Origin of the sequence: Roseateles sp. So40a (genome assembly GCF_048081605.1) — a bacterium.
Lineage (GTDB): Bacteria > Pseudomonadota > Gammaproteobacteria > Burkholderiales > Burkholderiaceae_C > Roseateles.
Genome location: NZ_CP182288.1, coordinates 733,091 through 957,447 on the forward strand (window position 1 = coordinate 733,091; position 224,357 = coordinate 957,447).

The 224,357-nt window shown below is 68.4% G+C and carries 199 protein-coding genes, 7 tRNA genes and 6 rRNA genes (1 of these 212 cut by a window edge); 116 read left to right on the top strand and 96 right to left on the bottom strand.

From position 1 onward, the window contains the following. Window positions 1-34: 34 nt before the first annotated feature. Complete coding sequence (locus ACNI65_RS03370) at window positions 35-544, top strand: cupin domain-containing protein (RefSeq protein WP_416761181.1); 510 nt, start codon at window positions 35-37, stop codon at window positions 542-544. 44 nt (window positions 545-588) lie between these two features. On the opposite strand, the gene ruvC is transcribed toward ACNI65_RS03370, so the two are convergent. The 10 genes from ruvC to ACNI65_RS03420 form a co-directional block, all read right to left on the bottom strand. After that, a complete protein-coding gene (gene ruvC / locus ACNI65_RS03375) occupies window positions 589-1,137 on the bottom strand; it encodes a crossover junction endodeoxyribonuclease RuvC (protein WP_416761182.1) in 549 nt (182 codons plus the stop codon). Between the two features lie 11 nt (window positions 1,138-1,148). Continuing rightward, window positions 1,149-2,135, bottom strand: a complete 987-nt coding sequence (locus tag ACNI65_RS03380) for a phosphatidate cytidylyltransferase (RefSeq protein WP_416761184.1) — start codon at window positions 2,133-2,135, stop codon at window positions 1,149-1,151. Further along, complete coding sequence (locus ACNI65_RS03385; RefSeq protein WP_416761186.1) at window positions 2,132-2,761, bottom strand: lysophospholipid acyltransferase family protein; 630 nt, start codon at window positions 2,759-2,761, stop codon at window positions 2,132-2,134. Before ACNI65_RS03385 ends, ACNI65_RS03380 begins: the two co-directional genes overlap by 4 nt. An 8-nt stretch (window positions 2,762-2,769) precedes the next feature. Further along, a complete protein-coding gene (locus ACNI65_RS03390; protein WP_416761187.1) occupies window positions 2,770-4,380 on the bottom strand; it encodes a GMC family oxidoreductase in 1,611 nt (536 codons plus the stop codon). Then, window positions 4,377-5,786 (bottom strand): coniferyl aldehyde dehydrogenase, encoded by a 1,410-nt coding sequence (locus tag ACNI65_RS03395; protein WP_416761188.1) that lies wholly within the window; start codon window positions 5,784-5,786, stop codon window positions 4,377-4,379. The genes ACNI65_RS03390 and ACNI65_RS03395 overlap by 4 nt, the downstream gene beginning before the upstream one ends. 208 nt (window positions 5,787-5,994) lie before the next feature. After that, window positions 5,995-6,525: a porin family protein gene (locus ACNI65_RS03400; protein ID WP_416761189.1), complete on the bottom strand. Its 531-nt coding sequence runs from the start codon at window positions 6,523-6,525 to the stop codon at window positions 5,995-5,997. Window positions 6,526-6,782: 257 nt separating this feature from the next. Next, window positions 6,783-8,363 carry a bifunctional phosphoribosylaminoimidazolecarboxamide formyltransferase/IMP cyclohydrolase gene (purH, locus tag ACNI65_RS03405; protein ID WP_416761190.1) on the bottom strand — a complete coding sequence of 527 codons (1,581 nt, stop codon included), beginning with the start codon at window positions 8,361-8,363 and terminating at the stop codon, window positions 6,783-6,785. 37 nt (window positions 8,364-8,400) lie between these two features. Beyond that, a complete protein-coding gene (locus ACNI65_RS03410; RefSeq protein WP_088406111.1) occupies window positions 8,401-8,634 on the bottom strand; it encodes a helix-turn-helix domain-containing protein in 234 nt (77 codons plus the stop codon). Continuing rightward, window positions 8,631-9,740 carry a tRNA dihydrouridine synthase DusB gene (gene dusB / locus ACNI65_RS03415; protein WP_416761191.1) on the bottom strand — a complete coding sequence of 370 codons (1,110 nt, stop codon included), beginning with the start codon at window positions 9,738-9,740 and terminating at the stop codon, window positions 8,631-8,633. The genes ACNI65_RS03410 and dusB overlap by 4 nt, the downstream gene beginning before the upstream one ends. Window positions 9,741-9,819: 79 nt before the next feature. Further along, a complete protein-coding gene (locus ACNI65_RS03420; RefSeq protein ID WP_416761192.1) occupies window positions 9,820-10,716 on the bottom strand; it encodes a substrate-binding periplasmic protein in 897 nt (298 codons plus the stop codon). A gap of 21 nt (window positions 10,717-10,737) precedes the next feature. Between ACNI65_RS03420 and ACNI65_RS03425 the strand changes: the two genes are divergently transcribed. Together ACNI65_RS03425 and ACNI65_RS03430 are read left to right on the top strand one after the other, a co-directional pair. Continuing rightward, complete coding sequence (locus ACNI65_RS03425; protein WP_416761193.1) at window positions 10,738-11,220, top strand: YqaA family protein; 483 nt, start codon at window positions 10,738-10,740, stop codon at window positions 11,218-11,220. A 106-nt stretch (window positions 11,221-11,326) separates the two neighbouring features. Continuing rightward, window positions 11,327-12,823 (top strand): carboxypeptidase M32, encoded by a 1,497-nt coding sequence (locus ACNI65_RS03430; protein ID WP_416761195.1) that lies wholly within the window; start codon window positions 11,327-11,329, stop codon window positions 12,821-12,823. Window positions 12,824-12,954: 131 nt separating this feature from the next. Here the strand turns inward: ACNI65_RS03430 and ACNI65_RS03435 are convergent, their stop codons facing one another. Then, complete coding sequence (locus tag ACNI65_RS03435) at window positions 12,955-13,575, bottom strand: PEP-CTERM sorting domain-containing protein (RefSeq protein WP_416761196.1); 621 nt, start codon at window positions 13,573-13,575, stop codon at window positions 12,955-12,957. A gap of 152 nt (window positions 13,576-13,727) precedes the next feature. Next, the gene (locus ACNI65_RS03440) at window positions 13,728-14,276 is read right to left on the bottom strand and encodes a phasin family protein (RefSeq protein ID WP_416761197.1); all 549 of its coding nucleotides are present in this window, start codon (window positions 14,274-14,276) and stop codon (window positions 13,728-13,730) included. Between the two features lie 181 nt (window positions 14,277-14,457). On the opposite strand from ACNI65_RS03440, the gene ACNI65_RS03445 reads away from it, so the two are divergent. Then, the gene (locus tag ACNI65_RS03445) at window positions 14,458-15,552 is read left to right on the top strand and encodes a hypothetical protein (protein ID WP_416761198.1); all 1,095 of its coding nucleotides are present in this window, start codon (window positions 14,458-14,460) and stop codon (window positions 15,550-15,552) included. Between the two features lie 32 nt (window positions 15,553-15,584). Here ACNI65_RS03445 and ACNI65_RS03450 read toward each other — a convergent pair whose 3' ends face one another. Further along, window positions 15,585-16,562: a hypothetical protein gene (locus tag ACNI65_RS03450; protein WP_416761200.1), complete on the bottom strand. Its 978-nt coding sequence runs from the start codon at window positions 16,560-16,562 to the stop codon at window positions 15,585-15,587. A 508-nt stretch (window positions 16,563-17,070) separates the two neighbouring features. Beyond that, window positions 17,071-18,108: a zinc-binding alcohol dehydrogenase family protein gene (locus ACNI65_RS03455; RefSeq protein WP_416761201.1), complete on the bottom strand. Its 1,038-nt coding sequence runs from the start codon at window positions 18,106-18,108 to the stop codon at window positions 17,071-17,073. Window positions 18,109-18,251: 143 nt separating this feature from the next. Here ACNI65_RS03455 and ACNI65_RS03460 point away from each other — a divergent pair, with 143 nt between their 5' ends. Continuing rightward, window positions 18,252-19,190 carry a LysR family transcriptional regulator gene (locus ACNI65_RS03460; protein ID WP_416761202.1) on the top strand — a complete coding sequence of 313 codons (939 nt, stop codon included), beginning with the start codon at window positions 18,252-18,254 and terminating at the stop codon, window positions 19,188-19,190. Between the two features lie 66 nt (window positions 19,191-19,256). Here the strand turns inward: ACNI65_RS03460 and ACNI65_RS03465 are convergent, their stop codons facing one another. The 3 genes from ACNI65_RS03465 to ACNI65_RS03475 form a co-directional block, all read right to left on the bottom strand. Continuing rightward, window positions 19,257-19,742, bottom strand: a complete 486-nt coding sequence (locus tag ACNI65_RS03465; RefSeq protein WP_416761203.1) for a copper chaperone PCu(A)C — start codon at window positions 19,740-19,742, stop codon at window positions 19,257-19,259. 73 nt (window positions 19,743-19,815) lie between these two features. Continuing rightward, complete coding sequence (blaOXA, locus tag ACNI65_RS03470) at window positions 19,816-20,670, bottom strand: class D beta-lactamase (protein WP_416761204.1); 855 nt, start codon at window positions 20,668-20,670, stop codon at window positions 19,816-19,818. A 71-nt stretch (window positions 20,671-20,741) separates the two neighbouring features. Then, the gene (locus ACNI65_RS03475; RefSeq protein WP_416761205.1) at window positions 20,742-22,235 is read right to left on the bottom strand and encodes a hypothetical protein; all 1,494 of its coding nucleotides are present in this window, start codon (window positions 22,233-22,235) and stop codon (window positions 20,742-20,744) included. A 156-nt stretch (window positions 22,236-22,391) separates the two neighbouring features. On the opposite strand from ACNI65_RS03475, the gene ACNI65_RS03480 reads away from it, so the two are divergent. Further along, the gene (locus tag ACNI65_RS03480) at window positions 22,392-23,435 is read left to right on the top strand and encodes a hypothetical protein (protein ID WP_416761206.1); all 1,044 of its coding nucleotides are present in this window, start codon (window positions 22,392-22,394) and stop codon (window positions 23,433-23,435) included. A 229-nt stretch (window positions 23,436-23,664) separates the two neighbouring features. Here ACNI65_RS03480 and ACNI65_RS03485 read toward each other — a convergent pair whose 3' ends face one another. Next, window positions 23,665-24,465 carry an esterase/lipase family protein gene (locus ACNI65_RS03485; protein WP_416761208.1) on the bottom strand — a complete coding sequence of 267 codons (801 nt, stop codon included), beginning with the start codon at window positions 24,463-24,465 and terminating at the stop codon, window positions 23,665-23,667. A gap of 105 nt (window positions 24,466-24,570) precedes the next feature. On the opposite strand from ACNI65_RS03485, the gene ACNI65_RS03490 reads away from it, so the two are divergent. Continuing rightward, window positions 24,571-24,783 carry a hypothetical protein gene (locus tag ACNI65_RS03490; protein WP_416761210.1) on the top strand — a complete coding sequence of 71 codons (213 nt, stop codon included), beginning with the start codon at window positions 24,571-24,573 and terminating at the stop codon, window positions 24,781-24,783. Between the two features lie 4 nt (window positions 24,784-24,787). On the opposite strand, the gene ACNI65_RS03495 is transcribed toward ACNI65_RS03490, so the two are convergent. Genes ACNI65_RS03495 through imuA form a run of 3 tightly spaced genes read right to left on the bottom strand, consistent with a single transcriptional unit; the run spans window position 24,788 to window position 30,135 of the window. Next, window positions 24,788-28,045, bottom strand: a complete 3,258-nt coding sequence (locus ACNI65_RS03495; RefSeq protein WP_416761211.1) for an error-prone DNA polymerase — start codon at window positions 28,043-28,045, stop codon at window positions 24,788-24,790. Then, complete coding sequence (locus tag ACNI65_RS03500; RefSeq protein ID WP_416761213.1) at window positions 28,029-29,414, bottom strand: Y-family DNA polymerase; 1,386 nt, start codon at window positions 29,412-29,414, stop codon at window positions 28,029-28,031. Before ACNI65_RS03500 ends, ACNI65_RS03495 begins: the two co-directional genes overlap by 17 nt. Further along, window positions 29,365-30,135, bottom strand: a complete 771-nt coding sequence (imuA, locus tag ACNI65_RS03505; protein ID WP_416761215.1) for a translesion DNA synthesis-associated protein ImuA — start codon at window positions 30,133-30,135, stop codon at window positions 29,365-29,367. Before imuA ends, ACNI65_RS03500 begins: the two co-directional genes overlap by 50 nt. A gap of 171 nt (window positions 30,136-30,306) precedes the next feature. On the opposite strand from imuA, the gene ACNI65_RS03510 reads away from it, so the two are divergent. Further along, window positions 30,307-30,681 carry a hypothetical protein gene (locus ACNI65_RS03510; protein ID WP_416761217.1) on the top strand — a complete coding sequence of 125 codons (375 nt, stop codon included), beginning with the start codon at window positions 30,307-30,309 and terminating at the stop codon, window positions 30,679-30,681. 12 nt (window positions 30,682-30,693) lie between these two features. Here the strand turns inward: ACNI65_RS03510 and ACNI65_RS03515 are convergent, their stop codons facing one another. Beyond that, window positions 30,694-32,025 carry a sensor histidine kinase gene (locus ACNI65_RS03515; RefSeq protein ID WP_416761219.1) on the bottom strand — a complete coding sequence of 444 codons (1,332 nt, stop codon included), beginning with the start codon at window positions 32,023-32,025 and terminating at the stop codon, window positions 30,694-30,696. After that, complete coding sequence (locus tag ACNI65_RS03520) at window positions 32,015-32,698, bottom strand: response regulator transcription factor (protein ID WP_416761220.1); 684 nt, start codon at window positions 32,696-32,698, stop codon at window positions 32,015-32,017. The genes ACNI65_RS03515 and ACNI65_RS03520 overlap by 11 nt, the downstream gene beginning before the upstream one ends. Before the next feature lie 317 nt (window positions 32,699-33,015). Here ACNI65_RS03520 and ACNI65_RS03525 point away from each other — a divergent pair, with 317 nt between their 5' ends. Next, the gene (locus ACNI65_RS03525) at window positions 33,016-33,606 is read left to right on the top strand and encodes a GNAT family N-acetyltransferase (protein ID WP_416761221.1); all 591 of its coding nucleotides are present in this window, start codon (window positions 33,016-33,018) and stop codon (window positions 33,604-33,606) included. Between the two features lie 56 nt (window positions 33,607-33,662). Here the strand turns inward: ACNI65_RS03525 and ACNI65_RS03530 are convergent, their stop codons facing one another. Further along, on the bottom strand, window positions 33,663-35,096 hold the full coding sequence (locus ACNI65_RS03530) for a hypothetical protein (protein WP_416761222.1): 1,434 nt from the start codon (window positions 35,094-35,096) through the stop codon (window positions 33,663-33,665). 413 nt (window positions 35,097-35,509) lie between these two features. Here ACNI65_RS03530 and ACNI65_RS03535 point away from each other — a divergent pair, with 413 nt between their 5' ends. From ACNI65_RS03535 to ACNI65_RS03545, 3 genes are all read left to right on the top strand, one after another. Then, window positions 35,510-35,887, top strand: a complete 378-nt coding sequence (locus ACNI65_RS03535) for a class IIb bacteriocin, lactobin A/cerein 7B family (protein ID WP_416761223.1) — start codon at window positions 35,510-35,512, stop codon at window positions 35,885-35,887. Between the two features lie 63 nt (window positions 35,888-35,950). Beyond that, a complete protein-coding gene (locus ACNI65_RS03540) occupies window positions 35,951-36,238 on the top strand; it encodes a hypothetical protein (RefSeq protein WP_416761224.1) in 288 nt (95 codons plus the stop codon). Beyond that, the gene (locus ACNI65_RS03545; RefSeq protein WP_416761226.1) at window positions 36,235-36,561 is read left to right on the top strand and encodes a hypothetical protein; all 327 of its coding nucleotides are present in this window, start codon (window positions 36,235-36,237) and stop codon (window positions 36,559-36,561) included. The genes ACNI65_RS03540 and ACNI65_RS03545 overlap by 4 nt, the downstream gene beginning before the upstream one ends. Here ACNI65_RS03545 and ACNI65_RS03550 read toward each other — a convergent pair. Next, window positions 36,515-37,216, bottom strand: a complete 702-nt coding sequence (locus tag ACNI65_RS03550; protein ID WP_416763558.1) for a Crp/Fnr family transcriptional regulator — start codon at window positions 37,214-37,216, stop codon at window positions 36,515-36,517. The genes ACNI65_RS03545 and ACNI65_RS03550 overlap by 47 nt on opposite strands. 213 nt (window positions 37,217-37,429) lie before the next feature. On the opposite strand from ACNI65_RS03550, the gene ACNI65_RS03555 reads away from it, so the two are divergent. The 10 genes from ACNI65_RS03555 to ACNI65_RS03600 all read left to right on the top strand — a co-directional run bounded on the left by ACNI65_RS03555 (window position 37,430) and on the right by ACNI65_RS03600 (window position 48,360). Next, window positions 37,430-38,311, top strand: a complete 882-nt coding sequence (locus tag ACNI65_RS03555; RefSeq protein WP_416761228.1) for a hypothetical protein — start codon at window positions 37,430-37,432, stop codon at window positions 38,309-38,311. A 151-nt stretch (window positions 38,312-38,462) separates the two neighbouring features. Beyond that, entirely contained in the window at window positions 38,463-40,409 is a 1,947-nt protein-coding gene (locus ACNI65_RS03560) for an AMP-dependent synthetase/ligase (RefSeq protein WP_416761230.1), read from the top strand. Continuing rightward, window positions 40,409-41,275 carry an ABC transporter ATP-binding protein gene (locus tag ACNI65_RS03565; RefSeq protein WP_416761231.1) on the top strand — a complete coding sequence of 289 codons (867 nt, stop codon included), beginning with the start codon at window positions 40,409-40,411 and terminating at the stop codon, window positions 41,273-41,275. Before ACNI65_RS03560 ends, ACNI65_RS03565 begins: the two co-directional genes overlap by 1 nt. Window positions 41,276-41,302: 27 nt before the next feature. Then, window positions 41,303-42,232, top strand: coding sequence for a branched-chain amino acid ABC transporter permease (locus tag ACNI65_RS03570; protein WP_416761232.1), 930 nt, complete (start codon window positions 41,303-41,305; stop codon window positions 42,230-42,232). 17 nt (window positions 42,233-42,249) lie between these two features. After that, complete coding sequence (locus ACNI65_RS03575; protein ID WP_416761233.1) at window positions 42,250-43,314, top strand: branched-chain amino acid ABC transporter permease; 1,065 nt, start codon at window positions 42,250-42,252, stop codon at window positions 43,312-43,314. Window positions 43,315-43,432: 118 nt separating this feature from the next. Next, a complete protein-coding gene (locus ACNI65_RS03580; RefSeq protein ID WP_416763559.1) occupies window positions 43,433-44,758 on the top strand; it encodes an ABC transporter substrate-binding protein in 1,326 nt (441 codons plus the stop codon). Window positions 44,759-44,788: 30 nt separating this feature from the next. After that, a complete protein-coding gene (locus ACNI65_RS03585) occupies window positions 44,789-45,595 on the top strand; it encodes an ABC transporter ATP-binding protein (protein ID WP_416761235.1) in 807 nt (268 codons plus the stop codon). Window positions 45,596-45,647: 52 nt separating this feature from the next. Further along, window positions 45,648-45,938 (top strand): hypothetical protein, encoded by a 291-nt coding sequence (locus tag ACNI65_RS03590; RefSeq protein ID WP_416761236.1) that lies wholly within the window; start codon window positions 45,648-45,650, stop codon window positions 45,936-45,938. Further along, window positions 45,938-47,236 (top strand): phenylacetate--CoA ligase family protein, encoded by a 1,299-nt coding sequence (locus ACNI65_RS03595; RefSeq protein WP_416761238.1) that lies wholly within the window; start codon window positions 45,938-45,940, stop codon window positions 47,234-47,236. Before ACNI65_RS03590 ends, ACNI65_RS03595 begins: the two co-directional genes overlap by 1 nt. A gap of 158 nt (window positions 47,237-47,394) precedes the next feature. Next, the gene (locus tag ACNI65_RS03600; RefSeq protein ID WP_416761239.1) at window positions 47,395-48,360 is read left to right on the top strand and encodes a tripartite tricarboxylate transporter substrate-binding protein; all 966 of its coding nucleotides are present in this window, start codon (window positions 47,395-47,397) and stop codon (window positions 48,358-48,360) included. 63 nt (window positions 48,361-48,423) lie between these two features. Here the strand turns inward: ACNI65_RS03600 and ACNI65_RS03605 are convergent, their stop codons facing one another. The 4 genes from ACNI65_RS03605 to ACNI65_RS03620 all read right to left on the bottom strand — a co-directional run bounded on the left by ACNI65_RS03605 (window position 48,424) and on the right by ACNI65_RS03620 (window position 51,065). Continuing rightward, on the bottom strand, window positions 48,424-49,185 hold the full coding sequence (locus ACNI65_RS03605) for a hypothetical protein (protein ID WP_416761241.1): 762 nt from the start codon (window positions 49,183-49,185) through the stop codon (window positions 48,424-48,426). 69 nt (window positions 49,186-49,254) lie between these two features. Beyond that, window positions 49,255-49,638 (bottom strand): VOC family protein, encoded by a 384-nt coding sequence (locus ACNI65_RS03610; RefSeq protein WP_416761242.1) that lies wholly within the window; start codon window positions 49,636-49,638, stop codon window positions 49,255-49,257. Between the two features lie 90 nt (window positions 49,639-49,728). Continuing rightward, window positions 49,729-50,166 (bottom strand): D-aminoacyl-tRNA deacylase, encoded by a 438-nt coding sequence (gene dtd / locus ACNI65_RS03615; RefSeq protein ID WP_416761243.1) that lies wholly within the window; start codon window positions 50,164-50,166, stop codon window positions 49,729-49,731. Then, window positions 50,163-51,065, bottom strand: a complete 903-nt coding sequence (locus ACNI65_RS03620) for a cation diffusion facilitator family transporter (RefSeq protein WP_416761244.1) — start codon at window positions 51,063-51,065, stop codon at window positions 50,163-50,165. The genes dtd and ACNI65_RS03620 overlap by 4 nt, the downstream gene beginning before the upstream one ends. A 96-nt stretch (window positions 51,066-51,161) precedes the next feature. Here ACNI65_RS03620 and argB point away from each other — a divergent pair, with 96 nt between their 5' ends. The 12 genes from argB (at window position 51,162) to tatC (ending at window position 58,698) form a co-directional block, all read left to right on the top strand. Next, complete coding sequence (gene argB, locus ACNI65_RS03625) at window positions 51,162-52,076, top strand: acetylglutamate kinase (protein WP_416761246.1); 915 nt, start codon at window positions 51,162-51,164, stop codon at window positions 52,074-52,076. Between the two features lie 237 nt (window positions 52,077-52,313). After that, window positions 52,314-53,003 (top strand): response regulator, encoded by a 690-nt coding sequence (locus ACNI65_RS03630; protein WP_067276757.1) that lies wholly within the window; start codon window positions 52,314-52,316, stop codon window positions 53,001-53,003. 92 nt (window positions 53,004-53,095) lie between these two features. After that, window positions 53,096-53,728 (top strand): nucleoid occlusion factor SlmA, encoded by a 633-nt coding sequence (gene slmA / locus ACNI65_RS03635; protein ID WP_416761248.1) that lies wholly within the window; start codon window positions 53,096-53,098, stop codon window positions 53,726-53,728. A 99-nt stretch (window positions 53,729-53,827) separates the two neighbouring features. Next, the gene (locus ACNI65_RS03640) at window positions 53,828-54,778 is read left to right on the top strand and encodes an ATP-binding protein (RefSeq protein WP_416761249.1); all 951 of its coding nucleotides are present in this window, start codon (window positions 53,828-53,830) and stop codon (window positions 54,776-54,778) included. Further along, window positions 54,771-55,253, top strand: a complete 483-nt coding sequence (locus ACNI65_RS03645; RefSeq protein WP_416761250.1) for an NUDIX domain-containing protein — start codon at window positions 54,771-54,773, stop codon at window positions 55,251-55,253. The genes ACNI65_RS03640 and ACNI65_RS03645 overlap by 8 nt, the downstream gene beginning before the upstream one ends. 31 nt (window positions 55,254-55,284) lie before the next feature. Continuing rightward, window positions 55,285-55,677 (top strand): phosphoribosyl-AMP cyclohydrolase, encoded by a 393-nt coding sequence (gene hisI / locus ACNI65_RS03650; RefSeq protein ID WP_416763560.1) that lies wholly within the window; start codon window positions 55,285-55,287, stop codon window positions 55,675-55,677. 62 nt (window positions 55,678-55,739) lie between these two features. Then, complete coding sequence (locus ACNI65_RS03655; protein ID WP_416763561.1) at window positions 55,740-56,120, top strand: phosphoribosyl-ATP diphosphatase; 381 nt, start codon at window positions 55,740-55,742, stop codon at window positions 56,118-56,120. Window positions 56,121-56,163: 43 nt separating this feature from the next. After that, entirely contained in the window at window positions 56,164-56,574 is a 411-nt protein-coding gene (locus ACNI65_RS03660) for a DUF4870 family protein (protein WP_416761252.1), read from the top strand. Between the two features lie 58 nt (window positions 56,575-56,632). Then, entirely contained in the window at window positions 56,633-56,980 is a 348-nt protein-coding gene (locus ACNI65_RS03665) for a histidine triad nucleotide-binding protein (protein WP_416761253.1), read from the top strand. A gap of 190 nt (window positions 56,981-57,170) precedes the next feature. Continuing rightward, window positions 57,171-57,398, top strand: coding sequence for a Sec-independent protein translocase subunit TatA (gene tatA / locus ACNI65_RS03670; protein WP_416761254.1), 228 nt, complete (start codon window positions 57,171-57,173; stop codon window positions 57,396-57,398). An 11-nt stretch (window positions 57,399-57,409) separates the two neighbouring features. Beyond that, window positions 57,410-57,898 (top strand): Sec-independent protein translocase protein TatB, encoded by a 489-nt coding sequence (gene tatB, locus ACNI65_RS03675; RefSeq protein WP_416761255.1) that lies wholly within the window; start codon window positions 57,410-57,412, stop codon window positions 57,896-57,898. After that, complete coding sequence (tatC, locus tag ACNI65_RS03680; protein ID WP_416761256.1) at window positions 57,895-58,698, top strand: twin-arginine translocase subunit TatC; 804 nt, start codon at window positions 57,895-57,897, stop codon at window positions 58,696-58,698. The genes tatB and tatC overlap by 4 nt, the downstream gene beginning before the upstream one ends. Before the next feature lie 94 nt (window positions 58,699-58,792). On the opposite strand, the gene ACNI65_RS03685 is transcribed toward tatC, so the two are convergent. Further along, the gene (locus tag ACNI65_RS03685; protein WP_416761257.1) at window positions 58,793-60,238 is read right to left on the bottom strand and encodes a S41 family peptidase; all 1,446 of its coding nucleotides are present in this window, start codon (window positions 60,236-60,238) and stop codon (window positions 58,793-58,795) included. A 334-nt stretch (window positions 60,239-60,572) separates the two neighbouring features. Between ACNI65_RS03685 and ACNI65_RS03690 the strand changes: the two genes are divergently transcribed. Further along, a complete protein-coding gene (locus tag ACNI65_RS03690) occupies window positions 60,573-60,923 on the top strand; it encodes a cupin domain-containing protein (protein ID WP_416761258.1) in 351 nt (116 codons plus the stop codon). Window positions 60,924-60,929: 6 nt separating this feature from the next. On the opposite strand, the gene ACNI65_RS03695 is transcribed toward ACNI65_RS03690, so the two are convergent. The 4 genes from ACNI65_RS03695 to ACNI65_RS03710 form a co-directional block, all read right to left on the bottom strand. After that, a tRNA-Arg gene (locus ACNI65_RS03695) sits at window positions 60,930-61,004 on the bottom strand. A 141-nt stretch (window positions 61,005-61,145) separates the two neighbouring features. Then, window positions 61,146-65,417 carry a translocation/assembly module TamB domain-containing protein gene (locus tag ACNI65_RS03700; RefSeq protein WP_416761259.1) on the bottom strand — a complete coding sequence of 1,424 codons (4,272 nt, stop codon included), beginning with the start codon at window positions 65,415-65,417 and terminating at the stop codon, window positions 61,146-61,148. A 15-nt stretch (window positions 65,418-65,432) separates the two neighbouring features. Beyond that, complete coding sequence (locus ACNI65_RS03705) at window positions 65,433-67,367, bottom strand: autotransporter assembly complex protein TamA (RefSeq protein WP_416761260.1); 1,935 nt, start codon at window positions 67,365-67,367, stop codon at window positions 65,433-65,435. Continuing rightward, complete coding sequence (locus ACNI65_RS03710; protein WP_416761261.1) at window positions 67,364-68,557, bottom strand: vWA domain-containing protein; 1,194 nt, start codon at window positions 68,555-68,557, stop codon at window positions 67,364-67,366. The genes ACNI65_RS03705 and ACNI65_RS03710 overlap by 4 nt, the downstream gene beginning before the upstream one ends. A gap of 132 nt (window positions 68,558-68,689) precedes the next feature. Between ACNI65_RS03710 and ACNI65_RS03715 the strand changes: the two genes are divergently transcribed. Then, complete coding sequence (locus tag ACNI65_RS03715) at window positions 68,690-69,982, top strand: EAL domain-containing protein (RefSeq protein WP_416761262.1); 1,293 nt, start codon at window positions 68,690-68,692, stop codon at window positions 69,980-69,982. 72 nt (window positions 69,983-70,054) lie between these two features. Beyond that, entirely contained in the window at window positions 70,055-71,029 is a 975-nt protein-coding gene (locus tag ACNI65_RS03720; protein ID WP_416761264.1) for an MHFG family PEP-CTERM protein, read from the top strand. Here the strand turns inward: ACNI65_RS03720 and ACNI65_RS03725 are convergent. From ACNI65_RS03725 to ACNI65_RS03740, 4 genes are read right to left on the bottom strand one after another with little or no spacing between them, the layout of a single operon-like run. After that, window positions 70,956-73,055 carry a S9 family peptidase gene (locus tag ACNI65_RS03725; RefSeq protein WP_416761265.1) on the bottom strand — a complete coding sequence of 700 codons (2,100 nt, stop codon included), beginning with the start codon at window positions 73,053-73,055 and terminating at the stop codon, window positions 70,956-70,958. The two genes, ACNI65_RS03720 and ACNI65_RS03725, sit on opposite strands and share 74 nt — an antisense overlap. Further along, the gene (locus tag ACNI65_RS03730; protein WP_416761266.1) at window positions 73,055-73,663 is read right to left on the bottom strand and encodes a GNAT family N-acetyltransferase; all 609 of its coding nucleotides are present in this window, start codon (window positions 73,661-73,663) and stop codon (window positions 73,055-73,057) included. The genes ACNI65_RS03725 and ACNI65_RS03730 overlap by 1 nt, the downstream gene beginning before the upstream one ends. Continuing rightward, the gene (locus tag ACNI65_RS03735; protein ID WP_416761267.1) at window positions 73,660-73,881 is read right to left on the bottom strand and encodes a hypothetical protein; all 222 of its coding nucleotides are present in this window, start codon (window positions 73,879-73,881) and stop codon (window positions 73,660-73,662) included. Before ACNI65_RS03735 ends, ACNI65_RS03730 begins: the two co-directional genes overlap by 4 nt. 21 nt (window positions 73,882-73,902) lie before the next feature. After that, window positions 73,903-74,745: an AAA family ATPase gene (locus ACNI65_RS03740; protein ID WP_416761268.1), complete on the bottom strand. Its 843-nt coding sequence runs from the start codon at window positions 74,743-74,745 to the stop codon at window positions 73,903-73,905. Between the two features lie 87 nt (window positions 74,746-74,832). Here ACNI65_RS03740 and ACNI65_RS03745 point away from each other — a divergent pair, with 87 nt between their 5' ends. The 6 genes from ACNI65_RS03745 to ACNI65_RS03770 all read left to right on the top strand — a co-directional run bounded on the left by ACNI65_RS03745 (window position 74,833) and on the right by ACNI65_RS03770 (window position 81,298). Next, on the top strand, window positions 74,833-75,567 hold the full coding sequence (locus tag ACNI65_RS03745; protein ID WP_416761269.1) for a c-type cytochrome: 735 nt from the start codon (window positions 74,833-74,835) through the stop codon (window positions 75,565-75,567). A 156-nt stretch (window positions 75,568-75,723) separates the two neighbouring features. Continuing rightward, window positions 75,724-76,989 (top strand): HD-GYP domain-containing protein, encoded by a 1,266-nt coding sequence (locus ACNI65_RS03750; protein ID WP_416761270.1) that lies wholly within the window; start codon window positions 75,724-75,726, stop codon window positions 76,987-76,989. 188 nt (window positions 76,990-77,177) lie between these two features. Then, on the top strand, window positions 77,178-78,140 hold the full coding sequence (locus ACNI65_RS03755; RefSeq protein ID WP_416761272.1) for an SDH family Clp fold serine proteinase: 963 nt from the start codon (window positions 77,178-77,180) through the stop codon (window positions 78,138-78,140). Window positions 78,141-78,276: 136 nt separating this feature from the next. Beyond that, window positions 78,277-79,875: an ABC transporter substrate-binding protein gene (locus tag ACNI65_RS03760; RefSeq protein WP_416761273.1), complete on the top strand. Its 1,599-nt coding sequence runs from the start codon at window positions 78,277-78,279 to the stop codon at window positions 79,873-79,875. Continuing rightward, the gene (locus tag ACNI65_RS03765) at window positions 79,872-80,735 is read left to right on the top strand and encodes an urease accessory protein UreD (RefSeq protein WP_416761275.1); all 864 of its coding nucleotides are present in this window, start codon (window positions 79,872-79,874) and stop codon (window positions 80,733-80,735) included. Before ACNI65_RS03760 ends, ACNI65_RS03765 begins: the two co-directional genes overlap by 4 nt. A 158-nt stretch (window positions 80,736-80,893) precedes the next feature. Continuing rightward, window positions 80,894-81,298, top strand: coding sequence for a GFA family protein (locus tag ACNI65_RS03770; RefSeq protein WP_416761277.1), 405 nt, complete (start codon window positions 80,894-80,896; stop codon window positions 81,296-81,298). Between the two features lie 269 nt (window positions 81,299-81,567). Here ACNI65_RS03770 and mdoH read toward each other — a convergent pair whose 3' ends face one another. The 5 genes from mdoH to ACNI65_RS03795 all read right to left on the bottom strand — a co-directional run bounded on the left by mdoH (window position 81,568) and on the right by ACNI65_RS03795 (window position 88,864). After that, window positions 81,568-83,748 carry a glucans biosynthesis glucosyltransferase MdoH gene (gene mdoH, locus ACNI65_RS03775; RefSeq protein ID WP_416761278.1) on the bottom strand — a complete coding sequence of 727 codons (2,181 nt, stop codon included), beginning with the start codon at window positions 83,746-83,748 and terminating at the stop codon, window positions 81,568-81,570. Between the two features lie 11 nt (window positions 83,749-83,759). Beyond that, window positions 83,760-85,268 (bottom strand): glucan biosynthesis protein, encoded by a 1,509-nt coding sequence (locus ACNI65_RS03780; protein WP_416761279.1) that lies wholly within the window; start codon window positions 85,266-85,268, stop codon window positions 83,760-83,762. Between the two features lie 244 nt (window positions 85,269-85,512). Beyond that, window positions 85,513-86,874, bottom strand: coding sequence for a sigma 54-interacting transcriptional regulator (locus ACNI65_RS03785; protein WP_416761281.1), 1,362 nt, complete (start codon window positions 86,872-86,874; stop codon window positions 85,513-85,515). After that, on the bottom strand, window positions 86,871-87,458 hold the full coding sequence (locus ACNI65_RS03790; RefSeq protein ID WP_416761283.1) for a hypothetical protein: 588 nt from the start codon (window positions 87,456-87,458) through the stop codon (window positions 86,871-86,873). Before ACNI65_RS03790 ends, ACNI65_RS03785 begins: the two co-directional genes overlap by 4 nt. After that, on the bottom strand, window positions 87,416-88,864 hold the full coding sequence (locus ACNI65_RS03795; protein WP_416761284.1) for a HAMP domain-containing sensor histidine kinase: 1,449 nt from the start codon (window positions 88,862-88,864) through the stop codon (window positions 87,416-87,418). The genes ACNI65_RS03790 and ACNI65_RS03795 overlap by 43 nt, the downstream gene beginning before the upstream one ends. Window positions 88,865-88,914: 50 nt before the next feature. Between ACNI65_RS03795 and ACNI65_RS03800 the strand changes: the two genes are divergently transcribed. From ACNI65_RS03800 to ACNI65_RS03815, 4 genes are all read left to right on the top strand, one after another. Continuing rightward, complete coding sequence (locus ACNI65_RS03800) at window positions 88,915-89,805, top strand: LysR substrate-binding domain-containing protein (RefSeq protein ID WP_416761285.1); 891 nt, start codon at window positions 88,915-88,917, stop codon at window positions 89,803-89,805. Window positions 89,806-89,940: 135 nt separating this feature from the next. Further along, the gene (locus ACNI65_RS03805) at window positions 89,941-91,137 is read left to right on the top strand and encodes a CaiB/BaiF CoA transferase family protein (protein ID WP_416761286.1); all 1,197 of its coding nucleotides are present in this window, start codon (window positions 89,941-89,943) and stop codon (window positions 91,135-91,137) included. Window positions 91,138-91,145: 8 nt separating this feature from the next. Further along, entirely contained in the window at window positions 91,146-92,147 is a 1,002-nt protein-coding gene (locus ACNI65_RS03810; protein WP_416761287.1) for a hydroxymethylglutaryl-CoA lyase, read from the top strand. Between the two features lie 55 nt (window positions 92,148-92,202). Beyond that, window positions 92,203-93,201 carry a Bug family tripartite tricarboxylate transporter substrate binding protein gene (locus tag ACNI65_RS03815; RefSeq protein ID WP_416761288.1) on the top strand — a complete coding sequence of 333 codons (999 nt, stop codon included), beginning with the start codon at window positions 92,203-92,205 and terminating at the stop codon, window positions 93,199-93,201. Between the two features lie 18 nt (window positions 93,202-93,219). On the opposite strand, the gene urtE is transcribed toward ACNI65_RS03815, so the two are convergent. The 5 genes from urtE to urtA all read right to left on the bottom strand — a co-directional run bounded on the left by urtE (window position 93,220) and on the right by urtA (window position 98,951). Next, window positions 93,220-93,924 (bottom strand): urea ABC transporter ATP-binding subunit UrtE, encoded by a 705-nt coding sequence (gene urtE / locus ACNI65_RS03820; RefSeq protein WP_416763562.1) that lies wholly within the window; start codon window positions 93,922-93,924, stop codon window positions 93,220-93,222. 61 nt (window positions 93,925-93,985) lie between these two features. After that, window positions 93,986-94,822 (bottom strand): urea ABC transporter ATP-binding protein UrtD, encoded by an 837-nt coding sequence (urtD, locus tag ACNI65_RS03825; protein WP_416761289.1) that lies wholly within the window; start codon window positions 94,820-94,822, stop codon window positions 93,986-93,988. After that, entirely contained in the window at window positions 94,819-96,057 is a 1,239-nt protein-coding gene (urtC, locus tag ACNI65_RS03830) for an urea ABC transporter permease subunit UrtC (RefSeq protein ID WP_416761290.1), read from the bottom strand. Before urtC ends, urtD begins: the two co-directional genes overlap by 4 nt. After that, window positions 96,058-97,656, bottom strand: a complete 1,599-nt coding sequence (gene urtB, locus ACNI65_RS03835; RefSeq protein WP_416761291.1) for an urea ABC transporter permease subunit UrtB — start codon at window positions 97,654-97,656, stop codon at window positions 96,058-96,060. It abuts the gene before it with no gap. Next, window positions 97,656-98,951 (bottom strand): urea ABC transporter substrate-binding protein, encoded by a 1,296-nt coding sequence (gene urtA, locus ACNI65_RS03840; protein ID WP_416761292.1) that lies wholly within the window; start codon window positions 98,949-98,951, stop codon window positions 97,656-97,658. Before urtA ends, urtB begins: the two co-directional genes overlap by 1 nt. A gap of 280 nt (window positions 98,952-99,231) precedes the next feature. Between urtA and ACNI65_RS03845 the strand changes: the two genes are divergently transcribed. From ACNI65_RS03845 to ACNI65_RS03855, 3 genes are all read left to right on the top strand, one after another. After that, on the top strand, window positions 99,232-100,242 hold the full coding sequence (locus ACNI65_RS03845; RefSeq protein WP_416761294.1) for a hypothetical protein: 1,011 nt from the start codon (window positions 99,232-99,234) through the stop codon (window positions 100,240-100,242). A 135-nt stretch (window positions 100,243-100,377) separates the two neighbouring features. Continuing rightward, window positions 100,378-100,722 carry a TA system antitoxin ParD family protein gene (locus ACNI65_RS03850; protein ID WP_416761295.1) on the top strand — a complete coding sequence of 115 codons (345 nt, stop codon included), beginning with the start codon at window positions 100,378-100,380 and terminating at the stop codon, window positions 100,720-100,722. 2 nt (window positions 100,723-100,724) lie between these two features. After that, on the top strand, window positions 100,725-101,507 hold the full coding sequence (locus tag ACNI65_RS03855; RefSeq protein WP_416761296.1) for a hypothetical protein: 783 nt from the start codon (window positions 100,725-100,727) through the stop codon (window positions 101,505-101,507). Between the two features lie 33 nt (window positions 101,508-101,540). Here ACNI65_RS03855 and ACNI65_RS03860 read toward each other — a convergent pair whose 3' ends face one another. Continuing rightward, a complete protein-coding gene (locus ACNI65_RS03860; protein WP_416761297.1) occupies window positions 101,541-102,590 on the bottom strand; it encodes a response regulator in 1,050 nt (349 codons plus the stop codon). Between the two features lie 23 nt (window positions 102,591-102,613). Beyond that, window positions 102,614-106,117: an ATP-binding protein gene (locus ACNI65_RS03865; RefSeq protein ID WP_416761298.1), complete on the bottom strand. Its 3,504-nt coding sequence runs from the start codon at window positions 106,115-106,117 to the stop codon at window positions 102,614-102,616. Between the two features lie 97 nt (window positions 106,118-106,214). Here ACNI65_RS03865 and ACNI65_RS03870 point away from each other — a divergent pair, with 97 nt between their 5' ends. The 7 genes from ACNI65_RS03870 to ureG are packed head-to-tail and all read left to right on the top strand — an operon-like array spanning window position 106,215 to window position 111,221. Beyond that, window positions 106,215-106,517 (top strand): urease subunit gamma, encoded by a 303-nt coding sequence (locus ACNI65_RS03870; RefSeq protein ID WP_416761299.1) that lies wholly within the window; start codon window positions 106,215-106,217, stop codon window positions 106,515-106,517. A 14-nt stretch (window positions 106,518-106,531) separates the two neighbouring features. Further along, window positions 106,532-107,194, top strand: a complete 663-nt coding sequence (locus ACNI65_RS03875; RefSeq protein ID WP_416761300.1) for a HupE/UreJ family protein — start codon at window positions 106,532-106,534, stop codon at window positions 107,192-107,194. A gap of 17 nt (window positions 107,195-107,211) precedes the next feature. Next, complete coding sequence (locus tag ACNI65_RS03880) at window positions 107,212-107,517, top strand: urease subunit beta (RefSeq protein WP_416763563.1); 306 nt, start codon at window positions 107,212-107,214, stop codon at window positions 107,515-107,517. Then, a complete protein-coding gene (gene ureC / locus ACNI65_RS03885; RefSeq protein ID WP_416761301.1) occupies window positions 107,517-109,235 on the top strand; it encodes an urease subunit alpha in 1,719 nt (572 codons plus the stop codon). Before ACNI65_RS03880 ends, ureC begins: the two co-directional genes overlap by 1 nt. Then, a complete protein-coding gene (ureE, locus tag ACNI65_RS03890) occupies window positions 109,236-109,877 on the top strand; it encodes an urease accessory protein UreE (RefSeq protein ID WP_416761302.1) in 642 nt (213 codons plus the stop codon). It begins immediately after the preceding gene. Beyond that, entirely contained in the window at window positions 109,843-110,562 is a 720-nt protein-coding gene (locus ACNI65_RS03895; protein ID WP_416761303.1) for an urease accessory protein UreF, read from the top strand. Before ureE ends, ACNI65_RS03895 begins: the two co-directional genes overlap by 35 nt. Then, window positions 110,559-111,221 carry an urease accessory protein UreG gene (ureG, locus tag ACNI65_RS03900; RefSeq protein WP_416761305.1) on the top strand — a complete coding sequence of 221 codons (663 nt, stop codon included), beginning with the start codon at window positions 110,559-110,561 and terminating at the stop codon, window positions 111,219-111,221. Before ACNI65_RS03895 ends, ureG begins: the two co-directional genes overlap by 4 nt. Window positions 111,222-111,322: 101 nt before the next feature. Here ureG and ACNI65_RS03905 read toward each other — a convergent pair whose 3' ends face one another. The 3 genes from ACNI65_RS03905 to ACNI65_RS03915 all read right to left on the bottom strand — a co-directional run bounded on the left by ACNI65_RS03905 (window position 111,323) and on the right by ACNI65_RS03915 (window position 114,431). Further along, complete coding sequence (locus ACNI65_RS03905; RefSeq protein ID WP_416761307.1) at window positions 111,323-112,885, bottom strand: tripartite tricarboxylate transporter permease; 1,563 nt, start codon at window positions 112,883-112,885, stop codon at window positions 111,323-111,325. Window positions 112,886-112,895: 10 nt separating this feature from the next. Then, window positions 112,896-113,291, bottom strand: a complete 396-nt coding sequence (locus tag ACNI65_RS03910; RefSeq protein ID WP_416761309.1) for a tripartite tricarboxylate transporter TctB family protein — start codon at window positions 113,289-113,291, stop codon at window positions 112,896-112,898. A gap of 243 nt (window positions 113,292-113,534) precedes the next feature. Beyond that, complete coding sequence (locus ACNI65_RS03915) at window positions 113,535-114,431, bottom strand: LysR family transcriptional regulator (protein ID WP_416761310.1); 897 nt, start codon at window positions 114,429-114,431, stop codon at window positions 113,535-113,537. Window positions 114,432-114,523: 92 nt separating this feature from the next. Here ACNI65_RS03915 and ACNI65_RS03920 point away from each other — a divergent pair, with 92 nt between their 5' ends. Further along, the gene (locus ACNI65_RS03920; RefSeq protein WP_416761311.1) at window positions 114,524-115,336 is read left to right on the top strand and encodes an NAD(P)H-dependent oxidoreductase; all 813 of its coding nucleotides are present in this window, start codon (window positions 114,524-114,526) and stop codon (window positions 115,334-115,336) included. A gap of 24 nt (window positions 115,337-115,360) precedes the next feature. On the opposite strand, the gene ACNI65_RS03925 is transcribed toward ACNI65_RS03920, so the two are convergent. The 3 genes from ACNI65_RS03925 to ACNI65_RS03935 form a co-directional block, all read right to left on the bottom strand. Further along, window positions 115,361-116,236 carry a cyanophycinase gene (locus ACNI65_RS03925; protein ID WP_416761312.1) on the bottom strand — a complete coding sequence of 292 codons (876 nt, stop codon included), beginning with the start codon at window positions 116,234-116,236 and terminating at the stop codon, window positions 115,361-115,363. A 4-nt stretch (window positions 116,237-116,240) separates the two neighbouring features. Continuing rightward, a tRNA-Ser gene (locus ACNI65_RS03930) sits at window positions 116,241-116,330 on the bottom strand. Window positions 116,331-116,374: 44 nt separating this feature from the next. Next, window positions 116,375-117,205, bottom strand: a complete 831-nt coding sequence (locus ACNI65_RS03935; RefSeq protein WP_416761313.1) for a symmetrical bis(5'-nucleosyl)-tetraphosphatase — start codon at window positions 117,203-117,205, stop codon at window positions 116,375-116,377. Window positions 117,206-117,304: 99 nt separating this feature from the next. Here ACNI65_RS03935 and ACNI65_RS03940 point away from each other — a divergent pair, with 99 nt between their 5' ends. From ACNI65_RS03940 to ACNI65_RS03955, 4 genes are all read left to right on the top strand, one after another. Further along, window positions 117,305-118,606, top strand: a complete 1,302-nt coding sequence (locus ACNI65_RS03940; protein WP_416761314.1) for a hemolysin family protein — start codon at window positions 117,305-117,307, stop codon at window positions 118,604-118,606. Next, on the top strand, window positions 118,603-119,349 hold the full coding sequence (locus ACNI65_RS03945; RefSeq protein WP_416761316.1) for a SapC family protein: 747 nt from the start codon (window positions 118,603-118,605) through the stop codon (window positions 119,347-119,349). The genes ACNI65_RS03940 and ACNI65_RS03945 overlap by 4 nt, the downstream gene beginning before the upstream one ends. 129 nt (window positions 119,350-119,478) lie before the next feature. Next, the gene (locus ACNI65_RS03950) at window positions 119,479-120,840 is read left to right on the top strand and encodes a lyase family protein (protein ID WP_416761317.1); all 1,362 of its coding nucleotides are present in this window, start codon (window positions 119,479-119,481) and stop codon (window positions 120,838-120,840) included. Window positions 120,841-121,272: 432 nt separating this feature from the next. Then, window positions 121,273-122,025, top strand: coding sequence for an N-acyl amino acid synthase FeeM domain-containing protein (locus tag ACNI65_RS03955; protein WP_416761318.1), 753 nt, complete (start codon window positions 121,273-121,275; stop codon window positions 122,023-122,025). An 84-nt stretch (window positions 122,026-122,109) separates the two neighbouring features. Here ACNI65_RS03955 and egtD read toward each other — a convergent pair whose 3' ends face one another. Both egtD and egtB read right to left on the bottom strand, forming a co-directional pair. Then, complete coding sequence (gene egtD, locus ACNI65_RS03960) at window positions 122,110-123,024, bottom strand: L-histidine N(alpha)-methyltransferase (RefSeq protein ID WP_416761319.1); 915 nt, start codon at window positions 123,022-123,024, stop codon at window positions 122,110-122,112. Beyond that, complete coding sequence (gene egtB / locus ACNI65_RS03965; RefSeq protein ID WP_416761321.1) at window positions 123,021-124,313, bottom strand: ergothioneine biosynthesis protein EgtB; 1,293 nt, start codon at window positions 124,311-124,313, stop codon at window positions 123,021-123,023. The genes egtD and egtB overlap by 4 nt, the downstream gene beginning before the upstream one ends. A 241-nt stretch (window positions 124,314-124,554) precedes the next feature. On the opposite strand from egtB, the gene ACNI65_RS03970 reads away from it, so the two are divergent. Then, window positions 124,555-125,403 carry a helix-turn-helix domain-containing protein gene (locus tag ACNI65_RS03970; protein ID WP_416761323.1) on the top strand — a complete coding sequence of 283 codons (849 nt, stop codon included), beginning with the start codon at window positions 124,555-124,557 and terminating at the stop codon, window positions 125,401-125,403. On the opposite strand, the gene ACNI65_RS03975 is transcribed toward ACNI65_RS03970, so the two are convergent. Both ACNI65_RS03975 and ACNI65_RS03980 read right to left on the bottom strand, forming a co-directional pair. Then, window positions 125,372-125,764, bottom strand: a complete 393-nt coding sequence (locus ACNI65_RS03975) for a VanZ family protein (RefSeq protein WP_416761325.1) — start codon at window positions 125,762-125,764, stop codon at window positions 125,372-125,374. The two genes, ACNI65_RS03970 and ACNI65_RS03975, sit on opposite strands and share 32 nt — an antisense overlap. Before the next feature lie 109 nt (window positions 125,765-125,873). Next, complete coding sequence (locus ACNI65_RS03980; RefSeq protein ID WP_416761326.1) at window positions 125,874-126,683, bottom strand: siderophore-interacting protein; 810 nt, start codon at window positions 126,681-126,683, stop codon at window positions 125,874-125,876. A gap of 58 nt (window positions 126,684-126,741) precedes the next feature. Here ACNI65_RS03980 and ACNI65_RS03985 point away from each other — a divergent pair, with 58 nt between their 5' ends. From ACNI65_RS03985 to ACNI65_RS03995, 3 genes are all read left to right on the top strand, one after another. Then, a complete protein-coding gene (locus ACNI65_RS03985; RefSeq protein ID WP_416761328.1) occupies window positions 126,742-127,197 on the top strand; it encodes a MarR family winged helix-turn-helix transcriptional regulator in 456 nt (151 codons plus the stop codon). A 94-nt stretch (window positions 127,198-127,291) separates the two neighbouring features. Then, window positions 127,292-127,367, top strand: a tRNA-Thr gene (locus ACNI65_RS03990). A gap of 98 nt (window positions 127,368-127,465) precedes the next feature. Then, window positions 127,466-128,842 (top strand): alanine racemase, encoded by a 1,377-nt coding sequence (locus ACNI65_RS03995; protein WP_416761330.1) that lies wholly within the window; start codon window positions 127,466-127,468, stop codon window positions 128,840-128,842. A 75-nt stretch (window positions 128,843-128,917) separates the two neighbouring features. Here the strand turns inward: ACNI65_RS03995 and ACNI65_RS04000 are convergent, their stop codons facing one another. From ACNI65_RS04000 to prfB, 3 genes are all read right to left on the bottom strand, one after another. Then, window positions 128,918-129,937: a class 1 fructose-bisphosphatase gene (locus ACNI65_RS04000; protein ID WP_416761331.1), complete on the bottom strand. Its 1,020-nt coding sequence runs from the start codon at window positions 129,935-129,937 to the stop codon at window positions 128,918-128,920. A gap of 73 nt (window positions 129,938-130,010) precedes the next feature. After that, complete coding sequence (gene pepN, locus ACNI65_RS04005) at window positions 130,011-132,737, bottom strand: aminopeptidase N (RefSeq protein ID WP_416761332.1); 2,727 nt, start codon at window positions 132,735-132,737, stop codon at window positions 130,011-130,013. Window positions 132,738-132,815: 78 nt separating this feature from the next. Then, window positions 132,816-133,920 (bottom strand): peptide chain release factor 2 gene (gene prfB / locus ACNI65_RS04010; RefSeq protein ID WP_416761333.1). Its coding sequence is split into 2 segments (ribosomal slippage): window positions 132,816-133,838 and window positions 133,840-133,920, totalling 1,104 coding nucleotides; the frame shifts between segments, so codons are not numbered across the junction. An 89-nt stretch (window positions 133,921-134,009) separates the two neighbouring features. Here prfB and ACNI65_RS04015 point away from each other — a divergent pair. Continuing rightward, entirely contained in the window at window positions 134,010-134,399 is a 390-nt protein-coding gene (locus ACNI65_RS04015) for a DUF4212 domain-containing protein (RefSeq protein ID WP_416761334.1), read from the top strand. A gap of 3 nt (window positions 134,400-134,402) precedes the next feature. Here the strand turns inward: ACNI65_RS04015 and ACNI65_RS04020 are convergent, their stop codons facing one another. Next, entirely contained in the window at window positions 134,403-135,305 is a 903-nt protein-coding gene (locus ACNI65_RS04020) for a plasmid replication/partition related protein (protein ID WP_416761335.1), read from the bottom strand. Window positions 135,306-135,462: 157 nt separating this feature from the next. Here ACNI65_RS04020 and ACNI65_RS04025 point away from each other — a divergent pair, with 157 nt between their 5' ends. Further along, window positions 135,463-135,954 carry an acyl-CoA thioesterase gene (locus tag ACNI65_RS04025; protein ID WP_416761336.1) on the top strand — a complete coding sequence of 164 codons (492 nt, stop codon included), beginning with the start codon at window positions 135,463-135,465 and terminating at the stop codon, window positions 135,952-135,954. A 59-nt stretch (window positions 135,955-136,013) separates the two neighbouring features. Here ACNI65_RS04025 and ACNI65_RS04030 read toward each other — a convergent pair whose 3' ends face one another. Further along, entirely contained in the window at window positions 136,014-136,940 is a 927-nt protein-coding gene (locus tag ACNI65_RS04030) for an alpha/beta fold hydrolase (RefSeq protein ID WP_416761337.1), read from the bottom strand. Between the two features lie 77 nt (window positions 136,941-137,017). Here ACNI65_RS04030 and ACNI65_RS04035 point away from each other — a divergent pair, with 77 nt between their 5' ends. Then, window positions 137,018-137,521, top strand: a complete 504-nt coding sequence (locus ACNI65_RS04035; RefSeq protein ID WP_416761339.1) for a GNAT family N-acetyltransferase — start codon at window positions 137,018-137,020, stop codon at window positions 137,519-137,521. Here ACNI65_RS04035 and arsC read toward each other — a convergent pair whose 3' ends face one another. Continuing rightward, entirely contained in the window at window positions 137,522-137,872 is a 351-nt protein-coding gene (gene arsC / locus ACNI65_RS04040; protein ID WP_416761340.1) for an arsenate reductase (glutaredoxin), read from the bottom strand. 110 nt (window positions 137,873-137,982) lie between these two features. Between arsC and ACNI65_RS04045 the strand changes: the two genes are divergently transcribed. Beyond that, on the top strand, window positions 137,983-139,677 hold the full coding sequence (locus ACNI65_RS04045; protein ID WP_416761342.1) for an acyl-CoA synthetase: 1,695 nt from the start codon (window positions 137,983-137,985) through the stop codon (window positions 139,675-139,677). 13 nt (window positions 139,678-139,690) lie between these two features. On the opposite strand, the gene ACNI65_RS04050 is transcribed toward ACNI65_RS04045, so the two are convergent. The 4 genes from ACNI65_RS04050 to ACNI65_RS04065 form a co-directional block, all read right to left on the bottom strand. Next, window positions 139,691-140,380 carry a hypothetical protein gene (locus tag ACNI65_RS04050; protein ID WP_416761343.1) on the bottom strand — a complete coding sequence of 230 codons (690 nt, stop codon included), beginning with the start codon at window positions 140,378-140,380 and terminating at the stop codon, window positions 139,691-139,693. 282 nt (window positions 140,381-140,662) lie between these two features. After that, on the bottom strand, window positions 140,663-141,277 hold the full coding sequence (locus tag ACNI65_RS04055; RefSeq protein ID WP_416761344.1) for a hypothetical protein: 615 nt from the start codon (window positions 141,275-141,277) through the stop codon (window positions 140,663-140,665). Further along, complete coding sequence (locus ACNI65_RS04060; RefSeq protein ID WP_416761346.1) at window positions 141,264-141,506, bottom strand: helix-turn-helix domain-containing protein; 243 nt, start codon at window positions 141,504-141,506, stop codon at window positions 141,264-141,266. The genes ACNI65_RS04055 and ACNI65_RS04060 overlap by 14 nt, the downstream gene beginning before the upstream one ends. Before the next feature lie 7 nt (window positions 141,507-141,513). Next, window positions 141,514-142,065, bottom strand: a complete 552-nt coding sequence (locus tag ACNI65_RS04065) for a DUF2975 domain-containing protein (RefSeq protein WP_416761348.1) — start codon at window positions 142,063-142,065, stop codon at window positions 141,514-141,516. 229 nt (window positions 142,066-142,294) lie between these two features. Here ACNI65_RS04065 and ACNI65_RS04070 point away from each other — a divergent pair, with 229 nt between their 5' ends. Next, window positions 142,295-143,353, top strand: a complete 1,059-nt coding sequence (locus ACNI65_RS04070; RefSeq protein ID WP_416761350.1) for an aldo/keto reductase — start codon at window positions 142,295-142,297, stop codon at window positions 143,351-143,353. A 175-nt stretch (window positions 143,354-143,528) separates the two neighbouring features. On the opposite strand, the gene ACNI65_RS04075 is transcribed toward ACNI65_RS04070, so the two are convergent. Next, window positions 143,529-144,659, bottom strand: coding sequence for a DNA alkylation repair protein (locus ACNI65_RS04075; protein WP_416761351.1), 1,131 nt, complete (start codon window positions 144,657-144,659; stop codon window positions 143,529-143,531). 134 nt (window positions 144,660-144,793) lie between these two features. On the opposite strand from ACNI65_RS04075, the gene ACNI65_RS04080 reads away from it, so the two are divergent. From ACNI65_RS04080 to ACNI65_RS04090, 3 genes are read left to right on the top strand one after another with little or no spacing between them, the layout of a single operon-like run. Further along, window positions 144,794-145,297, top strand: coding sequence for an aminoacyl-tRNA deacylase (locus ACNI65_RS04080; protein ID WP_416761352.1), 504 nt, complete (start codon window positions 144,794-144,796; stop codon window positions 145,295-145,297). A 6-nt stretch (window positions 145,298-145,303) separates the two neighbouring features. Continuing rightward, the gene (plsY, locus tag ACNI65_RS04085) at window positions 145,304-146,020 is read left to right on the top strand and encodes a glycerol-3-phosphate 1-O-acyltransferase PlsY (protein WP_416761353.1); all 717 of its coding nucleotides are present in this window, start codon (window positions 145,304-145,306) and stop codon (window positions 146,018-146,020) included. Then, a complete protein-coding gene (locus ACNI65_RS04090) occupies window positions 146,017-146,367 on the top strand; it encodes a RidA family protein (RefSeq protein WP_416761354.1) in 351 nt (116 codons plus the stop codon). The genes plsY and ACNI65_RS04090 overlap by 4 nt, the downstream gene beginning before the upstream one ends. Before the next feature lie 76 nt (window positions 146,368-146,443). Here the strand turns inward: ACNI65_RS04090 and ACNI65_RS04095 are convergent, their stop codons facing one another. The 4 genes from ACNI65_RS04095 to ACNI65_RS04110 all read right to left on the bottom strand — a co-directional run bounded on the left by ACNI65_RS04095 (window position 146,444) and on the right by ACNI65_RS04110 (window position 150,453). Continuing rightward, a complete protein-coding gene (locus ACNI65_RS04095) occupies window positions 146,444-147,091 on the bottom strand; it encodes an L-threonylcarbamoyladenylate synthase (protein ID WP_416761355.1) in 648 nt (215 codons plus the stop codon). Window positions 147,092-147,137: 46 nt separating this feature from the next. After that, window positions 147,138-148,004: a 3',5'-nucleoside bisphosphate phosphatase gene (locus ACNI65_RS04100; RefSeq protein WP_416763564.1), complete on the bottom strand. Its 867-nt coding sequence runs from the start codon at window positions 148,002-148,004 to the stop codon at window positions 147,138-147,140. Window positions 148,005-148,048: 44 nt separating this feature from the next. Beyond that, complete coding sequence (locus ACNI65_RS04105) at window positions 148,049-149,887, bottom strand: bifunctional diguanylate cyclase/phosphodiesterase (RefSeq protein WP_416761357.1); 1,839 nt, start codon at window positions 149,885-149,887, stop codon at window positions 148,049-148,051. A 104-nt stretch (window positions 149,888-149,991) separates the two neighbouring features. Further along, window positions 149,992-150,453 carry a host attachment protein gene (locus ACNI65_RS04110; RefSeq protein WP_416761358.1) on the bottom strand — a complete coding sequence of 154 codons (462 nt, stop codon included), beginning with the start codon at window positions 150,451-150,453 and terminating at the stop codon, window positions 149,992-149,994. 182 nt (window positions 150,454-150,635) lie between these two features. Here ACNI65_RS04110 and trxC point away from each other — a divergent pair, with 182 nt between their 5' ends. Then, the gene (gene trxC / locus ACNI65_RS04115; RefSeq protein ID WP_416761359.1) at window positions 150,636-151,091 is read left to right on the top strand and encodes a thioredoxin TrxC; all 456 of its coding nucleotides are present in this window, start codon (window positions 150,636-150,638) and stop codon (window positions 151,089-151,091) included. A gap of 19 nt (window positions 151,092-151,110) precedes the next feature. Here trxC and recJ read toward each other — a convergent pair whose 3' ends face one another. Continuing rightward, a complete protein-coding gene (gene recJ / locus ACNI65_RS04120; RefSeq protein ID WP_416761360.1) occupies window positions 151,111-152,859 on the bottom strand; it encodes a single-stranded-DNA-specific exonuclease RecJ in 1,749 nt (582 codons plus the stop codon). Then, window positions 152,856-153,788, bottom strand: coding sequence for a hypothetical protein (locus ACNI65_RS04125; RefSeq protein WP_416761362.1), 933 nt, complete (start codon window positions 153,786-153,788; stop codon window positions 152,856-152,858). The genes recJ and ACNI65_RS04125 overlap by 4 nt, the downstream gene beginning before the upstream one ends. Window positions 153,789-153,865: 77 nt before the next feature. Between ACNI65_RS04125 and ACNI65_RS04130 the strand changes: the two genes are divergently transcribed. Continuing rightward, window positions 153,866-154,726 (top strand): UDP-2,3-diacylglucosamine diphosphatase, encoded by an 861-nt coding sequence (locus ACNI65_RS04130; RefSeq protein ID WP_416761363.1) that lies wholly within the window; start codon window positions 153,866-153,868, stop codon window positions 154,724-154,726. A 122-nt stretch (window positions 154,727-154,848) separates the two neighbouring features. Next, on the top strand, window positions 154,849-156,909 hold the full coding sequence (gene ppk1 / locus ACNI65_RS04135; protein WP_416761364.1) for a polyphosphate kinase 1: 2,061 nt from the start codon (window positions 154,849-154,851) through the stop codon (window positions 156,907-156,909). A gap of 61 nt (window positions 156,910-156,970) precedes the next feature. Here the strand turns inward: ppk1 and ACNI65_RS04140 are convergent, their stop codons facing one another. After that, window positions 156,971-158,485: an exopolyphosphatase gene (locus ACNI65_RS04140; RefSeq protein WP_416761365.1), complete on the bottom strand. Its 1,515-nt coding sequence runs from the start codon at window positions 158,483-158,485 to the stop codon at window positions 156,971-156,973. A 98-nt stretch (window positions 158,486-158,583) separates the two neighbouring features. On the opposite strand from ACNI65_RS04140, the gene ACNI65_RS04145 reads away from it, so the two are divergent. Both ACNI65_RS04145 and ACNI65_RS04150 read left to right on the top strand, forming a co-directional pair. Then, window positions 158,584-159,492: a dienelactone hydrolase family protein gene (locus ACNI65_RS04145; protein ID WP_416761366.1), complete on the top strand. Its 909-nt coding sequence runs from the start codon at window positions 158,584-158,586 to the stop codon at window positions 159,490-159,492. Window positions 159,493-159,659: 167 nt separating this feature from the next. After that, complete coding sequence (locus ACNI65_RS04150; protein WP_416761368.1) at window positions 159,660-160,436, top strand: ZIP family metal transporter; 777 nt, start codon at window positions 159,660-159,662, stop codon at window positions 160,434-160,436. Window positions 160,437-160,477: 41 nt separating this feature from the next. Here the strand turns inward: ACNI65_RS04150 and ACNI65_RS04155 are convergent, their stop codons facing one another. The 4 genes from ACNI65_RS04155 to ACNI65_RS04170 form a co-directional block, all read right to left on the bottom strand. After that, window positions 160,478-160,936 carry a universal stress protein gene (locus ACNI65_RS04155; RefSeq protein ID WP_416761369.1) on the bottom strand — a complete coding sequence of 153 codons (459 nt, stop codon included), beginning with the start codon at window positions 160,934-160,936 and terminating at the stop codon, window positions 160,478-160,480. 155 nt (window positions 160,937-161,091) lie between these two features. Further along, on the bottom strand, window positions 161,092-162,012 hold the full coding sequence (locus ACNI65_RS04160; protein ID WP_416761370.1) for a sulfurtransferase: 921 nt from the start codon (window positions 162,010-162,012) through the stop codon (window positions 161,092-161,094). 6 nt (window positions 162,013-162,018) lie between these two features. Next, window positions 162,019-162,915: a DMT family transporter gene (locus ACNI65_RS04165; protein ID WP_416761371.1), complete on the bottom strand. Its 897-nt coding sequence runs from the start codon at window positions 162,913-162,915 to the stop codon at window positions 162,019-162,021. 123 nt (window positions 162,916-163,038) lie between these two features. After that, window positions 163,039-164,157, bottom strand: coding sequence for an aromatic ring-hydroxylating oxygenase subunit alpha (locus tag ACNI65_RS04170; protein ID WP_416761372.1), 1,119 nt, complete (start codon window positions 164,155-164,157; stop codon window positions 163,039-163,041). A gap of 234 nt (window positions 164,158-164,391) precedes the next feature. Here ACNI65_RS04170 and xseB point away from each other — a divergent pair, with 234 nt between their 5' ends. From xseB to dxs, 3 genes are read left to right on the top strand one after another with little or no spacing between them, the layout of a single operon-like run. Continuing rightward, window positions 164,392-164,652, top strand: coding sequence for an exodeoxyribonuclease VII small subunit (gene xseB, locus ACNI65_RS04175; protein WP_416761374.1), 261 nt, complete (start codon window positions 164,392-164,394; stop codon window positions 164,650-164,652). Window positions 164,653-164,679: 27 nt separating this feature from the next. Continuing rightward, entirely contained in the window at window positions 164,680-165,540 is an 861-nt protein-coding gene (locus tag ACNI65_RS04180) for a polyprenyl synthetase family protein (protein WP_416761376.1), read from the top strand. Between the two features lie 21 nt (window positions 165,541-165,561). Further along, window positions 165,562-167,508, top strand: coding sequence for a 1-deoxy-D-xylulose-5-phosphate synthase (dxs, locus tag ACNI65_RS04185; RefSeq protein ID WP_416761377.1), 1,947 nt, complete (start codon window positions 165,562-165,564; stop codon window positions 167,506-167,508). Between the two features lie 71 nt (window positions 167,509-167,579). Here the strand turns inward: dxs and ACNI65_RS04190 are convergent, their stop codons facing one another. Beyond that, window positions 167,580-168,530, bottom strand: a complete 951-nt coding sequence (locus ACNI65_RS04190) for a LysR family transcriptional regulator (protein ID WP_416761379.1) — start codon at window positions 168,528-168,530, stop codon at window positions 167,580-167,582. 122 nt (window positions 168,531-168,652) lie between these two features. Here ACNI65_RS04190 and lysA point away from each other — a divergent pair, with 122 nt between their 5' ends. From lysA to ahpF, 3 genes are all read left to right on the top strand, one after another. After that, a complete protein-coding gene (gene lysA, locus ACNI65_RS04195) occupies window positions 168,653-169,915 on the top strand; it encodes a diaminopimelate decarboxylase (RefSeq protein WP_416761380.1) in 1,263 nt (420 codons plus the stop codon). A gap of 178 nt (window positions 169,916-170,093) precedes the next feature. Further along, window positions 170,094-170,657 carry an alkyl hydroperoxide reductase subunit C gene (gene ahpC / locus ACNI65_RS04200; protein ID WP_416761382.1) on the top strand — a complete coding sequence of 188 codons (564 nt, stop codon included), beginning with the start codon at window positions 170,094-170,096 and terminating at the stop codon, window positions 170,655-170,657. 217 nt (window positions 170,658-170,874) lie between these two features. Beyond that, complete coding sequence (ahpF, locus tag ACNI65_RS04205; RefSeq protein ID WP_416761383.1) at window positions 170,875-172,428, top strand: alkyl hydroperoxide reductase subunit F; 1,554 nt, start codon at window positions 170,875-170,877, stop codon at window positions 172,426-172,428. Window positions 172,429-172,566: 138 nt separating this feature from the next. On the opposite strand, the gene rarD is transcribed toward ahpF, so the two are convergent. Continuing rightward, window positions 172,567-173,445 carry an EamA family transporter RarD gene (gene rarD, locus ACNI65_RS04210; RefSeq protein ID WP_416763565.1) on the bottom strand — a complete coding sequence of 293 codons (879 nt, stop codon included), beginning with the start codon at window positions 173,443-173,445 and terminating at the stop codon, window positions 172,567-172,569. A gap of 220 nt (window positions 173,446-173,665) precedes the next feature. Here rarD and ACNI65_RS04215 point away from each other — a divergent pair, with 220 nt between their 5' ends. After that, complete coding sequence (locus tag ACNI65_RS04215; protein ID WP_416761384.1) at window positions 173,666-173,935, top strand: MoaD/ThiS family protein; 270 nt, start codon at window positions 173,666-173,668, stop codon at window positions 173,933-173,935. Window positions 173,936-174,027: 92 nt separating this feature from the next. After that, window positions 174,028-175,119 (top strand): WD40/YVTN/BNR-like repeat-containing protein, encoded by a 1,092-nt coding sequence (locus ACNI65_RS04220; RefSeq protein WP_416761385.1) that lies wholly within the window; start codon window positions 174,028-174,030, stop codon window positions 175,117-175,119. Here ACNI65_RS04220 and ACNI65_RS04225 read toward each other — a convergent pair. Next, entirely contained in the window at window positions 175,098-175,847 is a 750-nt protein-coding gene (locus tag ACNI65_RS04225; protein WP_416761387.1) for a pseudouridine synthase, read from the bottom strand. The genes ACNI65_RS04220 and ACNI65_RS04225 overlap by 22 nt on opposite strands. Window positions 175,848-176,152: 305 nt before the next feature. Next, on the bottom strand, window positions 176,153-176,614 hold the full coding sequence (locus ACNI65_RS04230; protein ID WP_416761388.1) for a YchJ family protein: 462 nt from the start codon (window positions 176,612-176,614) through the stop codon (window positions 176,153-176,155). Window positions 176,615-176,674: 60 nt separating this feature from the next. On the opposite strand from ACNI65_RS04230, the gene ACNI65_RS04235 reads away from it, so the two are divergent. The 3 genes from ACNI65_RS04235 to ACNI65_RS04245 all read left to right on the top strand — a co-directional run bounded on the left by ACNI65_RS04235 (window position 176,675) and on the right by ACNI65_RS04245 (window position 180,814). Further along, the gene (locus tag ACNI65_RS04235) at window positions 176,675-179,107 is read left to right on the top strand and encodes a UvrD-helicase domain-containing protein (protein ID WP_416761390.1); all 2,433 of its coding nucleotides are present in this window, start codon (window positions 176,675-176,677) and stop codon (window positions 179,105-179,107) included. 211 nt (window positions 179,108-179,318) lie between these two features. After that, window positions 179,319-179,600 carry a helix-turn-helix transcriptional regulator gene (locus tag ACNI65_RS04240; RefSeq protein ID WP_416761391.1) on the top strand — a complete coding sequence of 94 codons (282 nt, stop codon included), beginning with the start codon at window positions 179,319-179,321 and terminating at the stop codon, window positions 179,598-179,600. Then, window positions 179,597-180,814, top strand: coding sequence for a HipA domain-containing protein (locus tag ACNI65_RS04245; protein ID WP_416761393.1), 1,218 nt, complete (start codon window positions 179,597-179,599; stop codon window positions 180,812-180,814). The genes ACNI65_RS04240 and ACNI65_RS04245 overlap by 4 nt, the downstream gene beginning before the upstream one ends. 21 nt (window positions 180,815-180,835) lie before the next feature. Here the strand turns inward: ACNI65_RS04245 and ACNI65_RS04250 are convergent, their stop codons facing one another. From ACNI65_RS04250 to ACNI65_RS04265, 4 genes are all read right to left on the bottom strand, one after another. Beyond that, entirely contained in the window at window positions 180,836-183,052 is a 2,217-nt protein-coding gene (locus tag ACNI65_RS04250; protein WP_416761394.1) for a PhoX family protein, read from the bottom strand. Between the two features lie 102 nt (window positions 183,053-183,154). Then, on the bottom strand, window positions 183,155-183,982 hold the full coding sequence (locus ACNI65_RS04255) for a BPSS1780 family membrane protein (RefSeq protein WP_416761395.1): 828 nt from the start codon (window positions 183,980-183,982) through the stop codon (window positions 183,155-183,157). Further along, window positions 183,979-184,962: a homoserine kinase gene (locus ACNI65_RS04260; RefSeq protein WP_416761396.1), complete on the bottom strand. Its 984-nt coding sequence runs from the start codon at window positions 184,960-184,962 to the stop codon at window positions 183,979-183,981. Before ACNI65_RS04260 ends, ACNI65_RS04255 begins: the two co-directional genes overlap by 4 nt. A 55-nt stretch (window positions 184,963-185,017) precedes the next feature. Continuing rightward, window positions 185,018-185,380, bottom strand: a complete 363-nt coding sequence (locus ACNI65_RS04265; RefSeq protein WP_416761397.1) for a hypothetical protein — start codon at window positions 185,378-185,380, stop codon at window positions 185,018-185,020. Window positions 185,381-185,493: 113 nt separating this feature from the next. Here ACNI65_RS04265 and polA point away from each other — a divergent pair, with 113 nt between their 5' ends. From polA to ACNI65_RS04335, 14 genes are all read left to right on the top strand, one after another. Further along, a complete protein-coding gene (gene polA / locus ACNI65_RS04270) occupies window positions 185,494-188,271 on the top strand; it encodes a DNA polymerase I (RefSeq protein WP_416761398.1) in 2,778 nt (925 codons plus the stop codon). Window positions 188,272-188,452: 181 nt separating this feature from the next. Next, entirely contained in the window at window positions 188,453-189,721 is a 1,269-nt protein-coding gene (locus tag ACNI65_RS04275; RefSeq protein WP_416761400.1) for a lipoprotein-releasing ABC transporter permease subunit, read from the top strand. Next, window positions 189,714-190,436 carry an ABC transporter ATP-binding protein gene (locus ACNI65_RS04280; protein WP_416761401.1) on the top strand — a complete coding sequence of 241 codons (723 nt, stop codon included), beginning with the start codon at window positions 189,714-189,716 and terminating at the stop codon, window positions 190,434-190,436. The genes ACNI65_RS04275 and ACNI65_RS04280 overlap by 8 nt, the downstream gene beginning before the upstream one ends. Window positions 190,437-190,545: 109 nt before the next feature. Then, entirely contained in the window at window positions 190,546-191,436 is an 891-nt protein-coding gene (gene purU, locus ACNI65_RS04285; protein ID WP_416761402.1) for a formyltetrahydrofolate deformylase, read from the top strand. Window positions 191,437-191,475: 39 nt separating this feature from the next. Continuing rightward, complete coding sequence (locus ACNI65_RS04290; RefSeq protein WP_416761403.1) at window positions 191,476-192,312, top strand: TatD family hydrolase; 837 nt, start codon at window positions 191,476-191,478, stop codon at window positions 192,310-192,312. Next, window positions 192,309-192,845 carry a DNA-deoxyinosine glycosylase gene (locus ACNI65_RS04295; protein ID WP_416761404.1) on the top strand — a complete coding sequence of 179 codons (537 nt, stop codon included), beginning with the start codon at window positions 192,309-192,311 and terminating at the stop codon, window positions 192,843-192,845. The genes ACNI65_RS04290 and ACNI65_RS04295 overlap by 4 nt, the downstream gene beginning before the upstream one ends. Before the next feature lie 28 nt (window positions 192,846-192,873). Then, window positions 192,874-193,731 (top strand): spermidine synthase, encoded by an 858-nt coding sequence (locus ACNI65_RS04300; protein ID WP_416761405.1) that lies wholly within the window; start codon window positions 192,874-192,876, stop codon window positions 193,729-193,731. Beyond that, window positions 193,728-195,509, top strand: a complete 1,782-nt coding sequence (locus ACNI65_RS04305) for a GspE/PulE family protein (RefSeq protein WP_416761406.1) — start codon at window positions 193,728-193,730, stop codon at window positions 195,507-195,509. Before ACNI65_RS04300 ends, ACNI65_RS04305 begins: the two co-directional genes overlap by 4 nt. Before the next feature lie 219 nt (window positions 195,510-195,728). Beyond that, window positions 195,729-196,196 (top strand): tripartite tricarboxylate transporter TctB family protein, encoded by a 468-nt coding sequence (locus tag ACNI65_RS04310; protein ID WP_416761407.1) that lies wholly within the window; start codon window positions 195,729-195,731, stop codon window positions 196,194-196,196. Window positions 196,197-196,206: 10 nt separating this feature from the next. Continuing rightward, on the top strand, window positions 196,207-197,715 hold the full coding sequence (locus ACNI65_RS04315; protein ID WP_416761408.1) for a tripartite tricarboxylate transporter permease: 1,509 nt from the start codon (window positions 196,207-196,209) through the stop codon (window positions 197,713-197,715). 288 nt (window positions 197,716-198,003) lie between these two features. Beyond that, a complete protein-coding gene (locus tag ACNI65_RS04320; RefSeq protein WP_416760518.1) occupies window positions 198,004-198,192 on the top strand; it encodes a hypothetical protein in 189 nt (62 codons plus the stop codon). A gap of 131 nt (window positions 198,193-198,323) precedes the next feature. Beyond that, window positions 198,324-199,852, top strand: a 16S ribosomal RNA gene (locus ACNI65_RS04325). A gap of 177 nt (window positions 199,853-200,029) precedes the next feature. After that, window positions 200,030-200,106, top strand: a tRNA-Ile gene (locus ACNI65_RS04330). 18 nt (window positions 200,107-200,124) lie between these two features. Continuing rightward, window positions 200,125-200,200 (top strand) — tRNA-Ala (locus ACNI65_RS04335). Window positions 200,201-200,206: 6 nt separating this feature from the next. Here the strand turns inward: ACNI65_RS04335 and ACNI65_RS04340 are convergent. Beyond that, window positions 200,207-200,395 (bottom strand): hypothetical protein, encoded by a 189-nt coding sequence (locus tag ACNI65_RS04340; RefSeq protein ID WP_416760519.1) that lies wholly within the window; start codon window positions 200,393-200,395, stop codon window positions 200,207-200,209. Window positions 200,396-200,505: 110 nt separating this feature from the next. On the opposite strand from ACNI65_RS04340, the gene ACNI65_RS04345 reads away from it, so the two are divergent. The 5 genes from ACNI65_RS04345 (at window position 200,506) to ACNI65_RS04365 (ending at window position 205,883) form a co-directional block, all read left to right on the top strand. Beyond that, window positions 200,506-203,386, top strand: a 23S ribosomal RNA gene (locus tag ACNI65_RS04345). Window positions 203,387-203,528: 142 nt separating this feature from the next. Further along, a 5S ribosomal RNA gene (gene rrf, locus ACNI65_RS04350) occupies window positions 203,529-203,641 on the top strand. Between the two features lie 365 nt (window positions 203,642-204,006). Next, window positions 204,007-205,535, top strand: a 16S ribosomal RNA gene (locus ACNI65_RS04355). 177 nt (window positions 205,536-205,712) lie between these two features. Beyond that, window positions 205,713-205,789 (top strand) — tRNA-Ile (locus ACNI65_RS04360). An 18-nt stretch (window positions 205,790-205,807) separates the two neighbouring features. After that, window positions 205,808-205,883 (top strand) — tRNA-Ala (locus tag ACNI65_RS04365). 6 nt (window positions 205,884-205,889) lie between these two features. Here ACNI65_RS04365 and ACNI65_RS04370 read toward each other — a convergent pair. Continuing rightward, on the bottom strand, window positions 205,890-206,078 hold the full coding sequence (locus ACNI65_RS04370) for a hypothetical protein (protein ID WP_416760519.1): 189 nt from the start codon (window positions 206,076-206,078) through the stop codon (window positions 205,890-205,892). A 110-nt stretch (window positions 206,079-206,188) separates the two neighbouring features. On the opposite strand from ACNI65_RS04370, the gene ACNI65_RS04375 reads away from it, so the two are divergent. The 6 genes from ACNI65_RS04375 to ACNI65_RS04400 all read left to right on the top strand — a co-directional run bounded on the left by ACNI65_RS04375 (window position 206,189) and on the right by ACNI65_RS04400 (window position 220,690). After that, a 23S ribosomal RNA gene (locus ACNI65_RS04375) occupies window positions 206,189-209,069 on the top strand. 142 nt (window positions 209,070-209,211) lie between these two features. After that, window positions 209,212-209,324 (top strand): 5S ribosomal RNA (gene rrf, locus ACNI65_RS04380). Together the 16S, 23S and 5S rRNA genes with 4 tRNA genes alongside form the textbook arrangement of a ribosomal RNA operon. 182 nt (window positions 209,325-209,506) lie before the next feature. Continuing rightward, window positions 209,507-215,290, top strand: coding sequence for an alpha-2-macroglobulin family protein (locus ACNI65_RS04385; protein ID WP_416761409.1), 5,784 nt, complete (start codon window positions 209,507-209,509; stop codon window positions 215,288-215,290). 80 nt (window positions 215,291-215,370) lie between these two features. Continuing rightward, entirely contained in the window at window positions 215,371-217,536 is a 2,166-nt protein-coding gene (pbpC, locus tag ACNI65_RS04390) for a penicillin-binding protein 1C (protein WP_416763566.1), read from the top strand. A gap of 49 nt (window positions 217,537-217,585) precedes the next feature. Beyond that, entirely contained in the window at window positions 217,586-217,891 is a 306-nt protein-coding gene (locus ACNI65_RS04395; RefSeq protein ID WP_416761410.1) for a hypothetical protein, read from the top strand. 213 nt (window positions 217,892-218,104) lie between these two features. Beyond that, the gene (locus ACNI65_RS04400) at window positions 218,105-220,690 is read left to right on the top strand and encodes a chemotaxis protein CheW (protein WP_416761411.1); all 2,586 of its coding nucleotides are present in this window, start codon (window positions 218,105-218,107) and stop codon (window positions 220,688-220,690) included. 15 nt (window positions 220,691-220,705) lie between these two features. Here the strand turns inward: ACNI65_RS04400 and ACNI65_RS04405 are convergent, their stop codons facing one another. After that, window positions 220,706-221,305 (bottom strand): GNAT family N-acetyltransferase, encoded by a 600-nt coding sequence (locus ACNI65_RS04405; protein ID WP_416761412.1) that lies wholly within the window; start codon window positions 221,303-221,305, stop codon window positions 220,706-220,708. A gap of 342 nt (window positions 221,306-221,647) precedes the next feature. On the opposite strand from ACNI65_RS04405, the gene ACNI65_RS04410 reads away from it, so the two are divergent. Continuing rightward, window positions 221,648-222,148, top strand: coding sequence for an SET domain-containing protein (locus tag ACNI65_RS04410; RefSeq protein ID WP_416761414.1), 501 nt, complete (start codon window positions 221,648-221,650; stop codon window positions 222,146-222,148). 59 nt (window positions 222,149-222,207) lie between these two features. Here ACNI65_RS04410 and ACNI65_RS04415 read toward each other — a convergent pair whose 3' ends face one another. From ACNI65_RS04415 to metG, 3 genes are all read right to left on the bottom strand, one after another. Continuing rightward, a complete protein-coding gene (locus ACNI65_RS04415) occupies window positions 222,208-223,050 on the bottom strand; it encodes a segregation and condensation protein A (RefSeq protein WP_416763567.1) in 843 nt (280 codons plus the stop codon). A 78-nt stretch (window positions 223,051-223,128) separates the two neighbouring features. Then, entirely contained in the window at window positions 223,129-223,332 is a 204-nt protein-coding gene (locus tag ACNI65_RS04420) for a DUF3460 family protein (protein WP_416761415.1), read from the bottom strand. A gap of 84 nt (window positions 223,333-223,416) precedes the next feature. Further along, window positions 223,417-224,357, bottom strand: partial view of a methionine--tRNA ligase gene (metG, locus tag ACNI65_RS04425; RefSeq protein WP_416761417.1) — the 3' portion only. The gene runs 1,105 nt beyond the window's last position; 941 of the gene's 2,046 nt are visible here — the last part of the coding sequence; its start codon lies beyond the right edge, outside the window — the gene reads right to left on this strand; its stop codon occupies window positions 223,417-223,419.

Consider the following 224,357-nt stretch of genomic DNA (forward strand, 5'->3'; position numbering starts at 1 on the left):
TACCGACACGAAGCCCTGCCAGGAGACCCCCAGCATGACCGAACGCGCCCAGGCGCTGGCCGCCCAGTTGATCCGCAACTTCCATGACGCCGAGCTGACCTCGTTCAAGCGTGAGCCGCTGTATGAGGCCCGTTCCGTGCGGCTCGCGCGAGGCACCGCCGCGCAGAAACTCGGCGCGTCCTACGACATCGTCGAGCCCGGCAAGACCACTTGCCCCTACCACCTGCATTACGCGCAGGAGGAGATGTTCATCGTCCTCGAGGGCCATGGCACCTTGCGGGTCGCGGGCGAGATGTTGCCGATCAAGGCCGGCGACGTGATCTTCATCCCGGCGGGACCGGAGTACCCGCACCACATCATCAACACCTCGGATGCGCCGATCAAATACCTGTCCATCAGCACGATGGAACAGCCGGAGATCTGCGTCTATCCCGACTCCAACAAGTTCATGGCCGAGCATGGCCCCGACAAGTCCACGCGCCCCTTCGAGGCCATCCGCAAGGTCGGCGAGGGCGATCTGGACTATTGGCAGGATGAACCCTGAAGGGACGCTGATCTGGCGCTGACCGGGGCCTGCTCAGACCCTGATCAATACGTCCGCGACCCCTTGAACTGCGCGTGCTGACGCCGCTGCAGCGTGGTCTGGCGGCTCATCGCGTCGAAGGACACGCGGGCATGCGCGTCCATGATCGCGATCCCCAGCGCGTCGGCCGCGTCCTTGCCGGGTTCGCCCGGCAGGTTCAGCAGCCGCGCCACCATCGCCTGCACCTGCGCCTTGGCCGCGCCGCCGTGCCCGGTGATGGCCTTCTTCATCTGCACCGCCGTGTACTCCGACACGTGCAGGTCGCAGGACACCAGCGCCGTCAGCGCCGCGCCCCGCGCCTGCCCGAGCAACAGCGTCGACTGCGGGTTCACGTTCACGAAGATGATCTCGACCGCCGCGCAGGTCGGCTGATAGCGCGACACCACCTCGCGGATCCCGGTGTAGAGGATCTTCAAGCGCCCCGGCAGGTCGCCCGTCGGCAGCGCGTTCGTCTTGATCGTGCCGCTGGCCACGTAGGCCAGCCGCGGTCCGTCGGCGTCGATCACGCCGAAACCGGTCGTCTGCAGGCCGGGGTCGATGCCGAGGATGCGCATGGCGGATCTCCTCAGGTCGCGGCGCGGAAATACCACCGCACCGAATGGAAGAACACCGGGGCCGCGAAACACATCACCGCGATGCGGTCCAGCAACCCCACCGCGCCGGTGATCGCGCTGCGATTGCCCCACGCGTTGATGCCGGCGTCGCGCTTGAGCGCCTGCATCACGAAGGCACCGAAGCTGCCGCAGCCCGCCGCGACGAACGCGGCGATCGCCGCCTGTCCGGCCTTGAACGGCGTGATCCAGTACAGCAGCGCGCCCGCGAAGGCCGCCGCGAACGCGCCGATCCACCACGCCTTCATCGTGAAGGACCGGCTGACCCGGCGCGCCACCGGCTTGGCGCGGAAACGGCTTGTGGCGATCGCCTGCGCGATCTGCCCGCAGGCCAGCACCGCCACCAGGAAGAACAGCAGGAAGGCGCCGCGCCCCTGGTACTTCGGAATGTCCAGCAGCAGCAGCGCCGGCGCGTGCGACAGCCCGTACACGCAGACCATGATGCCCCACTGGATCTTGGCGTTGCGCTCCAGGAAACGCCCCGGATCGTCGGCCAGCGCGCTGGCCACCGGGATCGCCAGGAAACCGTAGACCGGGATCAGCACCGAGAACAGGTCGAAGTGCCGCGTGCCCACCAGCACGTACTGCAGCGGCAGGATCACGAAGAACGAGATGATCAGCCCGCGATGGTCCGCGCGGCGCGTGTGCAGCAGCGTGATGAACTCGCGGAAAGCCAGGAACGAGAACACCGCGAACAGCAGCGTCGCGCCCACCGGCCCGGACACCCACGCCGCCCAGAACAGGCAGGCGCCCACCCACACCATGTTGAGCTCATGCCGGAACCGGGCCCAGCGCGCCTGCCAGGCTTCCTGCTCCTCCTCGGGCCGCTCTCGCAGCGACCACAGCACCGAGCCGATGCTCACCAGCAGCAGCGCGCCGAAGAGCACGACGAACAGGAACGCGACCTGCTCGCCGCTGTTCAGGGACTTGAGCCACCTCATTGGCCGCTCCCGCCCGGACGCAGCGCGACGACCGCCGCGCGGGCGCGCTCCAGGAACGCGCGCTTGTCCTCACCGGGCTCGATGCGGATCGGCGCGCCGAAGGTCACCGTGCACAGGATGGGCACCGGCACGACCTCGCCCTTGGGCATCACCCGCTGCACGTTGTCGATCCACGTGGGGATCAGCTGCACGTCGGGGAACTGCTCGGACAGGTGGTACAGGCCGGCCTTGAACGGCTGCGGCGTGCCCTTGTTGGAGCGCGTGCCCTCCGGGAAGATGACCAGCGAGTCGCCGTTCTGCAGCGTCTCCACCAGCGGCTCCAGCGGATCCTCGTCCGGCGTGGCGCGGGTGCGGCTCACGTAGACGGCGTTGAACACCGCCGTCGTGATCCAGGTCTTGAGCTTGGTGCTCGTCCAGTAATCGCGCGCGGCGATGGGGCGGGTACGGGCGCGCAACTCGCCGGGCAGCGACGCCCAGATCAGCACCCAATCGAAGTGGCTCTGATGGTTGGCGAAGTAGATGCGCTGTTCCGACGTGGGCGGGCAGCCTTTCCAATGTCCCTGGGCGCCCGTGATCAGGCGCGCCAGCGAGGACAGGAACAGGCCGGTGATTTCGGCAAGGACCATGGGCGCGATTATCCCCGGCGGATCAGCTCGGCCGCCTTCTCCGCGATCGCCACCACCGGCGCGTTCGTGTTGCCGCTCACGACGCTCGGCATGATCGACGCGTCCACCACCCGCAGCCCCTCGATGCCATGCACGCGCAACCGGTCGTCGACGACCGCCAGCACGTCGCTTCCCATGCGGCAACTGCCCACCGGGTGATAGACGGTGTCCACGCGCGAGCGCAGCAGCGATTCGATCCCCGCATCGTCGTCATCGGCCACGGCGGCGCTCCACAGCTCGCGCCGCCACATCGCGCGCATCGCCGGCGCGCGCATCAGGTCGCGCGTCAGCTTGTAGCCCTCGATGAGCTCGCGCACGTCCTCCGGATCCTGGAGGAAGGCGGGATCGATGCGCGGCGCGGCCAGCGGATCGGCGCTGGCCAGCGTCAACGCGCCGCGGCTGCGCGGACGCAGCAGGCAGACGTGGCAAGACATGCCGTGTCCCAGATGCAGCTTGCGGGCATGGTCCTCGACCAGCGCCACCACCAGGTGCAGCTGCACGTTGGGCGCCGGCAGCCCCGGCCGCGTCGACAGGAAACCGCCACATTCGGCGAAGTTGCTGGTGACGAGGCCGCGACGCTCGCGGCGATACCGGCGCGCCTGGTCGACGAAGCGCAGCGCGCCGCGCAAGGACAGGCCGGCGAGGTCCACGCGATCGGACGCGTAGCCGAAGACGAAGTCCGGATGGTCGTGCAGGTTGCGGCCCACGCCCGGCAGGTGATGCACCACCGGCAGCCCCAGCGCCTGCAGCGCGGCCCCGTCGCCGATGCCCGAGTTCATCAGCAACTGCGGCGACTGCAAGGCACCGGCGCAGACGAGCACCTCGCGCGCGGCGCGCAGCGTGCGCCGCGTGCCGCCTTGCAGCACCTCGACACCGACGGCTCGCCGTCCTTCCAGCACCAGCTTCAGCGCGCGGGCGCCGGTCTCCACGCGCAGGTTGGGCCGCTGGCCGAGGATCTGATGCAGGTAGCCCCGCGCGACGCTCCAGCGCTCGCCCTCGTGCTGCGTGACCTGATAGACGCCGATCCCATCCATGTCCTCGGCGTTGAAGTCCTCGCGCACCGCGTGGCCCCGCTGGCGCGCGGCCTCTCGCCACGCGCCGTGCAGCGGCGAGTCGGTGCGCAGATCGCTGACGCGCAGCGGGCCGTCCTGGCCGTGCCACGGCGCGCCGAAGCGCGCGTTGCGTTCCGACTTCAGGAAGAAGGGCAGCAGATCGTCGTAGGACCATCCCGCGTTGCCGGCGGCGGCCCAGGCGTCGTAGTCGCTGCGATGTCCGCGGGTGTAGACCATCGCGTTGATCGCCGAGGACCCGCCCAGCGCCTTGCCGCGCGGCTGATAACCGCGCCGGCCGTTGAGCCCCGCTTGCGGCTCGGTCTGGAAACCCCAGTTGTTGATCGGGGCGGCGACCTGCAGCACGCCGGCAAAGGGCGTGCGCGTGATGAAGCCGTCGCCGCGCCCGCCGGCCTCCAGCAGCAGCACACGGCAGTCCGGGTCCTCGCTGAGCCGGTGCGCGAGCACCGCGCCCGCGGACCCGCCGCCGACGATCACGAAGTCGGCGTCCATCGCATCCGCCGCGCTCATGCGATCTTCTTGAGCAGGCCCAGCAACCGGTCGAAGGTCTTGCCGTAGGGCGGGTAGAACAGCTTCGTGCCCGCGAAGCGCGCCTGCAGGAACACCGGCTTGAGCTTGCTGAAGGTGTTGAAGCCCCACACCCCGTGGTACGCGCCCATGCCACTGGCGCCGATGCCACCGAAGGGCTGCTCCTCCTGGCCGAGGTGCCAGACGCAGTCGTTGACCGTCACGCCGCCGGCGATCGTGCGCGCGAGCACGTCGTCGCGCGCGGCGCGGTCCTCGCCGAACCAGTACAGCGCCAGCGGGCGATCGCCGGCGTTGACCTGCGCGATGGCTTCGGACGGATGGTCGTAGGCCACGATGGGGAGCAGCGGTCCGAAGATCTCCTCGCGCATCACGGCCATCTCGGCGGTGGTGTCGAGCAGCAGCGTCGGCACGAGGCGCCGATCGCCGGGCAACTCGTCATGCGTGGGCCGCAGCGTCGCGCCGCGGGCTTGCGCATCGTCCAGCAGACCGCGCAGCCGCGCGTGGTGGCGCGGGCTGACGATGGCCGTGTAGTCGGGATTGCCGGCTATGCGCGGATAGAAGCGCCGCACGGCGTCGGTGATCGCGTCGGCCAGCGGCGCGACGAGCTCGCGCGGCGCCAGCACGTAGTCCGGCGCGACGCAGGTCTGTCCGGCGTTGAGCAGCTTGCCGAAGGCGATGCGCTCGGCCGTGCGCGCGAGATCGGCGCTGCGATCGACGATCGCGGGCGACTTGCCGCCCAGCTCCAGCGTCACCGGCGTCAGGTGTTGCGCGGCGGCCTGCGCCACGAGGCGGCCCACCGGCGTGGAGCCGGTGAAGAACAGGTGGTCGAAGGGGAGTTGCGTGAAAGCCTTGCCGACCTCCGCGTCACCGGTGACCACGGTCATCTCGTCGGGCGCGAAGTGCTGCGCCACGATCCGCGCCATCAGCTCGGAGGTCGCCGGGGTGAGCTCCGAGGGCTTGATCATCACGCGGTTGCCCGCGGCCAGCGCGGCCAGCGCCGGCGCCATCGCCAGGTAGTACGGATAGTTCCACGGCGCGACGATGCCCACCACGCCCAGCGGTTGCGGCATCAGCCGGTTGGACGCGGGCAGGAAGTGCAGCGCGGTCGGTGCGCGCTTGACGGCCATCCAGCGCTTGAGGTGCCGGATCGCGTGGCGGGCGCCGGACTGCACGGTGAAGAGATCGGCCAGCAGGCTCTCGTGCCGCGAGCGGTGGCCGAAGTCCCGCGCCATCGCGTCGGCGAGCGCGTCGGCGTTCTCCGCCGTCATGCGCTGCAGCCGCGCCAGGCGATCGCGACGCTGCGCCAGCGTGGGCAGCCGATCGCGGTCGAAGGCCGCGCGTTGCTGCTCCAGCAGCAGGTGCAGGCGCTCGTGCAGGGCTTGGTCCATGGGGTGTCTCCGCCGGATGTTCTTGTGGGTCCGAAGGCTATGCGCATTCGCGGCGCGGGCCAAGCGAAGCGACCCTGGACTAGAGAGGGCTGACTAGGACGGACCAAGGAAAAAGCCCGGACCAGGCCGGGCCAACGAAAAAGCCCGGCCGGGGCCGGGCTTTCGGAGCAGGACGCCGAGGCGCCCCGCATCGATCAGCAAGGATCGATCAGAAGCGGTAGCCGACGCTCAGCGTCACGCCGGTGGCCTTGGTCGAGTCCTTGTCGTAGTACGACATGTAGTCCAGCGCGCCGTACACCTGCTTGTTGAAGTTGTACTTGGCGCCCAGGCCCCACGAGAAGCTGCTGTCGCTGCTCGAGGCGGAGATGTTGCCGGCCGAGGCCTTGATCTTCGAGTCGGCGTAGCCCAGGCGGCCGAAGATCTCGACTTCCGGGGTCACGTTGTACTTCGGCACGACGTAGAAGCCGTACGTGCGGCTGACCTTGACCTTGACGCCTTGCACGGTGTCGTCAGACACGCCACCGGCGAACAGGCCTTCGATGGCGACGTTGGGGTGCAGGTCCCAACCGACGATGCCGCGGATCAGGCCGGGCTTGGCCGTCACGTTGACGGACTCGTCCTTGATCTTGGCGAAGGTGTAGCCGACTTCACCGTAGATGGCGTTCGTGGCTTGCGATTGGGCTTGCGCGGCGCCAGCGGCCAGCAGGGCGGCGGCGGCGATCAGGGTGATCTTCTTCATTGGAATACTTCTCTCGATGTAAACGCACCTCAGCGGTGCGGGGGCGAAAGGTACCAATGCCCCGACCGAGGGCCCCATGAAGAACGTCACGGTCTTGTAAATAAATGCGTAGTTCGTTGTCACATGACGACGACTTCACGCGATCTCAACGGCGACCCTTCCCCCATCGGTGGGGGAAGAAAAAGCCGTGGTCGACCCCAAGGCCGCCACGGCTTCAACGATCGATCAAGGACCGATCAACGGTCGAACCACGAGGGTCAATGACGGAAGTGGCGCACGCCCGTCATCACCATCGCGATGCCGCGTTCATTGGCCGCGGCGATGACCTCGTCGTCGCGCATCGAGCCGCCCGGCTGGATCACGCAGGACGCGCCCGCGTCGGCCAGCACGTCCAGGCCGTCGCGGAACGGGAAGAACGCGTCGCTCGCCACCGCGGAGCCGGTCAGCGTGAGACCGGCGTTCTCCGCCTTGATGGAGGCGATGCGGGCCGAGTCGATGCGGCTCATCTGGCCCGCGCCGACGCCCAGCGTCATGCCGCCGCCGCAGAACACGATGGCGTTGCTCTTGACGTACTGCGCGACGGTCCACGCGAACATCAGGTCGTCGAGCTGTTGCGCGGTGGGCTGCAGCGTGGTGACGACCTTCAGGTCGGCCTTCGTCAGGAAGTGGTTGTCGGCGGTCTGCACCAGCAGGCCCGAGCCCACGCGCTTGACGTCCTGCGCGTTGCGGCCCTGGTCCCACGGCCGCGCGCCGCCCGGCGGCAGCGCGATCTCGAGCAGGCGCACATTGACCTTGCCCTTGAAGATCTCGCGCGCCTCGGCGCTGAACGACGGCGCCATCAGCACCTCGACGAACTGCTTGGACACCAGCTCCGCCGCGGCGCGGTCGACCTCGCGATTGAACGCGATGATGCCGCCGAAGGCGCTGGTCGGGTCGGTCTTGAAGGCCTTGGCATAGGCCTCGGCCGGCGTCGCGGCGACGGCCACGCCGCACGGATTGGCGTGCTTGATGATCACGCAGGCCGGCGTGTCGAAGCTCTTCACGCATTCCCACGCGGCATCCGCGTCGGCGATGTTGTTGTAGCTGAGCTCCTTGCCCTGCAGCTGCTTGCCGGTGACCAGCGAGCCGGGCGCCGGATGCAGGTCGCGGTAGAGCGCGGCGGTCTGGTGCGAGTTCTCGCCGTAGCGCAGGTCCTGCACCTTCACGAAGCTGCTGTTCATCTGCGCGGGGTACTCGGCCAGCGTGCCGTCGTCCAGGCGCGCGCTCAGGTAGTTGCTGATCGCGGCGTCGTACTGCGCGATGCGATTGAACGCGGCCACCGACGCGGCGAAGCGCGTCTTGTCGCTGGTCTTGCCGTGGGCCTTGAGTTCCTCCAGCACCTGCGCGTACTGCGACGCGTCGGTCAGCACCGTCACGTCCTTCCAGTTCTTGGCCGCGCTGCGGACCATGGCCGGGCCGCCGATGTCGATGTTCTCGATCGCGTCCTCCAGCGTGCAGCCGGGCTTGGCGACGGTGGCCTCGAACGGATAGAGGTTCACGGCCAGGATGTCGATCGTGTCGATGCCGTGCTGCTGGATCGCGCTGACGTGCTCGGGCAGGTCGCGGCGCGCGAGCAGGCCGCCGTGGATCTTCGGATGCAGCGTCTTGACGCGGCCGTCCAGCATCTCGGGGAAGCCGGTGTGCTGCGCGACCTCGGTGACGGGCAGGCCCGCGTCGGCCAGCAGCTTGGCGGTGCCGCCGGTGGACAGCAGCTTCACGCCCTGCGCGTGCAGGGCCTGGGCGAATTCGACGATGCCGGTCTTGTCGGAGACCGAGATCAGGGCGGTGAGTTGTGCCATGGGGAGCTCTCTAAGGGGGATTCGTGTCGGCGCGCGCTCAGATCAGCTTGTGCTCGACCAGCTTGCGGCGCAGCGTGTTGCGGTTGATGCCCAGCCACTCGGCGGCCTTGCTCTGGTTGCCGTCGCTGTGCTGCATCACGACCTCCAGCAGCGGCTTCTCCACGAGCCGGATCAGCATCTCGTGCATCGAGTGCGGCACCTCGCCGCCGAGGTCGCGGAAATAGACCTCCAGGTTCTCGCGGATGCAGGAGTCGATCGGTTTTGGCGTCATGCCGTGAGCCTTCTTTCTTGGTCTTGGTGTTGTTCGTCGTTGGAGGCCTCGTTCGCCGCGTCCTCGAGCGTCGCGCTCGCGGCCAGGTAGGGCAGGCGCTCATGCTCGTCGGCGAGCGCGTCGAGCCAGCCGCCCAGCGCGTCGACCTGCGCCTCGCAGCTCTCCAGCGTGTTCATGCGGCGCCGGAAGTCCTCGCCGCCGGGCAGGGCGCGCACGGCCCAGCCGATGTGCTTGCGCGCGCTGCGCATGCCGGTCAGCTCGCCGTACAGCGCGTAGTGGTCATGCAGGTGCTCGACCAGCCAGCGCTTGGCATCGGCGATGCGCGGCGCGGGCAGTTCCTCGCCGGTGGCCAGGAAGTGCGCGATCTCCGCGAAGATCCACGGCCGCCCCTGCGCCGCGCGGCCGATCATGATCGCGTCGGCGCCGGTGAGCGCGAGCACCTCGCGTGCCTTCTGAGGCGTGTCGATGTCGCCGTTGGCGACCACGGGGATGCGCAGCGCGGCCTTGACCGCGGCGATCGTGTCGTACTCGGCGTGGCCGGTGTAGCCCTGCTCGCGGGTGCGTCCGTGCACGGTGACCATTGCGATGCCGGCGGACTCCGCCGCGCGCGCCAGCGCCACCGCGTTCTTCTCGGCCTGGCACCAGCCGGTGCGCATCTTCAGCGTGACGGGCACGCCGCGCGGCGCGCACGCGGCCACGACGGCCTCGACGATCTCCAGCGCCAGCGCCTCGTCCTGCATCAGCGCCGAACCGGCCCACTTGTTGCAGACCTTCTTGGCGGGGCAGCCCATGTTGATGTCGATGATCTGCGCGCCGCGGTCGATGTTGTAGGCGGCGGCTTCGGCCATCATCGCGGCGTCGGTGCCGGCGATCTGCACCGAGATCGGCGCCGACTCGCCCTCATGGTTCGCGCGGCGCGAGGTCTTCAGGCTGTTCCACAGGTCCTTGCGCGAGGTGACCATCTCGCTCACCGCGTAACCGGCGCCGAGCTTCTTGCACAGCACACGGAAGGGCCGGTCGGTCACACCCGCCATGGGGGCAACGAACAGGCGGTTCGGCAGGACGTGGGAACCCAGCATCAGCGTGCCGGGCGGCGGGGTGGTCATCGGGAGCGGGGCTGCACAAAAAAGAGGCAGAAGTATACCGCTGCACGGTCACCCCCTTGCGTCCCCCTCGTGTCCCCCGTCAGAGCGAGGGTTGCTTGCGCCAGAGTACGAATCCCTGTTCGACGAAGCGGTTCATCACCCGCTCCTGCGACAGCTTGTGGACCGCGCGCGCGATGCGTCCGCGCAGCTCGGGCGTGTTGCAGCGCGAGCGGTGCGAGAGCGTCAGGTAGAGGCCTTCGCGCGCGATCGCCGGCAGCAGCGGCTGGATCGCCGGACCGCCGTTGCGCGTGGCGTAGGCCTCGGCCGGCGTGTCCTCGTAGATCATGTAATCGGCCCGGCCGCGCTGCAGCATCACGATCGCCTGCTCGATGCTGGCGACCTGGCTGATCTTGAGCGACTGGCGTGCGTAGTTGTCGAACTCCACGCCGAAGCTGTTGTTGATCACCGTGACGCCCTGCCGCGGCGCGAGGTCGCTCCAGCGCTTGTAGGGCACCGGCGAGGCCGAGCGCGTCCAGATGACGCTGCGCGTCTCGCGGAACGCGGGATGGAAGTAGTCCATGTACTCGGTGCGCGGCAGCGTGAAGAACGCGCCGGCGATCAGGTCGACGCGCCCGGCGCGCATCTCCTCCTGTACCCGGCCCCAGGGGCCGACATACCGCGTCTCGACGGGGATGCCGATCTCCGCGGCCAGCCACTGCATCAGGTCGGCATTGGCGCCGATCAGCTTCTGCTCATCCGTGGGATCGCGCCAGAGGTAGGGCGGGTACTGCGGATTGCCCGAGGCCACCAGCGCGGGGCAGCCGGCGATGGGGTGCAGAGGCGTGGCGGGCGTGCTGTTCGGAGGCGTCGCGGGCGGCGACCCGGGCGCCGCGCTTGCCTGACCCGGGGTCGTGGCCGGGGCTTGCGCCTGGCCGATCGCGGCGCACGCCAGACCGGTCAGCACGAGGGTGAAGGCGGCGAGGCGGCGCAAGGACATGGTCTCCGGATAATTGCACGCATGGAAGCTTGGCTGCAACAGATGATTCACCTGATGCTGGAGACCCTGTCTCTCCCGCAGGTGGGCTTGGGCGCGGTGTTCGTCATCGCGCTGGTCTCGGCGACGCTGCTGCCGATGGGGTCGGAGCCGGTGGTGCTGCTGCTCGTGCACGCCAAGCCGGAGCTGTTCTGGCCCGCGATCCTCGTGGCCACCGCCGGCAACACGATCGGTGGGGCGATCACGTGGTGGATGGGTTACGGCGCGGAGCGCGCCTACGAGGCCGCGGTGCACCACACGCCGCGCGACCAGCGCGTGCTGGGCTGGTTGCGGCGCTTCGGCGCGAAGACCTGCCTGTTGAGCTGGCTGCCCATCGTCGGCGATCCGCTGTGCGCGCTGGCCGGCTGGCTGCGCCTGCCGTTCTGGCCCTGCGTGGCCTACATGGCCGTCGGCAAGTTCGCGCGCTATCTGCTGATGACCTCCATCGGGGTGGCAGTGCTGGATTGAGCCCCCCGCGAGGGGAAGGCCACGAGCCCCCCCGCGAGGCAGGGCTTCCGGACGATCCCGGTCGAGCTTGCACAATGCGGGGCTACCGACAGGAGACCCGCCCGCCATGAGCACTTCCCGCACCCCGGCGTACGACGCCTTGTGCCAGCGCCACCAGCGCATCCATCGCCTGAACCACCTGCAATCGATCGCCTCGTGGGACCAGTCCGCCTTCATGCCCGCGCGCGGCGCGCAGGCGCGCGCCGAGGCGCTCGCCGAGATGGGCGGTCTGCTGCATCAGCTGGCCACCGACAGCGCCTTGCGCCAGTTGCTGGACGACGCCGCGCAGGAGCCGCTGGACGACTTCCAGCGCGCCTCGCTGCGCGAGATGCGCCGCGTGTGGCGCTCGGCCAACGCGCTGCCGCAGCGGCTGGTCGAGGCGAAGTCGCTGGCCAACTCGCATTGCGAGCACGAGTGGCGCCGCCAGCGTCCGGCCAATGACTGGGCCGGCTACGTCGAGAACCTCCGCCCCGTCGTCCGCTACGCCCGCGAGGAGGCCCAGTACCTGGCCGACGACGCCGGGCTGAGCCGCTATGACGCCTTGCTCGACCAGTACGAGCCGGGCATGCGCTCGGCCGATGTGGACCGCGTCTTCGGCGAGCTGCGCCAATGGCTGCCGGGCCTGATCCGTCAGGTGATGGACCGCCAGTCCGGCGACCGCGTCATCCATCCGCAGGGCCCGTTCCCCGCGGCCGCGCAGCGCGCGCTGGGCCTGGATGCGATGAAGCTGCTGGGCTTCGACTTCGAGGCCGGCCGCCTGGACGAAAGCGCCCATCCGTTCTGCGGCGGCGTGCCCGAGGACGTGCGCATGACCACGCGTTATCGCGACGACAGCTTCCTGCAGAGCCTCACCGGCACGATCCACGAGACCGGCCACGGCCGCTACGAGCAGAACCTGCCGCGCGAGTGGCTGGGCCTGCCGGTGGCGGGCGCGCGCTCGATGGGCCTGCACGAGAGCCAGAGCCTGTCCTTCGAGATGCAGCTCGCGTCGCATCCGGGTTTCGCTGGCTTGCTGCAGCCGCTGGTGGAGCGCCACCTGGGCCGCCAGCCCGGTTTCGCCGCGGACAACCTGAACAAGCTGATGACGCGCGTCGCGCCGGGCTACATCCGGGTCGACGCGGACGAGGTCACCTATCCCGCGCACGTGATCCTGCGCTACGAGATCGAGCGTCCGCTGATCGAGGGCGAGATCGAGGTCGAGGACATCCCCGCGCTGTGGGACGCCAAGATGCAGGAGCTGCTGGGCCTGGACACGCGCGGCAACTACAAGGACGGCTGCATGCAGGACGTCCATTGGGGTTGCGGGCTGTACGGCTATTTCCCGTGCTATACGCTGGGCGCGATGTACGCGGCGCAGTGGTTCGCGACGATGCGACGCGAGCGTCCGACGCTGGACGAGGAGATCGTGCGCGGCGAGCTGTCGCCGGTCTTCGACTGGCTCAAGGACAAGGTGTGGTCGCAGGGCAGCCGCTGGGAAACGCCTGAGCTGGTGAGCCGCGCCAGCGGCGAGCCGCTGAACCCGGCGCACTTCCGCCGTCATCTGGAAGCGCGCTACCTGGGCTGACGACCGGGGCTGACCCGCCAACGCGCGCCAATGAGAAAGGGCACCCCGAGGGGTGCCCTTTGCTCTCAGCGACGCGGTCTCTACCCCACCTCGCTCCCAACGAGTCTTCGTGGACTCGCTGTTCTTCTTGATCAGGCCTTGCGGCGGCGCAGCGCGATGCCCATGGCGCCCAGGGCGGCCAGGATCAGCGCGATGCTCTGCGGTTCCGGCACGCCGTTGGCGTTGCCGCCGGCGTTCTGCGTGGTCACGCTGATGTTGTCCAGCGAGGTGCCGTAGCCGTCGCTGCGGCCGATGGCGCCGAAACGCAGCGTCATCGGGCTGCCGGTGCCGATGAAGGTCGTCGTGAACGTGGCCCACGAGGTCGTGGTGTTCTGGCCGACGGTGCCGCTCAGGTCGCCAATGCTCCAGTTCAGGCCGTTGCTGTTGGCGCCCTGGTTGTCGGGACGGTTGGCGTAGGAGAAGCTCAGCGTGTAGGTGTAGCCGGCGACGGTGGCCAGCGACTGGCTGATCCAGCTGTTGGTCGTGGTGTCGAGCTCGGCGAAATTGACGCCGCTGGCGGCGGTGCCGGCAACGTTGTTGCGGATCTCCAGGCCTTGCGGGCCGACGGTCCAGCCGGTGGCCGCGTCGACGATGGTCCAGGTGCCGCTGTTGACGGTGGTCGACTCGAAGCTGCCGTTGGTGACCAGGTTCACAGGCGTGGCCATCGCGAACAGCGGGGCGGCGAGGAGGGCAGTGGTGATCAGGCGCTTCATGACGACGGGACTCGGGAGTTCGACAAGGTCGGCGCAAGTTGTTGCGCTTGTGTCGAATTGTTCGAGACCGGCCGCGCGGTGCCATCCCCCTGTGCGCTGGGGATGGGCTGGCGATTCGTGAGCTTTCGCACGCCCCGCGCAGGGGCGCAGGGTCAGGTTGTGCGCTTGGCGCGCTTCGGTGCGGCCTTCGGCTTGGCGACGGCCTTCTTAGCGGCGGGCTGTCTCGCGATCGCTGCCTTCTTGGCAGCGGGCGTCTTTGCGGCAGGCTTCTTGGCTGACTTCTCGGCGGGCGCCGTCTTCTCGGCGGGCGCCGTCTTCGCGGCGCGCAGCATCGCGAGCTCGGCGCTGAGCGCCTCGACCTGCGCCTTCAGTCGCGCGAGCTCCGCCGCCGCCGGCATGCCCATGCGCGCGAGCGCGCGCGCCACGCGGTCCTCGAAGATCGATTCGAGCTTGTCCCAATGCTGACCCGCGCGCGCACCGGCGTCGTCGGCGATCTTGCCCAGCACGACCTCGCCCTGGTCCTGCGCCTTGGCGAAGGCCGCCAGGCCCGCGGACCAGATCTGCTGCGCCGAGGCCTTGACCTGTTCAGCGAACGGCGTGTCAGCGGCGCCGGCCGGGGCTGGCGCTGGTGCAGAGGCGGCGTTCTTGCGGCGGCCTTTGCCCGGGGAGGGCGCAGCCGTCTTCTGTTGCTTCTTGACCATGGTCGTTCCTTGTCGTCGCGTGGGCGGCGGACTGCGCGTCCGCTGCTTTCCGAGAACCGGACTATAGGCGGCGTGCCGGGCGTCACGCTGACAGCGTCCTGACCGGATCTCCCCCATCGGGGCGATCGAGGCCGGGCCCAGAATACCGGGCGAACGATCTGGCTCCTTCCTGTCCTTGTCGATGCCCACCTCCAAGCCAACGCCCCCCGATTTCGCCGACACCGTGCCCGAAGCGCCGCCATCGAGTGGCGCTGATCGCGGCGCTGATCGTGTCGCAGAGGGCGGCGCGGACCGCGGCATGACCTGGCGCGCCAGCGCGACGATCGGCTGCCCGCGTTGCCGCCGGCCGATGCGGCAGGTCGCGCTGCCGGGGCACCACGCACCGGCGACGGTCGACATCGACCATTGCGGTCCCTGCGGCCTGGTCTGGTTCGATGCGCGCGAGTCGGTGCACCTGGCGCCACGCGCGTGGATCGAGTTGCTGCGCGACCTGCATCACCTGCGGCACCAGCAGGGGAGCGACCTCGCGCATGTCGACGCGCGCGCCTGCCCGATCTGCCGGCAGGCGCTCAAGGAGGTCCGCAACCAGACGCGCTACGGCCGCTTCCCGGCGCTCGAATGCGGCCGCTGCGGCGGTCATCTGCACAGCCAGGCCGGCATGTTCGCCGAGCGCGGCCTGGTGCGGCCGCTGCTGCCCGCGGAACGCTACGCGCTGATGGCGGAGAAACGCACGCTGCTGTGCCTGAACTGCGGCGCGCCGGCCGACGGCAAGAGCGAGGACTGCGCCTGGTGTCGCAGCCCGCTGCTGATGATCGACATGCCGCGTCTGGCCAGTTCGCTGCGCAAGCGCTCGGCGTCGGAGCCGCTGATGATGCCCAATGGCGGCAAGCCGCTGGGGTGGTCGTGCCATGGCTGCGGCGCGCCGATGGATCCGACCCGCGAGACGCGCTGCGCGCAGTGTCATCACGCGGTGGTGGCGCCGTCACTGGAGGAGCTGGACGCGCTGCTCGACGCGGTCGATCACGACTGGCACGCCGACGCCGCCCAGCAGGAGCAGGAGCGCCGCGAGCGCCTGGCGACGTACGTGACGCCCCGCGATGCGGCCGGCGGCAAGCACGGGCTGTTCTGGAAAGGGCCGCTGGAGCGGCGCTACGACCGCGAGAACGAGCGGCGCGAGGGCGGGCGCCGGACGGACGACGTGACCTGGGACAGCGACGACCTGCCGCCGACCCTCATCGAGATCGCGTTGCGGCTGGCCGCGAAGCTGCTGCGCTGAGCGCGTGATCGGGTGATCGCGCGCTCGCGGGGTCACAGCTCCAGGATATTGATCGCCTTCGCGCACGCCGCGGGGGTGCCGCCGCCGCGCACGACGAAGGGCAGTTCGCCCCAGGGGCCCGAGTCGCGCGGGCAGCCGTTGCGCAGCGTGCCGCCGGGGCACGCGCAGCCCTTGGTCTTGACCAGCTTGTCCAGCGTCTGCGTCTGCTGCGCGTTGAGCTTGGGCAGGTGCGGCGCGAAGACCAGCTGCAGCGCGGTCGTCGGCGCGGGGGCATCCGCCGCGGGCACCGGGCCCAGCAGCGTCGCGGTCGCCTGGGTTTCCTTGAGCGCCGCCGCGGGTTTCATCGCCTTGGCGCGGCGCAGGTAGTTCAGCGCCACCTCCATCGCCGCGTAGCCCCGCGCGGACGAGGCGGTGAACGGCTTGCGGAAGGCCGCGCCATAGGTGTTGGCGACCTGGTCCCAGCGGCCGCGGTCCATCGTCAGCACCGGGCAGAGCACGGCATCGACGCGCTCGGACAGGGCGGCGTCGAAGTCCATCCAGCACGAGGTGCGGGCGCTGATGCGCAGGCCGGTCTGGCGGCGCAGGTCGGCGGCGATCTTCTCGCCGGCATTGAGCTCGATGCGGCCCATCTGCAGTTGCAGGTCCTGCGCCTTCACGCGCTCGGCGTTGCTGGAGATGAACGGGATGCCCGCGGCGCGCAGCGCGTCGGCGCCGGCGTTGATCTCGCACCAGTTGCCCAGCACGACGTCGACCTTGGCCTTGATGAACTCCTGCGAGATCGCATCGGCCTTGCGGGCGTCGCAGCCGCTGTCCTTGATCACGAGCTTGGGCGCGGCGTCGCCGGGCCAGGTCTTGAGCGCGAGCGTCATGCCCAGTTGCAGCTCCTTGGCCTGGTCGGCGCTGGGGTAGCTCTCCGGCAGGATCACGCCGATGGTGGCGGCGCGCGCCGTGGCGGCCAGGCACAGGAGCGCCACCGGCAGGACGGCGGTGAGGACCTTGCGGATGTTCATGACATTCCCTCGCTGGCCGTGGTCGGCCGTTGTTGACGCGTGATGCGTGACGGTGCGTGACGCGCGGGCCGCGTCGTGGCAGCCCGAGGTGCGAGGTATCGCCTGCGTGACAGGCGGCGCGAACTGAGGTTTTCCCGAGACCTCGTGGAAACGAGACCGCCCCGGCGGGGCGGGGCGGTAAGACGTCACATCTGTGACGAAAAGTGCGGCATGCGCGCAACGCTGAGCGCTGCGACGAGCCCTCACCCCCCGCCCTCTCCCGCTTCGCGGGCGAGGGGGCCCTGACCGCGGAGCCCGTGAAGCCCCTCCGTGCTTTCGCGGGCGAGGGGCTGTGACCGCGGAGCCCGTGAAGCCCCTCCGTGCTTTCGCGGGCGAGGGGCTGTGACCGCGGAGCCCGTGAAGCCCCTCCGTGCTTTCGCGGGCGAGGGGCCCTGACCGCGTAGCCAGTGAAGCCCCTCTCCCGCGAAGCGGGAGAGGGGTGGGGGTGAGGGCTCTTGTCAGGGCTCGCTCAAGCCCAGCCGCTGAGCACCAGCTTGCCGCGCTGGCGCTGGCTTTCCTGCAGCGCGTGGGCGCGCTTGAGCGTCTCGGCCGAGATCGGCCCGACGACGTCCGCGAGCGTCGTGCGGATCTGCCCGGCGTCGACCATCGCGGCGACGTCCGCGAGCAACCGCCCTTGCGCGGCGATGTCGTGCGTCGCATGCATGCTGCGCGTGAACATCAGTTCCCAATGCAGCGACAACGACTTGCCCTTGAGCGCCATCACGTCCAGGTCCTGCGGCCCGAAGTCGTCGATCATCGCCAGCTTGCCCTGCGGCTCCAGCGCCTCGATGAAATCCTTGAAGTGCTGCGGCGTGTGGGTCAGGCTGGTCACGTAGCGCAGCGGCGGCACGCCGGCTTGCTGCAGCGCGGCGATCTGCGGCGCGAGCGGTTCGCGGTGGTTGATCACGTGCTGCGCGCCCAGCGCATGCAGCCACTTGCCGCCTTCGCCGTCGGGCTCGGAACTCGTTCCGATCACGGTCAGGTGCTTCTGCCGGGCCGCCAACTGGACCAGGATGGATCCGACCCCGCCGGCCGCGCCGGTGACCAGCAGGCTGACCGGGCGTTCGGGCTGCTGCTGCACCTGCAGGCGGTCAAACAGCAGTTCCCAGGCGGTGATGGCGGTGAGCGGCAGCGCCGCGGCCTCGGCATCGCTCAGCGTCGCCGGGGCCTTGGCGACGATGCGGTGGTCGACCGCCTGGAACTGCGCGTTGCTGCCCGGGCGGGTGATGTCGCCCGCATACCAGACGCGATCACCGACCGCGAACCCGGCGACCTCGGGACCGATCGCGCGGACCGTGCCCACCGCGTCCCAGCCGAGGATCACCGGCGTGGCGCCGTCGGCGCTGGCGCGGCGCACGCGGATCTTGGTGTCGACCGGATTGACGGCGATGGCGCTGACCTCGACCAGCAGGTCCTTCGCGCCGGGCGCGGGCATGGGCAGCTCGAGATCGATCAGCGACTCGGACGCGGTGATGGGCAGGGACTGGAAGTAGCCGACGGCTTTCATGGCGGAACTCCTGGAATAGGACGAAGAGGAGGGGGGAAGGGTTGATGGGATGAATCTTGGGGCCTGCGGCAGAATCAATGAAGCGCGCTGAATCGCTTTCAGTTTCAACGCCAGTTTGAAGATGGACGTAGGAGGAGTGCCGCATGGAGATCGAGAACACCGCCGAGCTGCGCCTGCTCATCGAGTGCGCGCGGGGCGGCAGCCTGACCGCGGCGTCGCGTGAACTGGGCATCACGCCTGCGGCGGCCAGCGCGATGCTCAAGAAGCTCGAGGCGCGGCTGGGCGTGCGGCTCGCGGAGCGCAGCACCCGCGCGCTGCGCCTGACCGAGGCCGGCGAGCGCCTGCGCGACTACGCGCAGCGCGCGCTGGAGCTGCTGGACGAGGGGCTCGCGGTGATGAGCGAGCACGAAGGCGAGGCCAGTGGCGGCAAGTCGCGCGGCGCGGAGGTCCTGCGCGGACGCATCCGCGTGAGCGCCTCGAGCGACCTGACGCGGCGCATCGTGCTGCCGCTGCTGGATGGATTCCTCGATCGCCATCCCGGCGTCGAGCTGCAGCTCAATGTCGGCGACGCGCTCCAGGACGTGGTGCGCGACGAGGTCGACCTGGCCTTGCGCTACGGCGAGCTGGCCGATTCACGGCTGGTCGCGCGCAAGCTCTACGACGGCCGGCGGCTGCTGGTCGCTTCGCCCGAGTACCTGCGCCGCCACGGCCGGCCGGCGCATCCGGGCGAGCTGGCCCATCACGACTGCATCCGCTTCAAGATCGGCGACCGGCTGGAGCGGGTGTGGCGCTTCTGGCGACGCGACGCGCTGCAGTCGCCGCCGCTGGACGTGACCGTCGCGGGCCGCCGGACGGCCGACGACGGGGGCATCGCCCACCAGTGGGCCCTCGAAGGGCGGGGCCTGACCTACAAGAGCGAGCTGGACATCCGCGACAGCCTCGCCAGCGGGGCGCTGGTCGAGGTCATGCCCGAGTGGGTGGGGCGGCCGATGCCGCTGCACGCGCTGCTGCCCAGCCAGCGCTTCCTGCCGCGACGGCTCCAGGCGCTGGTGGACCACCTGGCCGAGGGCCTGCGGCGCTGAGTGGACGGGCCGGACGCCCGGCCGCGATCGGAGAGGGTCGACGACGTCGACGACGTCGACCGATGCTCAATGCTTGTGATCGCCGTGACCCGCGTGCGGGTCCTTGGCGTCCGCCACGGGGCCCGTCCTGGCGGGCGCCTGGACCGTGACCGTCGAGCGGGACTTGTCCGCGCCCTCGAACACCAGCGTCAGCGGCACCGCGTCGCCGGTCTTCAGCGGCGCCTTCAGGTCCATCAGCATCACGTGATAACCGCCGGGCTTCAGCTCCACCGGCTTGCCCGCGGACACCGGCAGCGCCGTCACCGGACGCATGCGCATCACGTCGCCGTCCATGGCCATCTCGTGCACCTCGGCCACGCCGGCCGCCGGCGTGCTGACCGACACCAGCTTCACGTCCGTCGGCGACTTGATCTGCATGAACGCGCCGGTCGACTTCTGCTGCGGCACCGTCGCGCGCACCCAGGCGTTGGCAACGACCACCTGGGCCTGCGCGGCGCCGGCCAGCGCGAGGACGATGGGGAGAACGAAACGGGCGGGGGAGGAGAACTTCATCAGGACATCCATTCGGGGTGAGGGATGGGGGTGGGGACCGAGTATCCGACATCACCCCCGCGGGTGCCCACCCTCAGGAACCGCGCGTGGCGATCGGCAGATCCAGACCGCGCAGCACGCGCTTGACGATCTCCTCGCGCCGGGGCGCGAACGCGGGGTCGGTCATGTCCATGTTCAGCGCGAAGTAGACCGGGCGCGCGTCGCCGTCGAGCTCGACCCAGCCCACGAACCAGCCGATGGGCCGCGGCTTGGCGTCATCGGCCCAGCCGGTCTTGGCGTACATCCGCCAGCCCGGGCCTTGGTCGCGCAGCATGACCTTGCGCGCGATGTCGTAGGTGCGGTCGGACAGCGGCAGCGCGCGGTCGTGCACGCGGCGCAGGAACTCGATCTGGCCGACGGCGGAAATGCGCAGGTCGCCGTCCAGCCAGAAGCGATCGACGATCGGTCCGGCCTTGGCATTGCCGTAGCGGAAGTCGCGCACGAACTGCTGCAGTGCCGGCTGGCCCACGCGCCGCGCCATGGACTGGTAGGCCCACACCGCCGAGACCTGGAAGGCCGAGGCCAGCGTCTGGTCGCGGTTCCAGGCCTCGATGGCGCGCTTCTGACCGTCCCACTTGAACGGCTGCGTCTCGTCGACCGCCGTGCCGGTCTCCAGCGCGATCAGCGTCATCGGGATCTTGAAGGTCGACGCGGGGATGAAAGGCTCGAAGGCCCGCGTGCTGTCCGAAGCCAGCCAGCGGTGCGCGCGCGCGTCCAGCACCACCAGCGCGCCCTGCGTGCCGAGCTGATCGAACTCGCGGGTCCATTCGGCGCGCGTCTCCCAGCGCTCGCGCTGGTCGGCGGGCGTGGGCTGCGCGAGCGAGGCGCGGCAGGCGGTGAGCACGAGGCAGGCGAGCAGCGCGCTCGCCATCAGGCGGGGAAGGGACATGGCGGTCTCCGGTGGATGAGGAATGCCGCCAGTGTGCGAAGTCCGCGTCGCCGGACGTCGTTGAAATGCCGTTACGCCCGTTGCGCGCGGGGCATCAACGCATCGGCCTCGTCGAGGTAACGCCGGCGCGCCTCCTCGTCACGGAGCTTGCGCGCCTGGAGCCGGGCCTGGCGCACCAGGTCGGTCGCGCTGAACGCGTCGCCTTCGTCGAGGGCATGCCGGGCCCAGAGCAGCAGGAACGCGCAGCGTTGGTCGGCCGGGATCTGGGACTGCCTGGCCCGGCACGAGGCCCAGCGCTGCGCGGCGAGTTCGCCGAAGGACGTGGCGGGCAGGGGCAGGCCTTGCGCCGTGGCCAGCCGCTGCAGCGCGGTGAAGTTCAGCCGTCCCAGCGCGGCGAGCCGCAGCAGGAAGATGGTGTTCAGCAGCGAGCTGCGACCGAGCTGCCAGCGCGCGCAGAGCGCGTCGCTCAGCAGCAGCCAGCGCAGGGCGTCCTCGATGCCGGGACCGTCGGGGCTGTCAGGGCCGTCGGGACTGTCGACGCTGGCGGCAGGCAGCAGCTCGGCCTCGACCAGCCGGCCGATCGCGTTGGACAGGTTGGCGGCGCAGACCTGGAGCGCGTCGGGCAGTCCGGCGAGCGAGGCGCTGCGCAGCGCGTCGCCGAGGCTGGCCAGCGATTGCGCCGCGAGCGCCGCGTCGCCGCGCGCGATGGCGAGCTCGCGCAGGACGATGCCGCGCAGGTTGCCGTGGTCGCAACGCAGCGTGGAGTCAGCGGCCAGCACGTCGGGATCGACCTCGTCGAGCTTGTCCAGCGCGGGCGCGGCCTGGCCGAGGCTGCCGAACCAGTGCCACGCCGCGAGGATCGCCACGCGAGCGCGCAACTGGCGGCGTTCCAGACGCGGCAGCCGGCTGTTGTTGAGCGTCTGGCCCAGCTCGCGCAGTTCGTCCTGCAGCGCGGCCCAGTCGCCGAGCCGGCGCGCGATGCGGGCGCGGCGCAGGCCGAGCGCCGCGGCGGCGGCGTCGTCGCCGGGAGGCACGTGCGGCGCGGCCTGCTGCAGCGCGAGGCGGGCGGGATAGAGCTCGCCGCGGTCGAGCAGGTAATCGGCGCGGGCGAGCGCCTCGGCATAGGCCAGCGGGAGCAGCGGCGCGGCGGCCGGCGCGCGCACCGGGCGCTGCTGGCCCAGCCAGCGCGCGAGCGCCTCGCCGGTGGCGGGTTCACCGTCGATCTCGAAGCGGCAGGCGGGCAGCAGCACGGCGTTCAGCCAGAACGGACCGCTGCTGCGGGCGCTGGCCTCGATCAGCGCGGCCAGTGGGCTGTCGTCCAGCAGCGCCAGCGCGCGCCAGACCTGCGTGCGGTGCAGCTCGGCCATGCCGGCGATGCGCTCGCGCAGCTCGGCGCGCGAGCAGGGGCTGTCGACGCGGGCCAGGCCCTGTTCATGCGCCTGCAGCAGCGCGGCGATCAGGCGCGGCAGCAAGCGGCTGCGCAGCTCGGGCAGCTCGTCGATGCGCAGACCTTGCGGCAGCAGCTGGATTTGATGCGTGAGCGGGGAGTGGTGAACGGCGGTCATCGGGGCTGCATTCTGCGCGGATGAACCCCTGCGTGTGACGCCATCGCCGTAACGGGCGTTACGCGACTTGGTTACGCGGCTGGCCGAGCGCGTGAAGACGCCGTTGCGGGCTCGCCCTTTGCCTGTAGCACTTCATCACAACTCGAGGGGATTGCCATGGTGACGAAGAATGAGGCCTGGTACGCGGGCGAGACCGCTGTGGGCGGGGTGCTGGCTCCGCGCGCGTCGACGTCCGCGGTGTCATGGGGCGCGGTGCTGGCCGGTGCCGCGGCGGCGGCGGCGCTGTCGCTGATCCTGTTGCTGCTCGGCGTGGGGTTGGGGTTGGCGGCCGCGTCGCCCTGGGCCAACGACGGCGCGAGTGCCGCGACGCTGGGCGTGGCGGGCATCGTATGGCTGGCGTTCACGCAGCTGGCGGCCTCCGGGCTCGGCGGGTACCTCGCCGGTCGGCTGCGCGTGCGATGGCGTGATACCGACGCGGACGAGGTCCATTTCCGCGACACCGCGCACGGTCTGCTGTCCTGGGCCGTGGCCACCCTGTTCACGGCAGCCGTGCTGACCGCGTCGGTCGGTGCGATCGCCGGGATCGGCGTGAAGGGCGCGGCGGTGGCGGCCGGCACGGCAGCGACCGGGGCGGCGGCGGTCACCGCGGCGGCGGGTGCCACCGACGAGTCGGGCGCGAAGGGCGGGGCCTCCGGTTCGATGGCCCGGACCTCGCTCGGCAGCGGCGACTTCGGCTACTACGTGGACACGCTGCTGCGGCCCGCGGCCCTGGCGCCGGCATCGACGACGACGCCGTCCACCGCGCCGGCCGGCGCCAATCCGGCGACGCTGCGTGCCTGGCCGGATGCCTCGATGGTTCACGCGGACGAGCAATCCTCGGCGGCGCTGAATCGCCTGCTGGTGCGCGCGGTCCGTGACGGCGGTACCTTGTCGCCGGAGGACACGCGAGCCGCCGCGCAGCTCGTCGCGCAACGCACCGGCCTGAGCCAGGCGGAAGCCGAGCGTCGCGTCACCGAGACGCTGCAGCGCGCCCGCGCCGAGGCGCAGGCACTGGAGACCAAGGCCCGCGAGGCCGCGGATGCCGCGCGCAAGACGGCGTTGACGACGGCGTTGTGGATGTTCGTCGCGCTGCTGATCGGCGCCTTCACCGCGAGCCTGCTGGCCACGGTCGGCGGCCGGCAACGCGACCTCATCGAATGAGCAACGAGTCAGACAACGAGTCACACAACGAGTCAGACAACGAACCAGACAAGGAGAACTCACATGCGATCGATCCTGCTCTACATGCTGGGCGTGCCCATTCCCATCATCATCCTGATCGCCTTGATCCGGTGATCCGCTGAGCCCAAGCCAACGGGGCCTCCTCATCGTCGAGGAGGCCTCGTTTGTCATGGGCGAAAGGGGGCGGCGTCAGGCGCCGCGGCGAGGCTCAGGTCAGCGCGGCGGCGGCCGGCATGCCCGCCGTGGCGCCATAGGGTCGCCACGCTTCAGGCGCGTGGGACAGGCGATCCGCGACGACCTTGAGCACGGCGGGATTCCAGACGAGGCCGCAATGGCTGCCGTCGACCTCGACGTTCTCGACCATCGCATGGTCCTCGGGCTGCACGCAGGCCTGCCAGGCGACCACGCCGTCGCTGCGGCTGTAGATCGAGGTCGTCGGCACCTGCGGCGCGGCGATCAGGCGCGATTTGAAATCGTCGTCGAGGACGGGCAGCGTGCCGTTGACCCAGCGATAGAGCAGGCTGACGTTGGTCTGCGTGGCCTCGCCCGTGATGGGCGTGCCGATGGTGATGACCTGGCGCACCGGCATGGCGATGCGCTTGGCGACCTCACGGGCATAGATCCCGCCGAGGCTCCAGCCGACCAGCGACACCGGCTGCGCGTGTTCAGCCACGAGCGCCTCGATGTCGAGCGCGAGCGCATCGAGCCAGGCGTCGATGTCGCCGACGGGTCCGGTGTTGATGCCGCGGCCCCAGTCGCGGGCCGCGTAGCCCAGGCCGTGGCAGAAGCCGACGAGCGGCGCGATGGATTGCGCGTCCGCGGCGAGCCCGGGAAACACGATGACGGGGTGGCCGTCGCCGCTGGCGTGTCCGCTGCGGTCCATGAGGCGGCAGCTGGCGTACTCCATCGCGGCGCGCAGCGGCTCGATGCCGAGCAGGGCCCAGGAGGGGGAGCAGATGACGGGGGCCGGCGTGGGCACCGCGTCGGGGAGGGCGGCGATCTTCTTCATCTTCTGCGGCCGCCGCGACGATGGACCACCGTCGAGATCGGCATGAGGACTGTTGGAACCGATGGTGGCGCAACACGCGCGGCCTGGGCACCCCCCGAATGGCGCATGCGCGCGTCGGACGATGCCTACATTCGTGGGGGGTGGAAGAACGTCTCCTGGTCGAACGGGACGTGCATCCTGCACTTGTGCCGCAAGAGCAGCCGCATCGAAAGCATCGTCGGGATCCTCGCGGATCGACCGCGCAAAAGGAAGAAGCCGTTGTCGCTCAAGCAGATGAAGAAGGCCATCGAGGACGGTTGGTCAGGGAAGCGGCGATGAAGGCTCAATGAAAATCCCGGCTCTCCGTCCGCAGCCGACCCAGCATCGGTGTCAGGTCTTCCAGGTGGCCGGCGATCAGGTTGCGGACGTCGCCGCTGCGCTGCCACTTGCCCTTCACCCCCATCAGCCGTGAATGCAGCATCACGTCTCGCTGACGCTGCCACAGCGCCCGGTGCACGATCACCTGGATGTCGCCGGTCTCGTCCTCCAGCGAGATGAAGATCGTGCCCTTGGCCGTCGCCGGCTGCTGCTTGACCGTGACGATCCCGCAGCCCCGCGCCGGCCGGCCGTCAGGCAGCGCGTTCAGTTCCTCGGCCGACATCCAGCGCTGATCGCGCAACGCGGGCCGCAGCAGCGCCAGCGGATGGCGCCTCAGCGTCAGCCCCAGCGACGCGTAATCGAACACGATCTCCTCGCCCTCCGGCGCCTGCGGCAGCGCCAGGAAGTCCTCCTGCACCGGCGCTGACGCCAGCAAGGGCGGCGGTGCGTGCTGCGCGGCCGCGTCCCACATCTGCTGGCGGCGGTGCCCGCTGATGCTCGTCAGCGCGTCGCCCGAGGCCAGCATCGTCATCTGCTGCTGGTTCAGCCCGGTGCGTCGCGCCAGGTCCTCCGCATCGTTGAACGGACCGTTCCGACGCTCCCGGCAGATCACGCCCGCCGACGCCTGCTGCAGGCCCTTGACCAGCCGCAACCCCAGTCGCACCTTCACCGGCGCCGCGTCAGCCGCCAGCGCTTCGTCCGCGTCGAGGAAGGGGTCGCCGTCGTCCTCCACGACGATGCCGTCCTTGTCCGGCGGCAAGGCGTCGATCGTGTCAGCCGCCGCGCCGCGCCGCGTCGGACGGATCACGCGGCCGTCCGCGCGCTCCAGCGTGCAATCCCAGTCGCTGTGCATCACGTCGGGCGGCAGCACCTCGACGCCCTTGCGTCTGGCCTCCTGCACCAGCTGGCTCGGCGAGTAGAAGCCGAGCGGCTGAGCGTTCAGCAGGCCAGCGAGGAACTCCGCCGGCCGGTGGCATTTCAGCCAGCTGCTCGTGTAGACCAGCAGCGCGAAGGACGCGGCATGCGACTCCGGGAAGCCGTATTCCGAGAAGCCCTTGATCTGCTCGAAGATCTGCTCGGCGAAGGCCGCTTCGTACCCGCGCGCGGTCATGCCGTCGACGATCTTGGCGTGGTACTTCTGCAGCCCCCCCTTGCGCTTCCACGCCGCCATCGAGCGCCGCAGGTCGTCGGCCTCGCCGCCGGTGAAACCCGCCGCGATCATCGCGATCTGCATCACCTGCTCCTGGAACACCGGCACGCCCAGCGTGCGCTCCAGCACCGGCTTGAGCCCCGGCGGATACACGACCTTCTCGAAGCCCTGGCGCCGCTGCAGGTAGGGATGCACCATGCCGCCCTGGATCGGACCGGGCCGCACGATGGCGACCTCGATCACCAGATCGTAGAACTTTTCCGGCTTCAATCGCGGCAGCATGCTGCGCTGCGCGCGGCTCTCGATCTGGAACACGCCGATCGTCTCGGCGCGCTGGATCATTTTGTACGTGGGGACATCCTCGTCCGGGATGTCCTTGAGCTCGAACGGATACCGCTCCCGCTTGCCGACGAAGTCCAGCGTCTTGCGGATCGCCGTCAGCATGCCCAGCCCCAGCACGTCGACCTTGAGCAGGCCGACCGCGTCGAGGTCGTCCTTGTCCCACTCGATGACGGTGCGGTCCGGCATCGACGCGTTCTCCACCGGCACCATGCGCGTCAGCGGCCCGTGCGTCAGCACGAAGCCGCCCGGATGCTGCGACAGGTGTCTCGGGAAGCCCAGCAGCTCCGACGTGATCTCGACCAACTGCCGCACAGCCAGGTCGTTCGCGTCGAGTCCGGACTCGCGCAGCCGCTCCGCATCGATGGTCTGGCCGTCCCACCACTGGTGGTTGCCGCACAGCGTGTCCAGCACTTCGGGATCGAACCCCAGCGCCTTGCCCACGTCGCGCAGCGCGCTCTTCACGCGATACGAGATCACCACCGCCGCCAGCGCCGCGCGCTCGCGCGTGTACTTGCGGTAGAGGTACTGGATGACCTCCTCGCGGCGCTCGTGCTCGAAGTCGATGTCGATGTCCGGCGGCTCGTTGCGTTCCTTGCTGATGAAGCGCTCGAACAGCACCTGCATCCGGTCCGGATCGACCTCGGTGACGCCGGTGCAGAAGCAGACGATGGAGTTCGCCGCGCTGCCGCGACCCTGGCACAGGATGCCCTGCGAGCGCGCGAAGTGGACGATGTCGGCCACGGTCAGGAAGTAATGCTCGTAGCGCAGTTCCTCGATGAGCGCGAGCTCGCGCTCGATCTGCTCGCTGGCCGCGGCCGGCACGCCCGCCGGCCAGCGCCGGCCCGCGCCTTCATAGGTGAGCCGTCGCAGGTGACTGGCTGGCGTCTGGCCGTCGGGCACGACCTCGGACGGGTAGTGGTAGCGCAGCTCATCGAGGCTGAAGTCGCAACGCTCGGCCACGCGCAGCGTCTCGGCGAGCAGGTCCGCCGGGAAGCTGAGCGCCAGACGCCCGCGGTGGCGCAGGTGGCGCTCCGCGTTGCGGTCCAGCGCCTGGCCGCACTCGGTCAGCGGCTGGCCCAGCCGGGTCGCGGTCAGCACGTCCTGCAGCGGCTTGCGGCTGCGCACATGCATGGTGACGTCGCCGACGGCCACCAGCGGGATCGCCGTCAGCGCGCCGGCCTCGCGCAGGCGCAGCAGGCGGACCTCGTCATCGACATGCTGGGGCTGGTCCATGCCCAGCCAGCAACGGCCGGTGAAGCGCGTCAGCAGCCAGCGCGACATGTCCAGCAGCTGCGCCGGCGTGGCGTGACGGTCGGGGCAGGCGACGACGACGCAATCGTCCAGCGCCTGCGGGCCGATGTCGGCCCGGGTGCAGCGGTAGGTGCCCTTCTCGGACGAGCGGCGCAGGCGCGAGATGAACTGGCACAGGTTGCCGTAGCCGTTCAGGTTGCAGGCCAGCACGACGAGGGTGAAGGCCGAATCGTCCCCGGCGTCCAGCGGATCGATGAGGAACTGGCTGCCCACCAGCAGCTTCATGCCGTGCTGCCTGGCCGCGACGTGCGCGCGCACCATGCCGGCCATCGAGCATTCGTCGGTGATGGCCAGCGCCGCGTAGCCGAGCGCCTTCGCGCGCTCGACCAGTTCCTCGGGCCAGCTGGCGCCCCTGAGGAAACTGAAGTTGCTCAGGCAGCGCAGCTCGGCGTAGTCGGGCAGCTCATGCATACAGACCATGCAGGAACCAGGCGCCCCCGCCGTCCTCGACCGGCTCGCGATAGACCGCCATCACGCCGGCGTTCTCGTTGACGGCGATCCAGTAGTCGCGCGTGACCTGGCGGTGATGCGCGGGCCGTGTCTCGTCGGCGGGCACGCGGTCCCACCAGCCGCCCTCGACGCGGTCGGGACCGACCAGCAGCGTCAGCGGGCCCTGGTAATGCGGCCGGTGCTCGCGCACCGCCAGCCGCAGCGGCGGGTCGAGCAGGAAGGCCGGCTCGGGCACCGGCGGCACGCGCACGGCCGCGCCCTTGCCGCGACGGCGCCCCGCGCCGGGCGACTTGCCGTCGCCGCAGGTCTTCCAGCGCGTCTGCCATTCCGGTCGATGGTCGTCGGCGAGCACCGGCTGCTGCACCCGCTCAGGCCCGAGCCGCGCGGCGATGCGCTCCAGCGTCAGGTAGAGCGTCTCGCCGGTGCGCACCGCGTCGGGCAGCAGCGAGCCGCTGTCCTCGACCAGCGCCTGCACGCCGACCGCCTCCAGCCGCAGCTCGCCCACCGGCGCCAGCAGCCGGGTCTTGGCCAGGTGCTCGGCCATCAGCCGGCAGAAGTGTTCGAGCTCGCGGATCGGCTCAGCGGTGCGCACCGTCAGGCTTCCGCCGTCGCCGGCGTCCTTGGCGCGCATCGAGTCATGCACCCAGTGCAGCGTCACGCCGGTGGCGCCGGCATGGCGCGCCGCCAGCCAGCCGCACAGCCGCATCAGCAGCGGCCGCGCGCCCATCAGCAGCGCGGGCGCGTGGTCCTCGCGGCTGGGCAGCTCGACGCGCGCGTGGAAGTCCTCCGGCAGGGCGACCCAGGCGTGGGCCTCGGGCCGCAGTCCGTAGGCCTGGTCCAGCATCGCCAGCAGCGCCGCGCCGAAGCGCCGGCCGATGCCGCCGCGCGGCAGCGCCCGCAACTGGCCCAGCGTGTTGATGCCGGCGCGGCTCAGCGCCTCGGCGTGTTCCGCGGCGGCGCTGAGCGCCTGCAGCGGCAGCGGATCCAGCACCGCCTGCAACAGCCGGCCGTTCAGGTCGAGCACGCCGCAGCGCGCCAGCACCAGCGCCGCGGTGGCCGACGGCGCCCAGCCGATGCCGATGGCGCCCAGGTCGGGCGCCTCGTCGGACAGGCGCGCCTTGAGCGCCGGCAAGCCGCGGAACAGCCGCAGGCTGGCCTCGACCTCCATCACGACGGCGTCCTCCATCAGCGCCACGCGCGGCGTGAACTGCAGGCACCACACGGCGAGCCCGGCCTGCGCCTCCGCGCATATCCCCCAGAGGTGCGGCGGCGGCGCGGTCGCCGGATCCTCAAACGGAGCGGGCGGACGAGGCGGCAGGATCAGCGCGACCCACAACATGGGAGAACTCCGGGAAGAAGGGGGCGGGCGCGGGTTCGGTCACCGGCGCCACCGGCCGCATCGTGCTGGGCTGCATCACGCGCGGCGTGAGCACGTGCTCCAGTCCGCCGGGGATGGAGGCCAGCTTCAGCGGGGTGTCGTGGGCGGGGCCCTTGCGCTTGAGAATCTGGACGTCCAGCGCCCAGTCGACGTCGATGGTCGCCAGCAGCCGCAGGGGCGCCGGCGACGGGTCATGGCGCGCCGAGAGCGGCCGGAACAGGAACACCGGTCCCTCGAACGACTGCGCCAGCACCTGCAGCCGCCGCAGCTGCTCGGGCGCGGCTTGCGGCATCCAGGCCAGCACCGCGCCGGCGGCGTTGGACTTGATCAGCTGCTCGGCGCACCAGAGCCGCTCGGACGGCGCACGGGCGTCGATCCAGACGAGGTGACGGTCATCCAGCCCCAGGTGCATCAGTCCGGGCAGGTGGGGGCGCTTGGGCGGCCCCACCATCGCCACGGCGGCGCCGTCCGCGACGACGCGCCGCAGCGCCGGTCCCGCCAGCCGCCATTCGGCCAGCGAGAACTGCGGCAGCAGCACCTCGGTCAGCTGGCGCCCGGGCCAGCCGCCGCCGGGCAGCTCGGCGTCGAGCGCGTCGAAGCCGCTGGGCCAGACGGTGTCGGTGCCGCGGCCCAGTTCGTCGCCGCGCCAGAGCGCGTCGGCCACGGCGGGCGGGAGCGGCATGGCTTCGGAGGACAAGGGCGCTGGCATGGCGGTCAATTAACTGTATGGGCATACAGTATATGACGCCGGGGAAGTTACCCAGCCGATGACCTGGGCGGGGAAGGGGCGGTGAACCTCGGCGCGGATCGCCGGGACTGGGGACCCTTTCCCCCATCCAGAAGCGAGGCCCCCATGCCCCATCGATTGTTGTCCTGCTGCCGAGAGACCGCGTCCCCGCCGCTACCGGCATGCAGCTCGATCGCCTATCAATCGGTCGTGATCCCCCCGGGGCCTCCTCACGATCCTTCGATCCATGCCGGCGAACTGAAGCGCGCCTTCCAGATGCTGGCGGCAGACGCAGCGGAGTTCAAGCTGGACGCCCACCTCTCCGGCACCCGGTTCCATCACCTGATCGCGCGCGGCCAGAACCTCCCGGCCAGCGATGAAGCCGCCCCCCGCGAGGTGCAGGAGTTCTACGTGCAGGCGCGGGAGATCTATGGCGCCTGCTATCGGCAGGTCTGGGGCTCAACGCCGGAGTGGTGCGATCGACCGGTGCGCCAGCCCTGAACGTTCAGGCCATCACGCGGACGTGTCGGTGCGCGAGGCCGCCGCGGACGGGGCCTTGAAGCTCAGCACGAAACGCGTGCCGCCGTTGCCGGGCGCCTCCAGGCTGACGGTCCAGCCCAGGTGCTCGGCGACGCGCTTGACGATGGCCAGGCCCAGCCCGGCGCTGCCCGCGCCGGCCGGGTCGACCTGCATGAAGCGGTCGAAGATGCGGTCGCGCACGGCCGGCGGGATGCCGATGCCGGTGTCCTCGATGACGACGCGGCCCGATTCCAGGCGGATGTCGACGCGGCCCTGGTCGGTGAACTGGCAGGCGTTGCGGATCAGGTTGCCCAGCGCGATGGCGGCCAGCTCCGGCCGCGCAGGCACCTCCAGGCCGGCGTCGGCGGGCGCGGCGTGCAGCGTCATCTCGACGGCCTTGCCCTTGAGCAGCGGCCGGCAGCGCTCCATCTCCTGGCGCAGCAGCGGCAGCAGCGCGGTCGGCTCCGCGCCGATGCTGGCCGGGTCGCGCGACAGCAGCAGCATCGCCACGACGCGCTCGCTGGTGTCGGCGGCGGTGCGGCGGATGCGCTCGGCGAGCTCGACCATGTCGTCGCGCCCCTGCAGCCGCGCCTTGAGCACCTCGGCCGCGCCCAGCATCACGGCCAGCGGCGTGCGCAACTCGTGGCTGACGTCGCCGGTGAACCAGCGCTCGCGGTCCAGGTAACGCTGCTGCGCCTCGGTCTTCGCGGCAAAGGCGCGCGACAGCACGCCCAGTTCGTCGGTCGAGTCCAGCAGCGGATAGTCGCGCGGCGCGGCGTCGGTCTCGACGGCGCTGGCCAGCGCGGTGACGGGGGCCACGATGCGGCTGGCGGTCAGTTGCGCGAGGAACAGCGCCAGGCCCAGGCAGCAGACGAAGGCCAGGCCGAGCAGCCCGTACACGCCGGCCTCGATCTTGGCGAAGTCCTCGTCGCGGTCGGTCAGCACGAAGACCGGGCCCAGGTCGTCGCGGACCAGCGCGGTGAAGGTGGCGTCGTCCTGCGGCAGCGTGTACTTGCCCGGCGGCTTGCCGCGCAGCGCCTGCGGGATGGCGTCGCCGCGGTAGAGCGTGACGCTGGGCGGCAGGTCGGCTTCCAGGCCCTGCTTCTCGCGCGCGACGAGTTCGTCGGCGGTGCGGTCCAGGCGCTGGTCGACGAGGCGGTCCTCGATGCTCGAGGCGATGCGCACCGCGGCGACGGCGAAGGCGCCGCACACCAGCAGCGTCAGCAGCAGGAAGGCGGCCGCGACGCGGGTGCGCAGCGTGGTCGGCGCGGCGGTGCCGCGCGCGGGGCGGCCGGGGGATGGCGCGGGCCCGGCGTCAGCCCGCATCGGGCGAGACCAGGCGGTAGCCGATGCCCGGGTGGGTCTTCAGCAGCGGGACGGGGAAGGGCTTGTCCAGCGCCGCGCGCAGCGCGTGGATGTGGGTGCGCAGCGCGTCGCTGTCGGGCGGGTCGTTGCCCCAGACCTCGCGCTCGAGGTCCTCGCGGCGCACGAGCTTGGGCGCTTCGCGCAGCAGCGCCGACAGCAGCTTGTAGCCGGTGGGCGTGAGCTGCAGCGGCTTGCCGGCGCGGGTGGCTTCCAGGGTGTCGGGGTCGTAGTTGACGTCGGCGTAGCTGACAGCGGAGCTCAGGTTCAGGCCGTGGGAGCGGCGCATCAGGGCCTTGAGACGGATCTCGAGCTCGACCAGCGAGAAGGGCTTGACGAGGTAGTCGTCGGCGCCGCTCTCGAAGCCGGTGACCTTGTCGGCGATGGTGTCGCGGGCGGTCAGCATCAGGATGGGGGTGGGGCGGCGGAAGTCCTTGCGCAGGCGCCGGGCGACGTCCAGGCCGTCCAGGCCGGGGAGGGTCAGGTCCAGCACGATCGCGTCATAGGACCCGGCGGCGGCCTGTGCCAGGCCGCCCAGGCCGTTGCGCGCCACGTCCAGCTCGTAGCCCATGGGCTCGAGGTAGGCGAACAGGTTGGCGACGATGTCCGGGTTGTCTTCGATGACCAGCAGCTTCATGGCGAGGCTCACGTTCTGCGGCGCGGGGCGCCGCGTCAGTCGGGGGAGCGGTCACGGGGGGAGGGGATCCCGACGGAACCGCGGATGCCGGGAATCCTATGCCAGCCGCCCGCCGTCGACCTGTCTGGGGGCTGTCGCATCGCCCCGGTGGGGGGCAGGGCGTCAGGAGGTGGGCGAATGGCGCGCGGTGGCAAAGTTTCTTCAAAGATGGCGGCTTCGTCACTTTTCGTGACGCAAGACCGAACTCTTTTCTCGACCGCTCGGTCGAGGGGAGGACTTGAAAACGCGGATGGGCGCATAATTTCCGGGTTAACCCTATGTTTGCACCCATCTTCTCCATTCCGGCTGTCGAGCGGCTCACCGAGACCCGCCGGCTGCAGTTGCGTCCGCCGCAGGCGGCCGATGCCCGGACCTTCCGCGACCTGCTGACCGACCCGGCGAATCGTCGATTCGATGTGGGCGGGCCGGAGGCGTCCGAGCGGCTGGAGCTGTGGCGGACGGCCTGGGCGCGGGACGGGCTGGGTCCGTGGGCGGTGGCCTTGCGGGAGCAGCCGTCGCTGGGCGCGATCGGGTTCGGGGGGCTGATCCGCGGGCGGATCTGCGGGGCGCCGGCGCTGCTGCTGGAATTCCACTTCCTGTCCGACTTCTGGGGGCGGGGGTATGCAGCGGAGATGTCGCTGGCGGCGTTGTCGCTTGCCTTTGACAGCCTGCATGCGACGTCGGTGCATGCCTTGCTGGCGCCGGGGAACACGGCGGCGAGAAAGACGCTGGAGCGGGTGGGCCTGAGGCTGACGGGCTCGGTGGCGGACCACCCGGGCGAGGCGGCGAGCCTGCTCTACGAGATCAACGCCGCGCAGTACGCGGCCCAGCCGCGGCAACAGCCGGAAGCGACGCCGTTCGGGGCGTGAGCGGGGCTGGGACTCGCGCGGCGCTGGGAAGCGTCCGATTGAGCGAATCCGTCGCGTCAGCCGTCGTCCTTCGACCCTTTGGAACTTGACGCGTCAGAACTCGATGCCTTGGAGCCCGTTGCGTCAGCACTCGTGGTGGAGGATGACGGTTTGATATTCACCGTCTTGACCTGGCCCTTCTTCGGCTCCGGCGTCTTTAATATTGTTCCCGTTGCCTCCACGCCGCCGGAATAGTATGAAACCAGGGTATTTGATCTCAAGCGGTCTCGCGCCGTTGTCGTCTCGACGGTTTGAATGCCATCGTTGGAAAGCGGTTGGGCGCTTGCCATTTTGTTTCCATAGAACCTGAGGGGAAGTCCTTGAACCTGTTGTTGAGCTTGCACGTTCGCATGGCTGGTGTTGGGCGTACTTGGCAACACGGCACTGGATGCCTTGGGCGGGCTCGATGTGATCGGGGTCAACGAGACGGATGGGTCAGGGGCCGAGGACTGCGACTTCGACCGAGGCCTTCTCGCGCTGAGTTCGGAGATCTGGGTGGGCATGTGAGCCGTGCCTACCTTGGGATTAAGCTTTTGCGGCGTCCGGGGAAGGCCGAAGGTCTCTGCGGATGTGTTGCTCGTGAGTTTCCTCAGGTCTCCAAGGACGGATCCACCCTCCCGATATCCTTGCAGCACATTTTCTGCGGTCGAAGCGTCATTCGGGGCGTTCCGAGCGGTGCGGAAGGCGTGCTGGAGCGAGTCCATCAGCTCCGTGTAATACATGGTGATGGTCGCCTCCGCCAGACGCTGCGCTTCATTGAGCTCATCGAGTCTGGGGTGGACCGTCGAGCTGCTGCTCAATGATGAAGGTGTGCCTAGAACGGATGTCAGGGCGTTTCCTGTTTGCTGCGGTGGCCATATCTTGTGCTTGTCGTCGTCGTCGTCAGGATCGCCCAACTTGTCGCTCTTGCTGGCGTTGTCGGATACCTGCATGGGCTGGATGTTGTCGATATCGTGAAAATACATGCGAGCCCCATAGGCACTGGGGGCATATCCTGATTTGCCATTCTGGACGTAGTAGTCCTTCTCCCAGCCTTGGGGTGCATGGACGCTGCTGAACTGCTCGGCTCGAGCATCCATGTCCTGAGATATATTGTTCCAAGCATATTTGTGATCAAGATTGAAGGATTCGAAGGGCATCCAGTTGGCGAATCCTTCCTTGTTGATCGGGACCGTTCGGATATAGGTCTTGTGTTCCCTGCCGCTGGTGACGATGCCGTGCTGGTTGTTCTCTGCCCAATGCCGCACGAGTTTTTCTCGAAAAGTGGTGGAGAACGTTGGGCGCTCACCATCGAATGGAACCAATTTCCCGTTCTCCCGGGGGTTGTAGAAACCGTTGGTTTCTGCCTTGCCACTTGGCGGCAACGCCAATTGCGCGACGGGTTGCGTGGACGACGGGTTTGGAGGGTGGGGCTGGGTGAAGCTGCAGATCCGTTGACGCTGGGCGGTCATTCTTGGCGTGGAGGCCAGTTCCCTGGACCAGAGCCCCCCTGGCGGCGCACTGGCTGCTGGCGCCGAGACGCCCGGCGCTGACGCCCTCATCTCGTCGGATGCCGGCTCCCGGGTGGGATGGGGCCGCTCCGATGCCGGTTCGGGAATTCGGGCCATGTGAGCCGTCCGCTGTTGATGGTCGAAGCCGCAGGATGGGCAATCGTGGGCGTCTCGTACATCAGAAGAATGCTGAGAGACGCGGGGCGCATTGCTGATCCGCCAGCGTCGCCTTCCAGCACAACGAGTCAGTCCCACTACCGACTTCTTTGGAAGCCGCACGTTCTTGCACTGGGATAGGCCATGGAGGCCATTCGGTGAAATCGCTGCAATGAGGCCGTCTTGTTGACACGTGGTGTCGCGAGACGAAGGCGGACATGTCGACCGCCTTCTCAACACTTCTGGAGATGTTGATGACTTCTTTCCACGCTGTTTCGTTGCCAGTCAACGCCAAGTCCTCGTTCATGGATAGCCCCGTGGACGCAGGGATGCAAGAACTGACCCTGGAGGAAATGGATCAGGTCCATGGCGGGTTCGGGCCCGCCGGCGCCATTGCCGGCGCGGTCGGCGCTGGCCTTGGTGTGGCCCTGACCGGAGGCAATGCAGCGCAAGTCGTTGCAGGAGCCATCTTCGGCGGAGTGTCCGGGTTCTTCGGCGGTTTGGGCATGTATGCCAGTTCCGCAGCGGTCGCTGCAATGGGCGCAGTCGCGACGGGCAAACCCGACACCATTCGTTTCGCTAAGAACCAGCGCTAACGGCCATTGGCTCCCGACGCCTCACGGTAGTCGGGAGCCCTGCAACACTGCAAAAGGAGTCCTATGCATTGGCTCGCGCAAGCTCTCTTGCAAGGAGCGATCTTCACGACATTCTTGACGATCGCAATCAAGCACGCGCTGTTCCTCTTATCCAGAGACGGTCGCCATTGGCTCGTGCCGTTTCTGGCCGCTACCTATGCAGATGCACTGTGGTTGGGGTGGGCCTATCAAACGCCGTTGCACAACGCCTTGCTCTCCCTCTTGATGCCGTTGATCTACTTCACCCTTGTTGTCACGTTGGTGATGTTGAGGATGCGGGAACGAAAGCAGAGGGAGCGGTCCTCATCGTGAACATAGACATCACTCCTCTGGAAATTCAGGCCATCCTGAATGTGGGCGTGGTCGTCCAGGTGACGGTCTGCTTCGCCGATTTCCTCGCATCATCGGCAGGTCGTGTGCGACTGGCCGTGTTCCTGCTGGTCGTGGTGACCGTCAACGCTTGGGCAAACACGGAGCGCTTCACGGTCACGGAGTCCTGGCTGCGGGCCATCGGATACAGCGTCACGATCGCCGTCTGCATCTTTGGTCTGGCGGCAATCAACGCCCACCGTCGGCGGCGACGCGGCCTCACTGCTGCGGATACACCCTCAACCCCGACAGATCGAGGACCCTGAGCCCGCCGTACTCGACCGCGATCAGGCGCTGGTCCTGCAGATGGCGCAGCGCCTCGTTCACCCGCTGGCGCGACAGCCCCACCAGGTGCCCCAGCTCCTGCTGCGTGATCCGCAGCAGACCGTTCACCCCCGGGTACAGCAACGGATGGAACAAGGCCGCCAGATTTCGCGCCACCCGCAGGTCCGGATCGCTCTGCCGGTCGATCTCCCGCGCCGCGATGAACTGCCCCAGCCGCTCATTGAGCTGGTTCAGCACGTACCGGTTGAACGCCAGGCTCGTCTCCAGCAACTCGTGGAAACTGTCCAGCGGCAGCCCTGCCACCACGCTGCGCCGCAGCGCCTGGATGTTGTAGCGGTACGCCTCCCGCTTGAGCAACGTGCCCTCGCCGAACCAGCCGCCCGGCGGCACGCCCGTGAACGTCACCTGCCGCGCCGCCGCGTCGTCGTTGCTCATCTTCAGCAAACCGTCGATCACGCCGAACCAGTAATTGGCCTCGCGACCGATCCGGCAGATCCGCTCGCCCACCTCCACCTCCGCCACCTGGATGCTCGCCGCCACCCGCTCGCGCAACTCCGGCTCGATCGCCGTCAGCCACGGGATCGCCCCCATCTCCTGCGCGCTCGCGGCCCGCGCCCGCAGGCGCAGGGGCTGCATCGGCACAGGCGCCGCCAGCGGCGAGGTCAGGGGCACGCGCGCCGGGGATCCCGGCGTGGCATGGACAACGGTGTCGGTGGTCGGGGCCATCCCCCGTTCATCGCGCCTGTGCATGACACGAACCTGACGCGACCCCCTGGGGAAAACACGGTTTGGCGAATCCAGGCCGCCTCCCCGACTGACGCGGCTTCACCTTTTCAAGGAGTGCCAGCGATGTTTCCTTACAACCCCTATGTATTCATCAAGACCACGAGCCTCAATAACGTAGACACGACCGAACTGTCCCGGACGGAGAGGCGCGCCAGCCTGCGCCGGAAGCTCGACACCCTCTCGTTGCTGTCGGAACTGACGGCGGATGTCGATCGGATGCTGGTTCGCCATGCGACGACACCACCCGCCACCTGTGCGGAGTTCCTCACGGCCATCCGTGAACAGGCCGCGCTGATCGCCCACTTCGACGACGTGCTGAAGAGGACCTTGTGCTCGGTGGTGATCGACCTGCCCAAGGTCGCTGCGCGTGCGCGGGTCGTGCTGACGGGGGCCCAGCGCTTTCAGGGGCAGCCAGGAGGCCGCACCGCCATGCCGCCGGAATCGCTGGAACACATGGGGCGCTATTTGGCGGAAATGACCGCGTTGCTGGATGGATTGCCGTCCTCGATCCTCGAGTACGTGAAGGACACCGGGGATGAAGCCCGCTGCAGGCGTTACCACTTCAGCGACACCGATCTGCACGTGCCGGAAACGCTCTTCGACGCCATCGACTTCCTGGAGAGATTGCAATGCTGTCGAGAGGGTCTGGCCGCATCGGCGGCCTCTGACGATGCTAGACAGCGGCTCGACGAACTCGAAGCACGGCAGCAGCAGCACCTCGATGACCCGGACGCGCTCGAGCCGCTGCGCAAGGCGCTCGTCGACATTCATCAGGCGATGTGCCAGGCCTATCTTCGGCAGCAGCCGGAGGAGGCGCCGGCGCCCCTGGTCGAGAGGGTTTCTCGGGATCGCCAGCAAAGGGTCCACGACATCGCGGCGGCGATCGAGTCCCGCCGGCAGCTGCTGGCCCAGATGGAAGCCTTCTCGGCGGCGCATCGAGCTTGAATTGATCCGGGAAAACGCTCCCCCGAACTCTCCCTAGGAATGTCGTCGCAACGACAACACGACGTCAAACACCCGGCCTACAGTCAGTCCAACCCCGCGGCACGAGCGCCTCCTCCAGAGAGGCGACAGCGGGGAGCACAAGGAGACGACGGTGGAGCAGACCTTCCCCCGCTGGATGCTCGCCCATGCCCGGCAGCGCCCCGACGCGCCCGCGCTGCGCGAGAAGGAGCTCGGCATCTGGCAGACGCTGAGCTGGTCCGCGCTCGCGGCGCTCGTGCGCGACCTCGCGCACGGCTTCGCCGCCGCGGGCATGACGCGCGGTCAGCACCTCGTCGTCATCGGCGAGAACCGCCCGCGCCTGTACGCCGCGATGCTCGCCGCCCAGTCGCTCGGCGCCATCCCCGTGCCGCTGTACCAGGACGCCGTCGCCGCCGAGTTCGTCTACCCGCTGCGCAACGCCGACATCGCCTTCGCCGTCGTCGAGGACCAGGAACAGGTCGACAAGCTGCTCGAGATCCGCGAGCAATGCCCCGCGATGGGCCGCATCTGGTTCGACGATCCGCGCGGCCTGCGCCATTACGCGGCCGAGGGCCTGGCCTCCATCGACGGCCTGTGCGACGACGGACGCGCCCACGCCCTGCGTCACCCGGGCTGGTTCGAGCGCGAGGTCGACGCGGGCCGCCCCGACGACGTGGCCGCGATGTTCTTCACCTCGGGCACCACCGGTCACCCCAAGGGCGTGGTCCACACGCATGCGACGCTGATCGACCGCGCGCTGGCCGGCGCGCGCTTCGATCGCCTCACCCATGACGAGGAAGTGCTGGCCTACCTGCCGTGCGCGTGGATCGGCCAGAACATCTTCAGCTACGCGCAATGGCTGGCCTGCGGCTACGTCGTCAACTGCCCCGAGTCCGCGAGCACCGTCAGCATCGACCTCAAGGAGATCGGGCCGACCTACTACTTCGCGCCGCCGCGCGTCTTCGAGGGCCTGCTCACCAGCGTGATGATCCGCATGGAGGACGCCGGCGCGCCCAAGCGCTGGCTCTTCGCGCGGGCGATGGCGCTGGCGCACCGCGTCGGTCCCGCGCTGATGGACCGCAAGCCCGTCGACGCCTGGGACCGCTTCAAGTACCGCCTGTGCGACCTGGCCGTCTTCGGTCCGCTGCGCAACGCGCTGGGCTTCTCGCGGGTGCGCGTGGCCTACACCGCCGGCGAGGCGATCGGCCCCGACCTCTTCAGCTTCTACCGCGCGATCGGCATCAACCTCAAGCAGCTCTACGGCTCCACCGAGACCGCGGTCTTCGTCTGCCTGCAGCCCGACCACGAGGCGCGGTCCGACACTGTCGGCGTGCCCATCGACGGCGTGGAGATCAAGCTCGCCGACAACGGCGAGATCCTCGTGCGCTCGCCCGGCCTGCTCAAAGGCTACTACAAGAACCCCGAGGCCACCGCCGAGGTGCTGGGCGCCGACGGCTGGTACCGCACCGGCGATGCGGGCTTCCTCGATGCCGGCGGCCATCTGAAGATCATCGACCGCGCCAAGGACGTCGGCCGCCTGCGCGGCGGTGAACACGACGGCGCGATGTTCGCGCCCAAATACGTCGAGAACAAGCTGAAGTTCTTCTCCTTCGTGAAGGAGGCCGTGGCCTTCGGCGACGGCCGCGATCGCGTCTGCGCCTTCATCAACATCGACTTCGACGCCGTGGGCAACTGGGCCGAGCGCCGCAATCTCCCGTACGCCGGCTACGCCGACCTGGCCGCCAAGCCCGAGGTCTACGCGCTGATCCGCGACTGCGTGGAGAAGGTCAACGCCGACCTCGCGCAGGACGAGCGCCTCGCGGGCAGCCAGATCACGCGCTTCCTCGTGCTGCACAAGGAGCTCGATGCGGACGATGGCGAGCTCACCCGCACGCGCAAGGTCCGCCGCGGCGCGATCGCCGAGAAGTACGAGGTCCTGATCGACGCGCTCTACGCGGGCAAGGCGTCGCAGTTCATCGAGACCGCCGTGCGCTTCGAGGACGGCCGCACCGGCCGCGTGAGCGCGGACCTGCGCATCGAGGAGGCCCGCACCTTCTCGCCTACCCGGAGGGCTGCCTGATGAGCGCCATTGCCCCGCCGATCGCCGGCTTCAGCACCCCCTCGGCCATCGAGCTGCCCACCGCGCAACGCCGCGTCGGCGACGTGATCCTGGAGGTCAGCCACATCACGCTGTCCTTCGGCGGCGTGAAGGCGCTCAACGACATCAGCTTCGATGTCCGCGAGCATGAGATCCGCGCCATCATCGGCCCCAACGGCGCGGGCAAGAGCTCGATGCTGAACTGCATCAACGGCGTCTACCAGCCGCAGCAGGGGCAGGTGATGTTCCGCGGCGAGGACGTCCGCCGGCTGAGCCCGCGCACGCGGCTGCGCCGCATGGCCGAGATGGGCGTGGCGCGCACCTTCCAGAACCTCGCGTTGTTCAAGGGCATGAGCGTGCTGGACAACATCATGAGCGGGCGCAACCTGCGCATGCGCACCGGGCTGCTGGCACAGGCCTTCCGCAATCCGTGGTGGAGCCCGGCCGAGCGCGAGGAGATCGCGCACCGCGAGCACGTCGAGCGCATCATCGATTTCCTCGAGATCCAGGCGCATCGCAAGACGCCGGTGGGCCGGCTGCCCTACGGGCTGCAGAAGCGCGTGGACCTGGGCCGCGCGCTGGCGATGGAGCCGAAGGTGCTGCTGCTCGACGAGCCGATGGCCGGCATGAACGTCGAGGAGAAGCAGGACATGTGCCGCTTCATCCTGGACGTCAACGACGAGTTCGGCACGACCATCGTGCTGATCGAGCACGACATGGGCGTGGTCATGGACATCAGCGACCGCGTCGTGGTGCTGGACTACGGCAGGAAGATCGGCGACGGCCGACCCGATGAGGTGCGCGCCAACGAGGACGTGATCCGCGCCTACCTCGGCGCTTCTCATTGACCGCGGACCACGCCGGGAGCAACGGACATGGGCTTTTTCCTCGAGACACTGATCGGCGGCCTGATGACGGGCATGCTGTACTCGCTGGTCGCGCTGGGCTTCGTGCTCATCTTCAAGGCCAGCGGCGTCTTCAACTTCGCGCAGGGCGCGATGGTGCTGTTCGCGGCGCTGGCGATGGCGCGATTCGCCGAATGGATCCCGCGCTACACGGGGCTGTCGGGCAAGCTGGTGGTCAACCTGCTCGCCTTCCTCGTGGCGATGGCGCTGATGGTGGCGGTGGCCTGGCTGATCCAGAGGCTGGTGCTCTCAAGGCTCGTGAACCAGGAGGGCATCACGCTGCTGATGGCCACGCTGGGCATCACGTATTTCCTGGACGGCTTCGGGCAGACGCTGTTCGGCTCGGACATCTACAAGATCGATGTCGGCCTGCCCAAGGACCCGGTCTTCCTGATGGAGCAGCGCTTCCAGGGCGGCGTGATGGTCAACCAGGAGGACCTGGCCGCCGCGCTGATCGCCGCGGCGCTGGTGGCGGCGCTGACGCTGTTCTTCCGCTACACCGGCACGGGCCGCGCGTTGCGCGCGGTGGCCGATGACCATCAGGCCGCGCAGTCCATCGGCATTCCGCTGTCGCGCATCTGGGTGATCGTGTGGAGCGTGGCGGGCTTCGTCGCGCTAGTGGCGGGGATCATCTGGGGATCCAAGCTGGGCGTGCAGTTCTCGCTGTCGCTGGTGGCGCTGAAGGCGCTGCCCGTGGTGATCCTGGGCGGGCTGACCTCGGTGCCCGGCGCGATCCTGGGCGGGCTGATCATCGGCGTGGGCGAGAAGCTCTCGGAGATCTACATCGGCCCCTCGCTGGGCGGCGGCATCGAGATCTGGTTCGCCTATGTCCTCGCGCTCGTGTTCCTGCTGGTGCGGCCGCAGGGCCTCTTCGGCGAAAAGATCATCGACCGCGTCTGAAGGCTCAGGAGAACAACATGCTCTATCGCGAGAACGGCCAGTTCAAGACGAGCTACGGCGCGGACCAGCAGATCTTCCCGATCGCGCAGGACCGCGTCGCGATGCTCGCGCTGCTGGCGCTGGCAGTCATCGTGGTGCCGGGGCTGGCCAGCGAATACCTGCTGCGCGCCATCCTGATCCCCTTCCTGATCCTGGCGCTCGCGGCGCTGGGGCTGAACATCCTGGTGGGCTACTGCGGGCAGATCTCGCTGGGAACGGGCGGCTTCATGGCGGTGGGGGCCTACGCGGCGTTCAACTTCCTGGTGCGCGTGGACGGCATGCCGGTCGTCGTGGCCATCCTGCTGGGCGGCCTGTGCGCGACGGTGGTGGGCGTGCTCTTCGGCATCCCGTCGCTGCGCATCCGCGGGCTGTACCTCGCCGTGGCGACGCTGGCGGCGCAATTCTTCTGCGACTGGGCTTTCCTGCGCATCAAGTGGCTGACGAACGATTCGGCCTCGGGCTCGGTGGGCGTGTCGGGGCTGTCGGTCCTGGGGATGCCGATCGAGACGCCGGTGCAGAAGTACCTGTTCTGCCTGGGCTTCGTGCTGGTGTTCGGGCTGATCGCCAAGAACCTGGTGCGCGGACACATCGGCCGCAGCTGGATGGCGATGCGCGACATGGACGTCGCCGCCGCGGTGATCGGCATCCGGCCGATGGCGGCCAAGCTGAGCGCCTTCGCGGTGAGCAGCTTCATCGTCGGCGTGGCCGGCGCGTTGTGGGCCTTCGTGCACCTGGGCTCGTGGGAGCCCGCGGCGTTCTCGATCGACCGCAGCTTCCAGCTGCTGTTCATGGTGATCATCGGCGGGCTGGGCTCGATCGCCGGCGCGTTCTTCGGCGCGGCCTTCCTCGTCGTTCTGCCCATCGTGCTGGACAACCTGCCCTACTGGTTCGGCATCCCGATCGACACGGCGCTGGCCTCGCACCTGACCTACATGATCTTCGGCGCGCTGATCGTGTTCTTCCTGATCGTCGAGCCGCACGGCCTCGCGCGGCTCTGGCAGATCGCCAAGGAGAAGCTCCGCCTGTGGCCCTTCCCGCATTGATTCCGCATTGATTCCGCAGTCCCTCTTGTCCCGCAGTCCTTCCGGTTCCTACACACATTCAACAAGGGCGCCACGAGCGCCCACAGGAGACAGACCGATGAAGCCGATCACGACCTCGATGAAGGCGGCCCGGGCCGCGTTGCTGCTGGCCACCGCGGCGGCCGGCCTGCTGGGCGGCGCGGGTGCCGCGCTGGCGCAGGCCAAGGAGCAGTTCATCCCGCTGCTGGTCTACCGCACCGGCCCCTACGCGCCCAACGGCACGCCGTGGGCCAACGGCAAGCAGGACTACCTCAAGCTGATCAACGCGCGCGACGGCGGCATCAACGGCGTGAAGATCACCTTCGAGGAATGCGAGACCGGCTATGCCACCGACAAGGGCGTGGAGTGCTACGAGCGGCTCAAGGGCAAGGGCGCGTCGCTCTTCGACCCGCAGGCCACCGGCATCACCTTCGCGCTGACCGACAAGGTGCCCACCGACAAGATCCCGCTGGTGACGCTGGGCTACGGGCTGTCGGCCTCGCAGGACGGCAACGTGTTCAAGTGGAATTTTCCGATGATGGGCAGCTACTGGACCGCCGCGGACATGCTGATCCAGCACCTGGCCAAGAAGGAGGGCGGCTTCGACAAGTTGAAAGGCAAGAAGATCGCGCTGGTCTATCACGACTCGCCCTTCGGCAAGGAGCCCATCCCGCTGCTCGACGAGCGCCAGAAGATGCACGGTTTCGAGCTGGTGAAGATCCCGGTCACCGCGCCCGGCGTGGAGCAGAAGTCCGCCTGGCTGCAGGTGCGCCAGCAGCGGCCCGATTACGTGCTGCTGTGGGGCTGGGGCGTGATGAACTCGACGGCGCTCAAGGAGGCGCAGGCGACCGGTTATCCGCGCGAGAAGATGTACGGCGTGTGGTGGGCCGGCGCGGAGCCGGACGTCAAGGACGTGGGCGAGGGCGCCAAGGGCTACAACGCGCTGGCGCTCAACGGCTCGGGCCAGCAGGCCCGGGTCATGCAGGACATCCTGAAGTACGTGCATGAGAAGGGCCAGGGCAGCGGTCCGAAGGACGAGGTGGGCTCGGTGCTCTACACGCGCGGGATGATCATCTCGATGCTCAGCGTCGAGGCCATCCGCCGCGCGCAGGAGCGTTTCGGCAAGGGCAAGGTGATGACGGGCGAGCAGGTCCGCTGGGGCCTGGAGAACCTGGCCATCGACCAGAAGCGGCTCGACGCCCTGGGTCTGGGCAACCTGATCCGTCCGATCTCCACGTCCTGCCAGGACCACATGGGCTCCACCTGGGCCCGCGTGCACACCTGGGACGGCAGCAAGTGGAACTTCTCGTCGGACTGGCTGCAGGCCGATGAGCAGATCATCAAGCCGATGGTCAAGGCGGCCGCGGACAAGTACGCCAACGACAAGAAGGTGACGCGGCGCACGCCCGCCGATTGCCAGAGCTGAGCCCGTCCTGACCTGCAAGGAACCCGCGCCATGTCCGACATCCTCCTCAACGTCAGCGGCATCGAGGTGATCTACAACCACGTGATCCTCGTGCTCAAGGGCGTCTCGATGCAAGTGCCCGAGGGGCGCATCGTCGCGCTGCTCGGGGGCAATGGCGCGGGCAAGACGACGACGCTGCGCGCCGTCAGCAACCTGCTCGCGGGCGAGCGCGGCGAGGTGACCAAGGGCTCGATCGAGCTGCGCGGCGAGCGCATCGAGCGCCTGTCCACCTCCGCCATGGTCGATCGCGGCGTCATCCAGGTCATGGAGGGCCGGCATTGCTTCGCCCACCTGACCATCGAGGAAAACCTGCTCACCGGCGCCTACACGCGCAAGGACGGCAAGGCCGCCGTCGCCGAGACGCTGGAGAAGGTCTACGCCTACTTCCCGCGGCTCAAGACGCGGCGGACCTCGCAGGCCGCCTACACCTCCGGCGGCGAGCAGCAGATGTGCGCCATCGGCCGCGCGCTGATGGCCAATCCGAAGATGGTGCTGCTGGACGAGCCCTCGATGGGCCTGGCGCCGCAGATCGTCGAGGAGGTCTTCGAGATCGTGCGCGACCTCAACCAGAAGGAGCGCACCACCTTCCTGCTCGCCGAGCAGAACACCAGCATGGCGCTGCGCTACGCCGATTACGGCTACATCCTCGAGAACGGCCGCGTGGTGATGGACGGCGAGGCCAAGGCGCTGCGCGACAACGAGGACGTGCGCGAGTTCTACCTCGGCATGGGCGGCACCGATCGCAAGAGCTTCCGCGACGTCAAGAGCTACAAGCGTCGCAAGCGCTGGCTGGCCTGAGCCGTGCCGGCCGACGGATGCGGCATCCAGGAGATTGAAGGGAGAGCAGTTCATGGACAACGACTTCTTCGCGCCGCCGCCGTTCAAGGCGGAGGAGGCGCTCGTGCAGTTGCGGCGCTCGCTGCGCGACCTGCGTCAGCTCACCGAGCGCGGCACGGGCTGGAGCTACGAGGGCAACGAGGTGCTGCAGCTCGCCGCCGCTGACGGCGCGATCACCGCGAAGCTGGCGAAGAAGCCGCTGCGCAGCCCCGACTGGGAGACGCGCGTGTGCCGCAACGCGGCGGACGTGCGCAAGCTGCAGGACGACGTGAAGCGCCGTCTGGCGCAGTGGGCGGACGAGTGATGAGCGCCGCTTCCGACTTCTATGACCCGCTCGAGGCTCGCGATCCCGCGGTCCGCGAGGCGGCGCTGATGGCCGCGCTGCCGCACCAGATCGCCAACGCGCTGGCCAACACCGAGGCCTTCGGCGAGCAGCTCGCCGAGGTCGAACCCGATCACGTCCGCACGCGCGCCGCGCTGGCCCGGCTGCCGGTCACGCGCAAGTCCGATCTGCTGGCGCGCCAGCAGGCGGTGCGCGCCGACACGAGCCGCGCGGTCTTCGAGCCCTTCGGCGGCTTCTCGACGATCGGGTGGCGCGGGTTGCGGCGCGACAGCGGCGCGCGCCGCGTGTTCCAGTCGCCCGGCACGATCTACGAGCCCGAGGGCCTGGGCCGCGATTACTGGCGCGTCGGCCGCGCGCTGCATGCCGCGGGACTGCGCGCCGGGGACCTCGTCCACAACTCCTTCAGCTATCACCTCACCCCGGCCGGCGCCATGATGGAAGGCGGCGCGGAGGCGCTGGGCTGCACCGTCTTCGCCGGCGGCGTCGGCAACACCGAGCTGCAACTGCAGGCGATGGCCGAGCTGCGTCCGCAGGCCTATGTCGGCACGCCGAGCTTCCTGAAGATCCTGCTGGACAAGGCCGCGGAGCAGGGCCAGCCGCTGTCGGTGCGCAAGGCGCTGGTCAGCGGCGAGGCCTTCCCGGCCGCGCTGCGCGACTGGTGCGGTGCGCGCGGCGTGGCCGGCTTCCAGTGCTACGCGACCGCGGACCTGGGGCTGATCGCCTATGAGACGGCCGCGCGCGAGGGCCTGGTCGTCGACGAGGGCGTGATCCTGGAGATCGTGCGCCCCGGTACCGGTGATCCGGTCGCGCCGGGCGAGGTCGGCGAGGTCGTGGTCACCACGCTCAATCCGGACTACCCGCTGATCCGCTTCGGGACCGGGGACCTGTCGGCGGTGCTGCCGGGCACCTGTCCGACCGGCCGGACCAATGTGCGCATCAAGGGCTGGATGGGCCGCGCGGACCAGAGCGCCAAGGTGCGGGGCATGTTCGTGCACGCGAGCCAGGTGGCCGAGGTGCTTCGGCGATTCCCCGAAGCGGGCCGTGGCCGGCTGGTCGTCGAGGGCGAGATGGCGCAGGACCGCATGACGCTGCGGGTGGAGATCGCCGAGGCGGCCGGCCCGGTGCCGGAAGGCCTGGCCGAGCGCGTGGCTGCGGCGCTGCGCGACGTGACCAAGCTGCGCGGGGAGGTCGCGTTCGTCGCGGCGGGCAGCCTGCCCAACGACGGAAAAGTCATCGAGGACCTGCGGAAGTACGACTGAATTCCCTCCATGGGGGCGTTCCGGTGGGGGAGGCGGGGGATGGGACCGCTGTCATCCCTTGGGGGGAACCCGGCTTACGTAGTTTCCGTAGGTCGCGGGGAAAGGCGCCGACCTAGCATCCGCGCCATCACCCACACCTCCATCGAGGAAGAGACACCATGAAGAAGACCTTGCTCGCCTGTGTCGCGGCGCTGAGCGTCGGCGCCGCCTGGGCCGAATATCCCGACAAGCCGGTGACCATCGTCGTTCCGTTCGCCGCCGGCGGCCCGACCGACAAGGTCGCGCGCGATCTGGCCGAGGCGCTGCGCAAGCCGCTGAACGCCACCATCGTCATCGAGAACGTCGGCGGTGCCGGCGGCACGCTGGGCGCGACGAAGGTGTCCAAGGCCGCGCCGGACGGCTACACGCTGCTGCTGCACCACATCGGCATGTCGACCTCGCCGGCCCTGTATCGCAACCTGCAATACAAGACGCTGGACGACTTCGAGTACCTGGGCCTGATCAACGAAGTGCCGATGACGCTGATCTCGCGTCCGAGCCTGCCGGCGGCCAACTACGCCGACCTGGTGAAGTGGCTCAACGCCAACAAGGGCAAGATCAACCTGGCCAACGCGGGTCTGGGATCGGCGTCGCACCTGTGCGGCCTGCTCTACATGAGCACGATCAAGATCGACATGACGACGGTTCCGTACAAGGGCACGGGCCCGGCGATGACCGACCTGATCGGCGGTCAGGTCGACATCATGTGCGACCAGACGACCAACACCACGACGCAGATCGACGGCGGCAAGGTCAAGGCCTTCGCGGTGTCGACGCCCAAGCGCCTGGGCGGTTCGCTGGCCAAGCTGCCCACGCTGGACGAGTCCGGCATGAAGGGCTTCAACGTGACGATCTGGCACGGCATGTACGCGCCCAAGGGCACGCCGAAGGCGGTGCTGGAGAAGATCAACACGGCGCTGAAGGCGGCGCTCAAGGATGCCGAGTTCCACAAGCGTGAAGAGGCGCTGGGTGCGGTGATCGTCACCGACAACCGCGTGAACCCGGCCGAGCACAAGAAGTTCGTCGAGTCCGAGATCAACAAGTGGACGCCGGTCATCAAGGCGGCCGGTCAGTACGCCGATTGATCGCCACTTGAAGCGCTGATCGCTGATCGAAGGATCGGGGTGCAGGTCATTCAGCGGGCGTTGTCACTGCGGACGAGCGAGGTTCATCGACTGGCGCGCCAGCCTGTCCCCGACCGTGACGAGGTCGTGCGCGGCCTGCATCCCGGCGAGCACGCTCCGAAGCTTCTGCAGACCCTCCGGGTGGTGGACATCGCCCTCGTCGCAGTCGGCCAGGAGGTCCCGGATCTCGCGCAGTTCCGGAATGCCCTGATGGTGTGGCGGATTGCGCAGGCAGGCGCGGTCGAGTTGTGCGAGGACCTGGCGGCGCAGGCGCAACAGCGCGACGAAGTTGCCCTCGTCCGGCGTGGGACCGGACCAGAACGCGTCTGCATTCCAGGCGGGCGGCGATACCAGGCCGCGCGCGCCTTCCTCGACAGCCATGTCCAGCAGCGAGCGCATTTCCGCCTGCCAGCCGCGCAACCAGGCAAGCGGCGGTCGGGGCTCGGCGCTGTCCGGCGTCAGGCCGCGCCTGGCCAGGTCCCTGGCCAGCGCGAGCAGCGCGTCGGCCCGTTGGCACACGAGTTCCTGATCGTGGAAGCTGCAGTGGCTTGTCGCGCGCTGCAGCAGTTCGTGACTGTCCTCGATCTGGCGGTAGAGCCGACCGGGGTCCGCTGTCGGTGCGCGCAGAGCATCTTTGAAGCGGGCGACGTCGTCCTCGAGGCGGCGTTGGGCGGCCGGTGGGCGTTGGCCCGGTATCGGTGCGGCGTGGTCGCCCTGCGGCGTCGACAGCGATCCCGCATCAACGGGGCGAGGTGGGCAATGGGCGGGGCGGGGCAGACGATCCATGGGGACCTCCGGTGAAACGGGGGCCCTCAGTGGATGACGCCGGCATTCGGGCGTGCTGCCCCGGTACCGTCACGCCGGGGATCGGCACACCACCGCGAGCTTGTTGCCCTCGGGGTCGCGGAAATACGCGGCGTAGAAGTTCGGTCCGTACATCTCGCGCGGACCGGGCTTGCCCTCGTCGCGGCCGCCGCCGGCCAGCGCCGCCGCGTGCACGGCGTCGACCTGGGCGCGCGTGGACGCCGCCAGCGCCAGCATCGATCCATTGCCCACCGTCGCGTCCAGCCCGTTGAAGGGCTGCACCACCCACAGCTGCGTCTGACCGCCCTCGGGCCCGTAGCCGACCATCTCGTCGTCCGCGTAACCCGGCTTCAGGTTGAGCGGCGCGAGCACCGCGTCATAGAAGGCCTTGGCCGCGCGGCGGTCGTTGCTGCCCAGGGTGACGTAGCTGATCATGGGAATGTCCTCACTTTGTCTTGTCGGTCTGACGCCGCATTCTCGTCAGTTCTGATGGCTGGCTGGCTGGTAGGCGGGGGGATCGACGGCTCACATCCGCATCGGAATCGTCACCGGCCCGTCGTTGATCAGGTGGACCTGCATGTCCGCGCCGAATTCGCCGGTCTCGACGATCGGGTGCGACGCGCGGGCCTGACGCACGACGTAGTCGTAGAGCCGCCGTCCAGGCTCCGCCGGCGCCGCGCCGGTGAAGCTCGGCCGGTTGCCGCCCGAGACGTCCGCGGCCAGCGTGAACTGCGAGACGATCAGCAGCCCGCCGCCGACGTCCTGCACGCTGCGGTTCATCTTGCCGGCCTCGTCGCTGAAGATCCGCAGCTTCAGGATCTTCTGCAGCAGCTTGTCCGCCACCGCCTCGTTGTCCTGCGGCTCCGCACAGATCAGCAGCAGCAGGCCCTGGCCGATCCGGCCCGTGCAGCGCTCGCCGACCTCCACGCGCGCTTCCTTCACCCGTTGCAGCAACGCGATCATTGCGGCGCTCCTTCCTTAGCGGCCTGCTGCTCGAAGCGTGTCTCGACATTCACCGGCAACAACTGGATGCTCGCGCGAATGCCGGGCAGGGCGCGCATCAGCGCCTGCTCGACGTCGCCGCGCAGCTTCGCGGCCTCGCCCAGCGTCCATCGCGCGGGCACATGCAAGTGGAAGTCGACGTAACGCCGTTGTCCCGCCACCCGCGTGGCGACGTGATCGAAACGCAGCTCGGGCGACTCGAAACCGTGCAGCACCGCGGAGATCGCCTGTTGGTCCTCCGGATCCAGCGCCATGTCCATCAGCCCGCCCGTCGAGCGCCACATCAGGTGCACGGCCTCGCGCAGGATGTTCAGCGCCACCAGGATCGCCAGCAGCGGGTCCAGCCAGGTCCAGCCCGTGACCATCACGCCGATCAGCCCGGCCACCACGCCGACCGAGGTCCACACGTCGGTGAACAGGTGGCGCGCGTCGGCCTCCAGCGCGATCGAGCGATGGCGCCGGGCCGCCGCCAGCATCTTCCAGGCGAGCACCCCGTTGATGGCGGTGCTCACCAGCGAGAGCACCAGGCCCACGCCCAGTTGCTCCAGCGGCTGCGGCGCGCGGAAACGGTCGATGGCCGCCCAGGCGATGCCCAGCGCGGCGATCAGGATCAGCGCGCCCTCGAAGGCGCTGGAGAAGTACTCGGCCTTGTGGTGGCCGAAGGGGTGATCCTCGTCAGGCGGCCGCCGGGCGATGGTCACCATCGCCAGCCCGAAGAGGGCCCCCGCCAGGTTGACCCCCGATTCGAGCGCGTCCGACAGCAGGCCCACCGACCCGGTCCACCACCAGGCGGCCGTCTTCAGGGCGATGGTCAGCACGGCCACGATCACCGACAGTTTCAGATATTGCTGCACTTGCATGGCGTGGATTTTGCCGGTCCTACAATTCGCGCCGTTCGACTTGCGCGCCCTGCGCGGCGCGTGTCCCCCTCGTCCTTCTTCAGCCCCGGACAGCCCATGAGCACCACCCCGCCCGTCCACGACGCCGATCTGAGCCACATCCCGCCGCGCGACAAGGCGGAGCTGCTGTCCCAGGCGCTGCCCTACATCCGCAAGTACCACGGCAAGACCATCGTCATCAAGTACGGCGGCAACGCGATGACCGATCCCGCCCTGCAGCAGGACTTCGCCGAGGACGTGGTGCTGCTCAAGCTCGTCGGCCTGAATCCGGTCGTCGTCCACGGCGGCGGCCCGCAGATCGAGGACGCGCTCAACAAGCTCGGCAAGAAGGGCCACTTCATCCAGGGCATGCGCGTCACCGACGCCGAGACGATGAGCGTCGTCGAATGGGTGCTCGCCGGCGAGGTGCAGCAGGACATCGTGGGCCTGATCAACGCCGCGGGCGGCAAGGCCGTCGGCCTGACCGGCCGCGACGGCGGCATGATCCGCGCCAAGCAACTGCGCATCACCGACAAGGACGACCCGGCCAAGGAGCACGACATCGGCCAGGTGGGCGACATCGTCAGCATCGACCCCAGCGTCGTGAAGGCGCTCCAGGACGACCAGTTCATCCCGGTGATCAGCCCCATCGGCTTCGGCGAGAGCAACGAGAGCTACAACATCAACGCCGACGTCGTCGCCGCCAAGCTCGCGACGGTGCTGCAGGCCGAGAAGCTGCTGATGCTGACCAACATCCGTGGCGTGCTCGACAAGCAGGGCGACCTGATCACCGACCTGACGCCCCGTCGCATCGACGAGCTGGTCGCCGACGGCACCATCAGCGGCGGCATGATCCCCAAGATCGCCGGCGCCATCGATGCGGCCAAGAGCGGCGTCAACGCGGTCCACATCATCGACGGCCGCGTGCCCCACGCGATGCTGCTGGAGCTGCTCTCCGAGAAGGCCTACGGCACGATGATCCGCTCGCATTGAGCGGCGCCCATCCCTTCGGTGGATGACCTCCCCCCGTGCGAGCCCCCTCCAAGTGAGGGGGCTCGCGCTTTCGGGGGTGAGGCCCGTCCCCCAGGGGCGGGAGCGCGGTTTGCCTTGGGCGGGTTCGGTGCCGCGGAGATGGTCGAAGGTCATACCACTGCAAGCTGGGGATTGCCGCTGAAACACGCGACATCCCAGAATGCGACCCGCAGCGGCTCCATAGCCGTAAGGGATTGCATGTCACTGTTCAGCGTCTTGATCGTCGAGGATCAGCTTCGTTTCCGCGAAGCGTTCGCCCATGCCCTGGAAAAGGCGCCGGACATCCGTCTGGTGGGCATGGCCACCGATCTCCAGCAAGGCCGGAAGATGTTCGACCAGACGCGTCCCGACGTGCTGCTGGTCGACCTGGACCTGCCCGGCGGGAGCGGCATCGAGCTGATCCGTCACGCCGCCCACGTCGCGCCCGAGTGCGAGGTGATGGTCATCTCCGTCTTCGGCGACGAGCAGCATGTGCTCTCCAGCATCGAGGCCGGCGCCACCGGCTACCTGCTGAAGGACTCGCTCGCGCTGGACCTGCCGGGGCAACTGCGCTCGCTGCGCGCGGGCGGTAGCCCGATCTCGCCAGTCATCGCGCGCCGGCTGCTGCTGCGCCTGGCGCCGCAGGGCGCGGGCGCCCATCCGCGCGGATTCGGCGACTCCGCGCCGATGCCGCTGGTCGATGAGCAGGTCGTGGCGCTGTCCGAGCAGGAATCGCGCGTGCTGCACCTGGCCGCCAAGGGGTTCACCTTCGACGAGATCGCGCAGTTCATGAATGTGTCGCCGCACACGATCATGACCTACGTGAAGCGGACCTACCGCAAGCTGCAGGTGCGCTCCAAGGTCGAGGCGATCTACGAGGCGCGCCGCCTGGGCTGGTTGCGCGACTGACGCACGCTTCGCTCGGAACGTACATCGTCCGGCATCCGCGTCGGGCGGGTGAGCCGGCTGTGCCAGAATCGCCGCACACTTCGGCCCCTCCCATGCACACCAGCCCCTCGGACACCCCGGACGCCGCCGCCAAGGCGGAGTTGCCGCGCAAGCGGCTCAAGCCGGGCGAGCGTCGCGTGCAGATCCTGCAGACGCTGGCCAGCATGCTGGAGCAACCCGGGGCCGAGCGCGTGACCACCGCCGCGCTGGCCGCACGGCTCGAAGTCAGCGAAGCCGCCCTGTATCGACATTTCGCCAGCAAGGCGCAGATGTTCGAGGGCCTCATCGAATTCATCGAGACCAGCATCTTCTCGCTGCTCAACCAGATCGCCGAGCGCGAGACCGACGGCCTGGCGCAGGCGCAGCGCATCGTCGCGGTGCTGCTGCAGTTCGGCGAGCGCAATCCGGGCATGGCCCGCGTGATGGTCGGCGATGCGCTGGTCTACGAGAACGAGCGCCTGGTCGCGCGCATGAACCAGTTCTTCGACAAGGTCGAGTCCGCGCTGCGCCAGGGCCTGCGGACCGCCGCCGAGGCGTCCGGCTCCACGACGCCGACGGTCGAGGCGCAGGCGCAGGCCTCGGTGCTGGTGAGCTTCATCATCGGCCGGCTGCAGCGCTACGCGCGCTCGGGCTTCAAGCGTCTGCCCACCGAGCAGCTGGATGCGGCGATGCGAATGCTCGCCTGAGCATTCACGAAGCGTCGCGAGGGCCGCAGCGCGCGTCGCACCCGCCAGCGCCTCGCGGATCGCCCCGACGCCGCGCGGGCCGCGCCTACACTCGACGGCATGTCCGATGCCCTTGATGCCCTGACCGCCGTGCTTCAGCGCGCCGACGCGCTGCTGAACCGCCTGGAGGCCGTGTTGCCTCAGCCCCTGACGCCGCCCGACTGGAGCGCCGCCGTCGCCTTCCGCTACCGCAAGCGCGGCGCGAGTGCGCGGCTGGAGCCGGTCCGGCACCTGTCGGCGATCCGGCTGGGCGACCTCAAGGAAGTCGAGCCGCAGAAGGAACGCCTGCTGCGCAACACCCGCCAGTTCGTCAGCGGCCAGCCGGCCAACAACGTGCTGCTGACCGGCGCGCGCGGCACCGGCAAGAGCTCGCTGATCAAGGCCTGCCTGAATGAATTCGCCGACCAGGGCCTGCGGCTCATCGAGGTCGACAAGGCCGACCTCGTGGACCTGCCCGATCTCGCCGACCTGGTCGCCGACCGTCCGGAGCGCTTCGTGATCTTCTGCGACGACCTCAGCTTCGACGAGGGCGAGGCGGGCTACAAGGCGCTGAAGTCGATGCTGGATGGCTCCGTCGCCGCGGCCACAGACAACCTGCTGATCTACGCGACCAGCAACCGCCGGCACCTGCTGCCCGAGCAGATGAAGGACAACCTGGGCTACACGCACAGCGAGCGCGACGGCAACGTCGAGGTCCATCCGGGCGAGGCGGTCGAGGAAAAGATCTCGCTGTCCGAGCGCTTCGGGCTGTGGATCAGCTTCTACAGCTTCAGCCAGCAGGAATACCTGGCGATCGTCGCGCAGTGGCTGTCGCATTTCGGCCTGGACGCCGCGCGCATCGAGGCCGCGCGGCAACCGGCGCTCGTGTGGGCGCTGGAGCGGGGATCGCGCTCGGGCCGCGTCGCCTATCAGTTCGCCCGCGACCTGGCGGGCCGCGGCACCGGCGACGCCCCGCCCGCGGGGACGACCGCCAGAGACACCGAAGCGCCGGAGGGCCTGGACCATGTCTGATCAGCAGCAAGCCAACGCGCACAGCCCGGTGGGCGCCACGGACCGGGTGCCGGTCGATGTCGCCGTCGGGGTGCTGGTGCGCCGCGAGCCCGGCGGCCGCGAGACCGAATTCCTGCTGACCTCGCGCCCCGAGGGCAAGGTCTATGCGGGCTACTGGGAATTCCCGGGCGGCAAGCTCGAGGCCGGCGAGACGGTGGAGCAGGCGCTGCGCCGCGAGCTGCACGAGGAACTGGGCATCACCATCGGGGGCGCCCATCCGTGGAAGATCGAGCTGATGGAGTACCCGCACGCCAAGGTGCGGCTGCATTTCTGCAAGGTCTACGACTGGTCGGGCGACTTCGAGATGCGCGAGGGCCAGGCGATGAGCTGGCAACACCTGCCGGTGCAGGTGCAGCCGGTCCTGCCGGGCACGATCCCGGTGCTGCAGTGGTTCGCCGCGGAGCGCTTCCATGTCGGGCTCACCCATGTCGTCTGAGCGCCCGGGCGGCGCGGACTACACTGCCGCGATGGACTGGCTGGAACAGATCAAGTGGGACCGCGACGGGCTGGTGCCCGTCATCGCGCAGGAGCAGGGCTCGGGCGACATCCTCATGTTCGCGTGGATGAACCGCGACGCGCTGGCCCGCACCGCGGAGCGCGGCGAGGCCGTCTACTGGAGCCGCTCGCGCCAGAAGCTCTGGCACAAGGGCGAGGAATCCGGCCACGTGCAGCAGGTCCACGGCATCCGCCTGGACTGCGACAACGACGTGGTGCTGCTCACCATCACCCAGCACGGGCATGAGCCCGGCATCGCCTGCCACACCGGCCGCCACAGCTGCTTCTTCCAGAAGCTGCAGGACGGGCAGTGGACGGCGGTCGAGCCGGTCCTCAAGGACCCGGCGACGATCTACAAGGCTTGAGCGTCATGGACCTCCCGAACGCCCCGACCGCCCCGGACCCCTCGGACATCCCGGCCACGCCGATGTCGCCCGACAGTCCTTCACCCGCGGTCACCGCGCCGCCGCCCGCGCCCCGCCACGCCGCCGACGTGCTCGCCCACCTGGGCGATGTCGTCGCCCAGCGCCGCGCCGAGGGCGATCCCGACACGAGCTACGTGGCCAAGCTCTTCGCCAAGGGCCTGGACCAGATCCTCAAGAAGGTGGGCGAGGAAGCGACCGAGGTCGTCATCGCCGCCAAGGACGGCGCGCCCGACAAGCTGGTCTACGAGGTCGCCGACCTGTGGTTCCACTCGATCGTGGCGCTGGCCGCGCTGGACCTGCGGCCCGAGCAGGTGCTGGCCGAACTGGCCCGCCGCGAGGGACTGTCCGGCCTGGAGGAATTCGCCCGCCGAGGCCACCCGTGAGATTCCGCGATCCCGCGATGCCCCAAGACAACGAGGAGCGTGCATGACCCAGACCTTCGAACCGCAGACCCCGCAGTCGCCCGACGTGATCCTCGATCCGCAGCGCGAGGCCAGCCTGCGCTCGGTGGGGGTGATCAGCTACGTGCTGCACGCGATCGTCGCCATCGGCGCGCTGCTGCCCGGCGTGCAGGCCAGCATCGTGCTGCTGATCGTGGCGGTGATCGTCGACCTGGTGAAGCGCGACGAGGCGGCCGGCACCTGGCAGGCCACGCATTTCTCGTGGCGGCTGCGCAGCGTGCTGTGGTGCGGCGTGCTGTACGTCGTGACGCTGCCGCTGTGGTTCCTGTTCATCATCCCCGGCTGGATCGCCTGGTGCCTGATCTCGATCTGGTTCCTCTACCGCATCGTGCGCGGCTGGCTGGCGATGAACGACCGCCGGCCCATGCCGGTCTGATATCCGGTCTGATCCGCCGTCTGATCCCCGTCCGACCTGAGCTTTCTCGAGCGTTCCCATGAGCCACGACCCCAACTGCCTGTTCTGCAAGATCGTCCAGGGCCAGATCCCGTCCAAGAAGGTCTACGAGGACGAGGACATCCTCGCCTTCCACGACATCCATCCCTGGGCGCCGGTGCACTTCCTGCTGATTCCCAAGCAGCACATCGTCAGCATGGCCGACCTGCAGCCCGAGCACGCGCCGCTGATGGGCAAGATGGCGGTGCTGGTGCCGCGGCTGATGAAGGAACTGGGCGTGACGAACGGCTTCAGAACCGTCGTGAACACGGGTTCGGATGGCGGTCAGGAGGTCATGCACCTCCACATGCATGCGATCGGGGGCCCGCGCCCCTGGTTGAAAGGCTGAAGAACGGCCCCAACTGACGCGCCGTCAGCCGCGCGGCTCCCGGATTCCCAAGGGTGAACCTCGGTAGGTGTTCGCTCATCGGTTGGTATCGGCGACGTGAGTCGTTGATGCGGGAGCGGGGTGGCGCAGTTCCGCAGACTGCCTGTCATGGGCGCCCCTTAGAATTTCGACTTCGACTCTGGAGAATGTCATGGGTAGTTTGAGCATCTGGCACTGGCTGATCGTGCTGGTGGTGGTGATCGCGGTGTTCGGCACCAAGAAGCTGCGCAATGTCGGCGGCGACCTGGGCGCCGCGGTCAAGGGCTTCAAGGACGGCATGAAGGACGGGACGTCCGACACGCCGCCGCAACAGGTGGCCAACGCCAACAAGGCGGCTGATCCGAACACCGTCGACGTCGACGCCAAGCAGCGTCACTGAGCGCGGCGCGCATGGTCGATTTCGGCTTCGACAAGCTGGCGCTGATCGGCGTCGTGGCGCTGGTCGTGCTCGGTCCTGAGCGTCTGCCGCGCGTGGCCCGCACGGTGGGCACGCTGCTGGGCAAGGCGCAGCGCTACGTCGCCGACGTGAAGGCGGAGGTGAACCGGTCCATCGAGCTGGAGGAACTCCAGAAGATGAAGGGCCAGTTCGAGACCGCCGTCAGCGATGTGCAGTCCAGCGTGCAGGAGCATGTGGACTCGGCCAACCAGTCCTTGCAGTCGACCTGGTCGGACCTGTCGGTGGACGGCACGACCGCCGAGGGCGGCCTGATCGGCGGATATGCCGGACCGGTCCCGGTCTATGCGCATCCGAAGAAGAACTGGCGCCTGAAACGCGGCGCGACACCGGTCTGGTACAAGCAGCGGCAGGGCGTCAGACGCCATGCCCAATCCGGCGCGGCCCGCGTGGCGCGCTTCCGTCCCCCTCGCCGAGCCCCATGAGCAGCCCCCAAGAAGACGAACTGGCCGGCACCGAACAGCCCTTCGTGTCCCACCTGATGGAGCTGCGCGACCGGTTGATACGGGCGCTGCTGGCCATCCTGGCGGCCTTCGTGCTGTTGTGCATCTGGCCGGGCACGGACGGTCTGTTCGACCTGCTGGCCAAGCCGCTGGTGGCGCACCTGCCGCAGGGCGGTTCGTTGATCGCGACCAATGTGCTGTCGCCCTTCCTCGTGCCCTTGAAGGTGACGCTGCTGGCCGCCTTCCTGCTGGCCCTGCCGGTCGTGCTGTATCAGGTCTGGGCGTTCGTCGCGCCGGGGCTGTACTCGCACGAGAAGCGGCTGGTGATGCCGCTGGTGGTGTCCAGCACGCTGCTGTTCTTTGGCGGCGTGGCGTTCTGCTACTTCTTCGTCTTCGGCAAGGTGTTCACCTTCATCCAGAGCTTCGCGCCCAAGAGCATCAGCGCGACGCCGGACGTCGAGGCCTACCTGGGCTTCGTGATGAACATGTTCATCGCCTTCGGCGCGGCCTTCGAGGTCCCGGTGGTGGTGGTGGTGCTGGCGCGCATGGGCATCGTGTCGGTGCCGCAGCTCAAGCAGTTCCGCGGCTACTTCATCGTGCTGGCCTTCGTCATCGCGGCGGTGATCACGCCGCCGGACATCGTGTCGCAACTCGCGCTGGCCATCCCGATGTGCCTGCTCTACGAGGTCGGCCTGTGGGCCGCCGGTGCCTTTGCCCGCTACAGCCGCAACCCGAATGCGGAAGCCGACAGCGAAGAACACAAGGAAACGACGGCCGGGTGATCCTCCCGCCCCAAACAAAAATGCCCGGTGCGTCGCACCGGGCATTTTTCATTGGGCGGTCGCTACTGCGATCGCCATTGCGATCGCTCGGCGATTACTGCGTCTTCGCTTCAGCCTTGCGTTCCTGCGCGACCTTGGAGACCGCGACCGGCTTGCCTTGCAGCTGGTTCAGCGCCTGGCGCAGCGGGAAGTCCTCGGTGGAGCCGAATTCGGGCAGCGGCTTGGGCGGCTCGGCGCGCTTGGCGTAGTCGGCCTCGAGCTTCTGGCGGCGCTCCTCGCGGATCTTCTCGAGTTCCTTCGAGCGCGTTTCCTCCGACTTCTCGTCGGCGCTGGCCAGGTGCTTCTCCAGGTCGGCTTCGCGCGTGCGCAGCTCCGCGAAGATGTTGCCCTCGGCGGTCTCGTCCAGCGGGATGTCCGGGATGATGCCCTTGGCCTGGATCGAGCGGCCGCTCGGCGTGTAATACCGCGCGGTGGTCAACTTGACCGCGGTCTCCGGGCCCAGCTGGCGCACGGTCTGCACCGAGCCCTTGCCGAAGGTCTGCAGCCCCATCACCGTGGCGCGCTTGTGGTCCTGCAGCGCGCCGGCGACGATCTCGCTGGCCGAGGCCGAGCCTTCGTTGACCAGCACCACCATCGGCACGTTCTTGATCGCGTCGGGCAGGCGGCGCAGCGGATCGCCGGAGCCGCGGCGGGCGTAGAAGTCGGGATCGGCGCGGTAGCTGGCCTTGGACTCGGCGAGCTGGCCGTTCGTCGACACCACCTCGACGCCCTTGGGCAGGAAGGCCGCGGAAATCGCGACCGCGCCCTCGAGCAGGCCGCCCGGGTCATTGCGCAGGTCCAGCACGACGCCCTTGATCTTGGGGTCCTGCTTGTAGAGCTCGGCGAGCTTCTGGCTGAAGTCCTCGACGGTGCGATCCTGGAACTGGCTCACGCGGATCCAGGCGTAACCCGGTTCGACCATCTTGGCCCGCACGCTCTGCACGCGGATTTCCTCGCGCGTGATGGTGACGGGGAAGGTGCGGCTTTCCGACTTGCGGTAGATCGACAGCGTGACCTTGGTGGCGGGTTCGCCGCGCATCTTCTTGACCGCCTGGTCGAGCGTCAGGCCCCGGACCGCGCTGTCGTCGATCTTGGCGATCAGGTCACCGCTCTTGAGACCGGCGCGGAAGGCCGGGCTGCCCTCGATCGGGGAGACGATCTTGACGAGGCCGTCCTCCATGCCGATCTCGATGCCGACACCGACGAACTTGCCGGAGGTGCTCTCGCGGAATTCCTTGAAGCTCTTCTTGTCGAAGAACTGGGAGTGGGGATCCAGGCCGCTGACCATGCCGGAGATGGCATCGTTGATCAGCTTCTTCTCGTCGACGGGCTCGACGTAGTCGGACTTGACGATGCCGAAGACGGCGGCGAGCTGTTGCAATTCCTCGAGCGGCAGGGGGCTGGAGGTGCTGCGGGCATTGGCCTGCAGCTGCATCGTGGTCATCACGCCGGCCATCGCTCCCAATGCGACCCAGCCCGCGACTTTCAGTTTGGCGCCCATGATGAAAAACCTTGAATCAGTACAGCCTGGCTGCTTGGCGCCGCTTGCCCGTCCCTGTTGCGCGGGACGGAACAAAGGCGTTCCCAGTATATGCGTCGGGCAAAAAGCCGGCCCGGCGTGAGACGGCCGTTTACCCCTCATTTACGCGTGTCGCGCGCAATGGTGGCGCTTTGGGCAGGCGCTTGCGATGGCGTGCGCCACAAGGCGTGACTTCCGGCAGGGGCGTCGCCGCGCGGGGATGCGGCCGGGCACGCTCGGTGCCATGATCGGTGGATCCGCGCCAGCCGCGGCGCGAGCGAAGCGCCGCAATCGCCCGCCCATCAGGAGGAGTTCCATGGCCTTGCCGCATGCCGCCCCCGCCCAGCCGATCGATGTCGCGCCGCTGGGTGCCGCGCTGACCGGGACGCCGTCCTCGGCGCTGTTCAAGTCCCAGGGCCTGGAGGTCCTGCGGCTGGTGCTGCCGCAAGGCAAGTCGCTGCCGCCGCACAAGGTCGACGGCGAGATCACCGTGCACTGCCTGGAAGGCGAACTCGAGCTGAGCGTGCAGCGCGACGGCGCCGAGCAGCTGCACCGCCTGAAGGCCGGGCAGCTCTGCTATCTGGAGGGTGGGGTGGTGCACGGCGTGACGGGCGTCGTGGACGCGTCCGCGCTGGTGACCATCGTGCTGAAGCGGACCGCCGCGTGAAAGCGTTGGTCCCTCCGACAGGAATCGAACCTGTATCTGCCGCTTAGGAGGCGGCCGTTCTATCCATTGAACTACGGAGAGCCCGCGTGAACCGGCGTCAGTGGCGCCGGTCCGCGAAAGCGGCGGATTCTCGCATGGAAGAACGTGACGGCCGTCACTCCCAAGCCGCGCCCGATCACTCCCCGGTCACTCCCCCCGTCACTCCCCCCGTCACTCCCCCCGTCACTCCCATTTCCACTGCCAGATCACGTCCAGGCCCTGCTGGTACTCGTTGGCTTGCGCCCGCAGCGTGAAGCGCTGCGCGAGTTTGTAGATGACCTGCCAGGACCCCGTCGTCGCGTTCAGTCCGCGCTCGTAGGCGACGAACACGTTGCGGCTCACCTGCTTGCCCAGCCGCACCACCGTGCCGCGCGCGTCGTCGCCTTCGCCGCTGAACGACAGCTCGTCCAGCCCGATGTTGTGGATCAGCTTGTCGCTGGCGCTCTCGCCGTCCCCGCTGATCAGCGCCATTGCCGCGCGCTGCATCAGCGCGGTGTCGCTGCGGCCCAGGTTGTCCGGCGAACGACCCAGCACCAGCCACGACAGCTTGTTGGTCTCGCTCATGTCCGGCTCGGAGTACAGCCGGATGCGCGGGCTGCTGGCGGTGCCGGTAACGGTCACGCCCACGCGCACATCCTCGTTCTCCATGCCGGGGCGGATCGCCAGCACGTCCAGCCGCGGGTTGTCGAGCGGACCGACGAAGCTGAACACGCCGCGCTCGACGATGAGCTTCTGGCCGTACGCGTTGAAGGTGCCGCCCTCGCTGCGGACCTCGCCGGTCATCTGCGGCCGCGCCTGCCCGTCCTGCGCGAGGTGGAGCAGGCCGCGCAATCTCGTGTCGATGCCGTAACCCTTGAGCTGCAGCCGCCGGCCGAGATCGACGTCGAGGTCGAGCTTGAGCCGCATCGGCTTGCCGCTGCCGTCGACGGCCTTGGGCGGCGCGCTCTGCCGCACCACCTGCACGTCGCTGTCGAGCTGCGGCGCGTCGCCGCGCGAGAAGTCGAAGAGCCCCTCGACGACGACGAACTGGCCCTTGAGGTCCAGCAGCTGCGCGCTGGCCTTGAGCTGCGCCGCGCCGGTGGCGACCACGCGGCGGTCCACGCGCTGCAGCAGGGCGAAGGTGTCGGCCTTGAGCGCGAGCTCCGCGCTGGGCGACGCGCCGAAGCGCAGCGTGCCGTCCAGGCTGACCGTGCCGTTGCCGGCGCGGGCGGTGAACTTCTCGAGCTTGGCCTCGCGCCCGCTCATCGTCAGCAGCAGCTCGCCTTGCTGCATGTCCACGCCCAGCAGCGGATTGCGCAGCGAGAGCTTCTGCGCGCCGGCCTGACCGCGGACCTCGGGTGCGCCGAGCGTGCCGCCGAAGTTCAGCGTCGCGGCCAGGCTGCCGCCCAGGCGCCAGCCCGCGGGCAGCCACGGGCCCCAGTTGCCCATGTTGTCGACCTTCGCCTCGATGCCGCCCTCGAGCTTGGCCGCCGGCGTCGGCAGCGCATGCGGACCGCTGGTGCGGAAGGTCAGCGCGCCGCCGACGGCGCCCATGTTCTCGCCGGCCACCCCCTGAATCAGATGCCACACGCCCTGGTCGGCGATCACGCCCAGGCGCAGGTCGGTCAAGGCCAGGCGCTGCGTGCTGACCTCGTCGGTGACGGTGAGGTCGCCCCGCGTGCGCTCGATCATCGCGTCCACCGTCAGCCCGCGCGCGTCGCGCCGCGACTTGAAGCGGCCCTCGACCTGCAGGTCGCCGCCCCAGCCGAAATCGGGCTGCAGCTTGTTGAGCACCGGCGCGGCGGCCAGCGGCTCGAGCGACGCCTGCACGTCCCACTCGCCCGCGGGCAATGAGGGCTGCGCCGACGCCTGCCAGGCCATGCGGTCCCAGCGCAGACCGGCGCCGAGCAGCTCCATGCGTCCCGGCGCCAGCGTCGCCTGACGCGGTTCCAGCGCGGGATCCAGCCGCAGCGCCAGCGCCAGCGGGCCGGCCTTGAGCAAGGGCGTGGCCTGCTGGCTGGCCTCCAGCGCCATGGTCAGGCCGCGCGCCTGCCAGTTGCCACCCTGGCGCCAGGCGCGCAGCGGATCGGCATCGAGGCTGCCGTCGAACGCGATCCGGGCGCGCGCGCCCTGCGGATCCAGCGGCACCGTCTGCGCCAGCGCGGAACCGGGCGCGCTGGCCGATTGCGCGCGAGCGACGACCTTGGTCGCGGTGGGCTGGGTGAGCACCGGCGGCAGCGGCACCTGACCGTGCGTCGTCAGCGTGAGGCGGTGTTGCGCCCAGCTGCCCGAGACCTCGAGCTGCAGCTCATCCAGCCGCGTGCTCTGCTGTGGCAGCCGCAGCTGGCGCAACTGCGTGGTCCACGCCAGCTTCGCGTCCTTGAGGCTGGACAGCGACCACTGGCCCGAGCCGCTGTCGAGCTGCAGCGCGGGCCGGCTGCCGGAATTCGCCGGCAGGCCCGGCACGCCGGACAGGCCGAATCCGGACACCTGCCATTTGCCGTCGCTGCCGTACTGCGCCTGGCGCGCGCCGGGCTGGATCAGCACGACGGTGGCCTGCGCCTGCGCGGCGCCGACGAGGGTCGCCTGCGGGAACCGCGCGCGCAACATCGGCTGCAGCGACGCGAGCTTGGGCGCGTTGAGCTCGACGGACAGGTCGATCTGCTCGCGCCGCGACGACGCGCTGATGCGGCTGCGCGCAGTGAGCGTCGCGTCGGCGAGCTTCAGGTCGGCGAGCAGGTCGGGCGCGGCCGAGCCCTTGCGGGCGTAGCGCACCTGACCGCTCAGCGGCAGGCCTTGCCATTGACTCGGTTGCAGGTCGAGCGCGGCCTGGCCCTGCGGCCAGAGGCTGCCCTTGAGCGATTGCAGCGAGGCCGACAGCCGGCCGTTGATCGCTTGCGGCAGCGCGCCGGCGGGCACCGGTTCGGGGCTCAGGCGGCGCGGATCCAGACCCGCCACCGACGCTTCCACACGTGCCTTCCAGCCCTCGGCCAGGCTGAGCGCCTCGCCCAGCGTGAACTCGCCCTCGGCCTGCAACGTCGCCGGGCCGGACTTGGCCCGCAGGCGCTGCAGCGTGATGGACTGCGTGCGGAGCTCGGCGGCGAGCGCGACTTCCATCGGCGCCTGCAGCCCGCCCTGGCCCAGCTGTCCGGCCAGATCGCCCTCCAGGCGCAGGGCCTGCTGCGCATCGGCCTTGGCGATGCTGGCAGCCGTGGACAGCTTGAGTTCCCCGCGGGCCTGCACCAGCGGCCAGCGCGCGTCGATCTGGCGGCTGTCCAGGCCGGTGAGGCGCAGCGTCAGCACGCTGCCGTCAGCCTGGCTGGTCTGCCCGACCGCCTGCACCCGCCCGCCGCCCGCCAGTCGCGCGTCCAGCCGAGGCAGCCGCAGCCGGGTCCAGTTCGACGGATCCAGCAGCAGGTCCAGTTCCAGGCCGCGCAGCGGCAGCCGGTCCTGGTCGAGCCGGCCCGGGGCGTCGTTGTCCAGGTCGGCCTTGACGCTGAGCGACTTGTCGGCGTCGGGCGTCATCGTGACCTTGCCGGTCAGGCCGGTGCGGGGCACGCCCTCGGTGCCGGGCAGCAGCGCGGCGAGGTCCAGGTCCTTGGCCTGCGCTTCCAGCTGCGCGATGGGGAAGGTTGCGAAGGCCTGCAGGCGCGCCTGCACCTGCAGCCGCTGCTTCGCCGCCTCCAGCGATCCCTTGAGCGAGAGATCCGCCAGCGGACCGTTCAACGCGAAGGGCGCGCTCCAGGGCAGCTCGCCGGTGGGCTGGCTCAGCGTCCAGCGGCTGGCGAGCGTCAGCTGGTCCTGCGTGGCGATGCGGGCCTCGCCCGCGAGGGTCAGCTGTTGCCAGCCGAGCGCGCTCACGGTCAGCGCGTGCTGCTGGCCGCCGTCGGTGCCCAGTTGGGCGCTGCCGCGCAGGCCGCGCAGCGGCTGGTCCAGGCCCGGCACGACGACCTCATCGATCTGCAGGTCCGCAATCGAGATCGCCACCGGCGACAGCAGGCTCAGCGGCGGCTTGGCGGGTTCGGTGCTCGCGCTGGGCGCGAGCTGAACGCGCAGCCGCGCGACGGCGAGCCGGTCGGCCTGCACCTCGCCCCACAGCAGCGGCGATCGGTTCCAGGCCAGCCGCACGTTGCGCCACTGCAGCCGTTCCAGCACGACGCGGTCCTCGGTGCCGGGCAGCACCAGCTCGGCGCGGTCCACGTCGAAGTCGCCCAGCAGCCGGCCGCGCGCGTTCTGCAGCGACAGGCCCGGCACCTTGGCCAGCACGTAGGCGGTGCCGCCCTCGGTCTTGAGCGCCCAGGTCAGCGCGAGCAGCAGCACGCCCACCAGCACCGGCACGGCCAGGAGCACCCAGAGCAGGCCACGCGCGGCGCGGCGGCGCCGGGACGGCGCCGCGGCTGACGTCGGCGCAGGCGCGGTCCGGGCCGCGTCGTCGGGGCCGGCGGAGGAGGGGAGATCGTCGCGGGGCTCGCTCATCGCTCGCTCATCGGATTACAGGCTGATCGCCACGCTGAAGTGCAGCCGCCACTTGTCGACCAGGTTGCCCTTGGCGAAGTCGAAGCGCAGCACGCCGACCGGGCTGCGGTAACGCAGGCCGGTGCCGTAGGCCCAGGCGGGGTGGTAGTCGCCCCAGTTCTGCGCGGCCTGGCCGGCGTCGAGGAACACCGCGCCCATCAGCTGCGGGATGCGCGGCGTGAGCGGATGCGAGACCTCGACGCTGCCGTTGAGCAGCACCCGGCCGCCGGTCTGCGCGCCGGTGGAGTTCACCGGGCCGAGGTCGTTGTAGCCGTAGCCGCGCACGCTGTCGTCACCGCCGGTGCGGAAGCGCAGCGCCTCGGGCAGGCCCAGCTTGCCCTTGGCCAGGATCTGGCCGCCTTCCAGCCGGCTCGAGAACAGCCATTTCCCCGACAGCGGCGAGTACCAGAACACCTTGCCGGTGGCGCGCGCGAACGGGCCGTTCTTCTCCGACGAGCTGTCGGCCCAGCCGCCGCCCACCGTCATCGTGGCGCTCCAGCCCTTGGTCGGCAGCACGCGCGAGTCCAGCCGCCGCCAGGTCATCTGCTGGTTCAGCGACACCGCGCCGGCCACGGTGGTCGGGATCTGCGGCTTGTGCTCCCACGCGCGCAGCACCTCGACGTAGGTCAGCCGGTCCTCGGGCTCGGTCTCCTTGGCGTAGCCGAGCCGGGTGCTGAGGTTGAGGTTGACCTGGTCGTTGTCGTCGATGCGCTCGACCTTCACCAGCGCCAGGCTGCGCTGCATGTTGGGCTGCGGGTGCGAGCTGATCTCGGTGTCCAGCGCCTGGCGCACGCGCGACAGCTCGAGCTTGCTGCGCTCGCGGATGTTCAGCCCGAAGGGCTTGCGGTGCGTGTATTCGATGCTGGTGCTCGGGCCGTCGACGGTCCGGTAACCGACGCCCAGCGTGACCTGCTGGCGCGCGGCCTCGCGGATCTTCACCGTGACGGGCACCTCCACGCTCTCGGCGCCGGGCGGCGGGGTGACGCTCTCGGGCTGGATCTCGACGCTGGCGCTGTCGAACAGCTGCGTGCCGAGCAGCCGGTCCTGGAAGTCCAGCAGCAGCTTCTCGTTGTAGGGCTGGTGCAGCTGGTAGCCGGCCAGGCGCCGCACGCTTTCCTCGGGCTGGTGCTTCAGGCCCTCGACGGTCAGCTCGCCCAGCGTGAACAGCGGGCCGCTCTCCAGCGTCACGGCGATGTCGACCTGGTTGTCGTCGGCCTGCACGACGGCCTCGCTGTGGGTCATGCGCGCCAGCGGGTAGCCCTGCGCGCGGGCCCGCGTGAGCAGCGCGTTCTTGGCCGCGGCCCAGTCGCCCTGGCTGAAGCCGGTCTGCGGCGGCAGCAGCCAGCTCTGCGTGAGCGTGCGCTGCAGCGCGACGGCGAGCTTGTCGCCGCGCTCGGCGGTGGTCTTGAGCGGGCCCTCGAGGCGCAGGTCCATCTGCCGGACCAGCGCGCGCGGGCCGGTGTCCACGATCAGGCGCAGGTTGCGCACGCCGTCGGACAGGTCGCCCACTTCCTCGGTCCGGACCTTGGCGTTGAAGTAGCCGGCGGTCTCCAGCAGCCGCGTGGCCTGCTCGGGCGCGACGGCGGCCAGCCGGCGAAGCTCGGCGGCCGTCAGGCGCATGTCCTCGGGCGTGTCGCGGAAACGCGCCAGGTCCAGGTGTTCCATCAGCAGCGTGCGCAGCTCGGGCGGCGCCTCGATGGTCAGCTCGTAGGCGGAGATCTTGCGCGTGGTCGTGACGTAGGGGTTGTTGACGTCCGCCTCCTCGGTCGCGGCGACCTTGAGCTGAGCCTTGCGCTCGGTGGGCAGCAGCGAGCAGCCGCCCAGCAGCGCCGCGGCCACGCCCAGCGCCAGCAGGCGGGTCAGGCGTCGCGAGACGGGGACGAGGGGGGACGTCGGGATCGAAGCCGTCATCGGTTGAGCACGCGCATCGCCTGTTCGAGGCCGCTCATCGTGAGCGGCATCATGCGTTGCTGCATCAACTGCTGGATCAGCGAGATGCTCTGGCGGTACTGCCAGACCCCGGCCGGTTCGGGATTGATCCAGACGTGCTTGTTGAAATGGCTGGTCAGCCGCTGCAGCCATTCGGCGCCGGCTTCCTCGTTGTTGTATTCGACGCTGCCGCCGGGCTGGAGGATCTCGTAAGGGCTCATCGTGGCGTCGCCGACGAAGATCAGCTTGTAGTCGCGGTTGTACTTGTGGATCAGGTCCCAGGTCGAGGTCTTCTCGCTGAAGCGGCGCCGGTTGTTCTTCCAGACGAAGTCGTAGACGCAGTTGTGGAAGTAGAAGAACTCGAGGTGCTTGAACTCGCTCTTGACCGCGGAGAAGAGTTCCTCGACCCGGTGCACGTGCTCGTCCATCGTGCCGCCGACGTCCATCAGCAGCAGCAGCTTCACCTTGTTGTGGCGCTCCGGGATCATCCGGATGTCGAGCATGCCGGCGTTGGCGGCGGTCTTGTGGATGGTGTCGTCCAGGTCGAGCTCCAGGTCCGAGCCCTCGCGCGCGAAGCGGCGCAGCCGGCGCAGCGCGACCTTGATGTTGCGGGTGCCCAGCTCGATGCCGTCGTCGTAGTCCTTGTACGCGCGCTGTTCCCAGACCTTGACGGCGCTGCGCTGGCCGCCGGGGCCGCCGATGCGCACGCCGCGCGGATTGACGCCACCGTTGCCGAAGGGGCTGGTGCCGCCGGTGCCGATCCAGCGGTTGCCGCCCTCGTGGCGCTCCTGCTGTTCCTCCAGCCGCTGGCGCAGCGTGTCCATCAGCTCGTCCCAGTCCAGGGCCTTGAGCTGGGCGAGCTGCTCGGGCGTCAGCTCGCGCTCGAGCTGCTTGGTCAGCCATTCCTGCGGCAAGGCCTTGAACAGGTCGCCCATCAGCTCGACGCCCTTGAAGTAGGCGGCGAAGGCGCGGTCGAACTTGTCGAACAGCGCCTCGTCCTTGACGAGCGCGGTCCGGGCCAGCGCGTAGAACTTGTCGATGGTCGGGCCGGTGCCACCGTCGCCGGTGTCGTCGAGCACGCCCGCCTTCATCGCCTCGAGCAGCGTGAGGTACTCCTTGACGGAGACGGGCAGTTTGGCGGCGCGCAGCGTGTAGAAGAACTGGATCAGCATGGGCCTCCCCCTGAACTCCGGGGCATCCGGGCATTATCCATGCCGAGGTGAGGTGCGAGAGGCGTAGCATCGGCGCCAAGCACGGGTCCGCGGTCGCGGGACCGCGGAGCCTCCAACGTTGGGATCGGGTGCATGAATCTCGGGCAGGACAGCGGCGACGAGAACGCTGAAGTCGAGGCGATGTTGCAGGCGCTGTACGGCGCCATCGGCGAGGAGCGCGGCCGCTGGGTCGGCAGCTATCAGAACTACCGGCTGACCAGCGCGTTCCAGCCGGTGTACAGCTATCCGCATCGGCGGCCGGTCGGTTATGAAGGGCTGATCCGCGTCGAGGACGACCGCGGCCGGCCCATCACGCCGGTCACCGCGTTCGAGGGCGTGGGCAGCTTCGACCAGCAGGTCTGGCTGGACCGCCTGTGCCGCCTGCTGCACGTGCACAACTTCGTGTCGCAGCAGCAGCCCGACTGCTGGCTCTTCCTCAACATCCATCCGGCGGTGTTCATGCACGCGGCGCTGCAGGTCCGCATGCTGGCGCGCGCGGTCGAGGTCGTGCATCAGCTGGGCCTGCCCACGCACCGCCTGGTCTTCGAGGTCACCGAGGACGTGATGGCCCGCGACGACAGCTTCGAGGAGGCCGTCGAGGCGGCGCGCGCGACGGGCTGCCTGCTGGCGCTGGACGACTTCGGCGTCGGGCATTCCAACTTCGACCGCATCTGGCGGATCCGTCCGGAGATCGTCAAGCTGGACCGATCGCTGCTGAAGCGCTCGCGGACCTCGCGGCGCATGGCGCGGGTGCTCTCGCAGATGGTGGCGCTGCTGCACGAGTGCGGCGCGCTGGTGCTGCTCGAGGGCATCGAGACGGTGGAGGACGCGCAGCTGGCCATGGACGCTGACGTCGACCTGGTGCAGGGTTTCGCGTTCGGGCATCCGGCACCGTTCCTGCGGGACGGGGAGGGCGTCTCCGCGCTGGAGGACGTCTGGGGACTGTTCAACGAACGCCAGGCGCAGCTGCGCCGGGACCACCTGGACCGGCTCACGCCGTTCCGCACCGCGCTGGCGCTGTCGCTGCAGCCGCTGCAGCAGGGGCGGACGCTGGTCGAGGCCTGCCAGCCCTTCCTGAAGCTGGAGGGGGCGCAGATGTGCTACCTGCTCGACGAGGACGGTCGCGAGCTGGGCGCGCGCGCGGTGCCGGCGTCGGGGCCGGCCGAGATCGACCCGCGGTTCCTGCCGATGGAGCGCGCCGGCGACGCGCGCTGGGCGCGGCGTCCGTACTTCCGCCGCGCGGTGGAGAAGGTCGGCGAGATCCAGACCACGCGGCCCTATCTGAGCCTGCACGGGGCCAGGATGTGCGTGACGGTGTCCGTCGCGTACTGGCAGGACGGGCGGCTGCGCGTGCTGTGCGGCGACCTGGACTGGGATGAGGTCTAGGTCTGACCTGACCTGACCCTCGGCCTCGCCACGAGGCGCAGGGGACGCAAGCCCTGTCCCCGGGCATCGGACTTGCCAAACCTCATCGGCTTCCACTCCGATGAGGTCCACGGGGCCGCCACCCTGCCGATGTACCGCTTGTTGACGATGCTGGCCGCGATGGCCATGGGGGCGGCATTCGCCCATCCGGCGGTCGCGGCCGTCTCGAACCCTTCCTCCGCTTCCACCGGACTGGCCGCCTGTTCCTGGGACCGGCCGGGACACGACAGCTTCATGGGCGACGTGCCCGCGGCCGTTGATCGCTACACGGACATCGCGCCGGCGGTGCGCGAGCGGCTCAAGGCCCGGATGCGCGCGCATGACTACGACGATGTGGTCGAGATCTCGCGAGACCGCATCTCGGGCAACGCCGACTACGAGCCCGGCATCCGCGACATGCATTTCGGCCAGGGCCGCGTGTGCGGCACCGTCAGTCGCGCGGGCTGGATGGAGGACCATCGCGAACGCGCGCTCGTCTATTGCGAGGGTCAGGACTGCGTGATGGTGCCCACGGTGTGCCGCAACGTCAGCCGAATCGCGCGCGTGCCAGGCAACGGGGGCGGCGGCGCCCGGCCGCCGGGCGACGATGAACTGCTCTTCGATCCGCCGGGCGCGGGCGCTCCCGCGCCAGTGCCCGGGGATGCGCCGGCGCCGTTGTCGACCTTGCCGCCGTCGCCGCTGACCGGTGTGCCGACGACACCGCCGGGTGCCTTCGTGACCCCGCCGCGCGTGGCGATCGGGCCGCCCTCGACGGGCGCGCCGCCGACCGGCCTGCCGACACCGCCGATCTTCGTGCTGCCGCCCGCGGTGACGGAACCGCCGCCGATCGTGGTGCCGCCGGTGGGGCCGCCCGTCGCGCCGCCGATCGCTCCCGTTCCCGAGCCCTCGACCTGGGCGATGCTCGCGGCCGGACTCGGGATGCTGGCGTGCTGGATCAGGCGCTCGCGGACTTGCGCGAGGTCTTCTTGGCCTTCGAGGCCTTGGCACCAGCGCCGTCGTGGCGCTTGAGCCAGCCGAAGAACTCGCCGTACCAGAGCTTGGAGTTGCGCGGCTTCATGACCCAATGGTTCTCGTCGGGGAACCACACCAGCCGCGCGTCGATGCCCTGCGCCTTGAGCGTGTTGTAGTAGGCCAGGCCCTGCGCATCGGGGACGCGGTAGTCGAGCTGCCCGTGGATCACCAGCGTCGGCGTGTTGAAGTGCTGCGCGTAGCCGATGGGGCTCTGCGACGCGACCTTCGCCGGATCCTTCCAGTAGGCGGTGCCCAGCTCCTTGGCGTGCCAGAGGTAGGCGTCGTTGGCGTACATCGCCGTCCAGTCGTAGCAACCGGCATGGCAGACGTAGGCCTGGTAGCGTCCCGCGGGCACATGGCCGTTCATCCACGCGACCATGTAGCCGCCGTAGCTGCCACCGGTGGCGAAGACGCGTTTCGCATCGGCCCAGGGCTGCTTGAGCAGCAGGTCGGTGGCGATCTCCACGTCCTCGAGCTCGAGCTCGCCCCAGCGGCCGGTGATCGAGTCGGCGAAGCGGTGACCGAAGCTCGAGGAGCCGTGATAGTTCACGCAGGCGACGACATAACCCTCGGACGCCATCGTCTGGTGGTTCCAGCGCCAGTGCCAGCTGTCGCCCATCGCGGTGTGCGGTCCGCCGTGGATCAGCTGCATCAGCGGCGTCTTCGTCCTGGGGTTCTTCTTGCGCGGATCGAAGCCCGGCGGGTAGTAGAGCCACATCTGCACGAGCTCGCCGAGCGCGCCCTCGTACCAGAGCTCCTCGACCTCGCCCATCGCGAGCTCGGCCAGCGCCGCGTCGTTGAAGGACTCCAGCGGATGCAGCAGCTGCTCGTCGGCCTCGCCCTCGTGCTCGACGACGGACACGCGCGGCGGGAAGGACGCGCTGTCGTGCAGCACCACCAGCGTGCCGGCTTCCAGCGCGAAGGCGCCGATGTTGCCGCCCTCGCACAGCGGGAAGGCGGCGAGCGTCTTCACGTCGAAGCGGTACAGGTGGCGGCGGCCGCGGTCCTCGGCGCAGAACAGCACGCCCAGGTCGTCCTCGTCCCAGCGCAGCGGCGCGGCGACCTCCTGGTCCCAGTCCTCCGACAGCACGGCCCAGCTGCCGTGCGTGTCCAGCACCGCGAGCTGCTGCGGCATCGTGTGCTTCAGGCCCTGGTGGCAGGCGATGAACGCGATGTGCTGGCCGGCGTGGCTGTACACCGGCGCGACCAGGTCCCAGGCCGGCTCATGCAGCAGCACCTGCACGCGGGCCGAGCGCACGTCGACCTCGGCCAGCGCGTTGCGGTGCTCCAGCGTCTTGGGCGTGTTGGGATCGAAGCTGAAGACGATGCGCTTGCCGTCGGGGGAGATGTCGAAGGTGTCGGCATCGGGCTCGGCGCGGCTGAGTTCGTAGTCGGTGCCCTCGAACAGGTCACGCACCTTGCCGCTGTCGATGTCCACGACATGCAGGTGGGGCACGCGGCCCATTGGCAGCGAGTGATCCCAGAATCGATAGAACCCTTCCTCGGTCACGTAGGCCGATTCCTTGCGGTCCTTCTCGGCCTTGCGGCGCTCGGCCTGCGCGGCCTGTCCCTTGAGCGCGGGATCGACCCAGGACACGAAGGCCAGGCGCTTGCCGTCGGGGAACCACTTGAAGGACTCGACACCGAACGGCAGCCGGGTCACGCGGCGCGCCTCGCCGCCGTCGGGCGGGATGACGTAGAGCTGCGGCGCCTCGTCCTTGTCGCCTTCCTGGTCGCGGCGCGCGACGAAGGCGATGCGGTCGCCTTGCGGGCTCCATCGCGGCTGGCCGTCCTTCTCGCCGGCGGCGGTCAGCGCGCGCGGCTCGCCGCCCAGCGTCGAGAGCAGCCACAGCGAGGTCGCGCCCTTGTTCTTGTCCATGTCGTGGCGCGTGACCGGCACGACGGCCTGCGCGCCGTCGGGCGACAGGCTGGGCGCGCCGATGCGCGCGAGCGCCCACAGCGCGTCGACGTCCAGGCGGCGCGCGCCGGGCTTGGCGGAGGTCTTCTTCTTCACGGCAGGCATCAGGCGCTCCGGGGTTTGTCGAGTTGCCACTGCAGGTGGGTCTGGATGGTCGGCCATTCGGCCGCGGTGATGCTGTAGACGGCGGTGTCGCGCAGAGTGCCGTCGGGCATGCGCAGGTGCGAGCGCAGGATGCCGTCGAGCTGCGCGCCCAGGCGCTCGATCGCGCGGCGGCTCTGCGTGTTCAGCCGATGGGTGCGGAACTCCACCGCGATGCAGTCCAGCGTCTCGAACGCGTGGCGTAGCAGCAGGAGCTTGCACTGCGTGTTCAGGCCGCTGCGCTGGCACGAGGCGCGTGTCCACGTGGAGCCGATCTCCACGCGGCGGTTGACCGCGTCGATGTGCATGAAGGTCGTCATGCCGGCGGCGCGGCCGGTGGCGTCGAAGACCGTGAACGGGTTCATCGAGCCCGCGTCGCGCAGCGCCAGGCGGCGTGCGATCTCGGCGCCCATGCGCTCGGGCGCGGGGACCGAGGTGTACCAGAGCCGGTCGAGCGCGCCGTCGGCGGCGGCCTCGGCCAGCGCCGGTTCATGCGTGGGGGAGAGCGGCTCGAGCCGCGCGTGCGGACCGGCCAGCGTGACCGGCGCGGTGAAGGAGAGGGGCGCGCTCAACGCTTCGGACCCAGCAGCAGGCGGCGCATCACCACGCAGGTCACCCCCATGCCCACGAGGATCGTCAGCAGGCCCAGGACCTGCGGCGTGCCCCAGCCCGGCGTGAGGAACTCCCAGCCCAGTGCGCGGCCGGCCAGCAGGCCGATCACGCCGCCGCCGACGAATCCCAGCGCGTCGGCCAGCGACTTGCGCCAGGCGGTGTTGAAGTCTTGGCTCATGAGCTCGTGTCCTCGCGGCGGTCAGCGGTTGCGGCTCTGCATGTAGACGAGCTTCTCGAAGAGCGAGAGGTCCTGCTCGTTCTTCAGCAGCGCGCCCACCAGCGGCGGGATGGCGACCTTGTCGTCCTGCGTCTGCAGCGCCTCGGCGGGGATGTCCTCCGCGAGCAGCAGCTTGAGCCAGTCGATCAGCTCCGAGGTGGAGGGCTTCTTCTTCAGCCCGGGCAGCTTGCGCACGTCGTAGAAGGTCTTGAGCGCGGCGGCGAGCAGCTCCTTCTTGAGGCCGGGGAAGTGCACGTCGACGATGGCCTGCATCGTGTCGGCCTCGGGGAACTTGATGTAGTGGAAGAAGCAGCGGCGCAGGAAGGCGTCGGGCAGCTCCTTCTCGTTGTTGGACGTGATGAAGACCAGCGGGCGGTGCTTGGCGCGCACCCACTCGCGGGTCTCGTAGACGTAGAACTCCATGCGGTCGAGCTCGCGCAACAGGTCGTTGGGGAACTCGATGTCGGCCTTGTCGATCTCGTCGATCAGCAGCGCCACCGGCGTGTCCGACGCGAAGGCCTGCCAGAGCGTGCCCTGCACGATGTAGTTGCCGATGTCGCGCACCTTGTCGTCGCCGAGCTGGCTGTCGCGCAGGCGGGAGACGGCGTCGTACTCGTACAGACCCTGCTGCGCCTTGGTCGTGCTCTTGACGTGCCACTGCAGCAGCGGCAGTCCCAGCGACTTGGCGACCTCCTCGGCCAGCAGCGTCTTGCCGGTGCCGGGTTCGCCCTTGACCAGCAGCGGCCGCTTGAGCGTGATCGCGGCGTTCACCGCCAGCATCAGGTCGGGCGTGGCGACGTAGTCCTGGGAACCTTTGAATTTCATGAGGGGTTTCTCTAGCGCAGCGGTGAAAACCAGTATATAGGGCCCCCCCTATAATCGCGCCGCCCCAAATCCTCGAAGATCGGGACCATGAGAAGACAACTGCAGATCTCCCTCGCGTTGATGCTGGCCGGTAGTGCGTTTGTTGTATCCGCTCAGTCCAGCGCTCCTTCGTCGCCCGCGCCGGGACAAGCGCCCGCGACGACCACCCCCGCGGCGACCAGCGCCGCAACACCTGGCCCTCAGGGCGGGGTGCAGGCACCGGTGCAGGCCAAGGTGGCCATGTGCATCGGCTGCCACGGCATTCCGGGTTACCAGGCGACCTTCCCGGAAGTGCACAAGGTCCCGATGATCGCCGGCCAGAACGCCAAGTACATCGCCGCGGCGCTGACGGCCTACGCCAAGGGCGACCGCAAGCACCCGACGATGCGCGGCATCGCGCTGCCGCTGGGCGACAAGGACATCGCCGAGATCTCCGAGTACTACGCCGGCCTGGCCAAGGTCGACGCGGTCCCGGCCACGGTCGAGGCCCCGGCCGACGTGAAGAAGCTGTTGGACAAGGGCGCGTGCGCGAGCTGTCACGGCGCCAACTTCAGCAAGCCGATCGACGGCACCTATCCCAAGATCGCCGGCCAGCACGCCGACTACCTGTACGTGGCGCTGAAGTCCTATCAGGTGGAAGGCAAGCCGTACCACGGACGCACCAATGCGGTGATGGCGGGCCAGGTCAAGCAGTTCACGCATGCGGAACTGAAGACTTTGTCGCAATACTTGGCAAGCTTGCCGTCCGAACTCCGTACAGTCCCGCAATCGCGGTTCCGGTGATTCGTGGCAGGCTGTGAACTCGAGCCCGGGTTCCAGCGATCGGCGGTGTTGGCACCGCGACAAACCGCCCCCGGGGGCGGTTTTTTCATGTTTGTCTGACTGTGCGTGCGCCAAGGAGGGCGCCATACTGTGTTGTCCTGGACGAAAACGCCAGTCATGCTGAAGAAGATCCCCACGTCGGACGTGAAGCTGGGCATGTACCTGCAAGGAATGGAAGGGTCGTGGCTGTCCCATCCGTTCTGGAAGACCAAGTTCGTCCTCACGGATCCTGAGGATCTGAAGGCGCTCAAGGCCAGCGGGGTGCCCTTTTGCTGGATCGACTCCTCCAAGGGGTTGGACGTGGACGCGCCCGAGGCGCCCAAGGCCGTGCTGGCCAGTCCGTCCGCGGCACCTGCACCTGCACCGGCCGTGCCTGACCCGCCCGCGGCTCCGACGGTGATCGAGTCCGCGCCGCGGATCGACACCAGCACCGCGCCCGCGTCGATGGGCGAGGAACTGGAGCGCGCCACGCAGGTGGTGCAGCGCTCCAAGCGCGCGGTGATGAACCTGTTCGGCGAGGCGCGCCTGGGCAAGGCGATCGACGCGGAGCAATGCCTGCCCCTGGTGGAGGAGGTCGCGAGCTCGGTGGCGCGCAATCCGTCGGCGCTGATCAGCCTGGCGCGGCTGAAGACCAAGGACGATTACACGTATATGCACTCGGTGGCGGTGTGCGCGCTGATGGTGTCGCTGGCTCGGCAGATGGGCCTGGACGAGGCGCAGACGCGCGAGGCGGGCCTGGCCGGTCTGCTGCACGACATCGGCAAGATGGCGATGCCGCTGAACGTGCTGAACAAGCCCGGCGCGCTGACCGACGACGAGTTCGCGATCATGCGCGATCACCCGACGCGCGGTTTCGAGATGCTGAAGGAAGGCACGTCGGTGCCGCCGGCGGCGCTGGACGTGGCCTTGCGGCATCACGAGAAGATGGATGGCACCGGGTATCCGGGCAAGCTGGCGGGCGAGCAGATCAGCCTGCTGTCGCGCATGGGCGCGGTGTGCGACGTGTACGACGCGATCACGTCGAACCGGCCCTACAAGAACGCGTGGGATCCGGCGTCGTCGCTGGCGCGGATGGCGCAGTGGACGGGGCATTTCGATCCGCGGGTGTTCCAGGCCTTCGTGAAGTGCGTGGGCATCTATCCGGTGGGCACGCTGGTGAAGCTGCAATCGGGCAAGCTGGCGGTGGTGCTGGAGCAGAACGTGACAGCGCTGACGGCGCCGCGGGTGCGGGTGTTCTATTCGACGAAGTCGCAGATGCCGATCCCGACGCAGGTGCTGGATCTGTCGAGCGCGGGGGCGTCGGACCGGATCATCGGCCGCGAGGACCCGGCGACCTGGGGCTTCCAGCGGCTGGACGAGCTCTGGCAGGCGCCGGCGAAGTGAGGTCCGCGCATCGCCTCGGGAGAGGCGATGCGGCGCTTGCCCACTCGTTCCAGTAGGAGGCGCCGACTCGCTTGAGTATTCGCGCCCCAGGTTCGAGGCGCATCTCTGCTGGTTGAGGCCATGGCGTGCTCGAACGGGTCACCCGAAGATGCGGACCTCGCGCCGAAGTCAGGCGCTGGAGGTCAGCGATGGCAGTTCTGTTGAAGGAGGCGGCGCCCGCCGCCGACGCGGCGAATGATGGTCCTGGGCCAGCCGCGGAGGACCTGGTTCCTCCGTTTGATGTGGTCACGTACGCGGGACCGATCACGGTGGAGGGTTACGAGCGCTTGAGCGCGTTGCTTGAGGCGCGGCAGAAGAGCAGGCAAGTGATGGTTGTCCTGGACACGCCGGGCGGAGATCCTCACGCGGCTTTTCGTATCGCGCGGGCCCTCGGTGCGCATTACGAGCGTGTCGAAGCCTTGGTCCCTCGCTACTGCAAGAGCGCGGGGACCCTGGTCATCCTTGGGGCCTCCGTGCTTCACATGGATGACCTCGGCGAGCTCGGCCCTTTGGACATGCAGGTTCCGCGTGCGAATGAATCCACGGGACAAGGTTCGGCGCTGGAATTCAGTGAGACCCTGGGCGCACTCTGGCCCCAGCAACTTCAGCGGCTGGCCGAGTCGATCGAAGCTTTGAAGGCACAGGGGCTGTCGCTGGAGAGGGCCGCACTCGCCGCTGCCCACTTTGTCGGCGGCATCTATCAGCCGATTTCGGAGCAGGTCGATCCGGTGAATCTCGTTGCGATGTCGCGAGCGATGAGCGTGGCCAGTGCATACGGCGAGCGTCTTGCGCTCAAAGGGCAGAACATCACCCCGACAGGTGTCTGGCAACTCGTTTACAGCTACCCGTCTCATTCCTTCGTGATCGATCGGAAAGAGGCGCAACGGCTGTTCTTTGATGTTCGCGCGCCCAAAGGGACCGTCGAGCAGATCGCGCGGTGGTGTCGCATTCAGACCGCTCGATGGGCAGCGTTGGAATCGCCGTCCATTGAAATTCATTCCTTTCCATTTCTGACACTGGAGGTGTCGCATGCAGAAGAAGATTCCCCTTCACTTGGTGTTGATGGAAGCCCGTCGCAGGACGCTCATGAACGCGCGGGCCTACTACGCTGATCTGTTCGACCTCGAGCGCAAACCAAGTCGAGAAGCCTCGTCCGACCGCCAACTGGGGTCCGGAAAGACCCCGACCTCCCGCTGAGCGCGGGCTGCCTACACTCCCCCGACATCAGATGGACGTCGGGAGAGCGGGATGGCCCACAAGCTCATGCGGCTGGCGCTGTGCGTCGGCGTGATCGGGGGAATCATCGGCGGATCCTCGCCAGCCCTGGCGCAGACCCTGCGCTGGGCCAGCCAGGGCGACGCGCAGACGAAGGACCCGCATTCCCAGAACGAGAGCCTCACCAACGGCATGAACTCGCAGGTCTACGAGCGCCTCACCGCTCGCGACAAGCAGCTCAACATCGTGCCGGGTCTTGCCTCCGAATGGACCCAGGTGAGCCCCCTGGTCTGGCGCTTCAAGCTCCGCCCCAACGTCAAGTTCCACGACGGCTCTCCATTCACCGCCGATGACGTGGTCTTCTCGCTGCAACGCGCCAAGGCGCCGACCTCGCAGGTGGCCGTCTACGCCAACGCCGTGGGCACCGCGCGCAAGATCGACGAACTCACCGTCGAGATCACCCAGCCCCGCTTCAACCCCATCTTCCTGCAGCACCTGGATCTGCTCTTCATCATGAGCAAGTCCTGGAGCGAGCAGCACAAGGTCACGCGCCCGCTCAGCTTCAAGGACAACGAGGAAAGCTTCGCCAGCTTCAACACCAACGGCACCGGCCCCTTCATGCTGGTCCGTCGCCAACCCGGCATCCGCACCGTCTACAAGCGCAATCCGAATTGGTGGGGCCGCTTCGAGGGCAACGTGCAGGAAGTGCAGTTCACCCCGATCTCCAACGACGCGACACGGCTCGCGGCGCTGGTGTCGGGCGAGATCGACCTGCTGCTCGACCCGGCGCCGCGCGATGTGCCGCGGCTGCGCGCCACGCCCGGCGTCCAGGTGATCGAGGGCCTGGAGAACCGCATCATCTTCGTCGGCATGGACCAGGCCCGCGACACGCTCGTCTATGGCCGCGCGCCCAACGGCAAGAACCCGTTCCAGGACCTGCGCGTGCGCCGCGCGATGTATCAAGCCATCGACATCGACGCGATCCACAAGCGGCTCATGAACGGGCTGTCGCAGCCCACGGGCGGGCTCACCCCGTCGCCGCTGGGCGCGTTCAATGATGCGTCGCTGGAAACCCGGCTGCCCTTCGACATCGCCGCCGCGCGCAAGCTGATGGCCGAGGCCGGTTATGGCGATGGCTTCGAGGTGACGCTCGACTGTTCCAACAACCGCTATGTCAACGACGAGGCCATCTGCCTGGCGCTGGCGTCGATGTGGGCGCAGCTCAAGGTCAAGGTGAAGGTCAACGCGATGCCGCGGGTGCTGTACTTTCCCAAGCTCGAGCGCTACGAGACCAGCCTTTACCTGATGGGCTGGGGCGGCGCGATCACCGATGCGGAGACCATCCTCACACCGGTCTACCGCAGCGAGGACAAGCCCTCCGGCGCTGGCTACTACAACTACGGCCGATCCAGGGATGCCAAGTTCGATCAACTGGCGGCCGCGTCTTCGATGGAATCGGACCCGGCCAAGCGCGAGCAGCTGGTCAAGTCCGCGCTGCAGGAGTACCGCGATCAGATCCACGTGTTGCCGCTGCATCGTCAGGCCGCCCCCTGGGCGACGCGCCAGGGTGTCAAGGTCGTGCATCGGGCCGACAATTGGCTCGATTACGCCTGGACCACCGTGCCGAAATGACGATTGAATCGCTGTCCCCGATCGACAAGCAATGGCTGGCGCGGCTGCGCGCCGATTACCGCGTCGATCGCGGCCGGTGCGTCGTCAGCCACGAGCACGAAGGCCCCTTGCGCCTGCTCAAGAGCCTGTATCCGGAAGGCGATGCGATCTGCCACAGCGTGCTGGTGCATCCGCCCAGCGGGCTGGTGGGCGGGGACACGCTGGACATCGCGGTGTCGGTGGGCGAGGGCGCGCATGCGCTGGTGACGACGCCGGGGGCGACGCGCTTCTATCGCAGTCCGACCGGAACCTGGGCGACACAGCGCGTGCACGCGATGCTGGGCGATGGCGCGAGGCTGGAATGGCTGCCGCTGGAGGCGATCGCCTATCCGGGCTGCGTGGCGCTCAACGAGGCGAGCTTCAGCCTGGCGCCGACCGCGGAGCTGCTCGCGTGGGACGTCACCGCGCTCGGCTTGCCGGGAGCGGGGCAGCCCTTCACGACGGGGCGTTTCCAGCAGCACCTGGAGATTCCCGGCGTCTGGTTGGAGCGCGGCCTGCTGGACGCGGCCGATGCGACGCTGATGGAGGGCGAGCTCGGCCTGGCCGGGCACCGCTGCCTGGGCACGCTGGTCTTCGCGGCCGGCACGGCAATCGAGCGGACGCGTCGGGAGCACGCGTTGGACGCGGTGCGGGCGCTGATCGAGGCGGATCCGCTGCGCCTGAGCGCGGGAGCGACCGCGGCGCAGGACGGCGTGCTCGTGGTCCGCGTGGTGGGGCCGGTCGTGGAGCCGGTCTCGATGCTGTTGCGCCGCTGCTGGGCGGCCTGGCGGCAGGCCCTATGGGGCCTGGACGGTCAACCGCCGCGGCTCTGGTCGATGTAGCGGGGCGCTTTCAGAGCAATCGGTCTGCCTGCGCGCATCCCTCACAGAGGGGACGCGGATTCATGTCGGTGTGGCAACGATGTCTCAGCCTTGTAGCCAGGGCGGGGAAGGCGGGCTTAGCATGGCCGCTCCACACCGGTCTCCAGGGAGGTGATCGAATGGCTTCACGTACCGCCTCGTGCAGTTGCGGCCAATTGAAGATCGTGGTGCAGGGAGAGCCCTTGGGAACGGGCCTCTGCCATTGCCTGGCGTGTCAGCGCCGCACGGGCAGTGTGTTCGCGGCGCTCGCCGCATTCGCCGAGCCTTACGAGGTGATCGGCGTCGCCACGGAGTTTGTGAGAGCTGGCGATGAGGGCGCCCTGTTCCGATTCCACTTCTGTCCCTGCTGCGGCACCAGCGTCTTCCACACGGAAGAAGGCGTCGAGGGCTCGGTGGGGGTGGCGGTCGGCGCCTTCGCGGATCCGGATTTCCCGCCGCCGCAGGACTCGGTCTACACCTGTCGCATGCACCCGTGGGTGTCGCTGCCTCAGAACGTCAGAGCCTACGAGCGCGATCCGATGTAACTGAGCTGTCCACAGAAGGGCGGAGAAGCCGGGGATCCATCAGCCCCTCGCCCGCGAAGCGGGAGAGGGGTGGGGGTGAGGGCTCTGCGCAGGGCACTGGGCGGTCTGGGAAATCAAGCTGAGGACTTCCGCGAGCCCTCACCCCCACCCCTCTCCCGCTTCGCGGGCGAGGGGGGCAGTCCGGAACCGCCACCGAACCCGGGACACGCTTCATCGCCATGACTCGATGAAACGGATCCCGGGTCGGCAGGGTGTTCCTGCACGTTGCCTCAGGCTGCCAGGCGCAGGTCCGGGCGGACCTCGGTGAAGGTCGTGGGACGCAGCGGCTGCGTCAGCTGGAGCAGATGCCCCGGCTCGCTCAGGAAGCGCATGCGCTCGGCGTTGGACATCGCTTCCAACGCGCCCGGTTGCGCGGTCAGCGTGTCGATCTGGCGACCGCGGACTCGTGCGCGCACGCCGTGGCCCAGCTCGCGTCGCCCCATGGCCTCGGCGGCGAGCGCCGTCAGGCGGCGGCTCGCGATCAGGTCGGAGAAGCCCGGGAGATGGCGTTCCTGGCGGCTGTACGCCCAGGCGTTGCTCAGCACGGTCGGCGTGCGGCTTTCCTCGGGGATGACCAGGAGCCCCGCGGCGCGCAGGCGCTCGCCCAGTCGCGAGCGGCTGGACAGCACGGTGATTGGCGCGGCCAGCAGCAGCGGCAGCGCGATCGGCGCGACCCAGATCAGCGTGGACGGGCTCGTCACCCCGATGGCCACGGCGATCGCGGCGGTCACCGCGCTGATGCGGCCGTAGGCGGCGAAGGCCTCGCGCCAGGACACATCCTCGGCGGCCCGCGGCGGGGACTTCCATTCCAGCGAGATCCCCGTCAGCGCGACCACGCAGAAGATCGAATGCGCCACCATGCGCAGCGGCGCCTGCAGCAGCGACATGCCGGCTTCCACCGCGCACGACGCCAGCAGCTTCAGCGAGCCGCCGTATTGCGACTGCTCGCCGCGCAGGATCAGCGCGGCCACCGACAGCAGACGCGGCAGCACCAGCATGCCGATCGTGCCCAGCCACAGCGCGGCCACGCCCGGCGCCAGCGCGCCGTCTTCGGTGAAGGGCTGGAAGGCGTCACTGCCGCCGACGTTCCAGAGCAGCACGCCCAGGCCCACGTAGAGCAGCCACAGCGGCGCGGCCAGGTAGGACAGCGCGCCCGTCACCAGCATCGCGCGGTGAACGCCGTGCAGGCCGGGTTCGGCAATCAGGCCGGCGTTCTGGATGTTGCCCTGGCACCAGCGGCGATCACGTTGGAGCTCCGCCAGCAGGTGCGGCGGCTGTTGCTCGTACGAGCCCGGCAGGTCCGCCACCAGCCACACCTGGTAGCCGGCGCGGCGCATCAGCGCGGCCTCGACGAAGTCGTGGGACATGATCTCCTTGCCCCGCAGCGGCGCCAGCGCGCAATGCTTCATGAAAGGCTCGACGCGGATGATCGCGTTGTGGCCCCAGTAATGCGCCTCGCCGAGCTGCCAGAACTGCATGCCGGCCGCGAACAGGCGACCCGTCACGCGGCTCGCGAACTGCTGGGCGCGGGCGTGCGGCGTGTCGTGGCCGCAGACCTGGTTGGCCGCCTGCAGGATGCCGGCCCGCGGATGCTTCTCCATCAGGCGCACCAGGCCCAGCAGGCAATCGCCGCTCATGACGCTGTCGGCATCGAGCACGACCATGTAGCGGTAGTTGCGGCCCCAGCGGCGGCAGAAGTCGGCCACGTTGCCGGCCTTCTTCTTCACGCGGCGCTGGCGCCAGCGGTAATGGATGCGGCCGCGACCGGCGAACTGCGCGCGCAGCTCCGCCCAGGCGGCCAGCTCCTGCGTGCGGCACTCCGGGTCGGAGCTGTCGGACAGGATGTAGACGTCGAACAGACGCAGCGCGCCCGCCGCGGCCAGTGATTCGCAGCTGGCGCGCAGGCCGGCGAAGACGCTCGTCACGTCCTCGTTGCAGATGGGCATGACCAGCGCGGTCCGCGCGTCCGCGCCCAGCGCGTCGTTACCGGCGTCCTTGATGCTGATGGCGTGCCTGTCGCCGCGCAGCATGACCCAGAAGCCCATCACCGCGGTGACGCAACCTGCGCTGACCCAGGCGAACAGCAGCGCGAACAGCCCCAGGTGCACGCATTGCAGCGCGAAGGCCCACGGATCGCTGGCCCAGCCGTTGTGCGTTTCCCAGAGCACCGTGGTCGCCAGGCCGGTCGCGCCGGCGATGGACAGCTTGAGCGCGTTGCGGCGGCGCTTGGCGGCCAGCTCCCAGTCCTCGGGCGGCTGGGCGTCGGGCAAGGCCTCGACGGGCGGCGTGCGCTGGCCCCAGGCCCGCGGCACCATCGCGCCGCGCTTGATGGCGGGCGCGCTGGGACCGACGGGGCCCGGTGCGGCCACCGCGGCCGGCAGGGCGCCAGGGGCGCGGAAGGATTCGGTCATGTCGTGCTCCTTCACTGGGGAGGAAGAATCAGGCTCCAGGTCTCGGTCAGGACCTGTTGCTTGGTCTGCAGGAAGCCGCGCAGCTCGGTCGATTGACCGGGGCGCAACTGCTTGACGCGGACGGCCATGCGCCAGCCGCCGGTCACCGGGTTCGGATACGCGTTGACCTCGGTCACCTCGCCGTTGGCGTTGGTGCTGGCGATGGCCTTGACCTCGGCCCCGGCCGGCAGCGCGGCGAGCGACGGGCCTTCGAAGTCGACGATGAACTGCTGCTCGTTCTTGTCGAGCTTGGCGTAGCTGTAGCCGGTGCGGCTCTGCACGGCCCAGGCGCCGGGCGGGCGCTGCTGCTGCTCGCCCTGCAGGCGCAGGCGGTACGAGTAGTCCAGCGGCTGGCCCGGCGCGGGCTGCTTGGCCGGCACCCAGTACGCGACGATGTTGTCGTGGGTCTCGTCGGGCGTGTGCAGCGACATCAGCTCCACGCGGCCCGGGCCCCAGTCGCTCGTGGGTTCGACCCAGGCGGAGGGCCGCATCTCATAACGCGCCTCGGTGTCCTCGTAGCTGGAGAACTTGCGATCGCGCTGCATCAGGCCGAAGCCCTTCACGCCGGGCAGCGCGAACGAGGTGGTCAGCGTGCCGTCCGGGTTGATCAGCGGGCGCCAGATCCACTCGCCGCTCGCGCTGGCGACCATCAGGCCGTCGCTGTCATGGACCTCGGGACGGAAGTCGCCCTTCTGCGGCTGGTTCTCGCCGAAGAGGTACATCGAGGTCAGCGGCGCCAGCGCCAGCGTGGCGACGGGCTTGCGCAGGAAGAGCCGGGCGCGGGTCTCGACGACCGTTTCCGCGCCGGGCTTGATGACGAAGGTGTAGGCGCCGCTCACGCTGGGCGAGTCCATCAGCGCATGCACCGTCAGCGACTTGGCGTCGGCGGTGGGGCGCTCGATCCAGAACTCGCTGAAGCGGGGGAATTCCTCGCCCTTGCCGCCGACGGTGTCGATGGCCAGGCCGCGGGCCGAGAGCCCGTAATGCTGATTGGCGCCGAGCACGCGGAAGTAGCTCGCGCCGAGGAAGACGGCCAGCTCGTCCTTGTACTTGTCGTTGTTCAGGTGGTAATGCGCGCGGAAGCCCGCGTAGCCGACGTCGCCCCACTTGGCCGGCGCGAGCTGGCTGTTCTTGCCGTAGTCGAAGTTCTCGCGCTTGAACGGGACCGGCCGGTCCTCGCCGCCCACGATCTCGTGGATGCGCACCGCCTGGGTCTGGTAATGGCCCAGGTGGAAGAACATCAGCTCGAAGGGCAGCTTCTCCTGGCGCCACAGCGCGCGATCCGGCTTGAAGCGGATGTCGCGCATCTGGTCGTAGTTGAGCTTCTTGAGCTCGGCCGGCAGGTTGTCCGGCGGCGCGACATAGGGCTTGGCCGCGAGGGCCTTGGCGCGCTCGGCGACCTCGTCAAAGCCGAAGGCGTGGGCCGCCGAGCCCGCTGCCAGCAGCGCGGCGCCGAGGGCCAGTCCGAGGAACGTCCCCATCCACCGACGCTGGTCGGCCTGGAGGCGGGCACTGGCCGCCTGGATGAGGACCCGAGAGGAAGGGGTGTGAATATTTCTCATGTGGCTGACCTGTTGCAAGGCCTGTGCCACATGGGAAATGTCTTTTAAATCAAAGACTTGCGTCGTTGGTGCGCTGCCGCACACCGGATTTTCTGTCGCCGGGTGGCGACGCGTTCCCCACCCGGTTTGTTAAGTCGTTGATTCACAACGACTTTTCCTGTCGCTAATCGGCGACAGGCCCTTCGGCTCGGAACATCGAGGGCTCGAGTCCGTTGCGCTGCAGCAAGCGGTAGAACTCCGTGCGATTGCGGTCGGCAAGCCGTGCGGCATCGGCGACGTTGCCGTCGGTGAGCTTGAGCAGCCCCACCAGGTACTCGCGCTCGAAGCGCTGTCGCGCCTCGGCGTAAGGAAGTACTTCGATGCTGGGCGAGCGCAGCGCCCGCTGCACCAGCGAGAGCGGAATCAGCGGCGAGGTGGCCAGCGCGCTGACCTGCTCGACGACGTTGTGGAGCTGGCGCACGTTGCCCGGCCAGGCCGCCATCGTCAGCGCCTTGAGCGCATCGGGGGCGAAGCCGTTCAGGCGCTTGTCGTACTTGGTCGCGAGCTTCTGCAGGAAGTGCTGGGCCAGCAGCGGGATGTCCTCGCGGCGGACGTCGAGGCTGGGCAGCGTGAGGCTCACGACATTGAGCCGGTAGTAGAGGTCCTCGCGGAACTGGCCCTCGGCCAGCGCGGCCTCGAGGTCGCGGTGGGTCGCCGAGAGGATGCGCACGTCGATCGGGACCGAGGCGCTGGCGCCGACGGGCCGCACCTGGTGTTCCTGCAGCACGCGCAGCAGCTTGACCTGCAGCGGCATGGGCATGTCGCCGATCTCGTCGAGCAGCAGCGTGCCGCCGTCGGCCGCCTGGAACAGGCCCCGGTGGTTGGCCAGCGCGCCGGTGAAGGCGCCCTTGACGTGGCCGAAGAGCTCGGACTCCAGCAGCGGCTCTGGGATCGCGCCGCAGTTCACCGCGACGAAGGGCCGTTGGGCGCGCGGGCTGGCGGCGTGGATCGCGCGGGCGAGCAGCTCCTTGCCCGAGCCGCTCTCGCCGCGGATCAGCACCGGCGCCTGCGAGGCCGCGACGAGTCGCGCCTCGGCCAGCACCTCGGCCATCACGTTGGAGCGGCTGACGATGGACTCGCGCCAGGCCTGGTCGGCGCTGTCGTCGCGGTGCACGGCCGTCAGGGTCAGGGCTTGCGCGATGGTGTCGAGCAGCGCGCGGCCGTCGAAGGGCTTGGTCAGGTAGGTGTAGACGCCCTGCGCGGTCGCGGCGACGGCGTCGGGGATGGTGCCGTGCGCGGTCAGCAGGATGACGGGGAGGGCGGGGTGACGCTCGCGGATCACGTTGAACAGCGCCAGGCCGTCCATGCCGGGCAGCTGCACGTCGCTGAGCACCAGCGCGGGCCGCTGCACGTCGAGCTGCGCCAGCGCCGCCTCGGCGCTGGCCACCGCGGTGACCTCGTAACCGGCGGCCTCGAGCCGCATCGACAGGAGCTTGAGCAGGTCGGCGTCGTCGTCGACGATCAGGAGTCGCGCGCCGCTGCTCATGGCTTGTCCAGCGACGAGCGCGGGCCGCCCAGGCTGCGTTCGATCGCCTTGAGCGCCTCGAGCTTGCGGTTGGCCTCGTCCAGGCGGCGCTGCAGGTCGTTGCGGCCGGTGGTGGCCTTGTCGAGCTGGTCCTCGAGCCGGCGCTGCTCCGCGACGCGGTCCACGAGGAACTGCGCGATCGGCCGCCATTCGTTGGCCTCGGGCCGCGCGTCGCGCAGCACCTGGTCGAGCAGCGTCTGCGCGCGGAAGGTCTCGCCGGTGTTGTGGCTGAACATGAGGGCCAGCGCGAGCTGCACCGCCGCGCCGGGCGCGAGCGCGGCGTCGTCGCGCGGCGCGACTTCCTGCGCGAGCTCCAGCGGGCTGAGCTGGCGCAGCCGGTCGTTGGCGTTGAGCACGATGCGCGCGGCGTTGTCGGTGGGCGCGACGACGGGCACCTGCACGGGCACTTCGACGCGCACTTCCTTGACGATGGTCCTGGGCGGCTGCTGCGCGCAGCCGGTGAGCAGGAGCGCGCCGAGGCCGCCGACAGCGGCCAGGGCCTTCAGGCGGCGTTGGACTTCAGGAACCGGGGCGAGTGGGCGCATGGCAGCGTGATTCTGAAATGGGCGCCCTGGTCGGCGGGCAGCAGGTCGATGTGGCCGCCGTGGGCGGCGATGTATTCGTTGACGATGGACAGCCCGATGCCGGTGCCCTTGAGGGCGTCATCGGGCTGGCGCTCGCCGCGGTAGAACGGTTCGAAGATGCGGGCCTGGTCCGCCGGCGCGACCCCCGGTCCGTCGTCGCGCAGGTCGATGGTGAGCTGGCCGCCCTGGCGCGCGAGGTCGATGTCGACGTGGCCGCCGGGCGGGGCGAAGCGTATCGCATTGGAGAGCAGGTTGCCGATGGCCGCGCCGATCTTGGCCGGGTCGATGTCCGCTTCCAGCGGTCCGCCGGACAGACGGATGTGCAATCCGCGTGCCTGCCATTGCAGCCGCTGGTGATCGATCGTGCCCTGGATCAGGGACATGAGCTCGGTGCGGCGGGGCTTGAGGTCGCGGGCCTCGAAGGCCGCGGCGTTGAAACGCAGCAGATCCTCGATCTGGCGCTGCAGCACGGCGGTGTTGTCGCGCAGGATGCGGGCCACTTCCTTCTGCTTGGCGTTGAGCGGACCGGCGACCTCGTCCTCCAGCAGCGCGGTGCCCTCGCGCAGCGCGGCCAGCGGCGTCTTGAGCTCATGCGAGACATGCCGCAGGAAACGCGCCTTGTCGGCATCGAGTTCCGCCAGCCGCAGCCGCAGCCAGTCCAGGCGCTGGCCGAGCACGCGCAAATCGGCGGGGCCGGGGATTTCGATGCGGTCGTCCAGGCGGTTCTCGCCCAGTCCCTTGATCGCGCGGGCCAGGCGGCGCAGCGGGCGGGTCAGGAAGATGCCGAAGATCACCGACAGCAGCGCCGCGACGGCGATCGCGCCGAGCACCTGCTGGCCCAGCAGCACGCGGCCGTTCTCGAGCTTGTCCTGGAGCACGCGGTTGCTGGTCTCGGCATGGCGGCGCACATCGTCGGCGAGCGCGCCGGTCAGTCCGCCGAGCTCGCGAAAGCGCGTCATGAGATCGGTCTCGCGCTTGCGGGCGTTGATCGCGCGCGGCGTGTCCATCAGCGCGCGGATCTCGTCGAGCTTGGCCTTCCATCCGCCGAGTGGCGTGCTGGTGAGGCCCTGGGCGCGCAGCAGCGCGAGCAGGCGCTCGGCGTCGTCGGCGTCCTCCTCGAAGCGTTGGCGCAGCGCGTGGTCCTCGAGCACGGCGTACTGGCGCGCGGCGCGTTCCATGCTGACGCCGCGGTCGCCGAGCTGCTGGACCTCGCTGCTCATGCGCGCGGCGCGCACGACGGCCTCGCGGCTCTGCATGGTCAGACGCTCCAGCGTCAGGAGGCCGCCCAGCGACGCGGCGGCGAGGAGGCCGGCGATCGACAGGAAGCCGATCAGCAGCATCTGGCGGAAGGAGACTCTATTCAGCATCGGGCGCGATGTTAGCGGGCCCCTGGATACGGATGGATACTGCGCCGGCCATGAACCTGCATCGTGTCGATCTCGTCTCGTTGTCGCTCTTCGCGCTGGTGGCCCGCACGGGCAGCATCAGCAAGGGGGCGGCGCTGGCCGCGCTCGCGGTCGGTGCGGCCAGCAAGCGCTTGAGCGATCTCGAGCATTCGCTGGGCACGACGCTGCTGGAGCGGCACTCGCGCGGCGTGACGCTGACCGAGGCGGGGCTGGCGCTGCAGCGTCACGCGCAGCGCATCCTCAGCGACGTGGATCAGATGACGGCGGACCTGTCCGATTACGCGTCGGGGCTGACCGGTGTGGTGCGGCTGTGGGCGAACACCTCGGCGGTGACGCAGTTCCTGCCGGCGCAGGTGTCGGCCTTCGGTCGCGACAACCCGCGCATCCGGATCGAGCTGGAGGAGGCGGACAGCCACGAGATCGTGGTGGCGGTGCTGGATGGGCGGGCGGACCTGGGCATCTTCGCGGACCGCACGCCGGCGCTGGGGCTGCATGTCCTGAACTACCGGCGGGACCGGCTGGTGCTGGTGGCGCCGGCGGGTCACCCGCTGACGCGGCGCAAGGCGGCGAGGTGGGAGCAGGCGGTGGAGTACGACTTCGTGACGCTGGCCAAGGCGACGTCGCTGCACAAGCGGCTGGAGATGGAGACCGAGAAGCTGGGCCGGCGCCTGAAGAACCGCATCCAGGTGCGCAGCTTCGACGCGATGTGCCGGATGGTGGCGGCGGGCATGGGGATCGCGGTGCTGCCGGACGTGGCGGTGGAGCCGCTGCTCAAGCCGTTGAACCTGCGCCGCATCGCGCTGGACGAGCCCTGGTCCGACCGCACGCTGCTCATCGGCGTGCGCGACCTCGATGCGCTGCCAAGGCATGTGCGGGTGTTCATTGATCATCTGTGCGCCTAGGGGGAGCGAACCGGGCTAACCCCACCCCGCTTTCGCGATCCGTGAAAGCAGTCGCCGCCACTCCGGCATTCCCGCCGGGGCCGGACCTTCCCAGAATCCGCTCCCAATACCCAGACGTATCAGGAGACACGGACCATGGACGGTTTGCAGGCGCTGCAAGGATTGCGCGTCGTCGAGATGGGCCAGCTCATCGCCGGACCCTTCGCCGGCAAGACGCTCGGCGACTTCGGCGCCGACGTCGTCAAGATCGAGGCCCCCGGGAGCGGCGACCCGCTGCGCAACTGGCGAATGATCCAGGACGGCACCTCCGTCTGGTGGCAGGTCCAGTCCCGCAACAAGCGCTCCATCGCGCTCGACCTCCGCCAGAAGGACGGCCAGGACATCGCCCGCGCGCTGATCGCCGAGGCCGACGTGCTCATCGAGAATTTCCGCCCCGGCACGCTCGAGGGCTGGGGCATGTCCTATGAGGAACTCGCCCGCGACAACCCCGGCCTCATCATGCTGCGCATCAGCGGCTACGGGCAGACCGGTCCCTACCGCGACCTGCCCGGCTTCGGCGTGATCGGCGAGGCCATGGGCGGCCTGCGCCATCTCACCGGCGAGGCCGGCCGCGTGCCGGTGCGCTGCGGCATCTCCATCGGCGACACGCTCGCCGCGCTCCACGGCACCATCGGCGTGCTCACCGCGCTCTACCACCGCAAGGTCAACGGCGGGCGCGGGCAGGTCATCGATGTCGCGCTGACCGAGGCCGTGCTCAACGTGATGGAAAGCCTGATCCCCGAGTACAGCGCCTTCGGCGCGGTGCGCGGCCCGGCGGGCTCCGCGCTGCCCGGCATCGCACCGTCCAACGCCTATCCGTGCGCGGACGGCGTCGTGCTGATCGCGGGCAACGGCGATTCGATCTTCAAGCGCCTGATGCAGGTCATCGGCCGGGACGACCTGGCCAACGACGAGGCCTTGGCCAACAACGCTGGCCGCGTGGCGCGTGTCGAGGAGATCGACGCCGCCATCGGCGCCTGGGCCGGGACCCGCACCGTCGACGAGGTGCTCGCGCCGCTGGCCGAGGCCAGCGTGCCCGCCGGCCGCGTCTACACGGCCAGGGACATCGTCGAGGACCCGCACTTCCGCGCCCGCGACATGATCCTGCGCCAGCAGACCCGCGATGGTCACGAGATCGACGTGCCCGGCATCGTGCCCAAGCTGATGGGCACGCCCGGCGCCGTGCGCCGCAGCGCGCCGCGACTGGGCGGCGACACCGACGAGGTGCTGCGCGAGATCGGCCTGAGCGCCGAGCAGATCGCCGCGCTGCGCGACCGCAAGATCGTTTCCTGAGGCCCGCGATGACTGCTCTGTCCCATTCCCCCTCCGACGTCTGGAGCGGCGCCGGCCGCCGCGTGTACATGCAGGACGTCGGCACCCGCGACGGTCTGCAGGCCGAGACCGTCTTCGTGCCGACCGCCGACAAGATCGCGCTCGTGAACGCGCTGTCCGAGGCCGGGCTGGCGAAGGTCGAGGTGACCGCCTTCGTGTCGCCCAAGGCGATCCCCGTGCTCGCCGACGCCTCCGAGGTGATGGCCGGCATCACACGCCGCGAGGGCGTGATCTACACGGTGCTCGTGCCCAACGTGCGCGGCGCGGAGCGCGCCATCGAGGCGCGCGCCGACGAACTCAACCTCGTCATGTCGGCCAGCGAGAGCCACAACCTGTCCAACCTGCGCATGACCCGCGCGCAGTCCTTCGCCGGCCTGGCCGAGGTCGCGGCGATGGCGCACGGCGCGGGCATCGCGGTCAACGTGTCGTTGTCATGTTCCTTCGGTTGCCCCATGGAGGGCGACGTGCCGACGGACACCGTGCTGGACTGGTGCGGGCGCTTCCTCGAGGACCTCGGCGCCCGCGGCGTCACCTTGTGCGACACCACCGGCATGGCCTATCCGACGCAGGTCGTCGCGCTGGTGCGCGCCTTCTGCGAGCGCTGGCCGGCGGCGGAGCTGACGCTGCACTTCCACAACACGCGCGGCATGGGCCTGGCCAACGTGATCGCCGCGATCGACGCCGGCGCGGACCGCTTCGACGCGTCGCTCGGCGGGATCGGCGGATGTCCCTACGCGCCGGGCGCCACCGGCAATGTCTGCACCGAGGAGATCGTCCACGCGCTGCAGTGCATGGGCCTGGACACCGGCGTCGATCTGGTGCGGCTCATCGACGCGGCCAGGCGGCTGCCGGCGCTGATCGGTCACCCGGTGCCGAGCCAGATCGTCAGCGCGGGGCGCCGCCTGGACCTGCACCCGCGACCGCGCGACTTCGATGCGATCCGAGAGCGCGCGCTGGCCCGCGACGCCTGAGTTTTCTGATTTCAACGACAAACGCCGCCACGAGCGGTCTTCCTGGAGACAAGCCATGAACCCGATCCGACGCCGCCTCACCGCGGTCGCCACCGCCGCTACCTGCGCCGGCACCGTTGCCGCGTTGCTCGCGCCGATGCACGGCGCCTGGGCGCAGTCGCCCTATCCGAACAAGCCGATCACGATGCTGGTGGGCGCCGCCCCGGGCGGCACGACCGACATCGCCGCGCGCATGCTGGCCGAGCCGCTGGGCAAGGCGCTCGGGCAGACGGTGGTGGTGGACAACCGCTCCGGAGCGAGCGGCGCGCTGGCCGCGGTCGCGACCAAGCGGGCCGAGCCCGATGGCTACACGATCCTGATGCAGTACTCGGGCTATCACGTGATCACGCCGCACATCCAGAAGGGCGCCTGGGAGCTCAAGGACCTCCGTCCGGTGGCCAACGTGCTGACCGCGCCGCAGCTGATCGTGGTGCGCGAGGGCGTGCCGGCGAAGACCACGGCCGAGCTGCTCGCCTATGCGAAGAAGAACCCCGGCAAGCTGTCCTTCGCGTCCTCGGGCAACGGCTCGCTGCAGCACGTCACCGGCGTGATGCTGGAGCAGCAGGCCGGCATCCAGATGATCCATGTGCCCTACAAGGGCACCGGTCCGGCGCTGCAGGACCTGCTGGGCGGTCAGGTCGACCTGACTTTCGGTACGCCGCCGCCGTTCATGCCCTTCATCGCGTCGGGCAAGCTGCGCGCGGTGGCGGTGACGGGCAAGGAGCGCCTGTCCTCGCTGCCCGACGTGCCGACGGCGGCGCAGGCCGGTCTGCCCAACCTGGACGCGGGCTCGTGGTTCGCGGTGTTCGCGCCGGCGAAGACGCCGCAGGCGGTCGTCGACAAGCTGACCAGCGAGATCCAGAAGATCATGGCCACGCCGGAGTTCCGGAAGAAGGCCGCGGAGCTCGGCGCCACCGCCGACTACATGAACCCGCAGCAGCTGCAGGCGCATTCGGATGCGGAGTTCCTGCGCTGGGGCAAGGTCATCTCCTCGGCGAAGATCCAGGCGGATTGAGCGGGCGCGGGGCCCGGCTCAGATCGCCACCAGCCCCCGCACCTCCGCCGTCTGCATGGCCGCGTTGTCGCCGCGCGCGATGACGCTGCCGCGCTCCAGCACGAGGAACTCGTCGGCGAGTTCCGCGGCGAAGTCGTAGTACTGCTCGCACAGCAGGATCGCGACGGGATGGCCGTCCAGACCCTCATCGGCCAGCCGCCGGATCACCCGGCCGATGTCCTTGATGATGCTCGGCTGGATACCCTCGGTCGGCTCGTCCAGGATCAGCAGCCGCGGCGACGCCGCCAGCGCGCGGGCGATCGCGAGCTGCTGCTGCTGACCGCCGGACAGATCGCCGCCGCGGCGCTTGAGCATCTGCTTGAGCACCGGGAACAGCGCGTACAGATGCTCCGGGATCGGCGTGCCGCCGGGTTTGCTCGCCAGGCCCATGCGCAGGTTGTCCTCGACGGTCAGCCGCGCGAAGATCTCGCGTCCCTGCGGCACGTAGCCGATGCCGGCGCGCGCGCGCTGATACGGCGTCGCGCGGCTGATGTCCTTGCCCGCGAGGCTGACGCTGCCGGCGCAGATCGGCACCAGGCCCATCAGGCTCTTGAGCAGGCTGGTCTTGCCCACGCCATTGCGCCCGAGCAGCACCGTGATGCGCCCTGGCGTGGCGCTCACCGACACGTCGCGCAGGATGTGCGATCCGCCGTAGTACTGGTGCAGGCCGACCGCCTCGAGCATCGGGGCGTTCGTCGTGCCGCGCTCGACATCAGCGGGAACCGTCGAGGTCAGATCCTGAAGGTCAACGTCCAAGGTACACCTCGATCACGCGTTCATCCGCCTGCACCTGCGCCAGCGTGCCCTCGGCCAGCACCGAGCCTTCCGCCAGCACGGTGACCTTCTCGGCGATCCGGTCGACGAAGCCCATGTCGTGCTCGACGACGATGATGCTGTGCCGGCCCTTGAGCGTCAGGATCAGCTCCGCGGTGCGTTCCGTTTCCTGATCGGTCATCCCGGCCACCGGCTCATCGAGCAGCAACAGCTTCGGGTCCTGCACCAGCAGCATGCCGATCTCCAGCCACTGCTTCTGCCCGTGGCTCAGCAGCCCCGCCGGACGCGTCATGCGGTCCTGCAGCCTGATCAGCGTGAGCACCTCGGCCAGCCGGTCCTTCTGCACGCCGCTGAGCACGCCCCAGAGCGAGGCCCGCAGCGCGCGCGAGCCCTGCAGCGCGAGCTCCAGGTTCTCGTACACGCTGAGCGCCTCGAAGACGGTGGGCCGCTGGAACTTGCGGCCGATGCCCAGTTGCGCGATCTCGGCCTCGCTGTGGCGCAGCAGATCGATCGTGCCGCCGAAGAACACCGTGCCGCGATCCGGCCGGGTCTTGCCGGTGATGATGTCCATCATCGTGGTCTTGCCCGCGCCGTTGGGCCCGATGATGCAGCGCAGCTCGCCGGGCGCGATGTCGATGGACAGGCCGTTGATCGCGCGGAAGCCGTCGAAGCTGACGTGCACGTCCTCCAGGTACAGGATGCGGCCGTGCGCCAGGTCCAGCTGGCCGGGCAGTACCACGCGGCCGTAGCCGGGGCCGCTGGCGGCGCGCAGGCGGTCACCGCCTTGTTCGAGCAGATCGGGGCTCATGCGGAGGTCTCCTCGGTCCCCCTGGAGGACTGCTTGCCGAGCTTGCGCTTGACCAGACCCGCGATGCCGTCGGGCATGAACAGCGTCACCGCGACGAACAGCGCGCCCAGCAGGTACAGCCAGTACTCGGGCGCGACCTGCGTGAGCCAGCTCTTGGCGCCGTTGACGGCGAAGGCGCCGACGATGGGGCCGATCAGCGTGCCGCGCCCGCCGACCGCGGCCCACACGGCGATCTCGATCGAGTTGGCCACGCTCATCTCGCCCGGGTTGATGATGCCGACCTGCGGCACGTAGAGCGCGCCAGCGAGTCCGCAGATCAGCGCCGACAGCACCCAGGCCGCGAGCTTGTAGGGCAGGGGCGAGTAGCCGCAGAACATCAGCCGCGACTCGGCGTCGCGCACCGCGCTGAGGACACGGCCGAACTTCGCGCGCGTCAGCCAGCGCAGGCCCAGGTAGCAGCCGATCAGCGCCAGCGCGCTCAGCACGAAGAGCGCCATGCGCATGCCCGGCGTGGTGATCGTCATTCCCAGCAGCCGCTTGAAATCGGTGAAGCCGTTGTTGCCGCCGAAGCCGGTCTCGTTGCGGAAGAACAGCAGCATCGCCGCGTAGGTCATCGCCTGCGTGATGATCGAGAAGTACACGCCCTTGATGCGCGAGCGGAAGGCGAAGAAGCCGAACACGAAGGCGATGCCGCCCGGCACCAGCAGCACCAGCAGCGCGGTGGCCAGGAAGCTGTCGCTGAGAGCCCAGTGCCAGGGCAGCTCCTTCCAGTCGAGGAACACCATGAAGTCCGGCAGCGTGCTGCGGTACTGCCCGTCGGTGCCGATCTGGCGCATCAGGTACATGCCCATGGCGTAGCCGCCCAGCGCGAAGTACAGCCCGTGACCCAGCGACAGGATGCCGGCGAATCCCCAGATCAGGTCCATCGCCAGCGCGCACATCGCGTAGCAGCAGAACTTGCCCAGCAGGCTGATCCAGTAGCCGTCCACATGCAGCGCATGGCCGGGCGGCACCAGCAGGTTGAGCGCGGGCAGCAGCACGCAGGCGACGGCCAGCGCGGTGAACAGGGCGAGCCACCCGCCGCGGGAGAGTAGCGCGGGGCGCTCCGGCAGCGACAGGGATGGGGTCGGCGCGGGCGACGCCGGCGGCGTGGGTGTCGGGCCCGAGGTCGTGGGCGGCGCGGCGGAGGCGGCCGGATCGGAGGTCGTCGCGGTCATGAAGGGATCCGGGCGCATTCAGGTCTCCTGGGCACGGCCCTTGACCGCGAACAGGCCCTGGGGGCGCTTCTGGATGAAGACGATGATGAAGAGCAGCACGGCGATCTTGGCCAGCACCGCGCCGACGACGCCTTCCAGCGCCTTGTTGGCCAGGCCCAGGCCGAGCGCGGCCAGCACCGTGCCGGCGAGCTGCCCCACGCCGCCGAGCACGACGACCATGAAGGCGTCGACGATGTAGCTCTGGCCGAGGTCGGGCCCGACGTTGCCGACCTGGCTCAGCGCGCAGCCGGCCAGGCCCGCCAGGCCCGAGCCCAGCGCGAAGGCGTAGGTGTCGACGCGCGCGGTGGGCACGCCCATGCATGAGGCGATCGGGCGGTTCTGCGTGACGGCGCGGACGAAGAGGCCGAGCCGCGTGCGCGCGATCAGCAGCGACATCCCGCCCAACACCACGATCGCGAAGGCGATGATCGCGAGCCGGTTGGTCGGCAGCGCCAGGCCGGGCATCAGCGCGAGCGAGCCGCCCATCCACGACGGACTCTCGACAGCGACGTTCTGCGCGCCGAAGAGCGATCGCACCGCCTGCATCAGCGCGAGGCTCAGGCCCCAGGTGGCGAGCAGCGTCTCCAGCGGCCGGCCGTAGAGCCAGCGGATGACGCTGCGCTCCAGCGCCGCGCCGACGAGCGCCGAGGCGAGGAAGGCCGCAGGCATGGCCACGATCAGGTAGGCGTCGAACCAGCCCGGCAGCCATTGGCGGAAGGCGACCTGCACGAGATAGGTCGCGTAGGCGCCGATCATCATGAGCTCGCCGTGCGCCATGTTGATCACGCCCATCAACCCGTAGGTGATGGCCAGGCCCAGCGCGACCAGCAGCAGGATGCTGGCGAGGCTCACGCCGGTGAACAGCGCGCCGAGCCGCTCGCCCCACGCGAGCGTGTCCTCCACCGCGCGCAGCGAGCGCTGCAGGGCCTGCTTGACGGCGGGGTCCTGCTCCTCGGCCAGGCGTTGATTGAGCAGCAGCCGGGTTTCCGGGCTGTGCGATTCGCCGAGCAGCTTCGCTGCGGCGCGTCGCTTGTCCGCATCGGGGCTGGCGGCCAGCGCGGCGGCGCGGGAGAGCTTGAGCGCATCGAGAACGGTGGCGTCCTGCTCCTTCGCGATCGCGGTGTCCAGCAGCGCGACACGGGCGTCGTCGCCGCCGGATCCCATCAGCGCCTTCGCCGCGCGCAGGCGTTCGGTCTTGTCGGCGCTCGAGAGATGCAGCGCGGCCAGCGCGCCATCGAGCTCGCCGCGCAGGCGGTTGTTGAGCAAGACGTCCTCGAGCGAGGACTGGGCGTCGGGTGGGAGCGTTACGGGCGTGCCGGTGGCCGCGTCGACGACGCCGGTGTCGGTGGCGATCAGCACGCGCTGATCGGCGCCGAGCTTGAGGCGCTCATCGGCGAGCGCCTGCAGCAACGGCGCCGTGCGCGCGTCCGGCGCGGCGACGAGCCGGCCGATCGCGGCGATGCGATCGTCGGTCTCGCCCTGCGCCACGGACAGCGCCTGCGCTTGCGTCACCGCGTGCGCCGACGGCGCCAGCAGGGCGATGACCAGCGACAGTCCGAGGAGCAGGGCGGACCGCATCACTTCTTCGCCGGCTCGTCAGGCTTGCCCTCGTTGCCCGCGATGTACGGGCTCCAGGGCTTGGCCTTCACGGGGGCGGGCGTCTTCCACACGACGTTGAACTGGCCGTCCGCGCGGATCTCGCCGATGAACACCGACTTGTGCAGGTGGTGGTTCTTCTCGTCCATCTTGGACGTGATGCCCGAAGGCGCGCTGAAGGTCTGGCCGGCCATCGCGGCGATGACCTTGTCGACGTCGGTCGACTTGGCCTTCTCCACGGCCTGCTTCCACATGTTGATGCCGATGTAGGTCGCCTCCATCGGATCGTTGGTCAGCGGTTTGTCCTTGTGGCCGGGGATGTTCTTGGCCTTGGCGTAGGTCGACCACTTCTTGATGAAGGCGTCGTTGGTCGGATTCTTGATCGACATGAAGTAGTTCCACGCCGCCAGATGGCCCACCAGCGGCTTGGTGTCGACGCCGCGCAGTTCCTCCTCGCCGACGGAGAACGCCACCACCGGCACGTCCTTGGCCTTCAGGCCGGCGTTGCCGAGCTCCTTGTAGAAGGGCACGTTGGAGTCGCCGTTGATCGTCGAGACCACCGCGGTCTTGCCGCCGGCGGAGAACTTCTTGATGTCGGCGACGATGGTCTGGTAGTCGCTGTGGCCGAAGGGCGTGTACTTCTCGTCGATGTCGCTGTCCTTGACGCCCTTGCTCTTCAGGTAGGCGCGCAGGATCTTGTTGGTGGTGCGCGGGTAGACGTAGTCCGTGCCGAGCAGCACCCAGCGCTTGGCGCCGCCGCCGTCCTTGCTCATCAGGTAGTCGACCGCCGGGATGGCCTGCTGGTTGGGCGCGGCGCCGGTGTAGAAGACGTTCTTGCTGAGCTCCTCGCCCTCGTACTGGACGGGATAGAAGAGCAGGCCGTTGAGCTCCTCGACCACCGGCAGCACCGACTTGCGCGACACCGAGGTCCAGCAGCCGAAGATCACGGCGACCTTGTCCTGGGTCAGCAGCTGGCGGGTCTTCTCGGCGAAGAGCGGCCAGTTGGACGCGGGGTCGACCACCACCGGTTCGAGCTTCTTGCCCAGCACGCCGCCCTTGGCGTTGATCTCGTCGATGGCCATGAGCACGGTGTCCTTGAGCACGGTCTCGGAGATCGCCATCGTGCCCGACAGGCTGTGCAGCACGCCGACCTTGATGGTGTCGGCGGCGAAGGCGGGCAGCGCGGCGAGGTTCAGGCCGGCGAGCGCGCCGGCCACGGCCAGCGTCCTGAGCGCGTGACGGCGTTGCGGGCGGGGGGATTTCGGATGCGAGGACATGAGGAGCTCCGGTGGATGAAGAGGGACTTCGACGGACTTCGCAGGACAACGGGAAGTGACCGGATGCTAGGAAGCGGGGCGTGGGCGGCATATACGGCACATGGCGTACGTGGGCGGCGCGATGCGAGGCCCGGCCGGAGGCGAGTGACCGCTCGTAACAGCTTGAAGTAACGTGCGTCCACCGCCGCGAGCGCGTTGGCGTTGAGGCAACATCCCGGCCTTTCCAGCGTCCCCGGGGAGGGGCTGGAGGTCCGACAAGATGAACGAACCAGGAGGTGCGATGTTCACGATGACTGCGATGACGATGCCGGCCGTGCGGCCGGACCGCGCGATGGCGCGATGGGTGCTGGCGGCGCTGATGCTGCTGGCGGCGGTGATGGCGAGTCCGTCGGCGTTCGCGCGCGACGATGGCCAGTGGCAGGTCCTCAACGCGCGCTACGGCACCTCGCAGCGCAACATGGACGTGACGGACCAGCTGCGCGAACTCGCGCGCCGTGACGACCGCGTGCGCGTCAGCAACGAGTTCTTCGGCAACGACCCGGCCTACGGGCAGACGAAGACGCTGCGCATCTATGCGCGCAACCGCGGCGGAGACACGCGGGTCTTCGAGTACCGCGAGGGCAGCGTCATCGACGGCAACGACTTCATCGGCTGGCGCGGTGGCGACTGGGGTCAGGGCGGCGGCAACGGCGGTTGGGAAGGCCCGGGCCGCGACGACGGCGCGTACGCGATCCTGGGCGCCCGCTACGGCGTGCCCGAGGCGAGCATCGACGTGACCGGACGCCTGCGCGAACTGGCGCGCCGCGACGCGAAGGTGCGAGTGACCAATGACCTGTTCCGCGACGATCCGGCGGTGGGCCGTACGAAGATGCTGCGCATCTATGCGAAGGGCCGCGACGGCCAGGTGCGGGTGTTTGATTACCGCGAAGGCAGCTGGATCGACGGCAGCCAGTTCACCGGCTGGGGCCGTGGGGACTGGGGGCAGGGCGGCTGGAACGGCGGCTGGGATGGTCGTCCGGGCCGCCCGAACGACGGGTATGGCCAAGGCCAGGACAACCGCCTGAACATCGTGCGCGCGACGTATGGCAGCGGTGGGCGTTTCGTGGACGTGACCGAGCGCCTGCGCAACATCAGCCGCGGCGGCGTGCTGGACGTGCGGGTCGACAACGACCTGGCGGGCCGCGATCCCGCGTACGGCGAGACGAAGACGCTGCGCGTGTACTTCACGCGCGGCCGCGGCCGCGAGCAGATGGCCGAGGCCCAGGAAGGCGCGCGCATGCGCCTGCCGTGATCGACGGCGCGATCGCTTGAACTTGAATGACGAGGGCCCCGCAAGGGGCCCTTGGTCGTTGGAGCTATCGATTCTTCGTTGTGGCAGATTGCATCAATCAGCGGCATACTGACGCGATCAGCAGCGAGGCCGACCATGAGTTCAAACTCGATTCGAATCAGCAGCCAGCTCTTCCGGGATGCGCAGGAGACGGGCGAGTTCGTGGCGCGCTCGGCCGCTCAGCAGGTGGAGTTTTGGGCGCGGATCGGCCAGGCGCTGGAGTCGTCTGGCATTCGTTCGCAACTGCTGCTAGAGCTGCTGCGCGGCGATCACGGCACGCAATCGCTGGCCAGGGTGGAAGAGGACCTGCGTGCCGCCAAGCAACGCGAACAGTCGCGCGACATCGAGGCCGTCAAGTCGGGAGCAGCTTCCCCCGAGGAGATGGTCGGCATCCCGCGCAAGCGCGCGAAGAATGCGAAGGCTCTCGACTCTCCGTACTGACCATGCCCACCGAGCCCAACAATGCCGATGACGAACTCCTTCTTCAGGGACGCCTGCTGGACCGTGTGATGCGGCAGCTGCCCCGGGACGTGATCCTGGTGGGCGGGCAGGCTCTGGGATTCTGGATGGCGCGCTTTGGCATCTCGGCCCAAGGCGCCGTGGTGACCGCGGACGCCGATGTGATCGGCACGGTGACGGATGCCAGGGAGCTCGCCCGACGTCTGAATGCGCGTGTGGACTTGCCGCGCAAGACCGCGCGCACGTCGCTGGTGGCTCAGGTGCGAATCCCTGGCCCCGGAGGAAGGGAAGGCAATGTCGACGTGCTGCACCTGCTGTTCGCCGACGGCGGGCTGCAGAAGTGCGGCGTGTTCACGCGAAAGGTGATCGCCGGCAGTCTGTCGTTCGACATGGGAGACGGGCAGGTCCTGCGCGTGATGGCGCCCATCGACATGCTCGAGTCACGCATCCACAACCTCGCCGGTCTTCATGATCGCAAGGGTGAGCATGTCGCCACGCAGGCCCGATGGGCGATTCAAGTCGCCAAGGCCGCGCTGTTCTCGCATGCCTCGGCGAGCGAGGAGCACGCCAGCCGAATCGGCTCGCTGCTTCAGCGACTCTTCCAGTTGGCGAAGAGCGCTTCGGGCCGTCGCGCCTATCGTCAGCACGGGGTCGACGTGCTGGAAGCCATCGATGCCGATCTGCTCGAAGCGATGGTTCCGGCCTGCGCGCCTCAACTGGTCGCGGTGCGCGCATTGCAGGAAGAACGCCAGACCGGCCGGTCATGAACCAGGCCGCTGTCTGAGGCTTCCCCGATCGGTTCACACCTCCCACTGCGGATGCATCTCCCGCACGCGGGTGAGCGCCATCGCGGCGGCCGCGGTGCGGGTCTCCACGCCCAGCTTGGCGTGAATGCGCTCCAGGTGCTTCTTCACCGTGGCCGGGCTCGCACCCAGGATCTCGCCGATGTCGCGATTGATCTTGCCCTTGATCACCCAGTACAGCACCTCCGCCTCCCGCGCCGTCAGACTGAACGCCAGTCCCAGTGACCGGATCACCGCGGCGTCCGATACCTCCCGCATCACGATCAGCCAGTCGCCCGCGGCCATCGATCCCGATGCCGATCCCGATGCCGATCCCGCGCTGTCCTCCCCACCGATGCAGTGATGCAGCCGGAAGCTCAGGCGCCTCGCGCCCAGCTCCGCGCTCAATCGCGGCGGCTCCTGCGCGGGCGCGGCCTCGCCGTTCGCCGCGGCGGGGCCCATGTCCTGCAGGCTCTTGCGCAGCCACGCCAGGACCGGTGCCGGGGTCTGCGGCGCGATCGTGCCGAAGTACAGCTGCAGCAGTTCACGCGCCAGCGGCGTCTGCCACAGTAGCCGCCCCGACGACGCCCGCACCGCGATGCTCGCGTACCCGAAGGCGTCCAGCGCCTGCCGGGTCTGTCGCGCCTGCCGCGCGCCCTGCAGGTGCACCTGCATGCGCGCCAGCACCGCGCGCGGGTCGAGCGGCTTCGTCACGTAATCGACCCCGCCCGCCTGCAGCGCGGCCACCAGGTGCTCCGTCTCCGTCAGCCCCGTCATGAAGACGATCGGGATGTGCGCCGTCGACGGGTCGGCCTTGAGCCGGCGCGCGACCTCGAACCCATCCATGCCGGGCATCATCGCGTCCAGCAGCACGATGTCGGGCCGGCCCTGCTGCGCGCAGGCCAGCGCCGCCTCGCCGCTCGTCGCGGCCAGCACGGTGTAGCCCTGCTCGTCCAGCGCGTCATGCAGCATCGACAGGTTGTCGGGCACGTCGTCGACCATCAGGACTCGATCGCCTTGCCGCTGGTCCAGCAGCGCGGTCACGGCGGAAGGAAGCGGTGGATTCATCACAGGTCACCCGACGAAGTCGTTCATGCGAGGTCCGCGCTGCGCGTCAGGCCGCGCAGCATCGCCTCGAACTGGAATTGGCGCGCCAGCGCCCGCTGCGTGTCACAGAAGGCGCGCCATGCCGGCGCCGCCGCCTCGATCTCATCGAGCTGCTGCAGCACGCCGCGGTAGTAGCCCAGTTGAAGCGCCTCGCGCAGGCCGGTCAGCCGCTCGGGTGGTGGCACCTCGATGGCGGACGGTGTGCTCACGAGCGCGGCTGAATCGGTCGACGCGACCGGGTTGGCCGGCGCCGCCGCGACCCGCCACTGCAGCGACAGCCGCTCGGTCAACCAGTCCAGCAGCAGCTCGTGGCGGACCGGCTTGAGGATGAAGTCGCGCGTCGAGATGCCGGCATCGTTGTCCTGACCGCGCTCGAAGGCGTTGGCCGAGACCACGGCCACGGCCGGCGCGTTCACGCCCAGCTCGCCCAGCATGCGGCGCAGGCGCCGGATCGCCTCCCAGCCATCGATGCCCGGCATCGCCAGGTCCATCAGCACGGCGTCCGGCACCCAGCCCGCGGCGATCAGGTCCAGCGCGTCATGCCCGCTGGAGGCCTCGCGCACGGAGAAACCGAGCGGCCCGAGCAATTCGATCAGCAGCTGGCGATCGTCCGATTCGTTGTCCACGACCAGCACCCGAGGCGACGCCCCGTCCACGCCGATGCGTTCGCGCGCGGCGCGCCGCATGCGCGGCGTGTCCCACACGCGGCCATGGAGCTCGGGCAGGAACAGCCGCACGCGGAACGTGGAACCCTGTCCCGGCGTGCTGGTGGCCGACATCTCGCCGCCCATCAGCTCGGTCAGCATCTTGGCGATCGTCAGTCCCAGCCCTGCGCCCGGCGCGCCGCCCCCGCCGCTGACACCGCTGCTGCCGCGCGCGAAGGGCTCGAAGATGCGCGCGAGCTCGGCCGCGTCCATGCCGGGCCCTGTGTCGGCGATCTCCAGCGTGGCCATCTCGCGCCCGTGGCGCACGCGCAGCGTCACCTCACCCTGGGTCGTGAACTTGATCGCGTTGCCCAGCAGGTTGATGACGATCTGGCGCAGCCGCTGCTCGTCCGCGCGGACCCATTCCGGCAGCGTGCCTTGCGGCTCGAAACGGAAGCGCAAGCCCTTCGCGGCGGCGGGCGGCTCGAACATGTCGGCGAGCTCGCGCAACAACTCGTCGAAGCGCACCGGCGCGGGTTCCAGGCTCAGCCGGCCGGCCTCGATGCGGGCGATGTCCAGCGTGCCGTCGATGAGCTGCATCAGGTGCTCGCCGCCGCGCTTGATGACCTGCACCGCCTGGCGCCGCTGCGGCGGGAGCGACGCGTCCGCGGCCATCAGCTGCGCGTAGCCGAGGATGCTGTTCAGCGGCGTGCGCAGCTCGTGGCTGATCGTGCTGATGTAGCGGCTCTTGGCCTGATTGGCCGCCTCGGCCGCGGCCTGCGCGCGCTCGGCCTGCAGCCGCGCGCCCTGCAGCGCCTCGTCGGTGCGGCGGTGCGAGTCGATCTCGCGCATCAGCGCCTGTGTCTGGCGCTTGGATTCCTCGTGCGCCACCTCGCGGCTCTGGTGCGCCAGCACCAGCCACCACGCGACCGTCCCCGCCACCAGCAGCAACGCGAAGAAGGCCTTCAGCAGCCCGGCGCGCAGGCTCGCGCGCAAGGCGTCCTGCGCGGCGATGTCGATCAGCGGCAAAGCGGGTAGTTGCTGGAGCTGCTGGTGATAGAGCAGTCCGAACAGCGTGGCCAGCAGCGGCGTGATCACCAGCATCAGCAGCAGGTAGTGGCCCAGCCCCGTGTCGATGTAAGGCCAGCTGCGCCGCGGCAACAGCCGGCGCAGCGCCCCGGTCCATTGCGCGGAGAGACTCGCTTGCGGCTTGCACAGGTCGCCGCAGCGCGCATCCAGCGTGCAGCACAACGAGCAGATCGGCCCGCGATAGGCCGGGCAATGGGCCATGTCGGGCCCCTCGTAATCGCGCTCGCAGATCACGCAGCGGCGCACGCCCTCGGTCCTCGCGGCCTCGATCTCCGCCGCGGGTCGCGCCAGGTAGTAGCGCCCCTTCGTCGCCCAGGCGATCAAGGGCGCGGCCGCGAGCGCCGTGACCATCGCGATCGCCGCGGACCAGGCCTGCGCCAGCGGCCCCATCACGCCGAGATGGGCCGCCACCGACAGCACCGAGGCCAGCGCCATCGCGCCCACGCCGACCGGGTTCACGTCGTAGAGATGCGCGCGCTTGAACTCGATGCCGGGCGGGGACAGCCCCAGCGGCTTGTTGATCACCAGGTCGGCGACGACCGCCATGATCCACGCGATCGCGATGTTGGCGTACAGGCCCAGCACGTGCCCGAGCGCCTCGAACACGTTCATCGACATCAGCATGAACGCGATCAGCGTGTTGAACACGACCCACACGACCCGGCCCGGGTGGCTGTGCGTCAGGCGCGAGAAGAAGTTGCTCCACGCGAGCGACCCCGCATAGGCGTTGGTGACGTTGATCTTGAGCTGCGAGATGACGACGAACAGCGCGGTGACGGCGACGGCCCAGCCGTACTGCGGGAAGACGTACTCGTAGGCGGCGAGGTACATCTGGTTGGGATCGACAGCGCGCTCCGCCGGCACTGCGTGGCTCACCGCGAGGTAGGCGAGCAGGGCGCCGCCCAGCATCTTCAGCACGCCCAGCACGATCCAGCCCGGGCCGCCCGCGAGCACCGCCGCCCACCAACCGAGGCGATTGGCGGCCGTCTGCCGGGGCATGAAGCGCAGGTAATCGGCCTGCTCGCCCATCTGCGTGATCAGGGCGACGCCGACAGTGAGCGCCGCACCGAAGGCGTGCACATCGAAGGCGGCGGTGCCGGACTGCGACCCAACTTGGGTCGTGATGCCGTTGAATGCACCAGGATGAAACCAGCCCACCCACGCGAAGGGCAGGATCAGCAGGGCCAGCCACACTGGCTGCGTCCACAGCTGCAGCCGGCTGATGGCCGAGATGCCGTGCGTCACCAGCGGGATGACGACCAGCGCGCAGATCAGGTAGCCCCACTGCGGCGGGATGTCCAGCGCGAGCTCCAGCGCGTAGGCCATCACGGCGGCTTCCAGCGCGAAGAAGATGAAAGTGAAGCTAGCGTAGATCAGCGAGGTCAGCGTGGAGCCGATGTAGCCGAAGCCCGCGCCCCGGGTCAGCAGGTCCATGTCCACGCCGTGCCGCGCGGCGTAAACGCTGATGGGCAGGCCCGCGAGGAAGATGATCAGCCCGGTCGCCAGGATGGACAGCGCCGCGTTGGTCCAGCCGTAATGCAGCAGCAGCGTGGCGCCGACGGCCTCCAGGATCAAGAACGAGGACGCGCCGAAGGCCGTGTTGGCCACGCGCCAGCTGGACCAGCGCCGGAAGCGCTGCGGCGTGTAGCGCAGCGCATAGTCCTCCAGCGTCTCGCGCGCCACCCACCCGTTGTAGTCCCGCCGCAGCTTGATGATGTGCTGCGGGGCGTCCTGGGTGGGGAGAGGGGTATCCATGGCGGGGGAGGGTGACCTCCGCTCAAATGCAGATTCCATGCCGAGCCGGTGCACCGGCATGGGGCTTGCTAAGTCTTCCACCAAGAAAGGTGACGCCATGGAATTGACGCCCCGAGAGAAAGACAAGCTGCTGATCTTCACCGCCGCGCTGCTGGCGGAGCGCCGCCTGGCCAAGGGGCTCAAGCTCAACTACCCCGAGGCGGTCGCCTACCTGAGCGCCGCGGTGATGGAGGGCGCCCGCGAGGGCAAGACCGTCGCGCAGATGATGAAGGCCGGCCGCGAGCTCCTGACCCGCGACGACGTCATGGAGGGCATCCCCGAGATGATTCCCGACATCCAGGTCGAGGCCACCTTCCCCGACGGGACCAAGCTCGTCACCGTCCACCAACCGATCCCCTGATCCCGAGGCACCCGATGACCGCTCGCCCGACTCCATCCTCGTCCCTCACCGATGCGGCGATCACCGCTGCTCAAGCCCTGGCCCTGACCGTCGCCGCCGTGCTGCCGGTCTTCGTGTTCGCCCACACCGGCGATGGGTCGCTCCATGACCATGGCAGCCCGTCGGCCCTGAGCGCCTTCGCCACCGGGTTCACGCATCCGTTCACCGGCCTGGATCACCTCGCCGCGATGCTGGCGGTGGGTCTGTGGAGCGCGCTCACGCAGACCGGTCGGCGCATGCTCGCCGCGCCGCTGGCCTTCGCCGGCCTGCTGCTGATCGGCGCGCTCAGCGGTCTGTGGCTCGCGGATGAGGGCCTCGCGATGCCGGGCGTCGAACCCATGGTCGCGGCATCCGTGCTGGTGCTGGGCCTGATCGCCGCGGCGCGCTGGCACATCGGCGCGGCCGCCTCCGCCGCGCTGGTCGGCGCCTTCGCCGTCTTCCACGGCCTGGCTCACGGCGCGGAACTCGACGGCGGTGTCGCGCTCGCGGGCATGGTGCTGGCGACCGCGCTGCTGCATGCGGGCGGCTTGGCGCTCGGGCTGAAGCTGCGCGCGCTGGCGCCGGTGTGGTCCCGGATGGCGGGCGGCGCGATCGCGCTGCTGGGCCTGGGCCTGGTCGGCCGCATGGTGATCGCATGAAAGGCGGAGTGCCTGATGTGGTGCCCGGCGAGCTGCTGACCGACGACGGCGAGCACGAGCTCAATCCCGGCCGCCGGACCTTGACGCTGACCGTGGTCAACGCCGCGGACCGGCCCATCCAGGTGGGCTCGCATTACCACTTCGCCGAGACCAACGCCGCGCTGAGCTTCGATCGCGCGGCCGCGCGCGGCATGCGCCTGAACATCGCGTCCGGCACCGCCGTGCGCTTCGAACCCGGCCAGCAACGCACCGTGGAGCTGGTCGACTACGCGGGCAGCCGCGAGGTCTGGGGCTTCCGCGGCCTGATCCAGGGAGCGCTCTGATGGCCCGCATCGGCAGACGTGCCTACGCCGAGATGTTCGGCCCGACCGTGGGCGACCGCCTGCGCCTGGCCGACACCGCCCTGGTCATCGAGGTCGAGCAGGACCTGACCCTGCGCGCCGGCGGTTACGGCGAGGAAGTGAAGTTCGGCGGCGGCAAGACCATCCGCGACGGCATGGCGCAGTCGCAGCGCACGCGCGCGCAGGGTGCGGTGGACACGGTGCTGACCAACGCGCTGATCCTCGACCACTGGGGCATCGTCAAGGCCGACATCGGCCTGAAGGACCACCGCATCGTCGCGATCGGCAAGGCCGGCAACCCGGACACGCAACCCGGCGTGGACATCGTCATCGGGCCCGGCACCGAGGTGATCGCCTGTGAGGGCGCGATCGTCACCGCCGGCGCGATCGACTCGCACATCCACTTCATCTGCCCGCAGCAGATCGAGGAAGCGCTGGCCAGCGGCGTGACCACGATGCTGGGAGGCGGCACCGGTCCGGCCACCGGCACCTTCGCCACGACCTGCACGCCGGGTCCGTGGCACATCGAGCGCATGCTGCAGGCCGCCGATGCCTTCCCGATGAACCTGGGTTTCCTGGGCAAGGGCAACGCGAGCCGGCCCGACGGCCTGACCGAGCAGATCGAGGCCGGCGCGATCGGCCTGAAGCTGCACGAGGACTGGGGCACCACGCCCGCGGCGATCTCCAACTGCCTGGACGTGGCGGAGGCCACCGACACGCAGGTCGCCATCCACACCGACACGCTCAACGAGAGCGGCTTCGTCGAGGACACCGTCGCCGCCTTCAAGGGGCGCACGATCCACACCTTCCACACCGAGGGCGCCGGCGGCGGCCATGCCCCGGACATCCTGAAGGTGGTCGGCGAGGCCAATGTGCTGCCGAGCTCGACCAACCCGACCCGGCCCTACACGATCAACACGCTCGACGAGCACGTCGACATGCTGATGGTGTGCCACCACCTGGACCCGGCCATCGCCGAGGACCTGGCCTTCGCCGAGAGTCGCATCCGCAAGGAGACCATCGCGGCCGAGGACATCCTGCATGACCTCGGCGCGATCAGCATGTTCAGCTCCGACTCGCAGGCGATGGGCCGCGTGGGCGAGGTGATCCTGCGCTGCTGGCAGACCGCGCACAAGATGAAGCAGCAGCGCGGCCAGCTGCCCGGCGACAGTGATCGGCACGACAACGGCCGGGTGAAGCGCTACGTGGCCAAGCTCGCGATCAATCCGGCGATCGCGCATGGCGTGTCGCACGAGGTCGGCAGCATCGAGGTCGGCAAGTGGGCCGACCTGGTGATCTGGAAGCCGGCGTTCTTCGGCGTGAAGCCGTCGCTGATCCTCAAGGGCGGCGTGATCGCGATGGCAGCGATGGGCGACCCCAACGCGTCGATCCCGACGCCGCAGCCGGTGCATTACCGGCCGATGTTCGGCAGCTTCGGCGGATCGCTCGCGCGCGCGTCGCTGAGCTTCGTGTCGCAGGCCGCGATCGCGGCGGGCGCGCCGCAGCGCTACGGGCTGGCCAAGACAGCGGTGGCGGTGAAGGGCATCCGCGGCGTGGGCAAGAAGGACATGGTCCACAATGCCTACGCCCCGCGCATGGAGGTCGATCCCCAGACCTACGCGGTGCGCGCCGACGGCCTGCTGCTGCACTGCGAGCCCGCCTCGGTGCTCCCGATGGCGCAGCGCTACTTCCTGTTCTGAATGATCCAAGTCTCCAAACTGCTGGCGCAGGGCGCCGGCCTCGCGCCGGTGCTGCTCAAGCGCGCCGCCACCGTGACGCTCGACTGGGACACGCGCCAGAAGAGCCGGTTCCAGGCCACTGACAGCCAGGGCCGTGAGCTCGGCGTGTTCCTGCCGCGCGGCACCGCGGCGCGCGGCGGCGACGTGCTGGTGGCCGAGGACGGATCGCTGGTGCGCGTTGTCGCGGCGCCGCAGCCGCTGCTGCGCATCACCGCGTGCACCGCGCACGGCTCGCCCTTCGACCTGGTCCGCGCCGCGTATCACCTCGGCAACCGCCATGTGCCCATCGAGCTCAAGCCCGATCACCTCAAGATCGAGCCCGACCACGTGCTCGCCGACATGCTGCGCGCGATGCACCTGATCGTGAACACGGTCGAGGAGGGCTTCGAGCCCGAAGGCGGCGCGTACGGCGCGGGCGGTCATGCGCATGGGCACGGCCACGGGCACGACCATGGCCATGGTCATGGTCACTCGCACGATCATTCGCACGCCGCGCCGAGCGCGCCATCGGCGCCGACCGCACCGGCCGCGCGCAAGACCATCGCCATCCAGGCGGCCGCCGCGCCGCATGTGCACGGCCCGGGCTGTGGTCACGACCACTGATCCCGTCCCGCCGCTGCTGCGGCTGGCCTGGCTCGCGTCGCCGGCGTTGCCGATCGGCGCGTTCTCGTACTCCGAGGTGCTCGAGGCCGCCGTCGAGCACGGCCTGATCCACGACGACGCCAGTGCCGCCCACTGGCTCAGCCAGCAGTTGATGCTGCTCGCGCGCGGGGACCTCGCGGCGATCGCGCAGGGCATCGTCGCCTGGCGCGCGCACGACGAGCCGACGCTGCGCGTGCTCGCGCGGTGGCTGCGGGTGACCCGCGACGGCGCGGAGGCCCGGCTTCAATCCGAGCAGATGGGCCAGTCGCTGCTGGTGTGGCTGCGCGCGCAGCCCATGGCCACGCCCGCGCAGCTCGCGCTGCTGGTCGACTGCGGTGACGGCCACGCGGCGCATTACGCCTTCGTGATGTCGCTGGCCTTGTCGACGATCGATGTCCCGGTCGAGCTTGCCCTGCAGACGCAGGCCTTCGGCTGGGCCGAGAACCAGGTCCAGGCCGCGCTCAAGGCCGTGCCGCTGGGCCAGACCGCCGGCCAACGCGTGCTGACGCGGCTGGCGGCCGAGATTCCCGCCGCGGTCGCCGCGGCCATCGCGACGTCGCCCGCGCGGCGCCAGCTCTTCGCGCCGATGCTGTCCATCCTCGCGGCGCGCCACGAAACCCAATACTCACGACTGTTCCGATCATGAGCACGACCCCTGCCTCCTCCGCGCTGCACCACATTCCCGGCCGCACCAAGCGGCTGCCCCCGTTGCGCGTGGGCATCGGCGGTCCGGTGGGTTCGGGCAAGACGACGCTGCTGGAGATGCTGTGCAAGGCGATGCGCGAGAAGTGGGACCTCGTCGCCATCACCAACGACATCTACACCAAGGAGGACCAGCGCCTGCTGACCATCAGCGGCGCGCTGCCCGCCGAGCGCATCCTGGGCGTGGAGACCGGCGGCTGCCCGCACACGGCGATCCGCGAGGACGCGTCGATCAACCTCGAGGCGATCGACCGCATGCTGGCGCAGTTCCCCGACGCGGACGTCGTGTTCATCGAGTCCGGCGGCGACAATCTGGCCGCGACCTTCAGCCCCGAGCTGAGCGACCTGACGATCTACGTGATCGACGTGGCCGCCGGCGAGAAGATCCCGCGCAAGGGCGGCCCCGGCATCACGAAGAGCGACCTGTTCGTGATCAACAAGACCGACCTCGCGCCGCACGTCGGCGCCAACCTCGACGTGATGGAAGCCGACACGAAGCGCATGCGTCCGACGCGCCCCTTCGTGATGACCAACCTCAAGACGCTGAGCGGACTGGACGAGGTGGTCGCGTTCATCGAGCACAAGGGCATGCTCGGCACCTGAGCGACGCAAGAAAAAAGCCGCCGCTCGCGTGAGCGAGCAGCGGCTGGAAGGTGGCCGACGCCGGCAGGACCCACCCGAGGGCCCCGCCGAACGGGGCGAGATCAGGCCACCTGCGGCGTCACCCCGCCGCCGTCCTTGCCTTGGGTGTCGTCGTCGTCGTTGTGACCGCGCGCGGCGGGCTTGGCGCCCTTGCGGTTGGCCAGCACGAACGCGACGAACTGCCAGACGATGAACACCGCGATGATCCCCAGCAGCGTCGCGCTGATCGGGCGCTGCACGAAGACGTCGAACTTGCCGCGGCTGATCAGCATCGCGCGACGGAAGTTCTCCTCCAGCATCGGGCCCAGGATGAAACCCAGCATCAGCGGCGCGGGGTCCATGTCCAGCCGCATGAAGATGTAGCCGGCCAGGCCGAAGGCCGCGGTGACGAAGATGTCGTCCAGGTTGTTGTTGACGCTGAAGGTGCCGATGCAGCAGAAGAACAGGATCGACGGGAACAGCACGTTGTACGGGATCTTGAAGACCGACAGCCAGTAGCGCACCAGCGGCACGTTCAGCACGACCAGGAACACGTTGCCCACCCACATCGAGGCGACCAGGCCCCAGAAGATGTCGGGGTGTCCGCCGATCATGTTGGGACCCGGCTGGATGCCCTTGATGATGAACGCGGCCATCATCAGCGCCATCACCGGGTTCTCCGGGATGCCGATGGACATCAGCGGGATGAAGCTCGTGCGCGCGGCCGACTCGTCCGCCGCGGCCTGGCCGGCCACGCCCTCGATGGCGCCGTCGCCGATCTCGTGGCGGTACTTGCTGACCTTCTTGTCCACGGCATAGGCCGCGAACTGCGCGATCGTCGGGCCGCCGCCGGGCAGGATGCCCAGGATGGAGCCGACCACGCTGCCGCGCAGCGCGCTGGGGATGATCCGCTTGAACTCGGGCCACGTGGGCATCAGGTGGATCTTGCCGTTGAAGGGCGTGCGCTCGTTCTTGGCGTCCAGGTTCTTGGAGATCTCCGCGATGCCGAAGCAGCCCAGCGCGATGCTCACCAGGCCCACGCCCTCGGCGAGGAAGGGCATGTCGAAGGTGTAGCGCTCCAGGCCGGAGTTGACGTCGGTGCCGATCTGGCCGAAGAGCACGCCGATCAGGCACATCGCCAGGCCGTTGAGCAGGCTGCCCGTGGTCACGAAGCTCACGCACAGGAAGCCCAGCAGCATCAGCGCGCAGTAGTCGGCGGGACCGAACAGGAAGGCGACCTCGCCCAGCGTCGGCGCCAGGCAGGCCAGCACGACGATCGCGACGGTGCCGCCGATGAAGCTCGAGATGCCCGCGGTGAAGAGCGCCAGTCCGGTCTTGCCCTTCAAGGTCATCTGGTACCCGTCGATGCAGGCCACGATGGAGCTCGCATGCGGGATCTTCATCGTGATCGCGCTGACGCTGTCGCCGTACTGCGCGCCGTAGTAGATGCCGGCGAGCATGATCAGCGCGCCGTTGACGGGGATCGAATAGGTCAGCGGCAGCAGCACGCTGATCGTGGCCAGCGGGCCCAGTCCGGGCAGCAGGCCGACGAGCGTGCCCACCACGCAGCCGATCGCGCAGAACATCAGGTTCTGCCAGGTCAGCGCGTGCTCGAAGCCGAAGGCGAGGTTGTGGAGGATGTCCATGGCCGGGTCCTTACAGCAGCGGCAGGTTGAGGCCGAGGAACTTCTGGAACATGAACGCGATGGCCAGCAGGCCGATCGAGATCACCACGTTGCGCTTCCACGAGTAGTTGCTGCCCGCGGCGGTGGCGATGAAGACCATCACCACGATGCCGGCGGACATGTTCACGAAGCGCGAGACCAGCGAGAACGCGCAGAGCGCGCCCAGGATGAGGCCGATGTTCTTGTACTTGAAGTCCAGGCCTGGACCGCCCGCGACGACGCCGCGCACGATGGTGGCCAGCGCCACGACGCCGAGCAGGCAGCTGATGATCAGCGGGAACATGCCGGCACCGGCGTGGTCCAGCCGGCCGATGGGATAACGCAGCGCGCCCAGTCCGAAGAACAGGGCCACCGCGGCGAGGAACAAGCCTCTCGCAAGTGATCGATTGAGGGTCATGAGACACACCGGGGAAGGTCCGAGATGTGCCCATGGTTCCGGGCGCGAGGTCCCGTGTCGTACGCGTTTCTGCGCAGCGAAGGCCCCGTGACGGGGTGTCGACAGCTTGCGGACAGCTTCAGGTTAAGAAGCTGTTTGACGTACGTTGTGCAGGTGTTGGATACGTGTCGAGACGGCGTCGCGATGTCGTGGCGAGGTCACGCGGGATAGCCCTCATCCGGCCACCATCGCGAGTTGCTCGCGCAGCCACCGATGTCCGGCATGACCGTGGTTGCGCTCATGCCAGACCATCGCGATGTCGAAGCCGTCGATGGGCAGCGGCGGGGCGAGGACCTGCAGCCCCGCGGCGCGGCCCTTGACCAGCCGCTCGGGGACCAGCGCGATCAGGTCGGAGCGGCCGACGATGTCCGGCACGAAGAGGAAGGACGCCGCCGAGAGCACGACCTGGCGCTTCAGGCCCAGGCCGGCCAGCGCCTGGTCGACCGGCGTGCTGAACGCGCCGCCGGCCGGTGACACGACGACCTGCTCCAGCCTGGCAAAGGCCTTGGCGCTGAGCTTGCCCGCGACGGCAGGATGACCGCGGCGCGCGATCAGCACGTAGCGTTCGTGGAAGAGCGGGCGCTGCCGCAGGCTGCCGTCGGCCTCGATGGGCTGCATCAGGCCGAGGTCCACGTCTCCTTGGGCGAGCTGCGCGGCGTGTTGTCGCGGATCCATGTGCCGCACGGCGATGCGCACGCCGGGCGCCTCGCGCCGCAGGCGCAGCACCAGCGGCTGCAGCACGGCGGCCTGCAGGTAGTCGGTGGCGGCGATGGTGACGGTGAGCTCGGCGTGCGCGGGATCGAAATGCAGGTGCGAGGTCGCGACATTGCGGACCTGGTCCAGCGCCTGGCGCAGCGGCTCCAGCAGCGACAGCGCCTTGGCGGTGGGCGTCATGCCGCGCTGGGCGGGCAGCAGCAGCGGGTCCTCGAAGACGTCGCGCAGCCGGCTGAGCTGCGCGCTGACGGCCGGCTGGCTGAGGCTCAGCCGGGCGGCGGCGCGGGTCACGTTGCGCTCGGTGAGCAGCGCCTCGAGCGTCACGAGCAGGTTGAGGTCGAGCCGGCTGGTATCCATGGCGTCGATAGTAGGTCAGAGAAGGTGTGATTTCACGGATGGGTCCGGGATCGTCAGACTGAGCCTCATCGCATGTTTTCCTGGAGTTCCTCATGACCCACAACACCGCCAACACCGCCAGCATCGACAAGACCCGCAAGACCGTCCTCATCGTCCACGCGCATCCGGAGCCGACCTCCCTGACGCGCACGATGGTCGACGTCGCCGAGCGCACGCTGCGCGAGGCCGGGCATGAGGTGCTGCAGTCCGACCTCTACGCGATGGGCTGGAAGGCGGTCTACGACGCGCAGGACTTCCCCGTGCGCAGCGACATCGAGCGGCTGGACTTCGTGCGCGAGTCCGGCCATGCCTTCCACCAGGGGCATCAGCCGGCGGACGTCGCCGAGGAACAGCGCAAGCTGCTGGCCGCCGATCTGGTGATCCTGCAGTTCCCGCTGTGGTGGTTCGGCATGCCCGCGATCATGAAGGGCTGGATCGATCGCGTCTGGGCGCAGGGCCTGGCCTATGGCCGCCACGGGCAGGGCAACCGCATCCGTTATGGCGAGGGCGGCTTCGAGGGCCGCCGCGCGATGGTGTCGGTGAGCACCGGAGGTCCGGCCGCAGACTACGCGCCGCGCGGCATCAACGGGCCCATCGACCAACTGCTGTTCCCGATCACGCATGGCACCCTGTTCTACCCGGGCATGTCGGTGCTGAAGACCCACGCGACACACGGCACGGGACGCATGACGCCCGAAGGCGTCGAGGCGGCAATGGCCGCGTGGCGCGAGCGTCTGGCCCATGTCTTCGACGAGGCTCCGATCGCGTTCCGATCGCAGAACGGTGGCGACTATCCGGACCATCATGAGCTGGACGAGGCTGTCGCACCCGGCATCACCGGTTTCGCGGCGCACGTGGCCGCCTGAGGCGGGCGAGGCTCGATCAGCCGATCAGCCGATCAGCGAGCCCGACGCGGCGATGTTGCGCAGCGTGCGCAGCAGATGCGCGGGCAGGTCGGGGTCGTTGAAGCTCAGCGTGGTGCCCGCGGGGAACAGGGCGAAGCCCAGGTTCTCGAGGGCGACGACGCCGGCGGGTTCACGCCGGTCGGTGGCGCGCGCGGCGTCGATGATGGTCACGGCGCCGCTGCCCACGACCCGCAGGCCGGCATCGGGGCGGATGAGCAGCGCGGTGTCCTCGTCGATGCCGACGCCCAGACGGCGCGAGTCGAGCGTCACCAGATGCAGCAGCCGCGCGTGGCGCTTGCGCTGCGCGAAGTGCTGGTCGACGACGAGCGCGGGCATCAGGCCCAGCGCGCGATGCAGCGGCTGCGCCGGTCCGGCGAACTGCTCGTTGAGGTCGCCGACCGGCATGTGGGCGCCAAGCGCGGAGGCGCCCGCGCTGGTCCCGGCGATGGCGAGCGCGCCGGCGCGATGGCGTTCGCGGATCAGCGCATGCAGCGGGGTGTCGATCAGCACGTCGACCAGGCGTTCCTGGTCGCCGCCGGTGAGGAAGAGCAGGTCCGCCTCGGACACGGCGGCGAGCGCGTCCGGATCGGCCGCCTGGGCGCGTTCTCGCGGATCGAGCCAGCGCGGCTCGGCGCCGAGCGCGCGGAACGCGGGCTCGTACTGCGACCAGAGCAGATCGGGTTCGCCGCTGGCGGTGCTCAGCACCACGATGCGCAGCGGATCGGACGGCGCCCGGGCCGCGCGGTCCGCGTCGCACGCCGCGATCAGCTCGCGCAGCACCGTGCCCGGCGTCAGCCGGTCCTCATTGCCGCCGATGAGGGCGAGCAGGGCAGGGGGGCGTGCGGACGATCGGGGGCTCATGGGGTGGCGGAGACGGTGAGATTCGAACTCACGGAGGGAGTTAACCCTCGGCGGTTTTCAAGACCGCTGCCTTAAACCACTCGGCCACGTCTCCAGGGAGAAGGCGCGCATTGTAAGCGCGGCTCGGACCGCCACGGCTCACTCCGCCCCCGGCTTCCTCGCCTGCACGCAGGTCACCTGGATGATCTCCTGGACCTCGCCGTCGGCCACCCGGGCGGCCGTCAGCTCGCCACCCCACACACAGCCCGTGTCCAGCGCCAGCAGGTCCGGCCGCTGCACCAGCCCCAGCGTCGACCAGTGCCCGAACGCGATCGGCTGGCCTGCCGTGCGCCGCTGCGGCACGTCGAACCAGGGCATGAAGCCCTCCGGCGCCGTGCCGAGCCCTTCCTTCGTCTTGAAGTCCAGCCGGCCCCTGGCGTTGCAGAACCGGATCCGCGTCAGCACGTTGATGATGAAGCGCAGACGCGGCACGCCCTCGAGCTCGTCCTTCCAGCGGTCAGGTTCGTTGCCGTACATCTGCGGCAGGAATTCCGCCAGCTCCGGCCCGCGCAGCAGCGCATGCACCTCGTCGGCCAGGGCCAGCGTCTGCGCCGTGTCCCATTGCGGCACCACGCCGGCGTGAACCATCAGCCAGCCTTGCGCGTGCATCGCCAGGCGCTGCCGGCGCAACCACTCCAGCAGCGCCTCGCGGTCGCTCGCCTGCAGGATCGCGTCCAGCGTGTCCCCCTTGTGCGGGGCGCGCACGCCCGCGGCGGTGGCCAGCAGATGCAGGTCGTGATTGCCCAGCAGGCACTGCGCCGCGTCGCCCAGCGACTGCAGCCGGCGCAGGGTCGTCAGGGAATCCGGGCCGCGGTTGACCAGATCCCCCAGGAGGTAGAGCCGGTCGCGGGACGGGGAGAAATCGATCTTTTCCAGCAGCCGGGCGAGCGCATCGCAGCAGCCCTGGAGATCGCCGATGAGGTAATGCATACGGGGATTTTGCGGTGTCGGCGTCACACGGGCTCTGCTAACCTTGCCGACCTTGTGTTTTGGGCGCGACTCGGGGTTACTACCCGGTCCGCGCTGTCAATGGATACCGCCCTAGTTCTCTTCCTGATCCTGCTCAACGGTCTGTTCGCCATGTCGGAGATGGCCCTCACGGCTTCCCGCAAGGCGCGCTTGCAAGTGATGGTGGAAAGCGGCGAGTCCGGGGCGCAGGCCGCCATGGACCTGCACGAGAACCCGACCAAGTTCCTGTCGACCGTGCAGATCGGGATCACCTCCATCGGCGTGCTCAACGGCATCGTCGGCGAGGCCGCCTTCTCGGGGCCGCTCGCCGACGTGCTGCGCGCCAACACCCCGCTGACCTCCCGCGCCGCGGACATCACCGCCACCGGGCTCGTCGTGCTGGTGCTGACCTTCGTGACGATCATCTTCGGCGAGCTGGTGCCCAAGCGCCTGGGCCAGATGTTCCCGGAGAACGTCGCCCGCCTGGTCGCGCCGCCGATGGAGATCATGTCGCTGGTGACGCGGCCCTTCGTCAAGCTGCTGAGCTTTTGCACCGAGTTCACGCTCCGGCTGCTGGGCATGGGCGGCAAGGCCAACCGCGCGGTGACGGAAGAGGAGATCGCCGCCAGCCTCGAGGAAGGCCGGGACGCCGGCGTGATCGAGGAACACGAGCACCAGATGGTGCGCAACGTGTTCCGCCTGGATGAGCGCCAGATCGGCTCGATGATGATCCCTCGCGCCGAGATCGCGTGGCTGGACGCCACGGACCGGCCCGATCAGGTGCTGCAGATCCTGCGCGCGCACGGCTACAGCCGCTACCCGGTGTGCCGCGGCGGCCTGCATGACGTCGTGGGCACGGTCAGCGCGCAGAACCTGCTGGCGCGCGCGCTGGCCGGCGAGTCGCTGGACCTGTCCAGCGGCCTGGAGCCGCCGGTCTTCGTGCCCGAGACGCTGTCCGGCATGGAGCTGCTCGCGCACATGCGCGGCACGGAAACCCCGCTGGCCTTCGTCGTCGACGAGTACGGCGAGGTGCAGGGCGTGGTCGCGATGCGCGACGTGCTCGAGGCGATCGCGGGCGAGTTCAACTCGTCCGACGGCGCGGACGCCTGGGCGGTCCAGCGCGAGGACGGGAGCTGGCTGATGGACGGCCTGATCCCCGTCACTGAGCTCAAGGACCGCCTGGACTTGAAGGAACTGCCCGAGGAGGACCGTGGGCGCTACAACACCCTGGCAGGCATGGTCATGCTGCTGCTGGGGCGTCTGCCGCGCACGGCCGATGTGGTGGAGTGGAACGCGTGGAGATTCGAGGTGGTCGACCTCGACGGCAAGCGTGTGGACAAGGTGCTGGTCTCGCGACTGGCGGACGATGGAGTGAATGAATGAGCAACCCCCCGATGTATGAGAACCTGGTCCCCGTCGATCGGGTCCAGCACAAGAACACCCGCATGAAGTCGGGCACCCCGGTCCTGGGCCGCGTCACCCACCTGAACTCGCTGTTCATCGCGGTGGCTGAATTCGCCGATGCGAGCCTCGAGTACCCGGTGGTGTTCGTGCGTATCGGCCAGACGGCCGAGGGTCAGCGCCCGGCGATCGCGCCGCTGGCCGTGTTCGGCCTGAAGCAGGGCAGCAACCTGTTCATCGACGGCGACAAGTGGACCGGCCGCTACGTGCCGGCCTACATCCGTCGCTGGCCCTTCGCGATGGCCCGCATCGAGCAGAACGCCGAGGACATGGCGCTGTGCCTGGACATGGGCTCGGGCGCGTTCTCCGAAACCGACGGCGAGCCGCTGTTCAACGCCGATGGCGAGCCTTCGCAGCTGCTGCTCAACGCCAAGCAGTTCTGCGAGGACTTCGAGCGCGAGGCCGAGCGCACCCGCCAGGCCTGCGAGCTGCTGCAGGACCTGAACCTGCTGCAGGAGATGCGCTTCGAGGCGCAGCTGCCCAACGGTGAGAAGCTCGACGTGGACGGTTTCCTGACCGTCAACGAGGAGTCGCTGTCCAAGCTGTCCGACGAGAAGATCGTCGAGCTGCACCGCAACGGCCTGATGGAGTTGATCACGATGCATCGCCTGTCGCTGCGCCTGATGAGCCGTCTGGCCCAGATGTACGTGCCGGCCACGAACTGATCCGGTCGCCCTGACCGGGGCGATCACCGGCCGAGACAAACCCCAAGCGGGTTTGCTTGAGTACGGCGTACGCGCAAGCCTCGATAGCATCCTGACCCTGAGGGGAGTGGGATGCTGTTCGAGGCTTTTTTGTCTTCAACCGCGATGGAATCGGTGTTCTCGCCGACCGCGGTGGTGCAGTCGATGATGGACGTGGAAGCCGCGCTCGCGCGCGCCGCGGCGCGTGCCGGGATGATCCCGGCGTCTGCCGCGCAGGCGATCGCCAGCCTGTGCCGCGCCGAGCTCTATGACGTGCCGGCGCTGGTCGGCGCCGCGCCGCGCTGCGGCAACCTGGCCTTGCCCGTGGTGCAGCGCCTGCGCGAGACGGTCGCCCTGTTCGACCCGTCCGCCGCGGCCTACGTGCATCGCGGCGTGTCGGCGCAGGACCTGATCGACACCGCGATGGTGCTGCGCACCCGCGAGGCGCTGCGCCTGATCGACGACGACCTGCAGCGCCTGTGCGGCCGGCTGCTGGACCTGGCCGAGCACCATGTCGCCGTGCCGATGCTCGGCCGCACGATGATGCAGCCGGCGCAGGTGATCAGCCTGCGCTTCAAGCTGATGAACTGGCTGATGCCGCTGCTGCGCAGCGCGGAGCGGCTGCGCGAGCAGGGCCGTGAGTCGCTGCTGCTTCAACTGGGCGGTGCCGTGGGCACGCTCGACGCGATGGGCGACGGCGCGGCGGCGATGCTCGCGGCGGTCGGCGCCGAGCTGGAACTGCCGGTGCCCGACATGTGCTGGCACACGCAACGCGACCGCTGGTTGCGCCTGGGGCTCGAAGTGGGGCTGCTGTGCGGCAACCTCGGCAAGCTGGCGCAGGACTTCGCGCTGATGGCGCAGGCGGAGGTCGATGAGCTCAACGAGCCGCCCGGCGAGGGTTACGGCGCCTGCCTGTCGATGCCGCACAAGAAGAACCCGGTGGCCGCGCTGCAGGCGATGGCGGCCGTGCAGCGCGCGCCGCAGCGCGTCGCCGGGCTGATGGGCTGCATGACGCCCGAGCATGAACGCGGCCTGGGTCAGCATCAGGCCGAACTGGCGGAATGGAGCGGGCTGCTGGGCGGCGCGCACGCGGCGGTCGAGGCGCTCAACCGCGCGCTGGCCGAGCCGGTCATCCGGGTCGACCGGATGCGCGCCCATGTGCTGGAGCGCCAGGGCCTGGTGGCCAGCGAGCGCCTGGAGCTGCTGCTGATGCCTCGCCTGGGGCGCCAGCGGACCGGCGCGTTCGTGCGCGACCTGATCCACCGCGTGCGGCAGGGGCATGGCACGCTGGAACAGCTGCTGCATGCGGCCATCGATGTCGGCGACCTGCCGCCGACCGCGCTGTCGTCCGCCGAATTGGCGGCGATGTTCGATCTGGACGCCATCGCCGCGCAGGCCGATGGGCGGGTCGACGCCCTCATGGGGGAGGCGCGTCAGCGGCTGGACAGCCTCGCCGCATTGCCCTGCGGCTGAAGCAACGAGATACGAACTTCCTGGTCGCCAGGCGAGCATGTGGAGCGGGAAGCGACACATGTCCCTCCATTCCGTATGGATTTCCGTAAAAAAGTCGGAAACTTTTGTCCCCTGAATTCGCCATCTGAACCAAAAGCATTTGGTTACACGTGCAACAGAAACTGCGCCGGGAGGCGTGGCGAATCTGGGCCGCGGGTTCCGCGATTTCTTACGCGGGCGAGGCCTTGCACCGGTTTTCTCACCGCTGCCTGCGATGTAACGGAATTCCCTCAAATGCGGGGATTGGCCCTGGCAAGGGATTGACCCGGGCCCACACCCGGGACAGACCCGTAAGACGGCAATCGCATTTGTTAACTATCGTAGCGGCCTGCAGTAATTACTTTGAGTGGGCCATAGACTCGCCCTTGATAACGAAGCAGTCTGGAGTTGGGAATGAGCGACGAATCTCACGTGTCGAACATCGAATTGGAAGCGCCTGCAAGCCCTTTGCAGGCGCTGCAGTCCGTTCGTTCGGAGATTCCGTTTGTTCGCTCTGACTCTGTCGAGCTCGTTTCGCGCGATACGGACTATGGCCGCATCGAGATCCGCGCGCTGATGGACAGCACCGGTCACAGCCTGCTCGAGCGCCGCTACGCGTCACGGGGTTACAGGCTGAGCCGCTCCGCGGACGTGACGCTGGGCGCCTATTGGGAAGGCAAGCTGGTGTCGACGCTGGGTCTGCGTCGCGACAGCGGCAACCTGGCCGCGGACCAGAGCTTCCCGGCCGAGATGGCCGGCATGCGCCAGCAGGGCTGGCAACTGTGCGAGTTCACCCGGCTGGCCGCCGATCCGGACGGCCCGTCCAAGCTGGTCCTGGCCAGCCTGTTCCATCTGGCCTACCTGCATGCCGTGCACCACTGGGGGGCGGAGTTCCTCGTGATCGAGGTCAACCCGCGCCACAAGGCCTTCTATCGCCGGATGCTGGACTTCCAGCCGCATGGCGAGGAGCGCCTGCATCGCAGCGTCGGCGCCCCGGCCGTGCTGATGAGCCTGTCGCTGGCCTACGGCGCGACGCAGGTCAACAAGTTCGGCGGCACGCTGAACGAGGACGGCCGCTCGCGCACGCTGTTCCCCTACTTCTTCTCGCCCGAGGACGAGCCGGATCTGCTGGGCAAGCTGGCGGACGTCTACGGTTACGACGCCTGACGGCCAAGCCGCAGACGAAGCAAGGGCGCCCGAGGGCGCCCTTTGCGTTTCGGGCTTTCTGGCGCTTCCGGCGCTTCTGGCGCTTCAGGCCCCCAGCCAATGCAGGCTGAACCAGCGCTGCTCGTCCGTCCAGTGCGCCGAGGGCCTGAAGCCCGCCTCGCGCGCCAGCGCCTGGAAGCTCTCCACGCTGTACTTGTAGGAGTTCTCCGTGTGCAGGCTTTCGCCTGGCACCAGCGTGTAGCGCCGGCCCTGCAGCTGCAGGTGCTGCTCGCCGCGCGGCAGCAGGTGCATCTCGATGCGGTGCTTGCGCGGGTCGTAGAACGCGTAATGGTCGAAGCCCGCCGGGTCGCATTCCAGCTTCAGCTCGCGTTGCGCGTGGCGCAGCAGATTGAGGTTGAAGCGCGCCGTCACACCCTGCGCGTCGTTGTAGGCCGCGTGCAGCCGCGCCGGATCCTTGATGAGGTCCACGCCGATCAGCAACGCGCCGCCGTCCAGTTCCTCGCGCAGCAGCTTGAGGAAGGCGAGCGCCTCCTGCGGGTCGAAGTTGCCGATGCTCGATCCCGGGAAGAAGCCGATGCGCTGGCCGTGCGCCGGCGCGTCGGGCAGCACATGCGGGCGGGTGAAGTCCGCCACCACCGGCAGGATGCGCAGCGCGGGCTGCTCGCGCTGCAGGGCCTCGCAGGCCGCGAGCAGGTGAGGGCCAGAGATGTCCACCGGCACGAAGCTGTCGGGCTGCGCCATGCGCGCCAGCAGCAGGCGCACCTTCACGAGCGCGCCGGCGCCGTACTCGATCAGCTGCGCGCCGGGGCCCATGCGCGCGGCGAGATCGCCGGCATGGCGGTTGAGCAACGCGAGCTCGGTGCGGGTCGGGTAGTACTCGGGCAACTCGCAGATCTGCTCGAACAGCGCGGAGCCCTGCGCGTCGTAGAAGTACTTGGGCGAGATCGCGTGATCGGGGCCGGCGAGCGCGGCGTGAAGGTCCTCGGCGAAGCTGCTCATGCGTGGGTCTCCGCGCCTGAGCGCGCATCGCGGGCCAGACGCAGCCCGCTGAATTGCCAGCGCGCGGCCGGCGGGAAGAAGTTGCGATAGGTCGGGCGCGTGTGTCCGGGCGGCGTCGCGAGGCTGCCGCCGCGCAGCACCAGCTGCCCGACCATGAACTTGCCGTTGTATTCGGAGGCCGCGCCGTCCATCGGCCGGAAGCCCGGATACGGGTGATACGCCGATCGGGTCCATTGCCAGGCCTGGTCCAGCAGCTGATGCATGCCGGGCAGCGCGGCGGCGGCTTCCCATTCGTGCTCGCTGGGCAGGCGGGCTCCGGCCCACTCCGCGTAGGCCGCGGCCTCGTAGAAGCTGAGCTGGGTCACCGGCGCCGCCGCGTCCATCGGACGCAGGCCGTGCAGGCCGAAGACCGACCAGCGCGAAGGCGAGCCGGCAGAGCCGGTGGAGGCGGGCTCGCCGTCCTCGACCCAGTACAGCGGTGCGCGCCAGCCCTGCGCCTGCACCGTGGCCCAGCCGTCGGACAGCCACCAGCGCGGATCGCGGTAGCCGCCCGCGTCGATGAAGCGTTGGAACTCGCCGCAGGTGACCAGACGGCTGGCGATCTCGAAGGGCTCGAGCCACACGCGATGGCGCGGGCCCTCGTTGTCGAAGGCGAAGGCCGCGCCGGCCGTGCCGGCCGCTTGGCCGTTCGCCTCGGCGTCATGCCCGATGTCGACCAGCCCGCCGTCATGGCGGCGCCACTCGCTGGACGTCGGCACGGCGGGCGGCGGCTCGGTGTCGATCAGAGCGGGGCGCCAGGGGTGGCAGGACAGCAGATGCAGCGCGTCCGTCAACAGCAGTTCCTGATGCTGCTGCTCGTGATGCAGGCCCAGCGCGATCGTCGGCGCGATCCGGTTCCAGGTCGTGTCGTCGCAAGCGGCGATCAGTTGCTGCATGTGCGTGTCGACATGGCGCCGATAGGCGCGGACCTCCTCCAGCGACGGCCGCGTCAGCAAGCCGCGTTGCGGCCTCGGATGGCGCGGGCCCAGGCCTTCGTAATACGAGTTGAAGAGGTAGTGGTAGGACTCGTCCAGCGGCCGGTAGCCGCTCAGGTGCGGGCGCAGCAGCAATGCCTCGAAGAACCAGCTGGTGTGGGCCTGATGCCATTTCGCGGGGCTGGCGTCCGGCATGGACTGGGCGGACTGGTCCTCTGCGGACAGCGGCTCGGCCAGCGTCAGCGTGTGGCGCCGGACCGCTTCATAACGGCGCGCGAGATCGCGCCGCGTCAGCGGCAGATCGTGATCCGACATGCAAGCAACTCCATCGGTCGGGGGAGGAAGACCGAGCGACAACGGTAGCCGATTTGCCCATTCCCTGTCCGGCGCGGGCGACTCGCCGCGTGCCGACAGGACGGCTCAACTGCCACCCGATGTCAGGTAGGGCAAGGGGGATACCTGTGCCGGACGCGGCCTTCATCGCGTCGTCACGCCGCGCAGGCAGGCTGGCGCGGCCTCGGCTCACGCATCGTCCATGTCCACGACGCCGTCCTCGATGTCCGCAGTCCCTTCGTCCGGCCCGTCCTCCGTTCCGCCCACCGTCCCGCGTGCGGCGGGCGCGGTCGACGGCGACACGCTGCCGCTCGCGTGGCTGCAGGACCGGACCCTCTCAGAGCGATTGCTCGAAGCGCTGTGGAGCGCCCGCCAGCCCGCCACGCCCGCGCAGTTCTTCGTCTGGAGCCAGAGCCGCCTGCAGGCGCTGGTGCCGCATCGCGTGCTGGTCTGCGTCGGCGACCAGCCGCCGTCGCCGCGTCTGTCGGCGCAGGTCTTCCATCTGAAGCCGATCGCGCCGGCCTTGCAGGCGCAGCTGGAGGCGGCCGAGCACGGCCTGTGGCTGCACCTCATCCGTCGATGGGGCGAGGGGCGCCGGCCGCTGCGCGTGGACCTGACGGCCGAGTCGACCTTGGCGCTCTACCAGCCGCTGCTGGAGGCGGGGCTGCGCGAGCTGGCGCTGCACGGCGTGGCCGGCGACGGCGAGCGGCCGCAGAGCCTGTTCCTGTTCGCGGGCGATGGCTGGGATGAGGAGGCGATGCGCCGTCTGGAGCTGCTGACGCCGGCGCTGCATGCGGCCTGGCGCCGGGCGCGGCTTCAGGCCCGGGGACAGGCCTTGCCGCGGCGCGCGGGATCGCTCGTGACCCCACGGGAGCAGCAGATCGTCGAGGGCCTGCGCGCGGGCCTGAGCAACGAGGGGATCGCGATCCAGCTGGGGATCAGCATGTTCACGGTCAAGAACCATGTGCGCAAGATCCTGCGCAAGCTGGGCGCCAACAACCGCGCGCAGGCGGTGGCGATCGCGATGTCGCGCCGGGAGCTCAGCGAGCCGGAAGCGCCCGCGGTCCGATGACGCGCAGGACCAGCGCGTGCACGCTGACGCCGATGACGGCGCCGCTCATGTCGGCGAGCACGTCCATCGCCTCGGCATCGCGGCCGGGAATCTGCGACTGCACGAGCTCGATCAGCACGCCGTAGGCCAGCAGCATCGCCAGCACGATCCAGCGCCGGCCCGGTCCCGCGCGCAGCCCCTGCAGGCCGATGAAGGCGAGCGTGCCGAAGGCGGTGAAGTGGTTGGCCTTGTCCCAGCCGAGATCGGCCGCGGGGGGCGGATGCGGCGAGAACGCGAGCCAGCTCGCGCCCAGCACCACCGACACGAAGAGCAGGCGCCAGGCGTTGCGCCAGCGCGGGTCATGAAGAACTGCAGCGATCACGGATGCCCACCTCCGATCCGGGCGTCGGGCAGTGTGCCACGCGTGCATGAAGCGAATGTGAGGTGGGCCGTGCTCGGCTTGGCCGGTTCACGCCAGCCTCACGCCACGATCACTCCAGGTTCTCGTGATGATGGCTCGCGCCGCGCTTCCAGTACGCCGAGGCGCGGATGGCATGGCGATCGTGGCCCTTCTCGTCGACGAGCACGCGGCGCAGCGCGGCCATCGCGCCCGCCTCGCCCGCACACCAGGCGTAGCCTTCACCGGCCGGCAGCGTAAGCGCGCGGGCCGCGGCGAGCAGGGCCTCGTCGCCGTCGACCCAGCGCAGGTCCAGGTCCGCCTGCGTCTGGAACGCGCGGCGATCACTCTCGGGCACGTTGAGCAGCGCGATCACGCGGGTGCCGGGCGGCAGCTCCTCGAGCCGGCGCGCGACGGCGGGCAGGGCGGTCTCGTCGCCGGCCAGCAGATGCCAGTCGAAGTCGATCGGGATGATGAACGAGCCGCGCGGACCGCCGACGGTCAGCGTGTGTCCCGGCTGGGCCGCGGCGGCCCAGGCCGCGGCAGGGCCGTCGCCGTGCCGGGCGAATTCGATGACGAGCTCGCGTGCGGCGTTGTCGTAGCGGCGGGGCGTGTAGTCGCGCATCACGGGGCCCTCCGCGGCGTCGGCGTCGAAGATCAGCTTCACGTGATCGTCGAAGGAGGCGCTGACGAAGTCGTCCAAAGAGTCGCCGGTCAGCGTGACGCGGCGGAAGTTCGGCGTGACGTCGTCGACGGCGGTCACGGTCAGCGCGCGGCGCTTGAGTTCATGGCGCACGCGCTGGACGCGGCTGGCGGGCGGGGCGGATGTGGCAGATGTGGAGGGCGCCGCATCGGCGGTGGCGGCGGTCGTCGAGGTCGGGAGGTTCAGGGATTCAGGCTTCATTGCCGGTCTTGCTCATTTCGTTGACAATGTCATCCATCTTGCGACGGAACGATTGACAATGTCAACCAACACCACTGGCCGAAGGGGCAAGGACGAGGACGTGCTGGAGCTGGTGCATTCGGTGATGCACCGCTACCGCGCGCGTCAGTACCGCTTCCTGCGCGACGGTCCGCAGGACATCACGCACATGGAAGGCAAGGTGCTGTTCTTCTTCGACCGGCATCCCGACGCGACGCAGAGCGACCTGGCCCAGCACAGCGGCCGGGACAAGGCGCAATTGGCGCGGCTCATCAAGGGGCTGCGTGACAAGGGGCTGCTGGACGCCGAGACCGACGAGGCCGACCGCCGCCAGGTGCGGCTGCGGGTGAGCGAGGCGGGTCAGGCCGTGCAGCGCGAGCTGCGGCGTCAGGCGCGGCAGGTGTCGGTGCAGGCGCTGTCGGGGCTGAGCGCCGACGAGCAGGCGCAGTTCGCGGCGCTGCTCAAGCGGGTGCAGGCCAACCTGGGCGAGGAGTGAATCGCGGGTTCGATGATTTCGTGCGGCGGGATGCAAATACTTGTCGACCTCGAAAATCTCGCCTATACTCTTTGACTCTGTTGTTCGCGACAGCGCCGGTGTAGCTCAGTTGGTAGAGCAGCGCATTCGTAATGCGAAGGTCGGGAGTTCGACTCTCTTCACCGGCACCAATCCGAAGGGCTCGATGTGCAAGCATCGAGCCCTTTTCCTTTGGTGCTCCTGGATGCGGCGTGATGCGCCGTTCCGCGTCGGTGGCAACATGGCGCGCATGAGCGCCCCCCTGCACGACCCCGAAGCTCCGCGAGAGCCCGTCCGCCTGAAGCTCGCCGCATTGCGCGCCGAGCCCCTGCCAGCGACCTTCAAGGGCCTGCCGGCCATCGCCGAAGGCGTCTTCCTGCAAGACCTGGATCGATTGAAGCTGTCGCTGCTGGATGGCGACCTGCCGCTGCCCGCCGCGGTGCTCAAGGAATCCGCGCTGACGCACAACGCGCGTTGGATGCGCGCGTTCACCGGGCGCGCCGGCGTGAGCCTCGCGCCGCATGGCAAGACGACGATGGCGCCGCAGCTGTTCCAGCGGCAGTTCGATGAAGGCGCCTGGGGCATGACCGCGGCGACGGCGGTGCATGTGCGCACCTACCGCCGCTTCGGCGTGCCGCGTGTGATCCTGGCCAATCAACTGGTGGGCAAGGCCGATCTCGAGCTGGTGTTCCGCGAGCTCGCCGCCGATCCTTCCTTCGACTTCTTCGTGCTGGTCGATTCCGCCGCCGGTCTGGACCTGCTGCGCACCGCCGCGATCGCGCACGGGCTGACGCGGCCGGTGCAGGTGCTGCTGGAGGTCGGCACGCCGGGCGGGCGCACGGGCGTGCGTTCGGTCGAGGAGGGCGCGGCCCTGGCCGCGCTGATCCAGGCGGCGTCGCCGGCGATCGCGCTGCGCGGTGTGGAGGCCTTCGAGGGCGTGTATAGCGGCGCCGACACGGCGCGCGTGGAGCTGGGCGCGCTGACGATGATCGAGACGGTGGCCGAGCTGACGCGGCGAGGCTGCGCCGACGGCTGGTTCGCGCCGGGCGAGGTGCTGCTGAGCGCGGGCGGATCGGCGTTCTTCGACATGGCGGCGAAGACGCTGGCGGCCGTGGAAGCGGGCGGCACGGGGCACGCGCTGCGCGTGGTGTTACGCAGCGGGTGTTACCTCAGCCACGACAGCCTGCAGTACGAGCGCATGCAGGATCGGATGCGGCAGCGGGCCGGTGCGTTGTGGGGCGAGGGCCCCGGCCTGCGCAACGCGATCGAGGTCTGGGCCTACGTGCAGTCGGTGCCCGAGCCGGGCCGCGCGATCTGCACGGCGGGACGTCGTGACCTGAGCTACGACGCGTGCCTGCCGCAGCCGCTGTGGTGGTATCGGCAGGGGACGCACGACGCGCCGCAGGCCGCTCCTGGGTCGTGGACGGTGAGCAAGCTCAATGACCAGCACGCTTTCGTCGATGCGGTCGCTGCGGCCGATGCGGGCGAGGGCGCCTTGCCGCTGCGCGTGGGCGACCTGATCGCCTTCGGCGTCGGCCATCCGTGCACGACCTTCGACAAGTGGCCGCTGCTCTACACGGTGGACGACGTCTACCGCGTCACCGGCGGGGTCCGGACCTTCTTCTGAAACGACAAGGGGCGGCCTCTCGACCGCCCCTCATTGATCGTCACCGCTGTTCCTGAAGGAACGGCGTTCGGTCGATCACTTGGCCTTCTCGGCCTCCCGGTGATATTGCGTCACGCGCTCGACCTCGTTCTTCGAGCCCAGCACCACCGACACGCGCTCATGCAGCTTGGTCGGCGTCAGGTCGAGGATGCGCTCGCGGGCGTTGGTCGCCGCGCCGCCGGCCTGCTCGACCAGGAAAGCCATCGGGTTGGCCTCGTACATCAGGCGCAGCTTGCCGGCCTTGTGGGGCTCGCGCTTGTCCCACGGGTACATGAAGATGCCGCCGCGCGTCAGGATGCGATGCACGTCCGCCACCATCGACGCGATCCAGCGCATGTTGAAGTCCTTGCCGCGCGGACCCGTCGTCCCGGCCAGGCACTCGTCGATGTAGCGCTTCACCGGCTCGTCCCAGTGGCGCATGTTGGACATGTTGATCGCGAACTCCTTCGTGTCCGCCGGGATCTTCACGTCGTCGGCGGTCAGGACCCACGAACCCTGCTCGCGGTCCAGCGTGAACATCGCCACGCCGTCGCCCACGGTCAGCACCAGCGTCGTCTGCGGGCCATACACGCAGTAACCCGCGGCCGCCTGCGCGGAACCGGGCTGCAGGAAGTCCTCCTCGCTGACGCCCTTGCTGCCCTCGGGCTTCTTCAGCACCGAGAAGATCGTGCCGATCGACACGTTCACGTCGATGTTGCTGGAGCCGTCCAGCGGATCGAACATCAGCAGGTACTCGCCCTGCGGATAGCGGTTGGGCACGAGGTAGATGCTGTCCATCTCCTCGGATGCCATCGCGGCCAGGTGACCGCCCCACTCGTTGGCCTCGATCAGCACCTCGTTGGCGATGATGTCCAGCTTCTTCTGGACCTCGCCCTGGACGTTCTCCGATCCGGCCGTGCCCAGCACGTCACCGAGCGCGCCCTTGTTGACGCTGATGGCGATGCGCTTGCACGCACGCGCGACCACCTCGATCAGCAGCCGCAGCTGCTGAGGGATGTGGCCGTGCGCCCGTTGCTGCTCGACCAGGTATTGGGTCAGGCTGACGCGTTGACTCATGAAAGGACTCCGATGGTTGCAAATCTCGTGCGTCGCGCAACGGCCCGACGCGCGGACCGCTCCGCACGCGGAATCAGGCTTGCGTCGCGGCCTCCGTCGGCGCCGCGACCGGCTGCGGATCCAGCGCCAGCGCGCGCTGGATGATCTCGCGCACGTCGTTGGACAGGTCCGGCTTGGCCGCCACGCGGGCGATCGCCACGCGGGCCGCGCTGCGATACGGCTCGGCCAGCGCGGTCCAGCGATCCATGACGCGGGCCAGGCGGCCGGCCACCTGCGGATTGATCGCGTCCAGCGCCAGCACCTGATCGGCCCAGAACACATAGCCCGCCGCGTCCGCGCGGTGGAACGCCGCCGGGTTGAACATCGCCAGCGAGAAGATCAGGCTGCGCGCGCGGTTGGGGTTCTTCAGCGTGAAGTCCGGATGCTTCATCAGCTGCTTCACGCGGGCGAAGGTCTTGCCGTCGCGCTCGGCGGCGCGGCCCTGCAGCGCGAACCACTTGTCGATGACCAGCGCCTCGCCCTTGAACTGCGCATGGAAACGGGCCAGCGCGCTGTCGGCCAGCTCCGCCTGCGCGTTCACGAGCGCGGACAGCGCGCCCATGCGGTCGGTCATGTTGGTCGCGTCCTTGAAGCGCTGGTACGCGCGGCCCGGCCACACGCCGTCGCCGCTGCGCGTCGCGTGCAGCACCAGCATCGCCAGCGACAGGTTCACCAGCGCGCGCTTGCCGCTCTGCACCGGATCGGGGCTGTAGCCCGCGGTGACCTGATGCGTGTCATGAGCCCAGGCCCAGTCGGCCTGCAGCGCCGCGGCGAGCTGCGTCTGCGCCGCCTCGACGGCCGCGTGCACCGCCTGCGGATCGACGACGTCGAGCTGCTCGGCGATGTAGGCCTCGTCGGGCAGCTGCAGCGCCAGCGCCTTGAAGGCGGGGTCGAGCTCGGGATGGCGCAGCACGGCGCGCATCGCGTCAAGGTAGGCGTCGTCCAGCACCAGCGGCTGACCCGAGCGCACGGCGCCCAGGATGCGGTTCAGCGCCAGGCGCTGGCTGGCTTCCCAGCGGTTGAACGCGTCGCTGTCATGCGTGAGCAGCACCAGCAGCTCGGCGTCGCCCAGGCCGTCGTCCAGCACCACCGGCGCGGAGAAGCCGCGCAGCAGCGAGGGCACGGGTTCGGACGGCACGTTCACGAAGACGAAGGTCTGCTCGGCCTGGTCCAGGACCAGCACGCGTTCGGTCTCGGTGGAGCCGGCGGCGCCGTCCTCGCCATGCAGCATCAGCGGCAGCGCCTGGCCGTCGCGGGCCAGCAGGCCCAGCGCGACCGGGATCACCTGCGGCAGCTTGCCGTCCTGTCCGGGCGTGGCGGGCGTCGTCTGCTTCAGCGTCAGCGCGAAGGTCTGGGCGGCGGCGTCGTACGTGCCTCTGGCGGTCAGCCGCGGCGTGCCGGCCTGCGAGTACCAGCGCTTGAAGGTGTCCAGCCGGGTCGACAGCGCCGAGCCCGGGTTGGCGTCGGCGATGGCCTGCGCGAAGTCGTCGCAGGTCACGGCCTGGCCGTCATGGCGCTCGAAGTACAGCGACATGCCCTTGGCGAAGCCGTCGCGGCCCACCAGCGTCTGGTACATGCGCACGACTTCCGAGCCCTTCTCGTAGACCGTGGCGGTGTAGAAGTTGTTGATCTCGACGTACTCGTCCGGACGCACCGAATGCGCCATCGCGCCGGCGTCCTCGGGGAACTGGCGCGCCCGCAGGGCGCGCACGTCCTCGATGCGGCAGACCGCGCGCGCGCTGGGCGTGGCGGCCATGTCCTGGCTGAACTCCTGGTCGCGGAAGACGGTGAGGCCTTCCTTGAGCGAGAGCTGGAACCAGTCGCGGCAGGTGACGCGGTTGCCGGTCCAGTTGTGGAAATACTCGTGCGCGACGATCGACTCGATGCGGGCGAAGTCCGCGTCGGTCGCGGTGGCGGGGGAGGCCAGCAGCGCCGAGGTGTTGAAGATGTTCAGGCCCTTGTTCTCCATCGCGCCCATGTTGAAGTCGGACACGCCGACGACCATGAAGCGTTCCAGGTCCAGCGGCAGCTGGAAGCGGGCCTCGTCCCACACGACCGACGCGATCAGCGAGTTCATCGCGTGCTCGGTCTTCTCCAGGTCGCCCTGGCGGACGTAGACCTGCAGCAGGTGGTCCTTGCCGGAGCGGGTGCGGATGCGCTGCTCGCGCGCGACCAGGTCGCCGGCCACCAGCGCGAAGAGGTAGCTGGGCTTGGGGAAGGGGTCGTGCCACTTGGCCAGGTGACGGCCGTTGTCCAGCGTCGCGGTCTCCACGAGGTTGCCGTTGGAGAGCAGCACCGGGAAGCGGGCCTTGTCGGCGCGCAGCGTGACCGTGTAGACCGCCATCACGTCGGGGCGGTCCAGGAAGTAGGTGATGCGGCGGAAGCCCTCGGCCTCGCACTGCGTGAAGAAGCTGCCGCCCGAGGTGTACAGGCCCGACAGCGCGGTGTTCTTGTCCGGCGCGCAGGTGTTGCGGATCTCCAGCGTGAAGTCCGCGTCGGGCACGTTGTCGATGATCAGCTCATGGCCTTCCTGGCGGAAGGACACGCTCTCGCCGTCGATCAGCACGCGCAGCAGGTTGAGCTCCTCGCCATGCAGGCGCAGCGGGCCGTGCGGCACCGCGGCGTTGCGCTCCAGGCGCATCTTGCTGGAGACCAGCGTCTTGGCCGGATCCAGGTCGAAGCACAGGTCGACGGTGCGGATCCAGAAGATCGGCGCGACGTAGTCGGCGCGGCGGATCAGGGTGGCGGTGCCTTCACGCATGGCGGGCTTCCTTGTTGGAATGGGTCTTGTCTCTTGGGAGGCAACAGGACGGGGCTCCTGACGAGGAGCCCCGTCCGATCAAACACCCTGCTTCAGCGAAGCGGTGATGAATGCATCGAGATCGCCGTCCAGCACCTTCTGGGTATTGGAGATCTCGACGTTGGTGCGCAGGTCCTTGATGCGGCTCTGGTCCAGCACGTACGAGCGGATCTGGTGGCCCCAGCCCACGTCGGTCTTGCTGTCCTCGAGCTTCTGCTGCTCGGCCATGCGCTTCTTCATCTCATGGTCGTACAGACGCGAGCGCAGGCGCTTCCACGCGACGTCGCGGTTGCTGTGCTGGCTGCGGCCGTCCTGGCACTGCACGACGATGCCGGTCGGGATGTGGGTCAGGCGCACCGCCGAGTCGGTCTTGTTGATGTGCTGACCGCCGGCGCCGGACGCGCGGTAGGTGTCGGTGCGCACATCCGACGGGTTGATGTCGATCTCGATCGAGTCATCCACCTCGGGGTACACGAACAGCGAGGCGAAGCTGGTGTGGCGGCCGCCCGAGGAGTCGAACGGGCTCTTGCGCACCAGGCGGTGCACGCCCGACTCGGAGCGCAGCAGGCCGAAGGCGTACTCGCCTTCCACCTTGATGGTGGCGCTCTTGATGCCGGCGATCTCGTCGTCGGTCTGTTCCTCGACGTCGGCCTTGAAGCCCTTGCGCTCGCAGTACTTCAGGTACTGGCGCAGCAGCATGCCGGCCCAGTCGCAGGCCTCGGTGCCGCCGGCGCCGGCCTGGATGTCGATGAAGCAGTTCAGCGGGTCGGCCGGGTTGTTGAACATCCGGCGGAACTCGAGTTCCTCGACCTTCTCGGTCAGCTTCACCGAATCGGCCTCGATGGTCTCGAGGCCGGCGATGTCGTTGTCGTCCTTGGACATCTCGAAGAGCTCGAGGTTGTCGGACAGGTTGGAGGTCAGGTGGTCGATGGTTTCGACGACCGTCTCCAGGGTGCGCTTTTCCTTGCCGAGTTCCTGGGCCCGCTTGGGGTCGTTCCAGACGTTGGGGTTCTCCAGGGCGGCATTGACTTCATTCAACCGCAGCGCTTTGCGGTCGTAGTCAAAGGTACCCCCTTAGCGCGGCGGTCCGCGCTTGCAGATCAGCCAGCGTGCTGCCGATCGCGTTGATTTGCTCGATGTCCATGATTCGTTCGAGTGAAAGAGCCCCCGACAGGGGGCCCGAAGCCGGGTATTTTCTCATGCTGCCGCGGGAGGGCTCCCTAAGATGGCGGGATGGTTCGAAAACCCCCTGTCCCCGATGAGGGTTACCCCTCCGGCGGGCCCCCGGCGCTGCCCTCCGGCACGTTCCGCGCCCGGCGCCGGCGAGTGCGGCTGGGCAACTGGCGGCTGACACTGCTGTTGCTGCTGGTGTGGGCGATGGTCAGCTTCGGCGTGGCGTATTTCGCCCGCGCGTTGAGCTTCGATTTCTTCGGCTGGCCCTTCAGCTTCTGGGTCGGGTCCCAGGGCGCGCTGATCGTCTACGTGGCGATCGTCGTCATCTACGCCACGGTGATGAACCGGCGCGAGGCCGAGGCGGGCCTGCAGGACCCGCCGCCCCATGTCGATGAATCCGAGCCTCGCCGCGGGGAGCGGGAGCGCTCGGGATCGATCACCGGCTTCTGAGCGTCAGAACGGCGATTCGTCCTGGGCGCCTTGCGCGGCGCTGCCCATTCGGGCCGCGGCGAGTTGCGCCTGCAGCTCGGCGACCTGGGTGCGCAGCTGGGCGTTCTCGCCTTGCAGCGCGTTGACCTGCGCGCGCAGCAGCGCGACGGCCGGGTCGGCCTCGAGCTCGCCGTCGGCGTTGGTCGGCACGCCCAGCAGCTCGACGGCGACCTCGGACACTGCGTCGCTCGCTGCCTTCTTGCCGACCTTGGACTCGCGCACGCGCTTGGCGGCCTGACGCAGCTCCTTCTTGCCGCCGGCGGCAGCGGCGGCCTGCTCCTCGGCGGGCAGGTCCGCGATGACGGCGGCGGCGCTGATGGAGACCTCACCGGACTTCACCGCGGCGACGAGCTCGGGCGCGGCGGCCTTCTGGATCTTTTCGATCTGCGTCACGGTGGCGCTGCTGATGCGCGCGGCGCGGGCGATGGCCTCGCGGCTCTTGAGCGCGGGCGCGGCGGGCACCGGGGTGTCGGTCACGCCTTCAGCCGGCTCGACCGCGGCGGCGCTGCTCTCGGGGCTGGGATCGTTGAGCACGGCCAGGCGGCGCGCTTCCATGATCTCCTTCTTGCGCAGCGCGAGCACGCCGCGCTGGAAGTCCGACACGCTGCGACGGCCCAGGTGCTGGTCGATCATCCAGAGGTGGACGTCCTCCATCGACTTGAAGCGCGTGTTCTGCACGGTCTGGAACGGGATGCCGTGCTTGGTGCAGATGCCGTGGCGGTTGTGGCCGTCCACGAGGACGTCGCCCCACAGCACCAGCGCGTCGCGGCAGCCCTCGGCCAGGATGCTGCGCTCGAGCGCGGCGTATTCGTCCTCGGTCAGCGGATCGATGTAGGCCTTGAGTTCTTCGGTGACGATGATGTTCATGGGGAGCGGAGTGTGCGACTGGCGCGCGGGTCGCGAGGGCGACGGACGACGGCGGAAAAGGGCGGCATTCTGCCTGCCTCGCGGCGCTAACCTGTCGCACCTCCGAGCGCGAGCGTCGGAAATCCCACGGAACCCACCCCCAGATGAGCGCCCCCCGATGAGCGAAGCGATCCAGGACCCGGTCGATCCCCTGGCCAGCGGCTGGGACTATCCGTCCCCGCACCGCAGGGAGGTCCGGCCTCAGGCGGCGGACATCGACGGCTTGAATCACACGAACAACGCGGTGTACGTGCGCTGGTGCGAGCAGGTCGCGTGGTCGCACTCGGAGGCGCTCGGGTTGAGCATCGAGGACTACCGGCGGCTGGATCGCGCGATGGCGATCCGGCATGGGGGGTACGACTACCTACTGCCGTCCTTCGAGGGCGAGGCGCTGGTGCTGGGCACCTGGCTGACGGCGGGGGACGGGAAGCTGGCGATGGAGCGGCGCTTCCAGCTGCGTCGCGCGAGCGATGGACAGACGCTGATGCGCGGGCGATGGGAGCTGGTGTGCATCGACATCAGCGGCGGCCGGCCCCGGCGCATGCCGCCTGAATTCGTCGCGGCGTATCAGGCGGCGGTGGTATTGCCGCCGCAGAGCCTCGGGGCTTGACCCCCTCGCCCGCGAAGCGGGAGAGGGCGGGGGTGAGGGCTCGGCGCAGCCCGCGGTCTTCAGCCGAGGAATTCCTGCACCGCCCGGGCGAGGGCCTCGGGCTGGTCGTGGTGCATCATGTGCGCCGCCTGCTGGAGCGTGACGCGCCGCAGATCCTTCACGACGCTGAGCCGGGTCTCGAAGTCCTCACGCGGATAGCGATCGCCCCACCACTGCGACAGCTTCGTCTCACTCCCCTCGACCCACAGCGTCGGCGCCGTGATCGCGGCCCAGCACGCGAGCGCCTCGGCCTTGCGATAGAGCACAGGGTTGGTCCGCTTGTGAGCGGGATCGCCCAGGATGTGCCAGCGCCCATCCTCGGCCTGCCGCGACCAATGCGGCGCGAGCCACGCGGCCTTGTCGGCGCTCAACCGCGGGTTGGTTTTCATGAGCCGCTGCGCCACGCCCTCGACGCTGTCGTAGGTCTTCAGGCTGGGCTTCTCCTTGAGTTCATCAAGCCAGCTGGCCAACCGCGCCGGCGCCATCTCAGGCGTCGTGTCGGGCAGTCCGAATCCCTCGAGGTTGACGAGCTTGCGCAGCCGCTGGGGCCGCACACCGGCATAAGTCATCGCGATATTGCCGCCCATGCTGTGCCCGAGCAGGTCCACGGGCGCATCGGGGCTGACGGCGTCGAGCAGCGCGTCGAGGTCGCCGAGGTAGTCGGGGAACCAGTAGGCGTCGCCGGGGTTGCTGTCGGTGAGGCCGAAGCCGCGCCAGTCGATGGCCAGCACGCTGCGGTCCTCGCGGAAGGCGTCGACCATGAACTGGAACGACGCACCGACGTCCATCCAGCCGTGGACCATCACGAGCAGCGGCCGTTGCCCATCGGGCTCAGGTCCCCAGCGCAGCACGTGGTGATGCAGCCCACGCAGCGAGAGGATCTCGCCGCGATGCGGGCGGCGGACGACGTAGGCGGGCGCGGAACTGGGGCTCGTGGCGGTGCTCATGGCCGCGACTCTACTGTCGCGACGAGGCTGGCGCTTTCGCCATGGAGACAATGGCCCCGACTTCCCATCGAGCCGACATGACCACAGCCGCCACCTCTTCCGACGCCTACACCCTCCGCTCCGCCCGCCCCGATGACCTCGACGCGATCGTGGGACTGATCGGCGAGCTCGCCGACTTCGAGCACCTCACGCATTTGATGGACGTGACGCCCGAGAAGCTCCTGCCGCATCTCTTCGGCGAGCGCCCCGTCTGCGAGGCCTTCGTCGCCGAGCACGACAGCGGCACCGTCGTCGCCTTCGCGCTCACCTTCACCAACTTCTCGACCTTCCTCGGCAAGCCCGGGATGTACCTCGAGGACCTCTACGTGCAACCCGCGCATCGCGGCGCGGGCCTGGGCAAGCGCATGCTGACCCACCTCGCGCGGATCGCGATCGCGCGCGACTACGGCCGCTTCGAATGGTGCGTGCTCGACTGGAACGAGAACGCCATCCGCTTCTACGAGAAGATGGGCGCGACGATCATGCCGGACTGGCGCCTGTGCCGCCTCACCGGCGACGCGCTCGCGCGATTCAAGGGCTGATCACTTCAGCCAGTCGTCGAGCAGCTCCGGCGGACGCGCGATCAGCGCGCGTTCCCCGTCAATGACGATGGGCCGCTGCAGCAGCACCGGATGCTCCGCGATCGCCGCGAGCAACTGCGCGTCGCTCAAGGACAGGTCCGACAGACCGAGCGCGCGATAGGCGTCCTCGCCATCGCGCAGCATCGCGCGCGCCGGCACGCCCAACTGGCCTTGCAGCGTCTGCAGCTCGGCCAGCGACAACGGCGTCACGAGGTACTCGATGACCTCGGGGCGAATGCCGCGCGTCTCGAGCCGCGCGAGGGCCTCACGCGACTTGGAACAACGCGGGTTGTGGAGGATCTTTTGGGGCATGCGCGAGTGTAGGGCGCACCGTCTTGGCGCTACGGGCTTTCCATGAGGACCGGCCCCCCCTCGCTCGCTAGCATCCTCGCTCTTGTTCCAGTCCAGGATGGAGTGACGCGATGTCCGATGCCTACGCGCTGATCCACGGCGCGTTCCGCTGGCAGGTGCCCGAGCACCTGTCCATCGCCGAGCTCTGCTGCGGCCGCTGGGCGCGCGAGACCCCCGACGCGCCCGCCATCCTCTTCGACAGCGACAGCGGATGCCGCGCGCAGTACTCGTTCGGCCAGCTCCAGCGCGCCGCCAATCGCCTGTCCAACTCGCTCCAGCGTCTGGGCGTGACCCCCGGTGACCGCGTCGCGCTCGTGCTGCCGCAGCGTTTCGAGACGGCCGTCGCGCACATCGCCATCAACCAGCTCGGCGCGGTGGCCATGCCACTGTCGATGCTCTTCGGCCCCGATGCGCTGGCCTTCCGGCTGCAGGACAGCGAGGCCAGCGTCGCGATCGTGGAGGCCGGCGCCCTGGAGGCCGTGCGCGCCGTGCGCGACCAATGCCCCGCGCTGCGCCAGGTGCTGGTTGTCGGCGAGTCCGATCCGCACGCGGGCGAGTCCGGCTGGATGGCCGCGCTCCAGGCCGAGGACGCGCGATTCGCCGCGCGCGACAACGCGGCCGAGGACCCGGCGATCCTGATCTACACCAGCGGCACCACCGGCGCGCCCAAGGGCGCCTTGCTGCCGCAGCGCGCGCTGCTGGGCAACCTCACCGGCTTCATCGCCAGCCAGAACTGGTTCGGCTTCGACCCCGGCAATCCCGCCTCGCGCAGCGACGCGGTGTTCTGGAGCCCCGCCGACTGGGCCTGGACCGGCGGCCTGATGGACGCGCTGCTGCCGTCGCTGTGCTTCGGCCGGCCCATCCTCGGCTACCAGGGCCGCTTCTCGCCGGAGAAGGCCTTCGAGCTGATGCAGCACTACCGCATCAGCCATACGTTCCTGTTCCCGACGGCGCTCAAGGCGATGATGAAGGCCGTGCCGCATCCCGCCGAGCGCTACACGCTGCGCCTGCAGGCCATCATGAGCGCCGGCGAGGCCGTCGGCGACGCGGTCTTCGACTGGGTCCGCGACGAGCTGGGCGTCACCGTCAACGAGATGTTCGGCCAGACCGAGATCAACTACGTCGTCGGCAACTGCGCGCGGCTCTGGCCCGCGAAGCCCGGCAGCATGGGACGCGCGTATCCCGGCCACCGTGTGGCGGTCATCGATGACGACGGCCAGGTCTGCGCGCCCGGGCAGATCGGCGAGGTGGCCGTGCATCGCCGCGACAAGCACGGGGACCTCGATCCGATCTTCTTCCTCGGCTATTGGCGCAACGAGGCCGCCACCGCGGCGAAGTTCAGCGGCGACCTGAGCGACAGCTGGTGCCGCACCGGCGACCTCGCGCGTGCCGATGAGGACGGGTATCTCTGGTATCAGGGCCGCGCCGACGACCAGTTCAAGGTCGCCGGATACCGCATCGGTCCCGGCGAGATCGAGAACTGCCTGGTGCGCCACGATGCGGTCGCCAACGCGGCGGTCGTGCCCAAGCCCGATGCCGAGCGCGGCGCGCTGGTGAAGGCCTTCATCGTGCTCGCGCCGGGCCGGCAGCCCTCGGCCGCGTTGACGGCGGAGCTGCAGGAGTTCGTCAAGCAGCGGCTCGCGCCCTACGAGTATCCGAAGGAGATCGAGTTCCTCGAGAGCCTGCCGATGACCACGACCGGCAAGGTCCAGCGTCGCGTGTTGCGGCAGCTGGAAGCGGATCGGGCGGCAGGGCTCGCCGCCTGATCGCGCCGCGCCCTCAACTGGGGCGTGAGTTGCGCAGCTTCACGTAGAGCTTGGTGTTGATGCCCGGCGTGGTCTGCAGCAGCGCGGCATCGGGCCATTGCTCCTGCCCGGTCAGCAGCGTGCAGGCGCGCGAGGTCTTGCCCTTGGGCGTCTCGGGTTCGCGCAACTGCGCGTCGGCGGGCAAGGGCAGGCGCCAGCGCTGCGCGCCCTCGGTCCAGTCGAGGTTCCATTGCGGCGCATCGCTGCAGGCGATCACGCCGTCGATCTGCGGGAACATCCATCGCACATACCAGGGCAGCAGTTCGGTGCGCAGCCGTTGACCGACGGTGACGATGCGCCGCACGGTGGCCATGTCCAGCATCTCCGGCGGCGTGGCGAGGTCGATGCTCAGCCGCACGCCGAGGTCGCCCTTGGGCACATTGGTGCCGAAGTCCATGTCCTTGGCGCGTTGCTCGGAGAACGTGGGCAGATCGAAGCGGCCCTTGTCGTCAACGGGGATCGGGATGTAGTCGTCGTCGCTCATCAGCGCGAGCTTCGTGCCCGGGGGCGGCGGCTTGCTGCCGTCCTTCGAATTCGTCAGCACGAAGCGGCTGATGAAGAGGCCTTCGCCTTCGGTGCGCAGCTTCGACAGCAGCTCGTTGAGGCGCTTGTAGGGGAAGGACGCGCCGCGCTTCATGTCGCTCTGCACGGTGGGCAGCGCCACGGCGGAGTCGGGCGATGCAGCGGTTGATGCAGCGGTTGATGCAGCGGTTGATGCAGCGGTTGGTGCTGCGGCTGATGCGGCAGTTGATGCGGCGGTGGTGGCCGCGTTCGCGGTCATCGCGCTGCAGGCAGCGATCACGGCGAGTGCCGCGGTCATGAGGGCTTGGGCTTTCACTTCTGGGATCTCCCTGTATCGCGGAGGCGATCAGCGCTGAACGAGGATGGAGGAGGACGCGTTGACGCGTGTGAGGTCGAGCGATGTCCCGTGTCGCGGGGGCAGCGCTCAGCGCCGGCACTTGCCACGGGCTTCCGCGAGCAGCCAGAACGGTGCGCTGAGCAATCCGGCGCCGCCGCCGGCGAAATCGCCCTTGAGGCAATCGCCGGTGGCGCCCTTCATCATTTCCTTGCCGAGCCGGGTCGACGCGTCGATCTTGTCGGGCGCGAGGCTGGCCTGATCCGCGCGCTCGGCCAGCAGCGGCTGGCCCTGCGTGCCTTGGCGGATCGCGCGTTGCGTGGCGGCGCCGTACATCAGATCGCGGCCGCTGGGGCCCGAGGCCGATGAGACGGGCGGCGTCGGCGCCTCGACGATCAGCGTTGATCGGGGCTCGTCGGGCGAGGGCGCCACGTCGGGGCGCGCGATCGCCGGCGAGCGCGTCGCAGCCTCGGTCTGCACGGCGGGGACAGGTCTTGTCGAACGCGAGGTCCTCGCGACCTTCGACGACGGCGCCGGCAGGGGCGGCAGCTGGATCGTGATCATGCGCACCGACGTCCGCGCCTGATCGCGATGCGGCGGCGCGCGATGCGACGCGTGCTGCAACCAGCCAATCAGAGCGACGTGCAGCAGCAGGACCGCGCCCAGCAGCAGCGCGCGGGTGCGCCGCGCTTCACGAGTCGCCATCGGACTCTCCCGCGCCCGGCTCATCGCCGGGCTCCCAGGCGAGCAGGTCGCCCGGCTGGCATTGCAGCGCCGCGCAGATGCGCGACAGCGTGTCGAAGCGCACGCCGCGCACCTTGCCGGACTTCAGCAGGGACAGGTTGGCCTCGGTGATGCCGATGGCCTCGGCCAGCTCCTTGGAGCGCATCTTGCGCTGCGCGAGCATCACGTCGAGTCGGACAACGATGGGCATGGTGGGCTCAGATGAACTCGGCGTTCTCTTGCGCCATGCGTTGCGCCTCGCGCAGCACCAGGCCCAGCGCGACGAACACCAGCCCGCACAGCAGCACGATGAAATGCGAGCTGCCCAGCTGGAAGGTCAGCATGCGCTGGCCGGCCGGGTTGCCCAGCGTCAGCGCGAGGATGGTGGCCGTGTCGGTCAGCGGCATGGCGATGGCGATCGCGATCACCGACTGGCCCATGCGGCGCATCACCCGCGCGGCGGTGTCGGTGAAGACGTCGCCGCGCAGGTAGCCGCTGAACAAGCGCCACAGGCACCACAGCGCATACAGCGTGAGCAGCGCCAGCGGCAGGTTGACCGCGAAGCCGGCACCGCGCGAGGCCGGGTCGAATTGCAGCGCGTGTTTCAGGCCCCATTCGGAGCGCGCGGTGCGTTCCACCAGTCCCGCGTTGGTCCAGAACATCGCGTGGAAACCGATCACCGTCGCCATCGCGATCAGCACCATCGCGCGCACGCAGTGGGCGATCCAGCGAATGCGCTGCAGGCCGGCGGGGATCGGGGAGGAGCTCATGACGGGGTCGGGGCGTTACCGTGGATTGGTAAGAAATTACTGTAAAACAATAATTCCACTGCCGCAATGGGTCCCGCGTAAAGACGGGCAGGACGAGGCGGGGAAGACCGCCGGGCGAGCAGGGGAGCGACGCGCCGCCGGCCTCATGCACACTGGCCGTTTGCCGCCGCCGCGATGCATCCGCGGAGCCAGGTGAGCCGGGCGGGCGGCCTGTTGAACGGAGAAGAAGATGGAACGCATCACCCTGGGGCAGTCGGACCTGTCGGTCACCCGCATCGGACTGGGCACGATGACCTTCGGCGAGCAGGTCGATGAGCCGGCCAGCCACGGGCTGCTGGACCGCGCGGTCGCGGCCGGCATCAACCTGCTGGACCTGGCCGAGATGTACCCGGTGCCCGCGCGCGCCGAGACCTTCGGCCGGACCGAGGAGATCGTCGGCCGCTGGCTGAAGGCGCGGCCGGGACTGCGCGAGCAACTGGTCATCGCGACCAAGGTCGCCGGACCTTCGCGCGGGTATGACTGGATCCGCGATGGCAGCCAGGACCTGACCGGCGCGCAGATCGTGCAGGCCTGCGAGGACAGCCTGCGCCGGCTGCAGATCGACACCATCGACCTGTTCCAGATCCACTGGCCCGCGCGTCACGTGCCGATGTTCGGCGGCGTCTATTTCGAGCCGGCCAAGGACAAACCGGTCGCGTCGATGCGCGAGCAGCTCGAGGCCTTGGGGCGGCTGCAGCGCGAAGGCAAGATCCGCCACATCGGGTTGTCCAACGAGACGGCCTATGGCGTCGGCGAGTTCGTCCATCTGGCGCGTGAACACGGCCTGCCGCGAATCGCCAGCGTGCAGAACCCGTACAGCCTGGTGAATCGCGTCGTGGAGAACGGGCTCGATGAGGCGCTGTATCGGCACCAGGTCGGGCTGCTGTCGTATTCGCCGCTGGGGTTCGGCGTGCTGAGCGGCAAGTACGACGCGCACGGCATCGCTGATCCGGCCAAGCCGGGCCGGCTGGCGATCTTCGAGAGCATGAAGAAGCAGCGCTGGGCGCGGCCCGAGACGCTGGAGGCGGCGCGCCGCTACAACGCGCTGGCCGCGGAACTGGGCATGACGCCCGCGACGCTGGCCATGGCCTGGGTCACCTCGCGCTGGCAGAACGGCAGCACGCTGATCGGCATCACGAACGCCGAGCAGCTCGACGAGAACGTCGCGGCACTGGGCCGCAAGCTCGATGCCGAGGTCTACGCGCGCATCGACAGGATCCGCTGGGAAATCCGCGATCCGGCGCAGTGACCCGACCCCCTTCTTCCCGAGAAGCTCCTGTTCAATGAACCGGCCCCCGTCATGCCCCCTCGCCCGCGAAGCGGGAGAGGGCGGGGGGTGAGGGCTCTACGAAGCGCTCCGTGCCCTCACACGAGCCCTCACCCCAACCCCTCTCCCGCTTCGCGGGCGAGGGGCTCTTCAAGGCTCAAGGCCGCAGAAGCTCGAAGGATCCCTGGGCCAATCTCTGGCCGTTGACCAGCACCTCGACGGCATGCGTGCCGGCGTGATGCGTGCGGGTCGTGAAGTCGCGCATCGCGCGCGTGATGCGGATCTCGGTCGACGCGCCCGGCGCCAGCTCCACCGTCTTCAGCTTGAAGACCTTGGGCGAGGCCCGTCCGTTCTTCTTCACGTAGTGGATCGCATAGTCGACCACCAGCCGTTGCGCGGTCTGCGCCGTGGAGCGCAGCGAGAACGCGAGCTCGACCTCGCCGCCCAGCCTCACGCGCGACGGCGTGATCGCCAGCTGCTCGACCACCGCCTGCGCGCCGTCACTCGCGCCGATCAGCTTCAGCGCTCGCGCGTCGCCCTGCTTGATGCGCGAGCGCAGCGCATGCTTGACGATCCACGCGCTGCGTGCGTCGTCCAGATCCCACTCGGCCACGTGCGCGTAGACCCAGTCGGGATGGTCCTTCGTGATGTCGTTCAGATGGTTGGCGACGGAGCGCCGCACATACAGGCTGTCATCGGCCCGCAGCGCATGCAGCAGCTCGCGCACCGGCGCCGGGTCGGCCACCAGCGCGTCCAGGCGGAACGACCACGGCAGCCGCGGCCGGCAGCCCTCGCTGGCCAATCGACGCACATGCTCGTCGGCATCGGCGGTCCAGTCCGACATCGTGGCCAGCGTGCCGGCGAGGTCCTCGCGGAGGAACGGGCGAATCGCGAATTCAGCGGTGCCATGCGCAGTCAGCTGTCGCAGCGCCCGCAGCGAGGCGACGGGGTCGTGCTGTCCGTAGCTCGCGACGAAGTCGCACAGGCCCATGTTCATGAAGGCCCCGCCCGCGCGCGGCGCGGCGGCGATCACCGCGTCGAGCTTCGTCGCGAAGCTGCCCGGCAGCCCGGCGTCCAGCGCCTGCGCCACGCGATGCACCCGCTGCATGATCGACAACGGCTCGAGCCCGTCCGTGGCCACGGCCAGGAAGCGCTTGCGCTGGAAACCGGGTGCGGTCTCGGCAAGCGTCGTGGCCAGCGCGCGCAGCGTGCTCTCGCCGATCAGGTCCTTGAGCGAGTAGCCGGAGGTGGCGTTGGCATTGGCATTGGCTGTGGCGATGTCGGTCATGGGCGAAGCGATGTTGAGGTGAGGCGCGGTCAGCGGCCGCGAGCGCCGCAGCCTACGGGCGCGGACTGCCACCCGGTGTCAGCAGCAAGCTCATACAAGCGCGGCGCCCCTGCGGGCGCGGACAATCCGCGCCCATGAGCAAGAAATCCGCCCATGTCAGCGAAACCCCGGCGACGCAGATGCTGCGCCAGCACCAGATCGCGTTCGGCGAACACGTCTATGACTACGTCGACCACGGCGGCACCGGCGAATCGTCCAAGCAACTGGGCGTGTCCGAGCATGAAGTCGTGAAGACGCTGGTGATGCAGGACGAGAAGGCGCAGCCGCTGATCGTGCTGATGCATGGCGACTGCACGGTCAGCCTGAAGGAGCTTGCCCGGCAGATCCCCTGCAAGAAGGTCGAGCCTTGCAAGCCCGACGTCGCCCAGCGCCACAGCGGCTACCAGGTGGGCGGCACCTCACCCTTCGGCACGCGCAAGGCGATGCCGGTCTTCGTCGAGGCGGGCGTGCTCGCGCTGCCCCGCATCCTGATCAACGGCGGCCGCCGCGGCTACCTCGTCAGCCTCGATCCCCGGGTTTTGACGGAGCTGCTGGCGGCCCGCCCGGTCGAGTGCGCGCTGAAGTCCGGGGCAGAATAGCGCCCCATGCAAAGTGTCCTGTTTCCCCTGTTGGCCGCGTTGGCCGGGTATCTGATCGGCTCGCTTTCCTTCGCGGTGATCGTCAGCCGGCTGATGGGCCTGTCCGATCCGCGCAGCTACGGCAGCGGCAATCCGGGCGCGACCAACGTTCTGCGCTCCGGCAACAAGGCCGCGGCGATCCTCACGCTGCTCTTCGACGCGCTCAAGGGCTACGTCCCCGTGCTGCTGGTGCTGAAGTTCGGCGCGCCCTACGGCCTGGAGGAAGGCACGGCCGCGCTGGTCGGCCTGGCCGCGTTCGTCGGCCACCTGTACCCGGTGTTCTTCCGCTTCCAGGGCGGCAAGGGCGTGGCCACCGCGGCGGGCGTGCTGCTCGCCATCAACCTGGGCCTGGGCCTGGCGGTGCTGGGCGTCTGGATCGTGATGGCCGTCGTGTTCCGCTATTCGTCGCTGGCCTCGCTGAGCGCCGCGGTCGCCGCGCCGCTGCTGCAGATGCTGGTCTGGGACGTCGGCCCCGAGCTCCCCGCCATCGCGCTGATGAGCCTGCTGCTGATCTGGCGCCACGCGGCCAACATCAAGAAGCTGATGGCCGGCACCGAGAGCAAGCTGGGCCAGAAGGCCGCACCCGCGTCCGCTGCCCCTGCGGCCAAGTCGCACCGCCATGAGAAGTCGCGCGAGAAGCGCGATCACAAGCATTCCCACAAACCCAGGCAGAACAGCAAATGAGCAGCATCGAACGCTTCGACGTCGGCCCGCGTCTCTCCGAGATGGCCATCCACAACGGCGTGGTCTATCTGGCCGGCCAGGTCCCCGACGACGCCACCGCCGACGTGAAGGGCCAGACCGAGCAGGTCCTGGCGATGATCGACAAGCTGCTGGCCCGCGCCGGCAGCGACAAGACGAAGATCCTGCGCGCGCAGCTGTACATCGCCGACGTCAAGGACCTGGCCGGCATGAACGCCGCCTGGGACGCCTGGGTGCCGGCCGGCCACACGCCGCCGCGCGCCACGGTCGAGGCCAAGCTGGCCAAGCCCGAGTGGAAGATCGAGATCGTGATCACCGCCGCGGTGTGAGCCGCGCCTGATCGGTCAGAACGACCAGTCCTCCAATGAAGAACGCCGGCATCGCCGGCGTTCTTTCATGGGCCGATCACTCTTCCTCGGCTTCCTGGAGTTCCAGCCCCAGGCAGGCCGGATCGCCGCAGCCGCGGCGCACCAACACTGGCGGATCCGCGGTGAGGTCGACCACCGTGGTCGGCGTCATCGGGCAGGCGCCCGCGTCGATGATCAGCTGGATCAGCTTGTCATAACGCGCGGTGATCTGCTCGGGGTCGTTCAGCGGCTCGCTCTCGCCGGGCGGGATCAGCGTGGTGGCCAGCAGCGGCCCGCCCATGATCGCCAGCAGGTCCTGCGTCACGCGGTGGTCCGGCACCCGCAGGCCGATCGTGCGGCGCGACGGATGCGACAGCCGCCGCGGCACTTCCTTGGTCGCCTCCAGGATGAAGGTGAAGGGGCCCGGCGTGGCCGTCTTGATCATCCGGTACTGCTTGTTGTCCACGCGCGCGTAGCTGCCCAGCTCGCTCAGGTCGCGGCACAGCAGCGTCATGTGGTGCTTGTCGTCGACGCCGCGGATGCGGCGCAGCGCCTCGGCGGCGGCCTTGTCGTCGAGCTGACACACGAGCGCGTAGCTCGAGTCCGTGGGAATCGCGCCGATGCCGCCCTGGGCCAGGATCTGCGCCGCCTGGCGCAGGAAACGGGCCTGCGGGTTGTCGGGATGGACTTCGAAGGTCTGGGCCATGGTCCTCAACAGGGGCAATCGGCGTGCGGGCCGAGGGCAGGGCGGCTCAAGCCGGCCAATGGATGCGGTGCGACAGCGCGTTCCACACCGGCTTCAGCGTACCCGAGAGATGCTGCTCCAGCTTGCCGACATCGACGCGGCTCTCCTCCGGACTGTGGAAGTCCGAGCCGCGCGAGGCCAGCAGGTCGAATTCCAGCGCCGTGTCGGCGTACTGCAGCATGTCCGCGGCGGTGTGGCTGCCGGTGACGACCTCGATCGCGCGGCCGCCGTGGGCGATGAATTCGGTGATCAGCGCGTATTCCTCGGTGGGCGTGAAGCCGTATCGCCCCGGATGCGCGATGACGGCGAGACCGCCCGCATCGACGATCCAGCGCACCGCGTCGCCCAGCGCCGCCCAGCGATGCGGCACGTAGCCGGGCTTGCCCTCGGTGAGGAAACGGCGGAAGACCTCCGGCACGTCCGAGCAATGGCCGGACTCGACCAGGAAACGCGCGAAGTGCGTGCGCGAGATCAGCTCCGGATTGCCCGCGTGCCGGAGCGCGCCCTCGTACGCGCCGGGTATGCCGACCGCGGCCAGGCCCGCCGACATCTCCCGCGCGCGCGCGCCGCGTCCGCCGCGCGTGGCCTTGAGGCCGTCGACGATGCTCGGATCCTGGTGATCGAAACCCAGCCCGACGATGTGCACGACCTTGCCGGCGAAGGTCACCGAGATTTCCACACCGGTCAGGTAGGGCAGGCCCAGCGCGCGGGCCGCCTCCAGCGCGCGCTGCTGGCCGCCGACCTCGTCGTGGTCCGTCAGCGCCCAGAGCTCCACGCCGTTGCCCTTGGCGCGCGCGGCCAGCGCCTCGGGCGACAGCGTGCCGTCGGAGACGGTGGAGTGGCAGTGCAGGTCCGCGTTGGTCTGCGCGTGCAGGGCCACGCGCGCGGTGGGGGCGGTGGGGGCGGTCGGAGGGGTGTTCACCCCGCCGATTCTAGGAGCGGCGCCATGTCCGGGATGGCAGCACTGGTTCGGCGCCGGTCGACGAAGTAGCGGCTGGGCCCGGTGCCGCACTTGGCGACGTGTTTGGGCTCGGCCAGCGCGGCGGACAAAGCACGCACGCTGTCGAAGGTGCCGGGCTGCACCTGGATGACGCCGGCGCTGAGCGTCGGCAAGGGATTGAAGGATTCCTGGTTCTGCCGGTTCAGCGTGACGTAGCCGCCCAGCGCCTGGTGCTCGGCCGAGAAGAAGGGCCGGATCTGGCGGTCGAATTCGCGGCACACGCGGGTGACGCGCGCGGTCCAGTCCGGCGAGCCCAGCACCATCACGAAGTCGTCGCCGCCGATATGACCGACGAAGTCCAGCGCCGGATCGGCGGCGGACTGCAGGATCTGCGCGCACAGCTTGATGATGTCGTCGCCCGCGGCGTAGCCGTAGACGTCGTTGAACGGCTTGAAGTGGTCGATGTCCCAGGCGACGACGACGAACTCGCGGCTCTCGTGCAGCAGCGCGTCGAGGTGCTGGTCGGTGGGCACGTTGCCCGGCAGCAGCGTCAGCGGGTTGGCGTAGCGCGCGCTGTGGACCTGCAGGTCGGACACAGCCTTGAGCAGGTCGGTGCTGCGACCGGTGCCGAAGTACTCGCCGTTGCGCGTGACGATGAAGCCGTCGACCATCAAGCGGTCGTCCAGGCTCGCGATCGCCTCGCTCATCTCGCGCAGCGAGGTGCTCGCGTCGAAGATCAGCGGCTGCGGGTCCATCAGCGCGGTGCACGAGCGCTTCTCGTGGATGTCCATGAAGTAGCGCTCGGCGCTGCGCTTGAGCACCTGCAGCGAGCGCAGGATGCCGATCGGGCGGTTGGCCTCGTCCAGCACGGGCATCGAGAACAGCTGCTCGTCGCGCTGGAACATGTCGGCCACGGCCTGGCATTGGAGCTTGGGCGTGACCGTGTGGCTGCGCCGCGCGAGCTGCGCGGCGGTGGTGATCGCATCGGGCGGCAGCCGCATCCAGTCGGCGTTGCGGCGGCGATGCTCGGGCGCGAGCAGCGCGTCGACCTCGGCCCGCAGCGCGGCCCGGGGCGCGGCGCTCGGGCGGGCGAGCAGGTAACCCTGGCAGACCGGCACGCCGAGCCGGCGCAGCACGGTCAGGTCGCTGAGCTGCTCCAGGCCCTCGGCCACGACGGTGCAGCCGGAGCTCGCCGCCATCTCCAGGATCGATCGCACGAACTGCTGCTTGAGCGGCTCCTGCGCGATGCCGTCGATGAAGTGCCGGTCGATCTTGACGAAGTCCGGCCGGATGTCCATCCAGCGCTTGAGGCTGGCGAAGCCCTCGCCGAGGTCGTCCAGCGCGACCACGAAACCCAGCTCGCGCAGGCTGCGCATGCTGTCCTGCAGCCGTTCGGGCTCGAGGATGGGCCGGGTCTCGGTGAGCTCGATGACGACGCGCGAGGCGGGCAGGTCCAGCTGCGCGAATTCACGGGCGATCAGCGCGCCTCGGTCGCTCGTGGCGAGCAGCGTGTCGGCGGTGAGGTTGAGGAAGAGCTGCCCGGGCAGCTTGAGTTCCTTGAAGCGGCGCAGCGCGCGGCGCACGACCAGGCGTTCGAGCTCGACCAGCCGGCCCAGGCGGGCGGCGGTCTCGAAGAGGACGAGCGGTGAATGCAGCGGCGTGTCGGCGGGCCCTCGGGTGAGGGCTTCATAGCCGAGGATCTGTGCGCGCTCGATTTCCACGAGCGGTTGGAAGTGGATGTCCAGCGCGCCGTCGCGGATCAAGGCGGACAGGGCGATGCTCAACGGATCGGGCGGTGGCAGGTGGGTGCTCGGCATGGGAAGGACCACGGCGGCCGGAGCGCCGCGTGGTGTCCCCATTCTGGGTGGCCTCTATGTCATCGCTTTGACAAATGGTTACAGCAGGCGCGCGTGTGATTTCTTCACGGGCGCTGCTTGCTGAAGTCCCGCTCCGGGAACAGCCGCGTGGTCAGCGCGCCCAGGCTCTCATGCACGACGTCGACATTGGTCTCGTCCAGGATCAGCTTGGTGACCTGCGGGCTGAAGGATTTGCGCAACAGGCCGAGGAAGCGCGGCGCGGCCACGACGCGCAGTTGCGTCACCTCGCCATTGTTGAACCCGTCATCCAGCGTCTTCGCCACGCGCGAGGCAAAGCTGGTCGCCTCCTGATGCGATTCATCGAGCCCCGCCGAGGCGGTCACGTTGTTGCCGCGCCGCCCGGCTGCATCGCGGCGCAGATCGGCGTTGTCGGCGTGCGCGGCGGCGTCGGTCAGCGTGGTGACGTCTTCCAGGTCACCGCCTTCCTCGGGCAGCCGCAGCAGGCGCGCCACGCCCTCGTCCGCCACCAGCACCCAGAGTTTTCCGTCGTCCTTGTATGCAGCCATTGGGGTTCCTTCAACAAGAGTTCTCGTTGAAGATCCAGCGGCAAGCGCCGTACCTCCCTCCGGGGAGCGTCGTCTCTCCCTCCGGAGAGGGCCGCATCTCCTTCAGGGAGAGGCACCCCGCGGCCGCTTGGCACATCATTTGCCCGCCGGAGGATGGCTCCGGACCTCGATGCGAGATCTACATGGACACCGACACGACCGCCACCGCCAGCCTCCACCTCGTCTGCCCGTCCTGCGCGGCGAAGAACCGCGTGCCGCGCGAGCGTCTCGCGGAGTCCCCCGACTGCGGCCGCTGCGGCACGCCGCTGATGCTGCCGCGGCCGGCGGACCTGTCGCCCGAGGTCTTTGACCGCTTCATCGCGGGCACGGAGCTGCCCGTGGTCGTCGATTGCTGGGCCGACTGGTGCGGCCCGTGCCACATGATGGCGCCGCAGTTCGAGAAGGCCGCGGCGATGCTGCCCGAGGTGCGCTTCGTCAAGCTCGACACCGAGGCCGCGCCGCAGCAGAGCGCGCGATACGGCATCCGCAGCATCCCGACGCTGCTGCTGTTCCTGGACGGCCAGGAGGTCGCGCGTCAAGCCGGCGCGATGCCGGCGCCGGCCATCGTCGAATGGGTGCGCAAAGCGCTGCTGGGCTGAGCCCACGGCTGAGCAGCGCTCAGTCCGCCATCGCCTCGACGACCATCTGCACGCGCTGCTGGCCCTGGAACTCGTCCAGGCTGAGCCGATAGGCCAGCGTGACCTGCTCGGGCAGAGTCTCGGTATGGCTGAACCAGATCGCATCGCGGATCCAGGCCCCTTGGCGCAGGCGCAGCTTCAGATGGCGCTCGCCGACGATGCGCTGGCTGATGACCTGCACGCGGTCGCAGAACAGCGGCGCCTCGAAGGCCTGGCCCCAGACCTGCGATTCCAGCTCCTGGACCGTCTCGGGGCTGAAGGCCTCGGGCGGCAGCGGGCCGTCGGTGCGCAGCGTTCGCGTGAGCGCGGCCTCATCCAGCCATTCGCGCGCGACCGCCTCGAAGGCGTGCGCGAAGGCCTCGACGCCGCCCGGTGACAGCGTGCAGCCCGCGGCCATCGCATGGCCGCCGAACTTGCGCAGCAGCTCCGGATGGCGCTTGGACACGAGGTCCAGCGCGTCGCGCAGATGAAAGCCCGGGATCGAGCGGCCCGAGCCCTTGAGCTGGCCGTCCGCGCCCTCGGCGAAGACGAACACCGGGCGATGCAGCCGGTCCTTGATCCGCGAGGCGACGATGCCGACGACGCCCTCGTGGAAGTCCGCGTCGAAGATCGCCAGCGCCGGCGGCGGCGCGCCGTTCAGGCGCGGATCGGTCATGAGCCGCTCCAGCAGCACCAGCGCCTGCTCCTGCATGCCGGCCTCGATCTCGCGGCGCTCGCGGTTGATGCGGTCGAGCTCGCGAGCCAGCGCCAGCGCTTGCTCGTTGTCGTCGGTCGTCAGGCAGGTGATGCCCAGCGTCATGTCGTCGAGCCGGCCCGCGGCGTTGATGCGCGGCCCCAGCGCGAAGCCCAGGTCGAAGCTGTTGGCGCGGGACGCGTCGCGGCTGGCCGCGGTGAACAGCGCCTGCACGCCCGGTTGCACGCGGCCCGCGCGCATGCGGCGCAGGCCCTGCGCCACGAGGCGGCGGTTGTTGGCGTCCAGCCGCACGACGTCGGCGACGGTGCCCAGCGCGACCAGGTCCAGCAGTCCGTCCAGGCGGGGCGGGGGCGCCTCGCCGAACGCGCCGCGGCGGCGCAGCTCGCCGCGAAGCACCGTCAGCACGTAGAACGCGACGCCGACGCCCGCGAGGCTCTTGCTCGGGAAGGGGCAACCAGGCTGGTTGGGATTCACCAGCGCGTCGGCCTCGGGCACCGTGGGTTGCCCGTCGGCGGTGACCGCGGGCAGATGGTGGTCGGTGACCAGCACCTTGATGCCGAGCGCGCGCGCGAAGGCCACGCCCGCGTGGCTGGCGATGCCGTTGTCCACGGTGACCAGCAACTGCGGCTCATGCTGCATCGCGAGCTCGACGATCGTCGGCGTCAGCCCGTAGCCATGCACCGCGCGATCGGGCACGACGTAGGTGACGGTGCCCGGCTTCGCGCCGAGCAGCGCCAGGCCGCGCAGCATCACCGCGCAGGCGGTTGCGCCGTCGCAGTCGTAATCGGCCACGATGCAGATGCGCTCGCCCGCGCCGATGGCGTCGGCGAGCAGCTCGGCCGCGCGCGCGATGCCCAGCAGGCCCTGCGGGCCCTCGGGCGGCAGCAGGTGCTTCAGGTCGGGGTCGAGCTCATCGCGCGAGAGCACGCCGCGCGCGGCGAAGAGCCGCGCGAGCAGCGGCGAGAAACCGGCCTGCTGCAGCGCGAAGGCGGGATCCGGCGGCACGTCGCGGGTCAGGATGCGGGGCTGGCTCACAGGTCCTCCACGGCGCTGGCGACGGCGACGCTCGTCGGTGCGAAACGTTGCTTCAGGCGCGCCCAGGCGCCCGCGGGTTGACGGGTCCAGGTGCGGGCCAGGCGCTCGCCGCACAGCGTCAGCGACACGGGTCTGCCGGCCTCCGCGGCGCCGAGCGCCTGCGCGATCGGGCCGGCGTCCAGCGCCTTCCAGGCCTCGCTCCAGCCATACAGGTCGCCGGTGAGCATCGGCACGCGCAGCCGCGTGTCGACGACAAGATCCGCCGGCAGCGCCTGTCCGCGATCGCGGCCGCAACCGCTGATCCACACGGCGTTGAGCGGACGTTGGCCACGCTGCTCGCGCGACTGGTTCAGCGGATGGTCGTGCAGCAGCATCTGCGCCTCGTTGAGCAGCATGCGCAGGCGGCGGGCTCGCGGATACCAGGTCTCCACGCCGCGATTGAGCACACGATCGACGCTCGCGGCCTCCAGGCCGTCGAGGTCCTCATGCGCGACGGCCCACGCGTCGCGCGCGAGCCAGGCGCTGCGCCAGCCTTCGGCCGCGGGGAAGAGCGTCGCGGACAGCGCCTCGAGGAAGGCGCGCGATTCGTCGTCGTCGAGGTCCAGCGTGTCGGGGCCCATCGCGGTGACGCCCTCGTTGCCGACGGCGAAGTAGGCCGGCGTCAGCAGCGCCCAGGCGGCATCGCCTGGGCTCTGGCCGGCATCGCGCACGCGCCAGGCAGCGGTCGGCGGCCAGGCGTCGTCGACGCCGCGCAGGCGCGCGAGGAACTGTTCGTGCGGGGGGAGGGGGGAGGTCTCGTCGGCGTCGCCGACATCGCCCGTCGGGGTGAGCAGGCCCAGCAGGCGGCTCAGTCGGGGCAACTCCAGTTCGCGCAGGATGCCCGCCACCTGGGGGTCCAGCGCACTGGCGAAGGGGATCATCACGTGCATGGCGGGGGATTATCGGCCGGTCACGAAGCTTTCATGCGCGGTGGGCAACCTGTGGGGCCATGCTGACCGACAAGCTCATGGCCGCCGCAGTCTCGAACGAACCGCCTGGGGCCGAGGCGGCGGACGCCGAGGACGGCGGCTCGATCCGCGTGCGCACGGTGTGGATCTCCGATCTGCACCTGGGCACGCCGGGCTGCCAGGCCCGGGCGCTGCTGGACTTCCTGCGCGAGGTCGAGTGCGAGCAGCTCTTCCTCGTCGGCGACATCGTCGACGGCTGGCAGCTGCGCCGCAGCTGGTACTGGCCGCAGGCCCACAACGACGTGGTGCAGAAGCTGCTGCGCAAGGCGCGCAAGGGCACCCGCGTGATCTACGTGCCGGGCAACCACGATGAATTCGCCCGCAAGTACCTGCAGCACAGCTTCGGCGGCATCGAGGTCGCGCCCGAGTGGATCCACGAGACCGCCGACGGCCGCAAGTTCTGGATCACGCACGGCGACCTCTTCGACGGCGTCATCCAGCATGCGAAGTGGCTGGCCTACGTCGGCGACAGCCTCTATGAATTCACGCTCAAGCTCAACCGCCACCTGAACTCGCTGCGCGCGCGCCTGGGGCTGCCGTACTGGAGCCTGAGCAAGTACCTCAAGCTCAAGGTCAAGCGCGCGGTGTCCTTCATCAGCGAGTTCGAGGAAGCGCTGGCCCGCGAGGCCCGCAAGCGCGGCGTGCACGGCGTGATCTGCGGGCACATCCACCATGCGGAGCTGCGCGACATCGACGGCATCACCTACGCCAACGACGGCGACTGGGTGGAGAGCCTGACGGCGCTGGTCGAGCACGCCGACGGCCATCTGGAGATCCTCGACTGGGCGGAGCGGCAGCGCCGCGGCGCGGAGCAGGGCGCCGCGGACGCGCTGGCCGCGGCGATGCGGCAGCCGGCCTGATTCGGGCCTGATGCGCGTCTGACGCGCGTCTGACGCGCTTCTGACGGGTTGCCCTCCGAGGTGGGGACACCCGCCCGAAGGAGGGTCATGGGGCTGTCACACCAGCTTCATAGAATCAGTTCATGACTTTGCCCGACGTGCCGCTGCTCAACCGCGAGAACGCGATCCTCGAGTTCAACCGACGTGTCCTGGCCCAGGCCCAACGCCTGGATGTACCCCTGCTGGAACGTCTGCGCTACATCTGCATCGTGTCCAGCAACCTCGACGAGTTCTTCGAGGTCCGCTTCGCCGACATGCTCGACGCGCAACGCGACGGCAGCGGCCTGGTCTCCCCCCGGGACGTCGAGCGCGTGGGACGCGCCGCCCACGACCTGATCGACCTGCAATACGCGATCTTCAACGACCAGGTGATGCCCGCGCTGCGCGAGCACAACATCCAGATCCTGAATCACGCGGACCGCACCGACGACATGCGCGCGTGGGTCGGCAAGTTCTTCGAGCGCGAGGTGCGCCCGCTGCTCGTGCCCGTGGGCCTGGACCCGGCCCACCCGTTCCCGCAGGTGGCCAACAAGTCGCTGCACTTCATCGCGCGGCTGTCCGGCAAGGACGCGCTGGGCCGCGACAACCGCATCGCCATCGTCAAGGTGCCGCGCGTGCTGCCGCGTGTCATCAAGGTGCCCGCGGCGATCAGCGGTGGCAAGCAGAGCTTCGTGCTGCTCACGAGCGTGATTCGCGCCCATCTGGAGGAGCTGTTCCCCGGTCGGCATGTGGAGGCGTTCTCGCAATTCCGCGTGACGCGTGATTCGGACCTCGAGGTTGACGAGGAAGAGATCGCCAACCTGCGCCATGCGTTGCGCTCAGGCCTGACGACGCGCCACTTCGGTCGCGCGGTGCGGCTCGAGGTCGTGAACACCTGTCCGGAGGAACTCTCGCGTTTCCTGCTCGAGCAGTTCGACCTGCCCGAGGCCGCGCTGTACCGCGTCAACGGTCCGGTCAACCTGGTCCGGCTCAACGAGCTGATCGACCAGACCGACGCCGACGACCTGCGCTTCCAGCCCTATGAGCCGAGCTGGCCCAAGGGCCGGCTGCCGCGCGGCAAGTCCATCCTGGACAAGCTGCGCGCCAAGGGCGACGTGATGCTGCATCACCCGTTCGAGAGCTTCGATCCCGTCGTGCAGATGTTGCGCGAGGCGGTCGAGGATCCGGACGTGCTGGCGATCAAGCAGACGATCTACCGCACCGGCAGCCAGTCCGTGCTGGCCGACCTGCTGATCGAGGCCGCCCGCCGCGGCAAGGAAGTCCTGGCTGTCGTGGAGCTCAAGGCGCGCTTCGACGAGGAAGCCAACATCAACTGGGCGGAACGCCTGGAAGCCGTCGGCGCCCAGGTCGTGTACGGCATCGTCGGGCTGAAGACGCACGCCAAGCTGATGCTCATCACGCGCCGCGAAGGCGGGAAGCTGCGGCGCTACGGGCATCTCTCCACCGGCAACTACAACCCGAAGACCGCGCGCTTCTACACCGACCTCGGCTACCTCACCGCCGACGCCGAGATGACCGCCGACATGGACCTGGTCTTCAGCCAGCTCGCGTCGCTGTCCAAGTTCAAGGCACCGAAGAAGCTGCTGCTAGCGCCGTTCAACCTGCACAAGACGATGTGCGAGCTCCTCGCCCAGGTCGAGGCCGCCGCCCAGCGCGGCGAACCCGCACGCATCGTGCTCAAGATCAACGCGCTGACCGACTCGGAGCTCATCAACGGCATCCTGCGCGCCGGCAAGGCCGGCGCCAAGGTCGACCTCATCGTGCGTGGCGCATGCATGCTGCCTCCTGGGTTGCCCGGCCAGTCCGACAACATCCTCGTGCGCTCCGTCGTCGGGCGCTTCCTTGAACACTCGCGGATCTTCTACTTCCGCTGGGGCAAGGACGAGCAGGAAGCGCTCTATCTGTCGAGCGCCGACTGGATGAGCCGCAACATGCTCCGCCGCATCGAAGTCGCCTGGCCCGTCACCGATCCCAAGCTCCGCCAGCGCGTCATCGACGAAGGCCTCTCGCCCTATCTTCACGACACGCAGGACGCCTGGCAGCTCAGCCCCGATGGGACCTCCCAGCGCATCGTGCCGGGTCGCGACATCCTTCCCGTCAGCGCTCAGCAGGCGCTTGCTCGGCTCTATCAGGAAACGGATTGACCCAAGTTCCTCTCCCTCTCCCGCTTGCGGGAGAGGGCAGGGGTGAGGGCCAGCAGCCTCGTCAGGCCTCCAGCGCCAACTGCACCCGGCCGACCTTCGACCAGGCCTCGAGCTCCTCGCGCAACAGGTAATGCGCCCGCGGATGACCCTCCGCCCACCCCTTGCGCATCTCGATCGTGACGTTCATCCCATCCCGGCGCAGCCGGATGTCCGCCGCGTCCACGTCGCCGCGCGCGTGGCACTTGATCGCCGCCAGCCGCAAGCTCAGCAACTGCCACACCATCGGCTCTTCCTGCAGCTGCTCCTCGAGCTTGCGCAACCCGCCGCGCTGACCCAGCGCCAGGTCGCCCAGCCGCCGCAGCTGGTTCTGCGAGAACCCCGGCGCATCCACATGCGACAGCAGATACGCGCTGTGCCGGTGGTGATCATGGTGCGACACCATCATCCCGATCTCATGCAGCGCGGCCGCCCAGCCCAGCTCCCGCCGGTGCTCCTCCTCGGCCTTCGGCGCCAGCTCCGCATGCAGCCGCTGCGCGAGCGACTGCACCCGGCCCGCCTGCTCGCGATCGACCGCGAAACGCCGCTGCAACTCCGCCACCGACTGCTCCCGCATGTCGCGTCCCGCCGCCAGCAGGCTCGGATCCAGCCGCTCCGCCAGATCGAAGATCACGCCCTGGCGCAACGCGCCCTTGGCCGGATGCAGCCGCTCGATGTCGAAATGCGTGAGCAGCGTGTACAGGATGCACAAGCCGCCGCCAACCACCGCGCGCCGGTCTTCCTTCAATCCGGACAGCTTGAGCGCGTCGACGCTGCCCGCCTGCAGGCATTGCTCGATGCACCAGCGCAAGCCGTCCAGCGTGATCGCGCCGTCCGGACTCACGCCATTGGCCGCGAGGATCTGCGCCACCGCGCCCACCGTGCCCGACGAGCCCAGCGCCTGCTTCCATCGCGGCTGCGACGCGCGCCGCGAGAACTGCGTGATGGCTTCCTCCAGCTCCGCGCCCGCGGCGACCTGCGCCGCGCGGAAAGCCTCGGCCGTGAACCGGCCGTCCGGGAAGAAGCGCATCGACAGGCTGACGCTGCCGATCTGGAAACTCTCCGCGCTCAGCGGCTGCGGGCCGCGGCCCAGGATCATCTCGGTGGAGCGGCCGCCGATGTCGATGACCAGCCGCGGATCCTCCGCCGTCTGCAAGCGAGCCACGCCCGCGTAGATCAGGCGCGCTTCCTCGCGGCCCGAGATCACCTCGATCGGATGGCCCAGCACCTCGCGCGCGCGCGCCAGGAACGCATTGCGGTTGCGCGCCTCGCGCAGCGTCTGCGTGGCCACCGCGCGGACCTGCCGCGAGGGCAGGTCGGCCAGCCGGTCGGCGAATCGGCGCAGGCAGGCCAGACCCCGTTGCGCGGCTTCCTCGGTGAGCATGCTCATCGCGTCCAGACCGGCCCCCAGTCGCACCGTCTCCTTCAGGTAATCCAGCCGCCGGTACTGCCCGTGCTGCAGGTGGGCGAGCTCCAGCCGGAAGCTGTTGGAGCCCATGTCGATGGCGGCCAGGATCGGAGGAACTTGCGCTTGGGTCATGGGGGGCGATTGTGGCGCAGTCGCGCTAGCATCCGGCCTTCCGTCCGGAGTCATGGATGGTCATTTCACCCTGCCTTCCCCCTTCACAGGAGCTGCCGATGACGACTTCCGATTCCCGCGCCGACGTGCGCCTCGACGCCATCCAGGACGACATCGACACGCTGGCCCCCGGCCGCGGCTTCAGCCGGCGCGCGTTCGTCGGCACCGCGGTGGGCAGTGGCTTCGCTGCCGCCGTCCTGCCGGTCAGCGCGCAGACGATCACCACCGACACGCAAGGCCTCGATGCCGGCCCGGTGAGCATCCCGGTGGGCGATTTCAAGTTGCCGGCCTACGTCGCGCAGCCCGCGGGCAAGAAGCATGCGCACGTGGTGCTGGTGATCAGCGAGATCTTCGGCGTGCATGAACACATCGCCGATGTCGCGCGGCGCTTCGCCAAGCTCGGCTACCTGGCCATCGCGCCGGATCTCTTCGCGCGCCAGGGCGATGCGAAGGGCTATTCCGACATCGCCAAGCTCCAGGCCGAGATCATCCAGCGCACGCCTGACGCGCAAGTCCTCAACGACCTCGACGCCACCGTGGCCTGGGCCAAGGCGCAGGGCGGCGACACCACGCACCTGGGCATCACCGGTTTCTGCTGGGGCGGCCGCATCGTGTGGCTGTACACCGCCCACAGCAAGGCGGTGAAGGCGGGCGTGGCCTGGTATGGCCGACTGCAAGGTCAGACGAACGCGATGACGCCCAAGCACCCGATCGACGTGGCCGGTCAGCTCAACGCGCCGGTGCTGGGCCTGTACGGCGCGACGGACAACGGGATCCCGGTGTCGACCGTGGCTGCGATGCAGGAGGCGTTGAAGCAGGGCAGCGCCTCGGCCAAGGCCAGCGAGTTCGTCGTCTATCCCGACACCGGCCACGCCTTCCATGCCGATTACCGCCCCAGCTACCGGGCCGAGGCGGCCAAGGACGGCTGGGCGCGCTGCCAGGCCTGGTTCAAGCAGCACGGGGTCTGAACGCGGTCACCGGGCTCGGACGCGCGTTCGGGCAGATGCGCGCTTGTCCCCCGTTCGGGGTCGTCCGCAGGAGGGGCAGAGCCCTCGCGCGGCGGGGGGCTTGACGACTCTGAGACAATTTTGAGAACCCCATCCGGCGCACCCCACGTGGTGCGCCTTTTTTATCCATGACCCTGACCTACATCCTGCTGGTGACCTTCGCTGGCGGTCTGGCCTCCGTGACGATCGCGGCCATGCTGACGGTCGGCCTGCTGAGCCGCATCGTCAAGCACCTGGTGAGCCTGTCGACCGGCGTCCTGCTGTCGACCGCGCTGCTGCACGTGCTGCCGGAGGCCTTCGAGAGCGGTGCGGACCCGCACAACCTGTTCCTGGCGCTGCTGGGCGGGTTGATGTTCTTCTTCCTGCTGGAGAAGGCCGAGCTCTACCGCCACACGCACCACCACGAGGGGGACGGGCACCACCACCACCACCATTTCGACCGGGAGCAGGCCGGCCGGGGGGGCTTGTCGGTGCTGGTGGGGGATTCGATCCACAACTTCTGCGACGGCATCATCATCGCCGCGGCCTTCCTGGCGGATCACCACCTGGGGTGGGTGACCGCGATGGCCATCGTGGCGCATGAGATCCCCCAGGAGGTCGGCGACTACATCGTGCTGCTGAACGCCGGGTTCTCGCGCAAGAAGGCGCTGTTCTTCAACGCCGTGTCAGGCATGGCGGCGGTGCTGGGCGGACTGGTCGGCTACTTCATCGTCGGCCCGTGGCAGCAGCTCTTCCCCTACCTGCTGGTGGCCGCGTCGAGCAGCTTCGTCTATGTCTCGGTCGCCGACCTGATCCCGCAGCTGCAACGCCGGCTGCCCTGGAAGGACACCGCGCTACAGCTGCTGTGGCTGGGCGTGGGCATCGTGTTCGTGCTGATCGTCGTCGGCGGGAAACACGCCCACTGACGCTCATTGACGCCCGCTGACGCCGCCTTGGGGCGGCCGCGTCAGCTGGTCTGCGGCGCGCCCTCGCCGTGCACCACCAGCACCGGGAACGCGCAGTGCGTGAGCACCTTCTGCGTCTCGCTGCCCAGCAGCAGCGCCTGCAGCCCGCGCCGGCCATGCGTGGCCATGACGAGCAGGTCGGCGTCCACGCGCTTGGCGTGCTCGATGATGGCTTCCCAGGGGTGCAATGCCTCGACGCTGTGGGCCTCGATCTCCAGGCCCTGCGCCCGCGCCAGCGCGAGCACCTGACCGAGCCGCTCCTGCGCGATGCGCTCCTGCGCGTCGAAGAATTCCTGCGGCGGCGTGGGCTGCATCTCCGACACGGCGCTGTACGGGAAGGGCTCCTTGACGCTCAACGCGAACAGCTGGGCGCCGTGGAACTTGGCCAGCTGGATGGCGGTATCGACCGCCTTGGCGGTGATGTCGGAACCGTCTGTGGGAATCAGGATGCGCTTGAACATGGCGAGCCTCCTTCGAACGGGTGGGGCTGGGTGGACCGGACCCCGCCGCGGCAGGGTCAGGGCTTGCCTTCGCAGTCTGACCTTCCCATGGTGCTCGCGCCCTGCGCGTTGTCAATAAGGGCCGGCGTGAGCCTTCGTTCCCAGGCCGCCAGCCTTCATCCCTTGGCGAGCGGCAGGCGCGGGTTGGCGCTCCATTCGCTCCAGGAGCCGGGATAGAGCCGGCTGCCCGTCAAGCCGGCGTGATGCATCGCCAGCAGGTTGTGGCATGCGGTCACGCCGGAGCCGCATTGATGCACCGTGCCGGCCGCGCCTTGCGGCCCCAGCAGCGCCGTGAACTCCTCGCGCAGCTGCGCGGGCGGCTTGAATCGGCCTTCCGGCGTCAGGTTGGACTTGAAGAAGCGGTTGGACGCCCCCGGGATATGGCCCGCCTGGGTGTCCAGCGGCTCCACCTCCCCCCGAAAGCGTTCCCCCGCGCGGGCGTCGATGAGACGCACCCGCCCCAATTGGGTGAGCAGCTCCTGCGCCTGCAGCGGGTGCTCCAGCGGCTCGCCGGGCAGGAACCGGCCGGGCGTGGCGGCCGAAGGGGTGTCGGTGTCGACCGGACCGCCCGCCTGTTGCCAGGCCGCGAATCCGCCGTCCAGCACCGCGACCCGGTCGTGTCCGAGCCAGCGCAGCATCCACCACACGCGCGCCGCGTACATGCCGTCGGCGGCGTCGTAGGCGACCAGCAGCCGTCCCGGCGTCATGCCGATCGCGGCCAGCGTCGCGGCGAAGGCCTCGCGCTCGGGCAGCGGATGCCGGCCGCGAAAACCGCCGAACGCATCCTGTTTGGGGCCGCTCAGGTCGCGGTCCAGGTGCAGATGGAACGCGCCGGGCAGGTGGCCGGCGGCATGGGCGCGTTCGCCGGCCGCGGTGTCCGCCAGGTCAAACCGTGCGTCGATGATCAGCGGCGGCGTCGGCGAGGCCATCAACGCGCGCAACTGGTCCGCGGAGATCAGCGCGGGCGTCGATGCCGAGGTGGGCGCCGAGGTGGCGCGAGCGCCGGCGTCAGGGGCGGAGGTCGAAGACGTGCTCATGGGCGTTCAGGATTCCTGGACCGAGTGCTGGGCGTCCTTGGGCGTGTTCCGGGCGCGCAGCAGCGTCGCGCCCAGGCCCGCGCCGACGATCAGCAGGATGCCGAGCCATGACAGCAGGCCCAGCCGGTCGCCGAAAACCGCCACACCATACAACGCCGAGAACACGATGCCCAGGTATTGCAGCGACGCGTTGACCAGCGGCTTGCCGGTGCCATAGGCGCGTGTCATCAGCAGTTGCGCGGCCGTGGCCAGCACGCCCACGGCCAGCAGCAGCGCCGCGCCGGTCCAGGTGTGGGCATGCCAGCCGCCGTGCGAGACGATCGTCGTCAGCGCGCCCGCGACCACGCCGCCCATCGAGAAGTAGAAGACGATGCGGTACTCGGGTTCGCCCACCCGGCCCAGCGAGGTGACCTGCAGGTAGGCCATCGCCGACAACATGCCCGAGGCCAGCCCCGCCAGCGCGTGCCAGGCCTGCTGATCCTCCATCGCGGGCTGCAGCACCAGGCCCACGCCGACGAAGCCCAGCAGCACCGTGACCACCAGCCGCGGATCGACCTTGGCCGCGCCCATCAGCACCGCGCCGCCGATCAGGAACAGCGCCATCCACACCGAGGACATGTAGTTCAGCGTCATCGCCGTGGCCAGCGGCAGTTTGCTGATCGCGAAGAACCACAGCGACAGCGCGATCACCCCCGAGAGACTGCGCCAGAAGTGCATCGCCGGCACCTTCGTCTTGAGCGAGGTGCCCTGCACCCGCGTCATCGCGAACAGGAACAGCGTGCCCACCAGGCCGCGATACATGACGATCTCGCCTGCGCCGTAGTAGGCCGAGGCCAACTTGACGCAGACGCCCATGGTGGCGAACAGCAGTGTCGCCAACACCATCAGAAGGGGTGCAGACATGGCGCGGATTCTCGCGCCGAAGGCCGGCCCCACCTGTTGTGGCGAACCGCAAAAACGAACGCCCCGCAAGAGCGGGGCGTTGTGCGCACCGGTGAGGGTGCCTGGGGCGAGGAGCAGGGCGCGTCAGCGCTTCATCAGCCCGCGATACCACTCGTGGAAGTGCTTCATGCCGTCTTCCATCGGCGTCTGGTACGGACCGACCTCGTTGTCGCCGCGCTCCATCAGCGCCTTGCGGCCCGCGTCCATGCGCAGCGCGATCTCGTCGTCCTCGACGCAGGTCTCCATGTAGGCGGCCTGCTGCGCGTCGATCAGGTCGCGCTCGAAGGCGATGACTTCCTCGGGGTAATAGAACTCCACGATGTTGGTCGTCTTCTGCGGCCCCTTGGGGAACAGCGTCGAGACCACCAGCACGTTGGGGTACCACTCCACCATGATGTTGGGGTAGTAGGTCAGCCAGATCGCGCCCTGGTCCGGCGACTGCCCGCCCGAGAAGCCCAGCACCTGCTCATGCCACTTGGCGTAGGTGGCCGAGCCCGGCTTCTCCAGCGCCTTGTTCACGCCCACCGTCTGCACCGAGTAGTCCCGGCCGAACTCCCACGCCAGGTCGTCGCAGGTGACGAACTGCCCCAGTCCGGGATGGAATGGACCGACGTGATAGTCCTCGAGGTAGACCTCGATGAAGGTCTTCCAGTTGTAGTCGCACTCGTGGACGTGGACCTTGTCGAGCTGGTAGCCGCTGAAGTCCAGCGCGGCGCGCGGCCCCAGCCGGGCGAGGTCGGCGGCGATGTCGCGGCCGTTGTCCTCGAACAGCAGGCCGTTCCATTCGCGGATCTTGTAGCGGTTCAGGTGCAGGCAGGGGTCCTGCTTGAAGTGCGGCGCGCCGACGAGCTCGCCCTTCAGGTCGTAGGTCCAGCGGTGCAGCGGGCACACGATGTTGCTCTGCGTGTTGCCGCGTCCGCGCAACATCACCGCCTGGCGGTGGCGGCAGACGTTGGAGATCAGCTCCAGGCCTTGCGCGCTGCGCACCAGCGCGCGGCCTTCGCCCTCCTGCGGCAGGGCGTAGTAGTCACCGACCTCGGGCACGGCCAGGGCGTGGCCGAGGTAGCGGGGACCGTGCTGGAAGATCAGTTCCTGTTCCCGGCGGAACAGGTCCTCATCGAAGTAGGAGGTGACGGGCAGCTGAAGGTGGCTGGGAGCCGTGCTGCGTTCAAGGGGGCTGAGAGGAATGCTCAGGTCGGACATGATCCAAGAGGGTCTCCAAGACTGACCGCCGGGGCCCTTCTAGGGCATCGCATCGGGCAAGGGAACCGGTGATTGTACCCGGGCGCCCCTTGTCGGGGGAGGGCGGCGTTTTTCCCGATCGCTTCCGACCGGAAACACCCGCTGACGCCTGTGGCGGCCCGCTCACATCCCCCGACAGTCGGAACGCCGACCCGGGTATGCCGGTGCTTACAATCGGCCTTTTCGCGTTTTGAAATGAGCAAGCCATCCGCCAGCGCCAAATCGGCGCAAACCGCGTTCCAGGAGCAGGAGCCCGCCAGCTATGAACTGGCGGTCGAGGAGTTGGAACGTCTGGTGCAGGCGATGGAAGCCGGCCAATTGCCGCTGGATCAGCTGCTGGCCAGCTACCAGCGGGGGGCTGCATTGCTGAAATACTGCCGCGCGCGGCTCCAGGCCGTCGAACAACAAGTACAGGTCATCGAAGGTGGCAGCGCGCAGGCTTGGGGAGAAGAGTAATTGGATGCAGGTGTTTTCGAACGTTGGGTGCAGCAGTCCCTGCTGGCGGTGGAACAGGCGCTCGAAGCCTGGGTCCCGGAGCAGGCGCCCGCCGGTCTGGGCGTGGCGATGCGCTACGCGGTGCTGGGCGCCGGCAAGCGGCTGCGTCCCCTGCTGGTGATGGCGGCGGCGGAAGCCGCCGGCGGTCATCGCGAGGCGGCCTTGCGCGCGGCCTGCGCGGTGGAGCTGATCCATGCCTACTCGCTGGCCCACGACGACATGCCCTGCATGGACAACGACGTGCTGCGCCGCGGCAAGCCGACGCTGCACGTGCAGTACGGCGAGGCCCAGGCGATGCTGGCCGGTGACGCGATGCAGGCGCTGGCCTTCGACGTGCTGACGCCCGACGAGGGCATCGCGCCCGCGCTGCAGGCCCGCCTGTGCCGCCTGCTGGCGCGTGCCAGCGGCTACGACGGCATGGCCGGCGGTCAGGCGATCGACCTGGCCAGCATCGGCAAGCCGCTGGACGAGACCGCGCTGCGCGACATGCACCGCCGCAAGACCGGTGTGCTGCTGCAGGCCAGCGTGCTGATGGGCGCCGCGTGCGGCGAGCTGTCGGACGCGGCCTGGGAAGCGCTGAGCCGCTACGGCGCCGCGATCGGCCTGGCCTTCCAGGTCGTCGACGACATCCTGGACGTCACGCAAGACAGCGAGGTGCTGGGCAAGACGGCCGGCAAGGACCAGGACAACAACAAGCCGACCTACGTCAGCGTGCTGGGCCTGGAGCCCGCACGCGCCTACGCGCTGCGGCTGCGCGACGACGCGCACCAGGCGCTGGCCGACAGCGGCCTGGCCGACACCGCCTGGCTCAGCCTGCTGGCTGACAAGGTGGTCGAGCGCGACAACTGAACCGGCCAGAGAGGTCCCGCCATGAGCGACAACCAACCGAACGCGGCCGCCTCGCAGGCGCTGCTGGGCACGATCGACGGTCCGGCCGACCTGCGCCGACTGTCGCGCAGCCAGCTGCCGCAGGTGGCCGACGAACTGCGCGCGCACATCCTGAACAGCGTGTCCAAGACGGGCGGCCATCTGTCGTCCAACCTCGGCACCGTCGAGATGACGATCGCGCTGCACTACGTCTACGACACGCCGCGTGACCGCCTGGTCTGGGACGTGGGTCACCAGACCTATCCGCACAAGATCCTCACCGGCCGCCGCGACGCGATGGCCACGCTGCGCCAGCAGGGCGGCATCTCCGGCTTCCCGCGCCGCGACGAGAGCGAGTACGACACCTTCGGCACCGCGCACTCGAGCACCTCGATCTCCGCCGCGCACGGCATGGCCATGGGCGCCAAGCTCAAGGGCGAGTCGCGCCGCGTGGTCGCGATCATCGGCGACGGCGCGATGACCGCCGGCATGGCCTTCGAGGCGCTGAACAACGCCGGCGTCGCCCATGGCGGCCTGCTCGGCGACGTGCTGGTGATCCTGAACGACAACGACATGTCGATCAGCCCGCCGGTGGGCGCGCTCAACAAGTACTTCACCCGGCTGATGAGCGGCAAGTTCTACGCCGCCGCGCGCGAGGGTGCGAAGTCGGTGCTCAAGCACACGCCGCTGTACGAGTTCGCGCGCCGCTTCGAGGAACACACCAAGGGCATGTTCGTGCCGGGCACGATCTTCGAGGAGTTCGGCTTCAACTATGTCGGCCCGATCGACGGCCACGACCTGGACGCGCTGATCCCCACGCTGGAGAACCTGCGCGACAAGAAGGGCCCGCAGTTCCTGCACCTGGTCACGCGCAAGGGCCAGGGCTACAAGCTCGCGGAAGCCGATCCGGTGAAGTACCACGGCCCGACGCCGTTCAACCCCGCCGAAGGCATCAAGCCGTCGACGACGCCCGCCAAGAAGACCTTCACGCAGGTCTTCGGCGACTGGCTGTGCGACATGGCCGAGGCCGATCCGTCGCTCGTCGCGATCACGCCGGCGATGCGCGAGGGCTCGGGCATGGTCGAGTTCCACAAGCGTTTCCCCACGCGGTATTACGACGTGGGCATCGCCGAGCAGCATGCGGTGACCTTCGCCGGCGGCCTGGCCTGCGAGGGCCTGCGCCCGGTGGTCGCGATCTACTCGACCTTCCTGCAGCGCGGTTACGACCAGCTGGTCCACGACGTGGCGCTGCAGAACCTGCCGGTGCTGTTCGCGCTGGACCGCGCAGGTCTGGTTGGCGCCGACGGCGCGACGCACGCCGGCAACTACGACATCGCCTTCACGCGCTGCATCCCGAACATGAGCGTGATCACGCCGTCGGATGAGAACGAGTGCCGCCAGGCGCTGTACACCGGCCACATGCACAACGGTCCGGTGACGGTGCGTTATCCCCGCGGCGCGGGCATCGGCGCGGAGATCCAGAAGGACATGGTCGCGCTGCCCTGGGGCAAGGGCGAGGTGCGCCGCCACTCGACGCTGCCGCAGGGCGGCGGCCGTGCCGCGCCCCGCGTGGCGGTGCTGGCCTTCGGCACGCTGCTGCACCCCGCGCTGAAGGCGGCCGAGGCGCTGGACGCGACCGTGGCCAACATGCGTTTCGTGAAGCCGCTGGACGTCGAGCTGGTCAAGGAACTGGCCCGCACGCACGACGCGCTGGTGACCGTCGAGGACGGCTGCGTGATGGGCGGCGCGGGCAGCGCGGTGCTGGAAGCGCTGCAGGCCGAGGGCCTGTCGCTGCCGGTGCTGCAGCTGGGCCTGCCCGACGAGTACGTCGAGCACGGTGAACCCGGCAAGCTGATGGCCCAGTGCGGGCTGGACGCCGCGGGCATCGAGCGCTCGATCCGGGAACGCTTCCTGTCGGGCGCCGCGGCGCCGCTGTCCAAGGTCGCGTGAGAGAGCGGCGGCGGTCGGCGCCGCTGAACGATCCGCCTGGATGATCCGCCTGAACGGCGCTGGCTTCGCGGTCAGCGCCGTTTTGCTTGTGGGGCTGCCGCGCGTTTCACCGCCGCGATGAAGTCCTCGGCCAGCGCATGCGCCGGCCGATGCAGCGGCCACAGCGCCTGGATCCGGAACGGCACCGACACCGAGAAGGGCCGCACGTGCAGCCCGTCGCCCTCGCAGGCGCGCGCGGTCAGCGGGTTCACCAGCGCGATGCCCAGTCCCTGCTGCACCAGCGCGCACACGGCGATGGCGCTGTGCGTCTCCACCTGCAGGCGCCGGCGCACGCCGGCCGCCGCGAAGATCGCGTCGAACTGGCGTCGATAGGGATCCTCGGCCGACAGGCTGACGAAGCGCTCCCCCTCGAAGTCCTGCGGCGTGAGCACCGCCCGCGCCAGCAGCGGATGTCCAGCGGGCAGCACGCAGACCTCGTCCAGCTCGACCAGCGTCTCGCTGCGCGTGCCCGGCACGGTGGCGCTGACCTCGCTCAGCCCGAGGTCGAAGCGCTGCGCGGCCATCCATTCCTCGAGCAGCGGCGATTCCTGCGGCGTCAGCGTCAGTTGCGCCTGGGGATGGCTCGCGAGCCAATCAGCGCTGGCGGCCGGCAGCAAGGCATGCGCCAGCGCGGGCAAGGTCAGCACGCGCAGGCCCTCGTCCTCGGCACGTCCCAGCGCCAGCGCGCGGGCGACCACCTGGTCCAGGCCGTGATAGGCGCGCTGGACCTCATCGAACAACGCCAACGCGCGGGCGGTGGGCCGCAGTCGCCCCGGGCCACGGTCGAACAAGGGGTAGCCGAGCAGCGATTCCATCCGCGCCAGTTCCCGGCTCACCGTCGGCTGAGAGGTGAACAGCGCCTGCGCCGCCTTGGTGACGCTCCCGGCGGTCATCACGGCACGGAACACCTCGATGTGGCGATGGGAGATCGGCGGGGTGGACGGCGAGGAGGGCAGCGCGGACGGCGGGGATGGCTTGGACATCGCCTCAGCATAGCAGTCCATATCAGAAGTGAATTCATCAGCCAAAACAAAGCATTTGATTGAATGCATCGCCGGCGCGATGCTTTCGGCAGTTTGACGAACTCCCCAGGAAGGATGCCCCCATGCCGCAAGCCCTCACCCCCGCCCGCAGCCAGCAACTCCAGGCGCTGGGCGCCAAGTACGGCACCCCGTTGTGGGTCTACGACGCCTCGGTCATCCGGGAGCGCATCGCCGCGCTGCGCGGCTTCGACACGGTCCGCTTCGCGCAGAAGGCCTGCTCCAACACCCACATCCTGCGGCTGATGCGGGAGCAGGGCGTGAAGGTGGACTCGGTCTCGCGCGGTGAAGTGCTGCGCGCGCTGGCGGCCGGCTTCACCGTGGGCACCGGCGCCGACGCGGTCCATTCGGACATCGTCTTCACCGCGGACCTGCTCGACCGCGAGACGCTGCGGACCGTGGTCGAGCACCGTGTCCCGGTCAACGCCGGCTCCATCGACATGCTCGAGCAACTGGGCGAGGTCTCGCCCGGTCACCCGGTGTGGCTGCGCCTGAATCCGGGCTTTGGCCACGGCCACAGCAACAAGACCAACACCGGCGGCGAGCACAGCAAGCACGGCATCTGGCATGAGCAGCTGGCTGACGCGCTCGCCGTGATCGCCCGTCGCGGCCTGACGCTGATCGGGCTGCACATGCACATCGGCTCGGGCGTGGACTACGCGCACCTGGGCCGGGTGTGCGGCGCGATGGTCGAGCTGGTGCGCACGGTCAAGGCGCAGGGCCTGGACCTGCAGGCGATCTCCGCCGGCGGCGGGCTGTCCATCCCCTACCAGGAGGACGGCGAGCGCATCGACACCACCCATTACTTCAGCCTCTGGGACACCGCCCGCAAGGAGGCCGAGGCCGTCATCGGCCATGCGCTCGCGCTGGAACTGGAACCGGGCCGCTATCTGGTGGCCGAGTCCGGCGTGCTGCTGGCCGAGGTCCGGGCCGTGAAGTCGCAAGGCCGCCAGCATTTCCTGCTGGTCGACGCCGGCTTCAACGAGCTGATGCGCCCCGCGATGTACGGCAGCTACCACGCGATGAGCCTGATCCCGGCGGACGGCCAGTCGCGCCCGGTGCGCGAGACCGTGGTTGCCGGTCCGCTGTGCGAATCCGGCGACGTCTTCACGCAGGCCGAGGGCGGCGTGGTGCTGGCGCGGGAATTGCCGCAAGCCCAGGTCGGCGACCTGCTGGTCATCCACGACACCGGCGCCTATGGCGCCTCGATGTCCAGCAACTACAACAGCCGGCCGCTGATCGCCGAGGTGCTGGTCGATGGCGGCTCGGACCGCCTGATCCGTCGCCGCCAGACGGTCGAGGAGCTGCTCGCGCTGGAAGCGGTCTGACCGCCTCCGCCCGCGTGTGACGGCATCATGAGCTTTTTGCTATCGCACAATGTTTTTTCGATAGTTGAACTCAATAGGGATTCGCAATAGGCCGCATTGGGGAATTCAAACCCGTCGATAGCCTCGGCCCCCTATCATTCCGTCCATCCCATCAACCCCAGACAGAGAGATCGCAGCAATGTCCCTGATCAACACCCAAGTCCAACCCTTCAAGGCCCAGGCGTTCCACAACGGCAAGTTCATCGAGGTCACTGAAGAGTCGCTCAAGGGCAAGTGGTCCGTCCTGATCTTCATGCCGGCCGCCTTCACCTTCAACTGCCCGACCGAAGTCGAGGACGCCGCCGACAACTACGCCGAGTTCCAGAAGCTGGGCACCGAGGTCTACATCGTCACGACCGACACGCACTTCTCGCACAAGGTGTGGCACGAAACCTCGCCGGCCGTCGGCAAGGCCAAGTTCCCGCTGGTCGGCGACCCGACCCACGCGCTGACCAACGCCTTCGGCGTGCACATCCCTGAAGAAGGCCTGGCCCTGCGCGGCACGTTCGTGATCAACCCGGAAGGCGTGATCAAGACCGTGGAAGTGCACGACAACGCCATCGCCCGTGACGTCAAGGAAACGCTGCGCAAGCTGAAGGCGGCCCAGTACGTCGCCAAGAACCCGGGCCAGGTCTGCCCGGCCAAGTGGAACGAAGGCGAGAAGACCATCGCCCCGTCGCTGGACCTGGTCGGCAAGATCTAAGGATCTCGCCTTCGGGGGAGACGCTTCCCGCCTTCGGGTGGGGAGTCCCCCCGACCGGTGATCCGGACGAGGATGTTCCTCTTCCCCTCACTGCACCCGCACCGCGCGTGGACCCTCCCGGGCCACGGGCGTGTGCTCGGCCGTCCCTGCAACGTGCTCGACGCGCAAGGGAGGCCAGTTCTCGAAGTCGCTTGAAGACAACTGAAAGGAAGCAACGATGTTGGACGACAACCTGAAGGCACAGCTCAAGGCCTACCTGGAGCGGGTGACGCTGCCGTTCGAGATCGAAGCTTCGTTGAGCGACTCCGAGAGCTCCTCGGAACTGAAGCAGCTGCTGTCGGACATCGCCGCGATGTCCGACAAGATCACGCTGCGCCTGGACGGCAACGACGCGCGCAAGCCCTCGTTCAGCCTCAAGCGCACCGGCACCGAGCAGAGCCTGCGCTTTGCCGCGATTCCGCTGGGCCATGAGTTCACCTCGCTGGTGCTCGCGCTGCTGTGGACCGGCGGTCATCCCCCGAAGGTGGAGCAGTCCACCATCGACCAGATCAAGGGCCTGGACGGCGACTACCTCTTCGAGGTGTACATGTCGCTGACCTGCCACAACTGCCCGGACGTCGTGCAGGCGCTGTCGCTGATGTCGGTGCTGAATCCGCGCGTCAAGACGGTGGTCGTGGACGGCGCGCTGTTCCAGGACGAGGTCAATGCCCGCGAGATCATGGCGGTGCCGACGATCTACCTGAACGGCCAGGAATTCGGCTCGGGCCGCATGACCGTCGAGGAGATCGCCGCGAAGCTGGACACCGGCGCGGCGGCCAAGGACGCGGCCAAGCTCTCGGCCAAGGACGCCTATGACGTGCTGATCGTCGGCGGCGGCCCGGCCGGCGCGGCGGCGGCGGTGTACGCGGCCCGCAAGGGCATCCGCACCGGCATCGCGGCCGAGCGCTTCGGCGGCCAGGTCAACGACACGCTGGCGATCGAGAACTACATCTCGGTGCTGTCGACCGACGGCCCGAAGTTCTCGATGGCGCTGGAGTCGCACGTCAAGGATTACGGCGTGGACGTGATGAACCTGCAGCGCGCCGACAAGCTGATCCCGGCCACCACGCCGGGCGGCCTGGTCGAGGTGCAACTGGCCAACGGCGGCACGCTCAAGAGCAAGACGGTGATCATCTCGACGGGCGCGCGCTGGCGCAACGTCAACGTCCCCGGCGAGCAGGAATACAAGAACAAGGGCGTGGCCTACTGCCCGCACTGCGACGGTCCGCTGTTCAAGGGCAAGCGCGTGGCGGTGATCGGCGGCGGCAACTCCGGCGTCGAGGCGGCGATCGACCTCGCGGGGATCGTGTCGCACGTGACGCTGCTGGAGTTCGGCGACACGCTGCGCGCTGACGCGGTGCTGGTGAGGAAGCTGGAAAGCCTGCCCAACGTCGTGATCCTGAAGCAGGCGCAGACGACCGAGTTCACCGGAACGGCCGGCAAGCTCGACGGGTTGAACTACACCGATCGCGCGACGGGCGAGGCCAAGCGGGTCGAGCTCGAGGGCGTGTTCGTGCAGATCGGCCTGGTGCCCAACACCGAATGGCTGCGCGGCACGGTGGAGCTGTCCAAGCACGGCGAGATCATCGTCGACGCCAAGGGCCAGACCTCGGTGCCGGGCGTGTTCGCCGCGGGTGACGCGACGACGGTGCCGTTCAAGCAGATCATCATCGCGGCCGGCGACGGCGCGAAGGCCGCGCTCAGCGCCTTCGATCACCTGATCCGGAACTGATCCTTCCTGATCCTTCCTGATCCTTCCTGATCCTTCCTGACCCTTCCTGACCCTTCCGCCTCCCCCGAACTGACGCCCCGAAAGGGGCGTCAGTCGTTTGGGGGTGACGCTCTCACGCGTTGGGGGAGGCGGGGCGGGTCAACGCCGGCTGCGCCACAGGCTCTCGGCGCTGTAGACGGCCAGCGCCGACCAGATCAGCACGAAGCCGACCAGCCGCGCGCCCGCGAGCGGCTCGTGATACAGCCACACGCCCAGCAGGAACTGGATCGTCGGCGACAGGTATTGCACCAGGCCCAGCGTCGTCAGCGTGATTCGCCGCGCCCCGGCGGCGAAGAGCAACAGCGGGATGGCCGTCAGCGGCCCCGCCAGCAGCAGCCAAGCCAGGTGTCCGCCGCCGCCGCCGACGACGTCTCCCGCCGACGCCAGCGCGAAGGCGCTCGTCCCCTGGACGGTCCACCAGATCAACGCGCCGGCCGCGAACGGCGACAGGATCAGCGTTTCCAGCGTCAGGCCCTCGAGCGCGCCCAGGTGCGCCGTCTTGCGCATCAGGCCGTAGAACCCGAAGCTCAGCGCCAGCACCAGCGCGATCCACGGCAGGCGGCCCGCGGTGACGGTCAGCCAGATCACCCCGGCCGCGGCCAGCCCGATGGCCAGCCACTGCACCGGCCGCAGCCGCTCGCGCAGGAACACGAAGCCCAGCATCACGTTGACCAGCGGGTTGATGAAGTAGCCCAGGCTGGCCTCGACGACATGGCCGTGCTGCACCGCCCACACGTAGACCAGCCAGTTGCTGGACAGCAGCAGCGCCGACACCGCGCAGGTCGCCAGCAGCCGGGGCGAGCGCAGCACCGGTCCCAGCCAGGCCCAGCGCCGCAGCACCGCCAGGATCACCGCCACGAACACCAGCGACCACACGGTCCGGTGCGCGATGACCTCCAGCGCGTTCACGTCGCTCAGGCGCTTGAAGTACAGCGGGAACAGGCCCCAGGCGATGTAGGCCAGCGCGGCGTAGAGCATGCCGGTGCGGGCATGGGCGTGCGGATCGGCGGGGGCGGGCGCCTGGACGGCGGAGGCCGAGGGGGAGGTCGAGGTGTCGTTGGTCATGGCGGGTGGGCCGGAGCGGCCCGCGATTCTGCCCAAGCCGCGAGGCCCGCGCCGTCGAAGGGCCGTGCCGTCGTTCGTCGTGTCTGGTCGCCCCTCTTTTCCAACGCCGCGCTTCGTCGCAGGATCGCCGACCATGGCCCACGTCGAATTCACCGCCCAACTGCACCGCTACGTCGACACCCCGAAGCTGGACTGCGAGGCCCCCACGCTGGGGGAGGCGCTCGACCGGGCCTTCGAGGTCAATCCGCGGCTGCGCGCCTACATCCTGGACGACCAGGGCCACCTGCGGACGCATGTCGCGGTGTTCGTCGACGGCCATCGCGCCCGGGACCGCGTCGGGCTCAGCGACCCGCTGACCGCGCAGTCCAAGGTCTACGTGCTGCAGGCCTTGTCGGGCGGCTGAACGCCGGAGTGTCGATTTCCGCCCCGTTCCTTCGTCATGACTGGTGACCCCCAGACCCTCAGACCCCCAGATCCCCTCGTCAGGAGACCCCGATGATCACCACCGCCTGGGCCGCGACCCGCAAGGGCCTGTTCGAACTTCGGCATGACCCCGCGTTCCCCGCTTCGGGGGGCTGGTCCATCGGCCGCCACAGCTTCGTGGGGGATCCCGTCAGCATGGTGCTGCCGGCGCCGCCCGGCGGCGGACGGATGTTCGCGGCGCTCAATCTCGGACATTTCGGCGTCAAGCTGCAGGCGTCCGATGACGGCGGCGCGACCTGGCGCGAGCTGCCCGCGCCGACGTTCCCCGAGCAGCCTGAGGGCGCCGAAGGCCCTGCGTGGAAGCTGCAGCAGATCTGGTCGCTGGAGCGCGGCGGCGACGGCCGCTTGTGGGCCGGCACGATCCCGGGCGCGCTGTTCGTCAGCGCGGATCAGGGCGAGAGCTGGCAGTTGGTGGACGCGCTCTGGCACAAGCCTGAGCGACTGGGCTGGTTCGGCGGTGGCTACGACGCGCCGGGCATCCATTCGATCAACGTCGATCCGCGTGATCCGGAGCGGCTGCTGCTGGGCATCTCCTGTGGCGGCGCCTGGCGCAGCGAGGATGGCGGCACGAACTGGCACATCAGCGCCAAGGGCATGCGCGCCGACTTCATGCCGCCCGAGCAGGCCGGCGAGGAGAACACGCAGGACCCGCACCGCATCGTGGCCAGCGCGGCCGACCCGGACGTGCTCTGGTGCCAGCATCACAACGGGGTGTGGCGCTCGGTGGACGGGGGCGCGCATTGGGGGGAGATCAAGCCCCCACTGTCGGGATTCGGCTTCGCGGTGGCCGCCCATGCGGGGGATGCCGACACGGCGTGGTTCGTACCGGGCGTGAAGGACGAGAAGCGGTTGCCGGTGGATGGCGCGCTGGTGGTGAACCGCACGCGGGATGGGGGCAAGACCTTCGAGACGCTGCGGCAAGGCTTGCCGCAATCGCATTGCTACGACCTGGTCTACCGGCACGGCCTGGCGGCGCATGAGGATGGTCAGCGGCTGCTGATGGGCAGCACCACGGGGAACCTGTGGGCGACCGGCGACGCGGGTGACCGCTGGCAGCTCGTGTCCGGACACCTGCCGCCGATCTACGCGCTGCGCTTCGGTTGAGGTCCGAGAAAGGGCGCCCACTCCTCCCCAGGCGGAGCCTCCAGCGTGAGCGCTTCCCCGCTGACCGGATGCGTCAGCGTCAGCCGCTCCGCGTGCAGCCAGAGTCGCTGCCGCCCGAAGTGCGCCGCGAGCGCCCGGTTCAGCGGCCCCTTCCCGTGATTCGCGTCACCGACGATGGGGTGGGCGAGGTGCTTGAGATGGCGCCGGATCTGATGCCGCCGGCCCTGCACCGGCTCGCAGGCGAGCACGGCCAGCCGCGTCGTGGCGAAACGCGCGTCGGTGGACACCGGCAGCTCCAGCCGGCGCAGGCAGGTCCACGCGGTCTGCGCCTCCAGATGAGGCTGTCCCGCGGACGGCAGTTCCGGATCCCTCGCCAGCGGGTGATCGATGACGCCCGCGTCGGCCGCCGGCCACCCCCGCACCAGCGCCAGATAGCGCTTCGCGGTGAGCCGCTCCGCGAGCGCCTGGCCGAGCACGCTGGCGATGTCGGCGCTCAGCGCGAAGACAAGCACGCCCGACGTCCCGCGATCCAGCCGATGCACCGGCCAGACCGGCTGGCCGAGTTGATCGCGCAGCCGCTGCAGCGCGGCGTCTTCCTCATGCGCATCGAGCGCGGTGCGGTGCACCAGCAGGCCGGCGGGTTTGTCGATCACCGCGAGGTGGGCGTCGAGGTGCAGCAGTCGCAGCGGCCGCAGCGGTGACGGCGCGTCGGATTCGGGAGATGTCATCGTTGCAAGGGACGGCCTGCGCACGTCTGGATCGATTTTTGCCCTCTGTTCGCGGTTTTTCCCCGTTTGGGGGGAGCGGACGATCACAGGGTGGCTCGCCAAAATCCTGTCATCTCGCCTGCCCATCATCGCAGCAGGCATCCGGCCCTCCGAAAGGGGGCCCGTTCCCCCACCCGGTCCGCCCCACAGCCGCCAGCAGGAGTTCGTCATGCCCCAGGAATTTCACATCGGTCACCGGTCCTGGCTGGACCGGATCGTGCTGGCGCTTCGCGGCGCGGTCGTCCGCGCCCCGGCCGTGCGGCTGGTCAGTCGATCTGGCCGTCCACGTACAGCCACGCGCCGTTCACCCGCACGAACCGGCTGACCTCGTGCATGCGCTGCGCGCGGCCGCCGATCTTGCTGCGCGCGACGAACTCGACGGTCTCGTGGTCCGCGTCCTGGCGCTCATGCCGGCGGACCTCCAGGCCCAGCCACTTCAGATCGGCGCTGCCGCGCTCGAGTGCCTCGGGCCGGGTGTCCGGATGCCAGGTGGCGAGCAGGTAGTCGATCAGGTCCAGCGTGTAGGCCGTGTACCGCGAGCGCATCAGCGCCTGCGCGTCCGGCGCGGTGAGCGCGCCGCGTTCGGCGAAGGCACGGTGCAGCGCGCCGCAGCAGGCGGCGTACGGGCGGCCGCTGCCGCAGGGGCAGGCGTCCTGGCTGGCAGCCCCCGCGTTTCCCGACGCTGACGCCGCGCTGTTCGCCGCGGTCTTGGTTTTTTCAGGCTTCATGGGGGCGGCATGATGCCAGTGTCTGGCGGGGGCGCGGCGGAACTTCCCTAGAATGGCTGGATGAATTCCCAGGATTTCGGCGACGAGCGTCCCACCCCGCCGCAAGACGACCTGTTCACGCCGCGCGTGCCGCGCGGTCTGCTGGACAACCTCAATCCCGAACAGTACGCGGCGGTCACGCTGGGCCAGGAGCCCGCGCTGATCCTCGCGGGCGCCGGTTCGGGCAAGACCCGCGTGCTGACCACCCGCATCGCCTGGCTGATGAGCCAAGGCCATGTCACGCCCGCGGGCGTGATGGCGGTGACCTTCACCAACAAGGCGGCCAAGGAGATGGTCACCCGGCTGTCCGCGATGCTGCCCGTCAACGTGCGCGGCATGTGGATCGGCACCTTCCACGGCCTGTGCAACCGCTTCCTGCGCGCGCACTGGAAGATCGCCGGCCTGCCGCAGGGCTTCCAGATCCTGGACGCGGGCGACACCGTCTCGGCCGTCAAGCGCGTGATCAAGGCGATGAAGCTCGACGAGGAACGGTTCGTTCCGAAGCAGGTCTCGTGGTTCATCGCCGGGGCCAAGGAAGACGGCCTGCGGCCCAAGGACATCGACCTGCGCGACGAGCAGACCCGCAAGCTCGTCGAGATCTACCAGGCGTACCAGGACCAGTGCGAGCGCGAGGGCGTCGTCGACTTCGCCGAGCTGATGCTGCGCTCCTTCGAGCTGATGCGCGACAACGCCCCGGTCCGCGAGCATTACCAGCGCCGCTTCCAGTACGTCCTCGTCGACGAGTTCCAGGACACCAACAAGCTGCAGTACGCGTGGCTGAAGATGTTCGCGCCGCCCGGCCGCGGTCAGGGCGTGTTCGCCGTCGGTGACGACGACCAGAGCATCTACGCCTTCCGTGGCGCGCGCGTGGGCAACATGGCGGACTTCGAGCGCGAGTACCGCGTGCGCCAGGTCGTCAAGCTGGAACAGAACTACCGCAGCTTCGGCAACATCCTGGACGCCGCCAACGCGCTGATCAGCAACAACAGCCGCCGCCTGGGCAAGAACCTGCGTACCGACGCCGGCGCCGGCGAGCCGGTGCGGGTCTACGAATCGGCCAGCGACTTCGCCGAGGCGCAATGGCTGCTCGAGGAGGCGCAGGCCTTGCACCGCCAGGGCCTGGCGCGCAGCGAGATCGCCGTGCTTTATCGCAGCAACGCGCAGTCGCGGGTGATCGAGTCGGCGCTGTTCAACGCGGGCATCCCGTACCGCGTCTATGGCGGCCTGCGCTTCTTCGAGCGCGCCGAGGTCAAGCACGCGCTGGCCTACCTGCGCCTGATCGAGAACCCCAACGACGACACCAGCTTCCTGCGTGTCGTGAACTTCCCGGCGCGCGGCATCGGCGCGCGCACGATCGAGCTGCTGCAGGACGCGGCGCGTCCGAGCGGCCGCTCGCTGGTGCAGAGCGTCGGCGCGGTCGGCGGGCGCGGCGGCGCGAGCCTGACCGGTTTCGTCGGTCTGATCGACGCGATGCGCGAGGCCACCGCCGGGCTGACGCTGCGCGAGATCATCGAGCACGTCATCGAGCACTCGGGCCTGACCGCGTTCTATCGCGCGGAGAAGGAAGGCGAGGACCGGCTGGAGAACCTGGGCGAACTGGTCAACGCGGCCGAGGCCTTCGTCACGCAGGAGGGCTTCGGCAAGGACGCCATCGCGCTGCCGGTGGACGAGCACTCGCCCGGCGCCATCGCCGACGGGCTGCCCGCGGCGGTCGCCCCGGCCGCGCCGGCCACGCCCGACGCGGAGACCGGCGAGATCATGTCGCCGCTGGCGGCCTTCCTGACGCACGCGTCGCTGGAGGCCGGCGACAACCAGGCGCAGGCCGGCCAGGACGCGATCCAGCTGATGACGGTGCACTCGGCCAAGGGGCTGGAGTTCGACGCGGTCTTCATCACCGGCCTGGAAGAGGGCCTGTTCCCGCACGAGAACTCGCTGTCCGACGCGGACGGGCTCGAGGAGGAACGCCGGCTGATGTACGTGGCGATCACGCGGGCGCGTCAGCGGCTGTACATGAGCTTCTGCCAGACCCGGATGCTGCACGGCCAGACCCGCTACAACATCAAGAGCCGCTTCATGGAGGAGCTCCCCGAGGAGACGCTGAAGTGGCTGACGCCGCGCAACCAGGGCTTCGGCTCGGGCTTCGCGCGGGACTACCAGCAGGCGTGGCAGCGCGGCTCGGGGCTGAAGTCCATGGTCGGCGCGGGCCGGGTGGATCCGTCGACCTTCCCGTCGGCGCCGGTGCCCAGCGCGATGAAGCAGTCCGCCGCCCAGAAGACCGGCGACGAGCACGGCGGCTTGCGCGTGGGCAAGGGCGTGTTCCACACCAAGTTCGGCGAGGGCGTGCTGGTCACGCTCGAAGGCAGCGGCGCGGACGCGCGGGCACAGGTCAACTTCGGCCGGCACGGCACGAAATGGCTGGCGCTCAGCGTGGCCAAGCTGACACCGATCGACTGAAGGATGGTCCGGCAACACCGATGACGAGGGCCGGTCCGGCCGTGTGGCACGGAAAGTGCGTCTGCGACGGACTGGGCGCAGAATGCGCGAGGCAGCAAAGATTCCAGCAAACAGGAATCACGCTTGCCGGGAGGGAGATCCCGATGAACGGGTTTTTGATTCTGGAATCTCCATGCGCACAGTTGTACCGATCGATCCTCCGGACGATCCCATGATTGAAGACGCGGTGGCGCTCGGCAATGCCGTGCGCGCCGCGAGAACGACCGCGCGCTTGCCGCTGGTCGAGGCCGCCGAGGCGCTGGGCATGTCGCGCCAGACGCTGATCAACATCGAGACCGGCCAGGGCGGCGTCAGCCTGTCCACCGTGCTCAAGGCGGCCCGGGCGCTGGGCGTGAGCCTGTTCGCCGTGCCCTCGCAGCAGCGCGAGGTCGTGCGGCGCGCGATCCGCACCGCGCGCGATTCCAAGTTCTCCGACCTCGACGAGGACGCATGACCGGTCTGGCCGTCTGGCTCGACGAGCATGAGGTCGGCTGGCTGCGGCCGGCCGACGGAGAACGTCCGGAAGCCGCGACGCGGTTGTCGCTGGCCTACCTGGAACGATGGACCGCCGAGGTGCTGGGCTACGCGCTGGCGCCGACGTTGCCGATGCCCGCGCGCGGCGGCCCGGGCAGTGAGCTGGCCGACGACGCGGTGATGGCGTACTTCAGCCGCTTGCTGCCGGCGGGCGAGGCGCGGCAGCAGACCTTCGCCGCCCTGGGGCTGCCGCCCGAGGACGTCTTCGGCGCCTTGCGGGCGATGGGCCGCGACCTGGCCGGCGCGGTGCGTCTGATTGACGAGGGCCGCGGCCGTCCGGCCGGGCCGACGCAGCGGCAGATCCCGCGCGAGGAGCTGTCCGAGCGCCTGCGGCATCGCGACGCGCTGCCCTTCGCGGTGTGGGACGGCCTGGCTCGTGGTGCGCTGCCGGGCGCGAGCGACAAGCTCGGCGTCTACGTCGAGCGCGACGGCGGCTGGCATCTGGTCGATGGCCCGCAGATGGCGTCCACGCATGTGCTGCGGCCCGCGCCGCTGGGCGAGGGCGGCCATGACCGGTCCTTCGACGAGTACTTCTGCATGCGGCTGGCCGCGCGCCTGGGTGTCGAGGTCGCGCCGGTGGAACTGCACTGCGTGCCGGAGCCGGTGCTGCTGGTCGGCCGGTTCGACCGGCAGCGCATGGACGACGGCCGCGTCCGGCGGGTGCATGCGATCGAGGCCACGCAGGCGCGAGGCGACTCGTTGAGCGCGCTCTTCGCGCTGCTGGGCCACAGCCCGACACCGCTGGTGGATGGCCGGGCGCTGCTGCGGTGGGTCGCGTTCCATCACCTGATCGGCCAGTCCGCCCCCGATGCGCGCAACGTCTCCTTCTTCGTCGATCACGGCGGGCTGCGGCTGGCGCCGGCGCATGGATTCAGGAGCGGTCCGCCCGGGAGCAGCGCCCCGGCCCCGTTCACCGCGGACGACTGGGCCGCCTTCGCCCGCGACAGCGAACTCGCGCCGCGCGCGTTGGCGCTGGAACTCAAGCGGATGGGCGAGGCGGTGCGCGCTCAGGCGGAGGCCCTGGCCGAGGAACTCGCCGCGGAGGTTCCGCGCCCGGTGGTGGAGCGGCTGCTGCAGCTCACAACGACCGAGGGCGACCGTCTGGTCGCCCTCGCTCCGGAGATCGCGCGCTAGGCGCGCTCGATCAGGCCTCGATCAGACGCCGATCTCGCCGCCGTCCTTGCGGGTGATCACCACGGTCGCCGAACGCGGACGCTTCTTCACCGTCTGGTCGGCCTGGTTGGCCGGCCAGTAGCTGCCGAAGGTCTTCGCCGCCCAGTCCGGGCTGGTTTCCTCGCCCGGGTGCTGCACGTTGAAGAACAGCGTGCGGTGGTCCGGCGTCATCGCGATGCCGGTGATCTCGCACTCCTTCGGGCCGACCAGGAAGCGGCGCAGCGTGTCGGCCGTCGCCTTCGCGCCGGCGCGGGTCTGCGTGCCGCCGGCGGCAGTGGCGACGCCGCCGTCACCGACCTTGCCCGGCAGCGCGGCCAGCATCATGCAGTTGGTGATGTCGGTGTAGGCGCCGTCGTCGGTCTGGATCCACAACATGCCGCGCTTGTCGAAGTACAGGCCGTCGGGGCTGGAGAAGTCGTTGACGTCGGTCAGCGAGGACAGGTTCACGTCCGCGGCCGCATCGGCCTGCGCGCCGAAGAGGTAGACGTCCCAGGTCATCTTGGTGACGTCGGTCGCGTCTTCCTTCCAGCGGATGATGTGGCCGTTGGGGTTGCCGGCCTGATTGGTCGAACCCTTCTGGTCGACGTAGTAGCGCGGGTTGGCGGCGTCGGGCTTGAGCTGGCTGCCGGTCGGGGTGGCGGTGTTGGCCACGCGGTTGCTGTTGTTGGTCAAGGTCATGTAGACCTCGCCATTGGTCGGGTGCACCGCGCCCCATTCCGGGCGGTCCATCTTGGTCGCGCCGAGGACGTCGGCAGCCAGGCGCGCGTTGATCAGGACGTCGCCCTGGTCGGCGAAGGCGTAGCTCGCGTTGGTGTTGGTCAGACCGTTCTTGTTGAAGGTCAGCTCCATCCATGTGCCGGTGCCGTCGGCGCTGAACTTGGCCACGTACAGCGTGCCCTCGTCCAGGTACTTGGCGCCCGCGGTCATGCCCTTGCCGACATCGGCGGCGTCCCAGTTGGCCTTGGAGACGTACTTGTAGATGTACTCGTTGCGCGAGTCGTCGCCCATGTAGATGACGATCGGCTTGCCGGCCACCGCTTCCGCGGGCCACGCGCCTTCATGGTTGAAGCGGCCCAGCGCGGTGCGCTTGGCCGGTGTCGAGGTCGGCGCGAACGGGTCGATCTCCACCACCCAGCCGAAGGTGTTGATCGTGTTGCGGTAGTCGGCCGCGGCGGCGGCGCCCGTCACCGACGAGTTCCAGCGCGCGAACAGATCGGCCGTGCCGGCGGTTTCCCACAGGTAGGGGCTCTTGCGGTTCTGCGGCAGGCCGTAGCGGTTCATGCTGACGACTTCCTTGGCGCTGCGCGCGGCGTCGTCGCCGGCGGCCCGGCTGATCACGTTGAGGTAGTTCTCCTCGCAGGTCAGGTAGGTGCCCCAGGGGGTGTAGCCGTTGGCGCAGTTGTTGTTGGTGCCGCGGGTCTGCACGCCGGTCGTGCTGAACAGCGTCTGCAGCTGCGCGCTGCCCTTGGCCGGGCCGGTGAAGTCCATCGTCGTGGCGGAGGTCACGCGGCGGTTGAAGCGCGAGCCACGCACCATCGACGTGACGCCGGCCTCGCGCTTGACCTCGCAGACGCTGATGCCGTGGGCGTAGATTTCCTTCTCGACCTCGGTGGCGTTGCGCGCGGCGCCGGCGGCGCGGCCGGCCGGGTGCAGCACGTAGGGCGCGACCACGTATTCGTGGTTGACGGCCAGCAGGCCGCGGTCGGAGCGCGTGACGTCGAAGGCGCCGGCGTCGCTCATGCCGAACCAGTACATACCGTCGTGGCCGTCGCCGATGCGGCGGTTGTAGGAGTCGGCCACCTCGGAGCCGTCATCCTTCCAGGACTCGTCGCCGAAGTGCATCGGGTCACCCAGCGCGTGCAGGATGGACACGTTGTAGCCGTCGGCCACGGTTACCAGGTCGTTCTTGTTCTTGGCCACCGCGTTGAAGCCGATCTTCAGCTGCGGGGTGGGCGGCACGGGCGCCGGGGCCGGCGCCGGGGCGGGGGAGTCGCCGTCGCTGCCGCAGGCGCTCAGGACCGAGCCGCCGAGCAGCGCCGAGGCCGCGGTCGTGATGCCGCCCTTGAGCGCCACGCGGCGCGACAGGCGCGCGGCGAGGACGTCGGTGAAGTGCGGGTTGGCGGACGGGTTGACGTCCGCGTCCTCGTCATAGTCGTTGGCCGGGATCTGGCTGGCAACGAGGTCGTGCTGCTTGCTCATTCGTGAAGGCTCCGCAATGAAAGTGCGGGCGCATTCTGCGAAGGGCACGTGACGCTGCCGTGAAAGCAGCGTGAGCGTTCGACGACGTGCTCGGGGCGGCGCTCAGGTCGGGGTCTCGGTCGCCTCGGGCAGGTCGCGGGGCGCGCCGAACATGAAGCAGTCGATGAACGTGAAGTACAGCGAGCAGTAGAACCCCGTCATCAGCGCCATCATCAGCGGCAGCAGGATGAAGGGCAGGGCGCTGACCAGGCCCAGCACCAGGCACAGCAGCGTGATCGACATCATGACGCCGAAGCTCAGCGCGGCCCACACCAGGCCCGACAGCGCGAAGGCGCCCTTGTTGCGCCACACGCCGAGCGTGCTGGAGAACAGCGCCTGCATCACGCCCTGACCGCCCCAGTGGATCAGCGCCGGCGCGTGCCAGAACGGAATCGACAGCAGGGCCAGCAACGTGACGCGCAGCGCCACCGACGGGCCGATGTCGGCCTGGGCGGCGATCAGCTCGAGCGCCTGCGGATCGCCCTTGGCATTGGCGACCTGTTCCATCGCGCGCACCAGCGCGCCGCCGTCCAGCCAATGGGCCAGCAGCATCGCGAGGATGGTCGTGACGGTGTAGAGCAGGCCCAGGCCGATCTGCGCGCGTCTGCGTTCCTTGGTCAGCTGCAGCGGCTGCAGGAACACGGCCGCCGTCGGCGTGTGCGACTGCAGCACCTGGTGCGCTGCCAGCATGAAGGCGAGCGACACCAGCGGCAGCGCGCTCATGACCAGCAACTGGCCCAGCAGCGGCACGAACTGCAGCACGGCCGAGGCCAGCATCACGGTCGCGAACAGCCCGATCAGCGCGATCGGCTTGCGCTGCAGCACCTTCAGCCCGTGGCGCACCCACAGCAGGCCGTTGCGCGGCGGGACCGATTGCAGATGCAGGATCATGACTGGGGCTCCAGCGCATGCCAGGGCCTGGCGATGCGCTCGCGCAGGACGCGCTCGAAATGGGTGGGGTCGTGGGGTTGGAGGAGGCTGGCCTCGCGGGGCAAGTGGAAGTCCCACAGCCGCGAGATCCAGAAGCGCAGCGCCGCCGCGCGCAGCAGGCCCGGCAGCAGCCGGTGCTCGGCGCCGGTCAGCGGGCGCACCGTCTCGTAGGCATGCACGAAGGCCGCGGCGCGCTGCTCGTCGAGCCGGCCGCTGTCCAGGTCGATGCACCAGTCGTTCAGGCACACGCACACGTCGAAGAGCAGGCTGTCGACGCCGGCGAAGTAGAAGTCGAAGAAGCCGCTGAGCTTCTCGCGCCCCGGCAGTCCGTCGAACATGACGTTGTCGCGGAACAGGTCGGCGTGGATGGGGCCGCGCGGCAGGGCGGCGGCGCTCGGGGCGAGCTGCTCCTGGAAGTCCAGCTCCTCGCGCAGCAGCGTCGCCTGTTCAGCGCTGAGGTGCGGCAGCACCACCGGCACGGTCTCGCGCCACCAGGGCAGGGCGCGCAGGTTGTCCTGGTGCAGCGGGAAGTCCTGGCCGGCCAGGTGCATGCGCGCCAGCCCGGCGCCGACCTGCTCGCAATGGAACACGTCCGGCGCGAGCTGGTGGCCGCCGAGCAGCTTGTCCACCACCGCCGCCGGCTTGCCGGCGACCGTGTGCAGGATGCGGTCCTGCGCGTCGGGCTGCGGCGCGGGCACCGGCACGCCGCGGCGGGCCAGGTGGCGCATCAGCTCCAGGTAGAAGGGCAGCTGCTCGAAGCTCAGCCGCTCGAAGATCGTCAGCACGAACTCGCGCGTCTCGCCGTCGCGGGTGGTGGTGACGAAGTAGTTGGTGTTCTCGATGCCGGCGCTGATGCCCTTGAGCGACTGGAGCTCGCCCAGGTTCAGCGTGTCCAGCAGCGCTTGCGCCTGCTCGGTCGAGACGTCGGTGAATACGGCCATGAAGCGGGGGAAGAACGTGCCGCGTGGCCGACCTGCTCTGGCCGGCCGCGACGGATCAGAAATTGAAGAGGCGCCAGACCCGCGCGCCCGCGTTGCCGCGGTCGGCGCCCTGACGGGTGGGGATGTCGCGACCGGTGTCGCCGAGCAGGATCTCGTACTCGGGCGCCTTGCTGTCCTTGTTCTTGACCACGACCTTTTGGGTCAGGCCACGCACCCGGGTCTCCTCGATGCGAACCTTGTCGTCTTCATTGACGAGCTGTTCGACCTTCACTTCCGGGACGTCGCGGAACTTGATCGGTTCCGCGGACGCCGGAGCCGGTGCCGGCGCGGGGGCCGGCGCCGAGGGTTCGGCCGCATGGGCCTGGAGCGCGACGGCGGCCAGGACGGCGAACACTGGAATGAGGCGGATGGTCTTCATGGTGGGGCGATTCTAAGCGCGCCCCCTCGAAAACCCTGTTCCCCTGGGCGAGGGTGCGCGTCAGGCGCAGGCTGCTGACACGGCGGGTGGCGCGCGCCTGCAACAATGGCGGGATGAGCAAACCTCTGATGCTGCTGGTCGACGGTTCCAGCTACCTCTATCGCGCCTACCACGCCATGCCCGACCTGCGCGGCCCCGAGGGTCAGCCCACGGGCGCCATCCACGGCATGGTGGCGATGCTGAAGAAGCTGCGCGACGACTACGGCGCCGAGCACGCCGCCTGCGTCTTCGACGCCTCCGGTCCGACCTTCCGCGACGAGTGGTACCCCGAGTACAAGGCCCAGCGCGCCCCGATGCCCGAGGACCTGCGCGCGCAGATCGACCCCATCCACGAGGTGGTCAAGCTGCTGGGCTGGCCGGTGCTCACCGTGCCCGGCATCGAGGCCGACGACTGCATCGGCACGCTGTCGCGCGTGGCCGCCCAGGCGGGCCACCAGGTTGTGATCTCGACCGGCGACAAGGACCTGGCGCAGCTGGTGACGCCGGACGTCTCGCTGATCAACACGATGAGCAACGAGAAGCTGGACGAAGCCGGCGTGCTGGCCAAGTTCGGCGTGCCGCCGGACCGCATCATCGATTACCTGACCCTGATGGGCGACACGGTGGACAACGTGCCCGGCGTCGAGAAGGTCGGCCCCAAGACCGCCGCGAAGTGGATCGGCGAGCACGGCTCGCTGGACGGCGTGATCGCCAACGCGGAGAAGATCAAGGGCGTGGCCGGCGAGAACCTGCGCAAGGCGCTGGACTGGCTGCCGATGGGCCGCCAGCTCGTCACGGTGAAGCTGGACTGCGACCTGTGCCTGCACGTCAGCGGCTGGCCCGCGCTGGAGTCGCTCGCCTTCAACCCGGTCGACGAGGCCGGCCTGCTGGCCTTCTACACGCGCAACGGCTTCAAGACCTGGAAGCGCGACCTCGAGGGCAAGCTGGGCGGCGACGCGCCCAAGCGCGCCGCGCCCGAGCCGGACCTGGGCGGGGCCCCGTCGACCGACCCGTACGCCGAGCACGCCCATCCGGCCCTCCCGCTGGACAAGCGCTACGAGACGATCATCGAGATGTCCCGGCTGGACGCCTGGATCGAGCAGCTCAACGCGGCGGAGCTGGCGGCCTTCGACACCGAGACCGATTCGCTCGATCCGATGCAGGCGCGCATCGTCGGCATCAGCTTCAGCGTGAAGCCGGGCGAGGCCGCCTACATCCCGCTGCGCCACGAGGGCCCGGACGCGCCCGAGCAGCTGCCGATGGACGCGGTGCTGGAGAAGCTCCGGCCGTGGCTGGAGGACCCGCTCAAGCGCAAGGTCGCGCAGAACGTCAAGTACGACACCCACGTGCTGGCCAACCACGGCATCGCCGTGCAGGGCACGGTCTACGACACGATGCTGGAGAGCTACGTGCTGGAGGCCCATCGCGGCCACGGCCTGGAGGCGCTGGCCGACCGCGTGCTGGGGCGCAAGGGCCTGAGCTACGAGGACCTGTGCGGCAAGGGCGCGCATCAGATCCCGTTCGCGCAGGTGGAAGTGGCCAAGGCGTCGGAGTATTCCTGCGAGGACTCCGAGATGTGCCTGCACGTGCACCAGACGCTGCTGCCGCGGCTGGAGGCGGACGCCGGGCTGAAGTTCATCTACGAGCAGGTGGAGATGCCGGTGTCGGCGCTGCTGGCGCGCATCGAGCGCACCGGCGTGCTGATCGACGCGGCGCGGCTGCAGGCGCAGAGCGCCGACCTGGGCCAGCGCATGGTGGCCGCGGAACAGGCCGCCTATGAGATCGCGGGCCAGCCGTTCAACATCGGCTCGCCCAAGCAGATCGGCGAGATCCTGTTCAACCGGCTGGGCCTGCCGGTGGTCAAGCGCACGGCCACCGGCGCGCCGTCCACCGACGAGGAGGTGCTGGAGAAGCTGTCGGCGGACTTCCCGCTGCCGGCCAAGATCCTGGAATACCGCGCACTGTCCAAGCTCAAGAGCACCTACACGGACAAGCTGCCGCTGATGGTCAACGCGAAGACGGGGCGCGTGCACACGACCTACTCGCAGGCGGTGGCGGTGACGGGGCGGCTGTCCAGCAACGAGCCCAACCTGCAGAACATCCCCATCCGCACGGCCGACGGCCGCCGGGTGCGCGAGGCCTTCATAGCGCCGTCGGGGCACCACATCGTGTCGGCGGACTACTCGCAGATCGAGCTGCGCATCATGGCGCACATGAGCGAGGACCCGGGGCTGCTCAAGGCCTTCCAGGAAGGGCAGGACGTGCACCGCGCGACCGCGGCGGAGGTCTTCGGCGCGGCGCTGGACGCGGTCACGCCGGAGCAGCGCCGCTATGCCAAGACGATCAACTTCGGGCTGATCTACGGCATGGGCGCGTTCGGGCTGGCGCAGTCGCTGGGCATCGAGAACAAGGCGGCCAAGGATTACATCGACCGCTACTTCACGCGGTTCGCCGGGGTGCGCCAGTACATGGACGATACGAAGCAATTCGCCAAGGCGAAGGGCTATGTCGAGACCGTCTTCGGGCGTCGGTTGTGGCTGCCGGAGATCAACTCCGGGAACGGGCCGCGGCGCAGCGGGGCGGAGCGTCAGGCGATCAACGCGCCGATGCAGGGCACGGCGGCGGATCTGATCAAGCTGGCGATGATCGCCGTGCAGCAGGCGCTGGACGAGCAGGGCAAGCGCACGCGCATCGTCATGCAGGTGCACGACGAACTGGTCTTCGAGGTGCCGGACGAGGAACTCGACTGGGTGAAGGCCGAGGTGCCGACGCTGATGGCCGGCGTCGCGGCGCTGAAGGTGCCGCTGCTGGCCGAGGTCGGCGTCGGGGCGAATTGGGACGAGGCGCACTGAGCCCTGCGTCGAGCCCTCACCCCAACCCCTCTCCCGCTTCGCGGGCGAGGGGCTCAAGGGCTGGCCCCCTCGCCCGCGGAGCGGGAGAGGGCGGGGGTGAGGGCTCTACGCGGCACTCGGTCTGTCTCATCAGCCAGCTCTAAGCCGGCAGGCGGGAGGGACCGGTTAGCATCCACCCCCTATGAATTGGCCCTATGAGTTGCAGATCGGCTGGCGCTACACGCGAGCCGGGCGTGGGGGGCGCCGCAACCGCTTCATCTCCTTCATCTCCGGCGTGTCGATGTTCGGCATCGCGCTGGGCGTCGCGGCATTGATCATCGTGCTGTCGGTGATGAACGGCTTCCAGAAGGAAGTCCGCGACCGGATGCTCTCGGTGATCGCCCATGTGGAGCTGCTCAACGACAGCGGCGACGGCCTGCCGGACTGGCGCGCCGTGGCTGACCTGGCGCGCCAGAACCCGCAAGTCCTCGGCGCGGCGCCGTTTGTCTCTGGCCAGGCGCTGATCGCGCGCGGCTCCGACATGCGCGGCACCATCGTCCGCGGCATCGACCCGGCGCTGGAACCCAGCGTCACGCCGATCGCCGCCGAGCTCGCCAAGGACGGCCTGCTCGACCGGCTCCAGGCCGGGCAGTGGAACGTGATCCTGGGCGTCGAGCTCGCGCGCCAGCTCGGCGTGCAGACGGGCGACAAGATCACGCTGGCCATCCCCTCCGGACAGGTGACCCCGCTGGGCGTGCAGCCCACGCTGCGCCAGTTCACGCTGGTGGGGATCTTCAAGGCCGGGCATTACGAGTACGACAGCGGCCTGGCGCTGATCCACGTCGGCGACGCGGCGAAGGTCTTCCGCACCGGCACGCCCAGCGGCGTGCAGCTCAAGCTGCGTGACGCGCAGCAGGCGCCCGCCGTCACCTACGAGCTGCAGCGCGCGATGCTCCAGGCGCGCCAGTCCATCTTCGTGCGCGACTGGACCAGCACCAACAAGAACTGGTACGACGCGGTCCGGGTCGAGAAACGCATGATGGGCATCATCCTGACGCTGATCGTCGCGGTGGCCGCGTTCAACCTCGTGTCCACGCTGGTGATGACGGTCACCGACAAGCAGGCCGACATCGCGATCCTGCGCACGCTCGGCGCGAGCCCACGCTCGATCATGGGCGTCTTCATGATCCAGGGCGCGCTCGCCGGCGTGATGGGCACGCTCGGCGGCCTGGGCCTGGGCCTGGTCGTGGCGCACAACCTCGACGTCATCGTCCCCTTCATCGAGAAGATGCTGCACACCACCTTCCTGCCCGCCAGCATCTATGTCATCAGCCACATGCCCAGCGATCCGCAATGGGCCGACATCGTGCCGATCACGGTGATCTCGCTGATCCTGGCCTTCGTCGCGACGCTCTATCCGAGCTGGCGCGCCAGCCGCGTGCAACCGGCGGAGGCGCTGCGTTATGAATGACGTGAAGGACAAGCGCCAGGAAGGCAAGCATGCGGGCGTGGTGCTGCAGGGCCTGGGCCTGGGCAAGCGCTTCGTCGAGGGTCCGCTGGACGTGCAGGTCTTCCACCAGCTCGAGCTCAACGTGAAGGCCGGCGAGACGCTGGCCATCCTGGGCGCGTCGGGCTCGGGCAAGAGCACGCTGCTGCACCTGCTGGGCGGCCTGGACAAACCCAGCGCCGGCCGCGTCGAGCTGATGGGACGCGACCTCGCGTCGCTCGGCGAGCGGGCCCGCGGCGAGTGGCGCAACCAGCACCTCGGATTCATCTACCAGTTCCACCACCTGCTGCCGGAGTTCAGCGCGCTGGACAACGTGGCGATGCCGCTGCGCATCCGCCGCGTCCCGCAGGAGCAGGCCCGCGAGCAGGCGCAGAAGGTGCTGGCCCGGGTCGGCCTGGGCGCGCGTGTCCAGCACCGGCCGGGCGAGCTCTCCGGCGGCGAGCGTCAGCGCGTGGCGATCGCCCGCGCGCTGGTCACCGGGCCGGCCTGCGTGCTGGCCGACGAGCCCACCGGCAACCTGGATCGCGCCACCGCCGCCACCGTCTTCGACCTGATGCTGGAGATGGCCCGCGAGCTGGGCACCGCCTTCGTCATGGTCACCCACGACCAGGATCTGGCCGGCCGTTGCGAGCACCAGCGCCGACTGGTCGGCGGCGCGCTGCAGACGCTGAAGGACTGACGGCGAGCACCCGGCCTCTTCGAGGCTGGCACCGAGGCTGGCACCGAGGCTGGGTTGCCCGATCGCGAGGCCGGGGTCGCGCCGGGGCTGGATTACGATGCGCGGCATCATGACCGCCTCGACGCCCACCTCGGAATCTCCGTCCACCCGCTTCATCCTGAAGCTCAGCTGCCCCGATCAGGCCGGCATCGTCCACGCGGTGACCGGTGTGCTGCTCGCGCAGGGCGCCAACATCCTGACCTCGGCCCAGCACGGCGACGCCGACCATCGGCGCTTCTTCATGCGCATCGAGTTCGAGTGCGCGCAGGCCCGCCCGGCCGCCGCGCTGCGCGAGGTCTTCGCGCCGCTGGCCGAGCGCCTGGCGATGGACTGGGAACTGGTGGACGCGCAGCGCAAGACGCGGGTGCTGCTGCTGGTGTCCAAGCTCGGACACTGCCTGAACGACCTGCTGTTCCGCGTGCAGACCGGCCACCTCGCCATCGAGATCCCGGCGATCGTGTCCAACCACCGCGACTTCTATCAGCTGGCCGCCTCGCACGACATCCCGTTCCACCACCTGCCGCTGCTGCAGGCCACCGACGAGCAGAAGCAGGCGCAGGAACGCAAGATCCGCGAGCTGATCGAGGATCAGCAGATCGACCTGGTCGTGCTGGCGCGCTACATGCAGATCCTGTCGCCCGAGATGTGCCGCTACCTGGAAGGCCGCGCGATCAACATCCACCACAGCTTCCTGCCCAGCTTCAAGGGCGCTCGCCCGTACCACCAGGCCCACGAGCGCGGCGTCAAGCTGATCGGCGCGACCGCGCATTACGTGACCTCCGACCTGGACGAGGGCCCGATCATCGAGCAGGACGTGGCGCGCATCGACCACTCGATGACGCCCGACCAGCTCGTGGCCATCGGCCGCGACACCGAGTGCGTGACGCTGGCCCGCGCGATCCAGTGGCATGCCGAGCACCGCGTGCTGCTCAACGGCCACCGCACGGTGGTGTTCCGCTGAACGCCGGGCAGGCGAGCGCCTTGCCGATCATGGCCGGTCATGTGGATTGACACGCACTGCCACCTCGACGCCTCGGAGTTCGACGCCGACCGCGACGCCGTGATCGCCCGCGCGCGGGCCGCGGGCGTGTCGCAGATCGTGATCCCGGCGGTGGTCGCCGGCAACTTCGAGACGGTGAGGGCGCTCGCGCACGCGCATGGGTTCGCCTACGCGCTGGGCATCCACCCGCTGTTCGTGATGCACGCCCGCGAGGACGACCTCGACCGCCTGGACCGGATGCTGTCCGAGTGCCGCGACGACCCGCGGCTGGTCGGCATCGGCGAGATCGGCCTGGACTTCTTCGTGAAGGACCTCGACGCCGCGACGCAGCAGCACTTCTACCTGGCGCAGCTCAAGCTCGCCAAGCGCCACGGCCTGCCGGTGATCCTGCATGTGCGGCGCAGCGCCGACCAACTGCTGGGCGGCCTGCGCCGGGTGGGACTCGAGACCGGCGGCATCGGCCATGCGTTCAACGGCAGCCGCCAGCAGGCGGACGCCTTCCTCGAGTTGGGCTTCAAGCTGGGTTTCGGCGGCACGGTGACCTTTGATCGCTCGCTGCAGATCCGGCGGCTGGCCGAGGAACTGCCCGCCGAGGCGCTCGTCGTCGAGACCGACGCGCCCGACATCCCGCCGCAGTGGCTGTATCGCACCGCCGAGGAGCGCGCCGCCGGGGCGACGTCGCGCAACGAGCCCGGCGAGCTGCCGCGCATCGGTGCCGACCTGGCCGCGCTGCGTGGCTGGACGCCCGAGGAAGCCGCCGCGGTCACCTCGCGCAACGCGCGCGCGGCCTTGCCCGGGCTGCAACGCCTGGCCGGCGAGGACGCCGCATCCGCATGAGCGCCGCCGCGGACCGGGGCGGCGAGCCGGCGCCCGAGCGCTGGTCGGGCCTCGCGCCGGTGCATGCGCCGGACGCGCAATGGCTGCTGCTGGGCAGCTTCCCTGGTGTCGCGTCGCTGCGCGCGCAGCAGTATTACGGACATCCTCGGAACCAGTTCTGGCGGCTGGTGGGCGAGGTCCTGGGCGTCGATCTGGTGGCGATGGGCTACGCGGAGCGGCTGGCCGCGCTGCGCGCCCACCGGGTCGCCGTCTGGGACGTGATCACCGAGACCGAGCGCGAAGGCAGCCTGGACAGCGCGATCCGCAATCCCGACGCCAGCGACCTCGGCCGCCTGATCGCCGAATTGCCGGCGCTGCGCACCATCGGCTTCAACGGCGGCACGGCCCATCGTCTCGGCCTGCGCCAGCTCGGCCCGCTTGCAGCCCGTTACCGCGTGCTCGCGTTGCCGAGCTCCAGTCCCGCCCACACGATGCCCTACGATGCCAAGCTTCGCGCCTGGCGGGAGCTCGCCGGGCCATTGACCGACCTCTGACACAAGACCGGGCCCGCGCGGACCCGGCATGGGAACCATCGCCGTGAGCAAGCACCGGGACGCCAGAACGCCCAAGACCGGCAAGGACGCCAGGAAGACCGATTGGGTTGAAGCCACGCTGAGCGAATACGACGGCGTGCGTTTCCTGCACCTGGATTCGATCTGGGTGCAAGGCGCGATGCGCCTGAAGAAGCCCGAGAAGCTGGAGCTCGAATACATCCAGCGCATGATGGCCTGGATGCTGTGGCGCGACGCCCGCGAGATGACGCAGGGCACGGCGGTGCAGCTCGGGCTGGGCGCCGGCGCGCTGACGCGCTTCTGCCGCAAGGTGCTCAAGATGAAGACCACGGCCGTGGAGATCAATCCCACCGTCATCAGCGCCAACCGCCATTGGTTCCACCTGCCTGACGACGACGACCGGCTGCGCGTGCTCAACGAGGACGCCGGCAGCTGGGTCGCGGACGCCGCCAACTGGGGCACGGCGCAGGTGCTCAACATCGACCTCTACGACCATGAGGCCGCGGCGCCGGTGCTCGACGACGAGGCCTTCTACGCCGATTGCCGGCGCGTGCTGGCCGACGGCGGGCTGATGACGGTCAACCTCTTCGGCCGCAGCGCCAGCTTCACGCGCAGCGCCGCGCGCATCGCCAAGGTCTTCGGCTCCGACCAGGTGTGGCACCTGACGCCCACGCGCGAGGGCAACACGATCGTCGTGGCCGCGCGCGGCATCGAGGTCCCGTCGCGCGAGGTCCTCGAGCAGCGCGCCGACCACATCGAGGCGCGCCATGAGCTGCCGGCCCGCAAGTGGCTCAAGCTCGTGCGGCCGCTGCCGATGAACGTGATCCAGCAGATCCACGCGGCCGCGGCCGCCGACGAGGCCCCATGAAGAAGACGACCAAGCCGGAGGAGAGTGCCGGCAACAAGCTGGAGTGGCGCAAGCTGCTGCACTGGCTGGCCGAGGACGGCGTCATCGACGCCGAGCAGGTGCAGCGCACCGAGGCGCGTTTCGCCGCGGGTCACAGCGCCCAGCATCCGCTGATCCGGCTGGGTGGCGCGGGCCTGGTGCGCACGGCCAACGGCAAGCCGCTGGACGCGGAGTCGCTCACCGAATGGCTGGCCGGCCGGCTCAAGATGCCTTACGTGCGCATCGATCCGCTGAAGGTCGACGTGGGCCGCGTGGCCGATGTGATGTCGGCCAACTACGCCGAGGCGCGCCGCTGCCTGCCTATCCAGGTCGGCCTGACCGACGTGACCATCGCGACCGCCGAGCCGATGGAGACCGGCTGGGTCGCGCAGATCGAGTCGCACACGCGCAAGCGCGTGAAGCTCGCGCTGGCCAATCCGCAGGAGATCTCGCGCTTCACGACCGAGTTCTTCACGCTGGCGCGCTCGGTGCGCGCCGCATCGAAGAGCGGCGAGGTCAACCAGCCCGCGAGCTTCGAGCAGCTGGTCGAGCTCGGACGCAGCAACCGGCAGCTCGACGCCAACGACCAGGGCGTCGTGCAGGTCGTGGACTGGCTCTGGCAGTACGCCTTCGACCAGCGCGCCAGCGACATCCACCTGGAGCCGCGCCGCGAGATGGGCGTGATCCGCTTCCGCATCGACGGCGTGCTGCACACCGTCTACCAGCTGCCGCCCACCGTGATGAGCGCGATGACCGCGCGCATCAAGCTGCTCGGGCGCATGGACGTGGTCGAGAAGCGCCGCCCGCTGGACGGCCGCATCAAGACGCGCAATCCGGCCGGCGAGGAGGTCGAGATGCGGCTGTCCACGCTGCCCACCGCCTTCGGCGAGAAGATGGTGATGCGGATCTTCGACCCCGACACCGCGGTCAAGGACCTGGCGCAGTTGGGGTTCTCCAGCCACGACGCCGAGCGCTGGAACAAGCTCACCAGCCGCCCGCACGGGATCATCCTGGTCACCGGACCGACCGGCAGCGGCAAGACCTCGACGCTGTACTCGACCCTCAAGCGCCTGGCCACGGAAGAGGTCAACGTCTGCACGGTCGAGGACCCGATCGAGATGATCGAGCCCGCGTTCAACCAGTCCCAGGTGCAGTCGGCGATCGATTTCAATTTCGCCGAGGGCCTGCGCGCGCTGATGCGCCAGGACCCGGACATCATCATGGTGGGCGAGATCCGCGACCTGGAAACCGCGGAGATGGCGATCCAGGCCTCGCTGACGGGTCACCTGGTGTTCTCGACGCTGCACACCAATGACTCGCCCTCGGCGATCACGCGGATGGTCGACCTGGGCGTGCCCAACTACCTGATCGACGCGACGGTGATCGGCGTGCTCGCGCAGCGCCTGGTGCGCACGCTGTGCCCCAGCTGCAAGGAGCCCGATCCCGACGTCACGCGCGAGTCGCTCAACGAGATGCTCAAGCCCTGGCGCCTGAATGGCGGCGTCAAGCCCTACCGGCCGGTGGGCTGCCTGGACTGCCGCAATACCGGCTACCGCGGCCGCGCCGGCCTGTATGAGCTGCTGCTGCTGACCGACAGCGTGCGCAAGCACCTGCACCCCAGCACCGACATGAACGCGCTGCGCCGCCAGGCCCTGCAGGAAGGGCTGAGACCGCTGCGCCTGGCCGGCGCGATGAAGGTCGCCGAGGGCGTGACCACGATGGAGGAAGTGCTGCGCAGCACGCCGAACTGGGAGACCTGATCGCTCCGACCCGCTCCCGACGTCGCTCACCGCCCCCGCGAGCCCGGGGGCAGGGTAAGTCCGCGCAGACGCGGCGCGAGGCCCGTGCCGCCTGGGCTCGTGAAGATCGCCATACGCCCGGTGCGAGGGATGGTGTCGCCCATTACGTGATAACCACAGAACCTCTGGGGGACCCGATTCCTAGAATCGCGGCCATTCAAGCCGATAGAGGTTCCCTCGATGAAGATCAAGAGTCAACGCGACTTCTGGTCAGGGCTGATGTTCGTGGTCGTTGGCGTCGCGTTCGCGTGCGGCTCGATCATCAACTACAGCTTTGGCACGTCCGCCCGCCCCGGGCCCGGTTATTTCCCGTTCGGTCTGGGCGTCCTGCTCGCCATCCTTGGCGCGGTCGTCCTGTTCAAGGCGCTCACCATCGAGAGCGAAGGCGGCCAGCCCGTCGGCGCCTTCGCCTGGAAACCGCTGCTGATCGTCGTCGGCGCGATCGTCCTCTTCGGCTTCGCGCTGCCGCGCCTGGGCATGATCATCACGCTGCCGCTGCTGATCACCGTGTCCTCGATGGCCAGCGACGAGTTCAAGTGGCGTGACGCGCTGCTGAGCAGCGTGGTCCTCACCGCCGGCAGCTACGCCATCTTCATCTGGGGTCTGAATCTCGTGATCCCCATCTGGCCGACCTTCCTGGGCGGCTGAGGAGTCACGCATGGATCTGATCAACAACCTGATCTTGGGGTTCGGCACGGCGTTCACGCTGGAGAACCTCCTGTACGCGTTCGGCGGCGCCGTCCTGGGCACGCTGATCGGCGTGCTGCCGGGCCTGGGCCCGGTGGCCACCATCGCGATGCTGCTGCCGTCGATCTACTCGCTGGACGCGACGCCGGCGCTGATCATGCTGGCCGGCATCTATTACGGCGCGCAGTACGGCGGTTCGACGACCGCCATCCTGATCAACGTGCCGGGCGAGTCCTCGTCCGTGGTCACCGCCATCGACGGCTACCAGATGGCCCGCCAGGGCCGCGCGGGTTCCGCGCTGGCCGCGGCCGGCCTGGGTTCGTTCTTCGCGGGCTGCGTGGGCACGGTCATCATCGCGGCCTTCGCGCCGCCGCTGACCGAGCTGGCCTTCAAGTTCGGTCCCGCCGAGTACTTCTCGCTGATGGTGCTGGGCCTGATCGGCGCGGTGGTGCTGGCCTCGGGCTCGCTGGTCAAGGCGATCTCGATGATCCTGCTGGGCCTGCTGCTCGGCCAGGTGAACACCGACGTGATCTCCGGGACACCACGGTTCTCGTTCGACATACCGGAGCTGACGGACGGCATCAACTTCGTCGTGATCGCGATGGGCATCTTCGGCTTCGGCGAGATCATCGCGAACCTGGGCCAGCCGGCCGAGCATCGCGAGGTCTTCACCAAGAGCGTGAAGGGCCTGTGGCCGACCAAGCAGGACTTCCATGACGCCTGGCCGGCGGTCGTGCGCGGCACGGCGCTGGGATCGGTGCTGGGCGTGCTGCCGGGCGGCGGCGCGCTGCTGGCCTCGTTCGCGGCCTACACGCTGGAGAAGAAGATCTCCAAGACGCCGGAGAAGTTCGGCAAGGGCGCCATCCAGGGCGTGGCGGGTCCGGAGTCGGCCAACAACGCCGGCGCGCAGACTTCCTTCATCCCGATGCTGACGCTGGGCATCCCGCCCAACGCGGTGATGGCGCTGATGGTGGGCGCGATGACCATCAAGGGCATCCAGCCCGGCCCGCAGGTCATGACCAGCAACCCGGAACTGTTCTGGGGCCTGATCGCCTCGATGTGGGTCGGCAACCTGATGCTGGTGATCCTGAACCTGCCGCTGATCGGCATCTGGATCAAGCTGCTGACGGTGCCCTACCGCTTCCTGTTCCCGGCGATCGTGGTGTTCTGCTGCATCGGCACCTACACGCTGAACAACAACAACTTCGACGTGTTCATGACGGCCGCGTTCGCGGTGGTGGGTTATCTCTTCTACAAGCTGAGCTGCGAACCTGCGCCGCTGCTGCTGGGCTTCATCCTGGGCCCGATGATGGAAGAGAACCTGCGCCGGGCGCTGCTGCTGTCGCGCGGCGACTGGAGCACCTTCCTGTCCCGGCCGCTGTCGGCGGGGCTGCTGATCGCGGCGGCGCTGATGGTGGTCATCGTGATGCTGCCGTCCATCAAGAACAAGCGCGAAGAGGCGTTCCAGGACGCCGACTGACCCGTCGGGTGGCCTCGGCCTCCCGCTTCCCTATAAGGAAGGCCCGCTTCGGCGGGCCTTTTTCATTCCCGAGCGGCGAGTTCCGATCTGGATTGGCGCGCGGGCAGGGTGGCCGGCGAACGAGTTTCCCGGAGAATCAAGGGCTTACCCGCACTTCGTGCGAAACGCGATCAGCTCTCTGAAACTTTCCGGCGTAGTGCTTGCGAGCCGTTCCGAGCCTGTGCTACAGTCGCGGTCTTCGCTGCACAGACAAATGTTTTGCAGCGATCCCCGGAGGAACTGCTGGGGATGCCGAGTGATGAACCGGGCTTTGCCCGGTTTTCATTTGGCGGCGAGATTCTCGCAGTCGACGATGAAAATAATTTCTCTGACTGCTTGACGAATTCAAAAGAAATCGTTCATAATCTCGCTTCTGCGCTGCTGACAACAAATCAGCGACGCGACGAAGGCGGCGAAAGCCACTTCGATGTTCTTTAAGAATTTACAGCCGATAAGCGTGGGCGTCTGAACGAGCGACCTGAGAAGGTTAAATCGAAACTAGACGCTCACGGAAAATGAATGAAGCTATGAAAGTAGTCTTTGTTCGATTCCGTTGAGTATTCAAGATCGAACTGTAGAGTTTGATCCTGGCTCAGATTGAACGCTGGCGGCATGCCTTACACATGCAAGTCGAACGGTAACGCGGGGCAACCTGGCGACGAGTGGCGAACGGGTGAGTAATGTATCGGAACGTGCCCAGTTGTGGGGGATAACTGCTCGAAAGAGCAGCTAATACCGCATACGACCTGAGGGTGAAAGCGGGGGATCGCAAGACCTCGCGCAATTGGAGCGGCCGATATCAGATTAGGTAGTTGGTGGGGTAAAGGCCTACCAAGCCGACGATCTGTAGCTGGTCTGAGAGGACGACCAGCCACACTGGGACTGAGACACGGCCCAGACTCCTACGGGAGGCAGCAGTGGGGAATTTTGGACAATGGGGGCAACCCTGATCCAGCCATGCCGCGTGCGGGAAGAAGGCCTTCGGGTTGTAAACCGCTTTTGTCAGGGAAGAAAAGACTCCTACTAATACTGGGGGTTCATGACGGTACCTGAAGAATAAGCACCGGCTAACTACGTGCCAGCAGCCGCGGTAATACGTAGGGTGCAAGCGTTAATCGGAATTACTGGGCGTAAAGCGTGCGCAGGCGGTTATGCAAGACAGATGTGAAATCCCCGGGCTCAACCTGGGAACTGCATTTGTGACTGCATGGCTAGAGTACGGTAGAGGGGGATGGAATTCCGCGTGTAGCAGTGAAATGCGTAGATATGCGGAGGAACACCGATGGCGAAGGCAATCCCCTGGACCTGTACTGACGCTCATGCACGAAAGCGTGGGGAGCAAACAGGATTAGATACCCTGGTAGTCCACGCCCTAAACGATGTCAACTGGTTGTTGGGAGGGTTTCTTCTCAGTAACGTAGCTAACGCGTGAAGTTGACCGCCTGGGGAGTACGGCCGCAAGGTTGAAACTCAAAGGAATTGACGGGGACCCGCACAAGCGGTGGATGATGTGGTTTAATTCGATGCAACGCGAAAAACCTTACCTACCCTTGACATGCCAGGAATCTTGCAGAGATGTGAGAGTGCTCGAAAGAGAACCTGGACACAGGTGCTGCATGGCCGTCGTCAGCTCGTGTCGTGAGATGTTGGGTTAAGTCCCGCAACGAGCGCAACCCTTGTCATTAGTTGCTACGAAAGGGCACTCTAATGAGACTGCCGGTGACAAACCGGAGGAAGGTGGGGATGACGTCAGGTCATCATGGCCCTTATGGGTAGGGCTACACACGTCATACAATGGCCGGGACAGAGGGCTGCCAACCCGCGAGGGGGAGCTAATCCCAGAAACCCGGTCGTAGTCCGGATCGCAGTCTGCAACTCGACTGCGTGAAGTCGGAATCGCTAGTAATCGCGGATCAGCTTGCCGCGGTGAATACGTTCCCGGGTCTTGTACACACCGCCCGTCACACCATGGGAGCGGGTTCTGCCAGAAGTAGTTAGCCTAACCGCAAGGAGGGCGATTACCACGGCAGGGTTCGTGACTGGGGTGAAGTCGTAACAAGGTAGCCGTATCGGAAGGTGCGGCTGGATCACCTCCTTTCTAGAGAATGACGAGACCGCCAAGTGACTTCGGTTGCTTGGGAGAGTCGAGTCCACATAGCGAGTTCAGCGCGCCCACACTTATCGGCTGTAGTCACACAACAGTGAGTGAGAAAACGCGTGAGCCTGGCGAGCTGGCCTTGCTGGTTGGCGCGACAGGGGCACGCAAAGAATGCGTGGGTCTGTAGCTCAGTCGGTTAGAGCACCGTCTTGATAAGGCGGGGGTCGCTGGTTCGAATCCAGCCAGACCCACCACGAGGATCGAGAGATCTTGGGGGATTAGCTCAGCTGGGAGAGCACCTGCTTTGCAAGCAGGGGGTCGTCGGTTCGATCCCGTCATCCTCCACCAATCACTTCACAGGGTGGCAAACCACAGCAGCGAGACAAGCGCTGTTGTGGTTTGCCAGTCTCGACTTTTTAGTCGGCTGTTGTTCTTTAACAATTCGTAGAGTCGAATCAGCGTTGCTGGCGGAAAGCTGGCGCTCGTAAAGGGGCGCTCGGCACCGTGCCGCCAGCGACATTTGATTGCGTCAACAAACTTCAACTCTGAACTTCAGAGTCGAAATTGAAGAACGGCGAACGCGTGATACTCAATAAATGCTCGAGTTGTCGAGCATCTGTCCTTGACGACATCTGCGGATGTCAAAGTTATAGGGTCAAGTGACTAAGTGCATGTGGTGGATGCCTTGGCGATTACAGGCGACGAAGGACGTGATAGCCTGCGATAAGCTTCGGGGAGCTGGCAAATAAGCTTTGATCCGGAGATTTCCGAATGGGGAAACCCACCTCGTTTAGAGGTATCGCACACTGAATACATAGGTGTGCGAGGCGAACCGGGTGAACTGAAACATCTCAGTAGCTCGAGGAAAAGACATCAACCGAGATTCCGAAAGTAGTGGCGAGCGAAATCGGAGTAGCCCTCGTGTTTTAGCAGTTGGCATATCAGAACGGAATGGAAAGTCCGGCCATAGCGGGTGATAGCCCCGTATGAGAAATGTCGATTGTGGAACTAGGCACGAATAGAGTAGGGCGGGACACGTGAAATCCTGTCTGAATATGGGGGGACCATCCTCCAAGGCTAAATACTCGTAATCGACCGATAGCGAACAAGTACCGTGAGGGAAAGGCGAAAAGAACCCCGGGAGGGGAGTGAAATAGATCCTGAAACCGCATGCATACAAAAAGTAGGAGCCCGCAAGGGTGACTGCGTACCTTTTGTATAATGGGTCAGCGACTTACATTCAGTGGCGAGGTTAACCGAATAGGGTAGCCGTAGAGAAATCGAGTCCGAATAGGGCGAATTAGTCGCTGGGTGTAGACCCGAAACCAGGTGATCTATCCATGGCCAGGATGAAGGTACCGTAACAGGTGCTGGAGGTCCGAACCGACTAGTGTTGCAAAACTAGCGGATGAGCTGTGGATAGGGGTGAAAGGCTAAACAAACCTGGAGATAGCTGGTTCTCTCCGAAAACTATTTAGGTAGTGCCTCAAGTATTACCTTCGGGGGTAGAGCACTGTTTAGGCTAGGGGGTCATGGCGACTTACCAAACCTATGCAAACTCCGAATACCGAAGAGTACAGCTTGGGAGACAGAGCACCGGGTGCTAACGTCCGGACTCAAGAGGGAAACAACCCAGACCGCCAGCTAAGGTCCCTAAAATTGGCTAAGTGGGAAACGAAGTGGGAAGGCTAAAACAGTCAGGATGTTGGCTTAGAAGCAGCCATCATTTAAAGAAAGCGTAATAGCTCACTGATCGAGTCGTCCTGCGCGGAAGATGTAACGGGGCTAAGCCAGTTACCGAAGCTGCGGATGCACAGTTTACTGTGCGTGGTAGGAGAGCGTTCTGTACGCCTGTGAAGGTGGGTCGTGAGGCCTGCTGGAGGTATCAGAAGTGCGAATGCTGACATGAGTAGCGTTAAAGGGGGTGAAAAGCCCCCTCGCCGAAAGCGCAAGGTTTCCTACGCAACGTTCATCGGCGTAGGGTGAGTCGGCCCCTAAGGCGAGGCAGAGATGCGTAGCTGATGGGAAACAGGTCAATATTCCTGTACCGATCAATAGTGCGATGTGGGGACGGAGAAGGTTAGCTCAGCCGGGTGTTGGATGTCCCGGTTCAAGCCTGTAGTCGTGCCTGGTAGGCAAATCCGCCGGGCTTAGATGAGGGGTGATAACGAGTCTGCTTGCAGACGAAGTGAGTGATACCCTGCTTCCAGGAAAAGCCACTAAGCTTCAGCTATTGACGACCGTACCGCAAACCGACACTGGTGCGCGAGATGAGTATTCTAAGGCGCTTGAGAGAACTCTGGAGAAGGAACTCGGCAAATTGACACCGTAACTTCGGAAGAAGGTGTGCCTTTAGTAGGTGAACCATTTACTTGGGGAGCCCAATGAGGCCGCAGAGAATCGGTGGCTGCGACTGTTTATTAAAAACACAGCACTCTGCAAAGACGAAAGTCGACGTATAGGGTGTGACGCCTGCCCGGTGCTGGAAGATTAAATGATGGGGTGCAAGCTCTTGACTGAAGTCCCAGTAAACGGCGGCCGTAACTATAACGGTCCTAAGGTAGCGAAATTCCTTGTCGGGTAAGTTCCGACCTGCACGAATGGCGTAACGATGGCCACACTGTCTCCTCCAGAGACTCAGCGAAGTTGAAATGTTTGTGATGATGCAATCTCCCCGCGGAAAGACGGAAAGACCCCATGAACCTTTACTGTAGCTTTACATTGGACTTTGAACAGATCTGTGTAGGATAGGTGGGAGGCTTTGAAACCTGGTCGCTAGATCAGGTGGAGCCAACGTTGAAATACCACCCTGGTGTGTTTGAGGTTCTAACCTTGGCCCGTTATCCGGGTTGGGGACAGTGTATGGTGGGCAGTTTGACTGGGGCGGTCTCCTCCCAAAGTGTAACGGAGGAGTTCGAAGGTACGCTAAATACGGTCGGAAATCGTGTTGATAGTGCATTGGCATAAGCGTGCTTGACTGCGAGACTGACAAGTCGAGCAGGTACGAAAGTAGGACAAAGTGATCCGGTGGTTCTGTATGGAAGGGCCATCGCTCAACGGATAAAAGGTACTCTGGGGATAACAGGCTGATACCGCCCAAGAGTTCATATCGACGGCGGTGTTTGGCACCTCGATGTCGGCTCATCTCATCCTGGGGCTGTAGCCGGTCCCAAGGGTATGGCTGTTCGCCATTTAAAGAGGTACGTGAGCTGGGTTTAAAACGTCGTGAGACAGTTTGGTCCCTATCTTCCGTGGGCGCTGCAAGATTGAGAGAGCCTGCTCCTAGTACGAGAGGACCGGAGTGGACGCACCTCTGGTGTATCGGTTGTCACGCCAGTGGCATCGCCGAGTAGCTAAGTGCGGAAGAGATAACCGCTGAAAGCATCTAAGCGGGAAACTCGTCTCAAGATGAGTCTTGCCGGGGCCTAGAGCCCCCTGAAGGGTCGTTCAAGACCAGGACGTTGATAGGCTGGGTGTGGAAGCGCAGTAATGCGTTAAGCTAACCAGTACTAATTGCCCGTGCGGCTTGACCCTATAACTTTGACACTCAAAACGTCAGAGACTGAGGTCACGCAGTTTTACCGTTCTTCAAACTCGAAGACGCAATCAAACCAAAGCTGATTTGACTCTACCGAATTGGGTTTGCTGACCAAGCGCAGCAAACCAACCAGTCAAGCCTGATGACCATAGCGAGTCGGTCCCACCCCTTCCCATCCCGAACAGGACCGTGAAACGACTCAGCGCCGATGATAGTGCGGATTCCCGTGTGAAAGTAGGTCATCGTCAGGCTAATATCCGGAGACGCCCGGTCGCATGACCGGGCGTTCCTTTCTCTGCTTGCAGAGATGAGCGCTTCAACGGAGCGTTGATCTCTGAAGGCGAGACGGCATCTGTGGATCAGAAAGATCGACAAAAAGATGCTTGACAAGTTCAAACGAACTCGTTTATAGTCTCACTTCTGCGCTGCTGACAACAAATCAGCGACGCGACGAAGGAGGCGAAAGCCACTTCGATGTTCTTTAAGAATTTACAGCCGATAAGCGTGGGCGTCTGAACGAGCGACCTGAGAAGGTTAAATCGAAACTAGACGCTCACGGAAAATGAATGAAGCTATGAAAGTAGTCTTTGTTCGATTCCGTTGAGTATTCAAGATCGAACTGTAGAGTTTGATCCTGGCTCAGATTGAACGCTGGCGGCATGCCTTACACATGCAAGTCGAACGGTAACGCGGGGCAACCTGGCGACGAGTGGCGAACGGGTGAGTAATGTATCGGAACGTGCCCAGTTGTGGGGGATAACTGCTCGAAAGAGCAGCTAATACCGCATACGACCTGAGGGTGAAAGCGGGGGATCGCAAGACCTCGCGCAATTGGAGCGGCCGATATCAGATTAGGTAGTTGGTGGGGTAAAGGCCTACCAAGCCGACGATCTGTAGCTGGTCTGAGAGGACGACCAGCCACACTGGGACTGAGACACGGCCCAGACTCCTACGGGAGGCAGCAGTGGGGAATTTTGGACAATGGGGGCAACCCTGATCCAGCCATGCCGCGTGCGGGAAGAAGGCCTTCGGGTTGTAAACCGCTTTTGTCAGGGAAGAAAAGACTCCTACTAATACTGGGGGTTCATGACGGTACCTGAAGAATAAGCACCGGCTAACTACGTGCCAGCAGCCGCGGTAATACGTAGGGTGCAAGCGTTAATCGGAATTACTGGGCGTAAAGCGTGCGCAGGCGGTTATGCAAGACAGATGTGAAATCCCCGGGCTCAACCTGGGAACTGCATTTGTGACTGCATGGCTAGAGTACGGTAGAGGGGGATGGAATTCCGCGTGTAGCAGTGAAATGCGTAGATATGCGGAGGAACACCGATGGCGAAGGCAATCCCCTGGACCTGTACTGACGCTCATGCACGAAAGCGTGGGGAGCAAACAGGATTAGATACCCTGGTAGTCCACGCCCTAAACGATGTCAACTGGTTGTTGGGAGGGTTTCTTCTCAGTAACGTAGCTAACGCGTGAAGTTGACCGCCTGGGGAGTACGGCCGCAAGGTTGAAACTCAAAGGAATTGACGGGGACCCGCACAAGCGGTGGATGATGTGGTTTAATTCGATGCAACGCGAAAAACCTTACCTACCCTTGACATGCCAGGAATCTTGCAGAGATGTGAGAGTGCTCGAAAGAGAACCTGGACACAGGTGCTGCATGGCCGTCGTCAGCTCGTGTCGTGAGATGTTGGGTTAAGTCCCGCAACGAGCGCAACCCTTGTCATTAGTTGCTACGAAAGGGCACTCTAATGAGACTGCCGGTGACAAACCGGAGGAAGGTGGGGATGACGTCAGGTCATCATGGCCCTTATGGGTAGGGCTACACACGTCATACAATGGCCGGGACAGAGGGCTGCCAACCCGCGAGGGGGAGCTAATCCCAGAAACCCGGTCGTAGTCCGGATCGCAGTCTGCAACTCGACTGCGTGAAGTCGGAATCGCTAGTAATCGCGGATCAGCTTGCCGCGGTGAATACGTTCCCGGGTCTTGTACACACCGCCCGTCACACCATGGGAGCGGGTTCTGCCAGAAGTAGTTAGCCTAACCGCAAGGAGGGCGATTACCACGGCAGGGTTCGTGACTGGGGTGAAGTCGTAACAAGGTAGCCGTATCGGAAGGTGCGGCTGGATCACCTCCTTTCTAGAGAATGACGAGACCGCCAAGTGACTTCGGTTGCTTGGGAGAGTCGAGTCCACATAGCGAGTTCAGCGCGCCCACACTTATCGGCTGTAGTCACACAACAGTGAGTGAGAAAACGCGTGAGCCTGGCGAGCTGGCCTTGCTGGTTGGCGCGACAGGGGCACGCAAAGAATGCGTGGGTCTGTAGCTCAGTCGGTTAGAGCACCGTCTTGATAAGGCGGGGGTCGCTGGTTCGAATCCAGCCAGACCCACCACGAGGATCGAGAGATCTTGGGGGATTAGCTCAGCTGGGAGAGCACCTGCTTTGCAAGCAGGGGGTCGTCGGTTCGATCCCGTCATCCTCCACCAATCACTTCACAGGGTGGCAAACCACAGCAGCGAGACAAGCGCTGTTGTGGTTTGCCAGTCTCGACTTTTTAGTCGGCTGTTGTTCTTTAACAATTCGTAGAGTCGAATCAGCGTTGCTGGCGGAAAGCTGGCGCTCGTAAAGGGGCGCTCGGCACCGTGCCGCCAGCGACATTTGATTGCGTCAACAAACTTCAACTCTGAACTTCAGAGTCGAAATTGAAGAACGGCGAACGCGTGATACTCAATAAATGCTCGAGTTGTCGAGCATCTGTCCTTGACGACATCTGCGGATGTCAAAGTTATAGGGTCAAGTGACTAAGTGCATGTGGTGGATGCCTTGGCGATTACAGGCGACGAAGGACGTGATAGCCTGCGATAAGCTTCGGGGAGCTGGCAAATAAGCTTTGATCCGGAGATTTCCGAATGGGGAAACCCACCTCGTTTAGAGGTATCGCACACTGAATACATAGGTGTGCGAGGCGAACCGGGTGAACTGAAACATCTCAGTAGCTCGAGGAAAAGACATCAACCGAGATTCCGAAAGTAGTGGCGAGCGAAATCGGAGTAGCCCTCGTGTTTTAGCAGTTGGCATATCAGAACGGAATGGAAAGTCCGGCCATAGCGGGTGATAGCCCCGTATGAGAAATGTCGATTGTGGAACTAGGCACGAATAGAGTAGGGCGGGACACGTGAAATCCTGTCTGAATATGGGGGGACCATCCTCCAAGGCTAAATACTCGTAATCGACCGATAGCGAACAAGTACCGTGAGGGAAAGGCGAAAAGAACCCCGGGAGGGGAGTGAAATAGATCCTGAAACCGCATGCATACAAAAAGTAGGAGCCCGCAAGGGTGACTGCGTACCTTTTGTATAATGGGTCAGCGACTTACATTCAGTGGCGAGGTTAACCGAATAGGGTAGCCGTAGAGAAATCGAGTCCGAATAGGGCGAATTAGTCGCTGGGTGTAGACCCGAAACCAGGTGATCTATCCATGGCCAGGATGAAGGTACCGTAACAGGTGCTGGAGGTCCGAACCGACTAGTGTTGCAAAACTAGCGGATGAGCTGTGGATAGGGGTGAAAGGCTAAACAAACCTGGAGATAGCTGGTTCTCTCCGAAAACTATTTAGGTAGTGCCTCAAGTATTACCTTCGGGGGTAGAGCACTGTTTAGGCTAGGGGGTCATGGCGACTTACCAAACCTATGCAAACTCCGAATACCGAAGAGTACAGCTTGGGAGACAGAGCACCGGGTGCTAACGTCCGGACTCAAGAGGGAAACAACCCAGACCGCCAGCTAAGGTCCCTAAAATTGGCTAAGTGGGAAACGAAGTGGGAAGGCTAAAACAGTCAGGATGTTGGCTTAGAAGCAGCCATCATTTAAAGAAAGCGTAATAGCTCACTGATCGAGTCGTCCTGCGCGGAAGATGTAACGGGGCTAAGCCAGTTACCGAAGCTGCGGATGCACAGTTTACTGTGCGTGGTAGGAGAGCGTTCTGTACGCCTGTGAAGGTGGGTCGTGAGGCCTGCTGGAGGTATCAGAAGTGCGAATGCTGACATGAGTAGCGTTAAAGGGGGTGAAAAGCCCCCTCGCCGAAAGCGCAAGGTTTCCTACGCAACGTTCATCGGCGTAGGGTGAGTCGGCCCCTAAGGCGAGGCAGAGATGCGTAGCTGATGGGAAACAGGTCAATATTCCTGTACCGATCAATAGTGCGATGTGGGGACGGAGAAGGTTAGCTCAGCCGGGTGTTGGATGTCCCGGTTCAAGCCTGTAGTCGTGCCTGGTAGGCAAATCCGCCGGGCTTAGATGAGGGGTGATAACGAGTCTGCTTGCAGACGAAGTGAGTGATACCCTGCTTCCAGGAAAAGCCACTAAGCTTCAGCTATTGACGACCGTACCGCAAACCGACACTGGTGCGCGAGATGAGTATTCTAAGGCGCTTGAGAGAACTCTGGAGAAGGAACTCGGCAAATTGACACCGTAACTTCGGAAGAAGGTGTGCCTTTAGTAGGTGAACCATTTACTTGGGGAGCCCAATGAGGCCGCAGAGAATCGGTGGCTGCGACTGTTTATTAAAAACACAGCACTCTGCAAAGACGAAAGTCGACGTATAGGGTGTGACGCCTGCCCGGTGCTGGAAGATTAAATGATGGGGTGCAAGCTCTTGACTGAAGTCCCAGTAAACGGCGGCCGTAACTATAACGGTCCTAAGGTAGCGAAATTCCTTGTCGGGTAAGTTCCGACCTGCACGAATGGCGTAACGATGGCCACACTGTCTCCTCCAGAGACTCAGCGAAGTTGAAATGTTTGTGATGATGCAATCTCCCCGCGGAAAGACGGAAAGACCCCATGAACCTTTACTGTAGCTTTACATTGGACTTTGAACAGATCTGTGTAGGATAGGTGGGAGGCTTTGAAACCTGGTCGCTAGATCAGGTGGAGCCAACGTTGAAATACCACCCTGGTGTGTTTGAGGTTCTAACCTTGGCCCGTTATCCGGGTTGGGGACAGTGTATGGTGGGCAGTTTGACTGGGGCGGTCTCCTCCCAAAGTGTAACGGAGGAGTTCGAAGGTACGCTAAATACGGTCGGAAATCGTGTTGATAGTGCATTGGCATAAGCGTGCTTGACTGCGAGACTGACAAGTCGAGCAGGTACGAAAGTAGGACAAAGTGATCCGGTGGTTCTGTATGGAAGGGCCATCGCTCAACGGATAAAAGGTACTCTGGGGATAACAGGCTGATACCGCCCAAGAGTTCATATCGACGGCGGTGTTTGGCACCTCGATGTCGGCTCATCTCATCCTGGGGCTGTAGCCGGTCCCAAGGGTATGGCTGTTCGCCATTTAAAGAGGTACGTGAGCTGGGTTTAAAACGTCGTGAGACAGTTTGGTCCCTATCTTCCGTGGGCGCTGCAAGATTGAGAGAGCCTGCTCCTAGTACGAGAGGACCGGAGTGGACGCACCTCTGGTGTATCGGTTGTCACGCCAGTGGCATCGCCGAGTAGCTAAGTGCGGAAGAGATAACCGCTGAAAGCATCTAAGCGGGAAACTCGTCTCAAGATGAGTCTTGCCGGGGCCTAGAGCCCCCTGAAGGGTCGTTCAAGACCAGGACGTTGATAGGCTGGGTGTGGAAGCGCAGTAATGCGTTAAGCTAACCAGTACTAATTGCCCGTGCGGCTTGACCCTATAACTTTGACACTCAAAACGTCAGAGACTGAGGTCACGCAGTTTTACCGTTCTTCAAACTCGAAGACGCAATCAAACCAAAGCTGATTTGACTCTACCGAATTGGGTTTGCTGACCAAGCGCAGCAAACCAACCAGTCAAGCCTGATGACCATAGCGAGTCGGTCCCACCCCTTCCCATCCCGAACAGGACCGTGAAACGACTCAGCGCCGATGATAGTGCGGATTCCCGTGTGAAAGTAGGTCATCGTCAGGCTAATATCCCGCAAACCCCTCGCTCAGCAATGAGCGAGGGGTTTTTGCTTTTGGGTCGACGAAAAGTCGCTCCTGCGAGCGTGATATCCCTGTATCCCCCAAGCGGGCGCCCCCTTTGTGGGACTGTCTTTTCATAGGTGTCCGCATAGACTGTCTGCTCGAGTTGGATCAGCTGGGAGTGCTATGCGGCGGAAAGAGTGGACGGAAGCGATCGGCGTACTGCCGGTGTCTTTGTTGATCAGCTTTTTGAGCCTGGGTTTTTCTGCGCAGGCATTGGAGCTCGAAACTGTCGCGCCACAAGGCGAGGTCGCCGAAGTTCAAAATGTCGTCGTCCGACTGAAATCCGCAGCTGCGGCTCTCGGAGATCCGCGGCAAAGTGATCCGGTCAGCGTGAGTTGTGGTTCACAGACCGTCGAAGGCAAGGGCCGATGGACCAACGAACGCGAATGGGTCTTCGATTTCGCTCGCCCGCTGCCACCGGGGTCGAAGTGCCTGGTGAGCGTCAGGGACGATTTCCGACCCTCGTTGCCCAATGTTGCAGTTGGCTGGTCGGGGATCCGTTCAGCAGGCTTTCAGCTCAGCGCGCCGAAAGTGTTGGAGACCCGCCCATGGACAGGCGGTCGCGTTGAAGAGGATCAGCGTTTCCTGCTCCGCTTGTCGGGCGCTGTGAAGACGAGTTCGGTCGCTGACGGGATGTGGTGCGAATCAAAGGCTGTCGGCGAGAGGATTCCTGTCGACCTGCGACCGACGTCGGAGCGTGACGCGCTGCTCCGGTCGCTGAAGGTCAGCCTCAAGCCTGGACAGGAGTGGCTCCTTGTCGCTTGCCAGCGGCCACTTCCCGCAGGGGCTGACGCTGCGATCGTTTGGGGCCCTGGTATCTCCGCCGCCGCTAACGATTCCGTGAAGACGCGCGGAGAGAAGCGCTTCGGATTCACAGTCCGCAGTCCGTTGACGGCAGAGTTCTCTTGCGAGCGCGAACGTGCGAACGCTCCCTGTCTTCCCATTCGCCCGCTTTCGGTGAGCTTTTCCGAGCGCATCTCTCGCGATCTCGCGGCCAAGATCAAGCTTCGTGGGTCCGGTGGTGCCGTCGTTTCTCCAACCGTGTCGAACGACGATGACGCCGGTTCTGCGTGGGTGACTCGGGTTGCTTTCCCCGTGCCGCTGGCGGAGCAGCAGGAATACCAATTGGAGATGCCTTCCGGCATTCAGGACGAGAGCGGACGTCCGCTGTCCAACGCGGCGAGCTTCCCATTGAAGGTCCGGACAGCGGCAGCTCCGCCGCTGGCGAAGTTCGCAGCGGCCCCGTTCGGCATCGTCGAGTGGGAGCAGAGTGGCGCTAGCCTGGTGCCGTTGAGCCTGCGGCACGTGCAGTCCGATCTCCAGCCGAAGTCGGGTGGACATCTGCGGATCAAGCGGATCAGCGACGACATCGACATCCTCAAATGGTACGGGCGGCTTTACCGCCAGAACGAATGGGAGGACCGGAAGGTGGAGTGGCTCAAGGGCCAGTCAGACCTGCAGTCGATGAGCGTCCCGGCTGGCAATGCGGACAAGTCCATCGAGGTGGTCGGCGTGCCCTTGTCGCAACCGGGCTACCACGTCATGGAGTTGAAGTCTCCTCGACTGGGGCAGTCGCTGCTCGACCCGGTGCAACCGATGTATGTGAAGACCGGGATGCTGGTCACCAATCTCGGTCTGCACTTCAAGCTCGGGAGGGACGACAGCCTGGTCTGGGTGACGTCACTCGACAAGGGGCGTCCGGTGGAGGGCGCGCAGGTCGCGGTGTATGACTGCCGCGGCAAGGCGTTGTGGCAGGGGCGCACGGATGCCAACGGATTGGCGCGTATCGATCGTCCGAATCTCGATCGAAGCGATGGGCGTGGTGAATGTCTTGGCGAGTCCGGTCTGTTCATCACGGCTCGTCACCAGGAGGCGGGCAAGCCGCTGGACATGAGCTTCATGTTCAGCGGATGGAGTCGAGGCATCGAGCCTTGGCGATTCAATGTACCGATGGCCTGGGGAAGCGAACGTAGCGTCCGCGCTCATACGGTGACCGATCGCCCCTTGCTGCGTGCCGGTGAAACGGTGTCGGTGAAGCACTTCTTCCGACTGGAGACTGTGCAGGGGTTGAGCGACGCGTCTCCGGATCAATTGCCGACCAAACTTCGCGTGGTGTTCGAGGGCACCGGTGAGGACGTGGCGACCTTCGATCTGCAATGGCAAGGCACACGGTACGCGTTGACCACCTGGAAGGTGCCTCCAGCGGCGAAGCTGGGGCGGTATCGCTTCGTGCTCGAGCGAGGCGGAAGCTCACGTGGACAGCGCACCTGGGACAGCGGCAGTGTCCGCGTCGAGGAGTTCCGCGTTCCGCTGGTCGATGCGCGATTGCTGCCGCCGAAAACCTCGGTACCCGGGGCGCAGGAGCAGGGCTGGTCGGCGCAGCTGAACTACATGTCCGGCGGCCCCATGGCGAAGGCGCCCGTCCAGGTCAGTGCCGTGCTTCAGCCGCGGTGGGCGCAGTTCCCGGGCTACGAGGACTTCGCGTTCGAGCCGCCGACCGTGCCGGGGCAGGGTGATTCCGTCGCGGCGCCCAGTGACGATGGAGAGTCGGAGGGGGATGGCCCCGGCGCGGGCGAACCCGCCGGCGGCAACCGCCTGCTGCTGGACAAGCTGGCGCTTCAGACGGACGCCAAGGGGGCCGTGCAGTTCAAGGTACCGCTCAAGGCCGCCGTGCAGCGCCCTGGAGAACTGCGCGTCGAGCTGAGCTACCGAGATCCGGATGGACAGACTCACACGCGCTCCGCGTCCCAACTGATCTGGCCCGCGGGCGTCGTGGTCGGCTTGCGGTCTGCGAGCTGGGTCGCCAATGGCCAGGCGTTGCGTCTGCAGGCGGTCGCCCTGGATACCGGCGGCAAGCCGCTGGCGAACCAGAAGGTCTCGGTCGCCGGGCGGCAGATCCAGACCTTGAGCACCCGCAAGCGACTCGTCGGCGGCTTCTATGCGTATGAGCATCAGCGCAACGTGAAGGACCTCGGCGAGCTGTGCAGCGGCAAAAGCGACGAACGCGGGCTGCTGCAATGCGAGGTCAAGCTGACGCAGAGCGGGCAGATCGAGTTGATCGGGACCGTGGCCGATGACGGCGGTCGCCGGGCCCAGGCAGCGCGGTCGCTCTGGGTGACGCGCGCGGGTGAACTCTGGTTTGCTCAAGACAACGACGACCGCATCGATGTGATCGCGGAGCGTCGCCGCTATGAGCCGGGCGAAACCGCGCGGTTCCAGGTCCGCATGCCTTATCGGGAAGCCACGGCCCTGGTGACCGTCGAGCGTGAGGGCGTGCTGCACAGCGAGGTGCGCCGCCTGTCCGGCCGCGACCCGTGGGTCGAGTTGAAGATCGACCGCGACTGGACGCCCAACGCCTATGTCAGCGTGATGGTCCTGCGCGGCCGCTTGCGCGATGTGCCGTGGTATTCGTTCTTCTCCTGGGGATGGCGTGAACCGGTCAATTGGTGGCGCGAGTGGCGGGCCTCCGGCGACTACCAGCCACCGACAGCGATGGTGGATCTGTCCAAGCCGTCCTTCAAGCTGGGCATGGCGGCCATCGAGATCGGCCAAGCCAGGCATCGACTGCAGGTCGAGGTCGTACCGCAGCAGGCGCAGTACGGCGTGCGTCAAAGCGCGCAGGTCAAGCTGCGGGTGACGCAGGACGGCAAGCCCGTTCCCGATGCGCAGATCGCGTTTGCGGCCGTCGACGAAGGCTTGCTGGCGCTGGCGCCGAATCCCAGCTGGAAGCTGCTCGACGGCATGATCCAGACCCGCGCGTGGGGCGTGACGACGGCGACCGCCCACAGCGAGATCGTCGGCCGGCGCCATTACGGCCGCAAGGCGGTCGCCGCCGGTGGGGGCGGTGGTTTTGCCACGCGCGAGCTGTTCGACACGCTGCTCACCTGGCAGCCTGCCGTGACGGTGGACGCCAAGGGCGAGGCGCTCGTGCAGGTGCCGCTCAACGACTCGCTGACGCGATTCCGGCTCGTGGCGGTGGCCGACGCACCGGGACAACGCTTCGGCACGGGTGAGGCCAGCATCAACGTCAGCCAGGACCTGCAGCTGCTGTCCGGTCTGCCGCCGCTGGTGCGCGAGGGCGACCGGGTGCAGGCGATGATCACCCTGCGCAACGCCACGTCGCGGACGATGGATCTGCGTGTCGCGTTGAACGGCAAGGCCACGTTCGAGACGGGCGAGCAGCCGGTGCCGACAGAGGCGCGCACCGTCAAGCTGGCGGCCGGGCAGGCGCAGGAGCTGACCTGGGATGTCGTCATCCCCGAAGGCGCTCAGCGCATCGTGTGGGAGGCGCAGGCCCAGGAGCAGGGCGGCGCCGGCGCGAAGGATGCGATGCGGACCACGCAGGCCGTGCAGGCGGCGGTGCCGACGCGCGTGCTGCAAGCCACGTTGCGGCAGCTCGATGGTCCGCTGAGCCTGCCCGTGGCCGCACCGACCGACGCGCTGCCGACGCAAGGCGTCAAGCGCGGCGGCGTGTTCATCGGCTTGCAACCCAAGCTGTCCAGCGGATTGCCGGGCATCCGGCGCTATTTCGAGCTGTACCCGTACAGCTGCCTGGAGCAGCAGAGTTCCAAGTACATCGCGCTGCACGACACGGCCGCCTGGGACGGCCTGATGGGGCAACTGGCCACCTATCAGGACAGCGACGGCCTGTTCGCGTACTTTCCGCTCTCGCGCTACATCACGCAGGGCGATGACGTGCTCACCGCGCATCTGCTGTCCGCCGCGCACGAGGCCGGAAGAACGCTGCCGGCCCCGCAGTTGAACAAGGCGCTGGAAGGGCTGGCGGGCTTCGTTGAAGGACGCGTCGCACGCAAGCACTGGTCGCCGCGTCCGGATGACGAGCCGCGTCGCATCGCGGCGCTGGCCGCGCTCGCGCGGTACGGGAAGGCCACGCCGCGGCAACTGGGTACGGTCGATGGGCGCAACCTCACGACCTGGCCAACCGTCGCCATCCTGGACTGGCTGGTCCTGCACCAGCGCATGAGCGACGCGCCTGAGCGGACGGCGCAGATCGCGGCGGCGCAGAACCAGCTGCGCGCGCGGCTGAGCTATGCGGGCACCACGCTGCGCTTCGTCAACGAGGAGTCCGAAGGCTGGTGGTGGCTGATGGGCAGCGGCGACGCGACGGCCGCGCGGACCATCCTCGCGCTGGTGGACGATCCGGGCTGGAAGGAGGATCTGCCACGCCTGGTCGTCGGCGCGCTGGGGCGCCAGACCCGAGGCGCGTGGGAGTCGACGACGTCCAATCTCTGGGGCGTGCTGGCGCTGGAGAAGTTCTCCGCCCGCTTCGAATCGCAAGCGGTCAAGGGCCGGACCGAAGCCAAGCTCGGCGGTGAGTCGGCCGCGATGGACTGGTCCGCCAAGGCGGGCGGCGGTGAGTTGCGGCTCGCGTGGCCGGCGAGCGGCAGCGGCAACCTGACCCTCGCGCAGACGGGAGACGGCAAGCCCTGGGCGACGGTGCAGGCGGTGTCCGCGGTGCCGCTCAAGGCGCCGTTGAGCTCGGGCTACTCGCTCAAGCGCACGATCACCGCGGTGTCGCAGAAGGCCGCGCCCCGCTGGTCGCGCGGCGACGTGATGCGGGTCCGCGTGGAGTTGGAGGCGGCCGCGGACATGACCTGGGTCGTGCTCAGCGATCCCTTGCCCGCCGGCGCCGCGATCATCGAAGGCACGATCGACGCGCAGGGCGAGCGCGCCGAAGGCGAGGCGTGGCCCGACTTCATCGAACGCAGCTTCACCGCGTGGCGCGCTTATTTCAGCTATCTGCCGCGCGGCAAGCATGTGCTCGAGTACACGGTCCGCCTGAACAACGCCGGGCGCTTCCAGATGCCCACGACCCGCGCGGAGGCGATGTACGCGCCCGATCGTTTCGGCGAACTGCCCAATGCCGTGCTGGAGGTCCAGCCGTGAACTCCGCGGCCGGCCCCGCGCGGTGCCAGGCCGGCCGGTGGGCGCGGTTCTGCGCCTTCGTGGCGCTGCTGATCGCCGGCATGGGCGTGGGGATCGCCGCGAGGGCGCAGGACTTGCCGTCCTATGCCCAGACACGGTCCGCGCATCCGGTGTCCGATCTCCAACTGCTGGACCGACGGGGCGAGCCGCTGCAGACCCTGCGCGTGGACCCGACGCGGCGCGTGCTGGCCTGGGTGCCGCTGGAAGAGATGTCGCCGTCGCTGTTGCGGGCGATGTTGCTGTCCGAGGATCAGCGCTTCTACGCGCACAGCGGCGTGGACTGGTCCGCGGTCGCGTCCAGCGCGTGGGCGAACCTCTGGAACACCCGCACGCGGGGCGCCTCCACCGTGACGATGCAACTGGCCGGATTGCTCGACGAGGACCTCGCGCGTCGAGGCGGTCGCAGCCTTCGCCAGAAGCTGGGACAGGCCTGGGTCGCGACTCGCCTGGAGCAGCGGTGGACCAAGGCCCAGATCCTGGAGGCCTACCTGAACCGGGTGCCCTTGCGCGGGGAACTGGTCGGCGTGCCGGCGGCGGCCCAGGCGCTTTTCGGCAAGCGCCCCGCGGGACTGGATGCCCGCGAGTCGGCCTTGCTCGCCGCGATGCTTCGCGGGCCGAATGTGGCGCCGGAGGCTCTTGCGACTCGCGCGTGCGGCGTGTTGCGCGCGATGGGACAGGCGTGCGACGGCTTGGCGGATGAGGTCGGCGCGGTGTTGCGCCGCAAACCGCTGGTGCTGGCCGATTCGCCGCAATGGGCCCCGCACTTCGCGCGCCTCGCGCTGCGGGCGGGGGAGGGCCCGACGCGGCGCAGCACGCTGGACGCCGTCTCGCAGCGCACGGCGGTGCTGTCGCTGAGACGGCATCTGGCCGAGCTGGCCGATCGGCAGGTCGAGGATGGCGCCGTCATCGCGCTCGACAACGACACCGGCGAGATCCGCGTGTGGGTGGGATCCAGCGGCAGCCAGCTGTCGGAGTCCGCGCAGGTCGATCACGTGCTGGCGCGGCGGCAGCCCGGCTCCACGCTCAAGCCCTTCCTGTACGAGCTCGCCCTGGAGCGACGCCTGATCACCGCGGCCAGCCTGCTGGACGATTCACCGGCGCAGGTGGCGACGGCGGCCGGCCTGTACCTGCCGCAGAACTACGACAAGCAGTACCGCGGCTGGATCAGCGCACGCGCGTCGCTGGGCAACAGCCTGAACATCCCGGCCGTACGCCTGTCCTTGATGCTGACGCCCGAGGCGGTGTTCGACCGGCTCAACGCCCTGGGTCTGGCGTTGCCTGAGACCGGCGGGTTCTATGGCCCTTCGCTGGCCCTGGGGAGCGCCGACGTCACCTTGCTCGGCCTGACCAACGCGTACCGCGCGCTGGCCAATGGGGGCCGTTATGGTGAAGTCCGCTTGCCGAGCGAGAAAGCGGAACGAGCAGCGCGCCCGCGGCAGGTCGCCGATCCGCGCGCGAGTTTCATCGTCGGCGACATGCTGGCCGACAACAACGCGCGCGCGCTGACCTTCGGACTGTCCAGCGCGCTGGCGCTGCCGTTCCCGGCGTCCGTGAAGACCGGCACCAGCAAGGACATGCGCGACAACTGGTGCATCGGCTGGACGCGACGATTCACGGTCGGAGTCTGGGTCGGCAACTCCAGCGGCGAGGCGATGCAGCAGGTCTCCGGCGTCAGCGGGGCCGCGCCGGTGTGGCGCGAGGTCATGTTGGCGCTCCACGCGGGCAAGCCGCCCCGCGCGGCGGAGCCACCGGCGGGCGTTCTCCAGCAGGCCGTGCGTTTCGACGGTGGCCAGGAGCCGCCACGGCCCGAGTGGTTCGTCTCGGGCACCGAACAGGCGGTGATCCGCATCGCCGAGCCGTCCGTCGCCCTGAGCAATCCGACCGACGGTGCGATCTACGCGCTCGATCCGGACATTCCACCGGCGGCGCAGCGGTTGCGCTTCTCCCACGCGGGCCGACTGCCGCAAGGCGGCACGGCCAGCTGGCGACTGGACGGCCGCGTGATCGGCAAGGGCGCGACGCTGGATTGGCTGCCGATGCCGGGGCGCCACGAGCTGGCGCTGCTCGACGGACGCGGCCAGGTGCTGCAGCAGGTGCGCTTCGAGGTCCGGGGCGCCGGCTTGCGCGCGGGGCCCCATCCCGCCAATCCGCAAGTCAAGCGCACCAAGGCGCAGTTCGTCGCCGAGCCCTGGCGATCGGCGGGCTGACTTTCGATACTCCTTCCATCGCTAAGATGCAGATTCGAGCGGGGAGACCATGCAAAGCCGTCAACGACAAGCGCTGAATGCCCACCGGCCCACCTTCCAGGTGGTGGCCGCTGCCTTGCTGGGCGTCGCGCTGCTGGCCCCGGCCGCGCCGGCCCAGGCCAGCGAGGTCGTCAAGCTGGCCCGCCTGCTGATCACCGGCAAGCGTCAGGCGGCCCGGCCGCCCGCGCCGCAGCCGGCGGCGCCGGAGCGCGCCACCGACTCGTCGAGCCAGCCGCAGAGCCGTGCCGCCGACGGCGAACTGCACGCGCAAGCCCCGCGTCGCACCGCCGAAGGCGCGATGGTCACGATGGACTGAGCGCGAACGCCGCGCACCAAGTCGTCGCACCCGTCCGGCAGGGCTCCCCAACTCACGGCACGGCCGCACCAGTTCGGCGCTTGCCGCCGGATTGCCGTGCGATCCCTGAAGTTAACGTCGGAAACCGTGCGTTTCTCCCCCTGACAACGTCGTCATCGCGCGCCACACTGCCGCGCTTCGCCTCACGAGGGCGCGATCGTTGGGAGGAATCAGATGACGCAGGGATCCGACAAGGTCTATCGAAAAGGCCTGCCCTTCAGCGCCGAGGTGGCGCCCTTGCTGGCGGCGATGCCGCTGCTGGAGGAGTACCGGGAGCCGTTGCTGCGGCTCCAGGGCGCCTGGGACAGCTTGGCGCTGCTCGGGCAGATGAGCGGCGCGGCGACCGACATGGCCGACACCCGGACCGCATTCGAGGCCCTGACCGCGCGGCTGCTCGACAGCCTGGCCCGGCGCCAGTTGCGCCACGCGGTCCAGCATCTGCAAGGCCGATCCCAGGTCGCCATCGACATCCTGGTCCGCAATCTGTTCGAACGCACCGCGGACGTCGGTTTCCTGGCCAGTGACGCGCCCTTGCGGGCGCTGCTCCAGGCGGATGCCGCAGGCACGGTCGAGGACGGGCAGATCCAGGCGTTGCGGCGGCGCTTCGCCGCCTACGTCGCCAAGTATTCGGTTTACGACCAGGTCGTGCTGCTCGCCGCCGACGGCCGTCGCCTGGCGGCGCTGGATGAGGCGTCCTGCGCGACGATCGTCGATGACGTGCGTCTGCGCGAGGCCCTCGAGCCGGGCCGCGCCTTCGTCGAGGTGCACGGTCCGACCGCGCTGCTGGGCGGCCGCGCCGGCCTGATCTACGCAGCGGCGGTGAGCGGCGCGGACGGCTCGGACGCGCGCGGCCTGCTGTGCCTGTCGTTCAAGCTCGAGGATGAGATGTCGGGCCTGTTCCGCGCGCTGTGCGCGGGCGTGTCGCGCTCGGTCCTGGTGCTGAAGGACGCGGGCGGCAAGGTCCTGCTGACCTCCGACCCCTGGCAGATCCCGCTGGGTGCGCCCTTGCCGCCTGCCGGCCAGGCGCAGGGCTGGCGGCTCGATTTCGCCGGGCGCGACTACCTCGCCTGCGAGAGCTCGGCCAGCGGCTACGAGGGCTATGTCGGCCCGGGTTGGCAGGCGCAGATGCTCCAGCCGCTGCAACACGCGTTCGCGGAAGCACCACCAGAACGCCAGGCCGCGCGCGCGCGGGACCTCGATACCCGCGAGCTCTTCGACGAGGAGCTGCGCAGCATTCCCGTGGAAGCGCGCCGGATCCAGCGTGAGCTGTCGCGGTCCTTGTGGAACGGCAAGCTCAAGAGCCGTGCGCACGCGCAGCCGACCGCCGGGCAGGCGGGCGCCGGCGGCAATGCCTTTGCAGTGACGCTGCTCAATGAGGTCGAACGCACCGGCGAGCAACTGCGCCAGGTGTTCGAGCGTGCGATCGCGCAGCTCGAGGAGGGGGCGCTCGACGCGGTCTTCGACGGGGCCGGTTTCCAGTCCGAACTGGCGATCTCGATCGTCAACCGCAATCTCTACGAACGGTCCAACGACTGCCGCTGGTGGGCGCTCGACGCGCGGCTGCAGCAGGCCCTCGCGCGCGGCGACGCGGCGGCGGCCACGGACGTGCTCGCCAGCATCCACGCGCTGTACACGGTCTATTCGCTGCTACTGGTGTTCGACACGCAAGGGCGTGTGATCGCCGTGTCGGATCCGGCGCAGGCGCACCACGTCGGCCGCTCGCTGCAAGGGGACTGGGTGCAGGGCGCGCTGTCCTCGCGCGACGCGGGGCAGTACGTCGTTTCCGATCACTCGCCCTGCGGGCTCTATGGCGAGGATGGCCGTGCCCCGTGCCTGGTGTACGCCGCGGCCGTGCCGCATCCGGACGCGGCGACGCCGGTGGGCGGCATTGCCATCGTGTTCGACGGCGAGCCGCAGTTCCGGGCGATGTTGCGCGCTGCCTTGCCGGAGAGGGCGGGCGCGACCGCGGTGCTGGTGACACGCGCCGGCGAGATCGTCGCGAGCAGCGATGCGCGCTGGTCCGCGGGTCAGGTCTTGCCATTCCCGCTGCCGGCGCTGGCCAGCCTGGCCGCGGATCAGCATGTGACCGGCGAGATGTCGCTCGATGGGCGGGTGATGGCCTATGGCCTGGCGATGTCGGGCGGTTATCGCGAGTACCGCCGGCTCACGCCCGCGGCGGCCGGCGACCTCGCCGCGCTGGTGATGTTGCCGTTGGGCGAGCGGCTCGCGGGTGGTGACTCCGCCGCGTTGTCCGCCTCGGCCGCGGCGTTCGCGCCGATGGCCCCGGGCGGCACGAAGACACTGGACGTGGCGAGCTTCCTCGTCGACCACCAGTGGCTGGGTTTGCCCGCGATGCAGGTCGTCGCGGCGCTGGAGCGTCAGCGCATCACCGCGTGGCCGACCGCGCCGGCGGCGGTCCGCGGCATGCTCGCCTTCGAAGGACGGATGCTGCCGGTCCTGGATCTGGGCCAGTTGCTGTTCCACCGGCCCTGCGGCGACGAGGCCGCGCTGATGGTGTGCCAGACCGGCGCCGGTCAGCGCCTGGTGCTCGCGGTGCAGCAGCTGGGGCAGGTGTTCGTCGCGGGCGCGGAGCAGCTGCAGCCCAGCCCGACCCGACCGGGATGGGCGGCGCAGGCGCAGGTCCATCTGCTCAAGGGCCGTGGACCGCAGATGCTGACGCTGCTCGATGGCGACGACCTCTGGCGCCTGGTCAACGGCGTGACGGCCGCTGCCCAGGCCGAGGTCCTCGCGCTGGAGTGAACGGATCGGCCTGCGTCAGGCGTCGCCGCCGGCGCGGCCGATCACCGGCGGGCGCGGGTGCAGACGCGCCATCGTGAAGGCGTCGACGTAGCGGCCCTCGCGCAGCCCGTAGCCGCGCAGCCGGCCCTCGTGCTCGAAGCCGAACCGCTCGTAGAGCCGGATGGCCGGCGCGTTGTCGACGAACACGGTCAGCTCGATGCGCAGGATGCCGAGCCAGTCATCGGCCTGGCGCGTCAGCGCGTCCATCAGCGCCGAGCCGACCCCGCGGCCATGCGCGTCCGGGTGCACGCCGATGCCCAGCATCATCGCGTGCCGGCGCCGCAACTGCTGGCCGGCCGGATGCAGACCGGCCGAGCCCACCAGCCGATCGCCATCGAAGGCCAGCAGCGAGAGCTCCGGCGAGTTGGTGTCGGGTGCTTTCGAGAAGCGTTCTTGCCACATCAGCTCGGACGTGAACGGCGTCTGCAGCAGCCAGGGCTGCACGCCGGGATGACCCAGCAGGTCCGCCATCGCGCGGGCGTCCTCGGGGCGAGGGCGGCGCAGCGTGAGGCCATCAGCGACGCGCGGGGCGCGATCGCCGGGAGCAAAGGAACGAGGGGTCTTCGGGGGCAACATCGGGATCTCCGGTGGGGGCTGGGACCGAGGGCTGAAACGAACAAGGCCCGCGTTGTCGCGGGCCTTGTGGGGGGGCGTTCGGGGGATCCTGTCGGGGACCGAGGGGTCCGGATCCTGGGGCGTCTACCGCGTTCGACGCGCTCCCGACCTGCGTGCGCACAGTTGCGCCTGCATCAGATGCAGACACATCGGGACGTGGTGGACGGGGATCGCGCGGAACATGCGGACCAGTATCCGGGGCGGTTGTCGAGGGCGTCAAGCGACGCGCCTGAACCGCCAGTGGCAACGGCGCGACAATGCGCCTTTCCCGATTCATCGCGGCTTGGGCCGCGCGCCGTCCGCATGCCTCGACTGAGTTCCGTCGCCGTTGATCCAAGTCCGACCCGCGCGACCCCGACCGCTGCCGACGCGTCGCCGCGCCGGAGCGGGCAGCCGCAGCCGGCCGAGCGCTTCGCGCTCAGCGTGGACAAGAGTCCGATCGATGGTCTGGGCGTGTTCGCCGCGGAGGCCATCCCGGCGCGCCGCAAGATCGGCGAGATGCGCGGCGAGATCGTGCCGGTGCGCGAGGCGCGGCGTCGCATCGAGGGACGCCGCCGCATCCACGTCGTGGAGGTCACCGACAAGACCGCGATCGACGCGACGAAGTCCGATTGCGCGCTGCGTCACGTCAACCACAGCTGCGCGCCCAACGCGGTGTTGCGCATCCGCCAGGGCCGCGCGGAGTTCTACGCGATCCGCGACATCGATCCCGGTGAGGAGATCTGCGCCGATTACGGCGAGAGCCACCATGAGGGCCGGCTGCGTTGCCGTTGCGGCGCGCCCAACTGCAAGGGGCGGCTCTGAACCGCGGGCCCTCGGGTCGATCTCGATCGGTTGACCCGGCCTGAGCGGCCGGGCTCTGCTCAGCTCGGCGCGTAGGCCAGCCGCACGTAGATCGGCGCGAAGGCCTCGGCCTGCGTGATCTCGACCAGGCGCTCCCGCGCCAGCTCGAGCATCGCGATGAAGGACACCACCAGCACCTGCGAGCCCTTGTCCAGCTCGAACAGGTCCTCGAACTCGACGAAACGCTGGCCCTGCAGCCGGCGCAGCAGGTGCGACATGTACTCGCGCACCGACAGCTGCTCGCGCGAGATCTTGTGGTGCTGGTTCAGCTTGGCGCGGCGCATCAGGTCGGCCCAGGCGGCGCGCAGGTCGTCGATGTGCACGTCCGGCAGCCGCGGCGCCAGCGACTGCTCGATGTGGATCTGTGCCCGCAGGAAGTCGCGGCCCAGCACGGGCAACTGGTCCAGCCGCAGCGCGGCCTGCTTCATCTGCTCGTACTCGAGCAGCCGGCGCACCAGCTCCGCCCGCGGATCCTCGGGCTCGCCGCCGTCCTCGGACTTCTTGGGCGGCAGCAGCATGCGCGACTTGATCTCGATCAGCATCGCCGCCATCAGCAGGTACTCGCTGGCGAGCTCGAGGTTGTGCTTGCGCAGCTGCTCGACGTAGCTCAGGTACTGCCGCGTGACCTCGGCCAGCGGAATGTCGAGGATGTTGAAGTTCTGCTTGCGGATCAGGTACAGCAGCAGGTCCAGCGGGCCCTGGAAGGCCTCGAGGAAGACCTCCAGCGCATCCGGCGGGATGTAGAGGTCCTGCGGCATGGCGAACAGCGGCTCGCCATACAGCCGCGCGACGGCGACGTGATCGACCGTCTCGGGCGTGGAAGCGCCGCCGCCCTGATCCGCCGGGGCATCCGGCAGCGTCAGGGCGGTGGGGTCGTGGTCGTCAGCCTGGCTCACGCCGGGGGTCTGATCCGAGTTTCCGAGGGTCCCGGAGAATCCGGCTTACTCGGACTTGGTCTGGTAGACGTAGGCCTGCTGCGCGACGCGGGCGTCGTTGTAGCCGGCCTGGGCGCTGCGGTCCTGCTCGCGGTCCCACAGCAGGGCGCGGCCGGCGCGCTGCTCGGCTTCCAGCGTCGGCTTCTTGGCCTTGAGCTCATTGATGAACTGCGTGGCCTCGGATTCGTATTTCTTCCAGAACAGCGGCATGGTGGTCTCTTGATCGAGGATTCGAAAAACTGGGTCGGATTCTAGGCGGTCGGTCCGGCGGCGGTCCGTGCACAAGCCGCGTGCTTACCGCACGCGCATGCCCGGCTGGGCGCCCGGGAAGGGCTCCAGCACGAAGATGCCGGGGTGGGCCTTCTCGTCAGCGTGACTGGCGGCCAGCACCATGCCCTCGGAGATGCCGAACTTCATCTTGCGCGGCGCGAGGTTGGCGACCATGACGGTCAGCTTGCCCTCGAGCTGCTCAGGCTGATAGGCGCTGCGGATGCCGCTGAAGACATTGCGCAGGCGACCCTCGCCGACGTCCAGCGTCAGGCGCAGCAGCTTGTCCGAACCGTCCACCAGCTCGGCCTTGACGATCTTGGCGATGCGCAGGTCGACCTTGGCGAAGTCGTCGATCTTGATCTCCGGCGCCAGGTCCTCGCCGCCGGGCACGACCTTGGGCGGGGCGGGCGGCTCGAACAGCGCTTCCAGCAGCTTCGGATCGACGCGTTGCAGCAAGTGCTCATAGCCGCCGATGCGATGCGCGCCCAGCGCGCGCTCGGCATCGGCGAAGGTCATCGGCGCGACCTGCAGGAAGGCCTCGACCTTGGCCACCAGCGCCGGCAGCACCGGCTTCAGGTAGATCGACAGCAGGCGGAAAGCCTCGATGCAGACGGTGCAGACGTCCTGCAGCACCTGGTCCTTGCCCTCCCGCTTGGCCAGGTCCCAAGGCTTGTTCTGGTCGACATACTCGTTGACGCGGTCCGCCAGCAGCATGATCTCGCGCAGCGCCTTGCCGAACTCGCGGGTCTCGTAGAGCTCCACGATCGCGCCCTTGTGAGCGCGCAGGCCGTCCAGCAGCGCCAGGCCCTCGACGCCGACATCGGCCGACAGCTGGCCGCCGAAGCGCTTGGACAGGAATCCCGCCGCGCGGCTGGCGATGTTGATGTACTTGCCGACCAGGTCGGAGTTGACGCGGGCGACGAAGTCCTCGGGGTTGAAGTCGACGTCCTCGACGCGGCCGTTGA

Bases quoted from the DNA above. Each gene is read 5' to 3' on its own strand.
- ACNI65_RS03595 (WP_416761238.1), top strand. From the start codon at position 45,938: ATGAGCGCCGCTTCCGACTTCTATGACCCGCTCGAGGCTCGCGATCCC.
- xseB (WP_416761374.1), top strand. From the start codon at position 164,392: ATGAGCAAGCCATCCGCCAGCGCCAAATCGGCGCAAACCGCGTTCCAG.
- ACNI65_RS03710 (WP_416761261.1), bottom strand. From the start codon at position 68,557: ATGCTGATCCAGTTCTTCTACACGCTGCGCGCCGCCAAACTGCCCGTC.
- ACNI65_RS04000 (WP_416761331.1), bottom strand. From the start codon at position 129,937: ATGAGTCAACGCGTCAGCCTGACCCAATACCTGGTCGAGCAGCAACGG.
- ACNI65_RS04220 (WP_416761385.1), top strand. From the start codon at position 174,028: ATGATCACCACCGCCTGGGCCGCGACCCGCAAGGGCCTGTTCGAACTT.
- egtB (WP_416761321.1), bottom strand. From the start codon at position 124,313: ATGTCGGATCACGATCTGCCGCTGACGCGGCGCGATCTCGCGCGCCGT.
- ACNI65_RS03970 (WP_416761323.1), top strand. From the start codon at position 124,555: ATGTCCGCAGTCCCTTCGTCCGGCCCGTCCTCCGTTCCGCCCACCGTC.
- ACNI65_RS03785 (WP_416761281.1), bottom strand. From the start codon at position 86,874: ATGAGCAGCGGCGCGCGACTCCTGATCGTCGACGACGACGCCGACCTG.
- ACNI65_RS03865 (WP_416761298.1), bottom strand. From the start codon at position 106,117: ATGGATACCCCTCTCCCCACCCAGGACGCCCCGCAGCACATCATCAAG.
- ACNI65_RS03605 (WP_416761241.1), bottom strand. From the start codon at position 49,185: ATGGATCGTCTGCCCCGCCCCGCCCATTGCCCACCTCGCCCCGTTGAT.
- ACNI65_RS04300 (WP_416761405.1), top strand. From the start codon at position 192,874: ATGGGAACCATCGCCGTGAGCAAGCACCGGGACGCCAGAACGCCCAAG.
- pepN (WP_416761332.1), bottom strand. From the start codon at position 132,737: ATGCGTGAAGGCACCGCCACCCTGATCCGCCGCGCCGACTACGTCGCG.
- ACNI65_RS03735 (WP_416761267.1), bottom strand. From the start codon at position 73,881: ATGAGCCAAGACTTCAACACCGCCTGGCGCAAGTCGCTGGCCGACGCG.
- ACNI65_RS03640 (WP_416761249.1), top strand. From the start codon at position 53,828: ATGTCCGATGCCCTTGATGCCCTGACCGCCGTGCTTCAGCGCGCCGAC.
- ACNI65_RS03690 (WP_416761258.1), top strand. From the start codon at position 60,573: ATGGCCTTGCCGCATGCCGCCCCCGCCCAGCCGATCGATGTCGCGCCG.
- argB (WP_416761246.1), top strand. From the start codon at position 51,162: ATGAGCACCACCCCGCCCGTCCACGACGCCGATCTGAGCCACATCCCG.
- ACNI65_RS03425 (WP_416761193.1), top strand. From the start codon at position 10,738: ATGGAAGCTTGGCTGCAACAGATGATTCACCTGATGCTGGAGACCCTG.
- ACNI65_RS03370 (WP_416761181.1), top strand. From the start codon at position 35: ATGACCGAACGCGCCCAGGCGCTGGCCGCCCAGTTGATCCGCAACTTC.
- ACNI65_RS04420 (WP_416761415.1), bottom strand. From the start codon at position 223,332: ATGCCGCTGTTCTGGAAGAAATACGAATCCGAGGCCACGCAGTTCATC.
- ACNI65_RS04015 (WP_416761334.1), top strand. From the start codon at position 134,010: ATGGTTCGAAAACCCCCTGTCCCCGATGAGGGTTACCCCTCCGGCGGG.
- slmA (WP_416761248.1), top strand. From the start codon at position 53,096: ATGCACACCAGCCCCTCGGACACCCCGGACGCCGCCGCCAAGGCGGAG.
- ACNI65_RS04095 (WP_416761355.1), bottom strand. From the start codon at position 147,091: ATGGCCCAGACCTTCGAAGTCCATCCCGACAACCCGCAGGCCCGTTTC.
- ACNI65_RS03660 (WP_416761252.1), top strand. From the start codon at position 56,164: ATGACCCAGACCTTCGAACCGCAGACCCCGCAGTCGCCCGACGTGATC.
- ACNI65_RS04140 (WP_416761365.1), bottom strand. From the start codon at position 158,485: ATGACCCAAGCGCAAGTTCCTCCGATCCTGGCCGCCATCGACATGGGC.
- ACNI65_RS03630 (WP_067276757.1), top strand. From the start codon at position 52,314: ATGTCACTGTTCAGCGTCTTGATCGTCGAGGATCAGCTTCGTTTCCGC.
- ACNI65_RS03445 (WP_416761198.1), top strand. From the start codon at position 14,458: ATGCCCACCTCCAAGCCAACGCCCCCCGATTTCGCCGACACCGTGCCC.
- ACNI65_RS03665 (WP_416761253.1), top strand. From the start codon at position 56,633: ATGAGCCACGACCCCAACTGCCTGTTCTGCAAGATCGTCCAGGGCCAG.
- ppk1 (WP_416761364.1), top strand. From the start codon at position 154,849: ATGACTTTGCCCGACGTGCCGCTGCTCAACCGCGAGAACGCGATCCTC.
- egtD (WP_416761319.1), bottom strand. From the start codon at position 123,024: ATGAGCAGCTTCGCCGAGGACCTTCACGCCGCGCTCGCCGGCCCCGAT.
- ACNI65_RS03985 (WP_416761328.1), top strand. From the start codon at position 126,742: ATGTCAACCAACACCACTGGCCGAAGGGGCAAGGACGAGGACGTGCTG.
- ACNI65_RS04030 (WP_416761337.1), bottom strand. From the start codon at position 136,940: ATGAGCACCGCCACGAGCCCCAGTTCCGCGCCCGCCTACGTCGTCCGC.
- ACNI65_RS04070 (WP_416761350.1), top strand. From the start codon at position 142,295: ATGGAACGCATCACCCTGGGGCAGTCGGACCTGTCGGTCACCCGCATC.
- ACNI65_RS03745 (WP_416761269.1), top strand. From the start codon at position 74,833: ATGAGAAGACAACTGCAGATCTCCCTCGCGTTGATGCTGGCCGGTAGT.
- ACNI65_RS03420 (WP_416761192.1), bottom strand. From the start codon at position 10,716: ATGTCCTTGCGCCGCCTCGCCGCCTTCACCCTCGTGCTGACCGGTCTG.
- tatC (WP_416761256.1), top strand. From the start codon at position 57,895: ATGAGCAGCCCCCAAGAAGACGAACTGGCCGGCACCGAACAGCCCTTC.
- ACNI65_RS03575 (WP_416761233.1), top strand. From the start codon at position 42,250: ATGCTCTATCGCGAGAACGGCCAGTTCAAGACGAGCTACGGCGCGGAC.
- rarD (WP_416763565.1), bottom strand. From the start codon at position 173,445: ATGCTCTACGCCGCGCTGGCCTACATCGCCTGGGGCCTGTTCCCGCTG.
- ACNI65_RS03705 (WP_416761260.1), bottom strand. From the start codon at position 67,367: ATGACGGCTTCGATCCCGACGTCCCCCCTCGTCCCCGTCTCGCGACGC.
- ACNI65_RS03580 (WP_416763559.1), top strand. From the start codon at position 43,433: ATGAAGGCGGCCCGGGCCGCGTTGCTGCTGGCCACCGCGGCGGCCGGC.
- ACNI65_RS03500 (WP_416761213.1), bottom strand. From the start codon at position 29,414: ATGTTGTGGGTCGCGCTGATCCTGCCGCCTCGTCCGCCCGCTCCGTTT.
- ACNI65_RS03725 (WP_416761265.1), bottom strand. From the start codon at position 73,055: ATGCCTGCCGTGAAGAAGAAGACCTCCGCCAAGCCCGGCGCGCGCCGC.
- ACNI65_RS03875 (WP_416761300.1), top strand. From the start codon at position 106,532: ATGACCGCTCGCCCGACTCCATCCTCGTCCCTCACCGATGCGGCGATC.
- ACNI65_RS04310 (WP_416761407.1), top strand. From the start codon at position 195,729: ATGAAGATCAAGAGTCAACGCGACTTCTGGTCAGGGCTGATGTTCGTG.
- ACNI65_RS03955 (WP_416761318.1), top strand. From the start codon at position 121,273: ATGAGCGACGAATCTCACGTGTCGAACATCGAATTGGAAGCGCCTGCA.
- blaOXA (WP_416761204.1), bottom strand. From the start codon at position 20,670: ATGTCCCTTCCCCGCCTGATGGCGAGCGCGCTGCTCGCCTGCCTCGTG.
- urtA (WP_416761292.1), bottom strand. From the start codon at position 98,951: ATGTCCTCGCATCCGAAATCCCCCCGCCCGCAACGCCGTCACGCGCTC.
- ACNI65_RS03520 (WP_416761220.1), bottom strand. From the start codon at position 32,698: ATGAAGCTGCTGGTCATCGAAGACAACCCGGACATCGTCGCCAACCTG.
- ACNI65_RS03935 (WP_416761313.1), bottom strand. From the start codon at position 117,205: ATGCATTACCTCATCGGCGATCTCCAGGGCTGCTGCGATGCGCTCGCC.
- ACNI65_RS04020 (WP_416761335.1), bottom strand. From the start codon at position 135,305: ATGAACATCATCGTCACCGAAGAACTCAAGGCCTACATCGATCCGCTG.
- ACNI65_RS03920 (WP_416761311.1), top strand. From the start codon at position 114,524: ATGACCCACAACACCGCCAACACCGCCAGCATCGACAAGACCCGCAAG.
- ACNI65_RS04130 (WP_416761363.1), top strand. From the start codon at position 153,866: ATGGCCGCCGCAGTCTCGAACGAACCGCCTGGGGCCGAGGCGGCGGAC.
- ACNI65_RS03995 (WP_416761330.1), top strand. From the start codon at position 127,466: ATGAGCGCCCCCCTGCACGACCCCGAAGCTCCGCGAGAGCCCGTCCGC.
- ACNI65_RS04060 (WP_416761346.1), bottom strand. From the start codon at position 141,506: ATGCCCATCGTTGTCCGACTCGACGTGATGCTCGCGCAGCGCAAGATG.
- ACNI65_RS03750 (WP_416761270.1), top strand. From the start codon at position 75,724: ATGCTGAAGAAGATCCCCACGTCGGACGTGAAGCTGGGCATGTACCTG.
- ACNI65_RS03540 (WP_416761224.1), top strand. From the start codon at position 35,951: ATGCATTGGCTCGCGCAAGCTCTCTTGCAAGGAGCGATCTTCACGACA.
- ACNI65_RS03645 (WP_416761250.1), top strand. From the start codon at position 54,771: ATGTCTGATCAGCAGCAAGCCAACGCGCACAGCCCGGTGGGCGCCACG.
- ureC (WP_416761301.1), top strand. From the start codon at position 107,517: ATGGCCCGCATCGGCAGACGTGCCTACGCCGAGATGTTCGGCCCGACC.
- tatB (WP_416761255.1), top strand. From the start codon at position 57,410: ATGGTCGATTTCGGCTTCGACAAGCTGGCGCTGATCGGCGTCGTGGCG.
- ACNI65_RS03465 (WP_416761203.1), bottom strand. From the start codon at position 19,742: ATGAAGTTCTCCTCCCCCGCCCGTTTCGTTCTCCCCATCGTCCTCGCG.
- ACNI65_RS03805 (WP_416761286.1), top strand. From the start codon at position 89,941: ATGGACGGTTTGCAGGCGCTGCAAGGATTGCGCGTCGTCGAGATGGGC.
- ACNI65_RS03535 (WP_416761223.1), top strand. From the start codon at position 35,510: ATGTCGACCGCCTTCTCAACACTTCTGGAGATGTTGATGACTTCTTTC.
- purU (WP_416761402.1), top strand. From the start codon at position 190,546: ATGACCGCCTCGACGCCCACCTCGGAATCTCCGTCCACCCGCTTCATC.
- ACNI65_RS03450 (WP_416761200.1), bottom strand. From the start codon at position 16,562: ATGAACATCCGCAAGGTCCTCACCGCCGTCCTGCCGGTGGCGCTCCTG.
- ACNI65_RS03790 (WP_416761283.1), bottom strand. From the start codon at position 87,458: ATGCGCCCACTCGCCCCGGTTCCTGAAGTCCAACGCCGCCTGAAGGCC.
- arsC (WP_416761340.1), bottom strand. From the start codon at position 137,872: ATGCCCCAAAAGATCCTCCACAACCCGCGTTGTTCCAAGTCGCGTGAG.
- ACNI65_RS03460 (WP_416761202.1), top strand. From the start codon at position 18,252: ATGGAGATCGAGAACACCGCCGAGCTGCGCCTGCTCATCGAGTGCGCG.
- ACNI65_RS04035 (WP_416761339.1), top strand. From the start codon at position 137,018: ATGACCACAGCCGCCACCTCTTCCGACGCCTACACCCTCCGCTCCGCC.
- urtD (WP_416761289.1), bottom strand. From the start codon at position 94,822: ATGAGCCCCGATCTGCTCGAACAAGGCGGTGACCGCCTGCGCGCCGCC.
- ACNI65_RS03395 (WP_416761188.1), bottom strand. From the start codon at position 5,786: ATGGACCAAGCCCTGCACGAGCGCCTGCACCTGCTGCTGGAGCAGCAA.
- ACNI65_RS03550 (WP_416763558.1), bottom strand. From the start codon at position 37,216: ATGCAGCCCCTGCGCCTGCGGGCGCGGGCCGCGAGCGCGCAGGAGATG.
- purH (WP_416761190.1), bottom strand. From the start codon at position 8,363: ATGGCACAACTCACCGCCCTGATCTCGGTCTCCGACAAGACCGGCATC.
- ACNI65_RS03455 (WP_416761201.1), bottom strand. From the start codon at position 18,108: ATGAAAGCCGTCGGCTACTTCCAGTCCCTGCCCATCACCGCGTCCGAG.
- pbpC (WP_416763566.1), top strand. From the start codon at position 215,371: ATGGGCGTGGGGATCGCCGCGAGGGCGCAGGACTTGCCGTCCTATGCC.
- ACNI65_RS03815 (WP_416761288.1), top strand. From the start codon at position 92,203: ATGAACCCGATCCGACGCCGCCTCACCGCGGTCGCCACCGCCGCTACC.
- ACNI65_RS03770 (WP_416761277.1), top strand. From the start codon at position 80,894: ATGGCTTCACGTACCGCCTCGTGCAGTTGCGGCCAATTGAAGATCGTG.
- ACNI65_RS03765 (WP_416761275.1), top strand. From the start codon at position 79,872: ATGACGATTGAATCGCTGTCCCCGATCGACAAGCAATGGCTGGCGCGG.
- ACNI65_RS03715 (WP_416761262.1), top strand. From the start codon at position 68,690: ATGAATCTCGGGCAGGACAGCGGCGACGAGAACGCTGAAGTCGAGGCG.
- ACNI65_RS04260 (WP_416761396.1), bottom strand. From the start codon at position 184,962: ATGGCCGTATTCACCGACGTCTCGACCGAGCAGGCGCAAGCGCTGCTG.
- ACNI65_RS03945 (WP_416761316.1), top strand. From the start codon at position 118,603: ATGAGCAACCCCCCGATGTATGAGAACCTGGTCCCCGTCGATCGGGTC.
- ACNI65_RS03485 (WP_416761208.1), bottom strand. From the start codon at position 24,465: ATGAAGAAGATCGCCGCCCTCCCCGACGCGGTGCCCACGCCGGCCCCC.
- ruvC (WP_416761182.1), bottom strand. From the start codon at position 1,137: ATGCGCATCCTCGGCATCGACCCCGGCCTGCAGACGACCGGTTTCGGC.
- ACNI65_RS04280 (WP_416761401.1), top strand. From the start codon at position 189,714: ATGAATGACGTGAAGGACAAGCGCCAGGAAGGCAAGCATGCGGGCGTG.
- ACNI65_RS04075 (WP_416761351.1), bottom strand. From the start codon at position 144,659: ATGACCGACATCGCCACAGCCAATGCCAATGCCAACGCCACCTCCGGC.
- ACNI65_RS03610 (WP_416761242.1), bottom strand. From the start codon at position 49,638: ATGATCAGCTACGTCACCCTGGGCAGCAACGACCGCCGCGCGGCCAAG.
- ACNI65_RS04215 (WP_416761384.1), top strand. From the start codon at position 173,666: ATGGCCCACGTCGAATTCACCGCCCAACTGCACCGCTACGTCGACACC.
- lysA (WP_416761380.1), top strand. From the start codon at position 168,653: ATGCCGCAAGCCCTCACCCCCGCCCGCAGCCAGCAACTCCAGGCGCTG.
- ACNI65_RS04125 (WP_416761362.1), bottom strand. From the start codon at position 153,788: ATGCACGTGATGATCCCCTTCGCCAGTGCGCTGGACCCCCAGGTGGCG.
- ACNI65_RS03600 (WP_416761239.1), top strand. From the start codon at position 47,395: ATGAAGAAGACCTTGCTCGCCTGTGTCGCGGCGCTGAGCGTCGGCGCC.
- ACNI65_RS03430 (WP_416761195.1), top strand. From the start codon at position 11,327: ATGAGCACTTCCCGCACCCCGGCGTACGACGCCTTGTGCCAGCGCCAC.
- ACNI65_RS03940 (WP_416761314.1), top strand. From the start codon at position 117,305: ATGGATACCGCCCTAGTTCTCTTCCTGATCCTGCTCAACGGTCTGTTC.
- ACNI65_RS03655 (WP_416763561.1), top strand. From the start codon at position 55,740: ATGTCGCCCGACAGTCCTTCACCCGCGGTCACCGCGCCGCCGCCCGCG.
- ACNI65_RS04395 (WP_416761410.1), top strand. From the start codon at position 217,586: ATGCAAAGCCGTCAACGACAAGCGCTGAATGCCCACCGGCCCACCTTC.
- ACNI65_RS04315 (WP_416761408.1), top strand. From the start codon at position 196,207: ATGGATCTGATCAACAACCTGATCTTGGGGTTCGGCACGGCGTTCACG.
- ACNI65_RS03515 (WP_416761219.1), bottom strand. From the start codon at position 32,025: ATGCGGGCTGACGCCGGGCCCGCGCCATCCCCCGGCCGCCCCGCGCGC.
- ACNI65_RS03795 (WP_416761284.1), bottom strand. From the start codon at position 88,864: ATGCTGAATAGAGTCTCCTTCCGCCAGATGCTGCTGATCGGCTTCCTG.
- ACNI65_RS03555 (WP_416761228.1), top strand. From the start codon at position 37,430: ATGTTTCCTTACAACCCCTATGTATTCATCAAGACCACGAGCCTCAAT.
- ACNI65_RS04025 (WP_416761336.1), top strand. From the start codon at position 135,463: ATGAGCGAAGCGATCCAGGACCCGGTCGATCCCCTGGCCAGCGGCTGG.
- ACNI65_RS04405 (WP_416761412.1), bottom strand. From the start codon at position 221,305: ATGTTGCCCCCGAAGACCCCTCGTTCCTTTGCTCCCGGCGATCGCGCC.
- ACNI65_RS03565 (WP_416761231.1), top strand. From the start codon at position 40,409: ATGAGCGCCATTGCCCCGCCGATCGCCGGCTTCAGCACCCCCTCGGCC.
- dxs (WP_416761377.1), top strand. From the start codon at position 165,562: ATGAGCGACAACCAACCGAACGCGGCCGCCTCGCAGGCGCTGCTGGGC.
- ACNI65_RS03410 (WP_088406111.1), bottom strand. From the start codon at position 8,634: ATGACGCCAAAACCGATCGACTCCTGCATCCGCGAGAACCTGGAGGTC.
- ACNI65_RS04160 (WP_416761370.1), bottom strand. From the start codon at position 162,012: ATGAGCACGTCTTCGACCTCCGCCCCTGACGCCGGCGCTCGCGCCACC.
- ACNI65_RS03740 (WP_416761268.1), bottom strand. From the start codon at position 74,745: ATGAAATTCAAAGGTTCCCAGGACTACGTCGCCACGCCCGACCTGATG.
- ACNI65_RS03845 (WP_416761294.1), top strand. From the start codon at position 99,232: ATGTTCACGATGACTGCGATGACGATGCCGGCCGTGCGGCCGGACCGC.
- ACNI65_RS04305 (WP_416761406.1), top strand. From the start codon at position 193,728: ATGAAGAAGACGACCAAGCCGGAGGAGAGTGCCGGCAACAAGCTGGAG.
- ACNI65_RS03760 (WP_416761273.1), top strand. From the start codon at position 78,277: ATGGCCCACAAGCTCATGCGGCTGGCGCTGTGCGTCGGCGTGATCGGG.
- ACNI65_RS03755 (WP_416761272.1), top strand. From the start codon at position 77,178: ATGGCAGTTCTGTTGAAGGAGGCGGCGCCCGCCGCCGACGCGGCGAAT.
- ACNI65_RS04240 (WP_416761391.1), top strand. From the start codon at position 179,319: ATGATTGAAGACGCGGTGGCGCTCGGCAATGCCGTGCGCGCCGCGAGA.
- ACNI65_RS04165 (WP_416761371.1), bottom strand. From the start codon at position 162,915: ATGTCTGCACCCCTTCTGATGGTGTTGGCGACACTGCTGTTCGCCACC.
- ACNI65_RS03780 (WP_416761279.1), bottom strand. From the start codon at position 85,268: ATGGGGACGTTCCTCGGACTGGCCCTCGGCGCCGCGCTGCTGGCAGCG.
- ACNI65_RS03915 (WP_416761310.1), bottom strand. From the start codon at position 114,431: ATGGATACCAGCCGGCTCGACCTCAACCTGCTCGTGACGCTCGAGGCG.
- urtE (WP_416763562.1), bottom strand. From the start codon at position 93,924: ATGCTCGAGGCGGTCGGCCTGCACCAGTACTACGGCGGATCGCACATC.
- ACNI65_RS03570 (WP_416761232.1), top strand. From the start codon at position 41,303: ATGGGCTTTTTCCTCGAGACACTGATCGGCGGCCTGATGACGGGCATG.
- ACNI65_RS04145 (WP_416761366.1), top strand. From the start codon at position 158,584: ATGACGACTTCCGATTCCCGCGCCGACGTGCGCCTCGACGCCATCCAG.
- dtd (WP_416761243.1), bottom strand. From the start codon at position 50,166: ATGATCGCGTTGCTGCAACGGGTGAAGGAAGCGCGCGTGGAGGTCGGC.
- ACNI65_RS03510 (WP_416761217.1), top strand. From the start codon at position 30,307: ATGCCCCATCGATTGTTGTCCTGCTGCCGAGAGACCGCGTCCCCGCCG.
- ahpC (WP_416761382.1), top strand. From the start codon at position 170,094: ATGTCCCTGATCAACACCCAAGTCCAACCCTTCAAGGCCCAGGCGTTC.
- ACNI65_RS03800 (WP_416761285.1), top strand. From the start codon at position 88,915: ATGAACCTGCATCGTGTCGATCTCGTCTCGTTGTCGCTCTTCGCGCTG.
- ACNI65_RS04090 (WP_416761354.1), top strand. From the start codon at position 146,017: ATGAGCAGCATCGAACGCTTCGACGTCGGCCCGCGTCTCTCCGAGATG.
- ACNI65_RS03380 (WP_416761184.1), bottom strand. From the start codon at position 2,135: ATGAGGTGGCTCAAGTCCCTGAACAGCGGCGAGCAGGTCGCGTTCCTG.
- ACNI65_RS03480 (WP_416761206.1), top strand. From the start codon at position 22,392: ATGGTGACGAAGAATGAGGCCTGGTACGCGGGCGAGACCGCTGTGGGC.
- ACNI65_RS03385 (WP_416761186.1), bottom strand. From the start codon at position 2,761: ATGGTCCTTGCCGAAATCACCGGCCTGTTCCTGTCCTCGCTGGCGCGC.
- ACNI65_RS03905 (WP_416761307.1), bottom strand. From the start codon at position 112,885: ATGGACATCCTCCACAACCTCGCCTTCGGCTTCGAGCACGCGCTGACC.
- ACNI65_RS04080 (WP_416761352.1), top strand. From the start codon at position 144,794: ATGAGCAAGAAATCCGCCCATGTCAGCGAAACCCCGGCGACGCAGATG.
- ACNI65_RS04065 (WP_416761348.1), bottom strand. From the start codon at position 142,065: ATGAGCTCCTCCCCGATCCCCGCCGGCCTGCAGCGCATTCGCTGGATC.
- ACNI65_RS04105 (WP_416761357.1), bottom strand. From the start codon at position 149,887: ATGCCGAGCACCCACCTGCCACCGCCCGATCCGTTGAGCATCGCCCTG.
- ACNI65_RS04155 (WP_416761369.1), bottom strand. From the start codon at position 160,936: ATGTTCAAGCGCATCCTGATTCCCACAGACGGTTCCGACATCACCGCC.
- ACNI65_RS04045 (WP_416761342.1), top strand. From the start codon at position 137,983: ATGTCCGATGCCTACGCGCTGATCCACGGCGCGTTCCGCTGGCAGGTG.
- mdoH (WP_416761278.1), bottom strand. From the start codon at position 83,748: ATGACCGAATCCTTCCGCGCCCCTGGCGCCCTGCCGGCCGCGGTGGCC.
- ACNI65_RS03850 (WP_416761295.1), top strand. From the start codon at position 100,378: ATGAGTTCAAACTCGATTCGAATCAGCAGCCAGCTCTTCCGGGATGCG.
- urtC (WP_416761290.1), bottom strand. From the start codon at position 96,057: ATGCGCCCGGATCCCTTCATGACCGCGACGACCTCCGATCCGGCCGCC.
- ACNI65_RS03870 (WP_416761299.1), top strand. From the start codon at position 106,215: ATGGAATTGACGCCCCGAGAGAAAGACAAGCTGCTGATCTTCACCGCC.
- ACNI65_RS03925 (WP_416761312.1), bottom strand. From the start codon at position 116,236: ATGAGCCCCCGATCGTCCGCACGCCCCCCTGCCCTGCTCGCCCTCATC.
- ACNI65_RS03700 (WP_416761259.1), bottom strand. From the start codon at position 65,417: ATGAGCGAGCCCCGCGACGATCTCCCCTCCTCCGCCGGCCCCGACGAC.
- ACNI65_RS04265 (WP_416761397.1), bottom strand. From the start codon at position 185,380: ATGAAGACCATCCGCCTCATTCCAGTGTTCGCCGTCCTGGCCGCCGTC.
- ahpF (WP_416761383.1), top strand. From the start codon at position 170,875: ATGTTGGACGACAACCTGAAGGCACAGCTCAAGGCCTACCTGGAGCGG.
- ACNI65_RS04235 (WP_416761390.1), top strand. From the start codon at position 176,675: ATGAATTCCCAGGATTTCGGCGACGAGCGTCCCACCCCGCCGCAAGAC.
- ACNI65_RS03810 (WP_416761287.1), top strand. From the start codon at position 91,146: ATGACTGCTCTGTCCCATTCCCCCTCCGACGTCTGGAGCGGCGCCGGC.
- polA (WP_416761398.1), top strand. From the start codon at position 185,494: ATGAGCAAACCTCTGATGCTGCTGGTCGACGGTTCCAGCTACCTCTAT.
- ACNI65_RS04225 (WP_416761387.1), bottom strand. From the start codon at position 175,847: ATGACATCTCCCGAATCCGACGCGCCGTCACCGCTGCGGCCGCTGCGA.
- ACNI65_RS03530 (WP_416761222.1), bottom strand. From the start codon at position 35,096: ATGACCGCCCAGCGTCAACGGATCTGCAGCTTCACCCAGCCCCACCCT.
- ACNI65_RS03620 (WP_416761244.1), bottom strand. From the start codon at position 51,065: ATGCAAGTGCAGCAATATCTGAAACTGTCGGTGATCGTGGCCGTGCTG.
- ACNI65_RS04170 (WP_416761372.1), bottom strand. From the start codon at position 164,157: ATGTCCGACCTGAGCATTCCTCTCAGCCCCCTTGAACGCAGCACGGCT.
- ACNI65_RS03895 (WP_416761303.1), top strand. From the start codon at position 109,843: ATGTGCACGGCCCGGGCTGTGGTCACGACCACTGATCCCGTCCCGCCG.
- ACNI65_RS03490 (WP_416761210.1), top strand. From the start codon at position 24,571: ATGCGCGCGTCGGACGATGCCTACATTCGTGGGGGGTGGAAGAACGTC.
- ACNI65_RS04055 (WP_416761344.1), bottom strand. From the start codon at position 141,277: ATGGCGACTCGTGAAGCGCGGCGCACCCGCGCGCTGCTGCTGGGCGCG.
- ACNI65_RS04150 (WP_416761368.1), top strand. From the start codon at position 159,660: ATGACCCTGACCTACATCCTGCTGGTGACCTTCGCTGGCGGTCTGGCC.
- ACNI65_RS03590 (WP_416761236.1), top strand. From the start codon at position 45,648: ATGGACAACGACTTCTTCGCGCCGCCGCCGTTCAAGGCGGAGGAGGCG.
- ACNI65_RS03525 (WP_416761221.1), top strand. From the start codon at position 33,016: ATGTTTGCACCCATCTTCTCCATTCCGGCTGTCGAGCGGCTCACCGAG.
- ACNI65_RS04250 (WP_416761394.1), bottom strand. From the start codon at position 183,052: ATGAGCAAGCAGCACGACCTCGTTGCCAGCCAGATCCCGGCCAACGAC.
- ACNI65_RS03585 (WP_416761235.1), top strand. From the start codon at position 44,789: ATGTCCGACATCCTCCTCAACGTCAGCGGCATCGAGGTGATCTACAAC.
- ACNI65_RS03495 (WP_416761211.1), bottom strand. From the start codon at position 28,045: ATGGTCTGTATGCATGAGCTGCCCGACTACGCCGAGCTGCGCTGCCTG.
- ureG (WP_416761305.1), top strand. From the start codon at position 110,559: ATGAGCACGACCCCTGCCTCCTCCGCGCTGCACCACATTCCCGGCCGC.
- dusB (WP_416761191.1), bottom strand. From the start codon at position 9,740: ATGACCACCCCGCCGCCCGGCACGCTGATGCTGGGTTCCCACGTCCTG.
- ureE (WP_416761302.1), top strand. From the start codon at position 109,236: ATGATCCAAGTCTCCAAACTGCTGGCGCAGGGCGCCGGCCTCGCGCCG.
- ACNI65_RS04245 (WP_416761393.1), top strand. From the start codon at position 179,597: ATGACCGGTCTGGCCGTCTGGCTCGACGAGCATGAGGTCGGCTGGCTG.
- plsY (WP_416761353.1), top strand. From the start codon at position 145,304: ATGCAAAGTGTCCTGTTTCCCCTGTTGGCCGCGTTGGCCGGGTATCTG.
- ACNI65_RS03440 (WP_416761197.1), bottom strand. From the start codon at position 14,276: ATGGTCAAGAAGCAACAGAAGACGGCTGCGCCCTCCCCGGGCAAAGGC.
- imuA (WP_416761215.1), bottom strand. From the start codon at position 30,135: ATGCCGCTCCCGCCCGCCGTGGCCGACGCGCTCTGGCGCGGCGACGAA.
- ACNI65_RS04410 (WP_416761414.1), top strand. From the start codon at position 221,648: ATGCCTCGACTGAGTTCCGTCGCCGTTGATCCAAGTCCGACCCGCGCG.
- ACNI65_RS04400 (WP_416761411.1), top strand. From the start codon at position 218,105: ATGACGCAGGGATCCGACAAGGTCTATCGAAAAGGCCTGCCCTTCAGC.
- hisI (WP_416763560.1), top strand. From the start codon at position 55,285: ATGGACTGGCTGGAACAGATCAAGTGGGACCGCGACGGGCTGGTGCCC.
- trxC (WP_416761359.1), top strand. From the start codon at position 150,636: ATGGACACCGACACGACCGCCACCGCCAGCCTCCACCTCGTCTGCCCG.
- ACNI65_RS03400 (WP_416761189.1), bottom strand. From the start codon at position 6,525: ATGAAGAAGATCACCCTGATCGCCGCCGCCGCCCTGCTGGCCGCTGGC.
- ACNI65_RS03685 (WP_416761257.1), bottom strand. From the start codon at position 60,238: ATGGGCGCCAAACTGAAAGTCGCGGGCTGGGTCGCATTGGGAGCGATG.
- tatA (WP_416761254.1), top strand. From the start codon at position 57,171: ATGGGTAGTTTGAGCATCTGGCACTGGCTGATCGTGCTGGTGGTGGTG.
- ACNI65_RS04275 (WP_416761400.1), top strand. From the start codon at position 188,453: ATGAATTGGCCCTATGAGTTGCAGATCGGCTGGCGCTACACGCGAGCC.
- ACNI65_RS03855 (WP_416761296.1), top strand. From the start codon at position 100,725: ATGCCCACCGAGCCCAACAATGCCGATGACGAACTCCTTCTTCAGGGA.
- ACNI65_RS04190 (WP_416761379.1), bottom strand. From the start codon at position 168,530: ATGTCCAAGCCATCCCCGCCGTCCGCGCTGCCCTCCTCGCCGTCCACC.
- ACNI65_RS03390 (WP_416761187.1), bottom strand. From the start codon at position 4,380: ATGAGCGCGGCGGATGCGATGGACGCCGACTTCGTGATCGTCGGCGGC.
- ACNI65_RS03475 (WP_416761205.1), bottom strand. From the start codon at position 22,235: ATGACCGCCGTTCACCACTCCCCGCTCACGCATCAAATCCAGCTGCTG.
- ACNI65_RS03435 (WP_416761196.1), bottom strand. From the start codon at position 13,575: ATGAAGCGCCTGATCACCACTGCCCTCCTCGCCGCCCCGCTGTTCGCG.
- ACNI65_RS04320 (WP_416760518.1), top strand. From the start codon at position 198,004: ATGCCGAGTGATGAACCGGGCTTTGCCCGGTTTTCATTTGGCGGCGAG.
- ACNI65_RS03860 (WP_416761297.1), bottom strand. From the start codon at position 102,590: ATGAATCCACCGCTTCCTTCCGCCGTGACCGCGCTGCTGGACCAGCGG.
- ACNI65_RS04110 (WP_416761358.1), bottom strand. From the start codon at position 150,453: ATGGCTGCATACAAGGACGACGGAAAACTCTGGGTGCTGGTGGCGGAC.
- ACNI65_RS04290 (WP_416761403.1), top strand. From the start codon at position 191,476: ATGTGGATTGACACGCACTGCCACCTCGACGCCTCGGAGTTCGACGCC.
- ACNI65_RS04255 (WP_416761395.1), bottom strand. From the start codon at position 183,982: ATGATCCTGCATCTGCAATCGGTCCCGCCGCGCAACGGCCTGCTGTGG.
- ACNI65_RS03980 (WP_416761326.1), bottom strand. From the start codon at position 126,683: ATGAAGCCTGAATCCCTGAACCTCCCGACCTCGACGACCGCCGCCACC.
- ACNI65_RS04230 (WP_416761388.1), bottom strand. From the start codon at position 176,614: ATGAAGCCTGAAAAAACCAAGACCGCGGCGAACAGCGCGGCGTCAGCG.
- ACNI65_RS04385 (WP_416761409.1), top strand. From the start codon at position 209,507: ATGCGGCGGAAAGAGTGGACGGAAGCGATCGGCGTACTGCCGGTGTCT.
- urtB (WP_416761291.1), bottom strand. From the start codon at position 97,656: ATGCGGTCCGCCCTGCTCCTCGGACTGTCGCTGGTCATCGCCCTGCTG.
- ACNI65_RS04295 (WP_416761404.1), top strand. From the start codon at position 192,309: ATGAGCGCCGCCGCGGACCGGGGCGGCGAGCCGGCGCCCGAGCGCTGG.